This window comes from uncultured Parasphingorhabdus sp. (assembly GCF_963677535.2).
GTDB lineage: Bacteria > Pseudomonadota > Alphaproteobacteria > Sphingomonadales > Sphingomonadaceae > Parasphingorhabdus.
On record NZ_CAXXUT010000001.1, the window covers coordinates 1,027,036 to 1,257,721 of the forward strand.

Consider the following 230,686-nt stretch of genomic DNA (forward strand, 5'->3'; position numbering starts at 1 on the left):
ACATTCATGATCACCGGCGCGTTATAGACCGCGGCGAAGGTCATCGCTGCGTGAAAATCACCTTCCGCGGTCGATCCCTCACCGCACCAGGCCGCGGCGATACGGTTGTCGCCCTTGCTGGCACTGGCCATCGCCCAGCCCACGGCCTGCGGATATTGGGTGGTCAGATTGCCGGATACGGTAAAGAAATTGAGCTCGCTGGAACTATACATGATCGGCAGCTGGCGCCCTTTCAGCTTGTCTGCCTTGTTCGAGAAAATCTGGTTGACCATCTCGATCATCGGATAGCCGCGGACAAATAAAATGCCCTGCTGGCGGTAGCTCGGGAAGCACATGTCATCGCCATGCAAGGCCATGGCGGCGGCAACCGAGGTCGCCTCCTCGCCAGTGCATTTCATATAGAAGCTGGTCTTGCCCTGTCGCTGCTGGCGGTGCAGCCGGTCGTCAAAGGTCCGTACCTGCACCATCGTGCGCAGCATCTTGAGCAATATCTCGTCATCCAGCTTCGGATCCCACGGACCGACTGCCTTGTGATCATCGTCAAGGACGCGAACCATGTCATAAACGAGGTCCTGCATTTCCCTTGGCGTGCTATTGATGTCCGGCCTTGCCTGAGCGCCGGCTTCCGGAATCTGCAGATCGCTATAGTCGACCGTATCGCCCGGACGGAATTTCGGTTCGGGTATATGTAATGTCAGCGGCGGCAAATTGCTTTGTATATTGTCGTCAGCCATCGGGCCTCTCCAGCAAGAATCGCGCAATTGCTGCGCTGCAATATTCGTTCAACCGGCTGTTACAATATTACAAAACCCAAATTAGGTCAATCTCCCTGCCCTTTTCGCCGGTCAGACGGCTACCGGCGCGGAAATATGCGCCTGGGGACGATAATCCTGGACCTCGAAATCACCGATATCATAATCAAATATCGAATCGGGCCTGCGCAGGATTTTCAGTTTCGGGGCACCGGATGGCGTACGCGCAATCTGCTCTTCCACCAGATCGGCATGATTGAGATAGAGATGGACATCCCCGCCATTCCATACCAGTTCCCCCGGTTCCAGATCGCATTGCTGCGCGATCATGCGGATCAGCAGCGCGGCAGAAAAGACGTTGAAAGCAAAGCCAAGACCAAGGTCGCAGCTGCGCTGATAGAGCAGTCCCGACAATTTTCCGCCAGAGACATAAAACTGGTAGGTCTTGTGACAGGGTGGCAGAGCCATTTGGTCCAGCTCGGCAACATTCCAGCCGGTAAAGATGTGGCGCCGGGACCCCGGATTGTTTCTGATACCCTCGATCAGGGCTGCAATCTGGTTAAATCCTTTTTCCTGCCGGCGATATAGTCCCTCGCCCGCCGGTGTATAGCGCGGCCAGTCGACCCATTGCTTGCCATAGACCGGCCCCAGATCTCCCCATTTTGCAGCGAAACCATCATCCTCGATAATCCGCTGTTCAAATGTGTCGCGATCCAGCTGCTCGCCGGTTTCCTTGCGATATTTGTCCAGCGGCCAGTCGGTCCAGATATGGACCTTCTGCCTTACCAGCTCGCGGATATTGGTGTCTCCGGTCAGGAACCAGAGCATCTCCCGAGCCGCCGTCTTCCAGAACACACGCTTGGTAGTGAGCAAGGGAATTGCCTCATCGGCGAGGTCAAAACGCATCGTCACCCCGAAAATCGCGCGCGTGCCAACACCGGTGCGGTCAATCCGCTCGTCCCCCTGCGTCCAGATCTGCCGCATCAGATCGAGATATTGCTGCTCATAATGCTGTCCGGGAATCAAACCATCAATCTCCTACCAATGCCCGGCAAACGCTAGACCGCAATGCTGATATGCTCAACCCAATCCGGCGGGAGATATTATCGGTACTGTTTGTTCGAGACAGGCTGAGGATGGCTTGAACCGCAAATCATCCTGGCATATAGGCAATATATCGCATCCGCAGCAGCGGATTAATAAGCGGATCGGGAAGTAGCTCAGTCTGGTAGAGTACTGCGTTCGGGACGCAGGGGCCGGAGGTTCGAATCCTCTCTTCCCGACCAATTTAGGTTTATCCATATATTACAATGAGTTAGATAAATATAATAAATGCGCCTCGTAACAGTCCTGCGTAACAGTTGTGGGTAAACCCATGGCAACGCGACCTAATCAAAAAACCGGACACAGGCGGAGTCGCGGACGTGAAGCGAAGCGTCTTTTACGCGATCGCGAGATCGTTAGAAAACTGCGGCTCCTGGTTACTGAAGCAGAAAGGCGACACGCTCAGTTTGGAGAAGCAATTGAACCACTATCAGTATTCTATGGGAAGGAGGACAAACCAGCTTCATGGGATTTGACTCCATTTCCGTTGGGCAAACAGGGAAACGGTAAACCAATGCCACAATGGGAAGACTTGTCCCAATGGATGAAGGTGACCATGGCTACCATTGTGTGCAATGAATGGGATCTTCTTACGTTCAACATCAACCTTCATCCAGGTCTCGAGTTAGAACTTGTCGCCAAGGGAAAAGTCAGACCCCATTTGTCCGAACGTGTCCGCAAGCACCTCTCGCGGTCAATCGGCGTCGGCAGAGAGTATTTTTTTGTCATCGAAGGCCACAGCAAGAACTCAGGAACGCCCACCCACCTCCACATGCATGGGGCAATTGCCACCTACGATGCGGCAGAGCGAAGAAAAATCGAGAACGCACTAGCCAAATCGGCCGGCCACGATGTGCGTGGAAATAGCCGCATTCCTCGAGCCGTTCATCTCGATTGGTTCAAAGTTATGCAGATTGCTTATCCGAATTACTTATTCAAATTCACTCTTCGGGATGATCCAAGATTGGATTCGAGACGGCTGGTAATGTCGCGTTCTATGACGCAAGCAGCGAAGATGTTCTGGAACGACATAGCACGGCCCGACCTAAGTTGAGAGCATTAAGCTGCAATTTACCTTGCTCGTCCTCTTCTCCTTACCTTAAATTTAGGCAAGAAGATGTCCAGAAATCTAGGGGCCATTTAGTCGACCATCTAAGATTGAACGAACGCGACAAGAAAGTAGCTTACCGACTAGCGCTGACGACATACCAAGGCACTGGTCCGGCTATTGCCTGAACATATTCAATATGAACCTTATTTTCTTCAAATCCTGCATCAATCAGCATTTGCGGTATATCCGCATCAGAAAAATCCATCCAGAAAGGTTCGTTATTATAGTCTCTCTGCCATGCGGAAACAAACCGCATGAAATTGTCAAGACGGCCGGTCTGGATTGGTACGTCCTGATGGATGCACAGGCCACCAGAACGCAAAAGCCTGAAGGATTCCCGCGCAATCGCGCCCATGTGCTCCGCAGCGACTTCATGAAACATGTTATGGCTGATGATCAGATCGAACGAATCATCCTCGAACCCTGTGTTCCCTGCATCAGCCTGATGAAAATGCACATTACCACCGACCAGCGTCGTCCGGGCACGGGCATAATTCAGCATACCCGGAGACAGGTCGATTGCATGGATTTCTGCGTCGGGAAAAGCATCAGAATAATCTGCGGTCTGGCCACCGGCCGAGCACCCCATTTCCAATATCCGTAGCGGTTTCAAATCGGGAAAATTGTCACGGATATAGGCGATCAGCCGTTGGCCCTTGGAATCGGATTTACCGATCCCCTGCCCCAGCGCATAAATATTACCGCCGGCCTCGTATAATATACCGGCCGCAATATCGCCTTCCGCGCGCTCCAGCATATAGCCGCCGGGCTGGCCGTGAATATGGGTTTGAAACTGATATGCCGGGATTTCAGTACCAGAGCGTTCCACGGGCGGGCTTTCCACCGTCGCGCTGACCGAATGAATACGATCATAGTCACGATCGATTTGCTCCGCCAGAACCCGCCACATACGGCTTTGTGAGGCTGCGTTGAACCCGGACCAGAGCCTGAAAGCCGCTGTCTGTTCAATCTGCTCCGGCGCCTGCTCGCCCAAATCATCGAACGCGGATTTCAACTTTTGCTGCAAAATATTGTTCACGCCCTTTTTGGATGCCAGAACCGCGAGCCTTCTGCTCATGCCTTCGGCATCAGTTCTGGGTTGCAGGGAATGTATATCGTCGCGCGCCATCAGATTGCTCCGCTTGTTTTTAAGTCAGAACCGGTGGTCGGATTGTCGAAAGTAGCAAGTAGCTTTTCGTCCAACCGGTACCAGTAAAGGAAAGCAATACTGCCAATGAACAATATTGCCGGAATGAAACTCGCACTCAAGGCAATTGCAAATAATGCGCTTTCCGGTTGCGCCATAGTTGCAGCAGCGCCTGAAATATAGCCCATCATGCCCAGAAAAATTCCGGTAATTGCGGCACCAATGGCATATGCGATTTTCTCTGCAAAAGTATAAGCACCGGCGTATATCCCTTCGCGATTTTCCCCGGTTCGCGCGGCATCAAATGCGATTGTGTCCGGCAACAGCGATTGCAGCATCAGGGTCAAGCCGCTGGCGGATATGCCCATCAGCACGCCCCGGGCGTGCAGCATCCACTGCGGGTCACCGTTTTCGACGAAAAACCAGGAAGCAGTGATCACCGCATAGAAGAACAGGCTGAGCGCAGCAGTTTTTCGCTTGTCGATCCGGCGGGCAAGCTTTAACCAAATAGGCAGGGCCAACAGCCCGAAAATCGTCATGACTGTCACCAATTGTCCGAGCGCGGAATAGCCTAACCCGAGGTTGGTGGTCATATAGAATGCGATCGCCGACTGAAAAAAAGCAGTGCCGGTCAACACACAGAATTTCGCCCCAAGCACCAACAGAAAGGGCCGGTTCTGAGCAATTGCCCGAAACTGCTCCGACAGACTGTATCGCCGTTGTTCGCGCTTGGTAAACCGCGCCTTTGCCGTCGAAAAATAGCTTGTGAGACCAGCTGCGAGAACCAGCCCTGCCAAAACCCAAGCCAGGGCCGCATGGCCATTCAGTCCACCGCCGAACCAGCTTACCAGAACCGGTCCAAAGCCAATGGCTAATAGCTGGCCGACCGAAATGCCCGCAACACGGAAAGACATGAGAAAGGAGCGTTCGTGATATTCTTTCGTCATTTCCGCCGGCATCGCGAGATAGGGGACGTTGAACACCGTGTAAGCAGCCGAATACCATAGCAAGCCGAACAGCACATAAACGGGCGAACCGATGGCCCAAGCCGGCGGTGCAAACAGAAAAAGCATGGAAGCGGCGCACATGAGACTGCCGAGCAACAGATATGGCCTGCGCCGACCTATCCGAGAACGGGTGCGGTCGCTGATCATCCCCATCAGAGGGTCGGTCACAGCGTCAAAAAGTTTTGCAATCCCCAGCAAACTGCCAGCCAGAACAATCGCTATTCCCATATAGTCGGTCAGAAACTTGAGCAGCAGCACATTTTTCACATTGAACAAAATGGCGATGTTGATCGTGCCAATACCCCAGCCCAATCCCAGTGCAAAAGGTAATTTCGCGCTTCCGCTCGGCGTCTTTTCGGTCATGTCATTCCGCCTGATCGACGTTGATCGCCGCGCTCAGACGGTTGAAAATTTGTTCGTAAAAAGCGGTGTGCACAGCCAGCCGCTGATCCAGATCACTGTCTGTAAATACATATTCAGCCACGCTACGCCCGGTCACATTGGCTCCATTTTCCGCGAGCCTGATCGCCACATCAAACCGATCCCGCTCAACGCACAATTGCTCCGCCAAAAGCAGGACCTCCGTGGTCAGAGCGGGGATCAGCTCATCGGACTTTTCCGTACCCGCGTTGATTTCATCGATAATTTCAACAATTGTCTGCACAAATTTTCCTTTTGAGGCTTCTCATCAATCGCCATGTTGCCGAAAGTCCTTGAAAGTTAGAACCTACGACAAAACCCCAGCGGAACCACATAAAATCTGTCGGAACATGGGGGTGGTGTCCTGAGCATTGTCATCGGAAAGCTCTATGAACGAAGCCTGCACGTCCCTACGCCCAGCCCACCGGTAACAACGACCGGCAGGACGGATATTTATCCTCAGAAATCAAACACAGCTTTCAACCCAACTTGCCGCTTTTCCGGAGGAGTGACAATCAAACCAAAATTACTGGAAAAGCCGAATAGGGATGAAGTCGAGAAATCGCCGGTTCGTGCTGCCGATAACAGATCGTCATTGTCGAGCAAGTTCGTAACAAACAATTCTAACCGAACATCTTCCGACCGGATACCGGCCCGCAAATTCATTCTGGTGGTATTGCCTATATAGGATAAATTGGCTTCCTCATTATAGGACTTGCCAGAATAATTGCCGTCCCAGACGATAAAATAATCCCAATCGGCGTTCAACTGGTCATCCCAGTTTACAGAAAAAGCACCACTCCAACGTGGGAATTTGGGAGATGTTTTTCCGGCGCAATCTGCGCGTCCGGATACATTGCCGACAACCACATTGGCGAATGGACAGGTAAAATCGATATATTTGCTTCTTGCATAATTTGCGGACAGCGTAGCAGACAGTTGATTAGAAATTTGAAATGCCGTCTCGAATTCCACGCCCCACAGTTTCGAGTTCCCGGCGTTGGTTTGCAGTGTCAATACCCGGCTCGCTCCGGTGGTGTCATTGGTAACAAGCACACCCGATCGTGTCTTTTGATTGGTCCATTTCATATAATAGCCGACGAGCGAAAAATTGACGCTGCGATTGAACAGCGACTGACGCCATCCAATTTCGTAATTTTTCAGCCGCTCCTCATCGTTGAAAGTGCCGACATCTCCAAAGACAGCCTTCACATCCTCCAGTTCAGACGGTGACAAGCCGGGAATGGCGGCGTTGAAGAACCCCGGGAGGTTTCCTTCTGAATAAGTTGCCCAAATTTTACTGTCTGAAGACGGAGTATAAGACAGTGTGGCGCGCGGCAGGAAATTCTTGAACGTTGCTTCAAAGCCGTCGCCCTGGGCGATTTTGTCGCGCTGCCACCGCCATTCGAAGTCGAGTGTCAAGTCATCGGTAAAATCATAGCCCATATACCCGAAAATACCCAGCGTGCTTCCTGTTTCGCGCGTAGGATCTGCGCTATAAACGACGATCGGATTTTCGATCGTTGGCGTACCGAATGGCGTTGGCACCCCCTGTTGTGCGAGATAGTCATAGACTAGGACCCCGCCGCTGCCGCCCTCGACATGAAGAATGTCGAGAAAGCTTGCGCCTACCGAGAAGCGCAGCCGCCGGTCTTCATCGGTGGAAAACCGGATTTCCAATGTATAGTCTTCGTCGAAAGCCGGATCTTGTTCAAGCCAAGCCGCTGCAGGCGCGTGGTCAAAGTCATGAATATAATCCACCGCTACGCGGTTATATCCCGCCAAGAAACTGATATTACTGTTCTCCAACAATCCGCTCGCTCCGCTGAGATTATAATCGAGCGAGCCGGATAGACGAAGCTGATCGCGATTCAGCCCCATCGAAGTGCGGCGGGGCACATTGCTGACCTTGGGACGCCCATTGGCTGTATCTGCAGAAAAGATGTCAATCAGTGCAGGCGTGAGAACAGTGCTGCCACCCACCAGTTGGTCCCAACTGAATCCAGCAGCATCAACGATTTCGTTTACATTTCCGCAGAAATAATCCGGTACCACACCGACACGACTGGGAATCAATGTGTTACAATTTGCCAGCCCCGGACCGGCGCCGAAATTAGCCAAGGACGAGCCAAGAAAAATTCCGTCATTCTGACCATCTCTGTCTTCACCGTAAAAACCCCGCACCGTCATTCGCAAATCCGGTGTGGGTTCGGCATATAGCGTCAAGCTACCGGTAAGCGTCCGCTCCTGCCCGAGACGCCCGCCGTCAGCGATGGACCGATATTGACCATTGGTTCCAAATCCGCGAACATTCATACGATATGCAACCGTGTCGGAGAAGAGCGGCCCTTCGTGGGTAAGCGCGACATCATAGAGACCATCTTCCCCGAGCGTTGTACTAACGCGCCCCTTGGGCGTAAATCCCGGCGTTTTCATCACATAGTTGATTGCTCCCCCAAAGGTTGAGCGACCAAATGTGGCGGACTGAGGGCCCTTGATAATTTCGACGCGTTCCAGCGAGTCCAGATCGAGGCTTTGAACCCCGGTCGCGACATAGATGCCGTCAAGAAAGATCGTCCCCACCTGCTGCGACGGCACCGCCTGATTGGTATCCATACCCCGAAAGCGGATTGCAGTGCCTACGCGACCAGGAATGAGCGTTGCCTGCTCGGTAAATTGGACCCCCGGCGTTCGCACGGTGATATCTTCGAGCGTCGTCATACCAAGCCGGTCAATCGATTCCGATGTAAAAACCGAGAGCGCCGATGGCGTATCGCTCAGATTTTCTGCTCTTCGACGTGCGGTGACGACAATTTCCTGAGCGCGAACCGGCTCGGCGACCACATCGTCACCTGACTGTTCAACATCTTCAACATTATCTGAAACTGCGGCGCGGGCAATAGACGAGCCAGCGGTTAAAAGTATAGATGCCGCAACAAATGATGCAGTATGAAGAAAATAACGCTTATTCATGACACAAACTCCCCAATATTGAGTTACAAAACTCAAATAATTTCACCCATGTTTTCAGAAATTTAGCAGTTCGGAAAAATACCGCCTGACAAGATGCTTCTATGCAGCCTTTTCATAGCCGCGATAAATGTCGATGTGGAAATCCCGGTCCCGAGCAAAAACCTTCACGCTTTCGCGCTGCTGAACGGCAACCCACCAGTCCTTGAGTGCCGAAGCCTCCTCTGGCCAGCGCGCACCCCATAATTCCTGATAACAAACATAGCGTTCGATAAAGGGCGCAAATGTCGCATCGACCAGCGAGAATTGGTCACCCATCCAATACGGTCCGCCCGACTCCTCAATGTAATCACTTAGATGAATCAATTCAGCATCAAGTTGATCGAGATTGGAAAGCTGCTTTTCCGCATCACGGCGGTCACGGATCAGCGCATGGCAAGCTGGCATGAGACGGTTGTCACAAGTGTTTATCCAGAACCGCGCCTGCGCTCGCCGCGTGATATCAGAAGGCAGCAAGGAAACATTCTGGAAACAATCCTCCAAGAACTCATTGATGATCGTCGAACCGACTATTGTCGAACTTTTATAGTTCAGCGCCGGCACCTCCCCATATGGAGAAATTTTCTTAAACCAATCATCAGCAGGTCTCAGATTAACATTAGTTTTCAAATATTCTATATCTTTTTCAAATAATACTATTTGAACACGTTGAGAATATGGGCATGTATCAAAACTATACAACTCAATCTCATTCATAATATTTATACCCCCGATATTATTTTTATTAATGTACATTCCAGAACCTTAGCCATATCACTGACGCATCATAGAAAATAAAACAAATTGTATTTTCTTATCAATTTGATAAATTATTTTTAATGACATTGGATATCCTAGATTCTCGTAAACTGAAATATTTTGCCACGGTTGTGGAATGCGGAAGCTTTGCCAAGGCAGCCGCAGCCCTGCACATCACTCAACCAGCGCTGAGCATTGCGATAAAAAAACTTGAGGAAGAATTGAAAACTCCGCTGCTGGACCGCAGTATCAAGCCGATAGGACCAACTATATTCGGCGAAGCTGTTTTTCGGTCCGCAACAACAATCGGTATTGAAAGTGCCCGATTACATCGCGAATTGCACGATGTTGCCGATCTTAACAACGGATCGGTTTCGATCGTCATTGGAGCCACTTTCCCTTACCAGCTCGTACTCGAAACACACCGCCGGATACGCGAGACTTATCCCAATTTTGCGCTAGTCGTGGAAATGGGAGGGTATACCGTCAATCTGGATGCCATGCTCAATGGCGAACATGATCTCATCTTCAGTCAATTGCCACTTAACCGATCCGACTTGCGTGTTAACCACAAAGAAATCATGCGAGACCGATTCGAGGTTGTTTGCTCGAGCCAACATCCGCTTGCGAAACTCAAGGCGCCTGACGTTGCCGATCTCGTCAAATATCCATGGGTAAGCGGGGGACCGTTGGATGATTTTCTGCCCGGCTGGTCAGCTCTATTCCAGAAGCACGGTCTCACCGCGCCCCGTGCATCAGTCAACACTTTGACGCTGGCGATTACTCATTCATTACTCCAAAGTCATGATTGTCTGACGATGCTTCCAGTGAAAAGCATTCAAGCGGAAATAGACGCTGGGCTACTGACATCGCTAGACATTCCCGAATTGCACTGGGATCAGATCAAAGGCGTGTCGTGGGCCAAAAACCGCTCGATGCCTCCAAGCGTAGACTATTTTTTACGATGCTTTTTCCACGAACAAACTTTTCTGGATTCGCGAGATTGAGCGAACCGGGCAGCAAACTGCGCCTACTTCTATCTTTAATGTTGATGGAGAAAGTCGACGACACCGATACTGGCAATCTTGTAAAAATTATGTGATCAGATGGATTTTCAAGCTTGAATGGGCCTGACCGTCACCCCCGAAGTGACGCAGCTCTTTTCTTAGGGTAATGGTTACAGCCATGTCGGCAAATCAAGAAAGCGCCAGTCCTAACGATTACTCCTCAGTAATTGGTTCGAAACATTGTGCAGTGGTAGTGGTACATTCTTATCATTCGATGCCGATGTGTGCTTCAAAACCATAAGTTGACGAATGTTATACGGACATTGATCGATTTCGGCTCCTTTGTTCTGCCCTTCACCGGGGAAGCCAGATTTTACCAGAAAACCGCTATTTCTTGTCGACAAGCAAAATTGACCGCCGTTGACCGGTCAACCTGGCCGTCAGACCTGTCGAACCCATCACGAAGCCACCCGCTTCCACCGCGGGATGCACCTATGCTGTGCACATCTTAAACAGCAAAGGAGATGCAACAGCATGAGAATGAAGCTTTACCAACTGGAGATCAAACGCGTCAGCGGCGCGGTGAAGGGTTATATCCTCGCCCCCTCCGAAGCGCGCGCAGCGGAAGTGGTTTTCGAGCTTATCAGGCCGGATAATCCGGAAGGCAATGATTTCACGCTGGCAAGGGTTGATGAAACCATCGCCGATGAAATGCCCGACGGCCTCCATAACCTGCTCGAATACGCACCGGTGGGCATGGCCAGCTACAGTCATGTTATCGGATGGGTCAGTCATGTGGCGAAGCTTCCAGCGCTACAACTGTTCAGGATCGAGGAAGTGAAAGGGTCCGAGACCTTCATCATTGCACCCGATTCCGATATTGCCAATGCGATCTACATAAACAGCGTCACATTGGTCGAGGGCGAGCCCAAGCTGTTTCGAATATCGAACGGAGTTGCCGATCTGCCTGCCGAGCGTATCAGAAACCTGAACAGCATGCTGGAGTTCGGACCCGCCGGTGTCGTGACGTTTGACGACGAGCATGGCTGGTCACTGGAACAGTAAAACTTGTCTTGAAATAGCTTGCCCTGAACTGGTGTTCCGGTTCGGGGCAAGCCTGATGCGTTGTGCTGGGGTCATCTGATCTGTTCCTATCGTAAACGTCCGCGCCAGGGATTTCGTTCAAACATTCCCGAACGCGCATACCTTGAAGATAACAGAGCCTGCAGGTGAAAAGCCACGGCTGGTTTTGCATATAAGGAGATATATGGAAGTCCTAGGAGGATTTAGCCCGTAGTACCCGGATGGCGCCTATCAGGCGCTGCTTTTAAAGCTTGTGCCATCCAGTGGGGTGCCAATCGCTATAAAGGAAGCCCGATCAGAAAAATCATAGTGACAGACCAAATACTAAATTATCGCCGTCTGCACCTACGCAAATGATAGATATTTGGTGAAGTCGCCTCATGTCCGCATTGCGCCCTCATAGCGGCCATTCAAGTTGCTGCATTTACCACCCAAAAGCTACCGTCCGCTTAGGATCACTGGGATGGAGGCCACGTGACCTAGACGTCATCGCCCAATCCTTCATTGTAGAAACGAGACGCATCGACATGGTCGCAGAGATTGGAAGGACGATAGGGCCTCGTCCCGTCGGCATGTGGGACCGCTTCTGCTGAGAGACGATCAACGACGGTGGAATGCAGATCAGCCTCCTCGTATACGTAGCGGGGTTTCCTGCTCCACGTCAGACGTTCATAGGTGAACCTGCGCAGCCAACTAGGCTGTACGTCGAGGGCGCGTCGGCGTTCGTCGTGTTGGAGTCCCCGTGGATCGGGCCACGTCCGTAGCAGATCATCTCTCACCTGCACCCGGCCGGGTGACGCGACCTCCAGTTCTTCCAGCATCCACCGCAACGCGATGTCGGACAGTCGGGACTCACTCTCCGGATAGCTGCCGCCCACGTCGGAATGGTTTCCGGCGAACCAGACCTGCTTCAGCCAGTCCTTCCGCCCGCGGTCCTCATGCCACTTTAGGTCGACCGGCCTTCCCCAGCCGACGCGTGGGAATTTGCGCCTGTCCTCGTCGACCGAGAGCGCGTGCCGCAGGAACGGCACCTCCCGATCGATATATCGGTCGTAGTGCTTGCCGGACCACCATGCCATGTGCCCGACGCGGATCCCGGTGAGCCAGTCGACCGGATTCCACAAACGTAGCCTGCGATTTGGATCCTCGAGAAAATATTTGAACTGGCTGGCCCATGCTCGGGCGACCCAGAACAGGCCGACCGCCGGCAGCAATGCGAGAAGGGCGCCGACCAACCAAGACATCTTGAACCAGGTGAAAACGGCGACACCGAGGAGGGCGAGGAAGCCGATCATGGCCAGGATCGATGCGGTTCGGCTTCCGAGCGCAGCCACGGTGTCGAACACACCGACGAAGTAGGGCTGGACGTTGCCTTGTCCTTCACCATCCGCACCGGTGCCTTCCGAGCCGTAGCGGCGACGGAACCGTTCGGCCTTGCTCTCTCGCTGATGCTCGAAGCGCGACCTCTTCCGGCCGGCACCGTGATTATAGACGTAGCGCACCGCGTCGCCGGCGATCTTGCGCAGCGCGGGTCCGTGCCGAGGGACTGGGGTACCCCGACCGTCCGTCGTGGGCACACCGCACAGGTTAAGCACGTTGGCGAGGGAACGAACGGTGTAAGCTCCGCGGCTGAATCCGAACAGATAGATCCGGTCGCCAGGTTCATAGCGCGAAATAATGGCCTCGTAGCAGTCGATGACGTTCTCATCGATCCCAGTGCCGACCGCCGCCGCTAGGAAGTTGCGCGTCCTGCGGAAGGTCAGCCCGCCGGTCTCACCGGCTCCGAGGCCGGGGTCATAGAAGGCTGTCTGCCGCGACGGATCGATCGGAGAGTCGGGCCCCGACCTCATTGCGCGATACATCTTGTAGACGTTCGAGAGACGCTGGTCAGGTCGGAGACCGCCGATTTGGCCAGTGCCATCCGAGAATATCAGTATGTTCTTCGTCATATCGGTTCCATCCCGTTCTGTCCTGCCCCTACCGCCGTGCGAGAGCATTCCTTCTCCACCAGCCGCGTCATGCCGCCAGCGGGCATTCGCGCATCGTGCCGCAGCACTGCAGATTCTGCGTTCGGAGCTCTTCGACGAAGGCTCGTTCGTGCCGGCGTCGGACATGCTCCAGCCTGACGAGTTCCTCGACCGATGAGCGGTTCGGGCAGTCGATCCTGAGCATCGGGTAGTGTTCGTGACGACAATCGTCGCGACAGGCCCGACGTTCACAGGATCGGCGCGAGAAGGGTGCATGGAGCCGCTGGCATCCGCGCGGGCAGGCCGTGCGAGCGTTAGCCAGCCGCCTTCCCTTGTCGACGAGGCGGGGCAGCTCGCCCGTCAGCCAGCCGTCCTCTCGGAACATGGACGAGGCAATCTCGGTGCTCCAACCCAGCCGTGCAGCGATCTCGTCTATACGCAGCTGCGGTCCGGCCGCCTTCCCGTGCGACATCTGCGCCTCCAGTGGCCATCGCCCAAAACGATCAGCGAACTGCTGGTGCTGCAGAAAAGCCAGCAGACCCTCCCACCACATCATCGCCTCGTCCTCCGTCACCGGTGCACGATGCGAGCCTACGAACAGACAGAATGTCGCATCGGGGTTCACATGCCGCTCCGCGCAGAATGCGGGGATGTTACGACCGGGTTCGGCCTCCCGGACCTCGAGGTGTCGACCGCTGTGCTTGACGTGCAGCTGGTAGTCCAGTCGGCCCGGAGTGCCGTCACGCTCCGGTGGTGTGGCGCAGATCTCGCGTTCGGAAGCGAGTCCCTCGACAGTGGCCCATCTCGGTCGGGTGCCCTCTATGAGCGCGAACGTCGTCACGACGTCATGTGGGCCTTGGGCACCGCGGTCGAATTCACAACATGTGCCCTCGGTACCCGACCGGGGGTCGAGAGGTTTAGTGAGGTAGCCATCGCCGTGGCGACGTCTGCGTATGTCAATTGCCCCGCGCTGGCGTTTTCGTCGACAAGATCCTCGATCTGCCGCGGCAGGTGACTACGGGCCACCGGTCCGAGCAGGGTCTGATCCTCGTCGCAGCCACGCTGCATGCTCTCCGACATGGCAGTCGCCTTGCTCGAGGCTAGGCGGACAGACCTGACACCACGGATGCCGACACGAGTGATGGGAGTGGGGCCGTATTCGACACCGATGGACAGGCCCAGCGAGTCCAAACCCTCTAACTCCTGCCGGCAGATCTTGAAAGAGGAGCGGAGCGCTCCGGCGCAGGAAACCGCAGCGGTGACAGTCGCACGGGCATCCGTCTCATGGGTAGTGCCTTCAGCCCCCACTGCGTGGATACAGTCCCCGATGAAACGGACCTTGCGTCCTCCGAAGTCCTCCTCGACGACGTTCTGCAACTCCTGCCTGATGACGTAGAGCGCCCGCACCGCCGCGGGGATCTCGTCCTTCTCGATCGCGGCATCGATGTATGCGGTATATCCCGAAAGGTCCGCGAACATCGAAGCGAGGTCCATCCTGACCGAGTTCGAAGGCGAAAGATCGGCAAAGTCTATCTCGCTCAGTGGAGGGCAGCAGCGATGGAATTCGAAATTTGGTTGGGTCGGGTCCGGAACGCTCCTCGCCTCAATCTGCTCGCGCCACTCTTTGATCGTGCCGCGTCGCTCTGCGGCCTTCGCCACTTCGGTGACGAGGGGAAAGGAGCTTTCCAACATCCGATCAATGACTTCGACGTCGACACTTGACCAGTCGTCAAGCACGGACGCATTCGCCAATCCGATTGCGGCGCGAACCCTAGCCGACAGGAATATGCCGGGTTCGTCGCCGTAGGTCAGTTTCGCCGCGTGGTTGGCAGGACTGCCGAGGAACATCGGTTCCTGCTCGAGACCGGTGCCGTTGTTGATCGCCACACACGGTCCGACGTCGATACCAACACGGAAGCGGGCGTCAAAGGAGCTTCCGGCTAGTTCCCGGTTCGCCTCCTCGGCCACCCTCTCGAACTCGCGCACGAATCGCAGCGCCCTGCGCATCGCTGCCGGACGTCCCTCGACGCCGTCCTCGTTAAGAACGACGGCGTGCATCCTCGCGCCATGGAAGTCGACACGCTGCGCATCTGTGCGCTCGGTCACGCGATCGCACGTGCTGTAGTAGAAGTGGAGGAACCCTAGCGCCTTAGCATGCGAGGCTTCAGTCTCGCGACCCTCGTCCATCCTGTAGTCGTCGTAGTTCGTGATGGTGATGTAGATTTGGACCGTGTCGGCGAGGACGGCCTCGCCTTTGTCCAGATCGAACAAGGGCGGCGAGACCGCCCCGGAGCCGGCGAGCGTCTTCGCCATCCTCGCTTCGTAAAGAGGACGATATTCGTCGGAGAAGCGGCTGACCGATATCACGGGAGCCTCCTCGATGAGGTCACGCACGCGCCTCACCGCTATCGGGTATTTCCAGGCCATACGAATCTCCTTGTCCAAAGCGAATCATCAGTGCTGCTAAAAAATAGCACTACCACACTTTAAGGGAATATGCTATAAAGTATGAGAATGGGAGGAAGATGGGATGCTCGAAGGGCGGAAAAACGCGAGGAGACTGGAGTTCATAGAGTTCCAGCTAACGTGGCGTGGCCGTGTCGGACGTGCCGATCTGCAGGACCAGTTCTCGATCTCGCCGCAGCAGGCGACCAACGACCTTAGCGAGTATTCCGAACTCGCTCCGCGCAACCTTCGCTACGACCCCAGGCAGCGAACCTACGTACGTGACGAGCGCTTTAGACCGAGGCTCACGAGAGGATCACCGCTGGACTACCTCACCCAGCTCGAGCTCTGCGCGGCGGACTATCGCAACCGTAGCGAGATTTGGCCCGACCCCGTGCCGCAGTTCGAGACGATGACGACGACAACTCGGCCAGTCGCACGCGAGACTCTCCAGCTCATGTTGTCTGCGATCGAGACCGGTGGCATCCTTGAGATGCAGTACGTCTCGCTAAGTTCGGATGACGAGGAGGTACGTAGAATTGCGCCACATGCCTTGGCGAACGACGGGCATCGTTGGCACGCGAGAGCCTACGATCTAGACAAGGAGAGGCACTCCGACTTCGTGCTTTCGCGCTTGGACGCCGTGGCGGTGAGTGAAGGGGGCGGCGAGGCGGTTCCGGATGACAAGGCGTGGAATACACTGGTCACGGTAAAGCTACAACCCGAAGACGGGTTGGGCGACCGTCAGCGCGAGAGGCTCGAGATCGAATACGGCATGGATGACGGCCGCATGGACCTGACCGTCCGGAAGGCGATGCTCTACTATTATCTCAGGCACTACGGCTTCGACCCGCGACCAGTGCGCGGCAAAACCATGCGCAATGTCAGCAGTTTCCGCCTCGCGATCGCGAACATCCAAGAGGTCGAGAAGAACCTCGAGAGAAGATCGTGAAATTCCTCAGCAAAAAAGGCGGGCCGTTGATTGAGGCTTTCCAAGCCAATAACGGCCGCCGAGTCCGCGATACGCTCTTGCGCAACCCGTGCGTGGGCGGCGATCCTACTATAGCCGACCTGATTCTAGAGAACAGGCAGATAGTATCGTTATCCGAAGGCGAGAAGTTCATTGAAGTTGGCGACGACGCCGACGAGGTGTTCTTCATCCTCCATGGGGAAGCGGTCGTAGTGCTTCCCGGTGGGCAGCGCCGCGTCCGTAAGTCTCCCACCCAGGTCGGGGAGATGGCTGCGCTTGACAGAGGCTCGCCGAGGAGCGCGACTGTCAAGGCCGGCAAGGGAGGTCTCGTCGCCCTGAAGGTCGCCGCCAATCGACTCACCGACATCTTCGAAAAGCACCCCGAAGCGAAGGAACGAATGCGTTCGGAGATGGCAGAGAGGCAAAGGGAATTGATTGCGGAAAGTAAGGGAAGTTCGACAGTGGGTTGGGCTGGCTGGACTATCCTGTCGATCGCCGCCGGTCTGTTCGTGGCCGCTGCGGTTTGGCTTGCTGCGACTTGGACTGACACGGAGACGTTCTTGAAGCTGGGTCTGACGACCGGGGCTTTCCTGGTGACGTCCTACATGGTCTATACGCGCAATCCGGCATTCTTCTGGCGCCGGATGATCGGCTTCGTTATCCTCGCTGTGCTGGGAGTATTCAGTATCCAACGGTCGGTCTCGCTGGAAACCGGGCAGGAGGAGCGGACATTCAGTATCGGCATCAGTTCTGAGGGCGTAGTAATGAGCGACGGTGTCCAGATAGCCCTCATCGTAGCAAGCACACTGATCGTCACGCTCTTTGGCTATTTCGAGCACCGCAGGATGGAGAGGGCATGAGGTAGGCCTTGAGTTAAGATGTCCTCTAGGCCCGGAGTTGCTCCAATACCTGACGGTCCGCAACCGGCACAGTTGCAGCGGGTCTGAAATGCGCCCTCATGGCAGTCATTAGGTCTTCATTCTTATCTCCCAAAAACCGACCATTCATGGAGATTAGCGTCGAATGACCCATATCGGGTAGATTGCCATTCTCCTGCTTCCGATAAAAAAATCGAAGATGACGGCTAACCGTTAAACCATAGATCAGCTTATGGAATGCTAGGAGCCGACATTACGAGCTCGGCAAGGGGGTGCGTCTCATCCATGCTTATACAGTGCTGAACCCAACGATGAAAATGTTGCAGACCGCCTTCATTGCGTCCGAACTGAACGGATTTTTGCAGGCCGGACAACAGGATATGTTGCTGATCCTTGGACATCGGCAAATCCTCCTCTCTGACGACATGCGCGATAAATGCCGTCAGCTCGGCGCCCGCAGCGCGGTCCTCGTCATTTTGGCGGTGCTCATGGAGATAAGTCTGAATTGTAACCGACTCACCCACTGAATTTCCTGGCAACACCTGTGAAATAATCACACCCCGGCCACCCTGAAAAAAACTGTTAATCGAGACATTGGGGAAGAGTATCCATTCCCCCGAAAAGAGAGGTTCCGTGGACCATTCCTCCTGAGAGAGGCCCTCGAGAAAAGCGATGCTATCCGGAGCCGACGACTCACTCCGTTTGCCGACATGGCGTAAACGAAAATGGGGGCCATGATATTGATATTGGGCAGCATTTGCTATTTCTGTTCCGAACGTCTTCCGATGAAGAACCGGGAGATGGTAGAATTCCAGATGAGCATCGAATGCTAGTTTCCAGTTTGTACCCTCAAGGGTGGTGCGGTGACCAAAGTGCCAGTTTTCAAACCCGAAGCCACCAAGCATCTCTGTAAATTCACCCAAGAATGACGAAAAATCAGCGGGTGCGTCAGGGTCTAGGATGGCCCAGATCAAACCTGATTGTTCATGCACGGGAAAACTGAGCAGGCCATTGTCGTCCGGATCAATGTCTCCGAAACTTTCGCGAGCGGCAATGCCTATAAGATTGCCTTCCCGGCCGAAGGTCCAGCCATGATAAGGACAAGTGAAGCGTGCGGCCTTGCCGCAGCCCTTCGCGACCGGACTGGCACGATGCGGGCAACTATTGAGGAAGGCGCGCGCCAACCCGTCCTTTCCACGCACGAGCAGGACTGGGACACCTGCAATATCCATCGTCTTGTAGCTTCCGGGTTCAATCAACTCGCAGCTTGCCGCGAGCATCAGGGGCAGTCGCTTGAAAATCCGCTCCTGTTCGGCAGCGAACTGCACCTCGTCCGTATATTTACTGGCATCCAACGTTGCCACTTGGCGCGCACGTCGAACGGTACCCGCATTCCGGAGGTCCAGCATCTCCTGTGTATCGGCGTAGAGTTTTTGCTTCGCTGCGGCTTTCATCGGCGTTGATACTCCATTTTTGTCACCCTTAATAAAGAGCCATAAAACCGAGTCAATCTTAAATGTAACATTGATATAAATAAACGGATGTGGCATCCGGAGAGCCTAGTGCCGAACCTTTGGCGCGAATTATGAGCTATGATCTTGGAGGAGAGAATGATGGAAGATATCGCCAATTTGGTATGGAATCATGAAGTTGATCTCCTCGTGGTGGGAACCGGGGCGGCCGGCCTGACCACTGCGGTCGTCGGCGCGGTCGAAGGTCTGAAGGTCCTTGTGATCGAAAAGACCGAATTTTACGGTGGCACCACGGCTCTGTCTGGCGGGGTCGCCTGGATTCCCAACAACCCGTTGATGAAAGCAGCCGGCATCCCGGACACGCCAGATGATGCTCTTACATATTTGAAGCACAATGTCGGCAACCGTGTTGCGCCTGCCAAGCTCGAAGCGCTGGTCGAGCACGCACCGCAGATGGCCGAGTATATGCAGACGAACAGCGCAGTGCAATTCCAGATGATGGAAGACTTTCCCGATTATCGACCCGAAACGCCCGGTGGCAGCAATGGCGGCCGCTCCATCGATCCGAAGGTCTTTTCAGGCCGCAAGCTCGATGACTATGCGCACTTGCGTAAACAAAATACGGAAATCCCCGGCGGCATTGTCGGTTCGGTCAAGGAACTGCGGCGCTTGGCCTTTTTCCGGTCCAATCCGAAAGGGCTGCTGGCGGTCTGGAAGATGTTCCCGCGGAATCTGTGGAACAAGCTCGCGTCCCGTCAGCATATGTCGAGCGGAGGCGCTCTTGCTGCCCGGTTGCGCTATTCTTTGCAGGAAAGGGGCGTGCCCCTGTGGCTGAACACCGGCCTGGATGAATTGCTGGTCAAGGATGGCGCCGTGATCGGTGCACGTATCACACGGGAGGGTAAGATCCTCAATGTCCGTGCCCGCCGGGGCGTCATGATCGCCGCTGGTGGTTTCGAGCATAATGAAGCGATGCGCCAAGAATATTTCGGCGCTGAAGTAGTCGAACAATGGAGATCGGGTGCATTTACATCGGGCTCGCCCGGCAATGTCGGCGACGGTATCAAAGCGGGTCTGGCAGCAGGCGCAGCGATCGATCTGATGGATGACATGTGGTGGATGCCGTCATCGGTGGAACCGGGGGCCGAAACGCCGACCATCCATGTTTTCGAGCGCGGCCTACCGCACTTCCTGATCGTCAATACCAGAGGCAAGCGCTTCGCCAACGAAGCCCGGCCATATAATGAACTGGGCCGCGTCATCTATGAACAAACCAGTCCGCCCGCCTTCATGATATTCGATCAGCAATATCGGAACCGATACGCCATGGGCACGATGCTGCCGGGCATCACGCCGGAGCGCTTCATCGAAGCGGGCTATATCAAGCGCGCGGATACGCTTGAAGCGCTGGCTGCTCAGACCGGGATCGATCCGGCCGGGCTTAAGCAGACCGTCGAGCGATTTAACATCATGGCAGAAGCGGGGCGAGACGAAGATTTCCACAAGGGCGAAAGCGCGTTCGACCGCTATGCCGGCGATCCTGCAAATAAACCGAACCCGTGCCTTGGCCCTGTCACAAAGGCACCCTTCTACGCCATGGAAATCCAGGCAGGCGACTTAGGCACCAAAGGTGGTCTTTTGACCAACGAGCATGCGCAGGTGCTGCGTGACGACAGTTCGGTGATACCGAGACTATATGCCGCGGGGAACAGCTCGGCCTGTGTTGTCGGCAATTTCTACCCGGGTGCAGGCGGAACAATCGGCGCGGCGATGACTTATGGGTACATTGCTGCCAAGCATGCCGCGGGGGAGGAATCTCTTTAACGAGCGCCTGTGTCTGGATGGCTCCGGTTTCCGGACCCTGCCAGCTTCATCAACTCAAGCATTGCTGCGGACGGGCGACCATCAACGCGCCCGCCATCATCAGAAGTTCGAGATCTTAAATTATGCAGACGCCGCATTCTCTCCGGCAACTCGTCCGAAATATGAGGCCGGTCCCAGCATCAGTCCACTAGCATAGCCGCGACCATCCTGCGCGATGCTCGAAACGCAAGCACCTGCAGCAAATAACCCGGGGATCACATTGCCGCCGGTATCGAGCACCTCGGCATCGGAGGAGGTTTTCAAACCGCCTAAGGTGATGTAATAATAACAAGAATTACTATAGGAGACTTCAAAAGCAGCGTAGGGACCTTGGTCGAGCGGTTGCAGCCAATCCTTATCCTTGTGAAAAAGCACATCTTCTCCACGCGCTGCACCTTCGTTATATTCGGCCACGGTGCGCTGGAGCGAACCGTGGGGCATATCCAGCCCCGCTTCCATTTCTGCGACCGTTTCCCAACCGTCGACGAGACGGTGGTGAGCATGGTCAACCTCGGGATAGGCAAAGATCGCTGTATCCATCACCAGATAGGCTTTGGTTCCCCGCTGCTCCATAATCGCCTGGGCGGTGCGGCCGTGATAACTGTCCTCGGCGACGAATCGCTCGCCGTCGTTATTGACTAGAATGGCCTTGATTAGTTGCTCCGGCGGGTAAAAGCTGGCGGTTGCGATGATTCCATCCATCGAACGCAATTCCGCGCTCGCCGCCTGTCCAAGACGAATGGCGTCACCATCATTGTTCGGAATTCCCAATGGCTCACAATTATCCGGAAATTGAGGGGCATAGTGGCTGACCATCTCGCGGTTCATACCAAAGGCGCCTGCTGCCAGCACTACCCCACGTGCCGCGCGGAAGTATTTCTGCCCATCACTCTGCTTCGAACGGACCCCGACAATACGGCCCTCTTCATCGCGGAAGAGCGCATTGACACGACTGTCTGCCTCCACGCGCACGCCTTCGCGTTCACACGCGGCAATCAATGCGGACATCGCCAATGCCCCGCCTCCGTCGCCTTCTTTGGCAACCTTGTGTCCGCGTGGCACTGGCCTTGCTATCTTGTTAAAGGGCCATAATTTCTCGTTACCTGTGGATGCAAGGCAATCATCCGTGGGGGCGATTACTGACTTGCCTTTGTAATGGCCTCGATTGAAAGGCACGCCCTGAGCTTCAAGCCAGTCGAACTGTGCAACCGAATGATCGCAGAAGCGGCGCACCAGATGTGCATCCGGAGCCCCGGTACTGGCCATCAGGAAGTCAAACATATTGTCAGGCGTATCCTCGTATCCCGCCGCCATCTGAACGTCGGTCCCGCCGCCAAAATAAAAAATGCCTGCCGAGAGTGCGCTGGCCCCGCCGCCGCCCGATGCGCGCTCAATGACCAGTACATTGGCCCCCGCCCGGCGCGCTTCCAGCGCTGCGCATGCTCCCGCAATACCATAGCCTATGACGATAACGTCAGCGCTGTCGTCCCAATGGTCGATTGTCGAAGGGGAAAGAATTTCAGCGGATTCACGGGGGTCGGTCATGGGTATCACTCTCCTACAGCTTTTAAATCGCATGACGCAGGAGAGCTCAGCATTTTCCCTGCGTTCGAACATGGCAGCGCCATCGTCGGAGGCTGCAATTGCATTGCTGCTACTCTCCGTCTTGCCGCGTTCAATTTCGTATAGCTCTCAGCCGTCGAGTCAACATTAAATATAACAATGATACAAATAAAATGACGATACTGTCACTTTGCGAGTCGGTTCCTAAGAGGCGAAGCAAAGTCTCCAATGCCGCTGTTGGAAAGACACTCATTTGTAGGTTTCGAGTTCAATGTCGGAAGGCATAATACGGCGATTGCCCCCCCCCCCCCCAACGCAATACCGTAAAGAGTGGGTGGTCGACACGCAGGATATCATTTTAATCTGACACAAACTCCGGATTATCGTTGGAAGTATTCGAACATAGGCTTGCTCCTACCGCGAAAGAGAATTTTTCCGCCAAACAAGCTTCGGGACCCGCCCGATAATATCCAGCTATCAAATCGGATCGGTAGAACGGTTAAATTCACTTTCCAGCACACGGGTCTGCCGCGCAACAGACCAGTTTTCAGGATCATGGATTGCTTGGATTGCTATGCCGACAAGCACTGCGAATATCCTTCGCTCCTCAACATCTTTTTCTTCTTCATCGAGCGGCCGAGCGTGTGAATTGCGATCGAGCAAACCGCGTATCCTTTGGAGTGTGTTATCAGTTTTCGACACCTGTTGTTGTCGAAACTCCTTGTCGGTCAGCGTCATATTCCAGAACGCGATCCAGACTTTCCAATTGTTCCTACTTTCTTCATCTGTAGGCAGTAATGTCAGCAAGCAGGCTGTCGTTGACTGCCCGGACTCGACGGCCTGCGCGAACCTGAATTCCGCAATTTCCAGAGTATCAAGAAAAATGAATAGCATGAGTTGCCGTTTATCCTCGAAATAATGCGAGATCACAGCGGTGCTCAGTTTCGCGGATTCTGCAATTCGCCTTACCGTAAGTTTTTCGAGCCCGTATTCCAGCAATATTGCCCTGGCGATTCCGACTACCTGTCGGCGGCGCTCATCATGATCAACTATGCGTGGCAACAATCAATACCATCTATCGGTTTCGGACGAACCGATGTCTAATCGATCAATACAGCTGTGACAATCGCTGAAATTTGACCGAACGTTCACGTAAAACGGCAGCATGCTCGGATTTGCGACCTTGGCACGAAGCGGCCCACCAATGAGAATGGAGCTTTAATTATAACATTGTTACATTTAATATTGACATCAATTTTGTGCGTTCTATCCTGGTGAAGACAAAAAAATTGAACTTCAGGAGCAACCAAAATGGCCGTCGAAACAATGCTGAGCAAAGGACGGGGGCCATGGTAATGCAGACTGCCTACATCGACCAGATGAAAGCGCTGATGGAATGGGAGGCTTCCCGTACCGCACCGCCAGAGGGATTTCCACGCCTGCCTGACCTGCCCGCTGGCCGCTATACCAGCCAGGAATATTACGATCTCGAGCAGCAATATCTGTGGAAGAAAACCTGGCTGTTCGCGGCGCATATCGATGAAGTCCCCGAACCCGGCTGTTTCATGAAATGGGAACAGATTGGCGATCCGATCGTCGTCGTGCACGGCATGGATGGGGAAATCCGGGCCTTCTACAACACTTGCCGCCATCGCGGTGCGCCGGTGGTAACCGAAGAAAGGGGCCGGTCGCCGCGGCTGATGTGCGGTTATCACAACTGGACCTACAAGACCGATGGCAGCCTCGTCGGGGTGCCGGAGAAACAGGACTTCGGCCCTGATTTCGACATGTCCTGCCGCAGCCTGATCCCGGTCAGATGCGAGAGGCTCGGCAATCTGATCTTTGTCAATTTTGACGAAGAGGCGATGCCGCTCAAACAGTGGCTGGGGCCGGTCTGGGATGAGTGGAAAGAATTCCGCTTTGACAAGATCAGGCTTGCCGCGCGCCACAGTTTCGACCTGCAGTGCAACTGGAAGGTGGCGATGGAAGCCAATATGGAGGTCTATCACGTCCCCTTCATCCATCCCGACACGGTTGCGCCTCTGGTCGACAGCAAGCGCAATGTGAACACCCTGTATCCCAACGGCCATGCGCGGATGCTTGCGCCTGCGCCCGAGCAGACCGACCGCGAACATGTCCGCGCCATCGACAGTCCGCCCCACTGGCAGGAAATTGAAGGCGTCGGCGAATTTGGCCGCACCTGCACCCAAAGCTATACGATGTTCCCCAACTGGGTGTCACCGCTGAGCAATTATTTCGTTCCGCCACTGATCTTCTGGCCGACCTCCTTGAATACCACCCGGCTGGAACTGGTAACCATGGCCATGGACTGGGGTGATGGCCCGGCACCGGATCTGTGGACCGTGCCGGACGAAAGCAAAGCCAATGGCCGGGACATGTCGTCGATCATTCTCGAGGACACGCAGTTCGGCGAAATGATCCAGAAATCGATGGAAAGCGATGGTTTCAAAAGCGTGCCGCTAAGCTATCAGGAAGCGCGCATCTACAGCTTCCACCAGACTTGCGACAAGATGATCGGTCTCAACCGGGTGCCGGACCATCTCGCGGTGGAACAGGTGATCGGCGATGAATGGGTCTATCCCAATGATCCCCGCGTCGCGCAGATGGAACAGATGGAAGCGGCGGAATAGCCACTCATTTGCCCTTCGCTTAGACACAGGGCGAACGGCTTGCCTAGCCCAGACGGACGTTGGCTTACGGCAAAAATTGAGGCGGTAGCGGCCGTCGTGATGTGGAAAGGATCAATGTCCGCTTGCCCCTGATAAACTTCCGAGAGCGGACCGTCCGCAAACGGCCCATCTCCTGCCGTAGGCGATGAAGTAGTCTTGAGTCGGCTTTTAGGCTCCCACCATTGCCACGCAAATGTCTGAAAATGGGTGGGAAGCGGTCATTCAATAAATCATATCTGGACGACTGCTATTGGGCCGTTTGCGGACTGTCCGCTATTGGATGCTGGACGGTGGAAAGCGGACCTTCGGCATCCGCCCGAATTGTTCCCGTTCCCACAACCTAATCTCGATCCTGAAAGCAGACGTTCAATCAGTCAGGCTAGCATAAAGACTGATTATAATATTGGTCGTCGGACAGACTCCAAATGACAATCAAAATCAGATGTTTGTATATTAAACGCCTTCGGCTTGAGCGCCGCCTTGGTTTGTTGAAATGGAACATTTTGACCCACATGAGGCCGACAAAAGGCGCCTGCTGCAGGCTATATGTGATGTTTCTACATATGGAATTTCATATCCAAACTGTATGTCGCAAGATGAACATTGGGCATGTAACGGCTTGGTAAAAGGCGACTAATTTGGTCCAAGCTGCATCCCCCCCCCGACCACATTGTATAGACAAATGCCGGAATCGACTGACGTAAAATTTGTCTGGACAAATTTCATTTTTTGATTAGCTAAAGGGACAATTCAAAAAAAAGGGGGGACAATATGCATACTGTTAAAGCTGCCTTACTAGTAGGAACTGTATTTGCCGCTGGGCCTGTATGGGCCCAAGTCGCCGGAGATGAGCAAGCGGCTGGTGCCGCTTCGCAGCGCAATCCTCAGGTGGATTCGCAGCCCATTATTGTGACTGCGCGGAAGCGTGAAGAAAGGCTAGTCGATGTCCCCTTAACTATCACCGCGTTTAATGCGGATTACATCAAGGAGGCCGGTCTCGAGAACGTTTCAGATGTTGCACTCCAAACTCCCGGCTTCTCATTTAGACAGGGTTACGGCCGGACAGGCAGCGGTGATGGTGGGGCTGCATCGCGCCCAGCAATCCGGGGAATGTCGAATATACTTGGTGCGGCAAATGCTGGCTTTTTTGTTGACGGCGTCTTCGTATCTGGCAACATCACCAGCTACCAACTTGATAATCTGGAGCGGGTGGAAGTCATCCGCGGACCGCAGGCAGCACTTTTCGGCCGCCAGACCTTTTCTGGAGCAATCAATTTCGTCACCCGCAAGCCAAACGAAGAATTTCGCGGCCAGATTAGCCAGACGATTGCACAGTACGACCATTATGAAACCTCAGGTTTTGTGTCCGGCCCACTGACTGACAATGCCTTTTTCGAGGTATCTGGCCGGTACTATAGCTTTGGGGGCGACTATGTGAATGCGGACACCGGCAAGCGTGATATTAACGACCAGAAAAGCTGGAATGTGGGTGCTAAATTACGTCTTACCCCTAACCCCAATCTCGAAGTCATTCTGCAAGGGGCTTATGGTCAGGACCAAGACAAGGGATATGCGACATACAAGGTCGGGTCGAACAATTTGAATTGCTATTTGCCACAAGTGACTGGCACTGTTTTTGGAACAATTGCCCTCAATGCAAATCGATCACGCGGATATTTTTGCGGGGAGGTGGAGCAGCCCACGCAGTTAGCCTATAATAATGATGCAATTGAAGCTCTCGGATATGACGGTCTCAACCGCAGTTACTTTCGCTCCGACGCTACAATCGTCCAAACTTTCGACAATGATTGGTCGATCACTTCTGTCACGGCATATAATGGGAGTGTAAATCAAAATGGGTATGATAACGATCTGAGTCCGTCAGTTAATCCGAGTATTACAATCGAAGGGTCACAGACTCACGATTTCAGTCAGAACATTCGCATTCAAACACCCCAATCGAGTCGCTTGCGTGGTTTGGTCGGTGCCTATTACTACCGACAACGCGATGGCAAAGGATATAACGTAAATGTTACCCCTACAAGCCCGATTTTCGGTCAACGCGAACGATTTAACTCTGATGACGGAGTCAACAACTATGCCATTTATGGCCTCCTTGAACTAGATGCCACGGACAAACTCTCACTGACTGCAGAGGCGCGCTACCAAATTGACGAAATTTTGGGTTCAACCGAAAACGATCAAAATAATCTGGGGATATCTCCGGCCACCAACCAGCGCAAAGCAACATTCAAATCGTTTTTGCCGCGAGTAACGGCACGATATGAATTGGCGCCGCGCTGGAACCTATACGGTTCAATCGCAAAAGGTAACAAACCTGGCGGTTTTAACGATCTGCCCACCGATTCGCAGCAAACATTCATTGATGATTTCGAAACGAGGGGTTTTGACGTTTTCAAGGAAGAGGAGGTTTGGTCATACGAGCTTGGCACTAAAGGCGAACTACCAAATGGCATTTATTTCAACGTTGCTGCATTCTACCTTGATTGGAGACAGCAGCAACTTTCTCAGTCGCAGCCTTATGGTCGCCCGGATGGTACGTTCAATACCGTACCATTCGTTGTCAATGCTGGTGCGTCAGAAATTAAAGGTATCGAGGTTGAGCTGTCAGGCAACTTGACCGACTGGCTAAGCTTTCGAGCTGGCTATGCCTATAATGATGCAGTATTTACTGATTTTTATGATGAAAATACAGAAGAACTGTTGGATACCGATGGCAGGCCTAGCTTCCTCGATGCTGACTTTTCGATTACCAACCCGGCCGATGTCGATGGTCCCAACGGTCAAGTAGCAGGCAATCGGCTGCCACAAACGCCAGCGCACCAGCTAAATCTTTCGGGAATGGCGGAATTTCCTGTATCGACAAATGTTAAGTTGTTTTTGCGTGGCGACTTTGCTTATGAAACAAACCGATATGCGCAAGTTCACAACCTCGCCCGGACTGGTGACAGTTACAATCTAAACTTGCGTGCTGGCTTTGAAGTCAACAAGATAAATGTCACTTTCTTTGTCAACAACGTGCTTGAGGACAGAACTCCTTTGGTGGTTACGCGGCTGTTTGATTTCAGCCGTGGATTGCTGGTCCCTGATCCAGTACGCTCTTTCGCGTCGTTCGCTAATCGTAGGTTTACATTTTACCGGGACTTTACCGTAGCGGCGCCGCGTAAAAGACAGTTCGGCCTGACAGCTAGGTATGAATTCTAATGGCTGGCCAGATTTCACTTGTAAAATTGCGGACATGGCACCGGCGCATCGCTCTCATCGTCGGCCTGTTCCTTGTATTCCAAGGGCTGACCGGCGCAGTGTCGCAATACCGTTTCTGGCTGATGGGAGTGACCAATTCTGCCATGTTTGAGGTAAAGGCCGACGGAGAGATGGCAACCCCAGGAACGATCGTTGATACGATCAACCGCGACGCACCGGATTTTGAGGTTGCCCACGTCATGTATCCTGCGGCCAATGCACCTAAAACTGCGGTCATGGCGATGGGCCGATTGGCAGACGCGCGCCCTATGTCTACTATGGTGACAGTGGATCAATACGCAGACAGTATCGTATATCAAGGAGATCTTACCGGCGGGTGGATTGGTCTGGCAACTACACTGCACAAGTGGATTATTTTTGGAACCATCGGGCGCATTTTATTGACCCTGATCGGCTTGTCGGTCGCAGCACTCGCTGTGCTGGGCATCTGGCTGCATTTCCGTACGCGTAAAGCGGGTGGGCGTCAGCCGATGTTAAATAGAATTCACCGCTATGCGGGCCTCTTCACAGGCGCACTTCTTTTGATCGTTGCCTCTACAGGTACTGCGCTTAATATCGTCACATGGGTTGAAAAAAATACTGACAATTCTGTCACCGGCCTCAATATGCGCGCAGGGATGGAACATGCGAATAATACCGAAGTTCGCAGTGTGACGCTTGACCAAACATACGCACTCGCAAGGGAACAAATAGGTCGACAGCATCCAATCGCTTTCTCGCCCGCTGGTGCACACGCTGCTTATGACTGGTTCGCATTTGTCGATCGCCAGCTGAAGCGAACTGACGTATTGGTAAACCCGCGAAGTGGCAAAGTGGAAGGCATATATCCATCGGGCGTTCTACGCGGCGGAGACGGAGCGCGAGGCTGGCTGTTTCCGGTTCATAGCGGTTATATTATAGGGGCTGCTGGTGGTGTGATAATGACCATTATGGGGCTCAGCCTGACGTTTTGGTTTGTGAGCGGACTGATCATGTGGCGTCGTAATCGCCCGCGCAAGCGTCGTAAAGCAGCAACTTCATGAAGCTCGTGACAAAACCTTCGCCGCAAACCTACAAATTGTTGCGAAAGATTCACAAGATTTCCGGCCTTACGGCTGCGGCTTGGTTATTGATCGTCGCCACCACCGGTATATTGCTCGATCATCATGAATGGCGATGGCTGAGTCAAACGAGCGTCAGCAACGAGTTGATGTCGGATCAGATGCAGCGATTAACGCCAGCGACTGTCATGCGACATATTTCGTCCAATGGGCAAAACGTCATTGGTGGTTCCGAACGTGGCACCTGGTATTCGCGTGACAGCGGGAAAACTTGGGTCGCCATCAAATTTGAAGGCCTAACGGGCCAGCCTCAGCTTTTCGACATGGCACAAATAGACAGCGGAGGATCCGCCCAAACTTATCTAGCGACTGACGATGGTCTCTGGAAATTGGATCCCTCTGTCATGATGGCTTCAAGGCTGGCATGGAAGAATACTGCTATAACATCTCTTAGCGAGGGTAGCGTACCGGGTACCTTGCTAGCGGTGCGCGGCCATAGCGATATAATGGGTTATGATCTCGCCAGCACCGACGTCATACCTTATGATCTATCTACGCGGTATTCAGGGCAATTAGCGCCACTGGAAGTAGGACGGCTAGTCATGGACATTCATTTCGGCCGCGCCCTTCCTGGGTCTTGGGGGCCACTCGTGAATGACTTAGGCGGTGTAGCCATGGCCATTCTTTCGCTCACGGGGTTGGGTTATTGGTGGATTACACGACCCGGTAGGCGCAGGGGCATTACGATGAAAACGCAACGCGGCGCTATTCGCTGGTTATTCCGTTCGCATGCTCCAATAATAGGAATGATCGGAGCAATCCCGATCCTTTACCTCTCACTCACCGCAATTCCGTTGAATCATATCTACGGGTTTCTGAGCTGGGCAGACGGGAAAGTCGTGAGTGCCGAATTGACGCCACCGGTATACTCCAAACTTCATCTCGAAGGTGAAATACAGGATGCGGTGGCCTGGCCAGGAGATGCCGACCGGCTAATCATTGCCACACGATTAGGCGTTTTTGAAACTCGCGACCGCGGCGTCAACTGGTTTGAATCGTCGGTTCAGGCGCTTGCTACTGGTTTCAATGGTGCGTATCTTACGCGAAGAGGCGAATGGATATTCGCAGGCTATAGCAGGAATGAAAACTATGCATTAAATATGCAACAAGAAAACTGGGTTAAACTTACAAATATGCCCAGTGCATTGACTAGCGCCGCACAAACCCCCAGCGGATGGCTTTTCAAAACCAGCCGCGGGATATTTGCTTCAAACGCCGTTAACGGACGTCTAAATGATAGTGGCATCGCTTTTCGTCATGCTGCACCTGGCACGACAATATTTCTTCTTATCGCGGACATCCATACCGGCCTCACAATTCACAAAGAATTTAAATGGATGAGTGATTTGTTTGCCGTCCTTGCAATCCTCTTGGTAATCTCAGGCCCACTAATGTGGTTGCGCCGTAAATGGGTCTAACGCCAACTGGCTAAATAACTGTCCAACAAAGCCGAATATATTGCGAGGACGAAGGCTGCTGCTCACGGCACAGATGTAATGACGGTTATCCGAAAGATAGAAATGACTAAACTCAATCGAAGAAATTTTCTGACCGTAGGCGCTGGCGCAGCGGGCTTTGGCTACATGGCAGCCGCTATTCCTGCGTGGGCGCAAGGGCACAGCGTGCACGGCAGCGGTGACACTCTCATCCCGGCCGGTTTTGACGAGGTTAACGGCGAAATTATTGATCTTTCGATTGGGAGCGGTCACCGGATTGTCGAAGGGCGACGAGGCCCTGGAATTGCTGTCAATGGTAGTGTTCCCGGCCCGCTCATCCGGCTGACAGAGGGGCAGAATGTCCGCCTTAATGTGACAAATAATCTCGGTGTCGATAGCTCAATACACTGGCACGGCTTGTTGTTGCCGTTTCAGTTTGATGGCGTTCCCGGCATTAGCTTTCCCGGCATAAAGCCAAAAGAAACCTTCGTTTATGAATTTCCGATCCGGCAATCGGGCACTTACTGGTATCACAGCCATTCGGGACTGCAGGAACAGTCTGGCCACTACGGGCCGATGATCATTGAGCCGCGCGGCGGCGACCCGATTAAAGCCGACCGTGATTATATATTGCTACTGAGCGATTTTACGACGCTCGATCCTCATTTTGTTATGAACCGGCTTCGTACTGGCGAAGGCTATTTCAACCGCCAGCAAAATACGATGACCGATGATTACCCGATGACGGCAGAGGAGCGGCGCATGTGGGCGAAGATGCGGATGATGCCAACCGACATTGCCGATATTGGAGCGCCCACTTACACCTTCCTAGCCAATGGTCGCGGACCATCCGAAGGATTGGAATATCTATTCCGCGCGGGTGAACGGGTGCGACTACGCGTAATCAACGGTTCGGCTCAGTCTTTCTTCAATGTCCGCATTCCGGGTCTCTCCATGAGCGTTGTCGCCACTGATGGTCAGGCCGTGCGCCCGGTTGAGGTTGATGAGTTTCAGATCGGCACTGCCGAGACCTATGATGTGATTGTCGAACCAAGCGGCGCAGAAGCTTACAGCATCGTTGCTGAATCTATGGACCGCTCCGGAATGGCACTCGCCACTCTGGCAAGCCGCCCCGGCGCCCGCGTCACAGTTCCGGCATTGCGCGACCCACCTCTGCTGACGATGGCCGATATGGGCATGAATCATGGTGAAATGGATCATGGCAACGGCGATAAAATGGACGGCATGAATCATGAACCAAAGACCAAAGAAACCATGGATCATGGCAAGCAAAAACCCGCCGCGTCCGGCGAAAGCAGCGGTATGGCCGGTATGAGTATGGACGGCATGAATATGCGCGATACGTCGCTCCTGCCGCCTGATGTAGCAATTGGTCCGGGTATCGACATGGTATCAATGGCACCCGTAGACAAAATGGATGATCCGGGCCTTGGGCTGCGCGATAAAGACCTATTAGATCCGGGGCACCGCGTTCTGAATTACCGGATGCTGGTTGCCCGCGATGCTAACACGGACACCCGTGAGCCCTCACGCTTGCTTGAGTTGCATCTGACCGGAAACATGGAACGCTATATGTGGTCGTTCGACGGACGCATGTATAGCGCAGTCAGTGACGTGCCCATCGGCTTCGCTTGGAACGAGCGGGTCCGTGTCAAGCTTATCAACAACACGATGATGGCGCACCCGATCCATTTGCACGGAATGTTCTTTGAAATGGTGAACGGCCAGTCACCTGCATTGCAACCGCGCAAAAACACTATGATCGTGCAGCCTGGAGCCAGCGCGCAGTTTGATTTGACAGCAAACGAGCCGGGCGATTGGGCGTTCCACTGCCATCTCCTTTACCATATGCATGGCGGGATGATGCAGACGGTGACGGTCGCTGGACCTGGAGCGGGCTCATGAGCCGAACTTCAGTCATCATTTTGCCCGCTTTGGCAGCGGCGATGCTACCTGTATCGGCGCAAGCGCAGGATCATGATGCGCATCAGGGCCACGCTACCCCAGCGACTTCACCCGAGCCCGCCCCGTCATCTGCCCCGCAGGCAAAACCCATCGACCCGCACGCTGGCCACGTCATGCCAGCTCCGGCTGAACCAGACCAACCTTCCGGAATGGAAGATATGGATCATTCGGCCATGGATCATGACGCAATGGATCATGATCAGATGGAAGGTGCGGCTTCGCCCGGCCCTGAAATAGAAACGTCGCCACCAGCGGATGCGCCTACCAGCCCTCCGCGCGCTGCGGATGCTATCTGGGGCGCGGATGCCATGCGTGCATCGCGTGAGGATTTGCAGAAAACCCATGGCGATTATCCGCTTGTCTGGTTCCAAGCTGACCGCGCTGAAGTGCAGTTTCGGCAAGGTTCGGAAGGGTATCTATGGGATATTCAAGGTTATTATGGCGGAACCACTAGCAAGTTCTGGTTCAAGAGCGAAGGCGAAGGCAGCTTTGGCGAGCCGGTAGAGGATGCCGAAATTCAGGCCCTATACTCACGCGCGATTGCCCCCTTTTTCGATCTGCAAGCAGGCGTGCGCCAAGATATTGCCGGCCCCGATACAACCCATGCGGTAATCGGCATTCAGGGCGTTGCGCCCTATATTTTTGAGATTGATGGAGCGATATTTCTTTCGCATCGCGGCGACCTCACAGCCCGGTTCGAGGCTGAACTCGACCAAAAAATTACGCAGCGGCTAATCCTGCAACCACGCACAGAAATTAACCTGTCCGCTCAAGATATTCCCGAACTCGGGATCGGCGCAGGGATTGATAACGTCGAACTCGGGCTTCGACTGCGCTACGAAATAAAGCGTGAATTCGCGCCCTATATCGGCGTCGAGCAAAGCTGGCGAGTAGGCGGTAGTGCAGATTACGCTTCCGCGCGCGGCGAAGACAACAGCGTTACCAATTATGTCGTTGGCATCCGTTTCTGGTTTTGAGCGCGCTTAATTTTTAAAGGATAAATTTATGAACTTTCGTAATATTTTACAGATCGGAGCTTTTGCGATTGCGATATCGGCTGCGTCAATTCCGGTAGCTTCGCAGGCCCACACTCGGGTCACAGCCTCAACACCAGCAGAAGGCTCAGCAGTTGCTCGCCCTCGCAGCGTGACCATGACTTTCAGTGAAGCATTGTTGCCCCCGACAGTTGCAACCAGCATCGTTATGACCGCCATGCCTGGCATGAAAAATCACCAACCGATGGTGATCCGGAATTTTACCTCGGCTTGGTCAAATAACAACAAAACACTTACCTTATCGCTGCGCAAACCTCTGCAAACGGGTACTTACGAAGTGCGCTGGCAAGCCGCAGCTGCTGATGGTCACCGGATGAAAGGCACCGTGAACTTTACGGTACGCTAGTTCATCGAAATGGATGACTGGCCTCGAATTCTGTTTCGGATCTTGCACTATGCCACCATACTAGGATTGTTAGGGCTAGCAGCATATCAGCTCATCGGCCTGTGCAGGCTTTGCTTGACCGGTTTGAACCAGACCACCTTCCGGCGTGATTTTGCGGTATCAGCGCCCAGAAGACAGCAATTTGGTGTTGTTCTGGCCTACAAGTTCTAGGCGGGCAATATGGCGATGTTGGGAAATACGGAAACGCGATGGGGCGCCGTTTCGAAGGCGCTCCACTGGACGATAGCGTTGCTGATCATCGGGACATCGATTTTTGTCCTGCACGTCAATGGCAGTACCTATTGGTTCACATCCGGCCCGCTCATATTCATTGAATATATCCACTGGCACAAGGCTTTTGGATTAATGGCTCTGGCACTTATAATTTTTCGCTTCTACTGGCGCTGGAAACAGCCTCTGCCGGCGCCGGAGTCATTGACCGAATTCGAGCAGAAATGGAGCCACCGGACCCATATAGGCCTATATGTCCTGATGGCAGCGGTGCCGCTGAGTGGCTGGCTGTCCTCTTCCTTTTTCGGCAGCGGTGTGAACTTCTGGGGGCTTTTTACCATTCCTCCGATCACACCGAAGTTCCGGGCCGGGCTGGGCGTCGCATATTGGACCCATTTTGCCCTGTCATGGATGATGATTTGCCTGGTCACTTTCCACGCAGCGGCCGCATTCTACCATCATTTCATACGCAAAGATAAAGTGCTGAGTGCTATGCTTCCGGGAAAGCGCGAACAATAGGGAAAGTATGGCCCTGGATTTTTATTTCCACTTTTAAGCATCAACGCTATTGACTAAACGACCGCAACTGGGGCGCAAAGCGGACATCGGCTTCGACTGTTGCGAACGTCCGCAATTGGGGCGTTAGCCGACTGACAGCTTTTATTTCCATCTAATCAGGTCGAACGACCGAAAGTGGGTGGGAAGCGGTCATTGGGATTCGCTGTCAGGATTGACTGTAGATGGGAAAGCAGGAACCATTCGGTCCTACTGCCTCAGCTGACTTGTCGATTTTTAGATTAAACGTTCCCTACGTTTCATTCCACTATCGGTGGCGCTCGGTGGTTCACAATTGTATTGTGATAAGCAACTACAGACCACGTGCCGCCTGACTTTTCCAAGACTTGAAGTAATCGAGTTTCAAGCTGCCCTTGCGAGTCGAGTGGCCACATAGCGGGGGGATCAGTCAAATTACTCACGTGCACAGTCGTTTCGACGAACGCAGTTGTCTCCGTCAAATATTTGAGGGTGTCTATCGTCTGGGTCATCTTTGAACCTTTGAAAAAACCACCAAAGATGAATTCGTGTTGCCGGTCGAATACCGCCTTGCCGGACATCGATTGCCCTTGGACATTCGTTGCTAGGAAACCGTCTGCCATGTGTTTTGAAAAGCCAGTTGCGTCCCCGCGAGACCAAGCACTGTCTTGATCCAGAAGCATTGAACTAATGGCTAGATCATCTTTTTCGTTCATCGCTATTCTCCCCTTCGCCAACTAGATCAGAAAGTTTCTAGATGTGCAACGGACTCATGTTTTGGTCTGATGATATTTTATAGTGCATTGTCCGCCAGTTTTAGTGTCTGTAACTGGGGCGGAAGCCGAAGGTCCGCTTTCCACCGCCCAACATCCAATAGCGGATAGTCGGCAAACGGTCCAATTTCGGAACTCTGTTTCTAGCCTTTCCAATGGCTGCTCCCACCCGACTTCGGTCGTCCAAATGAGAAGTTACTGGATCCGAACACCTACTCCATCGCGTAGCCGATTATTCCCACATTGAAATGGTAGCGGAGGAGGGATGCGAACCCCGACACGTGGATTATGATCCCAACGGGAAAGCAGTGTAGACGCCTCTACGTAGACACGTTCACAACATTCTGAAAAATGACATTCACTGGCATTTTCGGGACGACAATACCGGGCAATTATGGTATGATGCGAACAAGTAAAGTTGATTGATCAGGGCAACGATCTGCAGCGCCTACGAAGACCTATTTAGCAATAGCGATTTGTCATATTTTGCAGGGTTGATAGCCGTGACCCGCGGCCGATACGGTAGCCGGGAAGAAGACCGGAGCCATGAGTGAGCAAACACGACTGGAAAATCGATCTGCTAACCACAGGTCGGTGAAAGCCAGCCTCGAAGGCAAAAGACCCACCAAAGATGAAAGCACTGCATGACTGCAACTTTCTGGTCTTTGATAATTGTAGGTAAGTTATCAAGGATTGAGTCCAGCATTGCTGGATGACCGAGCTGGCCAAAAGGCCGGGTTTCGGAACTGGATTGATCGGCAAGGAGCTCCGCCGGTCTGCGGAATAGCTCTCCGCCAGGTTCTTCACCACTTTCCCATGGGACAAAAAAACCTCAGCTGCAAGAGAACCAATACGGCCTACTTGTAGCTGGGGGGGGTTAAAGTCATTCCTTGGGATGACGATTAAAAAAAGCGGAGCAAGCGACGAAGTCGCGCAGCTGGTCATCCCCGCAGGGGATGACTGAAAAACATGAAAACATGGAAAGCATGAATTCATCTGGTTCGAAACGACCTCCGGAAGACGAATGAATTCAGGAAATCATACAGTATAATCATTGGACTACGCGACTACGTCGCGTGGCTCCACCACCGCCGAAAGGCGGTGGTTTGTCGCCTGAGATTTAAAAGGAAGATGAATGAAAATCACTTTCTTGAACCTATTTGAATATAAGAGATCTCGATCGATTCCATAAAATCTCGGTGTGTAAAAGAATCTGTAGCAACAGTGGAAGTCCTAGGAATCCAAAGGACTTCTCATCCCCCTACTCCCTATCAGCCGGGAATTTTCTGATACCACCCATCCACCGGCGTTTGGTCGCGATCCCATGTGGATTTGGGATTCCTGCTGGTGGCATGGGTTGCATAGACTGCGGTCTTTCTTGTTACCGGAAACCTTGTTGCTTTAACTCGCTCGGAGTGCCGATCTCTACCTGACGACGATTTTTGAATCGCAATCCATCCATCGGGGTTTAACAGGTGCCCATGGTCAAGCAGTTGCGCGGACATGAAATGCTATGTGAATAGCCCCTAGATTTCTGGACACCTTCTTACCTAAATTTGAGGTAAGGAGAAGAAGATGAGTTAGGTAAATTTCAGCGACGATTTCAAGCGTGATGCGGTGGCCCAGATCATTGAGCGGGGCTATCCTGTTGCGGAGGTTTCACAGCGCCTGGGGGTCAGCCAGCACTCGCTATATGCTTGGAAGAAGAAGTTCTCTCAGCCTGCTGGCGGCGATGTTAAAGATGCCGAGATCCGGCGATTGAAGCGCGAGCTGACACGGGTCACCGAGGAGCGTGACATATTAAAAAAAGCCACCGCGTATTTCGCCAGAGATGCAAAGTGAGATACGCGTTTGTTGCTGAGCATCGCCCTGTGTTTTAATGTGCCGCAGCTTACGCATCCATCCGAGCGGCTTCTATGCGTGGCTTAAGAACCCGCTGAGCAGGCGGGCGAAGGGATATACATAATTTTCCAAGTCGACCGTTATGGCTTCAGATGAATACATATGTCCCAACCGCTGCGGAATAAACTTCTGAATATTGAGACGGCGACAATGCGGCTAGCGCGAGTGCGGCCCTTGATAACTCACCAAGTCGATTAGCTTTTTTCTCTGAGATAAATTACCCTCGGTCGTCACGCCATAGTGAGAAGTCTGCGTACCTTTAGCGTGACCCAAGATTGAACCAAGAATTGCATCGGATCCTCCCTGCCTCCTGATCTCATCCGAAAATGTATGCCGGAAACTATGCAATGCCAACCCTTTTTCTTTGATCCCAAGGCGCTCTAAGTAGCGACGCCAAAATTTCGACACCTGGGTGCTCATCATACCTCGGCTACACGGAAGGATTTCCGGAAATAACCGAGTTAAACCCTCTTGGTGCTTTAGCTTAGCGTAGTCTAATAGTCCCAATTTGATCAATGTAGAGTGAATTGGAACAACTCGCCGCGAGGAGTCTGTCTTAAGTGATTTAGTTCCATCACCATCGTGATTGTCTTCCACCAGATCAAAGACCCAAATGTCGTCAATTTTTTTGATATCTTTGACGAAAAGCTGAGCAATCTCCCCAGCGCGTGCGCCGCTGTAAGCTGCACAGAGCGGTATCCAGTAGCGCCAATCTCGGATCCCCTCATTCCCTCCGATATGCTCCTTGCCATCCCCTGCACACTTTTCGAAAAGCGGGCTCGCGAAAACAACTTGAAGCTTTTCCTGTGAATACGTTGGGAATTTTCCAGCACGCTTATTGATCTTAGGAGCGAGACCTACGGTAAGGTTCTCATCGCAATAACCCTCTTTCACGAGCCAGGCATAATAGGCACTGAGGCCCGACCATTCTTTCGCAACCGTTTTAGGACTGCGACCTACTCCGCCAGATACTCGCCACTTCTTTGCCGCCTCCTTAAGCGAAAGTTCCTTAAACTCGCGGCGAAGCTTCCAATTTGCAGGCACCTGCTGAAGAGCATTCCGAAACTCCCGAAACTCAGTCTTTGTAATTGAAGATACATCTCGCGATGAACCGACAAACTCAGCAAAAAGCGAAACAACCTTTCGCTCGGTCATTAACGTATCGGCTTTTTTCTGAACTGACTCTGCATACCGTTCGAAAAGATCGGTTATCTTCGATCCAGCCGCCGCCGACGGGGGCGCACTGAAGCCCAGCTCTTCCATTATCTGATCGCGGCTGGCCTGGGGTGCGCGCCCTTCTAACATACCAATCAAGTCACGACGGCCCACCTTCACTGCAGCAGTGACTAAACGAACCAATTCTTCCTGCAGTTTCAGCCCCTCGGCTGTATCTCCTTGAAAATCCCAACCCTGTTTCTTCGCAATTGCAATAGCTAGATTTGGCATCGCCAATTTATCTTGCTCTGATGGAAGAAACTCACTTTGTACCAACACCTGCTTACGCTTCGCCAGAATGTCCGTAACATCCGCTTGCTGAGCAAGCTGCTCTGTCAGCTTCTCCTTATTCACTTTCACAAAGACAGCGTGCACCATTTCTATAGCTGCATTAGCCAAATCTAAACAAGTAGGAACTTTTCCCTGTCGTTCAGTTGCTGAAATACGCAATTCATTCCATTCTGCATGTTGCTTAGCCCTCACTTGAATGAGCTGAAGCTTCGCAGATTTTAGGTCCGGCGTTCCCAAGGAGATCCATATTTCGCTAGGACTTTTTCCATTTCGCGCCGTCATGATCGACCGCACATCAGATGGAACCGCTTCTCGATAATACCAGTTTGCCGACCCATTTCGGCGAGCGAGATTTTTCAAACTATACTCTCTTTATCGTAACAGTTAAACGTAACAGCTGCGTAACATAATACGTTATTAAATCAATATCTTAATGGAATCAAATAGATAGAATTCTTCTGCTCGAGTATCCTCTCTTCCCGACCAATTATTTCGCGAACATGCCTCCAATTCTTCCGATTTGACCGTTCATGGCAGCGGCTCAGTGAGGCACAAAACCGGAAAAATGATCTGATAAATCGACGTTAACCTTATCTTGATTATAGCCATGTAGTGCCTTCAATCATGAGCACACGTGTCTTGATAGTCGATGATCGGCCCACCAATCTGCGGATCTATGCCCAGTTCGTGACGCTGATGGGGGAAAAATATTCCGCCGTCACATTTGCCGACCCTGTGGAAGCGCTGGAATGGCTGCGTGACAACAAGGCGGACCTGATGGTGGTCGACTACCGGATGCCGCAGATGAACGGTGCGGAATTCATCCGCCAAGTCAGGCTGATGCCCGGAGCCAGCGAAGTTCCCGCCATTGTCATCACTGCGCATCAGGATCGCGAATGCCGGCTGGCGGCGCTCGATGCGGGGGCCACCGATTTCCTGCAGAGCCCGGTCTCCCACGTGGAATTCTGTAGCCGCGCCTTGTCCCTGCTGACCAAAAGCAAGAAAAGTGTGACGCTGCGCAAGCGCGCATCGGAAATCGGACGCAAGCACGCCGCCTTTGGCACAGCATCGTCGACCGAAGGTCCTTCGGGCAAAAGCATGCTTGAGCAAATCATCGACACGATCCCGATCATGATCAATGCCACCGATCGTTCCGGCAAATGCCTGTTCACCAACGCCTACCAATCTGCGCTGTTCGACAAGGATCCGGACGAGATGGTGGGCACAGACTTTGCCAATAATTATGAACCTGCATTGGCTGCGAACACGCGCCGACGCGATGCGATGGTGTTGAAATCGGGCCTGGCTATTCCGCATTTCGAGGAAAAGATCACCAGCGACGGCGTCGACCTGATTTTTCATTGCAACAAATCCCCGCTGCTCAATCACAAAGGTGAAACGATTGGTGTGCTGACGACGGCGGTCGACATCACCGCCCGGAAATTTGCCGAGGAACACAGAACCCACCTGGCTTTGCATGACATGCTGACGGGACTGCCCAACCGCGTTCTGCTTGCCGAAAATGTCAAATCGACCATTGCCAATTGCAAGACAACCGACAGCCAGGCCGCTCTTCTGTTGCTCGATCTGGATCGCTTCAAGATCATCAACGACACCCGCGGCCATCACAGCGGTGACGCTCTGTTGCGCGAGGTGGCACAGCGCATTTCGAAGGTCATCGCTCCCGAGGATTTTGCCGCGCGCATTGGCGGAGACGAATTTGCGGTCATCCTGAACCGGTTTGAGAATATCGATTCGATCAATTCCCGCTGTTCCAAAATATTGAAGGCAATCAGCGAGCCCTATGCGATCAGCGGCGTCGGCCAGGTCATCAGCGCATCCATCGGTGTCAGCCTGATCCCCGGTGACGGCGACGAATATGAGGAAGTGCTCCGCATGGCCGATCTTGCCATGTATGATGCCAAAGCCAATGGCCGCAATTGCTACCGTTTCTTCTCGGAAGACATGAACGAGATTGCCCAGGCCGATGCCGCGCTCGAGAACGAGTTGCGCGATGCGTTTAAAAAGAACCAGTTCGCGCTGGAATATCAACCGATTGTTGATGCCAAAACGCTTGAATATGTAGGCCTTGAAGCGCTTATCCGATGGGACCATCCGCGCCGCGGCCGCCTGCTTCCGATCCAGTTCATCCGGGTTGCCGACGAAAGCGGATTGATGGATATACTCGGCCGTTGGGTCATGGGCGAGGTCTGCCGCGAGATCAAAGCCTACGCAGACCGCGGCATTGATTTGCCACGGGTTGCCATCAACGTCTCTCCGCGACAGTTCCAGAACCAGAATCTTTGCCAGGAACTGTTGGAGAATATCGCAGCCAACGACATTGATCCGTCGAAAATCACGATCGAGATCACCGAAGAGCTGCTGATTGACAATAATGAGCAGGTCAGGGCCACGCTGCAGCAGATTCGCAACAGTGGCGTCGGGATATCCATTGATGATTTCGGCACCGGCTATTCCTCTCTTCAATATCTCAGGGACCTGCCGGCCAATTGCCTGAAAATCGATCGCGCTTTCATTTCCCGGATCGAGCATAGTCCGGCGGATCGCGCCATCATCGGGACCATCGCGCATTTGGCGCATGCTCTGGATATGCGCGTTGTAGCCGAGGGCGTCGAAAATGACGCGCAGCTTGATTTGCTGCGTGTTTCGGGCTGTGACGAAATCCAAGGTTTCAAGATCGCACGTCCGCAACGGGCCGAGGATCTCGGACGTTTGTTCGACGGGCGGAAGGATGATCCGGCCAGTCGTGCGGTTGAAGGTTAATCCACTTGCTTTTCGCCACCAAAAGGGCGCCGGCACGGTCGCATAGGCACCACAGGCATCCGAAGGGCGCTCTGGATGGTCAGGCGCGTGACCGCGAACATGAGATGATCAAAAACCGGATCATCCTGGTCATATTGGGGTGGTCCGTCAGCGTCTGGCTTGGTGCAACCTCCGGACTGATCGTTGGCTTCAGCATTTATTTCACCCTGAGCCTCGCTCTTGCCGTGGCCTATCGGCTCCGCCCCGCCACATCCAATTTGCGGCGATTTCTGGGACTTTGCACCGATTTTGGCGTCGGCGCCTTCCTGTTTCAGGTCGGTGGAGAAAGCGTGGCGGCCGGCTATCCGCTGTTCCTCTGGGTCATTCTCGGCAACGGTTTCCGCTTTGGCATTCTCTGGCTTTTCCTGGCATCCGCGATGGCCACGATGGCATTCGGCTGGGCCATCTATTCTGTAGACTTCTGGCGCCAGAATTCCTCACTTTCGATCGGCCTGCTGATCGGCTTGCTGGTGATACCGGCCTATTGCTCGACATTGATCACCAAAATTTCCCATGCGAAAGAAGAAGCCGAAGCAGCCAACAAGGCCAAAAGCCTGTTTCTGGCAAGCATCAGCCACGAACTGCGCACACCACTGAACGCAATCATTGGCTACGGCACCCATTTGCTCGATATGAAACTGCCGGAAAAACAGCACCAGATGATCGCGACCAGTGTATCGGCAGGCCGTCACTTGCTCCACCTGATCAACCAGTTGCTGAATTTCGCACAATCGGATTCGCGGGAAGAATTGCCCGATCCGAAACCGTTTAGTCTCGTGGACATTCTCACCGAAGTGCGCGACATCATGCAAATTGCCGCCGATGAAAAGGATCTGGAACTCATTCTGCAGGCAGAGCCGGGCAGCAACCAGATGATTTCAGGCCAGCTGGACTTTGTGCGCAACATCTTGATCAATCTCACCAGCAATGCGGTAAAATTCACCAAGACTGGATCGATTACGCTGCGATGTGGATTTTCATCGGAGACCGGCCTGGACGAAATGTGGGTTTCCGTCAGCGACACCGGGCCGGGCATCGCCAAAGAGGATCAGCAGAAAATATTCGACGTTTTCCAGCAGGCGAATGACAAGATAGCAAACGAATTCGGCGGAACCGGTCTGGGCCTGGCGATCTGTCAGAAGCTTGCCAACCAGATGGGCGGCGACGTTTCTCTCGATAGCGATATAGGTACCGGCAGTACGTTTACCTTGTCATGCCCAGTGGATGTGCTGGAAGCGGTCAAGGAGAGCGACGATGACAATATCGTCAGAATCCTGTCTCTCACGCAGGAAGACTATGCGCCAAATATCTGCAACGAGGAAAATCAGTCTGTCAGCATCGACCATATCCAGTGCAACGCTCCCGAGGATATCCAGGATGTTATCAGTCAACTCCATCTTGAGCATTATGACATCGCCCTGCTGGATGAGGCCCTTGCCAACGATCAGGACGACCAGTCCCCGCTGTGGTCCGCCTTTCAGAACGCTCAGTTGCCACCTGTGTTGTTGACGGAAGGCAAGGAGAAAACGCTCAGGGACATCCAGTTGCGTGCGGCCTTCGCAACTCTGCTGCCGTCCGGCTCGGATTTCAGCACGATCCGCAGCGCTGCCCAGATAGGCTGCTCCCTCGTCGGCGCGGGCCCGCGCCAGCAGAACGAAGCGATAGACAGCGAACCTGCATCCGAAGTCAAACCGGTTCGCGTGCTGGTTGCGGATGACAATCGTACCAACCAGATGGTGCTGGAGACGATCCTGTCCAATGTAGGCCACGAGGTGACCGTGGTAGACGACGGAGAAGAAGCACTCGAACAGCTCGAACACGGGGCCTTCCAGATTGTCTTCCTCGATGTGAATATGCCGGTCATGGGTGGCATTGAATGCTGCCGCCTATGGCGTCAGATCGAAGGTCCGCGCAATCATATCCCGATCATCGGCCTGACGGCGGATTCGACCGAGGAAACCGAAAAAAAATGTCTCGATGCCGGCATGGACCTGAGGATTACCAAGCCGATCGAAGCGACCGAGGTTCTCGAAGTGATCGCCACACAAACGGGGCATCAGGTCAGCGAACAGCCAGCCGAGACATTTTCCGACCCGCTGGGCGTGGTCAGCAATTTCGACAGCAAGTTGCGACGGCCGGAGCCGCCTGCTGTCGACCCGACCCAGCTGGATTATCTGCTATCGATTGGCGACGAGGCGTTTGTGAACTCGATCATCGAGGCCTATCTGGAAGATACGGGGGAGATACTGGCCGCCTTCCGGAAATCTGTCGAAGATGGGTCCGTTGAGGATTTCCGCTTTCACGCCCATGCATTCAAAAGCGGTGCTTCCAATGTCGGTGCAAGCTATCTGGTCGAAACATGTTCGAAGCTGGAGGTGATCGGCGAACCGGATTTCATAGAAAGACGCCAGGAATATCTGACGAAAATCGAACAGCAGGTTTCCGATATTCGCGCTTATCTTGATAGCAGGCTGGCAAGCAGCAACAGCCATGTGCCAACCGAACAGGCCGCGCACATCTAGAGAATCCTCAAACGGCCCGCAGCGACCGCATTATCCGTCGATCCTGCGCCGAGGCCAGCCGCTCCATCTTGCGAACATCGGCCTCTTCGAGATAGAGTGCGGTTTCGGCCCATGTGTCGGTGATTTCGAGCAACTCCTCGAGGCTTACCGGATTGGCGATTTTGCGGGCCCGATAGACGGCTCGCTCGGCATGGAAGCGTTTGCGGTTTTCCTTGGTATATTCGACAATGGCGGCCTCGCCCATTCCGTCGTCCGCCAGAATATCCACCACGCCCATGTCATATAGCTGGGCGCCGGTGTATAATTTGCCTTCGAGAATGAACCGTTCGGTTTCCTTGCGGCTAAGTCGCTGACGCAGAAAGCTGTAGGCACCCATTCCGGGGAAAAGGTTGAAGAGAATCTCCGGCAACCCCAGTCGCGCGCTTTTTTCGGCCACCAATATGTCGAACGCAAGCGCATGTTCGAAACCGCCGCCCAGAGCGTCGCCCTGCACCAGCGCCATCGTGATGATCGGTGCCCCGAATGCGGTGCTGTTCTCATATTGCATGTGAACACAGGTCCGGGCATATTTTTTCAACGCCCCGAGGTCGCGACGCCGGATACAATCGGCAAAATGCTTCAGATCTCCGCCAAGATTGTAAATCCCCGGCGTGTGGGACGCTGCAACAAAATAGCGCAACGGATCTGCGGCATTGGCGCTGTTGGTCGCATAATTGGAGTGGATCCAGTCCTGCACCTGCTGGATCTCTTCGCCAAGTTCATAGGTGTAGCTGGGACGGGATGTCTGGTTCATATAGCACCAGAAGATTTCGTCGGAACGGTCAAATCGCAAGTCGATTTCGCGAAACTGTTTCGAGAAGATATCCTGTTCCGCAATCGGGGGTGTCTGGACCAGCAAATCATTTGCCTCGATCGTCAAATTACGATCCAACTCGTTGGCAGCGCGACTGCGAAAGTCCATATCATACTCCATATCCGGCAAGATGTTCGACGATACTCAGCCTAACAAACCTCCTCACCTTATATGTAAAATTTTATGACATGCCCCATTTCAATGCAAGTTAAACCGAGAAGATTGGGTAACATGGTTAGCAAAATCAAAATTTTGCTTATCTTTGAGTCATTTGAGCCTGAATTTTTGCCACCCAATTCGTTAATATCCTGCGGAACGAGGCGGATATCCAGCCTCTCCCGCTGTGCCGTTGTCCATGTTTTCACCTCTTGTGGTTCGGCAGGAACCGCGAATCTTCAACCCGCGTCGGACTCTGCACCAGCCGATTGATTGACCAGTCCGCGAAATGCGCGAACGGCCGACCGCTTGCCTTTGGTGACTTCGAATACATCCTCGGCGATCGGCATTTCGACGCCATATTTTCTCGCCAGCGCGATCACCGTCGGCGCGCTTTTAACCCCCTCGGCAACCATGTGCATATCAGCGATGATTTCATCAATATGCCGCCCCTTACCCAGTTCGACTCCGACATGGCGATTCCGGCTCAGCGGACTGGTACAGGTCGCGATCATGTCGCCCATGCCGGTGAGGCCGGCGAATGTTTCGGGCTTTCCGCCCATGGCCACGCCGAGCCGGGTGATTTCGGCGAGCCCTCTGGTGATCAAGGCCGAGCGGGTATTGTCGCCGGCCCCCAGGCCATCGCCCATGCCCACCGCGATCGCGATGATATTCTTGAGCACGCCCCCCAGTTCGCACCCCAGCAGGTCGGTATTGGTGTAAACACGAAACAGACCGGAGTGGAAAAGCTGCTGCAATTGCTTGACGATAATCTCGTCTTCCATCGAGATCACGCTCGCCGCCGCCTGTCCCGCCATGATTTCCCGGGCCAGATTCGGACCAGTCAGAACGCCGACCGGATGCCCGGGAAGCACTTCCTCTATTACCTCCGTCATCCGCATGCCGGTGGCCAGTTCGAGTCCCTTGGTAAGGCTGATGACCGGAACCCAGGGTCTCAGATATTGTTTCGCTTCTTCAAGAACGGCGCGAAAATTGCTGGAAGGGATGCCCATCACCAGCACATCCGCGCCGGAGACGGCCTCCCCTATCTCCGACGTCGCGGTCAAGGCGGGCGGTAATTTTATATCGGGCAGATATTTGCTGTTGCGATGATCATTGTTGATATCGCTGACCGTCTCGGAATCCCGCGCCCAGATCTTTATCGGCGCATTGCGCGACACCAGAGAAGCAACTGTCGTGCCCCATGATCCACCGCCGAGCAATCCTACCTTCAATTCCATATCGACCCTCCATCGGCGACTCCTCTAGCGGAAGCCCAATCTGTCCAAACTGCAGGGAATTTCAGTATTTTGCAAGAAACTCGAGATGATGCTTGGCGGTGCCCTTCGGATTTTCGATCATCGGAATATGACCAACTTCTTCGAACACCACCGATTCCGCATTGGGGATGCCATCTTTCAATACATCAACACAGCTGACATCAATCAGCTGGTCATGACGGCCCCAGATTATGAGGGTCGGGGCCTTTACCTGTCCGAGCTGATCGTTCAGCGGCTTGACCGTTCCGTCTTCCACCAGTGTCCAGAATATCTTGTCGAGCAATTCACGATGGACGGCAAAATCCTCGTAGAAAATCTTCCGGAACTGGCCCGGAACCTTTACCGGCTTGTGCGCGACAAAAGCCATCATCCGCTTCACATCGTCAGGGCTATGGATCTCCAACGGGTTTTTGCCCGACTGAGCTTCCTTCTGAAGCTTGCTTTCATTGGCCCCGACGACACCGGCATTGTTGAACAGCGTCATCGACAGCAAACGTTCGGGATAATCCAGCGCAAAGCGCAGAGAGACAAAACCGCCCATGCTGTTGCCGCCAATATGGCATTTTTCGATGCCCATGGCGTCCAGAAAATCGCGTACCCGCGCTGCCTGCGTCGCCATGTCATAATCACGGGAAATATCGCGAATATTTTCGCCAAATCCGGGCAGGTCCGGTGCAATCAAACGATATTTGCCGACAATTTGCGGCGCATATATCGCCCAATTATCCTTGTCGCCGCCAAAACCGTGGAGCAGTACCAATGGCTCGCCATCCGCCGCCCCGCCTTCAAGATAGGGCCAGATCATATCTCCCACTTTGACCGACTTCGCCGTCAACTTGCCCTTGCGTCGCAAACTGTTGCGCAAGAAGCCGTACAGAGTGCGCGGAAACAACACGTAGAGCGCGATCAGCGACACCATCAGAATGCCAAGGATGGTCAGGAAAATTTCGACGGTTCCCACGTTACGCTCCTCTTGTCGCCAGCTGTTGGTCCAGCCAGTCGGTCATGTCGTTCAAGACCAGATCTTTTTCAGGTTCATTGAAAATCTCGTGAAACAGTTCAGGATAGATTTTCAGCTGTTTTTCGCTCGAGGAAATATGCTGATCCAGAAATTCAGAACCTTCGACACCGGCGAGGCTGTCCTTGCCGCCATGAAGCAGGAGCATCGGCAATGAAATCTGCCCGGCATTCTCCTGTACCGATGTCATATTGCCCAGCATTTCAGCAGCCAGCCTCGCCCCCATCTTGCCGTTATAGACCAGCGGGTCGGCAAGATAGTCAGCCACCACCTTCGGATCGCGACTGACCCCGTTTGAATCGAGAGCAAGCACGCCAAGCTTCGGGAAGAAGCGGGACAGAAAACCACTGATCGCCTTGAGGACCCCGGACGGCGCTTCGGCCGCCTTTATCGCCGGACCGGAAAGCACGCAGGCGGCAATTTTGTCCTGCCCGGCAAGCAAATAGGACGCGCTGATCAGTCCGCCCATACTATGCCCGACGAGCATGACGGGCAAATCGGGAAAATCCTGCTTCGCCTGCGCAATCAGTTGATCCACACCATCGCGGAATACCGAAAAGTCCGGAACGAAGCCGGGCGTACCGTCCGATTTCCCGTGCCCCCAGTGATCCAGTGCAAACACTGCATAGCCTCTGGCCACGCAATGCTTGGCAAAATATTGATAGCGTCCGCTATGTTCTGCGTAGCCGTGCACCAGCACAATGATTGCTTTGGGATCATCGTCCGGCGACCATTCCTGCCAGTAGAGACTGGCTCCGGCGGCCTTGGAACCCGGCGCAAGCGTCAGAGTGCCGTCGCGATGGTTCAAGCGATTTTCCTTTTTACAACCAGTTCGTGATCATGCGCCAGTTCATTTTCATATTCGAACAATATCCTGTCCAGCGTCTGGCTGATCTTGGTCTGGGTCCGGACCATTTCAATTTTCGGCCAAGCCGTGCGCTCACCGAGCTGGATCAGTTCGGCAATATCCTCGACCGGCAAGTTGCTCAGAAGCTTGGACGGGCTCCAGAACATGGTCGGCCGGATAATATTGATGTCACCGGTATAGTCCTGATTGATCACCGACAGCGCCATATTCGCCATGCTGTTCAGTCTTGGAAAATAGGACAAGGGTTTCTGCATGATCTCCACGTTGGCGTTGAGCCAGGCCTTCATCGTAGCGGTCGAGGCATTGCGGATAGAGGAAAGCGGATTGCGGGTTTGGCTGACATCCGTCGCAAACGGCGTGACCAGCGGATTGGCCTGGCTGACGATATGATGATTGACGCCGTAAAGCCGCGCCAGTCTTTTGACCGGCAGATCGTGTGTAACCGAACCATCAACCCATTTGCGGTTGGGCAGATAGGGGACCCGCTCGCCACGGTGATCTTTCGCCGCCAGAGTCACCGGCGGGTAAACGCCCGGAACCGCACAGGAGGCCAGGACCGCCTCGCGAATGTACACATTGGGTGATGCAATGGCATTGAGCAGGCGCGAAGTCTGGTGTTTTTCCGCCGGCGCAATCGATACGTTCAGATGCCGGCCGGTCAGCTCATAGGCTTCCTGAAATGTAAGATCGGGAAGCATGTCCGACAGTCGCTGGCGTATCTCGTCGGCCCGCATCCGGCTGGGACCGCCCAGAAAACCATCGCTTTCTTCATGCTCCGGTCCGATGATCAGATTTTCCGGTTTGAAGAATGGCGGAATCTCCTTGTCCGTGTGGGTGCTGATCAATGCACCAACAACCGATCCGCCGCTGGAGCCGGACATGATATCAGGCAGCAGCCCCTCTTCCCAAAGCGCCTTGGCCACCCCGACGTGAAAATAGAGATAGGCGCCGGAGCCGCTCATCAGAAAGGCGGACCGTCCGTAGCAATGCTGGGCCCGGCGAAAGAAATCGAGTTTTTCCTCGAACGGGATATCGGTGACCTTGTCGCTCGCCAGATATTCGAGCGAATTGGCAATCGCGTCGACATAATCCTGGATCAGCTGTTTGGTGCCAAATTTGGCTTTCTGATGGAGCCGGGCGTGCCCCATGCCATCCATATTGCCGTGAATGCCCTCGTTCAAAGCATATAGTAGCCCAGCATTGTCCTGCTCTTTCCAGAGCTTGGAAAGACGCTTCAGTCGACGGCGGATGGAGGCATGATCGAAATGCTTGCTTTCATCAGACGCCTTCCAAATATCGACTCCGGTGGATTTGTCGTGCGCTTTCGCCGCTTTCGACCATTCGGAATAGCTGTTGGCCTGGGCCATCGCTTTTTCCATCTTCAAAGTCGTGTTCAGGATCATATTCTATTCACTCTTTCACCAAGATTACGCATGGTATCGCGCGTCGCCCGTCCATCGTGCGACGCAAAAACAATCCGCTCCCTAACTTGCTTTCGATCTGGCTCCGCCGGGCTGTTTCGAAACAACCGCCCGCGGCTTTTTCGCAACCCGCCGGTACATCACCGAACCATCCGCAGAAACAGGCTGCTTTTTCGGAGCCTCGCTCGCCTTTCTGGGTTGCTGGACAACCTTCCCCGGCTTCGCATCGCGCAGTTCATCGAACGCCTTTTGCAGGCATTCCCTGAAAAACTCAATATCAGGCATTATCTTTCGGTCCGAGATGATGCTGAACGAGATCGTCCCGTTATAGCTAGGCGTGGCAATGAACAGGCCCATTCCGTGAGCCAGAGGGGCCAGACCATATTGATGGGTCAGCTTGGCACCGTTCATATAGAGCTGTATTTGCGGCCCCGGAACGTTGGAAACCATGAGGTTGCTCATCTTCGGAGCGAAACGCTCATCGGTCAATATCCGCGAAACACCGGCCATCGTCACGCCGGGAATATGTTTCGACAGATCGGTCATGATCCGCGCGCTGAGCCCGGACTTCGCCGCTTTGGTTTCGCGAGTCGTATCCCGGATCGCTTCGAGCCGTTCGAGCGGGTCCTCGATATTCGACCAGATCTTGATCGTCATTGCCGATATATTGGTACCCGGATTGGATTCTTCACCGGACCGGCTGCGAGCATTAACCGGAGCGACGGCAACCAGCGGCTCGTCCGGAAGTTCTTTGTGCTTGGTCAGATAATGGCGCAGCGCCCCGCTGCAGATTGCCAGCACTACATCATTGATTGTTGCCTCTTGCACCTTGCGGCGCATTTGCTTCAGTTCCTCTAGATCAAAAGTAATCGCATCAAACATTTTGTGCGGCGTAACCGCTGCATTGAATCGCGTTTGGGGAACGCCGGATTCGGTCTTGTCGGCACCGCCCGTGAGACTTTTCTGTGCCGAGGAAAGCAGAGCCGGCGTGAATTTCATCAAAGCCTGAGTCAGCTTTACCGGCGAGGTGACGGTGCTGTTGATCGCCCGATTCAGGATTTCGGCGGTGGTTGGCAGGGCATTGGCACTGGCCTTGGTCTTGGGCAATGGAATGGCCGGCGTGCCATGCGGATCCTTGTCGGAGATCGCGGCAAAGAAATGCGCCCCGGAAACACCGTCAATGGTGGAATGGTGAATCCGGGTCAAAATGGCATAGCTGCCCTTGGCATAGCCCGGGATATTATCAAGCCCTTCCACGACATACATGTCCCATAGCGGCCGGTTCATATCCAGTGGTTTGCTGTGATGACGTGCGACATGGATGCAGAATTGCCGCCAGTCGCCCGGTTCCGGCAAACGGCTGTGTGAAATATGCGCCTCGAGGTCGAAATGCTCGTCTTCGACCCAGTAAGGATGATCGATATCCAGCGGCAGGCGGTATAATTTCCGTTTGAACATCGGCGAGACATCCATCCGCTTGCGCATATGTTCGATGATGTCCTTGAATCGCACCTTCCCCCCGGGAGCGGTCGAGGGATCATAGATATAGACCGCCATCACGTGCGTGAGATTGGTGGCGGACTGGATATAGAGAAACTGGGCATCCTGGGCGCTCAGTTGGTTTATATTGCTCTGCTCAGTCATCGATCAGGTCCTTTCGACAGCACGATCATTCAAATATCTTGTCGGCGAGAACAAGCAGCTCGAGCCGGGACTTTTCCATGCGCCGCGACAGCGCTCTGAATTTTCGCAACAAAGCCTTGCGTTCGGCTATCGTCTCGGGAGTGGTCTCCCCGGTCAGCCCAAGTCCCGCCGCCATTCTGAAGCCGTTCTCAAACAGGATTTTTCCGATCGAAGATTCGCTGGTGATGCGGCGGAGAAGATAGGCCTGCCGACCTTCTTTCAACGCCGTTTCCACACAGCTTTTCTTGTCGATGGCATCGCCGGGCTCCAGCCGCGACAAAATATCCAGAACGATGGTATAGGCCTCTACAAATGGCAGAAATACGGCGTGACCGATCAGCGGCTGAAAACGGTTGGTAAGACTGGTCAGCTTGACGCCTCCTTCTTCCAGTTTCGCTTCCCAGTCCGGGTCGGCACGCTGCAGTTCGGCTTTCAAATTCTCGCGATATTGCTGCTTCTCGGGGTAAAAGAATTCAAACTTGAACAGATCGCGAAGTCTGTCAGTTTCTTCCCAGAACACCTCGGCAGCGTTGCGATCGCTGACCTCGCGCGCTTTCAGGACCGACAATTCAATGATCGCCTTGTCGAGAAAATGATGAATGATCGTATTTCGATAATAGCTGGCAATCGGATGCTGGGCCGGCTCGATCGCGTAAACCAGCGTCGAGCCCTTGTCGTAGCGCACAAGCAGACCGTTGTTGACCAGCGTCTCGATAACGCGTTGCACCCCTTCCAGATTTTCATCGGTCAGGTCTTCGCTCATGCGAATATTCCGTTCCCGGGCCCAGCCGACCAGAAAATTGATCACCGCGCGCAGTTCTTCTTCCGTCATCGCGCGCGGCGCAGTGCCCAGCAGGCACAGGCACATCAACGAAGTCAGGGTGAGCGGCGTGGCCCGGTTGGCCTGCACCGCGACCTCAAACGCCATTTTCGACAGAGCCAGCCGGTCGTTGGGATCCGGCGCCTTGCTGACCACGACGGGTTCGCCAAAATCGACATAGACCTTGCCCATCGGTTCGCGCAGGCTACGGAGATAGCCGATGAACCAGCTTAGTGATTCCGGCTTCTTGATCCGGCCGGTCTGCTCGCTGGCATATTCCTCGACATCGCGGATCAGGTCGAAACTGGTGACCACCGGGATGATATGGACGTTTTCGATGTCGTTACTATGTGCGCTGTCCATGACATATTTCAGGAGACCATAACGCGGCGGCATCAGCTTGCCGAGCCGCGAGCGCGTGCCCTCGAAAGCCCAGGTCATCGGGAAGCGTTTTTCCAGCAGGTAGCTGACATAATAGCGAAGAACGAGCTTGTAGACCGGATTATTCTCGAAACTGCGGCGGATGAAAATGGTGCCGGCACGGCGCAGCATGAAGCCCAGGCCGAAAAAGTCCAGATTGATGCCGCCGAACAGATGAATGAGCGGCAAGTCATTCTGGTAGGCCAGGTCGGTGGCGGTCACACCGTCGATATAGGTCTTGTGGGTAAACAGCAGCAAAGTCGGATGTTCCCGCATGGTCTGGCGCAAGCGGGTCAGTTCCTTGCGGTTAAAGACCACCTCGTCGTCATAGCCCTGCGACAGCATGAACCGGTCGAGCTTGGCCTTCATGTCGATAAAGAGCGGGCTGGGCCGTGCGATCAGCTCCTTCATATATTTGGCGGCTTGCTCATGCAGTACCGCTTCGCTCTCGCCGCGCTCTCTCGCCAGCTGTGTCATCGCGGCGCGGAAGCGCGCATCACTGCGCAGGCCGTCTGCGACATGCCGCGGCACCTTGTAACGCCGGCCGCGCAATCCGCGCTCGGCAATATCCAGAACCAGGCCGGCCTGACGCACGACAAAGGCAGCGAATTCCCTATTGTCGGTCTGGTCATAGTCCTTGCTGAGTTCGGCAAAATTCTGGTTCAGCTCGCCGATGGTTGCGGGTTGTCCGATCAGGCATTGGGCCCGGCGCTTGTTACGCAAAAGGATGGATCGGGCGCGAAAAGCGCCGGGATTGCGCGGGTCTCCGAAAATGACATGGCGCATCTTGACGGCACGACTTTTCTCGAAATCGGGAATCCGCCATGCGATACGGACGGGAACGACGAGCGTATCCGGACTTTCTCTGAGCTTTTCCTCGAGACGGCCGAGGCGCATTTTGGCCCGTTCGTCGGATATCGGCAAACTGACCCAGTTGAGCGCCTCGTCTGGTCCGATGCCGGGCATCGTGGTCTTTATCCAGTTGAGCAGATAGCGCCGCTCGACGCCATTGCGCGCGTCAATGACAAATAGCTTGGGCCCTTGCGCCAGCAGCGGACCGGAATTTGCTATTTGCGCTGCTTCGTCCATCCCCACTCCTCGAATTGAGCCTATTCAGCCGCTTCCATTTTTGACGACTTTCGGGCTGCAGGCTTGTCCGACGGGGTAGATCGATTGGCGGGCCGCATGGCAACAGGCTTTTTTGTTACCGTCTTTTTGGTCCCGGCCTTGCGGCTGGCGGGTTTCTTTCGCGCCACCGTCTTTTTTTGAGGCGCCCGCTCCTCATTCACCAGTGCCTCCAGCGCATCCTCTTCTTCCGTCTGCCCGAGAGCTTCAAGGAACATGCCCCGCACCTCCGCAACATGCTCGTTCAACGTCCGGCTCGTCCATTTGCTGGTATCGACGGCCGGCAACACGTCGACGCGAACCTTGGCGGGACGCATTAGAAATTCATTCTTGGGGGCAACATCTCCCGCATTGTGGATGACAATCGGCACCATCGGTACACCCGCCTGGATCGCCATATGAAAAGCGCCTTTCTTGAATGGCCCCAGCTTCGGCGAAAGCGTGCGCGTGCCTTCCGGCGCGATTACGATGGACTTGCCATCAATTTTCACCGCGTCGATCAATGGTGCCATCGCCTTGATCGCGCTACCGGCATTGGCCCGGTCAATGAAAACCGTACCCGCCAGTTCCATCAACTTGCCGATCACTGGTGTGTCACGCACCTCTTTCTTGGCCACGCCGCCCATGTCCCGGCGAATAAGCTTGGCGAGGATCATGACATCCGCCTTGCTCTGATGGTTGAAGACAAAGATGCAGGGTCGCGAGGTCCAGAGATTCTCCTCGCCGGTCACTTCCAGCTCGCAGCCGGTCAAAGCGGTGGCAATATCGCCAAAGAGACCGGTTGAAAAATTCATCGCTTCCCGCTTCGATCCGGTCAGCGCCCAGATGGGCAGCGAAGCCACGACTGAACCGACCAGCGAACCTGTCGCATAGACCGTGCGAAGATAATCCACCGGCTTGCCCTGCCCCCGGCTTTCATATTTTTCCAGCGGCCAGCCATGTTCCCTAGCCGCTTCGCGCAATTTCGTGTTGGGGTTTAGCGGTCGCGGCTTGCCGACCCGCTCGAGCAGTTCGATATCGTCATAGCTGTCGGAATAGAAATAGCTCTGATCCAGATCCAGACCATATTCGGCGGCAAGCCCTTCCGCTGCAAGGACCTTGCCTTCGCCAAAGCACAAGGGGCGGATAATATTGCCGGTAAATTCGCCATTCTCGACTTCATATTGTGAACAAAGCACATGTTCGATGTCGAGGTCTCGCGCGGTAGGTTCGATCTGGTAGATGGTGGCAGAGGACACAATCGCGATCGTATGCCCCTTGGCGCGATGGGCTTCGATCAGCGCCCGGGCTTCGGGATAGACCTTGCGCGCGATATGTTTTTCATAAAGCTCTTCGCCAAATTCGAAATAGCTGTCCTCGGTCACACCCTTCATGAATTTCGCCGCGCCTGACATCAGGCCGGAGAAACCCATGTTGCCGGTGCTATACTGCGCCATGACGTTGATCGTTTCGACGACTTCCTCGGCGGTCATTTCCCGCCGTCTGATTTTTTCCCACAGCATCGCGGTGGCTGAATAGCCAGCGATTATGGTGCCGTCGAAATCGAAAAGCGCAGCGATATGAGGACCTTCCGGAGCGTCCAGCACATCTTGTAAATGGGATTGATATTCAGCCGTTTTAGTCTTGGTCATGCAGATGTCCTTCGCCGAAAGTCTATCGTGCCAAAAAACAACAGCATTTCCCAGCTAATATTGGTGAAAAATCCGATTCACCATACAATCGGTGGTCGAAGTCCCTTTATGGTTCAACTATGACCGAAGGATGAAGATCATCTGAGCCTGTAGCAGAAGCCAACCGCCCCTCTTCAGACGCCCGCTGGCCGATCAGGGAAAGTCAATTTTCGCGGCAATCGTCCGCTGAACCACGGTGATCACGCACATAAACGAATAGACCGCTGCAATCGCGGCAAAATAGTGCGGTAGCAAACACATCAGCACGAAGGCTGCAATGGTTTCGGTCCCCTCTGCGAGGCCGCTATTGTAGAAGAAGCTCTTCTTGCCATGCGCCTCGGTTTCGCGACCCGCTTTCGCGGCCATTACTGCATAAGCAAGAAAACTGATCCCGGTGAGGGTGAAGCTTGCGATCAGGACCATCGCTAAGGGGAGATTTGTCGGGTCAGCAAAGCCGAAGCCGAGCGGGACCGCGACGTAAAAGGCAAAATCAGCGACGATATCAATATAGCCGCCAAAATCGGACTGGCTTGTGGCGCGCGCAACGGCGCCGTCGAGACCGTCAAGGATACGGCTCAAAAGCACCAGCGCGAGCGCCAAAAGATAGTGCTGATAACCGATCGCGATACCGGCGGTGACACCCAGCAGCGCGCCGGCAAGCGTAACCTGGTTGGCAGTAACGCCCCCTCGTGCCAGATTCTTGCCTATTGCATTGAGCGGTGGATCTATCAGCGGTCTTATCTTGGAATCCAGCATCTCCGTTCCTTAGGAAAAGGTAATCAGGCCAATCACGGCACCAGTCATTGCGGTGGCGCAATTGCCGGCGATCCAGCTTTTCATGCCCAGCCCCGCGACCTCAACCCGGCGTGATGGCGCGAGCGTTCCGATCGTCGAAACGAGCAGGCCGACGCTGGCGAGATTCGCGAATCCGCACAAGGCGTAGACGACGATCAACTGGCTGCGCGGATCGAAGGTTCCTTCCGGCAGCGCGGAGAGATCGAGATAGGCGACATATTCGTTGAGGATCGTCTTGGTGCCCATCAGGGCCCCGGCGGCCGGCGCCTGATCCCAAGGCACGCCCAATGTCCACATCAGCGGTGCGAACAGCCAGCCGAAAGCGCGTCTGATCGTCACCGCCTGACCGTCGACATAGGGCAATATCGTCAATATCTGGTCGACCAGCGCGACTAGCGCAAACACCACAAGGATGATGCCGATTACTGCCAGAAACACCTGCACACCTTCCATCGTGCCGCGCACGATGGCATCGATACTGCCGTCATATTTGAGTCCCGGCTGCTCGTTACCAGTCTCGGTCTTGCCATTGCCCGGTACCATCAGGCGAGCCAGTAATATCGCCGCCGGCAGCGAGATCAGCGATGCGGAGATCATATGGCCAACCGCATTGGGCACGGTGGCGGACAAGGTCGAAGCATAGAGAACCAATATTGCGCCAGAGATGGTCGACATGGCCAGCACCATGATCATGAACAATTCTGCCCGGCTCATCTTCTCGAAATAGGCGCGCAAAACCAGCGGCGATTCCACCACGCCGAGGAAGATATTGGCGCCGCCGCTGAGGCCAACCACGCCGCTGACACCCATCGTCTTGCGCAGCGCCCAGGACAGGCCGCGGACGATCCACGCCAGCACGCCCCAGTGCCACAGTAAGGCGGACAGCGCCGAGAAGACGATGACGAGGGGCAATATCTGGAATGCGATGATCAGCGGCGGCTGTGCGCCTTCCTTCAAGACAAAGGGCAGTTCCGCCCCGCCGGCATAGCCGAACATATAGGATGATCCGACCAGCGTCGCTTTTTCAATCGCCATCACGCCCTGATTGGCGAGGCCGATAATATCCCAGACAAAGGGCACCCGGACGATCACCAGCGCGATGGCAAATTGCAGTAACAAAGCCCCGCCGATCCATTTCCAGCTCGGCCGGGCCTGCCGGTTTTCCGACAGCAGCCAGACGAACAGGAGGATCAGCGATAGGCCGATCAGGCCCTGGCCTTGCTGCAAGATACCGATCATCCGCGCATCCAGTCGTGATAGCGTTCGACCCAGCGCAGCAGGCCTTGCGGCGCATGCGCCCGTTTCCATTCGCCGGCGGCATATTTATTCGCCTCGGCCATGGTCGGATAGGTATGGATCGTGCCCAAAATCTTGTTGAGGCCGAGCTTATATTTCATCGCCAGCACATATTCGGCGAGCAATTCCCCGGCATGATCGCCGACAATAGTGACGCCCAGGATCTTGTCCTTGCCCGGTGGGGTCAATACTTTGACAAATCCCGTGGTGGCGCTGTCCGCAATCGCGCGGTCCAGCTCGTGCATCTGGTAGGTCGTGACTTCATAGGCGATGTTCTGCGCCTTGGCGTCCTGTTCGTTCAAGCCCACCCTCGCAATTTCGGGATCGATGAAGGTGGTCCACGGGATCACCCGATAGTCGGCCTTGAACTTGCGGAACTGGCCGAACAGGGCGTTGACCGAAGCAAACCACGCCTGATGCGATGCAACATGGGTGAACTGATAGGGGCCTGCCACATCACCGGCGGCAAATATATTGGGATAGAGGGTGGCCAGATAGTCGTCAGTCATCACCGTTCGGTCGGTTTCAATGCCCAGCTCTTCCAGTCCGAAGCCGCTCAACCGGGCACTGCGTCCGACCGCAACCACCAGCGCGTCGAAGGCGATGCTCTTCTCTTCTCCATTTGCGTTGAGGATCAGACGCTTCTCGCCGTCAACGAGTTCGCAGCGGACAGCATCATGGCCAGTCAGGACTTCGACGCCGGAGCCTTGCTGCGCGCTCAGCGCCAGTTCCGCGACTTCATCATCTTCGCGCGCCAGCAGGCGGTCCGAACGCTCAACCTGCACCACCTCGGCACCGAGCCGGGCAAAGGCCTGGCTCAATTCGCAGCCAATCGGGCCGCCGCCGAGTATGATCATGCGCTTGGGAATATCGTCCATCTGCGCGAATTCTTCCCACAGCGTATCGCTGGTCACATAGCCGACCTCATCGAGCCCCGGCAGATCGGGCACAAACGGCCGGCCGCCGGTCGCGACAACGATGGAGCGCGTGGTGAGCCGCTGGATATCGCCATCCTCGCGCTTGATCTCGACCGTCCACGGATCGACAATCGTCGCATAGCCCTTCACCACATCGACACCGAGATCGGTATAGCGCTCGACGCTGTCATGCGGTTCGATATCCGCGATAATGCCGTGAATGCGCTGCATCACCGCCTTGAAACTATAGGTCGGTTCGACCTTGTCCAGACCATAAACATCGCCGTGGCGCATCTGCTCGGCAACCTTGGCGCTCTTGATCAGCGCCTTGCTGGGCACACAGCCGTAGTTGAGGCAGTCGCCACCCATTTTCGATGCTTCGACCAGCGTCACCTTGGCTTTGACCGTGGCCGCAATATAAGAGGAGACCAGACCGGCCGCACCGGCACCAATCACCACCATATTGCGATCATATTTTTTCGGTCGGGTCCAGCGCGCATAGACTTTCCGGCGCTTGATCAGTCCGACGATCCACTTGCCGATCCACGGCGTTATGCCGAGCGCGGCGAAGGACAATAGCAGTCCCGGCGAGCCGATATCGCTGACCTCGTCGATATTGGCGAGCTGCGTCCCCGCGTTCACATAGACCACTGTGCCGAGCAACATGCCGATCTGGCTGACGATATAGAAGGTGCGCGCCTTGATCGCGGTGAGCCCCATCAGCAGGTTGATCAGGAAGAAGGGGAAAATCGGGACCAGACGGAGCGTCAGCAAATAGAATGGCCCGTCTTTCTCGACGCCGTCGTCGATAGCCTTCAGCCGGTCACCGAAACGCGCCTTGATCGTGTCACGAAACAGATAACGCGACGACAGGAAGGCGACGGTCGCGCCGATTGTCGAGGCGAAGGATACGATAATCGTGCCGGCTAGAACGCCGAACAAGGCGCCCGCCGCGAGCGTCAGAACGAGCGCGCCCGGCAGCGATGCCGCGGTCGCCGCCACATAGATCAGGAAGAAGATGCCGATAACGAGCAAGGGCGCCGCCCGATATTGCGCGTCAAAGGCGGCTTGCTGTTCCTTCAGATTGGCGAGCGTCAGCTGCGAGCCCAGATCGAAATAGAAGAAGCTGGCGATGGCGATGCCGAACAGAACAAGGATCAGTATTTTTTTCATGGAAAACTTTCTGCCCGGCGGGGCCGTCGTTGCATTGACTGGCTTTGAATGTTCCTTGCTATATGAAGCTTCTGACCGCTTTGGAACCTAGCCTATTTTCCGGCTCAGGTAGAATTTCTTTTGTAACTTTTGACCTTGTTCGACCGATAGCCTTTCCGGAACGGAAGCGCCAAGCTCCACCATAGATCAGCCGGACTGTCAGTCTGATATTCTTCGAGACCGATGATCATATCATCATGTCCGGCTTCCGGCAGCGCGATATAGGTCCCGAATAGGCGGTCCCACAGGGCGATGCTGAAACCGTAATTGCTATCGGTTTCGCCGGGCACGGTCGAATGGTGAACCCGATGCATGTCCGGGGTGACGAGGAACAGGCGCAGCCGTCGGTCCAGCCAGCCGGGCAGCCGCAAATTGCTGTGGTTGAACATCGCGCAAAGGTTGAGGATGAGCGCGAAAACAAACACCGCCAGCAAGCTCGGCCCGATCAGCAATACCAACAGGCATTTGTACAGCATCGACAGGATGATCTCGACCGGATGAAAGCGTATTCCGGTCGTTACATCGATGTCGCGGTCGGCATGGTGAACTTGGTGAATGGCCCATAGCAACGGGATCTTGTGGGTCGCGATATGCTGCGCGTAGATCGCCAGATCGAGCAGGATCAAGGCGAATGCAATTTCCACCCATGCAGGCCAGTCTGTCCAGTTGAACAGCCCGATATGATTTTGCGCCGCATAGCCAGCCACGGCGAGCGCGGCGACCGGCCCCGTCAGCCGGAGCGCAACGCTGTCCAATAGGATGATCACTATATTGGTCCGCCAGCGTCTGGCCCGCGACAGCAAACGCTTGCGGCGCGGAAACAGCGCCTCGCTGACGGCGAGAATCACGAACAGCAGCACGGACAGGAGCAAGCCATATTGAGCGAAATTGTCTGTCATGGAAGAGGTCTGTGCTTTGCCATTCGGCTTCTCTGGCTCCGGAAAGTTGGTGTCACCGCCTATAGCAGAGATTGCAAGGACAACAGCCCTTTCCAGTTATCCGCAGTTTTGCAATAGTTTCAGCCGGCCCGCGAAATACCCCCCTGCCCGATTGTCCGGCGATTTTTCCCGACATCCCAATATGGGTTGCAGCGCTGCGCGATGATCGCTAGATGCTGCCCCGTCTATGAGGTGCGTTGGCTGAGTGGTCGAAAGCGCCGCACTCGAAATGCGGTATGCCAGCAATGGTATCTAGGGTTCGAATCCCTAACGCACCTCCACAGACACTGCGGCTTTCATCGTAAGTGCCACTGCCACCATCCAGACATCCAACCGCTCCATTTTCAGCACCCCGAAAGCTGCGCCCAGGCAGGGTCGCCTGGCTGGCATGTAGTCCGACCAGAAAACGGACATACGACAATTGGGTTAGCGGCCTGTTGCGGCCGCTGGCCGGCCTCACCAGCGTCTATAGTACTGGTGCAGAGAAGCCGCGGGAATTGCTATTGCCGGCGTTACAGACATGACGCATATTCAGCGAGGCCATATACAAGGGGCAGCGTCCGCAGCCTGTAATTCCGATCTTTTTCGCGGACGATGGATGAAAAACGGATTTTTCATCGTTCTCCTTGCGCAATCAATATGGAGATATGGAAATGAGAACCGCATTTTTGACAACCGGTTTCGCCGTCATCGCAATTGCCGGCAGCCCGCTGGCCGCCCATGTCGGCCAGGAAAGCCATGTGGAAATCCGCAAAGAGCCGATCGCCGGGCAATATGACAAGCATTGGTATAATTATCTGGCAGATGTGCTGGAAGCCGACAAGGAGCTAAAAAGCGATCTGCGCCGCGCGACCGATGCAGAAGACACGCGTGATGCGTGGGAAGAATATGAAAATGAACTTGTCGATGCCGACAAGGATTATGTCGAGGAAATGCGCGATCGCAATTTCCGGGCGGGGCGGGTCACGATCGGCAAGTAGAATGACACCATCGCCAGTAAAAGAGGCGGGGATCAGTCCCCGCCTCTTTTTTTTGTTTGTGGGCGGACAGGACCAGCACAGCAGAAGCTGACCGTATGGTACGGCATTCTTTGCCGGCGCTATTTCCAGCCATTTTCCATCAATTGGCGCTCACCTTCCGCATCGACTGGCGCATCGGCCATCATCGCCGCGGCGCGGGCATTGATTTCACTGCTCGAGGCCTGTCTGTAACCGCTGGTCGCTTTGCCGGGAATCATCTCCTCCAGTTGCCAGCGGCCGTCGGCCTTGCAGGCGATACCGGCAACCGCTTCGCCGTCAAAGCTGCGGCAAATCTGATCCGACCTTGAACGGAAGGTCAGACCGATGCGATAGCGGCTGTCTTCGCTCTGGACCGAGGCAAGCTGCTTTTCCAGAGCGGTTTCGAGTTGGCCACTGGCGATCAGCGCGCCCTCCTGCTGGGCAACCGGACCGGCATTCTGGCCGAGGCCGAACTGGCCGACCACGATGCCCAGAACGAGTGTTGCCGCCATCGCGCCCCATTGCGCGATGCCGAAACCCGCTCGGCCGGCGCGGTTCCGGTCTTCCCCGGCTTTTCGCTCGGCAAAGCTGTTATCGACATTATTTTCCATCGAAGCGGTCAGCAGCGCGGTCAGGCGATCCGGCACAGGCTCTTGCGCGACGGGATCATAATGGGCGGCGAGCCGGCTTTTAAGGGCCCGTTCTCTGGCGATGCGATCGGCCAGCAGATTGTCCGTCTCCATCGCCTTTTCGATCCGCTTGGCGGTCACCGCATCGCATTCGCCATCGACATAGGCGATGATCGTTTCGTCATCAAAGGTCATGCCGCTTCTCCCAGTCCGCGTTGCAGCGCTTCTCGTCCGCGAACCAGTCGCGAAGTCAGGGTGCCGATTGGTATGTCAAGCAACTCTGCCGCTTCCTTATAAGCAAAGCCTTCGACCAGGACGAGCACGATGGCTTCCCGCTGTTCGAGCGGCAACAGATCCATCGCCCGGTCAACATCGGAAAGTTCCATCCGCTCTTCCATGCGCTGGTGATCGTCACCCGCAACATTCTGCATCGCGTCATCATCATTGGCGACATGCTCCCGCCGCCCTGCCGCGCGGACCGTATCGATCCAGATATTCCTTGTAATCCTGTACATCCAGCTATCCAGTCTTGTTCCCGTTTGCCATTGGTCACGCTTGTTCAGCGCGCGTTCTAGGGCCATCTGACAAAGATCATCTGCATCATCGATATTGCGCGTAAGGCCGCGGGCGAAACGCCGCAATTGCGGGAGCAGTTCCAGCAAATCCTGTTCAAATGCCATTCAGCGCAGATATCCTTTATTGATGGTCTATGGATGAAACGATGGAGCCGGTTCGTTTAATCCATGAACGCAAAAAAAAGCAAACGGGCAATGGCCTGTCGCTACCGGAAGGATTGAAGGCATGAAAGCAGCGCGATACTTGTTGATGATCCTGATCGTCTTGGTTCCGGCCGCGGCATGGGCCCAGCTATCGCTGCCTGGCGTCGGGCCGGGCCTTCCCCTCCCCGACCGGACTGTCGGAGAGGCAACCAGCAAGACGATAGATCCGCTCACCGGTGCGCTCGAAGGAGATCTGCTCGACCGGCTGAGCAGGTCGGAGCTGACAGCATTGCTCGACCGCCTGCGCATGGATCGGACCAGCCGGTTCCTGCGAGACAATCGGACGCATGTGGAGCGAGACAAAAATGGCGATCCCGCGGTGCGCGGCATTTTGGTGGCAACCGACATCTCCGAAGCATCGGTCAGCAAAGCCGTGGCCAGTGGTTTCGTCGTGGTCGAGCGCGGCCGGATCGGCGGGCTGGACCTGAGCTTTGTGAAATTTTCGACGCGCCAAGGCAAGAGCCTCAAGTCGGAGCAGAAGAAGCTTCAGAAAATCGCGCGCGAGGCCGACATCAGCGGTGACAATATCTATTTCACCAGCGCCACACCGCTGCCCTGCGGCGGTTGCGATGCCCTGCCCGCCGCGTTGCTGGCCGGAGGTGCTGCCAAAGCCGCGACCATCGGTCTGATTGACGGAGGCGTCGCCAGACATGGTCTGATAAATATCCCTGTCGAACAGCGCGGCTTTGCCAAAGGAGCGCCGGTAGCGAGCGCGCACGGCACAGCCATCGCGTCGCTGATTTCCATGAGCGGAAAAAACAGTGGAACCGGACTAGTGGCGGCGGACATCTATGGCAGCGATCCAGCGGGCGGCAATGCAACCGCGATAGCACGTGCGCTCGGCTGGATGGCGACGCGGAACATTCCTGTCGTTACCATCAGCCTTGTCGGCCCGGACAATGGCTTGCTCCGCCGCGCGATCCGGTCCGCCCAGGGCAAGGGCATGCTGATAGTGGCTGCCGTGGGCAATGATGGGCCGGCAGCACCGTCGCGCTTTCCGGCTGCCTACAAGGGCGTCCTCGGCGTGACGGGCGTGGATCGCCGGAACAAGGCGCTACCCGAAGCCGGAATTGCCACGCCGGTCGATTTCGCTGCCCCCGGCGCAGATATCAGGGGCGCCTCTCCGGATGGCAATACCGTGCCGTTGCGCGGCACTTCCTATGCCGCTCCCTTGGTAGCAGCGCGTCTTGCCGCGCATTATCCTGCCCCCGATATAGCAGCGATCGAAAAGGCGGTGAGCGCGCTGATCGGCGAAGCCCGGGATCTCGGCAAAAAGGGCACGGACAAGGTCTACGGCCATGGCCTGGTCTGCGAAAACTGCGCCGCCCGATAAATATTCTGATTTTTTTTGCGCGGGACGGATTAATCCGGAACGCTTGCTCGTTCTCCTGACAGATGGCGAAAAATTGCATCGCCACAGAAGGAGAAACATCATGAAAAAGTCGATCACAAATATCTTCACCGCTACATTCACCATTGCGCTTTTGGCGACAGCGCCGGCATCGGCCCAGCTGTTCGGCGGCAGCGGCGGTCTCGGAGGCTCTCTGGGCGGTTCTCTGGGTGGCAATCTGGGCGGTAATATCGGTTCCGGAACAGACACGATCGGTCAGACGGGCGGAACCGTTACCGGACGCGGCGGGGTGACCAGCTCCACCCAGATTGACCGCACAGTCGACACCAAGACAGGCCGTGTGGCAACCGACGCCAGCAGCAGCTCGAGCGCGAATGGCTCGCTGCTTGGCGGCGTCACTAGCTCGAACGAGACAGTTAACGGAGCCGTTAACAGTGCCGCCAGTGGCTCTGCCTCCGGTTCCGCCAATGTCGGTACCGACACCACTTTGATCGGCACCGACGCCCTGCGCTCGACCACCCGACAAGCGGTCGGAACAGTCCGCGATAGCGTTGCGGGGGTAAAATCAACCACCAACGGCGCTGTTTCAACAGCAACCGGAACTGCCGGGAATACCGTCAACAGCGCTCAAAACACCATATCCCTCGGCGGCAGCATCGCTGCCAGCGGTAGCGCCTTGGCGATGGGCAATCTTGGCCAGCTCGCCGCTTCGGGCAGCACAGCGGCCAATGCCGATGGCATGTTTGCCGTTTCACCCGGAATGCCGATCGAAAACCCGAAAGGACGCGTGGTCGGCTATGTCCAGGATGTCCGCCAGACCGGTTCCGGTGTGGTCAGCGCGGTGGTTGTTGAAGCCGGAAACCGCACCGCCACCCTGCCCGCAGCTAATTTTGCCGGGTCGGGCGACGTGCTGGTCACCGGCATGAGCAAAGGTGAAATCAAGCAGGCTGCCAAGCAACAGGAACAGACGCCGCAAAGCGAAAGCAGCCAGTAAAATAATTGCTGGCGGGCTGTCCATGAGCGGAAGCCTCTACCCCCACAGACATCCGGCCGGCAAAGGGCGCGTCAGATCTTGATCTGGCGCTCCCTTTTCCATTCTGGACCGGTTTCAATCAGCCGCTTTGCGTTTTATGATTTCCGCGCAAGCAAATATCGCAATCATCAGCCCGATCCAGAAGACGATTGGAAAGGGAAAGGCATTGCCGAAAAGGAAACGCGCCATCAGCGTTAACGTCAAGGCGAGCGGCGTGCCGATGATGACGCCGTGCCAGGCACCCCGGAGGCGGGGCTCCTCAATGCCTCTGCGTCGGCGCTTGCCCAGCCAGATATAGGTGCCGGTGGCGCAGATTGCCGTCAGCGCCGCGCCGAACAAAAGATAGGCAAGCTTCACCGGCAGACCGCCAAAGGTTCCGAAATGGAGCTGATAGGTTGAGGCTGCGGCCTGCTGTCCCCAGTCCCCGTCCGCAAGACCGGCCGTATGTTCAAAAGTGCCATCGGCGCTGAACGCATAATATTCACCGAAGATCAGCCGCCGGTCATGCTCGCCGACAATCTGGATATGCTGGCCCTTGGTCATCGGGTCGTGGAGAATGGCATAGGTCAGGTTCAGTTCGGGATAGGCTTCGGCCATATGCTCGAGCGCAGCCGCTACATCGGGGACTGGCGCGGGCCGCAGATCGGCTTCGCCTTCCTCGCCAAAAATCGGTCCGTAAACCGCTTCGACATCTCCCTGATAATCGTCGGCGGCGACAGCATAAGCGGTAATGCTGGCCAGTCCGATGAGCGCGCCGGTCAGCGCGATCGCGACGGAGAAGGGCAAGGTCCAGACGCTCAGGCGATTGTGCCAGTCGGCCAGCCCCACACCGCTGTCGTTGCGGGCCCGCAGACGAAAGGCGTCGCGAAAGATACGCGGATGGGCAACAACGCCGCTGACCGCGAGCGCCAGCATCATTACGCCCAAGATTCCCACGATCGTGATCCCGACCAGCACTGGCAGGTTGAGCGTATAGTGGAGCTTCACGACAAAGTCCGACCAGGCGATCTCTTCGGGTCCGGAAATGCTGCCATCCTGCGCCAGATAGACCGCCTGCGTATCCGTGGTAACCGCCGTGCGCGGTAGTTCCTTGTCCGGGAGGTGCACGTAAAGATGGGTCGTGCTCGGCTGGCCTGCCTCACTGGCGAGAACAGCCTCGACGCCGCGCTGCACCGCTTCGGGCGTTATCGACGCCATTTCCGGTGCATTCGGTTGCTCGACCCGTTGCAGTTCCTGATAGAAAACCGCAACCGTGCCGGTCAGCGACACAATATAAAGCAGCGCACCGGCGATCAGACCAATGACTGCATGGGCGGAGAGAGACTTTTTAACCGTCCCCGGTTCGATGGTGAGGCTCATAGCGGGCTCCCTGTGACGAAAGCCGGAATGGCAGTGGCGATCGGAATGGAAAGAATGACCAGCTGGCGTCTGCGGCCGTTGGTCATCAGAATGAGAAAGGCCAATATCGTCCAGCCGAGCGGCGCCGCGAACAACGCAAGCACGTTGGCATTGCCTTCACTGGCACCCATCAGCAGCGCGAGCCATCTCGTGGTGATGGCCAGAGCGATGGATGAAATCATCGCGCCGAGCACGATCAGCAGAAAGGTAATCACCCGGCCCCCGAGCCGTAACGGCTCACCGGCCTCGGGCAGCATCCCTGCCCTGCGGCTGGACGCTTTGCGTCTGGCTGGTGGCGACTTCCAGGCAGCGACGGCGAGCAGGACAAACGCCGCTCCCATCGCCCAGAGCGCCATGACCGTTATGCCCCACGCTCCGGCCAAGGCCGATCCCGCGGCGAGGGAAATCGCGAGAAGCAACCAGCCGGCGGCGTTCAGAAGCCGCGAGCGGCCCGGTCTCGCCCAGGAAAAGCGCAAGACGAATATGGCGGCAACCGCGCTTGCCGATCCGGCGGCGAGGAGCATCTCATCCGCCATCAGAAACGGTAGCTTACCGTGCCCATGATATTGCGTTCGCTGCCCACGAAACAATCGCCGCGTGCCAGACAGGCCGAATAATGGCGTTTGTCGAACAGGTTGGTGGCGTTGAGCGCAAAGCTCCAGTTGGCGTAGGTCACTTCCGCCAGCATATCGACCAGCGTGTAGGAGGGTGTCAGAACGCCGTCGGGAAAGGCCGGTCCGAACGACCGCTGCTTGCCGACATGGCGCACACCGCCGCCGAGCAGCAGCCTGGTGTCATTGCCCAGGGCGAAGCCCTTGGTCGTCCAGAGCGAGGCGTTGAATTTCGGCACATTGTCAAGCTGGTGCCCCGTGCCGTCCACTTCCGCCTCGTTATAGCTGGCGTTGGCGATCACGGTGAATTCGCCGGGCAACGAGACATTGCCCTCGAACTCGACACCCTTTGAGGTCATTGACCCGATCTGGATCTGGTCAAACGGATCGGTCGTGCTGTCATCCGAGACCGGCCGATTGCTTTCCTTGATATGATAGCCGGTGACGGTCATCAGGATATTGTCGGCCGGGTGGAATTTGATCCCCGCCTCGAACTGGCGGCCCGCCTTGGGAATGAAGGCGCTGCCGTCGCTAGCGGTTCCGGCGATCGGTTCGAAACTCTCGGTGTAGCTGAAGAAGGGCGAGACGCCTTCGACAATCTCGGCAATGATCCCGGCGCGGAAAGTCGTGGCCGCATCTTCCCGGCTCGCACCGCCCATGCTCTGCGCGGTCGTCCAGTCACGCCGCGCACCGAGCACGATCGACACGCGGTCAAAGAAGCGCATCTGGTTCTGCACGTAGATGCCGAGCTGGTCCTGATCGACATCTTCCGAGACATAGGTCGGTGTCGGCAAGCCGCCACCATAATCGGAGAGCGCGTCATAATCGATATCGTAAATATCGATCGCCTCAAATCCGAAACCGCCCGTCTTGTGGACCGAATTAAAGCTGAAATCGACGCCGGCGAGCAGAGTATGCTCGATATTCGAACCGGTGTTGAAGTTGAACTGGACATTATTGTCGGTCGAAAAAACTTCCATCCGCGCGATACTGCCGTCGACATAGAGGCCGATTATTCGCTGGTCTGCGTCCAGATAGGGGTTGGTCGGGTTGGAATAATTGTTTGGATAATGGGTGAAATAGGTCAGATCGCTGTCGATATAGCGCGCCTTGAGGTTGAGCTTTGCGGTATCCCCGAAACGATGTTCGAACAGCGCGGTCCCCTGCAACAGGCGGCCGTCATAGCGATCCCAGCCAGGCTTGCCGACAAACAGGCTGTTCGAAAGCTGGCCATTGGGATTGGGCAGGATTGTCCCCACCAGCGGCAGGAATTGCGATGTCGAACCGCTGTCATCTTCCTGGTACAGGCCGATGAACGTTATATCGGTATCGGGGGACGGCTTGAAGGTGATCGAGGGCGAGACCATCACGCGGTCATCCGGCACATAATCGGTTTGGGTGTCAGCGTCGCGAACGCGCGCCACGATCCGGGCAGCAACCGTATCACCGAGCGGACCGGTAACGTCGATCAGCGCTTCCTTGCGATCGAACGAGCCGTAGCGCAGCGACACTTCCCCGCTCGCCTCGAATTCGGGCCGCTTCGAAACAAGATTGATTATACCGCCCAGTGCACCTTGGCCGAACAGAACCGAGGCCGGACCACGGACCAGTTCCACCTGATCGAAATTATAGGGATCAGCGCGGATGCTGGCATAAAAACTGTAAATATCGCGCATGCCGTCGCGGAACTGGAGCGCATTGATCCCACGGACAAAGGCCCCGTCAACCCGGCTGTCGGGTCCGTAGGGATTGGCCGTCACACCGGACACATAATTCAGCGTGTCTCCGATGCTGATCGCGCCCTGAGCGAGAAAAAGCTCGTCGTCGATCACCGTAATCGGTTGCGGCGTCTCGATTACCGGCGTGTCGGTCTTGGTCGCGCTAAAGCCCTCTTCCTGCGCTCCGGTAACGATGATTGTCCGTTGTTCGGCATCTGCGTCTTCACTGGCAGCCAGGGCTGGCAATGGAGAAAGCGCGCTCGCGCACAGGATGGCAGTCTTCAAAAGTCGCATTGGTATCCCTCACATTACAATGTTCGAGATACCTACTATTGAGAATCATTTGCATTTGCAATAACAATTGAATGGTCATTTCAACTTGTTGATATCTCGGTTCATTTCATGAGTTGTGAAGACATATTAGCAAATAGAAAATTGGACGACGAAGGACGATGGCCATCCCGCAACTGACGATTGCCCGAACCGATCTCTCCATGCAGCAGAAAGGCACGCGTCCGAACCGGAGCAGCCCTCCCCCGTCCGATCCCACCGAAGCAGTGCTTGCATATGATCGCAAAGCGCCTAAATTGTCAGCATGAACGCAGCAGACCCCTTCAAGTCCGGCAATCCCCTGCCGCCCAACACGCCCGATATTCTCGATGCGCGATTTGCCATTGGTGATGTTGTAAGACACCGGATTTTCGATTTTCGGGGCGTTATTTATGATATCGATCCGGTCTTCGCCAATAGCGAGGAATGGTATGAGGCGATTCCGAAGGATCTGCAGCCGCCGAGAGACCAGCCTTTCTATCACCTGTTCGCGGAAAACGCCGACAGCAGCTATGTTGCCTATGTCAGCCAGCAAAATCTATTGTCGGATGACAGCGGCGAGCCAGTTGGCCACCCCGATGTGGCGCGGCTTTTCCAGGCAACCGACAATGGCAAATACAAGCTGCATCAAATCCACCGGCACTAGACTTTCCGGCAACCGTCAGCCTCTGGTCAGGACTTGATCTTCCAGCCCGATTTCAGCAGAAAATAGCAGATCAATGTCAGACCGATGTTGATCGCCAGCAGAATCAGCGCGCCGAGAATGACCGGCGAATCGGCCTCGGCGAGAAAGCCGTAGCGGAAACCGGATATCGCGTAGAAGAACGGGTTCGCATGGCTGACAGCCTGAAACGCCGGCGACAGGCGCTCGATCGAATAGAATGTGCCGGAGAGCAGCGCCAGCGGCGCGACCACGAAATTGGTGACCGCGGCAGCATGGTCGAATTTTTCCGCCCAGATCGAGGTCAGCACGCCGAGCAGCGAAAGCATCGCAGCCCCCATCAGGCCGAACCAGATCACTGCCCACCAGTGGGACACACCGACATTGACGCCGGGCCAGAAGAACATTGCCAGCCAGACCGCAAAACCGACCAGTATCGCCCTCGTCATCGAGGCTGTGACCAGCGCCGCCAGCAATTCTCCGACCGACAATGGTGGCGTCAGATAATCGACGATCGTCCCCTGGATCTTGCCGACCAGCATCGAAAAGCTGCTGTTGGCAAAGGCATTTTGCAACATGCCCATGCAGATCAGGCCCGGCGCGATGAAATCGGCGAAGGGTACACCCAATACACTATGATCACCGCGCCCCATTGCGACGGTGAAGATGACCAGAAACAACAGGGTCGTGATCGACGGCGCCCACACGGTCTGCAACTGGACCTTGAAAAACCGCCGGACCTCTTTCCAGTAGAGCGCAAGAAAACCGGCCCAGTTGACACCACGGATGATGGGCGTGCCGGGTTCGGCAAATTGTACCGTGCGGACAGGGCCGCCGGTGGTCAGATCTTTTTCGGGTTGGTCGAGCATAGGCACATCGCCTATCGGCTCGCAGCGTCAATCACAACCCCATATCGTGCCAAAACCGTGCCGGCATCACGCCATTTTCATGCCAATATCATGGTTGTATAATCACCCTCTCGACCCTATATCGCCTGTAACTCAAGATAATTAGGACTTTGCATGGCTTGGACTGACGAGCGGATCGATTCGCTGAAGAAAATGTGGGAAAAAGGCCTGACTGCCAGCCAGATCGCGGAAGAACTGGGCGGCGTCAGCCGCAATGCCGTGATTGGCAAGGCGCACCGTCTTGGCCTGAAATCCCGACCGTCTCCGGTGAAAGCAAAGCCACAAGCCAAAAAAGCCGCCAAACCGGCACCCAAACCGAAAAAGCCGCCGACGAAAAGCCCGACCACGGCCAAGCCGAAGGAAGAACATGTGGCGCGTCGCGCCATGCCGCCACCAACGCCGGCAGCCCGGACCCATGCTGCACAACAGGCGCGGCAGCCCAAGCATGACGGACCGAAAATCGTTTCCGTCGGTCCTGGCGGCTTTCTGCGCCAGGGGCCCGGCGACCAGCAGGCGCCGATCCCGCCCGCACCGCCACGTCGGCTGGTTCCGGCCAAGCCGAGCGAGGAAATTGCCGACAAGACGAGCCTGCTCGACCTGAATGACAAAATCTGTCGCTGGCCGATCAACCATCCCGGCGAACCCGATTTCCATTTCTGCGGCGAGGAAGTGAATCCCGGCTTCCCCTATTGCGTCGAACATTGCGGACGGGCGTTCCAGGCACAATTGCCGCGTGGTGCTCGCCGTGCCCCCCCACCGCTGCCGTTCGGTGGCCCGCGGGTCCGCTGAACCGGCATCCAAATTACGAGAATTTTCAACGCACTGGCCAGAGACATCATAAGTCTCTTGCCAGTGCGAGTCCTGCGCTCTTATAGGATCGAACATGTCTGATGATCTGTTCGGTTCCAACCCGCCAAGCCAATCCAAATCCGGTGACTATGATGCCTCGGCCATCGAGGTTCTCGAGGGGCTGGAACCTGTCCGCAAACGCCCCGGCATGTATATTGGCGGCGTCGACGAACGGGCGCTTCACCATCTCGCGGCAGAAGTCATCGATAACAGCATGGACGAGGCCGTTGCCGGTCATGCCAGCCGGATAGAGATCACTCTGGACGCCGACAACCGCCTGACGGTCAGCGACAATGGGCGCGGCATTCCGGTCGATCCGCATCCGAAATTTCCCGGAAAATCGGCACTTGAGGTGATCATGACGACGCTCCACTCGGGCGGCAAATTTTCCGACAAGGCTTACGCGACATCGGGCGGCCTGCACGGCGTTGGCGTGTCCGTGGTCAACGCCCTGTCGTCCGAAACAATCGTTGAAGTGGCGCGCAACAAGACGCTGTATCGCCAGTCCTTTTCCAAGGGTATCGCCACATCCACACTGGACGAAGTCGGCACCACCCCGAACCGTCGCGGCACCAGCATAGCTTTCATTCCAGACACCGAGATTTTCGGCGAAGGAAACCGGTTCAAGCCCTCACGGCTATTCAAGCTGGCCCGTTCCAAGGCCTATCTCTACGCCGGCGTCGAGATCCGCTGGAAATGCGACGAGAGTCAAGTCAGCGATGATGTTCCCGCAGAAGCGGTGTTCCAGTTCCCCGGCGGTCTGTCCGATCATCTGCGTGAACAGCTTGCCGGACGCGAATGCGTCACCACCGACTTTTTTGCTGGCAATCAGGATTTTCCCGACAGCCAGGGCCGGGTCGAATGGGCGATCACCTGGCCGATCTGGACCGACGGCAGCTACAGCTGGTATTGCAACACCATTCCGACTCCCAATGGTGGCACCCACGAAACCGGCCTGCGCAACGCTCTCGTCAAGGGATTGCGCAATTTTGGCGAACTGGTGCAGATCAAGAAGGCGTCCCAGCTGACCGCCGACGACATTATCTCCGGTGGTGAAATGATGCTCTCCGTCTTCATCCGCGATCCGCAGTTCCAGAGCCAGACCAAAGATCGCCTGACCTCACCGGAAGCGTCAAAGCTCGTCGAGAATGCCGTCCGTGACCATTTCGACCATTTCCTCACCGACAATATGGACCGCGGCAAGGCCTTGCTTGGCTTTGTCATGGAGCGGATGGACGAGCGGCTGAAACGCAAAGCGGAGCGCGAAGTCAAACGCAAGACCGCAACCTCGGGCCGCAAGGTCCGTCTGCCCGGCAAGCTGACCGATTGTTCGATCGGCGACCCCGAAGGCACCGAATTGTTCATCGTCGAAGGCGACAGCGCCGGCGGCTCCGCCAAACAGGCGCGCGAACGCAAGACGCAGGCGATCCTGCCCATCCGCGGTAAAATCCTCAACGTTGCCTCCGCCAATAATGCCAAGATCATGGCCAACAGTGAAATTGCCGACCTGATCCTCGCGCTGGGCTGCGGCACGCGCAAGGATTGCCAACCCGACAATCTGCGCTACGAGCGGGTCATCATCATGACCGACGCCGATGTCGACGGCGCTCATATCGCCACCCTGCTGATGACCTTTTTCTTTCAGGAAATGCCGGAGTTGGTTCGCCGCGGCCATCTTTACCTGGCCCGGCCACCGCTTTATCGCATCAGCGCCGGCGGCAAGAGCCTCTATGCGCAGGATGATGCGGCGCGTGTGAAAATCGAGAGCGGACCGTTCAAGGGCAAGAAAGTCGACGTCAGCCGTTTCAAGGGTCTCGGCGAGATGAACCCTTCGCAGCTACGCGAAACCACCATGGACCCGGACACAAGGTCGCTGTTCAAGGTCACCTTACCGCCGGAATATGAACAACGCGCGGGGGTCAAGGATCTGGTCGACCGGCTGATGGGCAAGAATCCCGAACATAGGTTCAATTTCATCCAGCAGAACGCGGCCAGCCTTGATGAGGATGTGATCGACGCCTAGTGAACAAGGTCTGAGCCAGAACAGCAGCGGGAGATGATCGTGCGGTTCCTATATGTTTTCGCACTCTGCCTGCTTCCCGTTTCGCTTGCACAGCCGTTAGGCGCAGCAATAGCCCAAACAAAATCTTCGCTCTCTCCCCAGCTATCCATTCGGGCCAATGATGTGTTGCGCCTGTTGCGGAGCGAGCCCATCGAGACCGTGGTGTTCGACGAAAATTTCCGCAACGCCGTGCCCCCTGCTCGGTTTCGCGCGCTCGTGCAGCAGGTGACGGAGCAGCACGGGCAGCCGCTGGAGATATCGTCGATTGAGGTGCGCAACGCCAATTCCGCGATCCTCGAGGTCCGCTACGCACGGTCCTTCGGCACCGTGAATATGGATCTCGAAAACGATCCTCCGCATCGCATCTCGGGCCTGCAGCTGACCGGCTTTGAAGCCCTTGGCGATACGATCGAGGAAGTCATGGCGGCAATTGACGCTCTGCCCGGGCGAAAGGGCGTATTGGTTCAGCCGCTGGATGAACCCGCCCGCCCGCCAATCGCCGCGCTTGATCCCGGCGGCCGCTTTGCCATCGCTTCAGCCGTCAAACTCTATATATTGGCAGAACTCGACCGGTCGATACAGGCGGGCGAACGGCAATGGTCAGACGTCGTGGAGCTGGGGCCCAAATCCCATCCCTCGGGCATCAGCCAGAACTGGCCCGACCGGTCTCCTGTCACGCTGCGCACGCTGGCCACCCTGATGATCTCGATCAGCGACAATAGCGCCACCGACACTTTGATCCGTGTCATCGGACAGGACAATCTGGCCGCGATCGTACGCGCCGCCGGACACCACAACCCGGACGACCTGCGCCCGCTGCTGATGACACGCCAGGCGTCGGCCCTGAAAATGCCGGTCCATACACATAGGCGGGAACAATATCTGAACGCCAGCCCCGCCGAGCGCGAACGGCTGCTCGCAGAGTTCGACAGCGCCCTGACCCTGGACAGCCTCGATTCCCGCATATTGACCCACAAGCCCGCTTTCATCGATCAGCTGGAATGGTTTGCCAGCCCGGCGGATATCGTCCGACTACTCGACTATCTGCGCGTGAACGCGAGCGAGGAGAGCAAAACAATCTTGGCGATCAATCCCGGAATTGGTCCGGATGCAGCGGAAAAATGGGATTATTTCGGCTATAAAGGCGGATCGGAACCCGGCGTACTATCCTTCAATTTCCTTCTGCAGTCCAAGACGGGGGAAAATTACGCCCTTTCCGTTAACTGGAACAATGTGGAACTGTCGCTGCGGGAAAGCGACTTGCTCACCCTGACCACGCGTCTGGTCAATCTGCTCGCAGAACAATAGCCAAAAGGCCGGAAGGCTATGCGTTGGCCAGAGCCTCGACCAGCGCTTTCACCTTTTTCTGCCGCCATTGTGGAAGCGGCGCCATCAGCCAGTAACCGCGCGACGACACGCTGTCTTCGCCAATAATCTCGATCCGGCCCGCCGCCAGATCGCGCTGAACCAGCATTTTCGGCACCCAGGCATAGCCGAAACCATTGGCCGCCGCCTCGATCGCAAGACCGCCATCGGCGACCCGCATCAGGGTTTCCTCGCCTTCGGAAATCGGGCATCCCGGCCAGTCAATCTTGTTGCCGCCCTTGAGACCCGGCGCAGCGACCTTCACGAATATGGTATCGCCGAGCATCTTGCCCTCATGCTGTCCCGGCCCGTCGCCCAGCCAGATCGCCACGTCGAGATTGGCTTCGGTAAAATCGATTTCATTGTCCGCGGCGACCAGGGCGAAACTGGTATCCGGATTGTCGGCAGAAAAGGCGGATAACCGCTCGTTGAGCCATTTCTGGGTAAAGTCGCGCGGCGCCGCAATCGTCAGCTTGTGCGACGACTGGCCCGATTGCATGGCGCGGACGGCTTCCTCGAACTGCAGGAAACCGGAGCGCAAGGCATCCAGCCCTGCCGCCGCTTCGTCGGTCAGTTCGAGCCCCTTGGGCGTCCGGCGGAACATGACCACGCCGAGCATGTCCTCGAGCGCCCGGATCTGCTGTCCGACCGCCGCAGGCGTTACCGCCAGTTCGTCGGCCGCCTTGGTGAAGCTGAGGTGCCGCGCAGCCGCATCGAGCACGCGCAGCCCGTTTAATGGCAAATGGGTGCGCTTCATTGTTCGACCGTCGGTTCGGTTAGCGGGAATTGGGGAATGCGGACTTCAAAGGCCGGGGGCGTGCTGCCGACCATGACAAAATGTCCTTCCATCGAACCATTTGGCGTGTTGAGTGGGCATCCGGACACGTAGTCATGCGATTTCCCCGGCTGGATAACCGGCTGTTCACCGACCACACCATCCCCGTCGACCATCTGCATGCCACCCCGTGCGTCGCTGATCTGCCAGTGCCGCGTCAGCAGTTGGACCGCAGTGTCCCGATGGTTCTCGATCCGCACATGATAGGCCCAGAACCAGCGGCTGCCCTCGATATCCGACTGCTCGGGCAGATAGGTCACCGAGACGCGCACGGTAACCCCGTCGGTGGTTTCGGCAAAAGGGAAGAATGATTCCATGCGCATGATATAGAGTTAAAGCCCGACCGACGAAAGGGCCTGATCCAGGTCAGCGATCAGATCGATCGGATCTTCCAGTCCGACATTGATTCGCAACATGTCCTCTGTGATACCGATTTCCACTCTGGCCTCTTCACCCAGCCCGTGGTGGGTGGTCGAAGACGGGTGGCACATCAGCGACCGGCTGTCGCCGATATTGTTTGAAATATCGATCAGCTTCAATGCGTTGAGAAGAGCATGCGCCCGCGCTCGCCCACCGCCGACATAGAGCGAGAAGATCGGACCGGCGGCCTCCATCTGGCGCATCGCGAGATTATGCTGCGGGTGGCTGGGCAGACCGGGGTGGAGAATTTTCTCCACCCGCTGCTCCAGAAACCTGCCCACTTCCTCCGCATTGTTGCTCTGCCGCCGGATCCGGAGGTCTAGCGTTTCCAGACCTTTGAGCACAACCCACGCGTTGAACGCGCTCAGGGTCGGCCCGGTGTTGCGGGTAAAGGCGAGCAGCGGGCCTTCGATAAAGTCTTCGGTACCGCAGACCGCGCCAGCGAGAACACGGCCCTGCCCGTCCATCATCTTTGTGGCGCTATAGGCGACCACGTCGGCGCCATATTCCATCGGCCGCTGCAGCACATTGGTGGCGAATGCGTTGTCGACGACGCTGGTGATGCCCTTGGATCGTGCCAGATCGCAGACGCTGCGGATATCGATAACATCCATCGTCGGATTGGCCGGCGTCTCAAAGAAGAACACCTTGGTCTTCGGGGTGATCGCCTTTTCCCAATTTTTGATATCGCGGCCGTCAACCACGGTCGTGTCGATCCCGAATTTGGGCAACAGGCTGTCGGTCAGCCAGCGGCAGGAACCGAAAAGGGCGCGGCTGGCAACGACATGGTCTCCCGCTTCCAGCTGACAGAGCAAGGCGGCGGTCATCGCCGCCATGCCCGATGCGGTCGCGCGGCAGGCCTCGGCCCCTTCCATGATCGCAATCCGCTCTTCGAGCATCTGCACCGTCGGATTTTGCAGGCGGCTGTAGGTCATGCCCTCCTGCTCGCCGTTAAAGCGGGCGGCGGCATCCTCGGCGCAATCGTAGCTATAGCCCGATGTCAGGAACAGGGCTTCGGATGTCTCGCCAAATTCGCTGCGCATCGTGCCGCTGCGGATCGCTTGCGTCGCCGGACGCCAGTTCTTGGTGGTTTCGCGGTTGCGGCCGGTATTTCTTTTCATGACCCTGTCCTAGCCGCCCGTCAGTTGCGCGACAATAGCGTCGCCGATTTCGGCGGTGGACGCCGATCCGCCCAGATCGTGGCCCAGAACGCCCTGCGCGAGCACCGCGGCAACCGCTGCTTCGATCCGGCTGGCTTCCGTTTCCATTCCGAAACTGTGGCGCAGCATCATCGCAGCCGACAGGATCATGGCCGAGGGATTGGCGATCCCCTGCCCCGCGATATCCGGCGCGCTGCCGTGAATCGGTTCGTAGAGCCCCTGCGTGCCTTCGCCAAGCGAGGCGGATGCCAGCAGGCCGATAGACCCGACGCACATACTGGCTTGATCGGACAGAATGTCGCCGAAGAGATTACCGGTCACCACAACATCAAACTGGCCCGGGTTGCGCACCAGTTGCATCGCAGCATTGTCGACATACATATGGCTAAGTTCGACTTCCGGATAGTCCGCAGACAGCTCGATCATCACGTCGCGCCACAATTGCGACGTTTCCAGCACATTTGCCTTGTCGACCGAGCAGAGCCTTTTGCCGCGCCCCATGGCGGTCTTGAAGGCGACATGGCCGATCCGCCGGACTTCATTCTCGTCATATGACATGATGTCATAGCCTTCGCGCAGGCCCTCGGCGGTCTGGCGGATGCCTTTCTCGCCGAAATAAACGTCGCCATTCAGTTCCCTTACGATCACGACATCGATGGTCCGCGCGATCTCTGCTTTCAGACCGGAAGCATCTTCCATGCCGGGAAACATTTTTGCCGGACGCAGATTGGCAAAGGTCTGCATTTCCTTGCGCAGGCCGAGCACCGCCTGTTCGGGGCGCAAATGACGCTCCAGATTGTCACACGACGGGTCGCCAACCGCACCGAACAACACCGCGTCCGCGGACTTCACCAGCTCCAGCGTTTCCGGTGGCAGCGGGTGACCATACTTGTGATAGGCCATACCACCTACATCGGCGTGATCGAGACAGAGACCCGGGAGGTTCATAGCCCCCAGCACGCGTAGCGCCTCGACCATGATTTCCTGACCAATGCCGTCGCCGGCGAGCACTGCAATATGCATAAGAGTTCCTTCCTGTAAGCGCGCCGCTTCCTGCCGAGAATCGCGCGATTAGGCAACCACCCTTTTCAACCGATCGACCAGCACACTGCGCGCCGCCATCACATCCTTGCGCCGGTCTTCGAAAAAATGACGTTTCAGGAAAAATCCGGTGACCCGCAGACCATCAAAAATATCGTCCCATTCCGGCGCTGCGGGCTGTTTCAGAAAGGGGGGGAGCGGGAGCAGGCGCTGCTGATATTCCTGCCCTGCAAAGGCGCTGACCGCGGTCGCACTTTTCGGGCTGATATAGACCAGATCCTCCTCCGCCCCCGTCACCGCGCATTTGTCCAGCGTCAGACCGAAGCCCAGTTCCGAGAGCAGCAGCAGTTCGTAGCGCACCAGCGCCACCGCCCAGCCTTTCGCGGACGGAGCGCCGCAAATCGCATCAAGCAGGGCGGACAAGGCAGCATAAAGTTGGGGATAGCTATGCTCTTCCGGCAGGATCGCTGCCGTCAAAGCCGTCACCCAGTCCAGCGCGGCGCTCGCCAATGGCTCGCCCAGAAAGGGCCCGCGGCTCAGTTGCAATTCCGCTGTCATCGAGGCCAGCTGCTCCTCGGTACGGGACCGATAGTCAGCCTGCACAATATTGGAGGGGATCAGTACCGGCCGCATCGTCCGCGAATGCGCGCCGCGCACATAACCGGAGACCAAGCCATTTTCGGGTGTCAGCGAGCGCACGACTGCGCCATGCTCGCCATGGGAGCGCACCGAACAGATAATCGCGGATGTCCGGAGACTACCCATGAAAATAATCGTAAATCTTTTGCGCCACGGTCGCCGATACGCCCGGCGCGCCCTGGAGGTCGTCGAGCGATGCGTTTTTGACGGCCCGCGCGGTCCCGAAATGTAGCAGCAGCGCCTTTTTCCGGGCCGGACCGATGCCGGGTACATCGTCCAGCGAGCTATGGCCGACAGCTTTGGCACGCCGCGTCCTATGTGCGCCGATGGCGAAGCGATGGGCTTCGTCGCGAAGCCGCTGGAGATAGAAAAGCACCGGACTGTTCATCGGCAAGTTGATTTCGCGACCGTCGGGCAGATGAAAAGTCTCCCGCCCGGCGTTGCGGTCCGGCCCCTTGGAGACGCCGATCATCATCACATCCTCGACACCGATTTCGGCCAGAGCCCCGCGCGCGGCGCTCATCTGGCCCTTGCCGCCATCGATCAGCACCAGATCGGGCCACTCGCCTTTTTCCCGATCCGGATCTTCCTTCTGCGCGCGGGAGAAACGCCGCTCGAGCACTTCGCGCATCATCGCGAAATCGTCACCCGGCGCAATATCCGGATTTTTGATGTTGAATTTGCGATAGGCGTTTTTGCGAAAGCCCTCGGGCCCGGCGACAACCATCCCGCCGACCATATTCGTCCCCTGAATATGGCTGTTATCGTAGATTTCGATCCGGTCGGGCACCGCTTCCAGTTCCAGCAATTCGACCATCTCACGCATGATTTTCGCTTGCGTAGACGTTTCCGCCAGACGCCGGGATAGCGCTTCTTCGGCATTGCGGCTGGCCTGGGCCAGCAATTTCCGTCGATCCCCGCGCTGCGGTTTGGAAACGCTCACCTTATAGTCCGCCTTGGTGCTCAGCGCCTCGGCCAGCAATTCCGCATCAGGCAACTCGCGGTCGAGCAGCACCAGCTTGGGTGGCGGCATCTGTTCGTAAAATTGCATCAGGAAGCTGGAAAAGACCTCGTCTATCGCGACATTGCTGGTGTGGGCGGGAAAGAAGCTGCGATGCCCCCAGTTCTGGCCGCCGCGAATGAAAAAGGCCTGGATACAAACGCTGGATCCTTCCGATGCCAATGCGAAGATATCGGAATCCGGCAGCCCCTGCGCGTTGATCGCCTGACTGCCCTGAATGAAGGTCAACGCTTTCAGACGGTCCCGGTAGACCGCCGCCATTTCGAAATCGAGAGCATCGGAGGCTTTTTCCATAGCTTCGCCCAGCTTGTTCTGCACGGCTGTGGATTTGCCGGACAGGAAATCCCGGGCATCCTCGACCAGTTCGGCATAATCTTCCTTGCCAATCCGGTCGACACAGGGTGCCGAGCAACGCTTGATTTGATAGAGCAGGCAGGGCCGAGATCGGTTGTTGAAGAAACTGTCGGTGCAACTGCGGAGCAGGAACAGTTTCTGCAAGGCGTTGATCGTCCGGTTGACCGATCCCGCGCTGGCAAAGGGTCCGAAATATTGCCCCTTGGTCCGCTGCGCGCCGCGATGTTTGGTGATGCGCGGAAAATCATGATCTTCGCGCAGCAGGATGAATGGAAAGCTCTTATCATCGCGCAACAACACATTGTAAGCTGGCCGGAACTTCTTGATCAGCTGCGCTTCGAGCAACAAGGCCTCTGCCTCACTGCCGGTCGTGACGATAGTCATCGAACGGGTCTGCGCAACCATTCGCATCAGTCGCTGCGGCAGCCGGTTCAATTGCACATAGGCACCAACACGCGCCTTGAGCGAGCGCGCCTTGCCGACATAGAGGACGTCGCCACGCTTGTCCTGCATCCGGTAGACGCCTGGCCTTGTCGGCAGGGTGTTCAGAACCTCGCGGATTGCCGCCATGCCGGCTTCAAGATCGGGCGTATCCCCCTCGCCGCGCACGGCATAGGTCGCCTTGTCCTCGTTGAACCGGGACGCGGCATTGGGTTGGTCGGGACGGCCGGCTTTGGACATGAGGCATATCTAGGATGACCGGCAGGGCTTTGCCAGTCACAAGATATAATCCTTTCCCGCTCACGGGAAAGGAAAGGATTAGTTCAGGGTTTTGCCAATATCGCCGATGGCTTTGTCGATCAGGCCCTTGTCGGCTGCGGCATCGTGCCGCGCAGCGATCAGCGATTCCGCCGCCTGTGTCGCAGCGGTTGCCGCCTTGGCGCGGACGGCAGCGATTGCGGAGCGTTCGGCAGCACCGATCTTCTCTTCGGCCATTTTCTTGCGACGCGCCACCAGTGCCTTGGTTTCCGCTTCGGCTTCCTTGACCAGGATCGCGGCTTCTTTTTCAGCGCTGTCCATCAGCGCTTCGATTTCCGCCTGCGCACCGGCAGTCTTGGCTTCATATTCGGCTTTCAGCGCTTCCGCTTCCTTGCGCAGATCAGCGGCTTCGTCGAGCGTCTTCTTGATCTCGGCAATCTTGTTGTCGAGCATACCGCCGACAAGCTTTGGCACTTTCGTCCACAACATGATCGCAAAGACGACCAGAACACCGACCGCAACCCAGAAGGTTGGATCCTGAAGTGGACCGCCAGCGCCTGCGCCCTCTGCCAAAATCGTCAATAGCATATTCTATCTCCTTCAGCAGGCGCTCAGAAAGCCGCCTTGACCGCCTTCTTTGCGTCCGTTGCCGTGACCTTGGCACCGGATACCGTCTTGACGATAGCCTGGGCGGCTTCTGCCGCAACGGCTTCGATTTCTTTCATTGCTTCGCTTTGCGCCGCCTTCAGCGCAGCATCAGCCTCGTCCGCTTTCTTTGCAATCGCGGTGTCGGTCCGTTTGATGGCTGCCTCGTTTTTCTTGGCAACCTTGGCTTTGGCTTCGTTGACCTTGCTCACCGCATCGGCCCGCGCATCATTGATGCTCGTGCGATAATCGGCTTCGATCTGCTCGGCCTTGTCCTGCCCGGCCTGTGCCGCAGCAAGGTCGTCGGAAATCCGCTTTTGCCGGTCATCAACGGTTTTGCTGATCTTCGGCACCATATTCTTGGCGATGCCAAAATAAATGATACCGATGACGATCAGCAACCAGAAAAACTGGCTGCCGTAGACTTCCATAAGCTGACTAATTTGAGGCATTATTCACCCGATGTTTCGAGACGCAAATAGGCGATTTTGGGGCGGGCCGAACCTGTCGGCCCGCCGTCAAATCATTCAGCGAGTTCGGCTGCAGGAGCTTCTTCAGCTACTGGTGCTTCAACGGCAGCTGCTTCAACAACAACTGCTTCAGCTGGCGTAGCGGCTGGTGGAGCGTACAGAATCATCATTGCAACAGCGAAAGCGATCAGGCCGAGCAATTCAGCAGCAGCAAAGCCGATGAACAGACGTCCCTGCTGGCCGTCAGCCGCAGATGGGTTGCGCAGAGCGCCTTCGAGGAAGGATGCGAAAACATTACCAACACCGGATGCAGCAACACCGATACCGATTGCAGCGATACCAGCGCCGATTACTTGTGCAGAAGCGAGATCCATTTTTTAAACTCCGTATTGAAAAATTAGGATTGAAAGTGACTTAGTGAAGATTTTCCGCATCGCTGATGTACAGCGATGTCAGAAGAGCGAAAACATAGGCCTGGATAGCGCATACCAGAAGTTCCAGTGCGCTGACAAATGCGATGAAGAGAATGCTCAGCAACGCGATACCCCAGCTGGCACCGCCGGCGTCAATGGCCTGAACCACGAAGCTTGCGAACACCTTGATCAGAATGTGACCCGCAATCATCGCCACGAACAGCCGCAGCGCGAGACTGAACGGACGAACGAGGAACGACAGCAGTTCCACCGAGAAGATCAACGGCATCATCCACACCGGCGTACCGTGCGGGATGAACAGGCTGAAAAATTTGAAGCCGTGCTTCCAGAAACCGACAATCAACACGATCGAGAAGCTGATGGCAGCGAGCAGGCCGGTAACGGTAAACTGGCTGGTCACCGTGAACGGGTGGATGCCCGGAATAATCCCGAACGGCATCATGCCGAGAAGGTTGGAAAACAAGATGAACATGAACAGGGTGAACACCCAAGGCGTATATTTCTTGCCGTTGGGACCGATGCTGTTGGCGATGATATTGTCGATAAAGCCGACCACACCTTCAACCATGACCTGCCAGCGTCCGGGAACCAGTTCCCGCTTCATTCCGCCCATCATGAAAACATAGAGCAACACGAGGACGACAAACATCCACAGTGCGCTGTTCGTGAAATCAATCTGCTGACCGAACAGAGTGAAGCCATCAAAGATGGGCTGCACTTCAAATTGGTGCATTGGATCAATTTTGCCTTCGGTCGCCACTAATATAACCCCTGATCGTCAATCGTCATCATCTGGTAACGCCGTACCGATGTCATCCACCGGCTGGCTCGAAATCATATAAATCTTCCTGAATGCCACGCCCGCTCCAAGAAGGAAGAACAGCAACAGGAACAATGGCGTCGTTCCCAGCCAGGTGTCAAAAAGCCACCCGAGAAGAAAACCGGCGGCCACGCCCCCGATCAGATAGCTTAGCACCCTTGCGCCGAGCCGCTGACTTTCGTCTGGCCCTTTGTTCCGGTGCCCTGCTTTGATCCTCTCTCTATTCTGTGCCAATTCCAGTCGCTCTTCCAGCGACGAAACCCGCACATCCTCTTCGAGGGGATCCCGATCAGATTCGCTTGCTGCCATTACAACCCCCTTAAAGCCCCAAATAGCGCCGAAAAGAGCCTTGAACAACAGCAGGCCGACCCGCCAAGGCGCGGTCCGTTTAGGAAAGCAGCGTGCCCAAGTCAACAGCAATGCTGCGACGCAGAAACTTGGTTGTTTTGGCGGCCGGATATTCGGCTGGTCGACACTGAAATTCCATACCGCTCAACCGCTGCAGCCGGGCTTTTGAACAGCGTTTCGCCGCCTGCCGGAGCGCACCCTTCTCCCGCCAGTACCGTAGATCATTGGCGGAACAATGTCCCTTTTACGGCCTGCCCCTGTTTTCTCGCCCTTCCCGCAGCGCTATATGCTAGCGCGGGCACCATGCAAGCAGCCGGGGACGACATGTGACATTTGATCTGAAGAATCTCGACCTGTTCGTGCGTGTGGCAGCGCTCGGGGCGATTGGCAAAGCCGGTGCCGAGTTCAATCTTTCGCCGACCAACGCCACCCAGCGCATCCAGGCGCTCGAGTCCGATCTTGGCGTCAAGCTGCTGAACCGGACCACGCGCTCGATATCGCTGACCCCCGACGGCGAGGTGTTCGTCGATCATGCCAAACGCATTCTCGACGCCGCCGAAGAGGCTCGGCAGGTGCTCTCCCAATCGACCAATTCGGCATCCGGCCTGCTCCGGGTCACCGCATCGGCAACATTCGGGCACGCTCATATCGTGCCGTTTCTTTCGGATTTTCTCGAGCGGCACCCCGATGTTACGCTCGACCTCAATCTGACAGATGCGGTTATCGATATTGTCGAGCAAGGCTATGAACTGGCCTTCCGGATCGGCGAACTGGCGCCTTCCTCTCTGCTCGCGCAGAAAATTGATGCCAATCCCGAATGGCTGGTCGCCTCACCGGCCTATCTGGAGCGCGCGGGAAGACCTCAAAAACCGGCAGATCTTGACGATCATGCCTGCCTGCCGCTCGGCAATATGCGCCATTGGCAGCTGACCGGTCCGGATGGCAAGATTCACGACGTGACGGCGACAGGGCCGGTGACCGTGAACCATGGCGAAGCGATGAGCGTGCTCGTCCGCGCCGGCGTCGGCATCGGTCTGGCGGCACTTTGGCATGTCGGACCCGATATCAGGTCCGGCCGGCTCGTCCATGTGCTGCCAGACTATCGGGTTGCGCGGGAACCCAATATCTGGGCCGTGCGTCCACCGGGCCGGGTTATGCCTGCGCGGGTCAAAGCCTTCCTCGATTTCATGCAGCGGCGAATCATCGAGACCAACCGGCAGCGCTACGGCGGCCTGACCTGAACAATTATTTTGTATTACAAAATAATCAATTTCATATTTGGAAGATAGCACCAATAATCAAAACTGTTATGATCGTGCCCAACAACAAAGGAGCTATTATCATGACTTTGACATCCACACCCCCGGCATCCTCTTCCGATACGTTCGACAGCATATCGCAGGACGAGAATATCATCCCGGCCAATGGCGACCGCAACCCGGACGGACTGAATGGCGTTCACGACATCACCTTTTATGCCAAGCACCGGCACACCGTTAAGGCATTCGATCCGGACCGTAAAATCACCCCGGAGAATGTCGACAAAATTCGCGACCTCTTGCGTTTCAGCCCGTCGAGCACCAATGCCCAGCCGTGGAAGTTCATTCTTGCATCAACCGAGGAAGGCAAGAACCGGGTCGCCAAGGCGACTGACACACACTATCCGTTCAACAGCCCCTCCATCCGCAACGCATCGCACGTCGTGGTCTTCGCCAGCCGGCTGGCGATCGAGGAAGATTTTCTGCTGAAAGTCCTCGATCAGGAAGAGCAGGACGGCCGGTTTGACGGCGATCCTGAAACCTTTCGCGCCCAGATGCACGGTGGCCGCAGCATGTTCGTCAATCTTCACAAGCAGGATATGAAGGACGTCCAGCATTGGATGGATAAGCAGGTGTATCTCAACATCGGCCAGTTCCTGCTCGGTGTCGCAACGCTCGGCATTGACGCAACCCCGATGGAAGGCATCGAAACCAAGACCCTCGACGAGGAATTCGGACTGCGTGAGCAAGGCTATAACAGCCTCGTTGTGGTCGCCCTGGGCTATAGCGACGACGAAGCGGACTATAATGCCAAGCTGCCAAAATCGCGTCTGCCGCTTTCCGAAATTCTGACCGAAGTCTGATCCCGGCCGATCGAAAACCGAAAGTCAAAGGACACCCGCATAATGACGAAAAAGACTCTTGCTTCGATCGCCACCGCACTCTCCGCGACCCTGGTGGCCTGTCCACCGGCGGTCGCGCGAGATACGGCCCCCGCCGCAGATGCAGCACCGGCTGCCGATACCGTCCTGCCCGACGATGTCCGGTGGGGACCACTTAACGCCGCCCGTGGCGATGCCAGTCCACGAGCCGGCAACCTCTGGGGTGATCGCACCACTCCGGGCGCCTCCGGTTTTCTGGTAAAATTCGAAAAAGGCTTTGCCTCGCCGCCGCATATTCACAATGTGACCTATCGCGGTCTCGTCATCGAGGGCCTGATGCACAATGACGATCCGGACGCCGCCAATATGTGGCTGCCCCCCGGCTCCTTCTGGACCCAGCCGGCCGGTGAATACCATATTACAGCGGCAAAAGGCTCCGGCAATCTCGCCTATATCGAGATCCAGGACGGCCCCTATCTGGTCAAACCGACCGACGAAGCCTTTGACAATGGCGAACGGCCGATCAACGTCGACCCCTCCAACCTAGTCTGGCTTGATGCCTCTGATATTGCTTGGCTAGAGCTGCCGGAGAGCGCGAAAACCGGCAACCCTCCCCAAATGGCGTTTCTCTGGGGCAACCCGCAGCCGGGGGAATTAAGCGGGACCTTGCTGAAACTGCCCGCCGGTTTTTCCGGTGAAATCCGGGGCAACGGCTCGCCCTTGCGCGCTGTTGTCATCCAGGGGGCGGTCAGCCATAGCCTGAGCAACAGCGGCGTCGCCCAGACTCTGCCTCAGGGCAGCTATTTCGGGTCCGAAGGATCATCAAGCCATCAGATCACCTGCTCCCCGGACAGCGAATGCATCATCTATTTGCGCACCACCGGATCGATCGTGCTCCACTAAATGAAGCGGAAAATGATCAACCGGATCGGGAGAGGGAATATGACGTACGTCAATTTCGCCACCTTTGATGATGCCAACGAACAGGATATCCGCTGATGACCGCCCGCGCCATCGTGAACTATTATGTCGCGGGTCCGCAAGACCTGTCGGTCTATATTGACCCCGACGGTGCCGCCGGCCGGGTGGATAGCCCCGAGCTTCAACCGGTACAGGTTGAGGTCGAAGATGCGCGCTCCGGGATACGGCCGATATTTGCGCAGGACAGCCTGGCCTTCCGGCACAGCCCCTCTGCGGTTTCCGACTTCGGAGAAAATGCCGGTTGGCACGATGATTATGAACGGGAACTGGAGGCGCTGCTGGCGCGCGAGATCGGTGGAAAAGAGGTCGTCATTTTCGATCATACGGTGCGCATCGACGATCCGGATTCGACCCGCAGGCCGGCGCGCAACGTGCATAGCGATTATAGTGCGGCTGGTGCCCATCAGCGGCTCCGCGACATATTGGGCGATGCCAGAGCCGCAATATGGGAAGCCGGGCGTTTCGGCTTCGTCAATGTCTGGCGCCCGGTCGGCAAGCCGGTGGCTAACACACCGCTGGGCTTCGTCCGTCCGCGATCGGTCTCGTCCGGAGACTGGCTGCCGGTCCGGCTGGTCTATCCCGACCGCACCGGCGCAATACTGGGTTTGGCAGCCAACGATCAGCACGAATGGATCTATTTTTCCGCCATGGCCCCAAACGACGTCGCCATATTCAATATTTACGACAATAGCGGACTAGCACCAATCGCGCACAGCGCGCTGGATATCGTCGACGACAGGACTTCGAAATCAACCCGCACCAGCATCGAGAGCCGGACCCTGGTACGCTATTGAGAAAGGACCGCATATGCTCATGACAATATTGATAACCGGAGCAACCGACGGAATCGGGCTGGAAACCGCCAAGGCGCTGAGCGCAGCAGGGCACAATATCCTGCTGCACGGGCGTAGCGAAGAAAAGCTGGTCGCTACCAAAACCCTGCTCGACGCTGTGCCCGATCATGGTGTCACCGAGACCTATGTTGCCGACCTTTCCGATATGGCTGCAGTCGAAGCCCTGGCGGCAGCGTTGGCAACACGGCACAAGCGGGTTGATGTGCTGATCAACAATGCAGGGGTATTCGCGGTTCCCGATGGGCGCACGGCGGACGGCCTCGATATACGTTTCGTGGTCAACACCATCGCCCCCTATCTGCTGACGAGGCGGCTTCTGCCCCTGCTGGACAAGTCCTCCCGGGTGGTGAACCTGTCGTCGGCGGCGCAGTCACCGGTGGATCCGGATGCACTGTCCGGCAAAGCAAGCCTGTCCAACAGCGCCGCCTATAGCCAGAGCAAACTGGCGCTGACCATGTGGTCGCACAGCCTGGCCCAGGAACTGGCGCCAGACGGCCCGATGATCGTGGCGGTCAACCCCGGTTCGTTTCTCGGCACGAAAATGGTGCGAGATGCCTATGGGGCAAAGGGCAATGATATAGGGATCGGTGTCGATATTCTGGCGCGCGCGGCTTTATCCGAGGAATTTGCCGGCGCTTCCGGCCTCTATTTTGACAATGACAGCGGCCGGTTTGCCAGACCCCATCCGGACGCGCTGGACCCGAGCAAATGCGAGCAGTTGGTGAACAGCCTCGATACGATCCTGCAGAGACTTTTCTAGCGATAGAATTCGACGTTCATCAGGAGAAGCTGGCTGACTATCATCATTCACATCAGCATCCCCACAAAATGATAACGCGACGATCCACTCGCTGTCGCGAAATGCCGAAAGACCCGGGACCGGGCCAGTGTCTTCCCAGCACACGTCGCTACCGATGACGGCCAGCGCGTTGTTACTTGCTCCGGCTGATCGCAATCAACTGACAGGACTGTTGAGCTTTCAAGCAAAAATCTTCAGGAGGCGACTATGATTTTCGCAACCCTTGTTCTGCTGTCACTCGGTCTGGCGATGGATGCCTTTGCTGCAGCCGTCGCCCAGGGCGCAGCCAGTCGCCCCAGCAGATCCACCGCCTTGCGGATGAGCTTTGCTTTCGGTTCTGCCCAAGCGGTGATGCCCCTGTTGGGCTGGACGTTGGGAATGGCCTTTGCCGCTGTCATGCAATCAGTGGCTCACTGGATTGCGTTTGTCCTACTGGCGATATTGGGTTTGCGGATGATCCGGGAAGGATTTGATCGTGATCCGGAGGCCCCCAGCAAGGATCTGACGCTCTGGCCATTGCTCGTCATGGCGATTGCTACCAGTATCGACGCGGCCGTAGCCGGGATCACCCTGCCAGGCTTTGGCGCGCCTATCCTGCTGGCCTGCCTTCTAATCGGACTGACTACTTCGCTGCTCGTCTATCCCGGGGTCTTTCTCGGCGCACAGCTAGGTACAAAGGTCGGCCAATGGGCCGAGGTGCTGGGTGGATTGATACTGATCGGCCTGGGGGCAAAAATCTTTATTGCCCAACAGTATTTTCCAGTGTGAAGAAAAAAAGCGCACCAATCTGATCGGCACGCTTCTTATTTTCGTGTGGGTGCAAGGGCGCTCAGGGGCAGCGCGAATCCCGGACCGGGTCGCTCGCATCGCGTGTGTTCCAGGTTCCGGCCGGCGTCTGGTATTTCTCGCCCGGTGCCGTCCGCATGATCAGGTTACAGCCCGACGTAAAAGCAAATTGTTCAACCGTCGAATTGGTTTCCTGCGCCTTGCGGGTATAGGCCGCCTTGCGTTTGATATTGATGTCCTCGACCAACGCCTTGATCGCCGGAGACGGCGACGTCACATAGCCGAGATAACCGTCAGGCTTTTCGCCGATGGCACCCGATGCCCGTGCCGCGGCATAAGCGGGGTCGCGCTGGGCGATAGCCGGTACGGCCACTGCTGCGGTTAAAACCAGTCCGCCGACTACGGCCAAGGCCTTGTTTTTCTTCATATAGTCAAACATTAGAAAATATCCGCTTCCTCGTTGATTAGATCTTTCGCATCGCCGTCGAGACGATAGACCACTTCCTGTTTTATATTGATATTCAGATTGATCACGATCGGTTTGTCCGGCGCGGTCACCTGCACGCAGCCGGAAAGCCCGATCAATGCCCCGAAAATCAGGCCGGCAGTGGTTAAGCTCCTCATATTATGATGAATCGCACCATATGTGCGATCCGTCAATTGGCTTGTCTGATAAAGCATCTTCGCTTTCCCTCGGCTGAATGGACTATTCATCTTCTTCCAGAACTTTCACGGCCGCCTTTGCCCGTGCTTCTTGCGCGCGCAGCAAGGCAGGCAGGTTCTGGCCGACCAGTATCTCCGGCTCATAATAGGATTTTGCGCTGCTCATCAATTGCATGAACGGTGCCTGGATACGAACGTTGAACTCGAGCGGAATCCGCGCAAGCTGTTTGGTGATGAAATTGCGGCTGGCATCCTCGCCCTGCTGCAGTCCGGCAAATTTCACCTCGGTAATGATTTCCCCGGCAATATCACCGTCCATTCCGATGGTCAGGTTGCGATATCGGATCGACTTCAACGCGTTGAAGGCAAAATTGGCCATGGTGCCCATGTCTTCGTAGCTCAACTCTCCTACATAGGCGAGCGTACCGCCGCCTTCGCGCGCCACCAGATAGCCACCGACAACCCGGCCCCCATCCTGATCGAACACCATTGGCAGCTTGCCGTCAAAAACACCGGACGCGGTCATATTCTCAAAATCAAACTGGGTCAGGAATTGGGCGGCATCAACCCCCTCGACAGTGAATTGCAGCCGCCGCTCGGCCTCTTCGCTCAAATCCAGAATTGTCGGTTCGAGATAGAGCTTGCCGCCCGCGAACGGCCACTCGCCAGCTTCCACCTGCAATTTGAAATCGGGAAGCAACCGGTAGCGGATCTGTCCATTGAACACCGCTACGCCGGGGTTGACTTCGGACAGGGTCACAACCTGCCCCGGTCTGGTTTCCAGCCCCAGCAGATCGGAAAATTCTATCTCTCCGGCAAGGCCGGTCACCGGTCCGAAAGCGGCCGCCAGATTGAGGCCGTGCGAACGGAAGCTTCCCGTGCTCTTGATCCCGTTCTCAGAGGCATCCCAGTCAATCCGGCCAGTGCCCGATATTTCTCCCTGAACATTGGCGATAACGCCCAGAGTCAGCGGCGTAAGCTGTTCGGGCTGCAACCGGTCGTTGAAGATCAGCGACGGGACGTCGATCAGCGCCCTGCCCTCGCTGTCATCCAGACCATGGGCAATATCAATGGTCGCCACGGACGCCAGGCTTTCCGGTTCGCGGAGCAGACCGGTGGCGGTAAGATCATTGCCGTCAAAACCGAGTTTCACATCGTTGCTGATCAGGGGCCGGAAACGTTCCACCGGCTGCTCGTCACGGACGAGCAGGCTGGCATCGGCCAGAAATGCGCCATTCTCATAGCGCCAGTCGCCCTCTATTTTTTCCATCAGCAAGGGCACATTGGCGACCTTGCCAGAGGCCCCTTCTATCCGTCCGTTGATCGCACTGCCGAAGGCGGCGTTCAGCACTGCCATGTCGAGCCGGGTCATGCTTTCCGCCGTGCCCAGGCGGACGCCGACATTTCGCGCTGTCAGACCATTTGCAAGGGAAAAGCCGAGCGCACCGCTCTTGATGGCAAGCGGCGTGCTGCCGACCGCACCGTCCAGTTTGAGCGACGGGGCACTGGCCGCAATATTCACGCCCGTTCCGTTGCCGGTGACGATGGCGCTGCCCTGCGGACACAGGCGTGCGCTGGTTGGACCGGCGGTCAGCGCTGCCGTGCGCAAGCTGGCAAACTGCAAGTCGACGCAGCGACGGAACAGAGCGAAATCGCCGTTACGACCGATATTGCCACTGACCGGTATCTGTAGTCCGGTCAGCTGGCCATCGCCGAGCGGCCCGGTCAGGATGATCCGCCCGTCTATACTGGTCCCACCCTGACGCGTCGGTGAAAAGGTCATGACCGGGATTTTCAGCTGGGCCGAACCGACTTGATAATTGGCCATTGCCAGCGCTCCGGAAAAGCCCCGTGACAGGCTGCCGTCGTCAAGCTGCAGTCTGGTGCTGGGAAAGCCGCCACCGGCCAGCCGGACCGGGCCGTCGGCCAGCATCCGGATATTCTTGTCGGTAAAGACCAGTAGCAAGGGGTCGCTCACACTTATCGAAGCACCGGAGCGCGAGCGGGCTGCTGCGGCATCAAAAGATAAGGTTGTCCGCTCGGCGGTGCGGGAAAACTCTATATCACTCGACAGGTCAAAGCGGCTTCCGGCGCGCTGGACCGCATGCGATAACCGGCTGGCGATCGGACCGAGTGGCGTCCCGGCAAAAGAGGCGGAGAGGCTGGCGGTCTGGCGCAAATAGCGTTGTGATACTTGCACACCGCGGATCTCGGGCTGGCCGGAAAAACGCGCAGTCATCGGGGCGCTGCCATAGCCCAGAGTGAACGGCCCTTTGATCTGCGAAATATTGGCCTTGCCATAAGGGGATTGCAGTCCGCTTGCGGTCAGATCGACCGCGCCACTGCTCTGCTGCAAGTCGCCGGCCAGATCGAGAGTGGCTCTGATTTCCTGACTGCTGTAGCCGGCATAGCGAAGCGGCCCGCCGATCAGGCCTATATTACCCGTCCAGCTCGCCAGATCGGCGCCAAGATCGATCGCAATCCGTGCGGCAAAATCCTCGGCGCCCAGATCAAGACTGTCGCAGGTGAAGGCGGGCAGTCGCAGCGGCCCTTCCAGACGGGGTTTTTTATCCCGGATCGCGATTTCGCCAAAAAACGTCGGTTTCTGCAAGGCGCAACCGCCGGCATTCAGCTGGCTGGCAATGGCAGCAATTTCGCCGCTGAAGCCGTTGTGCAATTCGCCCTGCCCGTTAAGAGCCAGGCCGATCGCCCCATATTCGCTGTCGATCCGCAATTTTGCATCGTCCAGGCCCAGCCACATATCCGGCAGCGCCAGCGGACTGTCATCTTCCGGATCGGAGAATTTGTCGAGCTCGCCAAAGCTGAGCTTGCCTTCTTCCACGCGCCCGTAAAGCTTTACGCCGCTCGCACGGACCCAGTTGATCCCGACCCCGCCCAGCGATAGGCTGTTGCCTACCTCGACCAGCTCGGCCGTCAGATCCGGTCGTTCCGGATTCCCGATTACCAGATTGCGAATGACCTGCTTGCGGAGCCCTATGTCGTCAATCTCGTAGCTGGCCGCTACATCCATCTGGTCCAGCTGCGACTGGACGAAATTGTCGGCCAGCGTCGTACGGCTGATCCACAGGACAATCAGGCCGAGCAGAAGCAGAACAAGCAATATCCCGCCGAACAGTCGAAACCGGGACAGGCGACCGACGGGGTCATTGGCGATTTCTTCTTCCATCGCAGATGAAATGCAGAAGTCTGCCTTAAGTTGCAATGTACAAGTGTTGCCCAGCGCGGTTTTTCTGGCCCTGCAGAAAATTGGACATTTTCGGTCTTTTGTCCGCTTATCCGCGAAGTTCCCGATTTGTTCTGCTAACGAAGAACCCATGACTAGTGGACATCCATCGCCGTCAGACGCACCCGGGAAGAGCAGCGGACATCGCTCGCGGCTGCGCCACCGCATCCTGACCGGTCAGGGCAGCGGGCTGCACGATCATGAACTGGTCGAATATCTGCTCGCGCTGGCCATTCCGCGCCGGGACACGAAACCACTGGCGAAGCAGTTGATCGGCGAGTTCGGCGGCTTTTCCCGTTTGCTGGTCACCGACGCCGATGCGCTACAGAAGTTGCCCGGCATGGGTGAAACCAGCGTGGCCGCGCTGAAAATCGTGCAGGTGGCGGCTTTGCGCCTGCTTTCCGAGCCGGTGCGGACCCGGCCGATCCTGTCGAGTTGGCAGGCCTTGCTCGACTATCTGCGCGCCGATATGGCGCATCTTGCCCACGAGCGGGTGCGGGTCCTGCACCTCGATAGCAAGAACCGGCTGATCCGGGACGAACTGGTCAGCGAGGGATCGATTGATCAGGCGGCCATCTATACAAGAGAAGTCATCAAGCGCGCGCTGGATCTGGGATCAGCCGCGATCATATTGGTACATAACCATCCCAGCGGCGACAGTACCCCCAGCCGGCAGGATATTGCGATCACCCGCGACATTTGCGCCGCCGGGGCGACATTGGGCATTGCCGTTCATGACCATATCATCATCGGCCGGGACGGCCACACATCCTTCCGTTCGAAAGGACTGATTTGACGGCCGCTTAGATCACGCCCCCGTTGACGCGCACTATCTGGCCATTGATCCAGCCGCCGTCCGGCCCGACCAGCACGGAAACGGCGCGGGCAATGTCATCGACTTCACCCAGCCGACCAAGCGGAATCATCTGCTCGAGCCGCTCAATCATTGCCGGGGCCTTGCCTTCGAGAAACAGCTCGGTCGCGACTGGCCCCGGTGCCACGGAATTGACCGTAATCGACCGGGGTCCAAGCTCCTTCGCCAGAATATGTGTCAGAGCTTCCACTGCCGCCTTGGTCGCCGCATACACCCCATAAGCCGGCAGATATAATCCGACGACGCTGGTAGAAATATTTACAATACGACCACCATCACGCAGCCGCTTCGCAGCCTCCCGAAGCCCGTTGAACGTGCCCTTGAGATTGACCGCCATCATTTCGTCGAAATCTGTGTCATCGACTTGCGCGACCGGCGCGAGCTTCATGATGCCGGCGTTGTTCACCAGCACATCGACACCGCCAAATTCCGCCTCGGCGGTATCGAAAAGATTTCTGACAGCCCGCGGATCGGCGACATCCGCCTGCGCAGAGATCGCGCGTCCCCCTGCGTTTACGATTTCGTCGACCAGTTCGGCCGCGGCTTTTTCGCTGCCGGCATAGTTTACGACAACTGCCATACCATCGCTTGCCAAACGGCGGGCTATGGAAGCGCCAATGCCGCGGGACGCGCCCGTGATGATTGCGACGCGTTCGGATGAAATGCTCATCATGCTGATCCTGTTAAAGTTAAGTTGGTCCGGGCCAGACTATCGATGACAGCGGGTCGCCGGTATCAGCCCTTGGACCGACACCGTCGCCGATAGATAGCGGGCCCCCTCGTCTATATAGGAAGGCCTTCAATAAAGGAACATTGGCATGCCCTCGACCTGGATCAAATTGGGGCGATACAGATTTGCGTCATAGAGGCCCGACACATTGACGCCCTTGCTATCTTCCAGCAGCGTTCCGATCGGCACGACATTGTAATTGCCGTCGGTCAGGCAGACCATATTGGCCATCCGGTCCTGCTCGATCAGCTGAACCGCCAGCGCGCCAAAGGCAAAGCCGACCATCCGGTCCATCGCGTCCGGCTCCCCTGCCCGCATCAGATAGGCCAGTTCCTGCACGATCGTGCGCTCGTCGCTGCGCGCCTCGATTTCACGCGCCAGCTGGGTGCCGATATTGAGGCCGGTGCGACTGGTGTTCGACTTGTTGATCTCGTCGGCAAATTCCGTCGCGCCGGACAGCCTGGCTCCTTCGGATACCAGACAGATCGCATAGGATTCCGGATTGGCCTCCTTGTCACCGAGCAACAGCGGCAGCAGCACATCCATGTCCGCCGGCACCTCGGCAATCACGGTCCGGTCGGCCTGCGAGAGGAAGCCGGACAACAGCGCCGTCTCACCCGACCGGCGACCGAATAATTCTATGACCGCAATCCGCTCATGGCTCGCCGCCGTGGTGCGCAGCGAGTTGATTGCCTGCACCGAACGGGTGACAGCGGTCGAGAAACCGATGCAATAGTCGGTGCCATAGACATCATTGTCCATCGTCTTGGGCACCGAAATGACATTGCGACCGAGGCTCGACAGATAGGCCGAGAAACGCAGCGTCCCGTCGCCCCCCATGGTGATCAGGACATCGACCGCGAGAGCATCGAGAATATCGAGCACCTTTTGTGTCTGGTCGCCCTGGTCGGTCACCCGCGGATCACAGCGGGAACTGTGCAATATCGTGCCGCCCTGCCGGTCGATGCCGCGCACCCGCTCCTTGTCGAGCATCATCACGCTGTTTTCATTGGCCCAGGGATCGGCCGGGTCGATTTCCAGCACCCCTTCCCAGCCGCGCCGCAGACCGACCACGTCCCAGCCACGCTGCCAGGCCGATGTCGCAATCGACTGGATACAGGGATTGAGCCCCGGGACATCACCGCCGCCGGTGAGTATAGCCAGACGCATTTTATTCTCCCTGTTTCCGCGGCTGCATTGCCGACTCAATTCGTAGGTGCTAGCGGGGCCGCAAATCAAGGCAATTCATTGCCGCAATCATCCTCTTTGCCCAAGGACCAAAAATGATTCCACGCTATTCCCGCCCCGAAATGGTTGCCCTCTGGGAACCCGAATCGAAATTCCAGATCTGGTTCGAGATTGAAGCGCACGCAACCGACGCGCTCGCCGAACTGGGCGTGGTGCCCAAGGAAGCGGCCGAAGCGATCTGGGCCAAGGGGAAGTTCGACGTTGCGCGGATCGACGAAATCGAACGCGAAGTGAAGCATGATGTCATCGCCTTCCTGACCAATGTTGCGGAAAATGTTGGCGAAGAAGCGCGCTTCATGCATCAGGGCATGACTTCCAGCGATGTTCTCGACACCTGTCTCGCGGTGCAGCTGTCGCGCGCCTCGGATATACTGCTCGCCGATATCGACGCATTGCTCGCCGCGATCAAGAAGCGCGCCTACGAGCATAAGTTCACCCCGACCATCGGCCGTAGCCACGGTATTCACGGTGAGCCGGTGACCTTCGGTCTGAAACTGGCGCAGGCTTATGCCGAATTCGAGCGCAACCGCGAACGGCTGGTTGCTGCGCGCAAGGAAATCGCCACTTGCGCCATTTCCGGCGCGGTCGGCACCTTTGCCAATATCGACCCCAAGGTCGAAGAACATGTGGCGGAGAAGCTGGGCCTCGAAGTCGAGCCCGTTTCCACCCAGGTCATTCCACGCGACCGCCACGCCCAATATTTCGCGACACTGGGCGTGATCGCCTCTTCGGTTGAACGACTCGCTGTCGAAGTCCGCCATCTGCAGCGCACCGAAGTGCTCGAAGCCGAAGAATATTTCTCGCCGGGCCAGAAGGGTTCGAGCGCGATGCCGCACAAGCGCAACCCGATCCTGACCGAAAACCTGACCGGTCTTGCCCGTATGGTCCGCAGCTACGCCCTGCCAGCGATGGAAAATGTCGCGCTCTGGCACGAGCGCGATATTTCGCACAGCTCGGTCGAACGGATGATCGGCCCCGACGCGACGATCACGCTGGACTTTGCCCTCGGACGGCTGACCGGTGTTATTGAAAAGCTGCTGATCTATCCCGAGCGGATGCAGAAAAATCTCGATCGCATGGGCGGCCTGGTCCATTCGCAGCGCGTGTTGCTCGCCCTCACCCAGGCGGGCATCAGCCGCGAGGACAGCTATCGGATTGTCCAGCGCAACGCGATGAAAGTCTGGGAATCGGACGGCGAAATCGCGCTGCTCGATCTGCTCAAGGCCGATCCGGACGTTACCGCCAAACTGTCGGACGCTGAACTGGAGGAACGGTTCAACCTTGATTATCATTTCAAGCATGTTGATACGATTTTTGCCCGGGTTTTCGGAGAATAGGGTCTTTTCCGCGACGGTTGCATAGCATCTGGCCACTGGCCTTTTTTAGGACTAGGATAGGCTCGAACACGGCATAAAGGGTGCGGCATGCAATTCATCAAAATCCTCTTCTGGGTCCTCCTGCTGGTGGCGACGTTCATCTTCTGGTGGACCAACGAGGCGCGCGCTTCGCTGGATCTGGGTGCGGCGGTTGTCGAAGCCCGGGTTTCGACTTTTGTCGTCGGCGCTTTCCTGCTCGGTTTTCTGCCGACATGGCTGCTGCTGAGAGGTTCCAAATGGCGGCTCTCCCGCCGGATCAAGACGCTGGAAGAAGCCGCAAGACCCACCACCGCTCAGGCATCCGCTGTCAGCCGGACACCAGCCCCTGCTCCAACCCCAGTCCCCACCGCGGCCCCGACGCCAACACCCGCTGCCGAACCCGCTTCGGCAATCTCATCCATTGATAACAAGAAAGCGCCCGACGCATGAGCAACCCGGTTTTCGTCGCAATCGACACACCCGATCTGGATCGAGCCATTGCGATTGCACAGTCGGTCAAGGGCCACGTTGGAGGCCTGAAACTCGGCCTCGAATTTTTCTGCGCCCACGGCCACCATGGTGTGCACGAAATCCAGAAGCTCGACCTGCCGATCTTTCTCGATCTCAAGCTGCACGACATTCCCAATACCGTCGCCAAGGCGATGCAGGCAATCAATGTACTCGAACCGGCAATCGTGACCATTCACGCCTCCGGCGGACGCGCCATGATGGAGGACGCCAAGGCGGCGGCGAACGAGCATACCAAGGTGGTCGGCGTCACGTTGCTGACCTCCCTGGACGAGAATGATATGGCGCAGATCGGCTATACCGGCACCCCGCATGACCAGGTTGAGCGGCTGGCGGGACTGGCCCGCGAAGCGGGCCTCGATGGCATTGTCTGCTCCGGCAACGAAGTCGAGGCCGCACACAGGATCTGGAAAGACGGCTTTTTCGTCGTTCCCGGCCTGCGTCCCAAGGGCGGCGCGATGGGCGATCAGAAACGCGCGGTGACGCCGAGGCAGGCGCGCGACAATGGCGCGAGCGTGCTGGTCATTGGCCGGCCGATCACCGGAGCGGAAGACCCCAATGCGGCGGCGCGGGCGATCGAGGCGACGCTTTAATATTTCATCGTCATCAATATTCATCGTCATCCTGAACTGGTTTCAGGACCCCCACCGGCAATGCATAATCTCAAGAGATCCTGAAACAAGTTCAGGATGACGAACATATTTTTTTGCCTCGCTAATGACGAATATATTTTGCCTCGCTAATGACGTCTCCATGAAAATCCGAATAAAAATCTGCGGCCTCTCCACCGAAGCCGCCATTGACGCCGCCGTCGAAGCGGGTGCCGACTATATCGGCTTCGTCCATTTCGAGAAAAGCCCGCGCCATGTGTCGCTCGAACGGGCCGCCGCATTGCGCACCTATGCGGCACAGCGAGTCAGGACGGTGCTGCTGCTGGTCAACGCCGATCCCAAAGCCACCGGTATGGCAATCAGCGTGGTCAAACCGGATGTGATCCAGTTCCACGGCAGCGAAACGCCAGAATGGCTGAAGCTGGTGGCCGACAACAGCGGTCTCGAAATCTGGAAAGCGCTGGGCGTGAAGGACAAGCCGACGCTGGCGAAATCCAGCCGCTATGTGGGCGCTGCCGACCGGCTTTTGTTCGACGCACCGGCCAAGGCGCTGCCCGGCGGCACCGGCACCTCGTTCGACTGGTCCCTGCTCGCCGATCACAAGCACGAGATAGACTGGGGCCTCGCCGGCGGCCTTGATCCCCACAATGTGGCCGAGGCGCTGCAGGCCACCCGTGCCCCGCTGGTCGACGTATCCTCCGGCGTCGAATCCGTGCCCGGCGTCAAACAGGTGGACAGAATCGCCGCCTTTTGCCAAGCGGTGCGGGACTATGACGAAGCCGGATAGCATCCGTTCGTGTCGAGCGCAGTCGAGACACAGACCACCCGCAGATGCATCTCGACTTCGCTCGATGCGAACGGAAATATCGAACCCATGAACGACACACCCCCCAACAGCTTCCGCAACATGCCGGACGACCGCGGCCATTTCGGCGAATTTGGCGGACGCTATGTCGCCGAAACACTGATGCCGCTGATCCTCGATCTGGAAAAACAGTATCGCGCGGCGCAGGCGGATCCTGCGTTCGAGGAGCAGTTCAACGATCTGCTGCAAAATTATGTCGGCCGCCCGTCGCCGCTCTATTATGCCGAAAGCCTGACCGAGGAAGTCCGCAAGGATGCGCCCGAGGGCAAAGGCGCGCAAATCTGGTTCAAGCGCGACGAGCTCAACCATACCGGCGCGCACAAGATCAACAATTGCGTTGGGCAAATCCTGCTCGCCATGCGCATGGGCAAGACGCGGATCATCGCGGAAACCGGCGCCGGCCAGCATGGCGTCGCCACCGCAACCGTCTGCGCCCGCTTTGGCCTGCCCTGCACCATCTTCATGGGCGCGACCGATGTCGCGCGGCAGAAGCCCAATCTGTTCCGGATGAAATTGCTCGGCGCGGAAGTGGTCCCGGTGACCAGCGGCGCGGCGACGCTGAAAGACGCGATGAACGAGGCGCTGCGCGACTGGGTCGCCAATGTCCACGACACATTCTACATCATCGGCACCGCCGCCGGCCCCCATCCCTATCCCGAACTGGTCCGCGATTTCCAGAGCGTCATAGGCAAGGAAGCCCGCGCCCAGATGCTCGAACGCACCGGACGCCTGCCCGATATGCTGGTCGCGGCAATCGGCGGCGGCTCCAACGCCATCGGCCTGTTCCATCCGTTTCTCGATGATCCGGACGTCAAGATGCTCGGCATCGAAGCGGCGGGCCATGGTCTCGACAAAGAACATGCCGCAAGCCTTGCCGGCGGCGGCCCCGGCATCCTCCACGGCAACAAGACCTATCTGCTGCAGGACGAAGACGGCCAGATCACCGAAGCCCATTCGATCAGCGCCGGCCTCGACTATCCCGGCATCGGCCCCGAACATAGCTGGCTGAAGGAATCCGGCCGCGTCGACTATGACAGCGCCACCGACACCGAAGCGCTCGATGCCTTCCAATTGCTCTGCCGCACCGAAGGAATTATTCCGGCGCTCGAGCCAAGCCACGCGATTGCCGCGGTGGTCCGCGAAGCGGTGAAGATGGACCAGAACAAGATCATCCTCGCCAACCTGTGCGGGCGCGGCGACAAGGATATTTTCACCGTGGCTGAGGCGTTGGGGACCGAGATTTGATACTGAAATTTGCGTCTTTTCTATTTTTCATATTGTCTGGAATTGTGTTGGGCATCGGTTTAATCTTGGTTCTGAATCAAATCTCCTTTCTGTCTCAATCATCAGTTCTCGGCATCAATGCTTCAGCGTTCATTGCAATAGTTGTAGCGGTTCCCATCGCAGATTGGTGTCAGCGGAAGGTATTCGGTCACCATTCATTTGGAAAGCAATCATGACCCGTCTCTCCCAATCTTTCCCCGCCGACCGCGCAGCACTCGTCACCTTCGTCACCGCTGGCGATCCGACCCCGGCCGATACCGGTGCCATTCTCGATGCGCTGGTCGAAGGCGGTGCGGATATCATCGAACTCGGCATGCCGTTCACCGATCCGATGGCCGATGGTCCCTCGATCCAGGAAGCGGATATCCGCAGTCTGGCCGCCGGTACAAAGACCGCTGACATCTTCAACATGGCGAAGGAATTTCGTCAGCGTCACTCGGACACGCCGCTGGTGCTGATGGGCTACGCCAATCCGATGACGATCCGGGGCTCCGAATGGTTCGCCGATGCCTGCGTCGACGCCGGTGTCGATGCGGTGATCTGCGTCGATATCCCGGTCGAGGAGGACGAGAGCCTTGGCGACGCCCTGCGCGCGCGCGATGTTGCGGTCATCCGCTTGGCCACGCCCACCACCGATGCCGAGCGCCTGCCCACCATTTTGAACAACGCATCCGGCTTCCTCTATTATGTCAGCGTCGCCGGTATCACCGGCCAGCAACAGGCGGCCCAGGCAAGCATCGAGGAAGCGGTCGCCCGGCTGAAAGCGGGCACTGACCTACCCATCGCCGTCGGCTTTGGCGTGCGTACGCCCGAACAGGCTGCTGACATCGCGCGCGTCGCTGACGGGGTGGTAGTCGGCTCGGCGATTGTCGAGATTGTCGGCGAATATGGCAAGGATGCCGCGCCTCATGTCAGGGACTATGTAAAGTCGCTTTCCGATGCTATCAGAGTGGCTAGACACGGGTGAATTTGAAAAACCGTTCGCATCGAGCGAAGTCGAGATGCCTGCGTACAAAAAGTCTCTCGACTACGCTCGAGACGAACGGAACAGAAGATAAGGGTAAATCATGTCCTGGCTAAGCAATGTCCGCAAAAAGATCGCGTCGATCACCAAGAAGGAAACGCCCGACAATCTCTGGCACAAGTGCAAGAAATGCGAAGCGATGGTGTTCCTCAAGGAATATCAGGACAATATGTATATCTGCCCGAAATGCGACCATCACGGCCGTATCGGGCCGATGGTCCGCTTTGCCCAGATCATGGATGAGGATAGCTGGAAGCTGATTCCCTGGGCGAAGGTTCAGGAAGACCCGCTGAAATTCAAGGACCAGAAGAAATATACCGACCGGCTGAAAGAGGCCCGCGCCAAGACCGGCGAACAGGATGCACTGATCAATGTCAAGGGAACGATCGAGTCGATCCCCTGCGTCGTCGGTGTTCAGGATTTCTCCTTCATGGGCGGCTCGATGGGGCTGGCTGTGGGTCAGGCCTTTGTCGACGGCGCCAAGCGGGCGCTGAAGGACCAGTGCCCCTATATCATCTTCACCGCTGCTGGCGGCGCGCGGATGCAGGAAGGCATTTTGTCGCTGATGCAGATGCCCAAGACAACGGTGGCAATCTCGATGCTGCGCGAAGCGGGTATCCCGTTCATCGTCGTGCTGACCGATCCGACCACCGGCGGCGTCACCGCCAGCTATGCGATGCTCGGCGATGTGCATATTTCCGAACCGGGCGCGATGATCGGCTTTGCCGGCCAGCGGGTGATCGAGAATACGATCCGCGAGAAGCTGCCGGAAGGGTTCCAGACAGCGGAATATCTGCTCGAGCACGGCATGGTCGACATGGTGGTACACCGCAAGGAACTGCGCGAGAAGCTGGCCCATGTCATGGGCTATCTGATGGCATGGAAAGACGCGGCTTGAGAAAGCCCCTCCCCTTCAGGGGAGGGGTTGGGGTAGGGCCTGTCCTTACTCCCGATCTTGGCTTTACTCCAACATTCCCCACCCCCGGCCCCTCCCCTGAAGGGGAGGGGAGATAATGGCAGACGGCGCCCGTTCCGATTCCCCGGCGGTCCAGAAACAGCTCGACCGGCTGGAAATGCTCTCGCCCGGGCGCGATGTGCTGGGGCTGGAACGGATTCGCGAGATTCTGTCGCGGCTCGACAATCCGCAGGATAGATTACCCCCCGTTTTCCACGTCGCCGGCACCAATGGCAAAGGCTCGACCTGCGCCTTTCTGCGCGCGGCGATCGAGGCAGAAGGGCTCAAGGCCCATGTCTATACCAGCCCGCATCTGGTCCGCTTCAACGAGCGGATAAGGCTGGCGGGCAAGCTGATCGAGGATGACACCCTCGCCACCCTGCTCGCCCGGGTGCTCGACAGCAGCGAGGATATCAACCCGAGCTTCTTCGAGGCGACCACCGCCGCCGCCTTTCTCGCCTTTGCCGAGACACCCGCCGATGCCTGCATCCTGGAAGTCGGTCTCGGCGGCCGGCTCGACGCCACCAATGTCATCACCGACCCAGTTGCCACCGGCATAGCGGCGCTCGGCATCGATCATGAAAGTTTTCTGCTCAGTCCCGAAGAGGGCACGCCGGACGATCCGATGACCCGCATCGCATGGGAAAAGGCGGGCATTGCGAAGAAGAACGCACCCTTGCTGACGCAGAAATATGCTGCGGAAATGCTGCACGCCATCGCCGATCATGCTGCAGACATCGGAGCGCAGCGTTTTCCCCGCGGCGAGGAATGGGATGCGGCGATTTACGAAGGCCAGCTCCATTACAAAGACGCCGCCGGAAAACTCAACCTGCCCCTGCCCGCGCTGGTCGGCGCCCATCAGGCGGACAATGCCGCGCTCGCCATCGCGATGCTGCGCCATCAGGACAAGCTCTCCATTTCCGACGCCGCGCTCAAGGCGGCCATGGGCTGGGCGCAATGGCCGGGACGGATGCATTTCCTGATCGCCGGACCCATTACCCATTTGCTGCCAAGCGACGCCGAGGTCTGGGTCGACGGCGGCCATAATGTCAGCGCCGGCCTGGCCCTCGCCAAATATTTTGCCGATTATGAAGCGGGATCGATCGATCTGGTCATCGGCATGTTGTCGAACAAGGATCCGGCGGCGATCATCGCGCCGCTGCACGAAAAGCTGGCCAGCGTGACGGTGATCCCCGTCCCCGGCCATGAATCGCACGCGCTGGACGACTATCCTGACGCGGCTGCGCCCATGACCGAAGCAAGCGATGTCACAGCCGCGCTGCAGTCCCTGTCCCTTGGCGCCGGAAAGACGGTGCTGATCGCCGGCTCGCTCTATCTGGCGGGCGAAGTGTTAAGAGCGAACCAGCAGGTCCCGGATTAATCGCCACCGAGGTTGTCGGCAAACGTGCCCCCGGCGCAGGCCGGGGCCCAGAACGGTCACAATGCTGCTATCCCTGCAATATCCTGACTGATACAGACCCGCCTCCGGCCTAGACAGCAATGCCGCCCAATCAAGCTTGACGCTAAATCAGGACGGCGCGCCTGCTTCCGTATCCTCGGCATGTACCGATCCCGCCGTGCCCAGCGACCGGTCAACCAGACCATAGCGGATCATCAGCCAGAACATGATAACGCCGGGCAAGGCGGCCACGGTGGTCAGAAGATAGAAGTTCACATAGCCCATGCCCTCGATCAGCGAACCCGCCGTCGTTCCGGTCAGGAAGCGACCCAAGATACTGGCCGCTGCCGAAAGCAGCGCAAATTGCGTCCCGGTAAACTGCAGATTGCACAGCGCCGAGAGATAGGCGACCACCGCGACGCCGCCGACACCGCTGGCGAAATTCTCGAAACCGATCGCTCCGGCCATGCCCCAGTTGCTGTGACCGGCAGCGGCGAGCGCGGCAAAGGACAGATTGCTGATCGCCATCAGGATCAGGCTCAGCATCACCGCCTTTTTCATGCCCAGGCGCGAATAGACGATACCACCGATGAAAATACCGATCAGAAAGGCGAAAAAACCCAGGCTGACATCATAAAAAGCGATCTCGTCATTGGTGAAACCCAGATCTTCGAACAACAGCCGGAAGGTCAGATTGGCCAGAGTATCGCCGATCTTGTGAACCAGGACGAACAACAGGACGAGCAGCGCGCCGGACCGTTTGAAAAATTCCACCAGCGGACTGACATAGGCTTTTGCTGCTTCCAGCGGGCCTTTCAGCGCCATCGGTTCCTGCCGGCGGCTCGGTTCGCGCATGATCAGGCCGACGATGACGGCGAACAAGGCGAAGAGCGAACAGACATAATAAGCAATCGACCAGTTGGTCCGCGCCGCGACCACCAGCGCCACCGCGCCGGCCGTGGCCGCGCCGATGCGCCAGCCATATTGCGACATGCCGGAGCCGACACCCAGCTGTTCGGGCTCGAGCAATTCGATCCGATAGGCATCGATCACCACGTCAAATGTCGCGCCCGCTATGCCGACCATGATCGCGGCAACCGCGACAGCGGCGATGTCCCGAGACGGATCGAGCGATCCGAGATAGATGATCGACAGCATCGCCAAGACCGCAGTCACGATAAGCCAGGACAGTCTTTGTCCGACGCGACCGATAATCGGCAATTTGACGACATCGATGATCGGCGCCCACAGCCATTTGAAATTATAGGCGAGAAAGGTCAGCGCGAAGGCGGTGACGGTCGATTTCTCGATTCCCGCCTGGGCCAGACGCGTGGTCAAGGTCGCCGCGATCATGGTCAGCGGCAGGGCCGAGGACACTCCGAGGAACAAAGCCGCCAAAGGAGCCGCTTCACTATAGGGCCGGACTCCCGCCGGAAGATATCCGCGCCATCCCGATACTGCTGCCTGCTCACTCACGCCATAATCTCCCTCGAACTCGGGGAATCATTAGCGCCTATTCACCTGAATGCCAGCTTGATTTTGCTGCCGATCAGATATCGAGCAGCTTGGCCGCGACAATCGGCCCCGCCCCCGGGCGCTGTACAACAATCGCATATTTGTCGGCGCCGTTGACGGCCAGATCAGCGGGCGTCAGGGCAAAGCGCGCCGGCTTGCCGCGCCAGCTGCCCAGCTTTCGCTCCGCCTTCACCACATTGACATAATGCATCGTCCGGCCACCATTTTCTCCATTACCGATCCGCACCGTTTCCGAGGAACTGAGCGCGATCAGCGATACGCCGGCCATATAGGCTGACTTGCCGCTGATCGTAACCGTCATCCGGCCCTCGCTGTCGGTGGCAGCGCTGATCCGCGGGCCGCTGCGGTCGGCGCGCCGGACCAGCGAGCGGATGTCATTTTCCCGCGAACCGATTGCGCCACCGCCGCCGTTAACAATCATCTGCGGCGTGTAGACGCCCGATCCTTCCTTGCCCTTTGAAGCATAGGCCCGCTGCAAGCGCGTATTGTCCTCGCGCGCCAGCGTGTCTTTCCAGCCGAGCCGGTCCCAATAGGTGACCGGTCGCGTGATCACCAGCAGGGAGCCGTCTTTGGCCAGCCGTCTGGCCAGCAAATCTGCGGGGGGACAGGACGAGCATCCCTGGCTGGTGAACAGCTCGATGACCACCGGATTGGATCCTGCGCGATCATCCGTCACCCGAACCGCGCTGGCTGCAGAGACGGGCAGCGATTGTGTGGCGACCGCACCGGCGAAGGCCAGTGCCGCCAACAGCACAGCGATGACAATTTTCTGCATTTTTAGCTCCAGATGGGTGACAATAGCTGTTCGCGCCCGTGACACCAGAGGTTACAGATTGCAGCGAGCGCATTTTTCCGCCATGGAACCGGCCCATGACCGAAGAGAAACCAGCCAAGATCTATCGCGCAAAACCGACCCGTGGAGCAAAGGCTCCGGCGGCGGCCAAAGCGCCTGCGAGCGATGTGCGCGAAGGGCAGCGCATTGCCAAGCTGCTTGCCCGCGCCGGTGTGGCGTCACGGCGCGAAATCGAGCGGATGATCGATGCGGGACGGATCGAGCTGAACGGTGAACCGGTTGAACATCCCTCGCTATTGCTCAAGAATCTGACCGGCATCACCGTCGACGGCAAGCCGGTGGCGGAGCCTTCTCCGGCCAAGCTCTATCGCTTTCACAAGCCCAATGGCTATCTGACCGCGGAACGCGACTTTTCCGGCAAGAAGACGATTTATGACGTGCTTCCCGAAATGGAGCGGATCATGCCGATCGGCCGGCTCGACATGAACACCGAGGGCCTGTTGCTGATGACCACCGACGGCGAGTTCAAGCGGCAGATGGAATTGCCGAAAAACGGCATCGAACGGTCCTACCGCGCGCGGACCTTCGGCGACATTACCCAGAACCAGCTCGAAGAACTCTATCGCGGCATCACCATCGAGGGCATGCATTATGGCCCGATCACCGCCAATCTCGAACGGCGCACCGGCCGCAACCAGTGGATCGAAGTCACGCTGACCGAAGGCAAGAATCGCGAAGTCCGCCGGGTGCTGGAACATTTCGGTCTCGAGGTCTCCCGCCTGATCCGTACCCGCTATGGCCCCTTCGTCCTCGGCGATCTGCAAAAGGGCGAGATTGAAGCGGTGCGCCAGCACGACCTGGTCCAGTTCCGGAAGACGCTGAAATGATGGGGCGCCTTACCAGATCCGTTCGTGCCGGGTCGGCCAAAGCCCACGGTGCCAGCGCGCACGGTCCTTTGACAAGCTCAGGACGAACGGAATAAAATGCGCATAATTGCAGGAAACTGGCGCGGCAGAAAGATCATCGCGCCCAAAGGCGAAACCACCCGCCCAACCGCCGACCGCACGCGCGAGCGGTTGTTCTCGATGCTGACCAGCCGGCTGGGCGACTTCGAGGATTTGCAGATACTCGACCTGTTTTCCGGATCGGGCGCGCTGGGCCTGGAAGCGCTGTCACGCGGCGCGGCGCACTGCACCTTTGTCGAGCAGGATCCCGATGCGGTTCGGGCGCTGGAAAAGAATATCGAAACGCTCGGCGCCGAAGCCGATGTGCGGATCGGATCGGTCCTGCATCTCGGTGCCGCCCGCAAGCCCTATGACCTGATCCTGATGGACCCGCCTTATGAATCGGGAGCCGGCGCGGTGGCGCTGGACAAGCTGGGCCGGCATGGCTGGTTCGCGCCGTCGAGCTGGATCGCGATGGAAACATCACGGCATGAAAATGTCGAGGTCAAGGGCTTTGATCTGGATTGCGTCCGCGACAGCGGCAAGGCGCGAATTCATCTCCTGCGCCCCGCTCGAACGTCACAAGCGGAAAATTAGCCGCCCATCATCGTCAGGATCGATGCGGTTTCACCGCCGTTCTGGAAAAGGGTCGCATAGACGCTCGCCCCCGCCATCATCATGGTCGCGATTACCGCGCTGCCAAATAGTCTCTTGCTCATCTTCTGCTCCATCGGCGTATCGTTACCCGCCCTTGATCAGCAGATGGTGCGCCGCAGCATAAATTACAACCTGCCCTTTCGGTCATGTCAAAAATGATATTGGCCTTGCCGCCCGCACCGATGTTCCCTAACTGTTCACCCATGTCCGAACCTGTCAAACAACCGCAAGAGAATGATCCCCCCTATGTCCGGGGATTGAACGAACCACAGCGTCAGGCCGTCCTGACCAGCGAAGGGCCGGTGCTGGTGCTGGCCGGTGCAGGCACGGGCAAGACCGCGGCCCTCACCCGCCGGATCGCCCATATCGTCTATTCGCGCAAGGCCTGGCCGAGCGAGATTCTGGCGGTGACCTTTACCAACAAGGCGGCCCGCGAGATGAAGGAGCGGATCGCGACGATTGTCGGCGAGAGTTTCGAGGGCATGCCGTGGCTCGGCACCTTTCACAGCATCGGCGCGAAAATGCTGCGCCGCCATGCCGAGATGGCCGGCCTGCAGAATAATTTCACCATTCTCGACACCGATGACCAGATAAGGCTGCTCAAGCAGCTGATCCAGGCCGAAGAAGTCGATGACAAGCGTTGGCCCGCCCGGATGCTCGCCGGTCTGATCGACCAGTGGAAGAACCGCGGCCTCAATCCGCAGGACCTCGATGCCAACGAGGCGGAACGCTATGACAATGGCAAGGGCCAGCATTTTTACACGCTCTATCAGGCGCGGCTGAAAGCGCTCAACGCCTGCGATTTCGGCGACCTGCTGCTGCACTCGCTGAACCTGCTGAAGACCAATCGCGAGATTCTCGAGCTTTACCAGAGCCGCTTCAAATATATTCTCGTCGACGAATATCAGGACACCAACAGCTCGCAATATCTCTGGCTGCGGCTGCTCGCGCAGAGCCACAAGAATATCTGCTGCGTCGGCGATGATGACCAGTCGATCTACAGCTGGCGCGGCGCGGAAGTCGCCAATATCCTGAAATTCGAAAAGGATTTTCCCGAAGCCACGGTGGTCAAGCTGGAGCAGAATTACCGCTCGACGCCGCATATTCTCGCCGCCGCATCGGGGCTGATCAATCACAATAGCGGCCGCCTCGGCAAAACCCTGTGGACCGAAGAAACCGAAGGCGACAAGGTGCAGGTGATCGGCGTCTGGGATGGTCCGGAAGAAGCCCGGCGCACCGGCGACGAGATCGAGGCGCTGCAGCAGATCAAACAGGTTTCGCTCAACGATATCGCGATCCTCGTCCGCGCCCAGTTCCAGACCCGCGAGTTCGAAGACCGTTTCATCTCGATCGGCATGCCGTACAAGATCATCGGCGGTTTCCGCTTTTACGAGCGCGCCGAAATCCGCGATGCCTTGGCCTATCTGCGCGTCATCACGCAACCTGCGGATGATCTCGCCTTCGAGCGGATCGTCAACACACCCAAGCGCGGCCTTGGCGACAAAACGGTCGAAAAAGTCCACCGCCTTGCCCGCGCACAAGGCATTCCGCTGGCCGCAGCGGCGCTCAACATCTGTGATACCGACGAACTGCCACCACGCGCGCGCAACACTTTGCTCGAGTTGATGCGCAATTTCGGCCGCTGGCGCGAAATGGCGGCGGATACCGATCATGCCGAACTCACCCGGATCGTACTCGACGAATGCGGCTATACGACGATGCTGCAGGCCGACCGCTCTACCGAGGCCGCCGGCCGTCTGGAGAATCTGACCGAACTGGCCAGGGCGATGGAAGAATATGAAACGCTCGGCGATTTCCTTGAGCATGTCTCTCTGGTCATGGACAATGATGCCCGCGACGACGAGCCCAAGGTTACGATCATGACCATGCACGGTGCCAAGGGCCTGGAATATGACCATGTCTTCTGCGCCGGCTGGGAAGAAGGCGTATTCCCCTCGCAGCGCAGTCTCGACGAGGGCGGCAATGCCAGCCTCGAGGAGGAACGCCGCCTCGCCTATGTCGCGATCACTCGGGCGAAAAAGAAATGCACGATCTTCCACGCCGCCAACCGGCGGATCTACGGCCAGTGGACCAGCTCGATTCCCTCGCGCTTCATCGACGAAATGCCGGAGGACCATGTCGAGCATGAAAGCAGCATGAGCGGCGGCGAAAGCCTGTGGCGCGCCAACTGGAGCGAGACTAGCGATCCCTTCGCCCATCTCGCCGCGACCAACGCCACCCGAGCCGGCAAACGCGGCCCCGGCTGGCAACGCGCCGCCTCCTCAGGCTTCGACAAGAAACCCCGCGTCATCAAGGAAGCCCGCCGCAGCGCCGTCTCTCTCGGCAACAAGGGCCGCGACGATGTAAAGGTCGGCATGCGCGTCTTCCACACCAAATTCGGCTATGGCGAAGTCAAGGTGAAGGAAGGCAACAAGCTGGAAATCGCGTTCGAGAAGTCGGGCGACAAGCGGGTTCTGGACTCGTTTGTCGAGGTGGCTTGAACCGGACTCCAGTCCCTGACTAATAGCCGCCGCGCTTCGCCTTGCGTTTCTTGCGGACAATATAAACGCCCGCACTCAGCCCCGCGACCATCAACGCAATCAGTACATAAGCAATCACCAGTCGAATCTGCATATCAAGCCCCGTCCTGCGAGGCGTCGGCCTCTGTCTCTTCGGCGAATTCTCTTGTGATCTCTGCGTCAGTCCGGTCTTTCAGGTCGATATGGCCGGCCTCGCGTTTCTCGGCCTGGATCGCTTCCAGCCCCCAGGCCTTCGCAGCAGCGGCCGCGACCTTGCGGCGGCTTTCGAGCGGGTCATTGGCGGCCAGATCGAGCTGGCGCGCTTCCTGTTCCCGGCAGGTGGATGCTTTTACACGCATGAGGGGTGCCCTTCCGGTCCGGTCATTTCCCGCGGTTGCTCTTGATATTCTCAAGACCGGCGACGACACCCGCCTTGCCCGACGGGTTGGAAGCGTTGTTCTTGACCTTGGCGGCCTTGGGCTTGCGGATTTCCTTGTTTGATTTCTTCTGCGACTTGGCCATGATATTTCCTTCCAGAGGGTTTTGCGGACGGCAGCCGCCAGCTTCGCTCCAACAGAGGAATCGGCGGGTCGGCTGTCGGCGAACAACGTCAAACAAATGGGCTGCGAATAGGTCCTGCCTCAGGAAAGCCGCTCAGATGTATTTCTGATCGTGAAGAGGCAATGCCGGTGCGGATCGCGATAGCGTGGCCGCAGGGCCGTATATCCCATATAGGAAGGGATGAAGGCTATTGTAAGGCGCGATGACGGAAGCAGCCCGTCCGGGACCGAAAAACTGGTGGAGAGAGGCAGCTGCCAGCAATCTTACAAAATCGCGTCGCCCAGGTTCATCATCCTGCCATTGGTGACGATCACCCGGTCGCCGAGCTTGGCCTGTTCGAACAGGCGCCGGGCAAACTCCATCGGCACGCCGATGCAGCCGCGCGTGCCCCAGCCCCATTTGACATCGGAAGCGTGGATCGCCACGCCGTCATTGGTCAGTCGCAACATATAGGGCATGGGCGAGCCATAGATGTTGGAGACATGGTCCTTGCTCTTCTGGGTGATCGGGAAGACCCCGGTGGGGGTTGGCTTGCGGGAATCGCCAAAGGTGATCACCGCCGCGCCAATTTCATAGCCGGCGCGGAAAACGGAGATACTCTCGGCCTTGAGATCGACGGTCACGACCAGTTCGCCTTCCGGCACGCCTTCGTCATCCCATTTATAATAGCCGTGCACGAAAGGCTCGTCGATCTGGAGGATGCGTTTGACAACAAACTTGTCACTCAGCGGCAGTTTTTCGGCAATTTCAACCGTCTCTATGTTTTCGTTCGTGGGCAGGGAGGCATTATGGACCACCGGTTCGGATGGCGCGTTTTCGCCCAGTTCCGGCTGCGATTGGACCTGCGCGGTTTCGGTGCCGGCCCGGGTCAGGCCCATTAGCAGCATGGCGAGTATCGCAAATGCCGCCAGCAGCAAAACCGTCATACTCACCCGATAGGCTATTTTTTCAACCATCGCTCAGTCTCCTTGAATTAACAGATTGTTTACCATGGATCGGCTTCGAGAAACGGTCGATTTTTCCGCTGTCCCGCAGCGGAACGGTGGCTGTGCATCTGTTAAGGGGAAGCGTTAATGACCGGATTCGGCGCGACCAAAATTCCGCCGCCCGTGCACGAATTGATTGCAGCACCCTACGGCAATCGCTAGCAGCATGCGGTGAGCAGTTCCGCACCCCATCCCTTCACTATTGCCAATTATCGCTACCTCTGGTTTTCGCGACTGGCGTCGATGTTCGCGCTCTATGCAATGATGCTGATCCTCGGCTGGCAGGCCTATAATCTGGCACGCGAAAGCATGGGGGTCAGCGCTTCTGCCGGGATCCTGGGGCTGCTCGGGCTGCTGCAGTTCGTCCCGCTGTTCATTCTGACGCCGCTGGTTGGCTGGGTTGCCGACCATATGGACCGCCGCTGGATTGCGCGTATCGTGCTGGCGGCCCAGGCACTGATAGCGCTGGCGCTAGCCCTGCTGACCATCACCGGCAGCATTACGCTCTGGACCATCTATATCATCGCGGTGCTGCTCGGCATCTGCCGCGCCTTTCTCGGCCCGGCGATCAGCTCGCTCGCCCCCAACCTGGTCCCGAAAGCGTCGTTGCCGCGCGCCATCGCGCTTTCGACCATAGCCTGGCAGGTCGGCGTCATTGCCGGTCCGGGCATGGCGGGGCCGCTCTACAAGGTCGATGCTGCCCTGCCCTATTTCGTCTGCGCAGGCCTCTACAGCCTGGCAACGCTGGCGATGTGCATGATCGGCCCGGTGCCGCGGCCGGAAGCGGACAAGACCAGAGGCCCCTTGCAGCAGGTCAGCGACGGCATGGCCTATGTCTGGACCAACAAGCTGGTGCTCGGCGCAATCACGCTCGATCTGCTGGTCATGTTCCTCGCCGGCGCCACGGCGATGATCCCGGTCTTTGCCAAGGACATATTGAATGCCGGAGAAATCGGCCTGTCGCTGCTCGCCGCCTCGCCGGCGGTCGGCGCGGTCATAGTCGCGCTGATCTTCTCTTTTGCCCCGCTCAGCAAGAATGTCGGCAACAGCATGCTCGTGGCCATGGCGGTGTTCGGTCTCGGCACGATCGGCTTTGGCCTCAGCACCAATCTCTACCTGTCGATGGCCTGTCTCGGCCTCTGCGGCGCCGCCGACATGTTCGGCGTCTATGTCCGCGGCTCGCTGATCCAGCTGCACACGCCGGACGCCAAGCGCGGACGGGTCGGCGCGGTCAGCCAGATGACGATCAGCGCATCCAACGAACTGGGCGATGCCTTGTCCGGCGGACTGGCGGTACTGGTCGGTCCGATTGCCGCCATTGTAGCGGGCGGCGCCGGTGCTATAGTGGTCACCGGACTCTGGTCGCGCCTATTCCCGCAATTGGGCGCTGCCAAGACTTTTGATCCACCGGAAGACCTGCAAAGGGCATCGGAAAACAAATGAAAAGAGAAACAGGAGCGCAGGATAATGATTGCCAATAATATTCTCGAAACCATCGGAAACACACCGCATATCAAGATGCAGCGGCTGTTCGGCGACGCCAATGTCTGGATCAAGTCCGAACGTTCCAACCCTGGCGGATCGATCAAGGACCGGATCGGTCTGGCGATGATCGAGGCGGCGGAGAAATCCGGCGCGCTCAAGCCCGGCGGTACAATCATCGAACCGACATCGGGCAATACCGGCGTCGGCCTTGCGATGGTCGCAGCGGTCAAGGGCTATACGCTGGTGCTGGTGATGCCCGAGTCGATGTCGCTCGAACGCCGCCGGCTGATGCTGGCCTATGGCGCGACCTTCGATCTCAGCCCGAAGGAAAAGGGCATGAAAGGCGCGATCGAACGGGCCCAGGAGCTGGTCGACCAGACGCCGGGCGCATGGATGCCGCAGCAATTTGAAAATCCGGCCAATTTCGAGGTGCACAAACGCACGACAGCGATCGAAATTCTCAACGACTTCAAAGACAACCCGCTGGATGCGATCATCACCGGTGTGGGCACCGGCGGCCATATCACCGGCGTGGCGGAAGTGCTGAAAGAACATTGGAGCGGCCTGAAAGTCTATGCGGTCGAGCCGACCTCATCCCCGGTGATCAGCGGCGGCCAGCCCGGCCCGCACCCGATTCAGGGCATTGGCGCCGGCTTCATCCCCGGCAATCTGCACACGCAGAGCATTGACGGTGCGATCCAGGTCGAACCGGCCAAGGCCAAGGCCATGGCGCTGAGAGCGGCCAAGGAAGAAGGCATGTTGGTCGGCATTTCCTCCGGCGCAACGCTGGCGGCGATCGCGCAGAAGCTGCCGGAACTGGGCGATGGAGCGAAAGTCCTCGGTTTCAACTATGACACCGGCGAACGCTATCTGTCCGTGCCAGAGTTTTTGCCCGAAGAATGAGCTCGATCGAGGTCCAGCAATTCACCTACCGGCATGGTGATGTGGAATTGGCCGGCTATATGGCGCAACCCAGCCGCTATCCGCGCGCAGCCATATTGATCGTTCCGACCATTGCCGGACCGACCAAGCTGATGCATGATCGCGCCCGCTGGCTCGCCTCTCTGGGTTATAGCGCGATGGTCTGCGACCTCTATGGCGAGGGCCATGTCGAGGACATGCGCGAAGCCCGCAAACTGGCCGACGAACTGCGCGCCGACGCCGAATATTATCGCGACCGCTTCCGCTGCGCGCTGGCAGAATTGCGCACGCGGTCGAAGCTGGCGAACAACCGGATTGCCGCGATCGGCTATTGCATGGGCGGCGAAATCGTCCTCGAAATGGCACGCGGCGGCGAGGATATCGCGCTGGTGGTCAGTTTTCACGGACTGCTGGCAACGCCGCTGCCGGCCAAGCGCGGGACGATCAAGGCGCGCCTTCTGGTCTGCCATGGCCGGGCCGACCCGCTTGTTCCGCCAAAGCAGGTGCGGGAATTTCTGGAAGAAATGGACATAGCCGGAGCCGATTGCCACGTGCACATCTATTCCGGCGTGCTCCACGGCTTCACCGACATCAGCAGCAATAGCCGATCGATTGAAGCGGTCCGCTACAATCCTTCGGCCGACCGGCAAAGCAAGGCCGCCATGCTCAGCATGTTCGACGAACTGTTCGAGAATGGAAAAACACCGGACCATTAACAGGCCCGGTGTTTCACCGCGTTGCGGAATATTTGTCTAGTCCGGTTCGCCGTCGCCGTCATTGTCGAGCAGGTCGGGCTGGCCGTCACCATCGCTGTCCCAGGCATCGGGCTTCCGGTCGCCGTTGCGATCCCAGGCATCCATCGATCCATCACCATCGGTGTCAATCGTCGGTGCCGGAATTTCCGGCGGCGCTTCGTCCGTGGTTTCGGGTTCGGCCGCATGGGCTGCAACCGACAACCCCAATCCTGCGCCGATCAGAAACGGGGTCAACCGGCGTAGGCGCTTCTGGCTATTGTTGGAATGCATTGCATATTCTCCTTATGCATATCATTCCCCTGTCACGAAATGTGCTGACGGATTTCTGCCGATCGGTCCAGCAACCTTCGACCATATGAGCGAAATGGACGCTAAATAGCTGATTTCAGCCATCTATCTACAGAAAAACACGACTTGGCGCGGGGCAAATGCCGATCCGGACTTTGACAGAATTTTGGCAACAGTTTGTCGAATTGCCGTCACATTCTGCGTTATAATCCCCAAATATGGGTCCGGAATTTTTCAATTGAAAGATTGCTCGCCATGTCCAGTCAAGACCAGCGCCCTCCCTCGACCACCAGCAAAACGCAGTCCGATCGCCCGCTTGTCATTCGGGTTGGAAAACGGCTGCGCGGCACGATGAACCGGATATCGGCGGACCAGTCGAAAATCCCGACCGAGCCTGTCCTCCCGAACAGCGCCTTTCCGTGGACCGGCGGGTTGACCGACAAATGGCAGGCCATCGCGGATGAGGCCGCCGCAATCCTGCGTCACCGCGATGCCGTGCCACCGCTCAGGGAGATTTCACCCGACCATGCGCGCATCGCCGGCGACGGCAACTGGCGCTCCTTCTTTCTGATCGGCTATGGCTATGAAGTGGCGGAAAATTGTGCCCGCGCCCCGGTAACGGCGGAACTGGTGCGCCGGATCCCCGGTCTCAACTCGGCCTTTTTCTCGATTCTCGAGCCCGGCGCGAAAATCCCCCGGCACCGCGGCGTGACGCGCGGCCTGGTCACCTGCCATCTCGGACTGATCGTCCCCGACAGAGCAGAGCGATGCACGATGCAGCTGGAAGATATTGATCTGCACTGGCAGGCCGGAAAATGGCTGATCTTCGACGACAGCTATTTTCATCAGGTCCATAATGCCACCGATCAGCGCCGCGTGATCCTGCTGTTGCAGGTGAAGCGCCCGATGCGTCTGCTCGGGCGGCTGGCTAATGATCTGGCATTATGGGGCATTCGCCGGTCACCCTTCGTACAGGATGCCCGGCGAAACCTTGGTATGTGGGAAGAAGCCTATCGGCAGGCGGAGCAGAATGAAGCCGCCTGATCAGGGCGCTCAGGCAACCGCGAACATTTCCGGGTCGAGCGCCATGATCGAGTCGGCACCGCCTTCGATCTTGCGGCGCAGAGAGCCCGCATCCGGCAGGAATCGCTCGGCATAATATTGCGCCGTCACCAGCTTGGCCTCGTAATATTTCGGATTGTCGGTGCCCGCGTCGAGAGCCGCCTGCGCCGCCTTGCTCATCCGCAGCCACATCAACCCGAGCGACACAATGCCCATGATGTGCATATAGTGATAAGCACCGGCGCCGGCATTGTTCGGATTGGCCATGCCGTGCTGCATGAACCACATGGTGGCTTTCTGCAGTTCGCCATTGGCCTTTTCCAGCGCTTCGGCAAATCCCGACAGTTTCTCGTGTCCCTTGGCTTCGGCAATTTCTTCGGCAACCACCTTGAAAAAGGCCTGTACCGCACGGCCACCGTTCTGGCCGAGCTTGCGACCGACCAGATCCATCGCCTGGATACCGTTGGTGCCTTCATAGATCATGGCGATCCGCGCATCGCGCACGAACTGTTCCATGCCCCATTCCTGAATATAACCGTGACCGCCATAGACCTGCTGCGAATCGGTGGCGACCTGATAGCCCTTGTCGGTGCCATAGCCCTTGATGACCGGGGTCAGCAGGCTGACCAGATCATCGGCCATCTGCCGTTCTTCCTCGGTCTCCGCCTTGTCGGCCAGATCGACCTGCAACGCGCCCCAGAGAACCAGTGCCCGCATTGATTCGGTAAAGGCCTTGCCGTCCATCAGCATCCGGCGAACGTCCGGGTGGACGAACAGCGTGTCGGCTTTTTCTTCCGGATCCTGGGCACCGGTCAGCGCCCGGCCCTGCCGGCGGTCCCCGGCGTAGATGACAGCATTCTGATAGGCGATTTCGCCCTGCGCCAGACCCTGCAGACCAACGCCCAGCCGCGCCGCGTTCATCATGATGAACATCGCGCGCAGGCCCTTATTCTCTTCGCCGACCATATAGCCGGTCGCGCCGTCATAGTTCATCACACAAGTCGCATTGCCGTGGATACCCATTTTTTCCTCGATCGAGCCGCAGCTTACGCCGTTGCGTTCGCCCAGCGAGCCGTCTTCGTTCACGAGGAATTTCGGTACGATGAACAGCGAGATGCCTTTCGAGCTGTCGGGAGCGCCCGGGGTCTTCGCCAGCACGAGGTGGATGATATTTTCCGCCATGTCATGCTCGCCGGCAGAGATAAAAATCTTCTGGCCGGTGATCGCATAATGGCCGCCCGGCATGGGTTCGGCCTTGGTCCGGATCAGGCCCAGATCGGTGCCGCAATGCGCCTCGGTCAGGTTCATCGTTCCGGTCCATTTGCCGGAGATCATCTGGGTCGCATAGGTCTGCTTCTGCTCTTCGCTGCCCTCGGTGAGGATCGAGGCAATCGCGCCCTGCGTCAGGCCGCTGTACATTTCCAGCGCCTGGTTGGCCGAGACCATGAATTCCATGACCGCATTGCCGACCACACGGGGCAGGCCTTGGCCGCCGAATTCTTCCGGCGAAGACAAGGTCGTCCAGCCGCCATCGGTCAGTTGCTGATAAGCTTCCTTGAACCCTTTCGGCGTCGTGACCGATCCGTCTTCATGACGGGTGCAGCCTTCCTCGTCACCCGACTGGTTCAGCGGGTGCAGCACTTCGGTCGAGAATTTCCCGGCCTCGGTCAAGATAGCCTCGACCATTTCGGGGGTCGCATTTTCAAAGCCGGGAAGGTTCGCGTAATTTTCGAGGCCAAGCACCTCGTTCAGGATGAAGCGGACTTCGCCAACCGGCGCGGTATAACTGGGCATGATATTCTACTTTCTACTCAAATGGGACGGCCGGATATTGCCGGCATCTATTTTCTACTGATTCTGCGCTTCGGCATCCGCCATGACTTCCTTCACGGTCTTGATGAAACCGGTCAGTTCCTTTATCGAGCTGTCGATGTCGGCCCGCTGTTTCTTCAGCGAATCGACCTTTTCCTGACATTTCGCGACGGTGACCTGCATCTGTGTCTTCCGGCCGTCGCCGAGATCGTAAAGATCGATCATGTCGCGGATTTCGGTCAGGCTGAACCCGACATTCTTGGCCCGCATGATCCAGGCAAGGCGCGCGCGGTCGCGTTTGGTGTAGATGCGCGACAGACCCTTGCGGTGCGGGGCAATAAGTCCCTCATCCTCATAGAATCGCAAGGCACGGGCGGTTACACCAAATTCGTCCGACAGGTCGGATATCGTGTAAGTCTCCCGGTTTTGCAGGTCGGGCGTGTCAATTTCGGCATGGTTTGGTTGCTGCGACATGGACACCGTATAGCTTACGCTAACGTAAACGTCAATGTCAGCCGCCGGGGCAGAGATTCTCGAAGTCGCGCCCGCTTGTCGACCGCGCAACCGCATCGCCTTCGCCGATCATGTAAAAGCTGACGCCTTCAAAGCCGGCGCGGGGACTGCAATAGCTTGCACAGGCTTCCGGCAGACTGCCCGGCAATTCCAGCTCGACTCCGTCAAACCGCGCCGAAAAGCTGCAGTTTTCCTCGCTATTCAGGGTGATCCGGACCGTTTCCCCGTCCCGCTCGGCCTCGCCCAGCCCTTCGCATTTGGTCTCCGGCCCGAACACCGCGATCATGCCGATCTGATAGCCGTTTTCGTCATTGCCGACCGCGCAAAACCGGTCCGTCCCCAGATCGCTGCGCCGTTCAAAAGCGCCGGACAGCGTGACATTGCGGACATCGGGAATAACGCCGGCATCGATCGCGGCCTGCTCAAGCGGTGGCAGTTCCGCGACGTTTTTCTTTTCCTCCGGCTGCTGCTGCCCGCAACCCGCCAGCAAAAGAGAAACCAGCATGGCCGCGATGCGAATCAATCGACAAGCTCCAGCTTGCCATCGACAATCTTGCGGTAAAAACAGCTTCTCTGGCCTGTGTGACAGGCCGGACCTGCGGGCACAGCCTTGATCCAAAGCGCATCCTGATCGCAATCGATGCGCAGTTCTGTCACCGTCAATATATTGCCGGACGTCTCGCCCTTCTTCCAGAGGCTCTGGCGACTGCGGGAATAGAAATGCGCGATCCCGCTATCCCGGGTCAGCTGCAGGGCCTCGGCATTCATATGGGCGAGCATCAGCAGCTCGCCAGTCGAATCATCGGTGACAACCGCGGTGATCAGGCCTTTCGAATCATATTTCGGTTGCAGCAGACTTCCGGTTTCCGGATCATTTTCGATATTGCTCATAGAGGTGGATTAAGAGCCGATCCGGTCGCGCGCAACGGTAAAAGGCGCAATTGCCACGGCCTCCCCGCGCCCGATCGCGCAATATTATGATTTTATGACATTGGGGGCAGACAAAGCGACCTTTCAAACCTATATGGCAGGCATCGCGCGCCCGACCCATTACATGCCAGGTGAGATATGCTGACAACCCACCCGTTTGAAGATGACAAGCTGCGGGAAGAATGCGGCGTTTTTGGCGTCGCCGGTATTGACGACGCCGCCGCCATGGTCGCGCTCGGTCTGCACGCCCTGCAGCATCGCGGTCAGGAAGCCGCCGGCATCACCTGCCGCAATGGCAAGGAATTCTATAGCCACCGCGCACTAGGTCCGGTGGCCGGCAATTTCGACAGTGAAGAAGTGATCAACCGTCTGCAGGGCGATTCGGCCTGCGGCCATGTCCGCTATTCGACCACCGGTGCCGGCACTTTGCGCAACGTCCAGCCGCTCGAGGCCGACCTCGCGTCCGGCGGTTTTGCGATCGCCCACAATGGCAATATTTCCAACGCGCTCGCCTTGCGGGACGAGCTGGTCCGCCACGGTTCGATATTCCAGTCGACCAGCGATACCGAAGTAATCATCCATCTCGTCGCGACATCGAAATATCGCACCCTGCTCGACAAGTTCATCGACGCCCTGAAGCAGGTCGAGGGCGCCTATTCGCTGATCTGCATGACCGCAGAGGGCATGATTGCCTGCCGCGATCCGCTGGGCATCCGTCCGCTGGTGATGGGCCGGATTGGCGAGGCCTATGTCTTTGCTTCGGAAACCGTAGCGCTTGATCTGGTCGGTGCGGAATATGTCCGCAGTGTGGAACCTGGCGAGTTGATCGTCATCACCAACGGCGAATTGCGCTCCCATCGCCCGTTCAGCAATGTACCGGCCCGCCCCTGCATTTTTGAACATGTTTATTTTTCCCGTCCCGATTCGATCGTCGACGGCAGCTCGGTTTACAGCGTGCGCAAGGGTATCGGCGCACAGCTCGCCATCGAAAGCCCGGTCACCGCCGATTATGTCATCCCGGTGCCCGATAGCGGCACCCCGGCAGCGCTGGGCTTTTCCGAGGAATCGGGCATACCGTTCGAACTGGGGATCATCCGGTCGCACTATGTCGGTCGCACATTTATCCAGCCCGGCGACGGCGTCCGTCATCTCGGCGTCAAGCTCAAGCACAACGCCAATCGGCCGCTGGTCAACGGCAAGAGAATCGTGCTGGTCGATGACTCGATCGTGCGCGGAACCACCAGCCTGAAAATCGTGCAGATGATGCGCGAAGCCGGCGCTTCGGAAGTCCATATGCGGATCGCCAGTCCGCCGACCATGCACAGCTGCTTTTACGGCGTGAATACGCCCAAGCGGGAAAAACTGCTTGCGGCCCGCAAATCGATCGAGGAAATGCGCGAGTTCATCCAGGCCGACAGCCTGGCCTTCGTGTCCATTGACGGTCTTTACCGCGCTGCCGGCGAAGACACGCGCCACGATCTGCAGCCTCAATATTGCGATGCCTGTTTCACCGGTGCCTATCCGACTGTCCTCACCGACCGCGACGGAGAGGAAGAACCGGATCAGCTGACCATGCTCAACGAACGGTCCGACTCCACCGGCACGGCGCGCGACCATGAACCGTCCGGCGATCTGCCCCGCCTCAAGCAATCAGCGAACTGACCATGAAATTTGAAGGGCAACTGGCGCTCGTTACGGGTGCAAGCCGCGGTATCGGTGCGGCAACGGCGCTGGCACTGGCGCGCGAAGGCGCCCATGTCGTGATCACCGCGCGCAGCGCCGATGGACTGGAAAAGATCGAGGAGCAGATTCACAATGCCGGCGGCAGCGCCACCATCGCGCCGCTCGACCTGACCGATGGCGATAGTATCGGGCGTCTCGCAACCGCCATTGCCGGCCGCTGGGATGGGCTCGACATTCTCGTCCTCAACGCCGCCATTCTGGGAACGCTGACCCCGGTGCCGGCGATCGACGGCGAGGAATTCAACAAAGTCCTGACGCTCAACCTGATCGCGCAGCAGGCGCTGATCGCCGGATTCGATCCGATGTTGCGCAAGAGTAACGATGCCCGGGTTGTCGGCATGACCAGCAGCGTCGGCCGCAAGCCGCGGGCATTTTGGGGCGCTTATGGTGCATCAAAAGCCGCTTTCGAGACACTTTTGACCAGCTATGGCGAAGAAATGCGCAATTTGGGCAAGATTCGCACGGCGATTGTCGATCCCGGCCGGACCCGCACCGCAATGCGGGCCAGCGCCTATCCTGGCGAGGATCCGGCCAGTGTCAAACTCCCCTCGGTCGTCGCCGACCGGCTGGTGGAAATACTCGCCAGCGATTTCGAAACCGGCGAGCATTTTCAGGTCAGCTGACGGGTTCAGATCAGCTCTGCGGCGGCTCGGCCGCCACGTATTTTTTCACCGCTTCGAAAAAGGCGATCCGCTGGTTCTTCTGTTCTTCGGGTGACGCGCTCGGCCAGTTGCCGTTGGTCGCGATGACCAGCTTCTGCGCCGGATCGATGAAGATCCCCTGGCCAAAAATTCCCTGACCGGCAAAACTGCCGTCGTCAAACGTCCACCACTGATAGCCATAGCCGCGCCCCGGGACGCCGATGTCCGCCTGTTTCGTGCCGGCCTTTTCGAACCAGCCTTCGGGCACGACGGCGGTCTCGCCGATCTTTCCGCCTTCCATCGCAAACTGGCCGAACAGGGCATAATCCCGCACCGTCGCGGAGATGCAGCAGCCGCCGATTTCCTTGCCGCCCTCATTGAGCAGCCATTCGGCATCCTGCCCCATTCCATAAGGTTTCCAGACCTTTTCGGACAGATATTCAGACAAAGTCTTACCTGTTGCCTTGGCCACCAGCACGCCGATCAAATTGGTTTCACCGGTATTATATTGCCAGCGGGCGCCCGGCGTCGCTTCATTCTCCAGCGTCTTCATATAGACGATGATCGGATCCATCCCGTCGACCGGCTTGGTATTGTTGAACAGCGCCACATCGGATTTCGGGTCGGCATAATCCTCGTTCCACTTCACGCCCGATGTCATGGTCAGCAGCTGCAACACCGTTACCCCGTCATAGCCGCTGCCCTTCAGTTCCGGGATATAAGCGGTCAGCGGATCGTCGATCGACTTGATAAAACCGTCCTTGATCGCCGCACCGACCAGCGTCGAGACCAGCGATTTGGCCACAGAGAAAGAAGTCCAGCGTTCGTCCTGTTCAAAATCGCGGCGATATTCTTCTTTGCGGATCTTGCCATCCTGCAGGATCACCATGCCGGCGAGCCGCTGCTGCTTCATATAATCGTCGATCGTCAGCGGCGCTCCGGAGACCTCGAAACTGTCAGGTAACGCGGCGCCCTGCTCCAGCACCCTTGTGTCATCACCGGCGGCGATCGTGTTGGACGGCACCAGATTGTGCATCATCCGGAACGCCTTGTCCCGCTGCGCATCGGTCCAGAACAGAATATTCTTGTCCGTCGGCAGACCGGCGGCATCGGCTGCAACTTTCTGCACCTGCTCGCAGGCTGTCAGACTGATACAGGCGACGCCCAGCATCGCCAGCTTTCCGATGAATCGCATTATTCCGCTCTCCCATTTTCATTATTCTTTATCAGCGTGACCTGACCGACATCGATGCCGCCGCCGCGAAATCCGCCTTCGCAATAGGTCAGATAGAAACGCCACAGCCGGACGAATTTCTCGTCAAATCCGGCCGGCAGATCACCGCTCTCGACCGCGTCGTCAAACCGCTCGCGCCAGATTTTCAGCGTGCGCGCATAGTCGAGACCGAAATTCTTCTGGTCGGCCCATTGCAGGCCGCGTTCCACGGCCAGCGCCCGGAACCGGCTCTCCGACAACAGCATGCCGCCGGGGAAAATATAGGTCTGGATGAAGTCTGCGCTGCTCGCATATTGTTCGAAAATATCGTCGGCGATCGCGATATATTGCAGCGCCGCTCGCCCGCCGGGTTTCAGGTTGCGGGCGATGCAGTCGAGAAAATCAGGCCAATATTGCTGGCCGACCGCTTCCACCATCTCGACGCTGGCAATGGCATCATATTGGCCGTCGACGTCGCGATAATCCTGTATCAGATAGCCCGCCTCGGGATGATGCTCCCGCGCCCAGGCGGTCTGTTCGTCGGATAGCGAAATGCCGGTCACGTCCAGCCCGTGATCGCGCGCCAGACTGCCCGATAGCGCGCCCCAGCCGCAACCGATTTCGAGAACGCTGTCACCGGCCCTGGTCGACAGTCTTTCGGCAATCGCGGCGATCTTGTTGCGCTGCGCCTGCTCCAGAGACTCCTTCTCGTTGCGAAAAATCGCGCTGGAATAGATCATGTTCTCATCGAGCCAGAGCCGGTAGAAATCATTGCCCAGATCATAATGATATTGGATATTCTGCCGCGCCCGGCGTTTGTCATTGCCCCGTTTTGAGTGTCGCCGCCGGACCACCCAGTTGAACAGGCCGGAGGCCCGCCCGGTGCTCTTCAGCCCGTCGCGGTTGCGGGTGAACAGGTCAAAGACCGGCACCAGATCGGGACTGTCCCACTCGCCCAGTTCCCACGCCCGGTACCAGCCGACCGAGCCGCTGTTGATCAGCCGCAGCAGCGCGTTCCAGCTGCGCAGCTCGACCTCCGCCATCGGTCCTTCGCCGCGCCCGCCCAATATCCGCGTCGTCCCGTCGGGCAGCTTGCCCTCGAACGTGCCATGATCCAGCCCGGCATCGATGCGGTCGAGAATATGGTGAAAGCCGGGCGCGAACAGGCGCGCGAAAAAGCCCCCGCCAGTGGCAAATCTTTTACGCCTATCCAGCAGATGCTGGCCGCGTTTGGGGGTTTCGACGTTCATGCGCGCAAATATGGACCAGCGCTAAGCGCTTGGCAACGTAGAACTAGTCCCCATTGCCCGCGATCAATCAGCTTCCCGGCGCGGCAGCCGAACCCGCCAATATGCCGCCATCAATATTCAGTTCCGATCCGGTGATATAGGTCGCTTCGTCCGATGCCAGCAGCACCGCTATCGCGGCCACTTCGCTGTCCTTGCCGAACCGCTGCAGCGGCGTATCGCGGACCAGCGCCTTTTCGGACTGCTCCCGCGCCTCGCCCTCGCCCAGCATCGGCTCCCACATCGGTGTCATGATCGCTGCGGGGTGGATCGAGTTGCAGCGGATCTGCCAGCCCTGCTGCGCGCAGTAAAGCGCGACCGATTTGCTGTGGTTGCGGATCGCGGCTTTGGACGAAGCATAAGCGGCTGCCCCCGGAATCCCGACCAGCCCGGAGCGCGACGAGATATTGATGATCGATCCCGCGCCCTTGCCTTTCATCGCCCGGATCGCGTAGCGGCAACCGAGGAAGGTTCCGTCGAGATTGACCCGGTGCACCGCGCGCCAGTCCTCGAGCGAGGCATTTTCCGGATCATGCGGCCCGATGCCCTTTTCGAAGCCGGTGATCCCGGCGTTGTTGACGACGACATCGGCGGCAGGATGCAAGCTGGCGAGCCGGTCCCAGTCCGCTTCCTGCTCCACGTCCAGCAAAAATGTGTCGCAGCCCAGTTCCTCGCCGGTCGCCTGCAAGGGCCCGGCATCGCAGTCGGTGAGCAGAACCGCCGCTCCCTCTTCAACGAAAGCCTTGGCAATAGCCTTGCCGATGCCGCGGGCGGCACCGGTAATGATACAAAATTTTCCTGATAGTCTGTGCATAAGAGGTCCTGAATATAGGTGTCAAAATGACCAGCCCGGCGGACTGGAGAGCTTGTATTTTGATAATGCCTGACGGCGACCTACTTGTTCATCGACCTGATATCCTTTGATTTGCGCGCCAATGATATCGGCTTGCCGCGCGCATTTCAATCCCCGGGATTATTTCACCTTGGCATAAGCCTCCAGCGCCCGTTCGCGCGCTTCCTTGTGCCCGATGATCTTGGCCGGATAATCTTTCGGCTTGCAGCCATGATCCTCCGGATCGTGAATATAGGGATCGTCAGTATCCGCCAGTTCCGGGACCCATTGGCGGATATAGCCGCCGGCATCGAATTTTTCCGATTGGGTCAGCGGCGCCATGATCCGGACGAACATATTGCTGTCGACGCCGGTGCCCGACACCCATTGCCAGTTGACGCTGTTGGACGCGTAATCGGCGTCGACCAAAGTGTCCCAGAACCATTGCTCGCCCTCGCGCCAGTCGATCAGCAGATGCTTGATCAGAAAGCTCGCGGCGATCATCCGGACCCTATTGTGCATCCAGCCGGTGGCCCAGAGTTCGCGCATCCCGGCATCGACAATAGGATAGCCGGTTCTGCCCTCGCACCAGGCCCTGAAGTCGGCTTTCACCTTATCGTCACTCATGTCCCGCCACGGCAAGGCGCGCATTTTCTCGCGATAGCTTTCGCCACCATATTGCGGGAACTGGTCGATGACATTTTGCGCATAGTCGCGCCAGACCAGCTCCTTGAGATAGGTCTCGACCTTGCTCCCCTGCCCCGCCAGCCGGTTCCAGACGGTCGCCGGGCTGATCTCGCCAAAATGCAGATGCGGCGACAGGCGGGAGACCAGTTCTTCCGAAGGCAGATTGCGACCCTCGTCATATTCTGCTGCCTTGTCGGCAAACTCCTCGAGATTGTCCTCCGCGCCAGCGCTCCCCGGCTGCCAGTGGTTACCAAAAGCTGCCGCCCAGTCCGGCTTGGTCGGTAGCAGGTCCCAGTCATCCAGCGCATCGCTATCCGGCCAACTGTCCGGGGTAACGAGACTATCCGGCGCTGCAGCCGGCTCTCCCGGCGGCATATGCTGGCGCAGCGCCTTCCAGAACGGCGTATAGATTTTATAGGGCGTGCCCGATCCGGTCGTCACCGTCCCCGGCGGTAGCAGATAGTTGCCGTCATGCAGGATCAACCGCGCCTGATCGCCGAGTGACTTTTCCAACATTCGCTCGGCATTGCGCCACCAAGGTTCGTAATGATGCAGCGCATGCACTTCATCCGCTCCGGTCGATTTGACAATTTCGGCCAAATGCTCCGAAGCCGGCCCTTTCCGGAGGATCAGCCGCGACCCCCTATCTCGCAAACATGCTTCCAACTCTTCCAGTGACCGGTGCAGCCACCAGCGCGAAGCTCCGCCCATGATACGGTGTTTCGGCGTTTCGTCGTCGAGAATATAGACCGGAATGATGGGGCCGTTTGATGCAGCTACAGCGGCCACGGCGGCCTGATCGGAAAGGCGAAGGTCCCGGCGGAACCAGATGATTTTGGGTTTTGTCATGCCCCACCCATCGCTCAGGGAGTCGGTTGCTCCAACCTGTCTTTTCGGGCATTCACACGAACAGAAAACCGGTCTCCCACCAGCGGATCCATGAAGCGCTGGTCTCTGATAATTAGCTCGGCCTGATCCCGCTCAACCACCGGCATCCGCGACCAGAACAGAAAAGCCGCAGCGTCATCGCTGGCCGTTGCGAGACCAGGAAGCGGCGTTCGGCCGGGTTGGGCCATAACCTGCTTTTCATTGAGAACCAATCCGTCAAACAGATCATAAGCACCTGACCCGTAGGCGGTTTCGTTCCGCCACAACATCTCCCGTTTCCAGAACTGGAGCGGCACCGGGTTGGCCACGACCATATTGTCTTCGACCTTCGCTTCGACCTGATGAGCGTTGCGCGCGAGCAGCGACTTGGTCTCCGCTTCCGCCTTGCCGGTGATCATGCCATTGGCGAAAATATAGGCGCCGACGGCAGCAAAGCTGATCCACGCCGGTCGCTGCCAATTGCCTGCCCCCTTCTTCTCCCGCCGCCGCGAAACCCACAAGCCAGCGATCAGCGCCGCCCAGATCCAGATGTCGATGATGAAGATGCTGTCGCCATAAAACCATTGCGACGAGAACGGCTCGAGCAGGCGGATACCATAGCTGTTGAGCCAGTCCAGCGCTGGATGGCTCACACAGCCGATATAGGCCAAAGCCAGCAGCCAGCCCTTGTGGATCGGCAAGCGATCCGCGGGCCGTTTGCCGCGCTTCGTCTGCCAGCGGTCAAAGCCGATCATGATCCCGGTCAGCAACAGTGGCAGCACCAGCATCGCGATCGGCCCATGGGTGATACCCCGCCGGAGCGCCAGATGCTGCACCCCGTCGAGCAAGGTCGCCACCGCGTCGATATCGGGAATATTGGCGGCAATGATCAGTGTTGCCATGCCGAGACCGGTTTTCTTTTTCAGGCCCATCTGGCCGAGAACGGCACCGGCCAGGCTGTGGGTCAGGTTATCCAAATTTTATCTCGCACGAAGCCACGAAGGCACAAAGAATTTGCATTGCCTAGCCTCGGAAATAGTTATTTGCCAGACGTTTGACGCCTTCTTTGAAAGTGGCTGCGCCAAAATTCATCAGGAAACCCAATGGCAAATCCATCAATCGCAAATAGGTTAACAGTTGCTTTGCATGAACAGGCGAGTGACGTTCGGTAGACTTCAATTCTATCAGCAGTCGCTTTTCGACGATGAGGTCTGCGCGAAATGCCTCATCCAAAACCCGACCCTTGAACGTAATAGGAATGATCTTCTGTCTTTCGACAGAAAGCCCCTTGTCCTTCAGACTTTCGAAAAGCAAAACTTCATAGACGGACTCAAGCAGCCCCGGCCCAATATCCCTGTGCAGGTGAAACCCGCAATCAATAGAGATTCTGGCGATAGCTTCGAGATCTTGCACGATCCCATCTTAGTGCCTTCGTGGCTTCGTGCGAGTCCAGAATCTTTACAGTTCCGGCCCGCCCTCAGCCACCGTCCAGGTCTGCCCCTTGCTCAGCAAGGCCTGCAAATCCGGCTTTTTACCAGCCGACGCCGCCTCATTTTGCGCGACAACAGCCGCTTCGAACGTCGGACGCGGATCGTCATAGAGCACGCCCAGAGCCATCGGGAATTCGCCAAACTGCATTTCGATCAGCATATGCGCGACCGAGCGGTTGGTGACATCATGAACAATCACATCGGCCGCTTCCCAGTCACCATCGACGACGTCGACCACTTCCAGCTGCAGGGTCTTGCGGTTGAGCGTGATACCCTTGGTGCCTTTGCCAAACAGCATGGGCTCCCCGTCGACCAGATGCAGCTGCGTGTCGGCCGCGGTCTTCTTGGCCGCAAATTCCTCGAACACATCCTTGTTATAGACGATGCAATTCTGGAAAATCTCAATGAACGACGTGCCCTTGTGGGCATGGGCTGCCTTGAGAACATCGGGCAATCCCTTGTGCACATCAATGCCGCGGGCAACGAAGCGCGCACCGGCACCCAAGGCAAAAGCACAGGGCGAAGCGGGCCGGTCGACCGAACCATATGGCGTTGACGGGCTTTGCGTGCCCTGTCGGCTCGTCGGCGAATATTGGCCCTTGGTCAGGCCGTAAATCTCGTTGTTGAACAGCATCACCTGGCAATCGAGATTGCGGCGCAGCAGATGCATCGTATGGTTGCCGCCAATCGACAGCGCATCGCCGTCGCCGGTGATGATCCACACGTCGAGCTCCGGATTGGCGAGCTTGACGCCCGTAGCCACTGCTGGCGCACGCCCGTGGATCGTATGGAAGCCATAAGTCTCCATATAATAAGGAAAGCGCGAGGAGCAGCCGATACCGCTGACAAAGACCGTCTTGGACGGGTCAGCCCCCAGATCGGGCATGGTGCGCTGTACGGCCTTTAAAATGGCGTAATCGCCGCACCCGGGGCACCAGCGGACTTCCTGATCGGTTTCCCAGTCTTTCAGCGTGGTCGTGATTTTTGTCATCTCGTTCATGACAGATTCTCCTCAATCGCCGCTTCAATTTCGGCAATGGTAAAGGGCTGGCCGGAAACCTTGTTCACCGGCTTGGCATCGACCAGATATTGGTCGCGCAACACGGTTTTCAGCTGTCCGGTGTTCATTTCGGGTACGATCAAGCGGTCATAGCCTTTCAGCAAGTCGCCGAGATTTTTCGGCATCGGCCAGATATTCCGAATATGGATATGGGCAACATCCTTGCCCGCTTCGACAGCCCGGCGCACCGCCTGATGGATCGGACCGAAAGTCGAGCCCCAGCCAACCACCGCCAGCTTGCCGCTCGTATTGCCGAGCGCGACATCCTGGTCGGGAATGCTGTCGGCAACGCCGAGCACCTTGTCGCGACGGATTTCGGTCATCTTCTGGTGATTGGCCGCGCCATAATCGATATGGCCGGTATCGACGCCCTTCTCGATGCCGCCAATCCGGTGCATCAGTTCGGGCGTGCCCGGCTTGATCCAGGGCCGTGCGAGTTTCCCGTCGCGCGCATAAGGCTTCAATCCGTCGGCCGGCATGGTTTCGAGGAAGGTCGTCGGGAACGGCTCCAGACCGGACACATCGGGAATCTTCCAAGGCTCAGCCGCATTGGCAATATAGCCGTCGGTCAGCAGCATGACCGGCGTCATATATTGCACTGCAATCCGCACTGCCTCGATTGCGCATTCAAACGCATCGCTTGGCGAACGGGCGGCAATGACCGGCATTGGCGCATCGCCGTTGCGGCCATAGACAGCCTGATAGAGGTCCGATTGCTCGGTCTTGGTCGGCAAGCCGGTCGAAGGGCCGCCGCGCTGCGAATTGACAATCACCAACGGCAATTCGGTCATGATCGCCAGACCGATTGCCTCGCCCTTCAGCGCAATGCCGGGACCTGAAGATGACGTAATGCCAAGCTTACCGGCATAGCTGGCGCCAATGGCCGCCGCGATCGCGGCAATTTCGTCTTCTGCCTGGAATGTGGTGACGCCAAATTCTTTCAAGCGTGACAAATGGTGCAGAATTGCAGAAGCCGGGGTGATCGGATAGCCGCCAAAGAACATCGGCAAGTCCGCCAGCTGCGCACCGGCGACCAGTCCCAGCGAGAGCGATTCCGCGCCCGTCACCGTGCGATATTTACCCGGCGCAGACGGCGCCGCACCCACTTTGCGCGTGGTCAGATGGCCGCTGCCAAGACCTTCACCGGATAGTTCGGCAGTTTCGCCATAAGCATGGCCGGCGTTGAGCGCCGCGATATTGGCTTCTGCAACATCCGGCAATTTGGCAAATTTACCCTTCAGCCAGTCGATGATTGGCTCCCGGTCGCGTTCGAACATCCACAATGCCAGCCCCAGCGTCCACATATTCTTGCAGCGCAGCGCTTCTTTATTGCCAAGACCGAACGGTTTCACCGCTTCGAGCGTCAGCGCGGAAATATCCAGCTTGAGCAATTGCCATTTGGCGAGAGACCCGTCTTCCAGCGGATTATTCTCATATTTCGCCTTGTCGAGATTCCGTTTTCCGAACTCGCCGGAGTCGGCGATGATCAGACCGCCGGGCCGCAAGGCCTCGACATTGGTTTTCAGCGCGGCAGGGTTCATCGCGATCAGCACATCCGGCTGGTCGCCGGCGGTTTCGATCGCGCGGCTGCCGAAATTGATCTGGAAAGCGGACACGCCGAACAGGGTCCCCTGCGGCGCCCGGATTTCAGCCGGAAAATCGGGGAAGGTCGCAAGATCGCTGCCCGCCAGCGCGGTCGACAGCGTGAACTGTCCTCCGGTCAACTGCATCCCGTCGCCGCTGTCTCCGGCAAAACGGACGACGACATTTTCTGCGCCATCACTATTGGGACTATTCGGTTCTTCCTGCTTCAATGCGGTGGCCATAATGGATTTTCCGTGCCTTAATTATTATTACGCATCCCGCCCTAGAGCAGCAATGTGCCCCGCTTCAAACCACAAAAACTAATAGGGATAAAGCATTTGTTTGGGACGACCTTCCCGATTAGCGCTTGCCTAGTGCGCGCGGCCTGATCTAATCGGTTAGTTAAACGCTAGGAGAAGAGAGATGACTGACGCTTATGTGCGCCCCGATGTGCAGATGATTCTGACGATGATGGCTCAATCCGACCAGCCGCTGATGTCGGAAGTCGAACCCGCAGCGGCCCGCGAAATGTACAATGTAATGGCGGCGATGCTCGAAGCGGACGCGGTTGAAATCCCGCGTATCGAAGACTTGTCCTGCCCCGGCCCCGCCGGCGATATCGCGCTGCGGCTCTACGACAGCCAAGCCGAACGCAACGCGGAAACACCCGTCATCATCTTCTATCACGGTGGCGGGTTTGTGATCGGCGATCTCGATTCCCACCATAGTTTCTGCACCTATATAGCACGCGAAATGGATATGCCGATCATCGCCGTGGATTATCGGCTGGCCCCGGAAGCGCCCTTCCCGGCTGCTCCCGAGGACAGCCTTGCCGCGACGCGCTGGGTCGCCGATAATCAGGAACAGCTCAACTTGCAGATCAGCGGCATGATCCCGTGCGGCGACAGCGCCGGCGGCAATCTCACGCTGGTTGTCGGACAGGTGCTGGCCAGCGAACCGGCGTCCGTCCCCGTGGTCGCGCAATTCCCCATCTATCCCGCCAGCCGGATGGATGCGAAGGGCGGATCGATGGACGAATTTGCCGAAGGGTTTCTGCTGACCAGGGACAGTATGGACTATTTCAACAGCCATTATGCGGCAAAGGATGACGACATTCGGGTGTCGCCCTATCTTGGTGATCTGGCAAAATCACCGCCGACGGTGCTGGTCACCGCCGGCCTCGATCCGCTGCGGGATCAGGGGCGTGATTATGCCGCCGACCTGATCCGCCACGGCGTGAACACGACTTTCATGGAAATGGCGGGCAATGTCCACGGCTTCATCAATATTCGCAAAGCCGTGCCCACCGCCCAGCAAGATGTCGACAAGATGATCACCGCCTGGAAAACAACGCTGGCTTCGCTGCAGTCCTAGGCCGGACCGGCTGCTGACGGAACACTTCGGTCTGCGGCCCTTCCCGCTATTGCCGTCCGCCCAGCGGATAATTAGTTTCGCTGGCAAGACTCGCTAGCTGGCCCTGCGTTTATGCGCTAGAGGCGCGGCGGAACATCACGACTGCCAGACAGGACCGTGCAGCACATGATTTTGGAAAGGTAAACATCATCGACTTCTCCCATCTCCCCTACCGCCCCTGCGCCGGGATCATGCTCGCGAACCGGTCGGGCCAGGTATTTGTCGGCCAGCGTCTGGATGCGGCGGACAGCAACTATCCCGACGCCTGGCAGATGCCGCAAGGCGGGATCGACAAGGGCGAAGAGCCGGAAACGGCAGCCTTGCGCGAGCTGCGCGAGGAAACCGGCGTGGTCGAAGATTTCGTCCAGATCATCGGTCGCAGCACCGAGGAATATCTCTATGACCTGCCCGACGAGCTGCTCGGCAAGATATGGAAGGGCAAATATCGCGGCCAGCGGCAGAGCTGGTTCCTGATGCGCTTCACCGGCGAGGATGATCATATCGATATCCGGACCGAACATCCCGAGTTCAAGAACTGGAAATGGACCGATCCGCAGGGCTTGCCAGATCTGATCGTACCCTTCAAAAGGGACCTGTATCGGGCGGTTTTGAAAGAGTTTCTGCCGCTGATCTAGTAACAGTAAGCAGGAATTCTCTATGACCAGACCAGCAGTAGCGGCAGCAATTCTCGTTGCGGCAAGCGCCTCCACGCCAGCCGCCGCCGCGCTGCCCGACCCGGTCAGAGAAATGATCGACGCCGCCATAGCATCGGACGACAAGCAGGACGTCGCCGCCATTGTGAAAATCGCCAAGGCAACAAACCCCGATGATCATGCCGAGATCGATGCTTTGATGGCCGACTTCAATGCCCGGCAGGCGAAAGCGGCGGCCGTGGCTCTGCGCGAAAAACAGCAAGCCGGCTTTTTCGAAAACTGGAAGGGACAAGGCGAAATCGGCGGTTTCCGTTCGACCGGGAACACCAGAAATCTCGGGATTTCAGGCGGTCTGAAACTGGTCAAGGACGCGGTCAAGTGGCGGTTGAACATCAAGGCGCGCGCCGATTATGAACGCAGCTCTGGAAGCACAACCCGCGACCAGTTGAGTGCGACCATCGAACCCAATTACAAGTTTGACGAAAGCCTCTACGCTTATGGTCTGGCCCAGTTTGAACGGGACCGGTTCCAGGGATTTTCCGCCCGCTACACCCTTTCCGGCGGGCTGGGCTATGAACTGGTCAAGACCAAAGACATTCGGCTCGCCATAAAGGCTGGGCCCGCATTTCGTACCACGAATTTTACAGGCGGTGGATCGAAAAGCAGTCTGGCCGCGCTGGCCGGTCTCGATTTTGACTGGAAGATTTCCGATCATCTGAAATTTTCACAGGATGCTGGTGGCACCTATGCGAGCGATGCGCAGGGATTCAGTTCGGCTGTGGTCGTCATCGACAGCGACAATACCAGCCTGACCGCGACATCAGCGCTCGACGCAAAACTGCTCGGATCGCTGTCTGCTCGCCTGTCCTATACGATTGAACATGAAACCAATCCGCCGACCGGCCGGATCAAGACCGATACGCTCAGCCGCGCGACCTTGGTCTATGATTTCTAGATTTTAGCGGAAGCTCGCTTCACGGTGTTTCGGTGGCCGGTTCTTCGTCCCCGATTTGCGGCTTGGGCGTAACCGCTTCGGCCGACAATACCGGTTTCTTTTCCGCTATCTTGATCGCCGAAGCCAGCTGGTCGTTTTGCGCGCAGCGCGAACGGCACAGGGTTTCGATCCGCGACAGATTCACCCGCGCCTTTTCCAGTGCGCCGCGCTGGATCAGGGCCTCGCCCTGACCGGCCAGGGCATCCAGATTGTTCGGATCCAGTATCAGCGCCTCGCGATAGAGACGGATAGCCTTGCCGGGCAATTCCTGCACCCGGGCAATTTGCGCCAGCGCGATGAAGGCTGAGCCGTTGCGCGGATCGACGACCAGCGATGTTTCGTAAAGATCGGCGGCCAGATCGAGTTCGCCGCGCTTCTGCGCCGCCTCGCCCATTTGCATATATTCGATCGAGCGGGGCTTGATCTCGACATCGGCGGACTGGCCGAAACTGGCGCTGGAAACAGTAGCAAAGACGAGAGACAAGGCCACGACAGCCGGTGAAAAACGCATAATCAGCTCCAATAAAGTCTCTCGACCATAGCCAGACTCATCTGCATGCTGGCTTAACATGCTTTGCTATCACAATTTTTCGAGACAGGTAAAATAAAAGCCATCCGTTCCGTCATGATGCGGTGAAAGAAGAGTGCCTTTACGATATGGGCGGCCAATCGGCAAATCAATCGATATTTCCCGCCACCCCGGATGGCTTTCGAGAAAGCGATCGGTCTGGTCGCCACCCTCTGCATCAAGCAGCGAGCACACGGCGTAAATCAGGCGGCCGCCCGGTTTTACCAGCGCGCTGCCGAGCGCGAACAGCCTTTGCTGCAGTTCTGTCGTATGTTCCAGTCGCTTCGGCGTCATCCGCCAGCGCAGTTCGGGATTGCGCCTCCAGGTTCCTGTCCCGCTGCAGGGGGCATCGACCAGAACCAGATCACAGAGGCCTTTCAGATGTTCCAGCGATTCCATTTCCTTGCCCGGACCGAGCAAAATCGTCTCGATATTGCGAGCGCTGGCCCGCCGCTTGCGGGGTTCGATCCGGCTAAGCCGATTGCGATCCGTATCCGCCGCGATCAGCTTGCTTTCCGTAGGCAGCAGCGCCGCAAGAGCAAGCGTTTTGCCGCCTGCGCCCGCGCATAGGTCAAGAACCAGTTCCGGCTTGGAAGCAGCGGCGGCCATTGCGATGGCCTGACTGCCGAGGTCCTGAATTTCGATTGCGCCTTCGCGAAACAGCGCCTTGTCCTCCAACTGGCTGCCGGCCGGCAGTTCATAGCCGTTCGGTAAGGCGAGAGAGACGGCTTCCGGCCAGGCCGAACTGACTTCCATATCGGTAGAACGCTGGCCATTGACCCGGATATGAAGCGGTGCGCGATCAAACAGCGCCTTGCGCTCATCCTCGTCGATCAGGCTGGCAAAGCGGTCGGTCAGCCAGTCCGGAATTTGCGCGCCGCTGGCGACCGGTTCGCCCTCTTCGATTGCGGCCGGTCCATAGTTGGAACCGCTGAAAAGCTCCCGCAATTCGGGCTGTTCGTCGACCAGTCCCAACATCGCCTGCCTGCCGCTTTCCGGCCGGTCGCCCCAGCGCCGGATGGCGGAATAGACCAGCTCGCGAATGGCCCGGCGGTCACCCGATCCGGCATAGCGCCGTTCCTTGAAGAATTTCTTGGCGATATTGTCCGCCGACGCTCCATTGTCCCGCGCGGCGGCGATGATCCAGTCCAGCATCTCTATCGCTGCCTGCAGTCTCGCTGCCGGGGTCATGCGTCCACCCGATCGTCCAGATGCATGCAATGATGCTCCATCCGGGTGGCCGGTCCGTATTTCGCGGCAATTCTGGTCTTCAGCACCACAGCATCCTCTTCGCAGCTTGCAACGGTCAGATAGGCGTCGCTTGTCCAACGCGGCGTATCGGGCCCCGGCCCCGCAGGCCAGATGAATATCATCAGGATTATCTTGGCCCCGATCATGAGAGACCGCCCGAGGCGCTATCGGGTGGGATAATTGGGCGCTTCCCGGGTGATCGCAACATCATGGACATGGCTTTCCTGCAGACCGGCATTGGTGATCCGGACGAATTCGGCCCGTTCGCGCAAATCCTCGAGCGTGGCCGAGCCGGTATAACCCATCGCCGCTTTCACGCCGCCAACCAGCTGGTGAATGACATCGCGTGCCGGCCCCTTGAACGGCACCTGCCCCTCGATCCCTTCCGGCACCAGCTTCATCTGGTCCTTGATATCCTGCTGGAAATAGCGGTCCGCCGAGCCGCGCGCCATCGCGCCGACCGATCCCATGCCGCGATAGCTTTTATAGGCGCGGCCCTGATAGAGGAAGGTCTCGCCCGGGGCTTCTTCGGTTCCTGCCAGCAAGGACCCGATCATTACCGCCGACGCGCCGGCCGCCAGCGCCTTGGCGACGTCGCCCGATGTCCGCAGGCCACCATCGGCGATCACCGGGATGCCGGATTTCTCTGCTTCTTCCGCACAATCCATGATCGCGGTCAGCTGCGGGACCCCCACACCGGCGACCACCCGCGTGGTGCAGATCGAACCCGGCCCAATGCCGACCTTGATACCGTCTGCGCCCGCATCAATCAGCGCGCGCGTGGCCGCGGCTGTCGCCACATTACCGGCAATGATCTGCGCGCTGTTCGAGCGTTTTTTCACTTCTTCGACGGCCCGCGCAACCATCGCGCTGTGGCCGTGAGCGGTGTCGATGACGATCAGATCGCATTCCGCATCGATCAACGCCTGCGTCCGCTCCAGTCCGCTGTCGCCGACGGTCGAAGCCGCGGCGACCCGCAGCCGGCCGGATTCATCCTTGGTCGCGTTCGGATAGGTCACGGCTTTCTCGATATCCTTGACCGTGATCAGCCCGACGCAGCGATAATCATTATCAACGACGAGAAGTTTCTCGATCCGCCGCTGGTGCAGCGTCCGCCGCGCCTCTTCCTGGCTGACGCCCGCCGGGACCGTCGCCAGATTGTCCTTCGTCATCAATTCCGAAACCGGCTGCTGCGGATTTTCGGCAAAGCGGACATCGCGGTTGGTCAATATGCCGACCAGCTTGCCCGACTTCTCGACCACCGGAATGCCCGATATCCGGTTCTGTTCCATTGTCGCCTGTGCTTCGGCCAGCGTCGCATCGGGAGCGATGGTGATCGGATTGACCACCATGCCGGATTCAAAACGCTTCACCTGTCGAACCGCGGCAATTTGCTGTTCAACGGTAAGATTCCGGTGCAAGACGCCGATCCCGCCCATTTGCGCCATGACAATGGCCATGTCGGACTCCGTCACCGTATCCATGGCAGAGGACAGGATCGGGATATTCAGGCCGATAAGCTTCGACAGGCTGGTCTTGGTATTGGCCTGGCTGGGCACGATTTCGGACGCCGCAGGCTGCAGCAGGACATCGTCAAAGGTCAGTCCCAACCGAATTTCTTTATGCTTGCCTGACCTGCTCATGATCGCCACTTTCCGATGTCGTGAATTTGATTCTGTGGCGGCCCATGTAATCAGTTATCCGGCTCGCCGCTAGAGGCTTTTCCCGGATATGTCGCCGTCGAGGCAAAATAACGCCCCAGCGCCACGTGGAAATTGGCGTCTGCCGCCGCCCCCGCGAGCAAAAGACTGTCGTTCACTTCGTCGCTAACGTCATGATAAGGCCCGTTGATGAAGGCTGTGACCCGCTCGTCATCGGCGAAGGCACTGGTGATCATGTAGGCGGGAATGCCTCGCTCCCGAAAAACATAGCCGTCCTGCCGCTTGAGATAGACATCCGCCTTGCCGCTGCGGTCGATTTCGCGTCCCTCTTGCGCGGCGACGATCTCGATATCCCGGTCCAGCTCGTTTTCGCCCAGCCCGATCACCGCAATTCGCTTGCGATTATCGGAAAGGGCGACGCTATCCGCATTGAAGGCAGCGACAAATTTATCGAGCGCAACCGGCGGGTCCTGGACAAAGGCCCGCGCGCCCAGAAGTCCCTTTTCCTCTGCGGTTGTGGCGAGAAAATAGATGTCGCGATCCGGGCGCTGAGCCGACAGGCGCGCGGCGGTTTCAATAAGCAGCGATATGCCGCTCGCATTGTCGACGGCGCCATTGCAGATCCGGTCCCGCTCCAATTCCTTCGGGTCTTCGGTCCGGCAGATGCCGAAATGATCCCAGTGCCCGAGATACAATATGGCTCCGCGCGCCGGATTGCTGCCGGCAATCTTTCCGATGACATTGTGCGATAGATAGCTGCGGAGAGCGGTATCAACCGCGGCATTTGCCTGCAGGTCGAGATCAATAAGGTCGATGTCACCGCTCGTTAACAGCAGCTTTTCGGCATCCCGGCCAGAGCGCAGGAGCAGTTTCCGGAACTGGTCGTATCGAATCAACCCCTCGACCGCCGCGTGTTGCTCAGGGCCGGCCAGCATCGTCGTGCCGCGCTCGAAGGACCGTCGATATCTCGGCCATAGCCACTCATCCGCAACGATGCCGATCACCCCGATTGCACCCTCGCGAATCAGTTGCAGCTTGCGGTCGCGATAATCCGGCAGTTCCTCAGCGGACTCCGGCGGATTACGCGGCAGGAACACCAGTTTACCGGCAATCGAAACGCTACCCTGACCGGAATCCGGACCGGCATAGCCGGCGAAGACCATCGGCATATCCAGCTTGCGGAACGACGCATCGCGGCTGCGCAAGATGATCTCATCCTGCGCCACGCGCACGAACTGTCGGGAACGGCTATCAGCGACCTGAAGGCGATAGATTTCCGGCGTGCGCTCGACCAGAGACACCGGCGCGTACCACGAGCCCTCGTCGCCTGCGGGCTCCAGCCCGGCCGCTGACCATTGGCTGGCGATATAGTTGACGGTCTTGTTTTCGCCGGTCGTCCCCGGTTCTCGTCCCTCGAACCTATCGCTGGCCAATATCTCGATATGCCGGAGCAGATCAGCCTCGCCGATCGGCTGCGCGCCGGCACTACCTGCGGAAAAAATAGCCGACAAAAGCAGAACTGCAACAAAACGCATCGCAACCACAATCCCTATATTAACCCGAACAATTCGCTTTTTCCTTGGCAATATACCGCAATTAATCAATGATAATGCGACGGTTTGCGGAGGAGAATGGAAATGGACGTTTCACTACTGTTATTGGTGCTGCTGGTCACCATCATCTATCTGTTTGCAAGCATCAAGATCGTCCGGCAGGGCTATCATTATACAATCGAATATTTTGGTCGCTTCACGACGATCGCCCAGCCGGGGTTCAACTTCTATCCGGCTTTTCTTTACCGCGTCGGCCGCAAGGTCAACATGATGGAGCAGGTGCTGGACATTCCGGGCCAGGAAATCATCACCAAGGACAATGCGATGATTTCCACCGACGGCGTGGTATTCTTTCAGGTCCTTGAAGCGGCCAAGGCGGCCTATGAAGTCAATGACCTGTATAATGCGATTCTCAATCTCGTCACCACCAACCTGCGCACGGTCATGGGCTCGATGGATCTCGACGAGACCCTGTCGAAACGCGACGAGATCAATGCACGGCTGCTGACCGTGATCGACGATGCGACCACGCCCTGGGGGATCAAGATCACCCGCGTCGAGATCAAGGACATCCGTCCGCCGCAGGATATCGTCAATGCGATGGCGCGGCAAATGAAGGCCGAGCGCGAGAAACGCGCCAATATCCTCGATGCAGAAGGCGCCCGCGCCTCAGAAATCCTCCGCTCGGAAGGCGAGAAACAGGGTCAGATCCTGCAGGCCGAAGGTCGCAAGGAATCAGCCTTCCTCGATGCCGAAGCCCGCGAACGGGAAGCCCAGGCCGAAGCCAAGGCGACCCAGATGGTGTCCGAAGCCATTGCCGGGGGCAACGCACAGGCGATCAACTATTTCATCGCCCAGGACTATGTGAAAGCGGTTGAAAAATTCGCCACCTCGCCCAATGCAAAAACCATATTATTCCCGGTAGAGGCAACCCAGCTGATCGGATCACTCGGAGGCATCGGCGCGCTCGCCAAGGAAGCGTTGGGCGAAGATGGCCACGCCATCACGCCACCTCCCCGGCGCAAGGGACCGTTCGACAATCAGGATCAGTGAGACCGGCAACCGGCGGAGCAAGAGCCATGGATGATATCGCACTGAACAACCCGGAATATCTCTGGCTCGGACTGGCCGCCTTGCTGGCGCTGGCGGAATTGTTCGTGCCGGGCGTTTTCCTGATCTGGGTGGCCGCTGCGGCCGCGTTGACCGGCGTCCTGTCGCTCTTTATCGATATGACTGTCGCCGGTCAGCTTACCGTATTCGGACTTGCCACCATTGCCGCTGTGCTCGGCGGGCGGCGCTGGTATCTGACGCACAAGGTCGAAAGCGAAAATCCGCTGCTCAACAATCGCGCGGCGCAGCTGGTCGGCAGAACCGTAACCGTTGTGGAAGCGGTTTCAGCGACCAGCGGACGCGCAAAAGTCGCCGATGGCGTATGGCCGGCACGAGGCCCGGATATGGAAGAAGGCACGGTCGCCAAAGTCATATCCGTAGAAGGCGGGGTTCTGGTGCTGGAAGCGCGGGAGAGCCCCGTTCAACTGGAAAACAAAACTATTTCCTGAAGAAGCCCTTCGCCATATCGGTGAGGTCATTGATCGGATTGCCATCACCGTCGCGATCCAGAAAGCCGGAAACCTTGCCGAGCAGCCCGTCGTCACCGCTCAACTTGTCCATCAGACCACCCTCGCCATCCAGGCCTGCTTTTTCGGCCATGGCGGGCAACAGCCCCTTCAGCTTTTCGGGATCGACACCGGCTTCGGCAGCGGCTTCCTTGATCGCGGTCATATTGTCGGTGCTGCCGTCGCGCAATTTTGCGAACAGCGCTTCCCCGCCTTTTTTCGCTTCGTCCGCCGACATTCCGGCCTTTTCGGCGATTTCCTCAATGCTGAAATTCTCGGGCAGCATCGCCATCACTTTATCAAGCATGCTCATAATCCTTTTCCTTCCAATCAGATAGATTCTAGCGGACCAGTTTGCCGGCCATGCCGATGATATCGTCCAGCGGGTTGCCGTCACCGTTCAGGTCGAGCAGCGAACCGATGCCGCCCATCCCACCGGAAGAGGCATTGTTGCCGCCGCCAAGCAGACCGCCGATCAGTCCACCAAGTCCGCCTCCATTGCTGGCACCGCCTGTGCTGTCCCCGCTTTGCTTGGCCATATATCCGGCCACCATCATTGCCACGACCGGCAGCATCTTCTTCAGCAGGTCGCTGCTGATCCCGGTCTGTTGTTCCGCGCCTGCGGCAACCGTCCGGCTGACTTCCTTGGAACCGAATATCTGGCCGAGCACTTCATTGCCCTTGCTAACAGGGGTCGGCTGGGTGCCAAGCACGCTGTCGAGCAGTCCGCCCCCGCCGAGCTGACCGAGCAATCCGCCCAACCCGTCCAGACCGGCTGGCTGGGCCTGGGTTGTTTTCTTGAACCCGCCCAAAATGGCGGGCAGCAATGCTGCGGCTCCGGCTTCGGCGACATTTTCGTTGATGCCCAGTTCCTTGGCCATAGTTCCGATGCCGCCCGACTGTTGCAACGCATCCATGATATTCATCGTCGATCTCCTTGTTCGCCACATTGGCACGTTCTGATTCTTCGCTTGCGAAGTCCCTAGCATATTTTCCGGCCAGAAACCGACTAAACGGAGGCGTTACCAGTGTTTACAAGGAATTGGCGGCTTATAAGCGTGCCAACAGAAGAAGGACAATTGACTCGCAGAACACTTGCTCCGAAACGATTAGCAAGGGTGTGGCTGGACATAGCCAAATTTAAAGTCCCCGCAAAAGTATAGAGGAGCATAATATGAGTATTTTCGGAAAGATTAAGAACGCGATTTTCGGTGGCGAAGCCAAGGCCGCAGAACCGGAAGTCAAGCCGGCGGCTGAACCCGTTGCGGCCGCACCGGCCAAACGCGCCGCAATCAGCGAAGTAGACGTGGCATCCCGGCTCGACAGCATCCCGGGCTCCGACAAGCTCAACTGGCGCACGTCGATTGTCGACCTGATGAAGCTGGTCCAGATCGATGCCAGCTATGGCAATCGCAAGGAACTGGCGCAGGAACTCGGCAACAGCGATTACAGCGGTTCTGCCGAAGACAATATCCTGCTGCACAAGCAGGTCATGAACAAGATCGCCGCCGCTGGCGGGATCGTTCCGGCTGATCTGAAAGACTAAGCCGCTGGACGATATGTCCGTTTGAATTTAGGCGGGGGCTGTGAGCGATCATCGCCCCCTTCTTTTTGCCCCGCTTCCCGCTGCGGAAGCCCCGAAAGGCTGCCGGCGCTGTCCGCGACTGGTCGGCCTGCGCAAATCCTTGCGCAAGGACCATCCGGACTGGTGGAACGCCCCGGTTCCGGCCTTTGGCGACCCGGAAGCATGGCTGGCCATCGTCGGCCTCGCGCCGGGCACGGAGGGCGCCAACCGGACCGGCAGGCCGTTTACCGGCGACGCATCGGGCGAAACGCTGTTTGCCACTCTCACCAAATATGGCTTTGTCGACGGTGTGTTCGCCAATGACCCCGCCGACGGGATCACATTGAACGGCGCGATAATCCTTAACGCGGTCAAATGCCTGCCCCCGGAAAACAAGCCGACCGGGGCAGAGATCAACAATTGCCGCGATTATCTCAAGAAATCCATCCGCGCCCTGCCCAAACTACGCACGATATTGGCTCTGGGAAAAATCGCTCATGACAGCATCATCCGGATGGAGGGGCTCAGACTGGCGGATCACAGGTTCGCGCATGGCGCGGAGCATAAGCTTTCTGGTAGCCGTGTGCTGATCGACAGCTATCATTGCAGCCGCTATAATCTGAATACGCGGCGCCTTACCGTGGCGATGTTTGAAGAAATATTCGACATGGCCATCGATATACCGCCTGATCAATAAACCTCCGGCCGCCAGTTTCGCGTCACCAAAACCTTGTCGCCCTTCCGCACATTGGCAAACAGCTTGCGCGCAAAGTCCAGTGGTACACCGATGCAACCGTGGGTCGCCGAGACGCTGTCCACCTCTGCGCCATGGATCGCGACACCCTTCCAGGTGAGCCGCAGATTATAAGGCATCGGAGCATTGTCATACGTGCTGCTATAATGGTCCGCGTCTTTTTCGAGGATCGGAAAAATGCCGGTAGGCGTGTCATATTCTTCCCATCCGCGAGTAATTCTCGTGCGGGCAATCTCGATGCCCTCGCGATAGACATAGAGCTGCTCCGCCTCCAGATCGACGACGATCTGTGCAAAACCGCGTGCGTTGTTCGCCTGTGCAAAACTTTCGTCCCAGAAATGTTCACCAAAATCGAGCGGCCGGTCGAGTTCGATATAATGCTTCACAGCAAACAGCGAGCGCGGTTCTTCCGGAGCAGCAGCGCGGGGCGTCGTTACCGAGCTCCCGGACTCATATTCAATGATAAATTCAGTCTGCGCGAAGGACGGCGCAGAAAGGGTGATCATGGCAAGAATGAGGGCTGCGACCAGACCATGAAGCCGTATCCGGGCGCGCATGCCTATATATCCTCTGCCAGCCGCCCATAGAGCTCCGGCCGCCGGTCCCGGAAAAACCCCATGCCGGCGCGATGCTTGCGCGCCTGTTCCAGATCGAGTGATGCCGTCAGAACGCCCGTATCCTGCGAGCCATATTCGGTTACCAGATCGCCCCATTCATTGGTGATGAAACTGTGGCCGTAGAAAGCCTGCCCCGCTTCGACGCCGATGCGGTTGCTGGCGACCACCGGCATGCAGTTGCTCACCGCGTGGCCCTGCATCGCCCGGCGCCACATGCGGCTGGTGTCGAGATCGGCGTCATAGGGTTCGGATCCGATTGCGGTGGGATAGAAGAGCACTTCCGCGCCCATCAGCGCCATTGCCCGCGCGGTTTCCGGATACCATTGGTCCCAGCAGATGCCGACGCCGATCCGCGTGCCGCACACATCCCAGACCTTGAAGCCGGTATTGCCGGGGCGGAAATAATATTTCTCCTCATAGCCGGGTCCGTCGGGAATATGGCTTTTGCGATAGACGCCCATGATCTCGCCCTCGGGATTGATCATTGCGAGACTATTGTAATAATGCTGGCCGTCGCGCTCGAAAAAGCTGGCCGGGATCGCCACTCCATATTGCTTGGCGAGCTTCTGCATCGCCTGCACCGGCGCGCTCTCGCCAACCGGCTGCGCCAGCGCGAACAGCGCTTCTTCCTCGGTCTTGCAGAAATAGGGACCGGCAAACAGTTCCGGCGGCAGGATGATCTGCGCGCCCTGTTCCGCTGCCTCGGCAACGAGGCCGCTGACGGCAAAAATATTCGTCTGTTCATCGCCGCCCAGAGGCAGCTGCAGGGCCGCTACGCTTAAATCGGTCATAGCGGCCCTGATAGCGGTTTAAGGAAGCTTCTTAAACAATAATGTCATCCGGTCGGATTCGCCGATCGCTTCATATTTCGCTTTGTCGGCATCACCCTCGGCAAAGCGCGGCGGCAGGGTCCAGACGCCTTTGGGGTAATCCGCGCTATCCTCGGGATTAGCGTTCACCTCGGACTGTTTGACCAGTTCGAAGCCATGCGCTTCCATGAAATTCACCACCGTATCGGTCCGGAGATAGCCGCGACTGCCATTGGCATAGCTGAATGGTGCATCATCCTTGGCCCGGTGCTGGACAATGCCGATCGTGCCATTCTCTTTCAGCAATCGGCGCAGCGCCTTGATCTCGCTGTCGGCGACATTCCAGCGCATCAAATTATGCATCATCCGCGGGATGAAGACAAAATCGACACTGCCCGCCAGTTCGTCGCTAATCTCGCCCGTGGTCAGGCCCTTGAATTTGTCTGCCGGGATCCCGGTCATTTCGGCAACCTTGACCGGGAATTCCGCTCCCCATTTGGCCATCTCCGCCTTGCGGTCTTCCGGAAAGGGAAGCGGAGCCGGATCATAGTTGATGCCGATATATTGTCCTTTGTCGGCCAGATAAGGCGCGAGAATTTTCGTATACCAGCCGCCGCCCGGAGCATATTCCGCGACCGTCTGATCCGCTGTGACACCAAAGAAAGCGAGCGTCTCGGCCGGGTGACGATAGATATCACGGGCCTTGTCGTCCGCGCGCCGTTCATGATCGAGAACTGCCTGCAGGCTGGCGTCGGTCATTGCAGCGCTGTCTTTTCCATGATCATTGGCGACAGCCGGAGCAGCGGCGCCCAGCATCGCCAGTGCTGCGCTTGCCATCAGTAAGTTCTTCATCTTGTCATTCCTCTCTGATTTCCGATACATTTCCCAGCCTTCAATCCTAAGCGAGGCCGATCAGGACACAATATATATTAACCGGTATTTTCCATAGACCGCCTGTATTGCGGCAAGATGTCGGGTCGCGGATAGAGCTCGTCATAGGGCACCGACCTGCCGGTATCCTGGACGATCCGGACATGCTTCCGGCCCAGCTTCCGCGGCTCGTCGACACCGCAGCTATGGGCAATCACTTCGACTTCGTGAACAATATTTCTGCAGTAATTGGCCACCTTGACTTTCTTGTCCTGCGGATCGAGCCCGCGCTGCAGCCGGGGATTGTGCGTGGTCACACCGGTCGGACAGGTGTTCATATTGCATTTCAGCGACTGGATACAGCCGAGCGAGAACATGAAACCCCGGGCGGTGTTGACGAAATCGGCGCCCGCACAAATCGCCCATGCCACACTGGACGGAGTGATCCGCTTGCCCGAAGCGATAATCTTTATCCGGTCGCGCAGTCCATAGCGGTGGAAAATATCGGAAAGCATCGGCAGGCTTTCCTTTAACTGCAAGCCGACATTGTCCATCAGCGGCATCGGGGCAGCGCCGGTTCCGCCATCCCCGCCGTCCAGCGTGAAGAAATCCGGCGCGCTCTCGATTCCGCGCCCGTGGATCGCCGCGCACAAGTCTTCCAACCAGCCATAGGCGCCAACCACCGCCTTGATCCCGGTCGGCTTTCCGGTCACCTCGCGAACATGATGGATGAAGTCGAGGAGATCATCGACATTCTTCACTTCGGGATGGCGATTGGGCGAGATGCTCGGCTGCCCTTCAGTGATCCCACGGATTTCCGCGATCATCCGGTTTACTTTCTCACCGGGCAGTATCCCGCCCTTGCCCGGCTTGGCCCCTTGTGACAATTTTATCTCGAACATCCTGACCTGCTCGTGCGCCGCCACGGCGCGCAGCTTCTCGTCGCTCAGACTGCCGTCGGTATCGCGCACGCCATATTTCGCGGTGCCGATCTGGAAGACGATATCGCAGCCTCCCTCGAGGTGGAAAGGCGAAAGGCCACCTTCCCCGGTGTTCAGCCAGCATCCGGTCAGTTTGGCTCCGTGCGACAGGGCCCGGACCGCGGGTACCGACAAGGCGCCGAAACTCATCGCGGAAATATTGAAAAAGGAGCGTGCCTCGTAGGGGTTGCGCGAGTGAGGCCCGATCGTGGATGTTGTGGTGGCAGCAGCATCGCTGTCCAGTTTCGGGAACGGGGCATTGACAAAAATCGCCGTGCCCGGAGGGTCGAGATTCTTGGTTGAACCAAAGGCAATCGTATTGTCGATGCCCTTGCCGGCGCGCTCGACCCACTCCCGCTCGGCCCGGTTGAAGGGCATTTCCTCGCGATCCATGGCAAAGAAATACTGCCGGAAAAACTCGCCCAGTTCGGAGAATATATGCCGGAAACGTCCGATTACCGGATAATTGCGGCGCACCGCGTCCTGCTTCTGGTTGATGTCGATGATGAACATGATGACCACAGCGGCCAGCCCCAGCCCGAGCAGCAGGATGAAAATATAGGTCAGTGCGCTCAATACGCCCAAAATTCCGTCGGTCATCAAACATCCCTTCGCTAGGCGTCCGAGACTAGCATCTTGCACCGCCCCGACAAGGGTTCGTACAAATTGGAGCTCGGGTTACGCGGACAGCGGAATCTGTTGCGAGATGCAGTGAAAACTGCCTCCTCCGCGCAGCAACGCCTGACTGGACAGGCCAGCAACCTTGCGGTCGGGAAATAGCGCCTCAATATGTTCGACCGCCCTGGCGTCATTTTCGGCCCCATATTGCGGCACCGCCACTATTTTGTTGCCGATATAGAAGTTCATATAGCTGGCAGGCGCAATATCGCCATCCACCTCATATCTGCCGGCCGAGGGCAAGCGGATCACCTCGAGACCGGATGAGCGGGCGCGCCGCGCCGCATCTTCGAATATCACCCTGTTCGGATCGTCGGCGCTATCGGCCTCGGGAATGACCACCGTGCCAGGGGCAACAAAACGGGCGAGATTATCGACATGGCCATCGGTGTGATCGGCGACCAGCCCGTCTCCCAGCCAGCAGATATCCGCCGCCGCCAGGGCTTTGCGCAACCGCTCGGCGACCTGCTCCCTGATCAGATTGGCATTGCGATTGGGATTGAGCACGCATTGTTCGGTGGTTATCAGACGCCCCGCACCGTCGCCATCGATCGCGCCACCTTCCAATATCCAGTCCTCGTCACTGATCGGCAGATTGAAGCGCTGCGCCAGCCGCTCCGCGATATCCTGGTCGCCCGCCATGTCGAATTTTCCGCCCCAGCCATTGAAACCGAAATTGCGGCCCTCAGGACCGTCCGGACCCATGACAAAAATCGCTGCCGTATCGCGCAGCCAGACATCGCCGAAAGGCTCGACCACGACCTCCACACAGGATGGCACCAGATCGCGCGCGATCTCCGCGTCGGCAGCGTCCCGGCACACCAGAACCACTTGCTCTCCAGCGCCCTTGGCAGCGACGGCATCGGCAAAGGCAGCCACTTCCTGCTGCGCTGCAGCCCTGCCCACCGGCCATTCCGCCGGATCACCGGGAAAGCCGATCCAGACCGCCTGATGCGGTTCCCACTCTGCGGGCCATCTTGTCATGCGTGGCGTCCGGAATCAGTTGCCAGCGCGGCTTTCGTCCCGCGCTGCGCGGAATTCGTCGCCTTCATTCCAGTTCGGCCAGTCTTCGGTCATCGCCAGCATCCGCGCGACCGTATAATAGATTTTCAGATCGCTCATCACGCCGTCCCAGTTCCAGTTCGGATCATATTCGTCCTTCGGACCGTGATAACGGTTCTCGCCATAATCTTTCGAAATGGCTTCCCCGGCTTCCCGGCCACCATCGACCAGATCCTCGCCGCCTTCGAAATAGATCATTGGCACGCCCAGTTTGGCGAAGCTGAAGTGATCCGAGCGGTAATAGAATCCCTTTTCAGGTGTCGGCTCGGCTTCGGCCACCCGGCCATCACCGGTCAGCGCCGCTTCGAGATAACGGTCCAGTTCCGATTTGCCTTTTCCGACTACGATCACATTCTTGGCGGGGCCTGCCATGCCGAACGCGTCCATGTTCACACCGCCAACGGTCTGGCTGAGCGGATAAATCGGATTTTCCGCATAATATTTGGAACCCAACAGGCCCGATTCCTCGGCCGTCACGGCGAGGAAGATGAGACTGCGGTCCGGTGCGCCGGCTTTCACATGGGCTTCGGCCAGGGCGACCAGAGCAGCCGTGCCGGTAGCATTATCGACAGCCCCGTTGCAGATATCATCCCCGTCGGGTGCCGGCTTGCAGCGGCCGAGATGGTCCCAGTGCGCGGTGTAAAGCACATATTCGTCGGGACGGGTCTTGCCCTTCAAGATGCCGACGACATTCTTGCTGTCCATCTTGCTGATCGTATTTTCAAGCGACGTCGAGGCTTTCAGACCGAGGTCGATCGCCTTGAATCCCTTTTTCTTGGCCGCTTTCATCTGTGCTTCGAGATCCTTGCCGGCAGCGGCAAAAATCTTAGCCGCGACATCCTTCTGGATCCAGCCGTTGATTTTCGTCTGGTCGGCTCCGCCATTGGCCGACTGCGCGTAAAATTGCGGCCCGCTCCAGCTCGATTCGACCACGTTCCAGCCATAGGCTGCGGGCTCGGTATCATGAATGATCAGGGCCGCCGCGGCACCCTGGCGCGCCGCTTCTTCATATTTATAGGTCCAGCGTCCATAATAGGTCATCGCCCGGCCACCGAATTCGCCTTCGAGACTTTCGGTACCGAAATCGGGGTCATTGACGAGAATGACGACGGTCTTGCCCTTGACATCGACGCCCTCATAATCGTTCCAGCCGCGCTCCGGCGCGTTCACGCCATAGCCGACAAAGACCATATCGCTGTTGGCAATGTCTATTTTCGGTTGCTCCTGATAGCTGGTGACCACCATCTCGGAGCCGTAGGCAAAACTGAGATCCTCGGTTCCGCCGGTCACCGTCAAAGGAGAAACATTCTTGGCTTCAATTGATACAAGCGGCACATCCTGAAACCAGCTCTCGCCATTGCCCGGCGACAATCCGGCCTCTTCGAACTTGCTGGTCAGCAGCGCCAGCGTCTTTTCCTCACCCGGCGTACCGGGTGCACGGCCTTCAAAGGCATCGGAAGAAAGCTCTTCGGTGATAGATTTCATCGTCTCGACCGACAATTCCGGCGCTGCGATTTCGGGGATTGCTACCCCGCTATTGCCCTCTTCAATCTTCGTGCAACCGGACAGTACCAGCGACGGTACCAGCAGCATCCAAAGAGACCGTTTCAACATCATGCTTTTCCTTCTGAAATCTTCAGTTCCGAAAATCCTTCTGTACTCAATGGCAGACGATATTCGGCAAGGCAAGGAGCGTTAGGATGCGCGCTCTTGGGCTGGCACTAGAACCGACATGTCACCGAAACGCCGGGCAAAAAAAAGGCGGCTGTTAAAAGCCGCCTTTTTTGAAACTGGTTTGAAACCAATCAGCGCGAATAGAATTCGACGACCAGATTGGGCTCCATGGTCACCGGATAAGGCACTTCGTCCAGGGTCGGAACACGGACATAAGATACTTTGTCGGTACCTTCAGGGTTCACATATTCCGGAATTTCACGCTCTGGCAGGCTCTGTGCCTCGATGACCAGCAGCATTTCTTTGGCCTTGTCGCTGAGCGAAATCTCGTCGCCCGGAACAACTTTGCGCGATGCGACATTACATTTGACACCGTTCACGCGAATATGGCCGTGGCTGACAATCTGACGGGCAGCAAAAATGGTCGGCGCAAATTTTGCGCGATAGACTACCATATCGAGACGCTGCTCGAGCAGGCCGATCAGATTCTGGCTGGTATCGCCTTTCATCGCAGCGGCTTCTTTATAAGCGCGACGGAACTGTTTTTCCGTCACGTCGCCATAGTAGCCTTTCAGCTTCTGCTTGGCGCGCAGCTGGATACCGAAGTCGGACAATTTGCCCTTGCGGCGCTGACCGTGCTGGCCCGGACCATAGTCGCGGCGATTGACGGGAGATTTGGGACGACCCCAGATATTCTCGCCCATACGGCGATCAAGCTTATATTTGGAACTGGTACGTTTGGTCATATCAATGACTCCTAAATTTGCTGTTTCTAAGTCTTCCCGGAGCGCACCATCAAAACCTCTTGTCGTCCGGAGGTATGATGCGGCCGCCGCTTCACCGGGATGCGGGGCCAATTGCTGACGCGCCTTGATCAGATTTTTTCAAATCTGTCAAGGCGCGTGAATCTATATAGTCTGGAAAAGCCGATGCTGACCAGATAACCTGTCAGGGGTCGTTGCGGTTCTGCGTGCCACGGCTGTAGCTTGAACGGTTCTCCAGCTGACGGGCACTTTCCTCTTCATACTGCTTCCATTCCCGCGTCGTACGACAAATACGCTCGGGAATCTTTGAACCGAGAACCGCCTCAGAACGGCAAACAACTTTATCTTCTTTTGCAGACCGCTCATCGCTCGCCGCTGCCGACGCATCGCCAGCCAAGGCCAGTGATAAAAATAGTGTAAGCATGATTACTCCAAAAATATGAATGTTGGCCAGAATATAGCCAGGGGCGCTCTGAAAAGCTACTTGAAACAGCCTTCCTGCTCGACATTTTGATCATAGTAAATTATCGGCCCTGCCATGACCATAAGCAGTGAATCCATCAGGACAATCGACGATATGACGCAATTGCGGGAGTCTGTCGACCGACTCGACGCCGAGTTGATTGATCTTTTCCGGCTCCGCTTTGCCTGCATGGATGCAGCTGCGCGAATCAAGCAAGACCGCGGGGCAGTCAGGGACGAAAAACGCAAGGCTGAGGTTCTGGCGAATGTGAAACGCCTGTCAGAAAAGGCGTCGATCCCGGCACCAACCATGGCGGCGATCTGGGAATTGCTGGTGGAAACGTCGATCAGCTATGAACTGCAGAAATGGGACCAGCTGCGCAAATAGCATATTTGTGGAAATAGCAGTTTTATCGGCTATTTTTCCGCCTTGTCTTTACGCGGCGGACGTTCGAGCGACGAGACAATCCCGCGCCATGTCTTCACCTCTTCATTGGTCCATGCCGGCTTCGTCAACATGTTGCGCAGAGTGACCTTCGTCGCTGCGGCGCGCTCTGGCGGATAGAAATAGCCGTTCTTGTCCAGCGCCCGCTCGAGATGTTCGTAGAACATATCCAGCTCTTTCTGCGGTGCCGGTTCGGCCTTTTTCTTTTCCAGTGTCGGCTGGACATTGGCGGCGCTGTCCATTTTCGATATTTCATAGGCCACCAGAATGACCGCCTGCGCCAGATTCAGCGACCCGAACTCGGGGTTGATCGGCACCGTGATGATCTTGCGCGCCAACTCGACATCGGAAACTTCGAGACCGGACCGCTCCGGGCCGAACAATATCGCGCATTTGCCGCTGGCCTGCGCCATATCTTCCGCCGCTTCCCACGGTGCCAGCACCGGTTTGGTCATGCCGCGTTTGCGCACGGTGGTGGCGTAGACATGGGCACAATCCGCAACCGCTTCGGCTGTGGTCTCGAACACCTGCGCCTCTTCCAAAATCTGATCCGCACCGGATGCCGCCGGTCCGGCATCGGGATTGGGCCAGCCATCGCGCGGCTTGACGAGACGCATTTCCGTTAGCCCGAAATTCAGCATCGCGCGCGCCGCCTTGCCGATATTCTGACCGAGCTGCGGGTTTACCAATATGATGGCGGGCTGGTTGCTCACGCGCCGCCGACGTCTTTGACGCTGCCGGCAAATTCCTTGAAATCCTTGGCTTCGGTGAAATCTTTATAGACTGACGCAAAGCGGATATAGGCGACGCTATCGAGCGTCTTCAGGCCTTCCATCACCATCTCGCCAATTTTCTGCGAGGGAATCTCGCTCTCGCCGCTGGTTTCCAGCTGACGCTGGATTCCGGACACGAGCTGATCCATCTGCTCCTGCGCCAGACCGCGCTTGCGACAGGCGAGCGCCACCGACAGATCAATTTTCGACCGGTCGAACGGTTCCTTGCGATCCTCGCTCTTGACCACCGTGATCTCGCGCAGCTGCACCCGTTCAAAGGTCGTGAAGCGCGCGCCGCAGCTTTCGCACTGCCGCCGGCGCCGGATCGTCGTATTGTCCTCGGTCGGACGGCTGTCCTTCACCTGGCTGTCGTCATGGGCACAAAAGGGGCAACGCATGGCCTGGCTTTCCGATCAATCCTGATAAATCGGGAAACGGTCGCAAAGCTCCTGCACCCGTTCACGAACATCGGCTTCCACAGCCGGGTCGCCGGCCTCGCCTTTTTCGCGCAGTCCGTCGAGCACATCCGCGACCATGTCACCGATCAGCCGGAATTCCGCCGGGCCGAAGCCGCGGGTGGTGCCGGCAGGGGACCCAACGCGTATGCCGCTGGTCTTCATCGGCGGCTGCGGATCATTGGGGATGCTGTTCTTGTTGCAAGTGATGCCGGCCCGCTCCAGCGCTTCATCTGCATCACGGCCGGTGATACCCAGCGGCGACAGATCGATCAGCGCCAGATGAGTGTCGGTGCCGCCGGCGACCACATCGGCGCCGCGTTCCTTGAGCGTCGCCGCCAGTACTTTCGCATTTTCAATGACCGCCGCACAATAGCTCTTGAACTCTGGGCGCAACGCTTCGCCAAAGGCAACCGCCTTGGCCGCGATCACGTGCATCAGCGGACCGCCTTGCAGTCCGGGGAAAACCGCGGAATTGATCTTCTTGGCAATGGCTTCGTCATTGGTTAAAATCATGCCGCCACGTGGCCCGCGCAATGTTTTGTGCGTGGTGGTGGTAACAACATGGGCGTGATCCAGCGGGCTGGGGTGCAGGCCAGCAGCGACCAGACCGGCGAAATGCGCCATGTCGACCATGAAGATCGCACCGACAGCGTCGGCAATCGCGCGGAACTTGGCGAAGTCAATCTCGCGCGGATAGGCAGAGCCACCGGCGATGATCAGTTTCGGCTGATGTTCCTTGGCCAGCGCTTCGACTTCCTCATAATTGATCAGATGATCATCATCATTGACGCCATATTGGATAGCGTTGAACCATTTGCCCGATTGCGCCGGTTTTGCGCCATGGGTCAGGTGACCGCCCGCATCCAGCGACATGCCGAGGATCGTGTCGCCCGGCTTGACCAGCGCCAGCATCACCGCGCCATTGGCCTGCGCGCCCGAATGCGGCTGGACATTGGCGAAGCCGCAATCGAACAATTGCTTGGCGCGTTCGATCGCCAGCGTCTCGACATCGTCGGATGGCGCACAGCCCTGATAATAGCGGCGGCCGGGATAGCCTTCGGCATATTTGTTGGTGAAGACCGACCCCTGCGCCTGCAGCACCGCCCGGGAGACGATATTTTCAGAAGCAATCAGCTCGATCTGGTTCTGCTGCCGGGCCAGTTCGGCGTTGATTGCTCCGGCAACCGCAGGATCGCTCTCGTCCACCGAAAAGTCGAAGAAACCGGTCTGGCGGATATCCTGAATATCGGCGACGTTGCTCATGCGCTTGCTCCTTGGGCTTGGGGGGCGGACAATTTATCGACCCGGCGCTGATGCCGGTCGCCGCCAAATGTGGTATTCAGAAAGATGTCGAGACAGTCTTTCGCGATTTCGATGCCGACGAGCCGCGCGCCCATGGCGATGACATTGGCATCATTATGTTCCCGAGCCAGCTTAGCCGACAGGCCTTCGGAGACCAGTGCACAGCGGCAAGCCGGATTGCGGTTGACCGCCATCGAGATGCCGATGCCCGAACCGCACAGCGCGACGCCGCGCTCGACCCGGCCGGAAGCCACTTCATCAGCCAGCTTATAGCCAAAATCGGGATAGTCCACGCTGTCGGCGGTCATCGGTCCGAGATCGCTGACTTCGTGCCCTGCTTCCTGCAACCAATTCACCAGCGTGGCCTTCATATCGAGGGCGGCGTGATCGGAGGCAATGGCAACGCGCATGGGCTGTTCCTGTCGTTAGAATCGAATGGCCGCTATTTAGTAGAGACTTCCCGGATAGGCCACCAAATATTTGACACGCCGCGTCTTGCGCAGCGTGACGAAGCGTCAACCCCGGCGAAGGCCGGGGTCCCTTTCCGGCAGAAAAATATATGCGACCATAATCACGTCCAGTAACGTCCTGAAATAGCATCAGGATACCGGTCTATCCACCGGTCAGATTTCCATCTGGCTGCCAAGTTCCACCACGCGGTTGCTGGGCAGTTTGAAAAATTCCATCGCAGTCGCGGCGTTGCGCAGCAGCCATGCGAAGAGTTTTTCTCGCCAGATCATCATCTCCGGTTTCTTTGACGGCAACAAGGTCTGCCGCGACAGGAAGAAGCTGGTGGTCATCATGTCAAATTCCATGCCACACTCCTTGACCTGTTTCAGCGCCTCGGGAACGTCGGTTTCCTGCATGAATCCGAAATGGAGGATGAGGCGATAGAAGCCATGACCCAGATCCTTCACCTCGCAGCGCTTGTGAGCCGCGACGGTCGGCACATCCTTGATGTTGACGGTCAGGATCACGACCCGCTCGTGGATGACTTTGTTATGCTTGATATTGTGGAGCAGCGCCGAGGGCACGCCTGCGGAAGAGGAGGCCATGAAAATGGCTGTGCCCGGCACGCGCGTCGCGCTATTTGCGGCTGATTTTGTAAAGATTTCGATCGGCATCGCCGCTTCCGCCATATTCTTCCGCATGATCTGGCGCCCCTTGGCCCAGGTCGTCAGGATGATGAAGGCAACGCCACCAACTGCCAGCGGGAACCAGCCGCCATCGGGAACCTTGGTCAGATTGGCGGCAAAATAGGCGCCATCGACAATGAAGAAAACGGCCAGCAGCGGAATGGTGAACCATAATTTCCATTTCCACAGCACGATCATCACGATGGCCAGCAGGCAGGTGTCGATGAACATCGCGCCGGTGACCGCAATGCCATAAGCCGAAGCCAGATTGCTCGAGCTCTGGAAGGTCAATACCAGCAGGATCACCGCAATCATGATCGCCCAGTTGACGAACGGAATGTAAATCTGCCCGGCTTCCGACGCGCTGGTATGCTTGATCGTCAGACGGGGAATGAAACCGAGCTGGATGGCCTGATGGGTGACGGAAAAGGATCCGGATATGACCGCCTGGCTGGCGATGAATGTCGCCATGGTCGCAAGGATGACAAGCGGCAGGCGAAGCACTTCGGGCGCCATGATGAAGAATGGACTTTGAATAGCGGCGGCCGCTCCGGCGGGATCGAGCGAAAGGATCATCGCGCCCTGCCCGAAATAATTGCACAGCAAAGCCGGCATGACGAAGCCATACCATGCAACGCGCATCGGCTTTTTGCCGAAATGGCCCATATCAGCAAACAGCGCTTCCGAACCGGTAACAGCCAGCACCACTGAACCGAGCGCCAGAAAGGCCTTGATACCGTCGGTGATGAAAAACTGCACCGCGTACCAGGGGTTAAACGCCATCAGGATCGAGGGGTGGCCGATAATCTGGATGACCCCCAATGTGCCGATCACGGTGAAATAGACGAACATCACCGGCGCGAACAAAGCTCCTATTTTGGCGGTTCCCCGCGACTGCAGCAGGAACAGGAAGATCAGCAAAGCAAGCGCGATCGGAATGACCAGATGGCCAAGACCCGGCTGCACTACCGTTAGCCCCTCGACCGCCGAAAGCACCGAAATGGCCGGGGTAATCATGCTGTCGCCGTAGAACAAGGCGGTTGCGAAAACGCCGAGCAGAATCGCCAGCCAGCCGAATTTCGATCGTCGCATGGCGCCGGAAATCAGCGCCACCAGTGCCAGACTGCCGCCCTGCCCCTTGTTGTCCGCGCGCATCGTGATGCTGACATATTGGATCGTCACCACGAGGGTCATCGACCAGAATATCAGGCTGACGACGCCCAGTACATGGATACGGTCCAGCTCGAGCGGATGGGCGCCGACAAAGGTTTCCCGGAAAGCATAAAGCGGACTTGTGCCGATATCGCCGAACACAATGCCGATTGCACCGGCCGCAAGCTTGGCAATCGCCGTGTTGCGCTGGGGTGAGCCATGGGTCTGCACCGTGTTCGGGGCATCTGGATTTTCGGTTGCTTCTGCGGACATTGGTGGGCCGGTCAGGCTTCCCCGTTCATAATGGACACAATAGTCTGTTTACTGACATTGCTTTCAGCAAGCGCGAGCGCTTAGCACCAGCATTTAGCAGGTGCAACAAAGCGACAAGTCGGGAATATCAACCCATTCATATTGCAAGACTTTTACTCAGCTTCCGGCTGATCTGGCACCATCGGCAGCGATGGTTGAGCCCGTTCCATGGCCGCCAGCCGCGACTCGAGATCGGCACGCCATGGAGCGTCCTCGCTGCTTCTTTCCAGCAATTCTTTCCAGATCGCCCGGGCCTGATCGATCTTGCCCGACTGTGCATAGGCCAGGCCGAGAAAAAACGGCGGACCGGGATGCTCGGGCGACAGGTCAGCTGCTTTCTGGAAGGCGAACTGAGCGGCGGGCGTGATCACGCCATCGGCGTGGACGACCAACGCGTTGCCCAGCCCGACCCACAAATCGGGATCTTCGGGATGTTCTTTCACCCCGTTGCGCAGATAATTGGCGGCCGCACCGTGCTTCCCGGCGCGATTAAGAGAATCGGAAAAGACCAGCCAGTCGCGTGCGGTGCCGAAACGCTCGCCCATCTCGTTGCGCGCCTCGATGCTGTCCCCATCAAAACTATTGGGTTTTTCCGTCGGCTCGACCGACACGCCCGCCATGCCGGGATGGCCCTGCCAGGCATAGCCGGCGACGCCAAGCAACAGCGCGGCAGCGGTAATTTCAAAGGTTTGCCGGGACAATTTGCCCAAAATGATCAACGCACCAGCGCAAAGCAGCACCAGCAAAAGAAGGATGATCCAGCCCATTATTGCTCACCCCGATATTTGCGAAAACGCCCGCGCGCCAGCCACAGGGCCGCCAGCAACAAAATAATGGGAGCAATCCACAGCGGCCAAGTAACCGCAGAGGATATCGGCGGGTCATAGGATACCCAGTTGCCATAACGCTCGATCAGCCAGCTTCTAACCTCTTCCGGCGTTTCGCCGGCGGCGATGCGTTCCCGCACCTGGCTGCGCATGTCACCGGCCATCGGCGCATTGCTGTCGGCAATCGACTGGCTCTGGCATTTCAGGCAACGCAATTCTTCCATCAGGTCGCGGGCGGCCGCTTCCTGCTGCGGATCGTCCAGTTGCCGGTCGGCATAAGGAGCAGGCGGCAGGCCGGTTTGCGCCGCGGCAGGAGCAGCAAGACATACAAGCAGAAAGACCAGAACTCTCGTCATTCCGCATCCTCCAGCAGTTTCAGCAGCATGTCGACATCTTCCTGCCGGATATCGCCAATATGTTGATGTACGATAATGCCATTGCCATCGATGACGAAGGTCTCCGGCACCCCGGAAGATCCCAGTTCGAGTTGCACCTTGCTGGTCGTGTCGGTGCCGATCCGTGCATAGGGGTTGCCCCAGCGGTTCAGGAAGTTGGCGATATCTTCCGGTGTGTCGCGGCTGGCAATCGCGTTGATTTCGACACCGGCCTGCTGCAGCGCCAGCAATTGCGGCGCCTCAGCGATACAGGGCAGGCACCAGCTGGCGAAAATGTTGAGCAAGGTCGGCTTGCCCTTCGCCAGATCGGCGCTACTCAAGCCGGGTCGTTGTTCGATGGCCGCTGGCAGGGCAAAATCCGGCATCGGCTTGCCGACCATCTTGCTCTCGATAATATTGTCTTTCGGCAGGATCAGGCCAGTCGCGAAGGTGGCGAAAAGCAGGCCGAACAGCGCAAGCGGCAACCAGAGCAACCAGCGGTTCATAGCATCATCTCGGCATATTCGCGTTGTTTGCGCTGCTTGTAGCCACGCTGCAACCGGCCGATCATCGCCAGAAAGCCACCCAACGCAACCAATATGCCACCAAACCAGATCAGGGTAACGAACGGCTTCCACCAGACGCGTATCTGCCAGCGTCCTTCGCTGTCGCCTTCACCGAGTACGACATAGAGTTGCCCGTTCCAGCGGGTCAGCAGCGCGGCTTCGCTGGTCTGCGTCTGGGCCGCGGCAAACATCCTGTTCTGCGGGGTGATTTCGTGAATCACACCATCGCCATATTGCGCGGTCATCCGGCTTTCAAGCGCGGTCCAGTTGGGTCCTGCCATCGGTTCGATCGCCTCGAACTGCAATCGCCAGTTGTTGACGACAATCTCGTCACCCGGCTTTGCTGCCACAAGCTTCTCCTCGGTAAAGCTGCTTTCGCACGCCATGCCGACAAGCGCGACGGCAATGCCGAAATGGGCAAAGACCATGCCATAGATATGCAACGGCGTCCGGCGCAGATTGCGCTTCCACAGCGGCGCGAAACTGGCGATGGCGACACCGACCGCCAGCGCCAGGCCGAGCAGGGCCAGAATCGACATGCCGGTTGTGAACAACACCAGTACGAAAAGCGTTGCGGCCGTGAGGAGGATCGGGATCGATATGCGGTTCAGCAGCGCCTTCGCATTATCGCGCCGCCAGCGCAGCAGGGGCCCGGCCGCCATGACCGCGACCAGCAGCAGCGCCAAGGGTCCGGTTGCCAGATTGAAATAGGGCGGCCCGACCGACAGCTTGTCCCCGGTTACCGCTTCGACCAGCAACGGATAAAGCGTGCCGATAAAGACCAAAGCGAGGATCACGGACAGCAGCAGATTATTGGCCACCAGCGCGCCTTCGCGGCTGACCAGTTCGAACCTCTTGCCTTCTTTAACCGTGCCAACCCGCAGCGCGAACAAGGCCATCGCACCGCCGATATAGAGGGCGAGCAGGGCCAGAATGAAGCTGCCGCGTTCGGGATCTACAGCGAAAGCATGAACGCTTGTCAAAATGCCGGAGCGGACCAGAAAGGTACCGATCATTGACATGGAGAAAGCGACCACCGCCAGCATCAATGTCCAGGCGCGCAGGCTGTCGCGCGTCGCCAGGACAGTTACAGAGTGCAGCAATGCCGTCGCCGCCAGCCAGGGCATTAGCGAGGCATTTTCAACCGGATCCCAGAACCACCAGCCGCCCCAGCCAAGCTCGTAATAGGCCCAGTAGCTGCCCGCCGTGATACCCAGTGTCAGGAATATCCACGCGCCCAGCACCCATGGCCGCATTGCTTTTGCAAAAGCTGCGCCGACATCGCGGGTGATCATCGCGCCGACCGCGAAGGAGAAAGCCACGGACAGTCCGACATAGCCGAAATAGAGCGTCGGCGGATGAAAGGCGAGACCGGGATCCTGCAACAGCGGATTGAGACCCTGCCCGTCTGCCGGCACCGGGAACATGCGCTCGAACGGATTGGACGAGACCAGCAGAAAAGCATAGAATCCCAAGCTGATAAAGGCCTGTGCCGCCAATGTTGCCACCAGAGTGCTGGTGCGCAACGACCGCTCGAACAGCGCGATAAAGGCACCGGCCAGACCCATGACCGTAACCCAGAGCAGCATCGATCCTTCATGATTGCCCCAGGTTCCGGCAAATTTATAGAGCAGAGGCTTCACCGACGCGCTGTTCATTACCACCAGCTTGACCGACATGTCGGAGCGCAAGAACAGCCATATCAACAGCAGGAAGGACAGGCTGACAAACAGGCCCTGTGCTACCGCGACCGGCCGGATTGCGGCGTAATAATCGTCCCGCCCCATCCGCAGGCCAATCGCGCCCAGCGCAAATTGCAGCAGCGCCAGCGCAGCGGCCAGCCAGAGCGCGATCAGACCGGTTTCGGCGATCATTGGACCAGCGTCTCGGTTTTATGCTTGCCCGATGTCATATCAATGCCTTCCAGCTCGCGCGGGATGTAATTTTCGTCATGTTTTGCCAGCAAGGTCTCGGCACCGAATATACCATTGGCATCCAGCCGGCCATCGGCCACCACGCCCGATCCCTCGGCGAACAGGTCCGGTGTAATGCCGGTATAGGTGACCTTTTGCCGGGCTCCTGCATCCATGACCACAAATTTTACCGTGACCCCGTCGGCCGATCGCTGGATCGAACCTTCCTCGACCATGCCACCGAGACGGATGGCTGTACCCGCCGCAGGCTTCTGTTCGACAATATCCGACGGCGTATAGAAATAGCTCGCCTGATCCTGCAACGCATAGGCTGCCAGCAGGCCAGCGCCAACCAGCGCAACCACCGCCAGCAGCGCCAGCGTCAGCCTTTGATGTTTTGCCTTCATTTCCGTTTGCTCAACTGTTCTGCCTTCGCTTCCGCCTTGCGCATCGCCAGATAGCTATGCGTCACGACCAGAGCTGTGCCCAACAGCACAAACGCGTAGGAAGCAATGATAAAGGACCAATGGTTCATTCTGCTGCCATCCTTTTCAGCCGGGCATCGACCTTGGTTTGCGCGAGGCTTGCCCGCATCCGCATAAGCACAATTGCGCCAAAAAGCAGCGAGAAACCGACCGCCGAAATCAATAGAGGCCATAAATAGAGCGGATCGATCGTCGACTTGCCCAGAATATTGATGCTGGTGCCCTGATGCTGGGTCTCCCACCATTCGACCGAAAAGCGGATGATCGGCAGATTAACGATGCCGACAACTCCGAAAATGGCGGCAATACGGCTCTGCCCCCTGCCCTTGCCGGTTTCGTTGGCCAGCACGATATAGGCGAGATAGAGAAAGAACAGCACCAGCATCGAGGTCAGACGGCCATCCCATACCCACCAGGTCCCCCAAGCCGGTCGTCCCCAGATCGATCCTGTCACCAGACACAGAAGCGAAAACAACGCTCCCGGGACCGCAATCGCGCGCGCTGCGTGTGAGGCGAGCGGATGCCGCCAGATCAGTTCGGAAATGCTGGCGATCGCGATGCCGGACCATCCTGCCATGCCGAGCCATGCCATCGGCACATGGACGAAGATGATCTTCACCGTATCGCCCTGCAAGCGCTCGGCCGGCGTCGCCAAAAGTCCCCAGATGCAGGCAATCGCTACCATGGCGATACCGCCGAACAGCAGAAACGGCGTCAGCGGCCTGGCGAGCGACAGGAAGCGGGTGGGGTTGGCATAGGCGTGCATGGGTAAAGCGATATTGCCTCGGTTGCGGATGTTCAACATCAATCGCGGCTTTCGATGGCAGAAGCGCGGCAAGGCGACAAGCATTTTTCCGAATTGCAACCCGTCGCGCGGCCGCAGGTCCGTCTTAGGGCCGTTGCCCACAGGCCATCCGCCGCGGCTGTTCCCAAGCGCCTAGTGAATGGTGACCAGTGTCAATTTTTCGGCGAGTTCAAGCGATGCCTTGTAATCGGCTTCAAAATAGATGCCCGCGACATCATTCTCGACCAGACCGATCCGCCCGAGCATTTCGCGCGGCTGTGGCTGCACGCCCGACAGGATGATCTTGGCGCCGGACACGCGGGCCTGCTCGATAAATTCCTCGATCATCGTCACCCCGCTGGCGTCGAGCATCGGCACCAGTCGCATGCGCAATATGATCACTTTCGGCGTCCTTCCGATCTTGCGCATCGCATCGAGCAATTCACCGGCGACGCCAAAAAACACCGGACCATTGATCCGGAACACTTCCACCCCGTGGGGAAGATCGTCCCGCTGGCTCGGATCATCGCCGGCAATTTCCGCATCGGGATCGGGTGCATTGCCGTTTTCCAGCTGTACCGTCTCGCTCATCCGCGCCATGAACAGCAGCGACGCCAGCGTCACCCCGACACCGATGGCCACGGTCAGATCGACCAATATCGTCAGCCCGAACGTGAGCAGCAGAACCGCGCGGTCGCTGTTTGGCATGCGCAGCAGCGCGATGAACCGGTCGATCTCGCCCATGCCCCAGGCAACCACGAACAGGATCGCGGCCAGTGCCGCCATCGGCACATAGGCCATCAGGCTGCTGCCAAACAGGATGAACAGAAGAATGAACAGCGCGTGCATCATGCCGGCTACCGGAGTTTTTGCCCCCGCCTTGATATTCGTCGCGGTCCGCGCGATCGCCCCCGTCGCGGGCAGGCCGCCAAAGGCAACCGAACCGAGATTGGCAATCCCCTGTCCGATCAGTTCCTGGTTGGAGCGGTGGCGGGTACCGGTCATTCCGTCGGCGACTACCGCCGAAAGCAACGCCTCGATGCCGGCGAGAAACGCGATAGTAAAGGCCGATGGCAACAGTTCGACCATATGGGCCCAGCTCAGGATCGGCAGCGATGGCGCCGGCATCGTCACGGGCATATCGGGGAAGCGGGTGCCGATCGTGTCGACAGGAAGCTTGAGCAGCGCGACCACGATCGACGCCAGCACTAGCGCAATCAGGAAGCCCGGCAGTTTCGGCGCGTATCGTTTCAGCGCGATGATCACGAAAAAGGCGCCGACACCGACCAGCAGGGTCGCCAGCTGCACCGTCGATATGGCTCCGAAATAGGCCTGCCATTTCGGCAGGAACTCGGAAGGAACCTCATCGAGCGACAGGCCGAGAAAATCCTTCACCTGGCTCGAGGCAATGATCACCGCGATGCCGGCGGTAAAACCGGTGACGACCGGATGCGGGATGAACTTGATCAGCCGGCCGATCCGGAATGCGCCGGCGGCGATCAGAATCAGCCCCGCCATCATTGTCGCGATCAGCAGGCCGTCATAGCCATGCTGGGCAATGACATTGAACACGACCACGACAAAGGCGCCCGTCGGCCCGCCGACCTGCACCCGGGATCCGCCGAGAAAGGATATCAGGAAACCGGCGATGACCGCGGTGATCAGCCCCTTGTCGGGAGAAGCCCCGCTGGCGATTGCCAGCGCCATGGAAAGCGGCAGGGCAACTATCGCTACGGTCAGTCCTGCGACGGCATCGGCCTTGAACAGGGCGAGGTCATAGCCTTCGCGCATGGTGGTGATGATCTTGGGCGTAAAACTGTTCATGGCAGGCAGCCTATTGCCTTTCCGGATCCGAGCCTGCCTGGTCGAACAGGATCGATCCCACACCCGTTGCCGCCTTACCTTCTATGGTCTCCCGCATCCGGACGCCGCGCCCAATGCCGGTACTGGTAGCATTTTCTCCAATCAGTTCGATCCCCGCGCGTTCAAGCGCGCCGATAACCTTGACCAGAGTGTCGACCACGCCGCGCACCTGTCCGTCCGACGCTTCCATACGCTGAATCGTCGGCAATGACAGGCCAGCCAGTTCGGCCAGCTGCCGTTGGTCAATCCCGAGCAGGGCCCGCGACGCCCGCATCTGTTGTGACGTGATCATCTATCAATCTCTCATGATATATTAAACATCAAATATCAGTATTAACAATTTACCTTGATGGTGTATAGAGAATATTCAATGACGATGGCTTATTCGGCCCCGCGATTCTGATCGACCAGCGGACAGAATATATATCACCACCGAGACAGCGCCTGCCCGAAACCGGCGCGCTCACTTTCCCGGGGCCTGCTGACGGAATTTTCCGAGCGGCTGCAATCGAGAGGCGGCCGTGTTGGCGGCCTGGATATCCAGAGATGATTGGACAGGACAAGACAGATGGCCGGATTTGAAACCTTGCTCGACAGGATCGTCGACGACATGGGCACCAGCAAAGGTGCAAAGGAACAGCGGATGGACAAATATAGTGCTCCCAGTCTGCCGAAATCGGCGTTCGAAGCCTTCATTCGCGGCCTGTTGGGCCGCTGCCCCAGCTGCGGTAAAGGCAAGATGTTTCCCCGGCTGCTCAAGCCGGTCGACCGTTGCCCGCTATGCGGTCAGGACTGGACCGCGCAACAGGCGGACGATTTCCCAGCCTATGTGGCGATCATTGTCACCGGTCATATACTCGCGCCGATCATAATCTTCATGATCAACGAACTCGGCCTGTCAATGTGGACCAATCTGGCGATCATAATCATCATGGCGCTGATCCTGATTGCCGCCCTGCTGCAGCCTGCCAAGGGCGCGATCATCGCCATGCAATGGTGGATGGGCCTGAACGGATTTGAAAAGCCGGCAAGGCCGGCCGCGCCCGCATTGCCCGAAAATCGCCAGGATCACTGAAAGCGGGATTGCTCGCCCGGCAAAACAAACATCTGCGCAATGATAGCGGCGCCCCGCCCCTGTCATGAAACCGTCAATAAAGATTCACCCCGGAGTCTTCAAAACCGGCAATTCCCTTCACAATTCAGGCCTAGAGGCCCGGTACATCAGATTTACCGGAGGGCATCATGGCCAGAATATCTAAGTTTCGCAAAGAGTTACTAATCGGATCGGCGGCAATTCTACTTGCTCTTCCGGGCGCTGCATGGGCCGGTACGGTCAGCGGCGTGGTCAGTGACCCCAGCGACACCAGAGGATTGCAATCCGCTCAGGTCCGCATCGTAGAACTGGACCGCGTGGTTACCACCGGTCGCGACGGCAGCTATCGTTTTCCCAATGTTCCCGCCGGCACCTATACGCTGGAAACGCGCTATGTTGGCGCAGACACCAGCCAGACCAGCATCTCGGTTAGCGAGACCGCCCCGACTGTTACCAATATCGTGCTGAAAAGCGGCGGGGGTTCGGAAATTCTGGTGATCGGCCAAAGCGCCAACCAGGCGAGTTCCCTGTCCCGCAAGCGTGAAGCGGATGGCGTTTCGTCGGTCCTGACCCGCGACTCAATCGGCCAGTTTCCCGACCAAAATGTCGCCGAATCGCTCCGCCGCGTCCCGGGCGTCAATATTCTCAATGACCAGGGCGAAGGCCGCTTTGTATCCGTCCGCGGGCTGGACCCCAATCTGAATGCCTCTTCGCTCAACGGCGTGCGCATCCCCTCCCCCGAAAGCGATGTTCGTTCTGTCGCTCTCGACGTTATTTCCAGCGACCTCATCGAATCGATTGAAATCAAGAAATCGCTGACTCCCGACATGGACGCCGACACCATTGGCGCATCCATCGAAATCAAAACCGTAAGCGCTTTTGACCGCAAGAAAGACCTGCTGACCGGCAAGCTCGAAGGCAGCTATAATGACTATGCCGACCATATCTCGCCAAAGGGCAGCATCGATTTCTCCACCCGTCTGACCGACAATATTGGCGTTGCCGGCGGCCTGTCTTATTACAAACGCAAGTTTGAAACGGATAATATCGAAGCCGACGGCTGGGACATCAATGACGATGGTGTCGTCTATGCCGAAGAGCTCCAGTATCGCGACTATGATGTCGAACGGGAACGGATCAGCGCTTCGCTCTCTTTCGACTTCCGCGCCAGCGACAGCACCGAACTCTATGTGCGCGGCATCTACAGCCAGTTTGATGATCAGGAATTTCGCGGACGCACGACCTTCAAGCTCGACGAGGAAGCGAGCAGCGGTGATGCCAACAGCGCCCTGTTTGACGACGCCGATGGCGAAATCGAGATCGAACGGGACATCAAGGATCGCATGGAAAGCCAGAAGATCCGCTCTGTTGTGCTCGGCGGCAAGACCGAAACCGGCCCCTGGAAAATCGAATATTCGGGCAGTTGGTCGAAATCGAGCGAATATGAGAATGGCTCTCTCGATCCCAGCACCTTTTCCAACAAGTTCGAAGATGACGGCGTCAGCGTCCTGTTTGACTATAGCAACCCCCGGGTCCCGCTTTACAGCTTCGCCTCAGGTGGCGCGATGGCCAATGATGCCAGCGTCTACGAACTGGACGATGTCGAGCTGACCAGCTTGTCGGATGCCCAGGACGAAGAATATTCGGCCCGTCTCGACGTATCCCGTATTTTTGCCATGGATGGCGGCGATTTCACCGTACAAGGCGGCTTCAAGGGGCGCTGGCGCGAAAAGAGCCACGACAATAATGTCGAATTTTATGAAGACAGCACCGGCAATTACACGCTGGCCGATGTGCTAGGCACCCAGACCTATCGCATCACCAATCTCGGTCCGGTTGCCAGCCATACCGGTCCGACCGAATATTTCCGCTCCAATTTCGGCGATTTCGAATTGCAGGAAATTGACAGCCAGTTTGATTCCGCTGTTTCCGACTATGTGAACCAGGAAGATATTTACGCCGGCTATCTGCTCGGCCGCTGGGACAGCGACAAACTTCGCGTGATCGGCGGTTTGCGCTTCGAACGCACCGAAAATGTCATCTCGGCCAATACGGTGACCCTGGTCGAGGAGGATGCCACGTTCGGCGGCGTGCTGTTTACCGAAGACACGGTGGTCGTTGCGCCCAACAGCTTCTCACGCAGTTATGACCACTGGCTGCCGAGCCTCAACATCCGCTTCGAACCACAGCGGAACCTGGTCCTGCGCGCCGCCGGCTATCGCAGTGTCGTGCGCCCCAACCTGTCCGATCTGGCCCCCCGCTTTGCGGTCGAGCAGAATGATGACGATGAGCGCGAAGGCGAATTCGGCAATCCGGACCTGCTGCCTTACGAGGCTTGGAACTTCGACGCTTCCGCCGAATTCTACTTCAGCTCGAACGGTGCGCTGACAGCGAATATCTTCTACAAGGACATCAAGAATTTCATTGTAGATTCGCTGGAAGAAAACGGCACCCGCTTCGGCATCGATTTTGACGAGGCGACCATACCGATAAACGGCAGCAGCGCCGAAGCGTTCGGTATCGAACTGGGCTTCGCGCAAGCACTCAACTTCCTGCCTGATCCGCTCGACGGCTTCCTGGTCAATTTCAACTATACCTATACCGATGCCACCGGCACGGTTCCCACCGACGGCGACATCACGGACCTGCGCAGCATCTCGCTGCCAAGCAGTTCCAAGCATACGTTCAACGCGGTGCTGGGGTACGAGAAGGGCCCGTTTGATTTCCGTCTGGCAGGCACCTATCGGGATCGCTATCTGGATGAACTCGGCGCGGAAGCCAGCGAGGACCGCTATGTCGACAATCATTTCCAACTCGACGCCAGCATCAAGTTCAAGCTGAACAAGAATGTGCGGCTGTTTGCGGAATGGATCAACATCAACAATGCCAAATATTTTGCCTATCAGAATTTTGAATCGACCCAGCGGCTGCTGCAATATGAAGAATATGGCTCGACTTTCAAATTTGGCGCAAAGATAACGATGTGATGAAACATATAGTCTCTCCTCTCCTGCTCGGCAGCCTGGCACTGTCCGGTTGCATGACCACCACCGCGACGGTCTCATCGGCACCGACCCTGGAACTGACCGCTGATGCGGAAACGGTTCCGGTCGGTACGGTCAACCGCGACGCTGCGGATGATCCGGCAATCTGGCGAAATGCTGCAGATCCCGCGAAAAGCCTGATCATCGGCACCGACAAGCGTGCGGGCCTCTATGTCTACGGGCTGGACGGATCGAAAAAATCCTTCCTTCCCGAAGGCGAGCTCAACAATGTCGATCTTCGTGAAGTCGTGATCGGCGGCGAAAAGACCGTTCTGGTAGGGGCAAGCATCCGCAACGATCGCGCCAATGCCCATGTCGGCCTCTACAAGCTCGACACGGAAACCGCGGAACTGTCGCTGCTGGGCAAATATCCGGCGGGGCCCGGCGAAGCCTACGGCTTCTGCTTCGGACAGGACAGCGGCGGAGAGACATTTGCCTATATGATCGAAAAAAGCGGTTTTGTCCGCGAAATCACCCTGTCCTTTGACGGCGGCACGCCAGCCGCAACCATCGGCCGGGAACACAAGCTGGCGACCCAGCCGGAAGGCTGCGTCGTCGATGACCGGACCGGGCGGCTCTATGTCGGTGAGGAGAATAGCGGCATCTGGCTGTTCGATCTGAACACCGACAATTTCGTCCCGCAACGCTTCGCCCATATCAATGGCCGCGAGCTGGTCGCCGATGTTGAGGGTCTGGCCCTCGCGCCCGAAGGCGTCAATGGCGGCTATCTGGTTGCCTCCAGCCAGGGCGATAATGCCTATGTGCTCTACGATCTGACCACAGGCGCCTATGTGAACCGCTTCCGGCTGGTCGACGGCGCCATAGACGGCACGTCGGAAACGGACGGCATCGAAGTCATATTGGGTGACTTTGGCTCGGCCTATCCCGAAGGGCTGATGGTGATGCAGGATGGCGCAAACGAAGGCGGCACGCAGAATTTCAAGCTGGTCAGCTGGTCGAAGATCAAGGCTGCCGTCGCGCCATAATATTGACCAATGAAACGGAAGGGAGCGCATCTGCGGCCTCTCTTCCGTCTCGCGTCAAAACCACTTTCCTACAGCCGACCCGATCCTCTATCGTCCGGCCTGTCCTTCGCTATGCGCGGGACAGGTTGTTTGATATTTGAACGGAAGGAGGATGCTCATACGAGCTTTGAAATCCCGCGCACCGGGGCGGAAAATCCAAAGGTTACACTAGGCGCCGGCATGGCGGCCCAAAAATGGCAGAAACCTGAGCCTTTCAGGCAAAGGTCACAAAAAATAAAACCATTCAACTGTGTAAAGTTCGGTCTGGGCCTAGCCCCGGCCGATCAACGCCATGGCCATATTGTCGGCGACATCTGAATCCGGCAGTTTCTGTGCCGCGCTCTGTTCCCAGATCTCGGTCAGCCGCTGTGGAATCATCGCGACCCGGCGATTGACTTCCTGGACATCGCCTTCGCCGAGATATTCCAGCCCAACGCTGATGATGCCGCCCGAGTTGATGACATAGTCCGGTGCAAACAGGATGTTGCGATCAAAAATCCGCTGTCCGTCTTCGGGAGTGGCCAGCTGGTTGTTGGCGCCACCGGCAACGATCGGAACATTGAGATGGGCGATAGAGACTTTGTCCAGTATAGCGCCCAGGGCATTGGGACTGAACACATCCGCCTCGATCCGCATGACCTCGTCGAGGCCGACGACCGTCGCGCCGATTTCCTTGGCCAGCGCAGCTGCATGCTCCTTGTTGATATCGGCGATGCTCAGCTTCGCCCCATCCTTGGCCAGCAGGCGGGCGAGGCCGCCGCCGACGCTGCCGACACCCTGGATCGCGACATGGACGCCTTCCATAGTGTCGCGGCCCAGCTTGTGCGCTACCGCGGCTTTCACGCCGAGATAGACGCCCATCGCGGTAAAAGGACCGGGATCGCCACCGGCTTCGCCGCTATTGCTGACCGGCAGCCCGGAGACATATTTGGTTTCCTTGGTCAAAGCGACCATGTCTGCTGCGGTGATTCCGACATCTTCCGCGGTCACATATTGGCCGCCGAGTGATTCGATCATCCGGCCGAAAGCGGCGAGCATTTCCGGTGTCTTGGTACGGTTGCGGTCGGCCAGAATCACCGCTTTGCCGCCGCCCAGCGGCAGACCGGCCATGGCGTTCTTGAAGCTCATGCCGCGGGAAAGGCGCAGCGCGTCGGTTACCGCGGTTTCGCGATTTTCATAGTGCCAGAAACGTGTTCCGCCGGCACCGGGACCAAGATGGGTGCTGTGCAGCGCGATAATCGCACTGAGGCCACTGTCGGCATCATGGAAAAAATGGACCGCTTCATGGTCATCAAAATCCGGCAAATCCCACATCACGCTCATAGCGGTTATCCCTGACAATTGGAGTAATTAAATATCCCATAGCTGTAATTTAATTACAAATAAAGAAAGACTTTGCAGCCCGGCCATGTGGTGATGGCCTGGTAACGCATCGTCGTCTTCAGGGAAAAATGGGGCGATCGAGGGGTCTCGAACCCCCGACCTCCGGTACCACAAACCGGCGCTCTAACCAACTGAGCTACGATCGCCACAAGCCGCGCACTATATAGCCGCATTGCGATGGGGTCCATAGGGATAGGCGGTAGCAATCGTCAAGCATTTAGCGGACCGTTCGCCAATTAAAACGCATCACCGCGCTGGCGATGGACAAGACGGGCCGGTCGCAGCGCAGCATCGATCAGCGCGCGCTCCTCGACCAGTGCACTTTGCATCTCGACGGCCAGATCGACACGGAACCAGCGGGTGGTCAGCTTGACCTGGCTCTGGACTTCGGAATTGGCGGCCAGACTCGCCGGATAGGACTGCGCCCAGAAATCATTGAGACTGGCATAGCCCAGTTCCGGCCGGCGGCCGAGAAACTGGCGGGCGGGCGTCAGGTCGGACGGCATCTCGCCGAGCATCGCCAGCAATATTGCCTGCTCCGGCCGCAGCGTGTTGATATTGATCGGCGACAGATCTGTGGTTGGCAGAGCGCAAAGCCACGGCGCGATCCGGACATAGACATCATCGGTCACGCCCTTGATGGTGCGCAATTCGCTGATATCGACGATCAGCGCATTGGCCGTGCGGTAGGGAGCCTCCTGCTGCATATAATATTGATCCTCCGCGCCACGGGGCGCGGCCACCAGATCGCTGTCAATCCAGTCCGCAACCGACTCCGCAATATCGGCCGCATCGCCGTCCAATAGGCCCAGCATGACCATCAACCGCGAGAATTGCGCCAGCCCTTCCGGGCGTGCCGTCAGGACCTCCTGCTGCTGCGTGACCAGACTGTTGATATTGAAGCAATTGCCTCCGTCGGACAGCGATGCCGTAATGATTCCGCCCGGTACGGGAAAACTTTGCTCTTTGCCGTTCCAGCCGTCCAGGTTGATGGTCCGGCCCGGTGACAGAGACACGATACCTTCGGCCGACCGCATGCCGATGGATTCGGCCACGATCAGATAGGCCTTCGCCTGTGACAGTTCGCGCGCGTTGGAGGCCAGCTTGGTCGCGCCAGCCAGCCGGTCGATCCCGTGCGCCGCCAGTATCGCGATGACCGCAACCAGCAGCAGGACCGTCAGCAGCGCGGCCCCCCGTTCCCTGCCGGCTCCTATTTTCCGGATCTCGCTCACAAGTAACCCGCACCGACCAGAAACAGATGGCGGTAGCGACGCCCTTGCTGCGCGAATCGGATCTCGATCGCCCGGGGCAGGTCCGCCAGTCGCTCCGTTGCCCAGCGATCCGACCACAGGCCCCGCTTGTCGCGGATGCGAACCGACAGCGTTTCGACATTCGAAACCAGAACTGCCGGCTGGTCGATCGAACCGCCATCGGTCATCCGGTATCGCCAGCGTTCGAGACTGCCATTCGACAGCCGATATTCGACCCGTTCCAGATTTGATCGGGCCTGCCCGTTGATATTGCTCTGGCCACCGCGCGTGAACTTCAGAAATGCCGCCTTCGCTCCGCTGGTCTCGCTCGCAAAGGCCGGCATCCGGTCACCGCGATCATCACGATAGGTCCGTGGCAAGGCCTGACTCAGATCGGCCTCCATCAGCGAAACAAAACGCTGCATCTCTGCCATCTGCCCCAGATTTTCTGCCGTTATCTCATCGCTGTTGACCGCAGAGCGGAGCATGATCACACCGGCCACCGACAATATCGCAAAGATGAAAAGCGCCACCATCATCTCGACCAGAGTGAAGCCGTTGCGATCGCGGGAATTGGCGGCAATTCTGTCCATCGTCCTCGCTTATATTGCAATTGGCAGAACCCGCAAACAGCGGTTGCGATCAACGCGGATTCATTTATCGTGACTCAGGTCGGTTAGGTACAATTTTGGACGGTGTTATGACAGAGGCCAATAATACTTCGGCTGACTATCTTGTCGCATTGGGAAAGGTGCAGCGCTTTCCGCGCAAGGAAATCGAATTGTGCATTGTCAGGAATTTCCTGCACCCTGACGAATGTCGCAGACTGATTGCATTGATCGACGATCAGCGGCGCCCGTCGACCATCGCAGACCCCAATGGGGATGACTATTTCCGGACCAGCGAAACCTGCGACCTTGATCATCAGGACGATTTTGTTGCCGAGATTGATGCAAAAATCTGCGGGTTTGCCGATATCGACAAAAAATTTGGCGAACCGCTGCAGGGGCAGCGCTATGCGGTCGGACAGGAATTCAAGGCCCATACGGATTTTTTCGAGCCTCAGGGTCAGGATTTTGAAAAATATTGCGCAACCTCCGGCCAGCGCAGCTGGACGTTCATGATATATCTGAACGAGCCCGACGCTGGTGGAGCGACACGCTTCACGCAGTTCAAGAAAAGCTTCACACCGGAAACCGGAACGATGCTGTGCTGGAATAACCGCAACCCCGACGGTTCGGTCAATAATGCAACTTTGCATCACGGCATGAAGGTCCGCAAAGGGACCAAATATGTGATCACCAAATGGTTTCGCGAGAAACCCTGGCCATGGAGTGGGTGAAGCCATTGCCTCGAAGACGATGAAGCTCGCGCGCTATCGCCCCGGTCCCGGCATGATGGTTTCCGCCGCCTTCATCGGTCCGGGCACTGTAACCGCCTGCACTCTGGCCGGTGCAAATTTCGGATTCGCCCTGCTCTGGGCGCTCGTTTTCGCTACCATCACGACGATTGTCCTCCAGTCCTTCGCAATCCGCATCGCGCTGGTCACTCGGCTGGGTCTGGCCGAAGCCATGCTCAAATCTGTCGATTCGCCAGTCATCCGCGCGCTTGCTGCCCTGCTGCTGATTTCCGCGCTGGTCCTTGGCAATGCCGCCTATGAAGCTGGCAATATGTCGGGTGCAGCGCTCGGTCTGGAAGCTGTATATGGCGGTTTTCTGCCCTTCGGCTCGCCCCCCGTGATCATCGCCATCGCGCTGTTCGCATCAACCATGCTGATATTCTCGAAACCGAGGTGGGTGGAAAATGTCCTGATCGCACTGGTGCTGCTGATGAGCGCGGCCTTCATTCTGACCTTTCTGCTCATCAGACCTGATTTCGGGGACTTGCTGGCGGGGTTTGTGCCTTCCATTCCCGACGGCGGCCTGATGACTGCGATCGCGCTTATCGGCACCACCATCGTACCCTATAACCTGTTCCTGCACGCCGGTAGTGTGCGCAACCGCTGGGACAAGGCACATTTGCCGGAAGCGCAACTGGACAACACCGTGTCGATCGGAATTGGCGGTCTGGTGTCGATGACGATTCTGGCAACCGCAGCAGCGAGCCTGTTTGGCAGCGGCAAGACGATAGAAAATGCAGTCGACATGGCGCAGCAGCTCACCCCCCTGTTCGGAAATATGGCAACCGCGACTCTCGGTGCCGGCCTGTTTGCAGCGGGTCTGACCTCGGCGCTCACCGCGCCTCTGGCCACAGGCTATATCGTGCAGGAAATTTTCAACGCCCCCGCATCGCGCTGGCCCTTCCGGATTGGTGCCCTGATCGTGATCCTGTCTGGAACATTCGCAGCCCTGCTCGGCTATCGCCCAGTTGAGCTGATTTTTGTTGCCCAGATTGCCAACGGATTGCTGCTCCCGATCATCGCGATTTTCCTCCTCAGACTAGCGAATAGCAGCAAGTTGCTCGGAACATATGCCAATGGCCTCAAAGCCAATATCCTCGGGGTGGTAATTTTATTGATCACAACCACTTTGGGTTTTCGGTTGATTGCCCGCGCGCTAGGATTTTGGCCATGACGCAGAAGATCGATTTGAATGCCGACCTGGGCGAGGACGAGAGTCCCACAGGTATCGCGCGCGATATCGCGATCATGGATATCGTCTCCAGCTGCAATATCGCCACCGGCGGCCACGCCGGCTCATCGGAAAGCATGCGGACGATGCTTATGGCTGCGCAGACCAATGCCATCGCACCCGGTGCCCATCCCTCGTACCCCGACAGGGCCGGTTTCGGCCGGCAATCTCTCGATATCGCACTGGCGGATCTGGCAACCAGTCTGACGGAGCAGTTGCACGCCATTTCAGCAATAGCGGCAGAGGCCGGCGTTTCGCTCACCCATATCAAGCCGCACGGCGCATTGTATAATGATGCCCAGGAGGATCCGGAGCTTGCCGGCCTGCTGGTCGAGATCGCGGCACGATATAGACTTCCGCTGGTCGGCATGGATGGTTCGATTGTCCAGCAGAAGGCCTACGCAAGAAAAATCGGCTTTATCGCAGAAGCTTTCATTGACCGACGGTATACCGATACGGGCAGACTGGTTCCTCGCAGCGACGAAGGGGCGGTAATCGCGGAAGAAGAGCAGCGGATCCGGCAGGGCCTCGATCTGGCAAGCGGAAAGGCATTGACCACGCAGGAAGGATCATCACTGACGGTCCATGCGCAAAGCCTCTGCCTCCATTCGGATAGCGACGGTGCCCTCGAAACCGCAAAAAGGATGCGCATCGCGCTGGAACAGGCCGGTATCGTGATCGGACCAGTCCGGTCGTGACAGGCGAACTACCATCCCTTCATATCTGTGATGACTGGATCAGTATACCATTGTCCGACTGGGAAATGGTTCTGGCCGCGCAGACAGTCTTTGGCGCCAGCAATGACTGGACGGAAATCGTCCCGGGTCGCGATAGTATAGCGCTACAATTCGACCCTGCCGCTGTGACACCGGACCAGGCCGGGAAAATTGCCCTCCAACATCTGGCTAATCTGGAGCGCGCGAGTGGCACCTCATCCGCAACGGTGGTGATACCCGTCTGTTACGACACGGTCTTTGCTCCGGATGGCGAGCATGTCGCCCGGAAACTCGGGATCGCCGTCGAAACATTGCCGGCCTGGCATGCATCCCAGGTTCAGCGGGTTGCTATGCTCGGTTTCATGCCCGGCTTTGCCTATCTCGAAAGCGAGGCAGAATGTAACGAAATCGGGCGACTGGCCAATCCGCGGCAGTCGGTCGGAGCGGGGTCGATCGGTATCATCGGCCGGCAAAGCTGTATCTATTCCTTCGACAGTCCGGGCGGTTGGCCAATTATCGGCCGCACACCGCTACGCCTTTTTGACCCGGCCAGAGATCAGCCGGCGCTACTGTCCGCCGGAGATATCGTCCGTTTCGAAGCCATTGCGAAAGATACGTTCGACCATTGGCTGCAGGACGCGACCAAATGAGTATCACGATATTGAAAGCCGGGCTGCAAACGACTTTGCAGGGCGCCCCCTTCTCCGCTCATCGCCATCTGGGCATGCCCGCTGCTGGCGCTGCTGATTGTCTTTCGCTGGCCTTGGCCAATTTCCTCGTTGGCAGACCATCGGGTGCCATCGCATTCGAAATCACTCTTTCAGGCGCTCTTTTCCGGTTCAAGGGACCATGTTCCATCGCGCTTGTCGGTGCAGCTGAATATCTCCGGATCAATGATCAGCAACAGCCCCGGCATCAGACCCTCACAGTGAAGGCGGGTGACATGGTCGATATCGGCCCGAATCGCCTGGGATGCCGGACCTATCTGGCAATATCGGCTGCTTTGCAGGCCGATAGCTTGCTAGACGGCCAGTCTACCTATCTTCCGGCAGGGCTCGGAGGCTTTCATGGTCGGGCTCTGAGAGATGGTGACAGCGTGCCCTTCGTGCCTGATTCGCCGGTCACGGCATTGCAGCGTACCACGCCGGAGAGCCTCCGACCGCATTTCAGCAATGACTATATGTTGCGGATCACGCCGGGTCCGGAAGCGGCCGAAAGAAACGAATGCGCCCTCGATGCTCTGTGTCTCGCACCCTACGCTGTAGGCGTGCGGGCCAACCGCATGGGACTGGCACTTGAAGGAGAGCCACTGAGCGCATCTGATTCGTCAAATATGCCGAGCGCGCCGGTTTTTCCCGGCACAATCCAGCTGCCACCCAGCGGTAACCCTTACCTGCTCGGACCGGATGCGCAGACGACCGGCGGCTATCCCCGGATTGCACAAGTCATCAGGGCCGACCGGCACCTGATCGGACAACTGCGTGCGGGTTCCCGCATTCAGTTCGTGCAGATCACAACCGACCGGGCCACAGAAATCTACCGGGAAAAGCTATCCCTGCTAACGTCCTGGCTGGGCCAGATTACAATGTGGTGAGGTATCGGAACTATCTGATAGCCCCGACAGCCATCAGCTCTTTTTGAGCGACAGACCACCAAAACGCTTGTTGAAGCGCGCCACCTGGCCGCCCTGATCGAGCAGACGCTGATTGCCGCCGGTCCATGCAGGATGCGAGGTAGGATCGATATCCAGTTGCAGCGTGTCGCCTTCCTTGCCCCATGTCGAACGGGTCTCAAAGGTCGTGCCATCGGTCATCTGAACGGTGATCATGTGATAGTCTGGATGCGTATCGGATTTCATTTTCGGCTCCTAAACAGGCTGGTTACCGACCAGACCCAAAGCGAATAAATTTAACGGAAGCGGCCCATTAACCGCCGAAGGACAAAAGGGCAAGATTCTTTTGCAAAAGCCTATGCTGCGGGAGGATCGGCTATCATTGCAGTAAAGCTTGCTTCGGCCGCCAGCTTGTCACCAATCATCGCCTGTCCTGAAAATTTGCAGACACGCGCGCGTTTCTGCTCGAATTTCACGTTCAGCGAAAGAAGACAGCCCGGTTCCACCGGTTGCCGGAATTTCGCTCCGTCAATCGCCATGAAATAAACCAGCTTGCCTGACCCCACCATGTCGAAGCTTTCCATGGCGAGAACGCCGGCGGCTTGCGCCAGCGCCTCGACAATCATCACCCCGGGCATGATTGGCCGCCCCGGGAAATGACCTTGGAAGAAGCCTTCGTTGATCGTGACAGCCTTGACCGCACGAATGGACTCGTCCTTTACGAGCTCTTCCACTCGGTCAACCAGAAGCATGGGATAGCGGTGCGGAAGCACCGCCATCACCTTGGTTACATCATAATCGAGAAGCTCGGTCATCAGCGGTCAACTAGCGGCTGGCTGGCTGGGCTGCCGGAGGCTGTTGCTGCTGCTGGGCTGCCTGATTACGGGCACTGGCAACCAGCAGTTGCTGTAGTTGCTGGTGAAGCGCCACGGTGTTGCGCTGCGGTTGCCAGTCGGCGCCAGGGGTCGTGCTGACCGACGGAAGTCTCGCATCCAGCGCTGCGGTGATGTCATTGGTAACGTCAGCCTGGGCCGGAGCATAAAGAAAGGCTTCCGGGTCGAGAATCACACTGATCTTTTTGTCCGAAACCACTTTCTGCTGGGCATTGCCATATTCGGCAAAAATGGCTTCCACTGCAAACATCTGCGCTTTTACAGCCGGCGTCTGCAGTCTCTGGATCTCCGTTTCCTCAGTCTGGATGCTCTGCAAAACGGGGTTTTTCGCTTTTACCGCAGCATCAAGCTCTTCCTGCGTCAGTTGCTTGTCATTGTTGGTGTCCAGCTGCGCGCGCAATCCGTTCAAGGTTTTGTTGCGGGCATCAATCTGGTCAAAATAGGATTTGAACTGCGTGCCGATCTGCGAATAGGCAGTCGAGAAAGCCTTGGATTTCGCAATGGCCAGAGTCGGGTTTGCGGTTGCAATGCCGGAAACCTGAGCCTGCGCAACAGATCCAGAAGCCAATGGCGCAGCGGTAACGGCGAGAACAGCGAGTGCGGTTTTGAAATAACGTTTCATCAGAATTGTGTTCCTACGTTGAAAGTGAATAATTTGGTGTCGTCGCCCGGCTCTTTCAACAGAGCCTTGGCGATATCGATCCGGAAGGGACCGAATGGTGAGTTCCAGTTCACACCGAAGCCCACGGACAGCCGCGGACTCATTGTATCACCAAAGAAGCGTTCGGTGAAGCTGGTAGCAATCGGATTGGCAATCCCGTTGGTTGACGCATCGAATGTAGTTGCCGCGGCACCGGTACTATCGGTGGTGAGGTAAAGCGGTGCAGAAGCCCCGGTCGGTGATGCGTTGCCCTGACTGTCAACGGTGCTGAATGCCTGAGTCTGGGCATCGGTCAGCAGCAATGGCTGGGTTACATTGAAGACCGCACCGACATCAACGAAGATCGAAGGCCGCAAGCCAAGTTCGCTGGCACCGGAACCGAGCGGAATCTCCAGTTCTGCGCGGCCCAGATAATAGGCACGGCCACCGATTGCATCGTCCGTCTGGGTGCCGTTGGTCAACTCAACAATCTCGTTGATCGGATTGCCGTTGGTATCCAGCCCCGGAATGGTGGTTGAACGCACGACGCGCGGCCCGACACCGCGGATGTCGAAGCCGCGGATCTGCGGTTCTCCAAGGAAGAAGCGATCGGTCAGCCGCACATCGTCAATGCCGTCCGCTGCGCTGCCGCGATTTTCCAGCGGGTAGATATATCCGCCTTCTGCCTTGGCCGTGAAGATGAAGTCACCCAGCACGCGCCAATGTTTGGAAGCATTCAAACGGCCGCGAAGATATTTCACGCTACCGCCCAGACCAGCAAAATCGACGCTGCCAACGATAGTCTGGCCCCGGGTCGGTCGGATACGATTGTCGCGATCATCATAGATCAGCGACGCCCCCAGCGAAGATGTCGTGCGGGTACCGAGCGCGTCACACAGGTAGCGCCCTGCCAGCAACGGATCGCAATCATCCGCTTCGCTGTTGCCACGGATGCCGTCCGAATTGCTGTCGGTGAAAAACAGGCTTGGCTCCAGCGTCACGTCATCCTGGCTGAGGCCATAGCGGAGCGATGCAGACAGGTATTCGGTAATCGGCACACCGGCACGGATCTGGAAACCCGTGGTGAGCTGCTCGAAGGTGGTTTGCCGGTCGCTGTTGACATAGTTGAAGCTGTTCAGATCGCGCCGGAAGATGTCCGCACCAACGGCTATATTCCGGTCAAAAAGATAGGGTTCGGTAAAACCAAGCTCGATCGACTGGGAATAGCTCGAATAGCTGACGCTGGCGCGCAGTTCCTGCCCCTTCCCGCGGAAGTTTCGTTGCCGCACGGATGCTTGGAGAATGAAATTCTCGACACTGGAGAAACCCGCCGAAAGCTGCAGTTCGCCGGTTGCCTTTTCCTCGACATTGGCTTCCAGGATGATGCGGTCCGGCGCGCTTCCCTGCTTCTGCTCGATTTCGAGATCTTCCTGGAAGAACCCGAGCGACTTGATCCGGTTGGCGGAACGCTTGACCTGGAAGCTATTGAACGCATCGCCTTCGTTCAGACGAAATTCCCGGCGCACGACCTTGTCCTGGGTCAGGGTATTGCCGTTGATATCAATCCGCTCGACATAGACCCGGTCACTCTCCGCGACCTGGAACAGAATGTCCATGGTTAGCGTTTCTTTGTTCCGCGTGAATTGCGGGCGGACATCGGCAAAGGCATAGCCGAACAGGCCGGCGGTTTCCGACAAGCGTTCGACCGTGTCTTCGACCTGCTTGGCGTCGTAAAAGTCTCCGGTTTTCATCGGCAGCTGTGGAGTCAGGAACTCGGGGGTGAAATCACGGATATCGCTTTCAACCGACACGTCGCCGAACTGGTAGCGTTCGCCTTCTTCAAGCACATAGGTGATGATGAAGTCGCGCTTGTCGGGTGTGAGCTCGGCCACTGCCGAGATCACGCGGAAATCCGCATAGCCTTCGGTCAGATAGAATTGACGCAGCTTTTGCTGGTCGAAGGCCAGGCGATCCGGGTCATAAGTGTCGCTGGAGCTGAAGAAACGATAGAAGCGCGACTGCTTGGTGACCATTTCTCCGCGCAGCTTGCCGTCGGAAAATTCTTCATTGCCGATGATGTTGATCTGCTGAACCTTGGACTTGGGTCCTTCATTGATCTCGAAAACGATATCGACGCGATTCTGGTCCAGTTGCACCATTTTCGGCTCGACATTCGCCGCAAAACGGCCCTTGCGCTTGTACAGCTCGACAATCCGGGCCACATCGGCGCGGACTTTCGAACGGGTGAATATCTGTCGTGGAGCCAGCCGGATTTCAGGATAGATCTTGTCTTCCTTGATCCGCTTGTTGCCTTCCAGCAAGATCCGGTTGATCACCGGATTCTCGACAACTTCGATCACCACAGCACCCTGGTTGTTCCGGATGCTGACATCCTTGAACAATTCGGTCTCGAACAAGTCCTTCAAAGCCTGATCGGCAGATTCCTGCGTATAGGGCTGGCCGGTCCGCAATTTCATGTAGGACAGGACCGTGGTCGGCTCCAGTCTCTGGGCGCCGGTAACCGCAATCGAGCGGATAATATTATCGGCCGGGGCCGCCGGAACGGCTTGCGCCGCTTCCTGCGCAAGCGCTTGCGAAGAAACCGCTGCGCCACTCAAAATCGTGCCGCACATTAACAAGGGCAAAAGCCGCTTTTTATGATTCACAGACAAACTCGCTTTCACACCATAAACCGAAATAAAAATGAAACTGACACCAAGGCATCAACTTCGCCAACCCCCTGCCCCAATGCGGCCTGTCAATCAATGGCCAATCAGCCAGAGATAGCCCGGAACAGGCCAAATGACGTTAAATCGTTGAATGTCACCACCAGCATGAACACCATGACCAAGGCAAAGCCGGAACGGAATGCCCATTCCTGTACTTTCGGGCTGGCAGGCTTCCTCCGAACCGCTTCCAATGCATAGAACATCAAATGCCCTCCATCGAGCATCGGAATTGGCAGGAGGTTGATGAACCCCAAGTTAATTGAGATCAGCGCAACAAAAAGAATGAAACTTTCCAGACCCAGTTTGAACTGTTCGCCGGAAGCCTGCGCAATCTTCAGCGGACCGCCGAGTTCCTTGATCGAACGCTTGCCGGTAATCACCTGCCCGAGCGTGGTAATGATCTGGTCGACGATGCCGATTGTTTTTTCGACAGCTATGCCAGGTGCTTCGAGCGGCGTGACTTCGCGCCACTCTACCTTGCTCGATGACATGCCCAGCATACCGAGCCGATATTCATTGCCGAACCGGTCTTTCATCATATGGACACCGATTGTGGCCTGCTTGGCGATTTGCCGGCCATCCCGTTCATAGACAATTTCGACAGTCTCTTCCGGGATCATGATCATCTTCTGCCGCAGATCCTCGAACAGGTCGATCTTGTCCCCGTCGACCGAGATGATCCGGTCACCCGGCTCCATACCGATCGCAGCGGCAGTCGAGTCAGGCGCGATGGCACTGGCAACCGGGAGGGTTGCGCTGGTACCATAAGCGATAACGAAACCCATGATGATCAATATTGCAAAGATGAAATTGATCGCCGGCCCGGCAAACACGATTGCGGCGCGCTTCCAGAGGGGTTTGGACTGGAAGGTCTGATTGCGCTCCGCCGCCGGCAGGCTGAGCCATTCCTTGCTCTTCGTCCCGGCCGGATCCATGTCTCCGGCGAACTGGACATAGCCACCGAGCGGTAACATGCCGATTTTCCAGCGGGTCCCGCGCTTGTCGGTCCATCCCGCGATTTCCTTGCCAAAACCGATGGAAAAAGTCTCCGCCTTGACGCCACACCAGCGCCCGACCAGATAATGTCCCATTTCGTGCACGAATACGAGCACGCCGATGACAATCAGAAAGGAGAATAAATAAATCAAAAAACCGGGATTGTCCGTCAAACCTTCAATTCCTCAACCAGCTGTTCGGTGCGAATGCGGGCTTCCTTGTCTATCGCAAAAATATCCGCCAATTCGCTCGGATCTGGCGGGCTATAACTGTCTAGCAGACGCGATACAATCTCTGTGATGTCCAGAAACTGAACCGTTCGGTTAAGAAATGCCGCGACGGCCACTTCGTTGGCCGCATTGAGCATCGCCGGCTTGGCACCACCCGCCACGATAGCAGCCCGCGCAATCCGGGTGGCCGGGAAGCGGGTTTCATCGGGTTGCTGGAAATCCAGCCGGCCGATTTCTGCCAGATTGAGCGGTTCGCAGTTGCTGTGCATCCGGTCAGGCCAGGCCAGCGCGCTGGCGATCGGTATCCGCATATCCGGAGACCCAAGTTGCGCCAGTGTTGAGCGGTCGTGATATTCGACCATCGAATGAATGACCGACTGCGGATGTACCAATATCTCGATCTTGTCGAGACCGACCGGGAACAGATGATGGGCTTCGATCAGCTCCAGCCCCTTGTTCATCATCGTCGCGCTATCGACGGAAATTTTGGCACCCATGTCCCAGTTGGGATGGGCAACCGCCTGTTCGGGTGTGACACCGGCCATTTGTTCGTGCGTCCATGTACGGAACGGGCCGCCGCTGGCAGTCAGGGTAATCTTGCTGACCTGATCGATCCGTCCGCCCTGCAGGGCCTGAAATATCGCATTATGTTCGGAATCGACCGGCAACAGGGTTGCACCGGCTATGCGGGCCTCCGCAATCATCAGGGCACCGGCAGAAACCAGCGCCTCCTTGTTGGCAAGCGCGACCGTCTTGCCACAGCGCAGAGCCTCAAGGGTTGGCGGTAATCCTGCACAACCGACAATCGCTGCCATTGTCCAATCGGCGCCCAGCGCCGCCGCCGCAATCAGCGCATCGGGACCGCTAGCCGCCTCGATTGACGTCCCCGCCAGTTGCTGCTTGAGTGCGGGATAGGCGGCATCATCTGCCACTACAGCGATCCGGGCAGAGAATTCCTTGGCCAGAGCGGCAAGCTCCGCTGCGTTTCCGTTGGCAGTCAGAGCGAAGACCTCATATTGGTCACGATGCTGACGAACGAGATCCAGAGTCGACAGGCCAACCGATCCTGTCGCACCGAATATGGAGATGGATCTGGTCATGACAGAGTGGGCCAGCTATCGACCAGCATGATCAGCGCAACGACCGGTGCGACCGGAATCAAGCCGTCGAGCCGGTCCATTACACCGCCATGTCCCGGAAATATCGTTCCGCTATCCTTGGTACCGGCTTTTCGCTTGAGCCAGCTTTCGAACAGGTCGCCCATTTGTGCCAGCACCGCCAGGGGGATGCTGAGCAGCACCATATAGAAAGACAGTCCCCAATGGACATGCAGTGCGAAACTGAGCGCCGCTGTCAGGATAACGCCGCCAACCAAGCCAGCCCAGGTCTTGTTCGGACTATATTGTGGTGCCAATTTGGGTCCGCCGATCGCGCGGCCGGAGAAATAGGCACCTATGTCCGTGGCCCAGACCAGCGCCAGCGTCCACAGCATGACAAGAATACCCTTGTCAATCTCGCGTAAATAGAGAACCGCAAGAGCTGGAAGGCCAGCGTAAATTACCCCTGCAGCAAGCTTGATCGACCGATCGAATACAGCGACGAACATCGCCGCGCCCAAGATCAGGCCGAGCGCCAGAAACGATGGCCCCGCTGCCCAGGGAGACATGATCGCTAGTGGAACCGACAGCGCATACATGGCCATCAACCGTTTGTCGCGACGACCGGTCAGCCCTGCCCATTCGCTCATGATCCCCAGCGACATAAGCACCGCCAGCAACCACAGAAGCATGCCGCCGAAATAGCCCGCCAGCAAAGCAACTCCGATCAGGAGGATGCCCACGATAATGCGGGTTTGCAACTCGTTGGCCTTTCCGGGCACCGGTGCAGCGGGATCATTCATGTTCAGCGCCCACCAAAGCGGCGTTCGCGTTCACCGAAGGACTGCAGCGCTTTCTCAAGCTCGGCCTTGTCGAAATCGGGCCAGAGCGTATCGGTAAAATATAATTCCGAATAAGCCGCCTGCCACAGCAGAAAGTTCGACAGACGCAATTCGCCGGAGGTTCTGATCAGCAGATCGAGTGGCGGCAGATCGACAGTGTCCAAGGCCCCCGCGATATGCTCGAGACCGATCGCCTCCGGCTCCAGTTCGCCCTGCTTTACCCGGCTCGCGACATGCTGAACCGCACGGCGCATTTCATCCTGCGCGCCATAGTTGAGCGCAACGGCCAGCGTCATCTTGTCATTTCCGGCCGTTTTCCGGATCGCATTATCGATCATCGTGACAATATCGGAATCGAGCGCCCGGTAATTGCCGATGACCTTCAAACGCACGCCGTTTTTGACAAATTCGTCAATGTCCGACTGGATATATTGCCGCAGCAATCCCATCAGGTCGCTGATTTCTTCTTCCGGACGGCTCCAGTTTTCGGATGAAAAAGCATAGAGCGTCATCGCTTCCATTCCCATTTCACCGGCCACACGGACGATATTGCGAACCGCTTCGACGCCCTTCTTGTGGCCCAGAGCACGGGGAAGATGCTTGCGCTTGGCCCAACGGCCGTTGCCATCCATGATGATGGCAATATGACGCGCCCCATAGGTCGGGCCTGATTTACCGGCGGCACCTTGCACTGCCGCTCCGGAACCGATTTTGGAACGCGAGAGCTTCACTGGGTCAGGATTTCCCGCTCTTTGGCCTCGGACAATTTGTCGGCCTCGGCAATCATATCATCGGTCAGCTTCTGGACTTCAGTCTCGAGCCGCTTTTTCTCGTCCTCGCTGATTTCCTTCTTATTCTCATCGGCCTTCAGATCATCCATGCCGTCGCGCCGGACATTGCGAATGGCTATACGGGCTTTCTCGGCAAACTGACCGGTTAGTTTCGCGAGATCCTTACGACGCTCTTCCGTCAGATCTGGTATTGGAAGCCGGATATTGGTGCCATCGACCATCGGGTTCAATCCGAGATTGGCCGACCGGATCGCTTTCTCTACGGGCTGGATATTGCTTTTGTCCCACACCTGTACGGACAGCATGCGCGGTTCCGGCACCGAGACCGTAGCGACCTGGTTCAGCGGCATATTGGATCCATATACTTCCACGGTAATCGTATCCAGCAGGGCAATATTGGCCCGGCCCGTCCGAAGTCCGCTCAAATCATGTTTGAGCGCCTCGAGGGTGCTATTCATTCTCTTTTCCAGATCGGCTTTGTCATATTTTGCCATTGCTGTTTCCTCTAGATTTTATTTGGTTGTCCCAACCATGGTCGCGGTTCCGCCGCCCCCCAATACGGTTGCGAGATTGCCCTGCTCGCGGATCGAGAAGACCACAATCGGTATCTTGTTTTCCCGGCACAGCGCCACTGCACTGGCGTCCATGACCTGCAGATTATCGCTCAAGACCTGGTCGAAGCTCAGTTCATCATAGCGCGTCGCATCGGGATCAAGCTTCGGATCGGCATTATAAACACCGTCGACACTGGTGCCCTTGAAAAGGGCTTCACACCCCATCTCGGCGGCCCGCAGCGCAGCGGCGGTATCGGTGGTAAAATAGGGGTTTCCGGTGCCCGCAGCGAAAATGACGATCCGGCCTTTTTCGAGATGGCGCACCGCCTTCCGGCGGATATAGGGCTCGCACACACTCGCCATCGGGATCGCCGAAAGAACCCGCGTATCGCAACCCATCTGTTCGAGCGCATTCTGTACGGCCAGCGCATTCATCACCGTGGCCAGCATGCCCATATAATCGGCACTGGTCCGCTCGAAGCCTTTGGCCGCCGCCGCGAGCCCGCGGAAAATATTGCCGCCGCCAACGACCAGACAAAGCTCGAATCCCGCCTCCTTGGCAGATTTTACTTCGGTGGCGATGCGATTGACCGTCTCCGGGTCGATCCCAAACTCGCTGGAGCCCATCAGGACTTCACCGGAAAGTTTCAGCAAAATACGCTTGAAGGCGGGTCGTTTCATGCAAATCCTATCCCGCCGGAATCAATGCCCGGCCCCAAAAACAACAATGGCGCAGACCATAGATAGTCCGCGCCATGCTGCCAAGCGTTACCGCCTGAATTATTCAATCGACCGCTCGATTAGCCGGCAACTGCGGCGGCTACCTCTGCGGCGAAATCATCTTCTTTCTTCTCGATGCCTTCGCCAAGCTGGAAACGGACATATTCCGTAAGCTTGATTTCCGCACCGGCATCTTTGCCGGCCTGCTCGACAACCTGAGCAACAGGTGTCTTGTTGTCCATCACGAAAATCTGGCTGAGCAGCGCATTTTCCTTTGCAAATTTTGCCATCGCGCCATCGACCATTTTCTCGACGATATTTTCCGGCTTGCCCGATTCAGCGGCCTTTTCCGCAGCGATAGCGCGTTCACGCTCAAGCATCTCCTGATCCAGACCGTCGGCGTTCAGCGCCAGCGGGAATGCTGCAGCGATGTGCATTGCGATCTGCTTGCCGAGGGGCTCCAGAACATCCGCGCCTGCGGTGCTTTCCAAGGCAACCAGAACACCGATCTTGCCCATCGAAGGGGTGACGGCGTTGTGGATATAGGGAACGACAAGACCGCTGGAGACCGCAACGGTCTTCATCCGGCGAATGGCCTGGTTTTCGCCAATGGTAGCGATATTGTTGGTCAGAACTTCCTGAACGGTGCCGCCGGCAGGGTAAGCCGAAGCCGACAGCGCGTCCACGTCGTCGCTGTCCATGCCAAGAGCGACCTGCGTCACATTGGCGACAAAATCCTGAAACTGATCGTTTTTCGCAACGAAGTCGGTTTCGCTGTTCACTTCGACGGCAACGCCGCGAGTGCCTTCGACGGCGACGCCGACAAGACCTTCGGCAGCCGTGCGGCTCGATTTTTTCTGCGCCGCGGCAAGGCCCTTGGTCCGCAACAGGTCAACCGCTGCTTCCACGTCGCCATTGGTTTCGTTCAGTGCTTTTTTGCAATCCATCATGCCCGCACCGGTGCGTTCGCGCAGTTCTTTCACTGCTGCTGCTGTAATAGCCATTGTTCGTTCCTCAATTTCTTGATCGGGAAATTTGAAATCGGGGCGACAAAAAATGCCGCCCCTTATTATTCTATTACGGTCAATATATGACCGCAGAAAGAAGCTTCAAGCTCAGGCTTTTTCGTCAGCCTTCGGTTCTTCTGCCGCGATTTCCGCGATATCCGCAACCGCCGCTTCTTCACCGGAAGTCATTGCGCTTGCATTGGCTTCGCTCGAAACAATCTGTTCGACCGGAGGAGCAACTGCTGCGCCGAGATCTTCGCCGGCTGCTACCGAAGCGTCCTGGCCGCCCTTGGTTGCTGCCGCAGCAACGGATTCACAATAGAGACGAATGGCCCGTGCGGCATCGTCATTGCCCGGAACCGGGAAAGCGATGTTGCTGGGATCGACGTTCGAATCGAGAATCGCGACAACCGGAATACCCAGAACATTGGCTTCCTTGATCGCGAGTTCTTCCTTGTTCGCATCGATCACGAACATGACATCTGGAATGCCGCCCATGTCGCGAATACCGCCAAGCGATAGTTCGAGCTTGGCATGTTCGCGGGTCATCTGCAGGACTTCTTTCTTGGTAAAACCAGCGGTGTCGCCACCAAGCTGCTCTTCCAGGGTCTTCATCCGGCGGATCGAGTTGGAAATCGTTTTCCAGTTGGTCAGCATGCCGCCGAGCCAGCGATGGTTTACGAAATGCTGGCCGCTGGCGCGCGCTGCTTCAGCGATAGGCTCCTGCGCCTGACGCTTGGTTCCGACAAACAGGACCTTGCCGCCGGCCGAAGTGGCATTGGCGATAAAATCGAGCGCCCGTGCGAACAAAGGCACGGTCTGCGAGAGGTCAAGAATATGGACGCTGTTGCGGGCGCCAAAGATATATGGTTTCATCTTCGGGTTCCAGCGGTGGGTCTGGTGGCCGAAATGCGCTCCGGCTTCAATCAATTGCTGTAGGGTGACGACAGGGGCCGCCATAATATTTCTCCTTATCCGGTTATGCCTCTGGAAAGCTGAGAACCTCGAACGACCTGAAAGACCGCTGTCAGCACCGGTATGGGCGCTTTCCATGTGGAATATCGGGCGCGTTAGAGATGTCGCTCCGGAAATGCAATGAAAAAATCATGGCAGAGGGCAGTCTGCCCGAACGATCTGCCATTATTTGTGCCGCAGGCAAAGATTGCTGTTGACAACGAGAACATATATGGAACATTAAGGGTTCATCAAAAGAACAAACGGGATCGTCACATGCTTGCTATCGCCATCTCAACCTTTTTTGCCCTCGCCTTTCTGGGCGCCGTCGCCGTCATTGCAATGATGTTTTCCCAATATCGCGGCAGGATTTCGCGGGTCATCCAAAGCGGGTTTCGTGGCAAGCGCCCCGCCACCGTTATCCGGACGACTATCTGTCACCAGCGTTCGGCCAAGGCGCCGCAGCCTACGCTCCGGCACTGCCCGATTCGGCCCGTTCCGCTGCGCGCTGCCGCTTGACTTTGGCATAGCTTCTGATGCTGAACGGAATGAGCATCAGATAGCCAATGCTTATGGCCGAAAGCATGATCCAGGGTGAATTGATCAAGGCAACACCGACCAGCGCCACCACGGCAATCCCTTCCAGCCTGATATTCTTCCGCAAACGCAGCGATGACCAGCTGAAAGTCGCCGTATTCGATATCATCAGAAACGCGATCAACACAATCCACGGTGCCACAAGCGCATAGTGACGGAAAATTTCCTCTCCCGTAATCATCCACAGATACAGCGGCAACATCGCCAGCCCTGCACCCACCGGCGCCGGAATGCCCGTAAGGAAGCCAGCCGACTTGTGCGGCTGGTCCTGGTCATCGATCAACGCATTGAAGCGCGCCAGCCTGAGCGCGCAACCGACCACCATCGTAAGCGCCAGCACCCAGCCAAATTGTGGCATATATTGGGTCGACCATAGAAACATGACAAGCGCAGGCGATACGCCAAAGGCGATTACATCGGATAGAGAATCCAGCTCCGCGCCAAACCGGCTCTGCGCGTTCAGCAAACGAGCGATCCGGCCATCCAGACCATCCAATATTCCTGCCAGAACAATCGCCGCTGCTGCCAGCACCCAATTATCCAGATAGGCGAAGCGAACGCTGCTCAGGCCAACGCACAATGCTAGCGCGGTTACCGCGTTCGGAACAAAAGCGCGCAGCGGAATACCGCGTTCGGGACGCTTCATCGAACCTTTTCCGGCCATCAGCGTTGCTCCATCCGGCAAGGTGGCAGTGCGGAGATCATTGCCCTACACCCTCAATTTCCTTCGTCTGGCCAATCACGGCAAGAATTGTTTCGCCGGCAATGGCCCGCTGGCCCAGCACGACATTCGGCTCCGTTCCCTTTGGCAGGTAGACATCAACCCGGCTACCGAAGCGGATCAGTCCGATTCGCTGTCCGGCGGCGACAAAATCGCCTTCCTTGACGAAGGCCATGATCCGTCGGGCGATCAGCCCTGCTATCTGGGTGAAGCCAACCTTCAGTCCGTCATTGCGCTCAACCATGAAATGCTGCCGTTCATTTTCTTCACTCGCCTTGTCGAGGTCGGCGTTGAGAAATTTTCCGGAAATATAGGCCTGACGCCGAACCGTTCCCTCGATCGGTGTGCGGTTGATATGGACATCGAAAACGCTCATGAAGATCGAGACACGGATCAGCTCTTCGCTACCGAGGCCCCCCTCGCCCTGCAACTCTACCGGCGGCGTGACCGGCATGATCAGATTCACCAGCCCGTCTGCGGGCGAAACGATATAATTTTCACCCAGCGGTGTAACCCTTTTCGGATCGCGGAAAAATGCCAATACCCAAAGGGTGATACCAGCCATTGGCCAGGCCAGCGTCTCCCATGCCATGACCGCAAAAAGCGCGGTGATCGCTCCGGCGATGACAGCAAATTTGCGCCCCTCGGGATGGATCGGTGGGAAAGACCATTTGGCTTCACCCAGCCCCTTGTTGGAATATTTTTCGATTGCCATGACCGCTACTTAGTGGCGGGCCGTTGGTCTGACAACTCTCCCGTTGATATATCGGAAATTCTATATCGCGATTAGCCAAGCCACATCAAATCATCCCCCGCAACTCTGGGTTGAACAAATGGCAATCTTTGCTAAGAGGCTCGCAACATCATTCCTCCCTATTGTTCCCGTTTCAGGAAAGAAATATACGATATGTCGAAAATTAAGGTCAAAAACCCGGTCGTCGAAATTGATGGCGACGAAATGACGCGCATCATCTGGCAGTGGATTCGCGAACGGCTGATTGAACCTTATCTCGACATCGATCTGCATTATTATGACCTCTCGATCGAGGTCCGCGACGACACTAACGATAAAATCACCGTCGATGCAGCCAATGCAATCAAGAAACACGGCGTTGGCGTCAAATGCGCCACTATCACGCCGGACGAGGACCGGGTCGAAGAATTCGGTCTGAAGCGGATGTGGAAATCGCCGAACGGCACGATTCGTAACATTCTGGGCGGCGTCGTATTCCGTGAACCGATTGTCATCGACAATGTTCCCCGCCTCGTTCCGGGCTGGACCGACCCCATTGTCGTTGGCCGTCATGCCTTTGGCGACCAGTATCGTTCAACCGATTTCAAGGTTCCCGGCCCCGGCAAGCTCCGTCTCGTCTGGGAAGGCGACAATGGCGATTCGATTGACGAGGAAGTGTTCCAGTTCCCGTCCCCCGGCATTGCCATGGCCATGTATAATCTGGACGATTCGATCCGCGATTTTGCCCGTGCGTCGATGAACTACGGACTGAACCGCGAATGGCCGGTGTACCTGTCGACCAAGAACACGATCATGAAAGCCTATGATGGCCGCTTCAAGGATCTGTTCGAAGAAGTCTTCCAGGACGAATTCAAGGCCAAGTTTGACAAGGCCGGCATCACTTATGAACATCGTCTGATTGATGACATGGTCGCCTCTGCGCTGAAGTGGAGCGGCAAATTCGTCTGGGCCTGTAAGAATTATGACGGTGATGTTCAGTCGGACACGGTTGCACAAGGCTTTGGTTCGCTTGGTCTGATGACCTCGGTGCTGATGACCCCGACCGGCGATTGCGTCGAAGCCGAAGCCGCGCACGGCACGGTTACCCGTCACTATCGCCAGCATCAGCAGGGCAAGGCGACATCGACCAATCCTATCGCATCAATCTTTGCCTGGACCCGCGGCCTTATCTATCGCGGGAAATTCGACGATACGCCGGACGTCACGCGCTTTGCCGAGACACTGGAGCGCGTCTGCATCCAGACGGTTGAAAGCGGCAGCATGACCAAGGATCTCGCAATCCTTATCGGACCGGACCAGTCATGGATGACCACCGAGCAGTTTTTCGAAGCGGTTCGCTCCAATCTGGAAGCGGAAATGGAAAACTGGCAGAAGTCATAACGGTTTAGATGGCATTTCGGGCGATTGGATATCCTCTCGCCCGAAACCCATGCCGATGATTCGTCCGGGAATGCGGCGCAACAGCGGCGCCCGGTCCAGCAACTTCAGCGGAAAAAACGGCCTTGCAATCGGTTTGCTGCGACGCAGCAACGGTTCAATCACACGGTCCTGTGCCAGTTTCTGAAAAGCCTGCATGCGCCTTACCGGCTTTATTCTGCGCGCCTGGACCTGGCTCAGCCGCGAATCGGGATTATCCCCTTTCAGCATGGCAGCAGCCAGAACATTGGCCGCTGTCACTGCGTCCTGCACCGCGATATTAATCCCAACTCCTCCAATTGGTGACATGGCATGAGCCGCATCGCCAATGGCCAGCAGCCCCGGTCGATGCCAGCGATCCAGCCGGTCAAGCGCCACTTCCAGTGTTTTCACCTGGTCCCAGCTGCTTATCTGATTGAACGCCTCGCTCAGATCGGGGACCAGCGATCGCAAACCGGCGCGAAAGGCCTCCAGACCGGCGGCTTTCACTTCATCAGCCTGCCCCTTGGTAAATATATAGGCGCATTGATAATAGTCCCGACGATCGATCATTACCATGAACCGGCCTGCTTGCACTGTCCCAAAGACGTCACCGCCGGCATTTTTTGGCTTGGTGACGCGGAACCAGAATACATCCATGGGTGCGCCGATATCCTGCAGCGGGAGCTCCGCCTTGCCCCGCAACACCGATCGCCGTCCGTCGGCGGCAACGACCAGACGGGCGTTCAATATGTTGCCCTGCCGGGTATGAACTCCGCACACGCGTTCATCTGCGTCATAGACAAGATCGACCGCCTCGGTCTGCATCAACAGCTCGAACCCGGGATATTGCCCAGCCCTGGTCGCGATAAAATTCAGCAAATCCCATTGCGGCATCATCGCAATATAGGGTGCCACCAGAGGCAGATGGCTGAAATCCAGGATTTTCATCTGCTGTCCGGCAATATGGATCGAGGCCTGATCGATCCTGCTATGCGGCAGCTTCAACAGATCGGCGAGCATGCCAAGTTGATGGAACAGTTCCAGCGTTGAAGGATGAACCGTGTCGCCCCGAAAATCGCGGAGAAAGTCCGCATGCTTCTCCAGTACGGCCACTTTCAGTCCGGCCCGGGCAAACAGCAGTCCGGCCATCATCCCGGCAGGACCGCCACCCACAATCACGATGTCGCGCTGATTTTCCGACATTCTTCTTCTCCGTCATGTAAGCTGCTGACAAATAGCATTGTTCGCGTATAGAGTCGCCCCATGCACAGTCCGCTTGAGAATCCAGCCTTCATCGATGCCATCGTAATCCTCGGCGCCGCCGGGATCGTTATTCCGGCCTTCGCCCGATTTCGCATCACCCCGATCATCGGCTTCATTCTGGTCGGCGTTCTGCTCGGTCCGTCCGGGCTCGGGTCACTTGGAGATCAATATAGTTGGCTGCAATATGTCACGATCAACGATCGCGAGACCATCGAACCATTTGCTGAAATGGGGATCATATTATTGCTTTTCTCCATCGGGCTTGAACTCTCGTTCAAGCGTCTATGGTCCTTGCGCCGTCTTGTTTTTGGCGTAGGCGCGGCGGAATTGCTGGCTTCCGGTCTGATCATCGGCTCCGTTCTATATCTTCTCGGCCAAAATTCTGCGGGCGCACTGGGCCTCGGGCTGGCCCTTGCCCTGTCCTCGACCGCATTGGTCCTGCCGATGTCGGGCACCAAAAGTCCGGTCGGACGGGCCGCTCTGGCCATGCTCCTGTTCGAGGACGTCGCCATTGTTCCGATCATCTTCCTGCTCGGCGCCATTTCCCCGGCGATCACCGCCGATGGTGGGTGGGACGATCTGGGTCGCACGCTGCTGATGGGCGGTGCCGTGATCATCGGCATGCTGGTGCTCGGCCGGCTGCTGCTGCCGCGCATATTCGCGCAGGCCGCCCGAACCAAGAGCCCGGAACTGTTTCTTGCGGTGAGCCTGCTGGTGATCATTCTCGCCAGTCTTGCCACCGGTGCAACCGGATTGTCGCCGATCGTGGGTGCCCTGCTCGCCGGCCTGCTGATTGCGGAAACCGAATATCACGGTGAAGTGGAAGTCATTACCCAGCCCTTCAAGGGCCTGGCATTGGGCGTCTTCCTGATCACGGTGGGCATGCAGATCGATATAAGGGTGATCATGGCCAACTGGTCGGATCTGCTGATCGCGGTTGTCGGCGTCGTGTTGATCAAGGCCATCGTCACCAGCAGCCTGTTGCGTTTTGCCGGCGCGCGACCGGGCACTGCAACCGAAGCCGGCGTCCTGATGTCCAGCCCGTCCGAAACGACCCTGATCGTTCTCGCCGCAGCAACACAGGCGCAACTGATCCAGCCACAGACCGCCGCCTTCTGGCAGATCGTGACCGCCATCGGACTGACCATCACCCCGCTGCTCGCCCGCTTTGGCCACGACATCGCTCGGCGGATGGAAATGCGCAGCGACGGCGGTGCAGCGGCCGATGAAAAACCGGTTGAAGCGCAGCAGACCATCATCATCGGCTTTGGCCGGGTCGGCAAGCTGATCGCCGATCTTCTGACCACCCATGACCAGAAATATCTCGCCGTTGAAACCAATATCGATACGGTCGCGAAAGCACGGCGCGAGGGCTATCCGATCATGTTCGGCAATGTGGCGCGCAACGAAATGCTCGACCGGTTGCGGCTGGGCCACGCCAAGGCGCTGGTTCTGACCATGGATGAACCGGTACTGTCGGTGCAGATCGTCAAGAAGGTGCGCGCCTGGGTGCCAGACCTGCCAATCATCGCAAGAGCGCGGGACATTGAACATGCCGCTGAACTTTATCAGGCCGGCGCAACCAATGCCGTGCCCGAAGCGCTTGAGGGTTCGTTGCAACTGTCGGAGGCGGTTCTGGTTGAAAATGGCGTGGCCATGGGCCCCGTTATCGCCTCGATCCATGAAGTCCGGGACATTTACCGGAAAAGAATTCAGGAAGAAGGTGACCTGGAATATGAACCCAAGCTAAAATCTATGTCGACATCAACCGGCCAGGCAACCGCCGACGATCTGGTGCCCGACGGCCTTAGCCCGCAAGAACAGACCTGATAGCAGCAATCGCGTCATCGGCCTTGGCACCATCGGGACCGCCGCCCTGCGCCATGTCCGGACGGCCACCACCGCCCTTGCCACCAACCGCAACCACGCCAGCCTGAACCAGATCCACCGCGCTGAAACGGTCGGTCAGATCTGCAGTTACGCCGACCGCGACCGTCGCCCGGCCATCGTTCACCGCCACCAGCGCGCTCACGCCGCTCGACAGTTTCTGCTTCGCCTGATCGACAAGACCGCGCAATTCCTTGGGATTCAGACCTTGAATGACCTGTCCGGCAAACGCGATATCACCAATGGTTTCCGTTTCCGCTGCCTTCGCGCCGCCGCCATCACCGGCCAGCGCCAGCGCTTTCTTTGCTTCGGTCAGCTCCCGTTCCAGCTTCTTGCGTTCGTCGACCAGAGCCGCAACACGCTCGACCGCCTCGTCGGGCGAAGCTTTCAATGTGCCGGCAATCGACTTCAGCTTGGCATCGCGATCCAGCAGCCACAGCCGTGCGGCCTCGCCGGTCAGCGCTTCGATTCTGCGCACACCGCTAGCGACCGCGGATTCGGAAATGATGGTCATCAGGCCGATATCGCCCAGTGCCTGGACATGGGTGCCGCCGCAAAGTTCGACCGAATAATCGCGATCGACATCCCGCCCCATCGACAGCACGCGAACCTCGTCGCCATATTTTTCCCCGAACAGAGCCAGTGCGCCCGCCGCCACCGCATCATCCGGACTCATCAGTCTTGTGGTCACCGCACTGTTGCCCCGAATCTGCGCGTTCACATCCGCTTCCACGGCCTGTATCTCGGCCTCGGTCAGTGCCGAGACATGAGAAAAATCGAAGCGCAGACGATCGGGCGCAACCAGACTACCCTTTTGCGTCACATGATCCCCCAGATGATGGCGCAGGGCCTTGTGCAGCAAATGGGTGGCGCTGTGATTGGCGCGCAGCGCGCTACGCCGTTCTTTATCAACAACCAGATGGACGCTGTCACCGACCGACACCGAGCCCGAACGGATTTCAATCTGGTGGGCGTGCAGCCGTCCCAGCGGTTTTCTCGTATCGGTCACGTTCGCTGCGAATCCGTCTTCACCGGATATTTCGCCAGCATCGCCCATCTGGCCGCCGCTTTCGCCGTAAAATGGCGTCTGGTTGGTCAGCAGGGTGACTGTGTCACCGCTCTGCGCGCTTTCGATTTCGGCACCATCCCTGACCAGAGCGACAACAACGCCCTCGCCTTCCTCGGCTGTATAGCCGGTAAATTCAGTGCTGCCCTCGCGCTCGGCAATGTCGAACCAGACGGTGTCGGACGCCTGGTCACCGGAACCTTTCCACGCGGCACGGGCCGCGGCCTTCTGCTCCGCCATCGCCTTGTCGAAACCTTCACGGTCGACGCCCAGCGATTTGGCGCGCAGCGCATCTTCGGTCAGATCATAGGGGAATCCATAAGTGTCATAGAGCTTGAACGCCGTTGCGCCGGGCAGGACATCGCCCTCGCCCATCTCGACGATTTCCGCGTCGAGGAGCTTCAGGCCATTGGCCAGTGTCTGTCGAAAATTGGTTTCCTCGCGCAGCAACGTCTCCTCGATAAGCGGTTGCGCGCGGATCAGTTCAGGGAAGGCATTGCCCATTTCGCCGGTCAGCGACCCGACCATCCGGTGCATCAACGGATCCTGCGCGCCGAGCAAATGGGCATGGCGCATCGCTCGCCGCATGATCCGGCGCAGCACATAACCGCGGCCCTCGTTGGATGGCAGTACGCCATCAGCGACCAGAAAGGACGAGGCGCGCAGATGATCGGCGATCACCCGGTGGCTGGCCTGGTTTTCTCCGGTCGTGGCGGTGCCGGTGAGCGCGCCGGATTCGGCGATAAGCGCCTTGAACAGGTCGATGTCATAATTATCGTGCACGCCCTGCATGACCGCGGCCACACGTTCCAGCCCCATGCCGGTATCGATCGACGGTTTGGGCAGATCGACGCGGTCACCCTCGCCGCGCTGGTCATATTGCATGAACACGAGATTCCATATCTCGACAAAGCGATCACCATCCTCGTCGGGACTGCCCGGAGGACCACCGAATATATGCTCGCCATGGTCGTAGAAGATTTCGCTGCACGGACCGCACGGGCCGGTATCGCCCATCGACCAGAAATTGTCATTGGTCGCAATCCGGATGATCCGCTCATCCGGCAGGCCGGCAATTTTCTTCCACAGATCGAAGGCTTCGTCGTCGGTGTGATAGACGGTCACGGTTAACCGGTCGGGCGATATACCCCAGATCTTGGTGACCAGCGTCCAGGCATGGACGATCGCCTGTTCCTTGAAATAATCGCCGAAGGAAAAATTCCCGAGCATTTCGAAAAACGTGTGATGCCGCGCGGTATAGCCGACATTGTCGAGATCGTTATGCTTGCCGCCAGCACGCACGCATTTCTGGCTGGACGTAGCCGTCGCATAAGGACTCTTCTCTGCGCCGGTGAAGATATTCTTGAACGGGACCATCCCGGCATTGATGAACATCAGCGTCGGATCATTATAGGGAATGAGCGGCGACGACGGCACAATCTCGTGACCTGCGGCCGCGAAATAGTCGAGAAAAGACCGTCTTATATCATTGGTTGTTTGCATGAAATCGACTTAGGCGACCGATGTGCCGTTGACAATCCCGAGAATGGATCAAAAGCTAATCGCGCCAGCAGGTAACCCGCGTGGTCTCTCCGTCCGCCGGCGATGGACTGATACCGATCGAGGCATATCCTTCGAGACCCTCGATATCCCTCGCCTCGCCGATCGGAGGCAAATTCCACCCCCGCTGGTTCCAGACCGCTCGCACCTCTTCCGGACTATCCTGAAAAACAAGAGAAAAATTATACGGTCCCCGCTCTATCCCGAAATAGAGATGAAAGCCCGAGAGCTTCAACCCGTGCCAGTTGGCCGGTACATCGAGTTCCAGATGATGTTCGATATTCCCCGAAACCGTTTGCAGGATGGACAGATCCAGATTCTGGCCCGCCATCATCTCGACGATCTTCTGAAACCCGTTGTTCGGCGCGCAATCGGGAGAAAAGCCTATCTGCTCTGCCCGGAACATATTTCCGCTGTCCGGCACTGGCTCAACGCCGGTCCCGGCGAGCGACGTGAGACCCAGAAGCAGTAATCCGTCAAGCATAAGCATAAGGCCCGCCCTTCTCGAGTGCCGCCTGATATTGTGGACGGGAATGTATGCGCTCGAGATAGGCCATCAGATTGGGATAGCGCCGATCCAGCCCGGCCCGCGATTGACACGCTTCGAGCGGGAAGCTCATCATAATATCCGCTGCGGTCAACTGATCACCTGCGAAATAGTCTCGGTTCGCCAGTTCGCTTTCCAGCCAGACGAGAATGTCGGTGACCATCTTTCCTACGGGCTTGCGCGCCGGCAAGCCCAGCAGGCCAAGACGTCCGACGACCAGCAAGCCGTAGAGCGGCGGCATCATCGATCCTTCAGCAAAGTGGAGATACTGGTTATATAACCGTGCCCCCTTTTTATCAGCAGGAGCGCCTAGTTTTCCGCCAGCCTTCTCTACCAGATATTCGGCGATAACCGCAGTCTCGATAATGACCTCGGCGTCATCCTCGATCATCGGGGATTTGCCGAGTGGATGAATGGCTTTCAGACTATCCGGTGCTTTTTGGGTTTTGGGATCGCGCTCATAGCGCTTGATTTCATAAGGCAGGCCGAGTTCTTCGAGCAGCCAGAGAATTCGCTGTGACCGGCTATTTTCGAGATGGTGAACGATGATGGTCATTGGCAATGGCCTTCCGATAGGTTTGGCATCTGTTTAGGCTAATGCGATGAAGCGTCTTTATCGACGAGATGTCAACCGTTTCGCCGTGAGGCGCCCGTAGATGTATCGGCCATTCCAAATATAAAAACGGGCCGTCCTAGCAGTCGGGGGACAGAAGGACGGCCCTATGCCAGAGATCGCCTCGGGGGAGAGTGATCCGGCAAAACCTGTGATAAATTTAATTCTTCGTGCCGGCATCAACCGGAGACGGCACGACAAGAGGCAGGTCCGTCAAACCGGCGGCCACAGACCCCGGTCTGACGGCATAATCACCTATTTTCCATCATCGCCGTCATCGGCCTTGCCAATCGGACCGGTCATCATTTCTTCCGCCACTTCTTCCTGTTTGCCGCGAATCTGGTTTTCCAGCTTCGCCATCATTTCCGGATTCTCCAGAAGGAAGCGCTTTGAATTCTCGCGTCCCTGCCCGATGCGGACCGAGTCATAGGAGAACCATGCACCGGATTTTTCAACCACACCGGCTTTCACGCCAAGATCGATAATCTCGCCAACCTTGGAAATGCCCTGACCGTACATGATGTCAAATTCGACCTGTTTGAACGGCGGCGCAACCTTGTTCTTGACGATTTTGACGCGGGTCGAGTTGCCGACAATGTCGTCGCGTTCCTTGATCTGGCCGGTGCGCCGGATGTCCAGCCGGACCGATGCATAGAATTTCAGCGCGTTGCCGCCCGAGGTGGTTTCCGGATTGCCGTACATCACGCCGATTTTCATACGGATCTGGTTGATGAAGATTACCATGCATTTGGAACGGCTGATCGAGCCGGTCAGCTTGCGCAGCGCCTGACTCATCAGGCGCGCCTGCAGACCGACATGGGTGTCACCCATTTCACCTTCGATTTCCGCGCGCGGTACCAGCGCGGCAACCGAGTCGACCACCAAAATGTCAATCGCATTGGACCGGACCAGCGTATCGGTGATTTCCAGCGCCTGCTCCCCGGTATCTGGCTGGGAGATGATCAGTTCGTCGGTATTGACGCCGAGCGCCTTGGCATAAACGGGATCGAGCGCATGTTCCGCGTCCACAAAAGCGGCGGTGCCGCCGTTCTTCTGTGCTTCGGCGATGACGTGCAAAGCCAGCGTTGTCTTGCCCGAGCTTTCCGGCCCGTAAACCTCAATCACGCGTCCTTTAGGCAATCCCCCGATGCCCAGCGCGATATCCAGTCCCAGACTGCCCGTGGAAATGGCTTCCACTTCCAATGCCTTGCGCTGGCCCAGCTTCATTGCCGAGCCCTTTCCGAAAGCGCGGTCGATCTGCGCCAATGCTGCGTCTAGCGCCTTTTGTCTGTCTGATGAGTTCAACTGATTTTCCGATTCTACGACTTTTAAATTGCCGGCCATTTGCCTGTCCCCTTCGCTAAATGCTTAACCATCATCAATCAATGATTGAGATTATGTACCGCATTTGTTCTTAAAGAACAAGAAGAGAACATATATTTTTAACGCCAACTATAATATACTGAAAAGGTTAGAAAATATTCCGGATCTCTAGTCCTGTTTGGCATGTTCGGCCAATGTTTGTCCGACCGCTTCGGCAATTTGTGCCACCGAAAATGGCTTGGGCAGAAAATTCACCTTGTCGAGATCGATCGATTTGCGCAATTGCTCCTCCGCATAGCCCGACATGAACAGGATCGGCAACGCCGGAAAATTTTTGCGGACATGCTTTGCCATCGTCGGGCCGTCCATATTCGGCATAACCACATCGGAAACGATCAGGTCGAACTGCTCGTCCTCGTCAACCTGCGCCGCGAGCAGGCCGAGGGCTTCTTCACCCTCGCTGGCGGTTACAACCGTATAGCCTTGACGCGTCAGGGCCCGCTCGGCGACAGCGCGCACCATATCCTCGTCCTCGACCAGCAATATATGCGCGCTGCCCCACAATTCCTTTTTCGCCGTTGCCTTCACCGGCTGCGAATCGAGCGTTGCCCGGTCCAGGTCTTCCTTCGTCGGTTTGTGAACCGGGAAATAGATCGAGAAGGTAGTGCCCTCGCCCGGCTTCGAGTCAGCGAATATATAGCCGCCTGACTGCTTGATGATTCCATACACGGTCGACAGGCCGAGACCGGTCCCCTTCCCGACCGCCTTGGTGGTGAAAAACGGTTCGAAAATCTTGCCGATCACATGCGGCGGGATACCGTTGCCGGAATCGGAGAAGATCAAAGCCGTGTAGTCGCCCACCGGCAGGATATCGCTTTTCAGCTCCTGGACATCGGTGGCCATCACTGCCTGGGTCGAGATCGAGATCTTGCCGCCATTGGGCATCGCGTCGCGGGCATTGACGCCAAGATTGATGATCACCTGCTCGAGCTGTCCCGGATCGGCGCGCACCAGTCCGAGATTGCGGCCGTGCCGCACCTCCAGCTCGATCGTCTCGTCGAGCAGCCGCTTGAGCAGGTTGGAGACATCGGCAACCACGTCGGGCAGTTGCAGCACCTGCGGCCGCAGCGTCTGCTGGCGCGAAAAAGCGAGCAATTGCCGGGTCAGACCGGCCGCTCGGTTGCTGTTATTCTTGACCTGCTGGATATCGTCATAGTCGCTGTCCCCCGGCGCGTGGCGCAGCAGCATCAGGTCGCAATGGCCGATGATGGCGGTCAGGATATTATTGAAATCATGAGCGACGCCACCGGCAAGCTGGCCAACTGCCTGCATCTTGGTTGCCTGCGCCACCTGGCTCTTCAGCTTCGATTCCTCGCTATTGTCGCGGATCGAGAGCAGCACCGCCGCTTCGCCAAGCCCCCGCACACCGGCAATACCCAGCGCCACGGGTTCCTCGCCGCCGTTGCGCAGCCGTACCGCCAGATCGCCGGCCAGCGGCGGGCCGCTAGCATAGCGCCGCACCGCATCGGAAACCGCCGACTTGTCATCGCGGATCATCAGGTCGCCGGGATAAAGCGGCTGCTCCTTCTCGCCAATACCGGCGGTCTTGGCAAATGCCTCGTTGAGAAACAGGAAACGCCCGTCGCGATCGGTCAGGGCCAGACCCAACGGCAGCAGCGACAGCATCGATTCCACCTGTTCGAGCGCCTTCCCGCGTTCGACCATGCCGCCGTCGTCGTCGATCAGCAGGATCAGCGCCGGTCCCTTTTCCTTTTCCCGGTCCAGTGGAACGTGGAAAAGGCGCACCGGCGTACCATGCCGTCCCTCGCGCTCGAAAAAGATCGTGCCCTTGTCATCGGAACGCAGGAAATTGATAAAATTGCGGCCGGTTATATTGGCATCCACCCGGCCGGTTGCGCGCAACGCAAAAGCCTGGTTGGAGGCCCTGATCCGTCCTTCGCCACCGATCACGCTGGCCAATATGCCGACTTCCGAAAAGGCCCGGCCGCCGCCACCACTGACGAGACTGATCATCTCGTCGAGCAAATCCGCCCGGATTTGCGGTATCATCTGCCAGAGCAGATATTCCTCGCCCTGCCCCGCGCGGACAACTTTCGCGTTATATTCCGCCACGCCGCGCTTCAGTCCCTCGGCATAGCCGCGGCCATCGCGCCAGGCCGTCCGCCCGGCCGCCGCGAGCAGTTCGTTGCCCCCCGCCTGCAACGGCAGTTCGGGTGGAACCGCCGCGCCATTGAACCATTTGGTAAAAAGCTCGTTGGCACAGACCAGCCGGCCGGCCCGGTCGGTAATCGCCAGGCCAATAGCCGACTGATCGGCGACCATTCGGGTAACCGCCCAGTCGTCGGGATCCGCCTGATCCTGATCGGTGGCGACATGTTCCGGGCGCAGGACATAGGCCACGCCGGCCAGACTGAGCACCAGCGCCAGAAACGCGATCAGCAGCGTGATATTCTGTACCTGCCAGTAAAGCAGTCCCGCGGACGCCAATATTGCAATCACCAGAACGAGGGCCCGCGTCCGCACGTCATTCTGCATCTTGCGCGTGCTGGGGTTCAGCAATCCCGACTTGTGCTGCGCCTTACTCGCCATCATCTGTCCCGTCGGCGATGATCTTGCTCAACCGCCCTTTCCGTTTCCGGCCGATCCACCAGCGCCAGCCAAAGGAACTCACGAGATAGCCGACAGCAGCAAAAAATATCGCAAACAACAGAAACCCGAACGCGGTAACCCCCGCTTCGCGGCCCAGCCAGCTCAGCCATTGGCCGAACTCGCTCTGGATATGGGTGTTGATCGGCTGGCTTGACGTGAGGGCATCTATCTGCAGGGCAAATTTGCCGGTCTGGTTGGCCGCAGCGATCCAGAACGGATAGGTCAGTGGATTGGTGATGAATGTCGTTATCGCCGCAATCGGGACATTGGCGCGCACGGGCAACGCCAGAAAGACCGCCGCAAATATCTGCCCCACCGGGACCAGAAAGGCTGCCAGCATTCCGAGGGCAACCCCGCGCGGTACCGAGCGACGGGTGAAGCGCCACAATTCCGAACGCAAAAAGCGGTGGGCAATCGGCTTGAGATATTTGTTCCGCTCCATCGCCGCGCGGGTCGGCATCTTGCGCTGGAACCAATGGACCACATACATGATCAAACGCGCCGCAAAATCCTTGTCTCGGATATTGGGCCTGGGATCAGCCATGATCGCGCATCAGCCGGCCCTGCTGCCTTTTCCAGTCGCGATCCTTTTCGGTCTGCCGCTTGTCCGGCGCTTTCTTGCCCTTGGCCAGAGCCAGTTCCAGCTTCGCCCGTCCCTTGCTGTTGAAATAGATGGACAGTGGCACAATCGTCATGCCCTTGCGCATGACCGCGCCGTGCAGCTTGTTTATTTCGCGTCGGCTGAGCAGCAACTTGCGCGGCCGCGTCGGTGTGTGATTGTGCCGGTTGCCATGGCTCCATTCCGGAATATTGGCGTTGACCAGCCAGACTTCTTCGTCCTTCACCTCAGCATAGCTTTCGGCAATCGACCCCGACCCGAAGCGCAGCGATTTTACTTCCGTACCGGTCAGCATGATCCCGGCCTCGAACTTGTCTTCCAGAAAATAGTCATAACGCGCACGCCGGTTTTCGGCGACGACCTTCTGCCTGTCAAATTCTACCGGCCGCGGTTTTGCCATCAGACCAGCCCAGCCCCTTCCAGAGCAGCGTCGACAGCGTTGCGGCTGGCTTCGGACGGCGGCGTCATCGGCAAACGCAGATCGGTCGAGAAATCCTCGAGCACCCGCGACATGGCATATTTGATCGGACCAGGCGAAGCATCGGAGAACAGCGCCTTGTGCAGGGGATAGAGTACATCATTCAGCTCGCGCGCCTTGGCATAATCGCCAGCGGCACAGGCAGCCTGGAACTCGGCGCATAATTTCGGCGCGACATTGGCGGTCACCGATATGCATCCGATACCGCCGGCGGCGTTAAACGCCAGCGACAGCTCGTCGACACCGGACAGCATGACAAAATCATCGGCACAGCTTAGCCGGTGCGCGGTAACCCGGTCCAGATCGCCGCTGGCATCCTTGATCGCCACCACACCGGGCAGTTTCGACAAGGCCGCGACCGTGTCGGGCATGATATCCGTCACGGTGCGCGCCGGAACATTGTAGAGCACCAGAGGCAGATCGGTCTTTTGCGTCAGCGTGGTAAAATGCGCGGTAATGCCCTCCTGATTGGGCCGGTTATAATAAGGCGCAACCACCAGACCCGCTGTTGCGCCGCATTTCTCCGAAAAATTCAGGTGGAGCAGTGCGTTGGTCGTATCATTGGAACCGCAGCCGGCGATAACCGGCACCCGGCCGGCTGCCTGTTCAATACATATTTCGATCACCCGGTGATGCTCCGCATTGGACAATGTAGAAGCCTCTCCGGTGGTCCCGCAGGGCACCAGGGCACTGCTGCCCTGATCGATTTGCCAGTCCACCAGAGCGCGAAACTGATCTTCGGCAAACGATCCGTCGCGAAAGGGAGTCGCCAGAGCCGGTATTGAACCCGAGAACATCTATTAATCCTTTATATTTGCCTTGGAAATGGGCAAAGCTGCCACCAAGTCATTTTCATTATTAACGGTGATATAGTTCGCCGTTCAGCGCCTGATAAGGAGCCTAGCCGTAAAATGTCCAGCATGGTATCAAGATTTGTTATAGCGGCACTGCTTTTCAGCCCCGCCACCTGCATGGCCGCCGACAATATCGGCGAACAGATGGGCTGGCAAAACGAAAGTGCGGGCCTGTCCGATCCGACTGGCGGCAATGCGGTTCTGGGGCTGCAGCGTTGGCGTGTGCTGACGCAGTCCGACAATTATTCCTTCGAGGATTATGCCGGCTTTCTGGTAACTTTCCCGGGCTGGCCCGAAGACACGAGAATGCAGCGTAACGCCGAACAGGCAATCAATATCAACAGCTTTTCCCCTGCCCGCGTGCTCGCTTTCTTCAGTCGATTCGAACCGATAACCAATGCCGGCGCGGCCAAATTTGCGGTTGCCCTGCAGGCGACCGGTCAGCGGGAGCTTGCCGAAAAATGGGCCAGAACGGCCTGGCGTGGCGGCACTCTGACTGACGAGGACGAGGCAGCACTGCTCTCGCGTTTCAGTTCGGCGTTCAGCATCGAGGATCATGACGCGCGCATGGACGCGCTATTATGGGCCAGGGCAACACGCGATGCGGCGCGACAACTTGGATTTACCTCGCCCGCACGCCGCCCGGTGTTTCAGGCGAGACTGGCCCAGCTCACCGAATCCTACGATGCCAATGACCAGGCCAGCGCGGTTGGCGGCATCGCTCGCGACGACGCCGGCTATCTGGCCGATCGCGCCCGCTATTTGCGCAATCAGGGACAAAGCGCGGCGGCGCGTCAATTGCTTGCCACCCGTCCGCCACTGCGCGTCAAACCCGCCTCGCCGGAAACCTGGTTCGAGGCAATGCTGATCAATGCCAAAGCCGCTGCCAATGACCGGCAATGGTCGACGGCCTATAATATCGCCTCGAAGATCGAGGATGCCTATGCCGTGCCGACACGGATCGCTGACGAGAATTCGCGTGTGCGGGACAAATATTCCGATCTCGCCTGGATTGCCGGCACAGCGGCGCTGAACGGTCTGCGCCAGCCCGCCATGGCGGTACGGATGTTTGATCTGTACGCGCAATCCTATGACTCGCCGAATATAACCTCCAAGGGCTATTACTGGGCGGGCCGCGCCGCTGCCGAAGCGGGCCAGACCGAACAGGCAAATGCCTATTTCGAGAAAGCCGCAGCTTTTCCGGACTATTTCTACGGCCAATTGTCGCTGGAACGGCTCGGACGTCCGCTGCCGGAATTCAACCGCAAGCCGGCGATCGAAATAACCGAAGAAGACCGCAAGGCCTATGACAGCGAGCCACTTGTAATCGCGGCCAAGGCTTCGATCCGCACCGGTCCGTGGAAAGAGCAGATCCGGTTTCACCGGGCACTCGCCTATAATGCCAAGACAGCCAAGGACTATCTGCTGCTCAGCGATCTCTCAACCCGTATCGGGGCCCGAGATCTCGGTGTGATCAAGGGCATCAGCGCGCTGAGCGCCGGTGTCGGAGCGATCGACGAGACATCCTTCCCGACCATGCCGGTGCCGTTTGGCCATGAAAGCACCTGGACGCTGATTCACGCGATTACCCGGCAGGAAAGCCAGTTTGCCGAAGGCGCGATCAGCCATGCCGGCGCGCGCGGCCTGATGCAGCTGATGCCCGGTACCGCCCGCGAACAATCCGGCAAGGCGAACCTGTCCTATAATCTCTCGTCGCTGACCGATGATCCGCAATATAATATCCAGCTGGGAAGCGGCTATATCCAGCGGATGATGGACTATTACGGCGGCAGCTATCCGCTCGCGATTGCTGCCTATAACGCCGGCCCCGGCAATGTGAACAAATGGCTCCGCGCCAACGGCGACCCGCGTATGGGCGGCATCGACTGGATCGAGTGGATCGAGGACATTCCGATTTCCGAGACCCGCAACTATGTCAAACGCGTGCTGGAAAATGCAGTCGTTTACGACACGAAAAACCCTCGAGGCCCGACGATCCGCAGCGACACACCACTGACACGCTATATAGGCAAGAATTACAAGGGTTGAGCGATCGGGCACGCTCGCAAGCTTCTATGGCCGATTCGGCCCGTAAACCAGCATCGGATCATGCAGCAGGCGGCACCGGCATGACATTCGGAATATCGCGCGAATGCAGGACCCGCGAATTTCGGAATCACCTGTAACCTGCCCGCCTGTCTTCGCGAATAGAGTGCAGGTTCAGATATTTTGGAGAATTCATGCCCCAGACGTCCCGCGGAATAGCGATATCGCTATCCATCATGCTGCTGCTCAGCGTAGCAACGCAATTGCTCTATATCGTAACCCTGAAGGGCGTCGGGATTGTCGAAGGCTGGCCGCTGCGATCAACCATCTGGACCACGGAAATCCTCCTGTTTACCGGTATTACGATCGCTTCGCTTGCCGCTCTGGTGCGATCGCTATCCATGCAATGGGGCTGGGCCGCTCTTGCCGTGGCCGGGATGATAAATATCGTCCAGTCCGGTATCGGCCTGTCGATGTTTCTGCCAGCCGCCAAAGCCGGTCCCGAGTTCGCACCGCTGATGGGCACGCTGCTCGCCGGGTCTTTCCTGTTCTACAATCTCGCCAAGGCGATAATCGGACTGACGGCGTTTCTTTTCGGACTGACGCTGTTCGGCAGCGACAAGACGAAAGTTCGGCTGGTCGGCCTGATCGCAATGGCAGCCGGAGCTATCGCAACCATCCTGAACATAGCCGCGGTCTATCTGGGGCTAGGCGCAGTGCCTTTGGCCGGAGCCAGCGGCGCTATTGCGACATTTTTGGCGGCTGGAACAATCTGGCTGTCGGCGCCCGCGGCGGAATGAAACCGGTCGCGAGATAGTCCAAGGAAAATTGGCGCGACAATCGTTATTCTTCCACCGCGTAGCCGAAGGCCTTATGCGCCAGTTCGACCAGCTCCGGATCAGCCTCCGGCAAATGATCCGGCAGCGCCGCTTCCAATGCATCTGCGACATGGGTCATGGCTGCAATGCGGGCGGACTTCTTGTCGTTTCCGGCAATCACCTTCCATGGCGCCCAGCGGGTGTCGGTATATTGGAACATGTCGTCCATCGCCTCGAGATAATCGTCGCGCCTTTCCCGGTTGCGAAAATCCTCGGCGGTAATCTTCCAGCGCTTGTGCGGTGTGTCGAGCCTTTTGGCCAGACGCTTGTCCTGCTCTTCCTGCGTGGTGTGGAAGAACAGCTTCACCAGATTGGTGCCGCCATCGATCTGCTGCGCTTCAAATTCGTTGATCTCGTCATAGGCGCGTTTCCAGTCGGCCGGATCACAAAAGCCCTCGACACGCTCGACCAGCACCCGGCCGTACCAGCTGCGATCAAACACGCCGATTTCGCGGCTGCCCGGCAATTTCTGCCAGAAACGCCAGAGAAAATGACGGTCTTTTTCTTCCTTGCTCGGTGCGCCGATCGGCCAGACATCATAATAGCGCGGATCCCATTCGCCGGTCATCCGGCGGATCGTACCGCCCTTGCCCGCCGCGTCCCATCCCTCAAAGACGAGGATCGAGCGGCTGCCGTGAATGATATGCTTGAAATGGACATGCGCCAGCCGATCCTGCAGCGCTTTCAGCGCCTCGCTATAATCGCCGTCAAACTTCTCGTCGGATTCATAGTCGGACAGATCTATGGTCATTCTCACTCCGTTCGCCATATATGTACCAGAGCCGGGAAGGCGAGGCACGATCGGTGGTATCTTTCGCATTTGAAGAGCCTTTGACAAGCTCGGTCCAGGCAGGTCAATCTATATCAGACGCGCCCACAGGGCCATTCGCTTAACCACAACCATCGGTGCTGATGTCACAAATCTCCGGTCTGACGCAATTCCCAATCGCCCAAGGCTTGCCGATGATCGTTAACGCGCCGCAAGGCTTCCGTCACTTCCGACTTTCCGGGCGAGATCCGGCCCGCCTCATTATAGAGGTCCAGTGCGGCCTCAAGATCGCCGCGCTGTTCCGCGCAAAGACCGCGGTTGAAGCCGAGCGAGATATGCACCTGTCCGTTTGCCGCTGCCTCGTCCCACATCCGGCAGGCTTCGGCCGGATTGCTCTTGGTCATCCTGATCGCAGCCTTGAAGAAATTGCTTTCGGTTTTGGTCATGCCTTTGCGACTCTCCAATATACGAATGTCCCGCCGATATTGTTTGGGCGCCAGATCAGCGCGAACCGCATTGGCCGTCGCCGAGACCATGTTTCGGATTACCGACTCGCTGCTTGCAAAATCCTCGTCATCGCCGAAACATATCGTCTGTTCATCCGTTTCCGGAAAGCGTTCCGTATAGATTCTCCGGCCATCATCATATCGTGTCACACGCACCTGCGCCCGATAGTCAATGGTCCGGGTCAGGCAGTCCGTCTTGATATTCTTGTGAGTGACGCATCTTCCCTTGTCGTTCCGCTCGACACAACGCCGCCGTTTCGCGGTCGTTTCATATTGCTCGACGCCGGCGGTTACATTGCCGGTAAGCAAGGCATCCGATCGCACCGCCGATCGTCCGTCAAGGATATCGAAATAGGCCTGTCCGAACAGCGTGACCGCCGAAAGACGATCCTCCAATTCAAAGGCCAGAGCCCGGCCGTCACCGCCACCAAAGCGTTCGATGGCGATCGACTGTATTTGCACAAAATCGGGCGAATTGGCTGGTGTCAGGCCCTCGATGGTGAGCACCTCTGCCTGTGCTGCACCTGACAGACCCGATAGCGCCACCAAAGCGGCCATTGTGGTGCTCAATAATCTGATCATGTCCATCCCCGCGCTGCATCTGTTCACAAATATCGGTGTTATTATGAACAGGTCATTAGCCGTTGATGATCAGCTCCGCAATCCGTTTCGGTTCCTGCATCGGCATGAAATGGGTCAGATCGGGCAGATAGACATCGCGGCCTTTGGCAAAAGCGTCGGCCAGCCCGGGAGGTGTTGGTGAACTGGCAAAATCAAACGCGCCATCGCGAGCGAGCTGCGGCGCCCGCAGAACAGTGACCGGCTGCGTGATTCCGTCGATCAGGGGCCACGGATCCACCGTGCCGCTGGTTGCATAGACCGATGCTTCGGTCTGCGGCGGACAGGCTAGGCGATAGCCACCCTGCCCGTCCGGCAGCAAGCCATGCGCGCAATAGTCGCGCAGCACCGCCGGGTCCCACAATTTATAGGGGTGCCGGTCCTTGAACCGCTCGAACATTTCCTCCGGTCCGGTCCAGCTGTTGCGGCGTCTGGCGACCATTTCGTTGGTCGCGCTGTAATCGGGCGGATTCTGATAGACCGCCCGGTCCATGATGACCGGATCGATCAGGACCAGCCGTTCCAGCAGATCGGGATGGCTGGCCGCAACCTGGACCAGACAATGACCGCCCATACTGTGTCCCGCGCCGACCGCGAAGCGAATGCCGAGCGATTGCACCAGTTCGGCTGTCGCACCCGCGACATCGTTCCAGTCGGTGATGATCGGCGCGGCGCTGCGTCCGTGACCCAGCTGGTCGACCGCGATGACATGGGTGCCATCGGGGAAGGACTCGATCACCTGATCCCAGCAGCGTGCATGAAAGCCGGTCGCATGAAGCAGCAGCACCGAGGCCCCCTCACCCCGCTGGCCCCATTCAAAATAGCAGATATCGCCATGGGAAGACGCGAAAAGATGTTGTTCGGGGATGATACTGGTCAATTCCTAACTCCGTTCGTCTCCGGCATAGCCGGAAGACATGGCCTGCTTCCCAGCGTGTCTCGACTAGGCTTAACACGAACGGAACTGGCTATAATGTTGAGGCTAGCCTTCCTTTGGCGGCTCGACCACCCGGATATGCAGTTCGCGCAACTGTTTCTGCGACACGCCGCTTGGTGCGCTCATCATCAGATCTTCGGCCTTCTGGTTCATCGGGAAGAGGACGACCTCGCGGATATTCGGCTCGTTCGCCAGCATCATCACGATCCGGTCCACACCCGGCGCGGAGCCACCATGCGGCGGCGCGCCATATTTCAGCGCGTTGATCATGCCGGAAAATTCGGTGTCGACCTGCTCCTTGGTGTAGCCGGCAATCTCGAACGCCTTGTACATGATATCGGGCCGGTGGTTCCGGATCGCGCCGGAGGACAGCTCGATGCCGTTGCAGACAATATCATATTGCCAGGCAAGAATATCGAGCGGGTCCTGATTTTCCAGCGCTTCCAGCTCGCCCTGCGGCATCGAGAACGGGTTGTGCGAGAAGTCCAGTTTCTTCAGCTCTTCGTCATATTCGAACATAGGATAGTCGACGATCCAGCAGAATTTAAACGCATTTTCATCGATCAGGCCCAGCTGTTCGGCAGCCCGCGTGCGCGCCAGACCGGCCAGCCTTGCCGCTTCCGCTTCCTTGCCAGCCGCAAAGAACACGCCGTCATCCGGACCACAGCCGAGATCGGCGAGCAGCTTGGCCGTGCCTTCCTCGCCATGATTCTTGGCAATCGGCCCGCCGGCCGCGCCTTCCTTCATGTTGATATAACCGAGGCCCGCGAACCCTTCGCTGCGCGCCCAGTCATTCATCGCGTCAAAGAATTTGCGGCTGTTCTTGCCCGCTTCCGGCGCGACAAAGGCGCGGACGGTGCCGCCCGTAGAGGTAATCTTGTCGAACAGACCGAAGCCGGAGCCCTTGAAATGCTCGCTGACGTCCTGGATGATGATCGGGTTGCGAAGATCCGGCTTGTCATTGCCATATTTCAGCATCGATTCCTTGTAGGGAATGCGCGGAAATTCACCGGCCGGGGTGACCGAGCGGCCATTGGCAAATTCCTCGAACACGCCGGCCAGAACCGGTTCCAGCGTCTGGAATACGTCTTCCTGGGTGACAAAGCTCATTTCAAAGTCGAGCTGGTAAAATTCCCCCGGCGAGCGGTCGGCGCGGGCGTCTTCGTCGCGGAAGCAGGGCGCGATCTGGAAATAGCGGTCGAAACCGGCGACCATCAGCATCTGCTTAAACATTTGCGGTGCCTGCGGCAGCGCGTAGAATTTGCCGGGATGGACGCGGCTCGGCACGAGATAATCGCGCGCGCCTTCCGGGGAGGACGCGGTCAGGATCGGCGTCTGGAATTCGGTAAAGCCCTGCTCGGTCATCCGGTTGCGCAGGCTGGCGATCACCTTGGAACGCAGCATCATATTGGCGTGAACGCTTTCACGGCGCAGGTCGAGGAAGCGATAACGCAGACGGATATCCTCGGGATATTCCTGTTCGCCAAACACCGGCATCGGCAGTTCTTCGGCCGGGCCTTGCATGGACACCGTATCAGCGACCAGCTCGACATCACCGGTCGGCAGATTCTTGTTCACGGTTTCCTCATCGCGGGCGACAACCTTGCCGGTGACCGTCACAACCGATTCAACCCGCGCGCTGTCAAGCAGCTTGAAAGCTTCGCTGCCGGTCTCGCTGACGATCTGGGTCAGACCGAAATGATCGCGCAGATCGACGAACAGCAGATTGCCATGATCGCGCTTGCGATGGATCCAGCCGGACAAACGGACTTCCTCGCCGACGTGCGAAGAGCGGAGCGCGGAACAATTATGGGTGCGATATGCGTGCATGATGGGCCTTTGGAATTGGGTGCTTTCCCAGATGGAAAGATTGCTGGCGTAACACAGGTCTGCGCGCCATTTGTCAAGGCTTGAGATTGTCCGAACGGACCGCAGGCCGCAGGGCATATGGCCTATCGGCCGGGAAGAGACCCAAGTCACCCAAAACCCAGGTTCGCCGGTAAGGCGTCACCAGCGCGGCCAGGGATCCCGACAGGCTCAGGCCTGGCTGTCTTTCCGATCCCTCAGCGGGTAGTCTTCGGGCCGCACCGTCGAGACATTGGGCCGGTCGCCCACTTCTTCCGGAGATTGCCCTCCGGGCGTGCCGTCACTTTCTTCATCCTCTGGAAAACTGTCGGCCTCACCATAAGTCCCGCCCGCTTTCCCGGTATTCATGCCGTAAGACGTCTCCGGCCGGTGCGGCGTCCCGGGCGCTGCGCCGGGGTTCTGCCGTTCATATTCGTGGGAATGTGCGGTTTTTCTCTTGTCACTCGTGGTCATGGCGGATTCTCCATTGTCTGAGGTCATAAGGGCATTACGCTGTTGTTGGCGGATGGTTCCCGGACGACGGAAACCGCCGCTCGACTTGGCAGGAAGGTCGGCGACGCGATCACGGAATATGACCCGCAGAACCCCGGATCTTTGGTCGCCACCATCGGAGAAAAATATTGATTAGTGCTGCTCGTCGGCCACAAAACACTGTTCCCGACCTGGTTGTTTGCTTCGGCGAGTAGTCTCAACCTGGACTGACCGACCAAGATCACGGGACAGTTTAGCGTATCGATAAGCACAGAATCGATAGAGCAATGATACGGTGTGACCAAAACCGGCGAGCGGTCAAAGGCTGGCTCGACTGTCCGCGCTGATCGGAATTGACACCGAGACATCACTGCGGCCGCTTAGACCGATCTTCCACCGCTCAGCGCTGCCTCGCACCAAGCAATTCCGCGATATGGCATTCACCGATCCGTCCGCTATCGCACGCGTCAAGACGGTTTGACTAATCTACGCGCAGCCATGTCAGGTCAGCAATTTTGCGGTTCGCATAGATCATATGGTCGGGGACCAGTGCATCGACACCTCCGCATGGCTGGTCATCATCGCCCGCCAAATCCAGTTACGAGCTCCCCCTGAGCCATGCCGGACCCGAGATCGAATAAACGCCGGACAAGGATCCGCTTCGTCAGATGTGCGAATGGAATAATCACGCTAGTTCGTATCGGTCCGCTCAACTGCGGACAATATGCTTTCGCGTTCGTAATTGCAGATGGTTTCGACCTTGATTTTCGTCGCCTTCGGCAATTCACCGATAAGCAGATATTAACCCTGTAGTAGCTACAGGGTGCATAGGGTTTTGCGACTCGAAACTACAGGAGACGCATCTCATGGCAAAGTCGTGCTGCGACGTTCCCGCCGATTCGGGAAATAGCCACAACGACCCGCTGTGGCGCCGGATATTGTGGTTCGCACTATTCGCGAATGCCACGATGTTCGGGGTGGAAATAGCCGCAGGCGTGGCAGCGGATTCGCGCGCATTGCAAGCTGATGCGCTCGATTTTTTTGGCGATGCTGCCAATTACGCGATCAGCCTGTTTGTCGCCGGTATGGCGCTGAGCTGGCGAGCCCGCGCGGCGCTGGTTAAAGGTGCGACGATGCTTGCCTTTGGCCTGTGGGTGATCGGTTACGCAATTTACGGTTTTTTCGCCGGGTCCGAGCCTGAACCGCATATGATGGGAATAATCGGTGCAGCAGCGCTGGTTGTTAATATCATTGTGGCGCTGATGTTACTTCGGTTTCGCAATGGCGATGCCAATATGCGCTCCGCCTGGATTTGCTCCCGCAATGACGCGCTCGGAAATATCGCAGTCCTCGCTGCGGCGCTGGGCGTATTTGGCACAGGCAATGCGTGGCCCGATTTGCTGGTCGCATCTATCATGGCCTGGCTGGCGATATGGGGAAGCATTGACGTGTTCTCCCAAGCCCGGAAAGAACTTGCTCAGGCATGAAATACGCGCCGAAATTTTTCTCCACAATCAAGAAAGAATTCTAATGACCCGCTCCCTACTGCATTGGCGGCTTATCGCCACTGCCGTCCCTGTCGTCCTTGCTGCTCCGGCATTCGCTCAGGATTCTCCCGCCGCTGACCACCCGGAGGCGAACCACGCGGACGATCATCACAACGGGGAAGCTGAACAGGTAATCATCGTTCAGGGAACCCGCAACCGTCGCCGGGTGCAGGATGAACCGATCCGCGTCGAAGTGATTGTGGGGGAAGAGATCGAAGAGAAGGCGATCATGCGCCCCGGCAATATTGCCATGCTGGTTGCGGAAACCGGCGGTGTTCGGGTGCAAGTCACCTCGCCTGCGCTGGGTGCTGCAAATATCCGGATTCAGGGTCTGGAAGGGCGATACACCCAGCTGCTGGCTGACGGCCTGCCGCTTTACGGCGGCCAGGCCGCATCGCTCGGCTTGCTGCAGATTCCTCCAACTGATCTCGGGCAAGTCGAAATCATCAAGGGTGCGGCTTCCGCATTATATGGTCCGTCCGCGCTCGGGGGCGTCATCAACCTTATCTCCAAAAACCCCGGTGATGCGTTTGAAGCCGAGATACTGGCGAACGCAACTACGCGCGACGGGCAGGACCTGACCGGATATATATCTGCCCCGTTAAGCGACAGCCTCGGTGTGTCGCTAACCGCTGGCGCGCATCGCCAAACCGGGCAGGATATCGATGGCGACGGTTGGTATGATATAGCCTCATATGATCGTTTCACCGCGCGCCCTCGCTTTCAATGGGACGATGGCAGCGGCAGTTCCCTATACCTGACGATCGGCGCGATGACGGAAGAACGGGTTGGCGGCACGCTGACCGGCCAAACCGTGCCCGATGGCACATTCTTTCCACAAACGCAGGATACGGAGCGTTTCGATGCCGGCCTCGTCGGCGAAACACCGATAGACGATAGCATGATCTTGCATCTTCGCGCTTCCGCCATGCAGCAAGACCATCTGCACCGTTTCGGCACCACATTAGAGGATGACCGGCACCAAAGCGTGTTCGCTGAAGCATCCGTCTCGGGCGGGAGCGGGGCCACCACTTGGGTTGGCGGGATCGCCTTCCAGTCTGACGCCTTCCGTTCGGAAAGCTTCCCGGCGTTTAATTACAGCTACGACGTGCCGGGCATATTTGCGCAAGTGGAACATGAGATAAGTGCTGAACTCACTCTGGCGGGGAGCGGACGTGCGGATTTTCACGATGAGTTCGGAACCCAGTTTAGCCCGCGCCTGTCGGCGCTTTACCGTCCGGGCAACTGGACCATCCGGGGATCGCTCGGAGGCGGCTTTTTTGCGCCCAATCCCTTTGTCGACGAAATTGAGGCAGCCGGGCTTTCTCAGCTCGAACCCCTCGGGGATCTCGAAGCCGAAACCGCCGCGACAGCATCACTCGATGTCGGCTATGCCAGCGGACCATTTGAAGCCAGCGTGACATTGTTCGGTGCCGATATAGACAACGCAACGCGACTGCAGGAAATTGCGCCGGACCGGGTACGCCTTGTCAATGTCGACGGAACCACCAAAGTGCGTGGATCGGAACTGCTTGTCCGCTATAAGCAAAACGGTTTTACTGTGACGGGCAGCTACGTCTATGTCGACGCCACTGAACCCGATGCTTCCGGTCTAGTACGGCGCGAAGTTCCGCTGACACCGCGGCATACCGCAGGGCTGGTCGGCATGTGGGAAGAACATGGCAAGGGACGCGTCGGGGTTGAAGCCTATTACACCGGCGCGCAGTCGCTTGAAGACAATCCCTTTCGCACGCGCAGCCGCCCCTATGTGCATTTGGGTATATTGGGCGAAATCGTCTTGGGCCGGATCAGTCTGTTCGCCAATGCGGAAAATCTGCTCAATGTGCGGCAGACTCGCTATGATCCGCTATTACGGCCGCAGCGCGATGCAAGTGGACAATGGACGGTGGATGCATGGGCGCCGCTCGACGGATTTACCCTGAATGGGGGAATCAGGCTTCGGTTCGGTGGAGAATGATGAATGTCGTTGCGATGGCAATGGGCAAGTGGTGACTGATTGACTCTGGCCCTGGTGCTGCATGCCTCCGCTCAAGCAAGTCGGGATATTATTGGAATGACGGAGATCGGGTGCTAAGCTGATATAGAACCTGGCTAAGCTGCGAGACCGCAAATAGGGCGGTCAACGGATGACAGCCAGGACCATTTCAACGCCTTCACATATTTTCTATCGGAATCTGTGATCATTCAAGCCGTCGATACCCCGCCTTGTCCGACACCTCACTCCAACCCTCACAATCTCAACGCTGATCCCGCAAACCGCCTATATCAAACCCAGCTTGCGAAGTTCCTCATTGGCAAAAACCTGTCGGTCCGCCGGGTCCGGCATGACCTGTGCCTGGGCCCATTTCCAGTCGGCGAAATTCTGGCCATAGTCGCGCTTCACCCGCTGCTCGTCGAGATTGTTGGTCTTGCCCCAGTGGCGGGTGAAGGGAATCCCGGCCTCGTCGAGCGCCTCGATCACCTTCTTGTAGCCCTTGTGGCTGGATTCGACATTGGGGCCGTCAAAGTCGATCACGACATTGTCGGGCCAGTGCGCGGGGGCGAGCAGACCGGCGGCCTGCCGGACGAACCGCAGGGTGACGACCGTGCCACCACCGCCTCGTTTGAAATTATCTATAACCAGATCAAAGACCTCGCCCAGCCTGTTACGATCAAGTGTAACCGATCCGTTGAACAGACTGGCGATCGGAGCATGCTCTTCGGTGGTATGCCCCCAGGTGGCGATGGCCGGCGGATCATCAACATCGCGGTTGTCGGGATAGCCCTGCTCCATCGCAAATTGCATGATCGCGCCCTTGAACAGGTCGCTGTGCGCCATCGCCTTGCCGAGCAGGGTCAGCGCGTCATAGCCGGCTCCCATGTCGCGCGGGGGCGGCGGCGGGATATTGGGGTCAAAGGGGCGCTTGTAGAGGAAGCGGAGCAGGCATTTCTTGTCGAAAGGATCAAAAGGATTGATAATAAGCTGCTGAAAATAGGGATTTTCATTCAGTCCGAATTCGCATGAAAATTTCCGGAACTCGCCGCGGGACAGCCAGTCGATATGCTCGCGCCTTATCTTCGTCGCTTTCTGGATATTCTGCACCATATAGATCGGATCCGTCTCGATAAGCATCGCGGTGACAAAGCCCATCGCGCCGATGTGCAACTGGGCCGCGGCAAATACCCGGTCGTCGCGAATGATTTCGGAGCCGGTCTGGGCGATGAACGCGTCCGACAGCACCGGCTTTTCAGGCGAAATCCACAATATCCGCTCGGGTGTCACCATTTGCACCGCCCGGACATGGTCCTGGATACCGCCCGCCTGCCAAACGCTGCCATGGGTTCCGGTGGCGCAGGCGCCGGCAAAGCTCTGTCCGTTGCTCGCCCCGCCGGTTCGCAGCGACCGGCCGATTTCTTCGGCACTTTCGTAAACTTCGTCGACGGTCGCGCCGGCCTGCACCAGCAACAGCGCTTCCGCGGCAACTTCGCAATCTTCATGCAAATCTTTCGCCGCCACTGTATAGGTCCGGTTCAGCCGCAAGGTCTCGACCAGCCAGCCGTCTTCCACCACGTTGATCGGCGACGGTGACCAACCCGCCCCGATCGGTCGCACCGGGATCTGATACTGCCTCGCCTCCCCGAGCAAGTCCCGGACAGTTTCGGCCACGCCTTTCAGATGCGCCCGGCCGTTTTTCTCGTCGCTATTGACCAGCTCGATCCGGCTCTTGAGGTTGCATTCTGCGGTCTGGTGATAGTTGGTCCAGACCTGTTGTCCGAGATTCACGATCCGCGCCATCAGGCTTCTCCGACGCCATGATCGCCAGCATAACAGCGATAGGCGATGCTGACCTTTCGGACAAACCCGAAGGTAAACAGGCAGACCAGAACCGCTTTGCCAGTCATGAAGAAACGCATGTCGTTGATACCGAGCTGATAGCAGTCATCCACCTGCAGAGACCGCCCTCGCCGCGCAGCAAGGCCCCAGGCCAAGATCGTAATCTCGATTGTCTTGCCGCCAATCGGCCGGGGATCGGCTACCGCCAGACAGGCGTCACCCCACTGTGCCATAATCTGCCCCAGCAACAGCAATACCAATAAGCTGATCAAAGCCAGTGACCAAAATGTCATGATTTCCCCCAAATTTTAATCCTGCGCCCACGAATTGTTTGCGGGACGAGCCACCCGCTGTATAGCATAAAAATGCACATCCATAATTTGCTGACGACCAATCAGGACATCGCCGATATTTGCGCCCGCTTTGCTACTGCCGACTTTGTGGCAGTCGATACAGAGTTCATGCGGGAGAACACCTATTGGCCTATCCTCTGTCTCATCCAGATTTCCGATGGTAAGGAAGCCGCCGCAATTGATCCATTGGCCAAAGGTATTGATCTCGGACCGCTGATGGAATTGCTGGTTGAGAATGAGAATGTACTCAAGATTTTCCATGCCGGCGGGCAGGATGTCGAGATCATCCACAATATGACGGGCAAGACCCCGCACCCGATTTTTGATACCCAGATTGCAGCCATGGCAATCGGACAGAGCGAGCAGATCGGCTATGCCAATCTCGTGGATAGCTGGCTGGGCATCACCCTGGACAAGGGCGCCCGCTTTACCGACTGGTCACGCCGTCCGCTCAACGCGCGCCAACTGGAATATGCGGTGGCCGATGTCACCCATCTCGCCAAGATCTTCCCGATGATGCTGGACAAATTGCGCGAAACCGGCCGGGGCATGTGGATCAATGCCGAGATGGAAAAGCTCGCTGATCCCGACAATTATGTCAATGATCCGGAAAGGTCCTGGCTGCGGGTCAAATCGCAGGGCCGTAATCTGGAGATGCTCGGCAGACTGAAGGCGCTGGCCGCATGGCGGGAGCGCGAAGCCCAATCCAAGGATTTACCACGCGGCCGGATCATGCGCGACGAAACGCTGGCAGATATCGCAGCGCATCCTCCCAAGGATCAGTCCAAGCTGGGACAGGTCCGCGGACTGTCGGCAGGCTGGAAGAATAATGATATCGGCGCACGATTGATGGAAGTAATCGAACAGGCGGAACCGCTGTCACGCGATGATCTCCCACTGAAGGTTGGCCGGCGTCCCAAAAACGGGAAATCCAACGCACTGGTTACGGATTTGCTCAAATTATTGCTAAAAATCCGGTCGGCAGAGATGAATGTTGCATCGCGACTGCTGGCACGGGCCGATGATCTGGAACGGATCGTGGCCGGAGAACGCGAAAATGTGCCGCTGCTCGAGGGGTGGCGCTATGAGGAATTCGGCCGTGACGCACTGGATTTAATCGAAGGCCGCGTCAGCTTCACGGTGAAGGACGGAAAATTGAAGATGACGCACCAGCAGGAAGGCGATGCGGAATAGCTAAACCGCAGTCATCACCGGCTCAAGCCCCAGCATATTTGCCAGATGCCCGTGCCGCTTGGCAACCACATCGCCATAGAGATGAACCAGATCACCCGCGATCGTGAGTTCAAGCTTCTTTCCGGACTTGCGGATTTGCGTCTGCTCCAGCGGGGTTCGGGTACCGCCACTAAGCCGTTGCCCCAGCCGCATCGCAAGACCCCAGGCGATGGCCCGCCGTGTCGCCGCAGCGCTAGCCAGTTTACCGCCGCCAGGAAAGACGTCGTTGCCGCCTCCGAAACTGGTAAACAGCGCTTGTCCCAGCATCTCCCTTTCCGGCCCGGTAATGCCGACCCAATTGCCATGCAATCCGACTTCCAGTCCTCGCTCCGCGCGAAAATTGGGATTGGCGCGCCAGGCGACATCACCGAGATTACAGGCAGCCTGACGGATGCGGTGCCATTCAACCGGATCATCCGAGAAAATATCGGCAATCCATTTACCCAGCAACTTGCTATTTGCCGGGAACCGAGCCTGAGCCGCACCGGTATCTTCGGTTGCCAGTAAAAGCGGATCGCGCGCGGCTTCCTGCTTGCTGACAGTGTGGAACAGCATGCCTTCCCGCACGCCATAAGCGGACACCACCATTTTGCTGCTATTCAGATAGCGGACCAGCAGCGACAACAGCCATGCGGCGTCCTTAAGCGTTGGTATCCGAGAGGTTGATAATCCAGGGACATTTTTCAACTTGTCCCTGTTCAGTTGGGCTAGGCGACTGACGAGCCGGCGCGCGCGTCTGGGTTCCATCTCGTAATTGTGGATGACCGGCAGCGGATACTGACTGTCAAACATGTCCAGGCGGGCCAGCGAACGCCACGAACCGCCGACGAGATAGAAAGGGAGGTCTTGCCCCTGCTTATCCCATCCGGTTTTCTTTAGCATCTTGCGCACTTTGCTTTTTAGCGCATCCTGCCCCTTGGCGCGCAGGTCAGCCACCCTCAGTACGCCTAGAGGAAAGGAAAACCGCTCCAGCACCCTGCCCTGATCGACCATGGCCAGCTCCAGACTGCCTCCGCCAAGATCGCCGACTATTCCACTAGCGTCGGGAATTCCGGAGATCACTCCGAGCGCTGCCAGCTCCGCTTCTTCTTCGCCTTGAAGCACCGCAACATCATAGCCGATCTCGCTGGCAATATTCAGCAAATCCTTGCCGTTGCTGGCGTCCCGGACCGCTGCGGTGGCAAAACTCTGTACATTGTCGACGTCCATTTCGATGCAAAGTCGGTAAAATCGCTTCATTCCACGCGTAGCAAGCGCAATTGAATCCTTGCCGATTGCGCCGGTCGTCGACAATTCTTTACCGAGTCCGGCCATGACCTTTTCATTGAACAGAATTGCGGGAACTCTCGCAGGCCCCTGATAGACAACCAGCCGGATGGAATTGGAGCCGATATCAACAATTGCCGTACGCCGACCGGATCCCCGCTTTTTCTTCTGCGCCAGTCCGGACGCGCTATTTTTGTCTCCCGGCAACCCGCTCACACCCTTTTCTTCCGACGTCGCAAGCTGAGCCGCGGCACCGCGTTGCTCTTCTTCAGCGCCTTGCCGCGTCCGGAGAGTGAGGGATTCGTCATGAAATAGCGGTGCAGATTGAACGGTTTGCTGGATGGCTTTACCCGGGTGTAACTGCCATCGGCGTTGAGTTCCCAGCTTTGCTCGTCATCGATCAGATTGGCCACCATAACCTGATCCAATATCTGGTCATGAACGGTGGGATTTGTAATCGGCATCATATATTCCACCCGCCGGTCCAGGTTGCGCGGCATCCAGTCCGCCGATGAAATATAGAGTTTCGCACCGTCGTTCGGTAATTCCCTGCCGTTGCCGAAAGCCCAGATACGGCTATGTTCAAGAAACCGGCCCACCACCGATTTCACGCGAATATGATCGGACATGCCCGGTACATCAGGCCGGAGACAGCAGATTCCGCGGACCACCAGATCTATTTCCACACCGGCATTGCTCGCCTGATACAGTTTCTCGATCAATGCCGGATCCACCAGTGAATTCATCTTGGCCCAAATCATTCCCGGATTGCCGGCGCGGACATTTGCAATTTCCTGATCTATCAGTCCCATCAGGTCGTTACGCATATCGCGCGGTGACATGGAAATAAGTTCCAGCGCCTTGGGTTCGACATAGCCGGTGATATAGTTGAACAATTGCGCCGCATCGCGTGCGGCCCTCGGATCAGCAGTGAAGAAACTGAGATCAGTGTAGATTTTGGCGGTTATCGGATGATAATTACCGGTTCCGAAATGGCAATATGTGCGATAGCCTTCCTGTTCCTTGCGCACGACCATCGATATTTTTGCATGGGTTTTCCATTCGATAAACCCGTAGACGACCTGCACACCGGCGCGTTCGAGCGCACTCGCCCAGAGCAGATTCTGCTCCTCGTCAAAACGCGCCTTGAGTTCGACGATTGCGGTGACCGATTTGCCCGCTTCAGCAGCATCAATCAGCGCCCGGATAACAGCGGACTGCTTGCCGGCGCGATATAAAGTCTGCTTGATCGCCACCACATCGGGATCGGCAGCCGCCTGACGCAGGAATTCAATAACCACCTCGAAAGACTCATAGGGGTGATGAACCAGAATGTCCTTATCGCGGATCGCCGCGAAACAGTCACCGCCATGATCGCGAATACGCTCTGGAAAACGCGGACTATAGGGCGTGAACTTAAGATCTGGACGATCTTCATCGACCAGAATATCGAGATCACCGACGCCGACCAAGCCGTTGATCCGGCTTTCCGTAGCACCGTCATCAAGCAGATTTTCGCGCAGCATTGCAATCACGGGTTCGGCAAGATTCGGCCCCATTTCCAGCCGGATCACGTCTCCGCGACGGCGCCGTTTGATGGCGCTGCGGAAATAGCGCACCAGATCTTCCGCTTCTTCTTCCACCTCGATATCGCTATCGCGGATGATCCGGAACAGTCCGCTATTTTTCACCGCATAACCGGGGAACAGAATATCGGAAAACTCCTGAATGACCGTCTCGACCGAAACATAGATCGCCGACTCACCGGGCAAGCGGATAAATCGGGGCAAGCCAGACGGGATCATTACCAGTTCCCTGATGCCCTGATTGTCCGATTCCCGGACCAGATCAAACACGAGACTCAATCCCTTGTTGGGAATGAACGGGAAGGGATGCGCCGGATCAAGCGCCTGCGGAGTCAGCACCGGGAATATCTGGTCAATGAAATGCTGTCTCAACCAGGCTTTCGACGGCTCGGTGAGATCATTCACAGCCGACACAATAATGTCTTCGTCGGCGAGCGTCCGGGATAGAGCTGCCCAGACCCGTTGCTGATGTTCAATAAGCGAATCCGTGCGAGCTGCTATGGCTTCCAGTTGCTGTGTCGCGGTCAGGCCATCGGCCGATCGTTCCTCGATATTCTGACGATATTGCCCGACCAGTCCGGCGAAACGAACCATGAAAAATTCGTCAAGGTTGCTGCCGGATATCGACAGAAAGCGCAGCCGCTCGAGCAATGGATGCGCGCTGTTCTCGGCCTCCTCGATCACCCGTTCGTTAAAGCCCAGCCAACTGATTTCTCGATTGAAATATCGTTTGCCGTTATCCTCAGGCAATGCGCCGGTGACAGTATCTACGGCCGAGATATCCCCTTCCCGCGATTCTACAGCAGAGTTTTCCATGGGCTAGGTATCCATTTTTTCATCACCGGCATCGAACAAACCAAGCGCCGATTTCGCTATAGCCAGATTTATCGGCTTTCTGGTTTCAATCGCTAGCGAGTCCATTTTCTGTGCCAGTTGACGTACCATAGCATAGGTGCGGACCATCCTTTTTTCCAGATAGCGCAAGGCATCTTCGGAAATTGTCAGGCCGCGTATCGCGAAATATTTCTGGAACAGGCCGTCGATCATCGCCTGATCGGGCGTTCCAATTTCCAGATGCAGCGACGCGGCAAGGCGGGATTTCAGATCTGGAAGCAAAATTCCCCAATCCGCAACCGGTTTCGCGGCTAACAGCAGAAGCGGTTTTTGCTCTTCATTGGCGCGATTCCATAAATGGAATATTTCGGTATCTTCATGGTTTGCAGCATCATCCACGCAGAACCCGCCGCTTTCCGCTTCAAACGCTGCAGCCATCGTGGTTTTACCGGAGGCTTCGGGGCCGGTTAGAATTAAGGTGTGATGCGCCCAGTCCTGCCAGTTTTGCAGATGTCGATGCACCTCGGCATTGGCACCAGTCACCAGATACCCTCCCTGTTCTGACGACGGCTTCTGTTCAAGAGGAAGGGCTATCTGACTCACGGTCTCGCTTCGTTACTGTCCGGAGCGACTGATACGCAAGGCGCCCGCTCCTTGCTGCACTTGCCAGCCTTGCGCCCGAAGGGCTTGGGCCAGTGTGGAAATATCGCCTTTGTAAGTCACGCTCATGACAGACACACCACCCAGCGCGAGGCTGGACGTGGAAGCGGATGTGACGCCCGGTATCGCACGTACCGATGCTTCGCCGCGGCCGACAGCGCCAACATCCGGCGTGTCGAATTGCAGCGAGATACTGGTAGCTGCCACCGGTGCGGCTACCTGCGCTTCTGCGGCCGACTCTGATGATTCGGTATTTGCCGGGGCTGAACTATTATCGCCCGTATCCGTCTCGTCTGCCAGTTCGACATCTAGATCGAAATCATCAAGATCAAGATCATCGAGATTGAAGGGATCTTCAATGATAAGCGACTTGTCGGTTTTCAATATGCCGCGCGACAAAGCACTCGAATAAATATTGTCCAGGCGAACGATACCTTGGTCCATCATTTTGGGGATATCTTCGCTGCGGTCCACTTTCAGGGTAAAGCTGTCGATATAGCGATTATCCGGACCATAGCGCGCGGTAAACCGGGCGGTGACAGGACCGCCGGGATATTTATAGGTGAGCCTGACGATCGGAACAATAACATCCGCTGCGCCAAACTGGTCAAGAATATTGCGCCACCAGCGCCGACTCGGACGATTGGCCTGCCCTGCTGTCAGCACCAGTGATTCGCTGTCCGACCCATAAGGCCGCACATAGTCGATGGCGCTGTCACCGGACCGGAATCGCGCCCAGGCTTTTTGCCATTCGGTCCGATTCTCGAATACCTGGGGAGATCCTCCGCTCCACATAATCGGCAGCACCAGCAAGGGCGGAGATCGCAATCGCCGACCACCTACACCGAGAATCGAGCCTGTTCTTGCACGATCGAACATAACGCCGAGCGTGGCAATATAGCGTTTGGGGCCGATCTGCTCTTGCTCGACAATGATAGCCGAGACGATCGTGTTGAGCGTACCGTCAGGCAGGCCGGAGGTCTCGCCCCCCTGCGTCCGCTTGTACAGCATCTTCCATGCCTTGCGCTGGGCTTCTTCCCAGCCTTTTTTCCGCGCATCGAAAGCATTGTCGCCATGGACGTCGACTTCCACCCCCATCACTTCGAAATCACCGGTGCTGGCGAGCGGTGCCACACCGCGCTGGGTACCTTCAAGCTGGGCATAGACGACCGTTCCCGCGAGCACAGTCACGAGGGCAATGGCGGCGGCTATCTTGGTCCGGAAGTCACTCAAAAAACTCATTTGCGCCCTTTTGACGATTATGGCGTGGAAATCCAGCCGCGACTTGTCTAATCGCTCAATCTATGAGTGAAAAGCAAAATGAGCCGGATTCTTACACCTATGCGAAAGCCGGTGTGTCCATCGAAGCGGGCAATGCCCTGATCAAAGCAATCGCACCGCTGGCAAAAGCCACTGCACGTGCGGGTGCAAACGCCGAACTAGGCGGGTTCGGCGGATTTTTTGATCTGAAAGCGGCAGGCTATCAGGATCCATTGCTGGTCGCGGCCAATGACGGCGTCGGCACGAAACTCAAACTCGCGATCGATTATAGCCGTCATGACACGGTCGGCATTGATCTTGTTGCCATGTGCGTCAATGATCTGATCGTGCAGGGAGCAGAGCCCCTGTTTTTCCTCGACTATTTTGCTACCGGCAAGCTCGAGAACGGCATTGCCGAACGGGTTGTGGCGGGCATCGCCGAGGGCTGCAAAATGTCCGGCTGCGCCTTGATCGGCGGAGAGACCGCGGAAATGCCGGGCATGTATGCTGACGGTGACTATGATCTTGCTGGCTTCTGCGTCGGCGCGGTGGAACGCGAAAAGGCCGTGACCGGAATGACGATCGCGCCGGGTGATGTGCTTCTCGGTCTCGAATCCTCGGGCGTGCATTCCAACGGATTTTCTCTGGTCCGGCGTCTGGCTACCGACAAAGGCTGGAAAATGGACCGCCCCGCCCTATTCAATCCCGACATATTGCTGATTGAGGCTTTGATTGCGCCCACCCGAATCTATGTGAAGTCGCTGCTGCCACTGATGCAGTCCGGCCGGATCAAGGCGCTTGCCCATATCACCGGCGGCGGATTGCTGGAAAATATTCCTCGCGTATTGCCCGATGGCACGCACGCCCACGTCAATGCTTCGAACTGGGATCAGCCCCGCTTGATGGCGTTTCTGCAGGCACAAGGCAATATCGAACCGGAAGAAATGGCGCGGACATTCAATTGCGGAATCGGAATGGTGCTGGCGGTTTCCCCCGAAGAAGTTCCTTCCATTACATCTGACCTGGAAGCCGCGGGCGAGACAGTCCACAAAATTGGCGACGTTCGCACCGGCACCAGAGGCTGTACGGTAAGCGCTGCGCGCGGCATATGGTCGGCTACGGATGACTGGACCGCCACGCACAATGGCTGACAAAGCCAAAATCGCTATACTGCTTTCCGGGCGCGGGTCGAATATGGCGGCGATGGTTTATGCCGCAAAATTACCTGACTGTCCCTTTGAGATCGTTCTGGTAGCGTCTAATGATCTGAAGGCGCCGGGCCTGAAACTGGCAGAAGCAGAAAGCATCGCAACCTTCGCCCATTCGCACAAGGGACTGACGCGCGAGGCCCATGATATAATCATGCACGATGCCATCGTCCGATCCGGCGCCGAATATGTGGTACTAGCCGGCTATATGCGCATTCTGAGCGACGGTTTTGTCAGGAAATGGGCAGATCATATGCTCAACATTCATCCTAGCCTGCTGCCCAAGTACAAGGGTCTCGACACTTATCAGCGCGCGATTGATGCGGGCGACGATGTCGCTGGATGCAGCGTCCATCTGGTCACTCCCGAACTGGATGATGGTCCCATTCTGGCGCAAACGGAAGTTGCCATTTTGCCCGATGATGATGCCGACAGTCTGGCCAGCCGGATACTGATCGCGGAACATCAGCTCTACCCCTCCACCCTGGCCAAATATGTCACTCGCGAAGCGGATCCTGACTGGATTCTTGGACAGGTACGTCAACGGGCACTGGCACTTGCAGAAACCCACGAACGCCCCAGCTTCGGCGCCCCGGGCTGGCGCGTGGGCAGCAAAACGACTGGGAAATATTTCGCCTATCTTGCGCAGAGCCATCATGGAGAAGCCAGTATTGCTCTGCTCGTCAAGACCACCGGGCTGGACGAACAGGCCGCGCTGATCGACGCCGACCCCGACCTGTATTATATACCCAAATTCTACGGAAAATCCGGCTGGATCGCCATTCGGCTGGATACGGGCCGCACCGACTGGGACCATATTTCCGATCGGCTGTACGCTAGCTGGCGCCAGGTCGCGCCAAAGCGGCTCACCAAGATGATTGCAATCGCCGACCAATTTTAAACCAGTCTGCATCGCGGGCTGAATATCTTCGGATAACTAGGAGGAGGGAGAACTGTTATCCAAAAATGATTTGCGACCCGAAGGGAAATAAAGATTTCAGCCCGCGATGCATCGTTAGGAATAGATTGTGCCAGCTTTGAAATCGATACGGCCCTTGGACCGTATCTCCATCCACCTACATTCCCGCTTCTACAGCCAGCCGGACCATGTCCGCCGCACTCGGTACATCGAGCCGTTTCATCAGGATCGACCGATGCATTTTCACAGTCCGCTCGCTCAGGTTCAGCTCGTGGGCGATCTGCTTGTTGAGCAGGCCCTTGGCAATGAACTGGAGCACTTCCCGCTGCCGCTTTGACAGGCCTTTGACAATCTCGACCGCTCGCATCCGGCGTGCTTTTGCCAAGGTAGGGACATCGGCATCGATTTCCACCTGCGACCCCAGAAAATATTCCAGTTCGCCTTCTTCATCAAACAGCGGCGCGACCAGCACCGCATTCTGGAACGGCGTACCGTCTTTCTTGTAATTGAGTATTTCAACCAGCACGGACTTTTGCTGCCGCACACCACGCCGGATCTCCTCGGTCAGCCATGGTTTCGTTTCTTCCCCCGACAGAAAACGGCAGTTTCGACCGATAATGAAATCCCGGTCATAGCCGGTCAGTTCCACGAACGCATCGTTGACCGCCACAAGCGGGTTGTCTGGCAAACGCGGATTGCTGACCACCGAGGCAATCGGACTTTTTTCGATCAGCCCCATGACCGAGGCCGTTGGCAGATCGGATCGGGAAATCTCGATCTGCTTTTTCATGCTGGAATTCTCTTGGCGCTCCATCGCTTCAGGCTACTCTACATATATGGTCCAAGGCAAGCGCAGAGCGCAGCTCTCGCTTATACCGCAGGACGCGACCAATTCCGCCCTGCCCGATATTCCATCCGACAGCTCTAACGTGCTGCTAGCGGTTTGCACCCATATCCAGACCGTCCGACTTAATCAGGTTAGCAGCGAGACATTGCCTCCCGCAGCGGTTGTATCGATACACACATGCCGTTCGACCAGACACTGCTGGCCGAAATTCTCTTCCGTAATGATCGGGATCAACCGCCCGTCGCGTTTCGCAAGAGCCTTGCGAATGGCGCGGATGTCCTCGCCTTCACTCCAACAAACAACGGCATCGAACCCGGTCAGCCGAGCCAGTGCTTCGCGCGGGACAAATCCGTCAATCGCCTGTTCTCCGGCCGCGCCCGGGACACAGATCAAGGCCACACAGCCCTGCTGACGCGCCGTCTCGGCCTGCCTGCCAGCGTCTTCCGGTGTTGGGCCGAGGCATAATATCGGTCCCCGCGCATAGGTGAACAGCTCGTTTGATTCCCCGGTGGGTCCGGGCATGACCTCGGAACCGCGCGGTCGCATATCGCCTTCCGGCAGATTATCTAGTGCCGCCTGGACCTTTTCGATGGTCACGTCATTGCCGCTCTCCAATGGAGAGACCGGCCTAGAACCGGCGTGAAAGCGCGGCAGATAATGCGGACCACCGGCCTTGGGGCCGGTGCCGGAAAGGCCTTCTCCACCGAAGGGTTGCGAACCGACTACCGCACCGACCTGGTTACGGTTTACATAGATATTCCCGACTTTCAACGCGCTGGTCAGCTTGTCGATGCGGCGCTCGATCCTGGTCTGCAGGCCGAACGTCAACCCGTATCCGCGATTGTTGATATCCCCGATGATATCGTCGAGTTCGTTATTTTTGAATGTCGCTACATGCAGAACCGGACCGAAGATTTCCTCTTCTAGGTCGTTAATTCCATCGACCCTGATGACCGCCGGTCCGACAAAATAGCCGTCATCCGGGCAATCCAGCTGCTTCAGCAACCGGCCCTCCATCCTGGCGGTCGCGATATGGTTGCTGATCTTGTCATGGGCCGCCTGATCAATGACCGGCCCGATGTCGGTGGACAGCCACCAGGGATTACCCATTTCGGTCGCGTCCATGGCACCGTAGAGCATGTTCAGAAACGGCTCGGCGACATCTTCATGCAGATAGAGCACACGCAAGGCCGAACAACGCTGGCCGGCAGACTGGAATGCCGATGTTATGATATCGCGAACCGATTGTTCCGGCAAAGCGGTCGAATCCACGATCATGCAATTCAGGCCGCCCGTCTCGGCGATCAGCAGTGAGTCCGCCTGCCCGTTGTCGGCGATATTCCGGTTTATCGTCTGCGCCGTTGCGGTCGAACCGGTAAAACAGACACCCTGGATCCGGGCATCCCCGCTTATTGTTGATCCCACGGTCGCACCGGCGCCTGGCAGCAACTGGAGCGACTCCATGGGAACGCCGGCTTCGTGCAACAAGTTGGTGGCCAGCGCCGCAATCAGGGGTGTCTGGTCGGCCGGCTTAGCCAACACAGCATTGCCGGCAGCGAGGGCCGCCGCCACCTGGCCGGTAAAGATCGCCAGCGGGAAATTCCAGGGCGAGATGCAGCTTATTATGCCACGGGGCTTGCCGTCAGGATATTTTTCCGCCTCCTTGGCATAATAGCGCAGGAAATCGACCGCCTCGCGCAGCTCCGCGATCGTATCGAACTGGGTCTTGCCCGCCTCCCGCGCCAGCAACGCGAAAATTTCGCCATGATGGTGCTCATAGAGATCGGCGGCCCGGCGCAGGATCGCGGCCCGCTCGGA

Annotated in this window: 209 protein-coding genes, 3 tRNA genes and 3 pseudogenes (2 of these 215 running past the window's edge); 77 read left to right on the forward strand and 138 right to left on the reverse strand. The window is 57.4% G+C overall.

The window, feature by feature from the left end:
* A protein-coding gene (locus ACHZCJ_RS04910) for a 3-methyl-2-oxobutanoate dehydrogenase (2-methylpropanoyl-transferring) subunit alpha (RefSeq protein ID WP_321324382.1) crosses the window boundary here: on the reverse strand, nt 1–734 show its 5' portion. The gene continues 541 nt to the left of window position 1, outside the view; only the first 734 of its 1,275 coding nucleotides appear in the window; it begins with the start codon at nt 732–734; its stop codon lies off the left edge, out of view.
* Between the two features lie 111 nt (nt 735–845).
* Entirely contained in the window at nt 846–1,778 is a 933-nt protein-coding gene (gene thyA / locus ACHZCJ_RS04915) for a thymidylate synthase (RefSeq protein WP_394700042.1), read from the reverse strand.
* A 183-nt stretch (nt 1,779–1,961) separates the two neighbouring features.
* Between thyA and ACHZCJ_RS04920 the strand changes: the two genes are divergently transcribed.
* Both ACHZCJ_RS04920 and ACHZCJ_RS04925 read left to right on the forward strand, forming a co-directional pair.
* Nucleotides 1,962–2,038, forward strand: a tRNA-Pro gene (locus ACHZCJ_RS04920).
* An 89-nt stretch (nt 2,039–2,127) separates the two neighbouring features.
* Nucleotides 2,128–2,910 (forward strand): hypothetical protein, encoded by a 783-nt coding sequence (locus ACHZCJ_RS04925; RefSeq protein WP_394700043.1) that lies wholly within the window; start codon nt 2,128–2,130, stop codon nt 2,908–2,910.
* Nucleotides 2,911–3,040: 130 nt separating this feature from the next.
* Here ACHZCJ_RS04925 and ACHZCJ_RS04930 read toward each other — a convergent pair whose 3' ends face one another.
* From ACHZCJ_RS04930 to ACHZCJ_RS04950, 5 genes are all read right to left on the reverse strand, one after another.
* Nucleotides 3,041–4,045, reverse strand: a complete 1,005-nt coding sequence (locus ACHZCJ_RS04930) for a methyltransferase domain-containing protein (protein ID WP_394700044.1) — start codon at nt 4,043–4,045, stop codon at nt 3,041–3,043.
* A gap of 50 nt (nt 4,046–4,095) precedes the next feature.
* A complete protein-coding gene (locus ACHZCJ_RS04935; RefSeq protein WP_321324388.1) occupies nt 4,096–5,484 on the reverse strand; it encodes an MFS transporter in 1,389 nt (462 codons plus the stop codon).
* A 1-nt stretch (nt 5,485) separates the two neighbouring features.
* Nucleotides 5,486–5,785: a hypothetical protein gene (locus ACHZCJ_RS04940; RefSeq protein ID WP_321324390.1), complete on the reverse strand. Its 300-nt coding sequence runs from the start codon at nt 5,783–5,785 to the stop codon at nt 5,486–5,488.
* A gap of 215 nt (nt 5,786–6,000) precedes the next feature.
* Nucleotides 6,001–8,514, reverse strand: coding sequence for a TonB-dependent receptor plug domain-containing protein (locus tag ACHZCJ_RS04945; protein ID WP_321324392.1), 2,514 nt, complete (start codon nt 8,512–8,514; stop codon nt 6,001–6,003).
* Between the two features lie 99 nt (nt 8,515–8,613).
* Nucleotides 8,614–9,267: a glutathione S-transferase family protein gene (locus tag ACHZCJ_RS04950; protein ID WP_321324394.1), complete on the reverse strand. Its 654-nt coding sequence runs from the start codon at nt 9,265–9,267 to the stop codon at nt 8,614–8,616.
* A 122-nt stretch (nt 9,268–9,389) separates the two neighbouring features.
* On the opposite strand from ACHZCJ_RS04950, the gene ACHZCJ_RS04955 reads away from it, so the two are divergent.
* Both ACHZCJ_RS04955 and ACHZCJ_RS04960 read left to right on the forward strand, forming a co-directional pair.
* Nucleotides 9,390–10,316, forward strand: coding sequence for a LysR family transcriptional regulator (locus tag ACHZCJ_RS04955; protein WP_321324396.1), 927 nt, complete (start codon nt 9,390–9,392; stop codon nt 10,314–10,316).
* Nucleotides 10,317–10,850: 534 nt separating this feature from the next.
* Nucleotides 10,851–11,381: a hypothetical protein gene (locus ACHZCJ_RS04960; RefSeq protein ID WP_321324398.1), complete on the forward strand. Its 531-nt coding sequence runs from the start codon at nt 10,851–10,853 to the stop codon at nt 11,379–11,381.
* Between the two features lie 497 nt (nt 11,382–11,878).
* Here ACHZCJ_RS04960 and ACHZCJ_RS04965 read toward each other — a convergent pair whose 3' ends face one another.
* The 3 genes from ACHZCJ_RS04965 to ACHZCJ_RS04975 form a co-directional block, all read right to left on the reverse strand.
* A complete protein-coding gene (locus ACHZCJ_RS04965; protein ID WP_321324400.1) occupies nt 11,879–13,348 on the reverse strand; it encodes a DUF2235 domain-containing protein in 1,470 nt (489 codons plus the stop codon).
* Between the two features lie 67 nt (nt 13,349–13,415).
* Nucleotides 13,416–14,207 (reverse strand): E2 domain-containing protein, encoded by a 792-nt coding sequence (locus ACHZCJ_RS04970; RefSeq protein ID WP_321324402.1) that lies wholly within the window; start codon nt 14,205–14,207, stop codon nt 13,416–13,418.
* Nucleotides 14,204–15,793 carry a hypothetical protein gene (locus ACHZCJ_RS04975; protein ID WP_321324404.1) on the reverse strand — a complete coding sequence of 530 codons (1,590 nt, stop codon included), beginning with the start codon at nt 15,791–15,793 and terminating at the stop codon, nt 14,204–14,206. The genes ACHZCJ_RS04970 and ACHZCJ_RS04975 overlap by 4 nt, the downstream gene beginning before the upstream one ends.
* Nucleotides 15,794–15,896: 103 nt before the next feature.
* Between ACHZCJ_RS04975 and ACHZCJ_RS04980 the strand changes: the two genes are divergently transcribed.
* A complete protein-coding gene (locus ACHZCJ_RS04980; RefSeq protein ID WP_321324406.1) occupies nt 15,897–16,763 on the forward strand; it encodes a WYL domain-containing protein in 867 nt (288 codons plus the stop codon).
* Nucleotides 16,760–17,641 (forward strand): cyclic nucleotide-binding domain-containing protein, encoded by an 882-nt coding sequence (locus tag ACHZCJ_RS04985; protein ID WP_321324408.1) that lies wholly within the window; start codon nt 16,760–16,762, stop codon nt 17,639–17,641. The genes ACHZCJ_RS04980 and ACHZCJ_RS04985 overlap by 4 nt, the downstream gene beginning before the upstream one ends.
* A 248-nt stretch (nt 17,642–17,889) precedes the next feature.
* Here the strand turns inward: ACHZCJ_RS04985 and ACHZCJ_RS04990 are convergent, their stop codons facing one another.
* Nucleotides 17,890–19,209 (reverse strand): aromatic ring-hydroxylating dioxygenase subunit alpha, encoded by a 1,320-nt coding sequence (locus ACHZCJ_RS04990; protein WP_321324410.1) that lies wholly within the window; start codon nt 19,207–19,209, stop codon nt 17,890–17,892.
* Between the two features lie 60 nt (nt 19,210–19,269).
* Here ACHZCJ_RS04990 and ACHZCJ_RS04995 point away from each other — a divergent pair, with 60 nt between their 5' ends.
* A complete protein-coding gene (locus ACHZCJ_RS04995) occupies nt 19,270–20,955 on the forward strand; it encodes an FAD-binding protein (RefSeq protein ID WP_321324412.1) in 1,686 nt (561 codons plus the stop codon).
* A gap of 120 nt (nt 20,956–21,075) precedes the next feature.
* Here the strand turns inward: ACHZCJ_RS04995 and ACHZCJ_RS05000 are convergent, their stop codons facing one another.
* Nucleotides 21,076–22,539 (reverse strand): FAD-dependent oxidoreductase, encoded by a 1,464-nt coding sequence (locus ACHZCJ_RS05000; RefSeq protein WP_321324415.1) that lies wholly within the window; start codon nt 22,537–22,539, stop codon nt 21,076–21,078.
* A 495-nt stretch (nt 22,540–23,034) separates the two neighbouring features.
* Nucleotides 23,035–23,622 (reverse strand): TetR/AcrR family transcriptional regulator, encoded by a 588-nt coding sequence (locus tag ACHZCJ_RS05005; RefSeq protein WP_321324417.1) that lies wholly within the window; start codon nt 23,620–23,622, stop codon nt 23,035–23,037.
* A 284-nt stretch (nt 23,623–23,906) separates the two neighbouring features.
* Between ACHZCJ_RS05005 and ACHZCJ_RS05010 the strand changes: the two genes are divergently transcribed.
* The 8 genes from ACHZCJ_RS05010 (at nt 23,907) to ACHZCJ_RS05045 (ending at nt 35,244) form a co-directional block, all read left to right on the forward strand.
* Nucleotides 23,907–25,208: an SRPBCC family protein gene (locus tag ACHZCJ_RS05010; RefSeq protein WP_321324419.1), complete on the forward strand. Its 1,302-nt coding sequence runs from the start codon at nt 23,907–23,909 to the stop codon at nt 25,206–25,208.
* 810 nt (nt 25,209–26,018) lie between these two features.
* Nucleotides 26,019–28,472, forward strand: coding sequence for a TonB-dependent receptor (locus ACHZCJ_RS05015; protein ID WP_321324421.1), 2,454 nt, complete (start codon nt 26,019–26,021; stop codon nt 28,470–28,472).
* Complete coding sequence (locus tag ACHZCJ_RS05020; RefSeq protein WP_321324423.1) at nt 28,472–29,554, forward strand: PepSY-associated TM helix domain-containing protein; 1,083 nt, start codon at nt 28,472–28,474, stop codon at nt 29,552–29,554. Before ACHZCJ_RS05015 ends, ACHZCJ_RS05020 begins: the two co-directional genes overlap by 1 nt.
* Nucleotides 29,551–31,050, forward strand: a complete 1,500-nt coding sequence (locus tag ACHZCJ_RS05025; protein ID WP_321324425.1) for a PepSY domain-containing protein — start codon at nt 29,551–29,553, stop codon at nt 31,048–31,050. The genes ACHZCJ_RS05020 and ACHZCJ_RS05025 overlap by 4 nt, the downstream gene beginning before the upstream one ends.
* A 102-nt stretch (nt 31,051–31,152) precedes the next feature.
* On the forward strand, nt 31,153–32,994 hold the full coding sequence (locus ACHZCJ_RS05030) for a copper resistance system multicopper oxidase (RefSeq protein ID WP_321324428.1): 1,842 nt from the start codon (nt 31,153–31,155) through the stop codon (nt 32,992–32,994).
* A gap of 263 nt (nt 32,995–33,257) precedes the next feature.
* Nucleotides 33,258–34,031: a copper resistance protein B gene (locus ACHZCJ_RS05035; protein ID WP_394700045.1), complete on the forward strand. Its 774-nt coding sequence runs from the start codon at nt 33,258–33,260 to the stop codon at nt 34,029–34,031.
* A 28-nt stretch (nt 34,032–34,059) separates the two neighbouring features.
* Nucleotides 34,060–34,455 carry a copper resistance protein CopC gene (locus tag ACHZCJ_RS05040; protein ID WP_321324432.1) on the forward strand — a complete coding sequence of 132 codons (396 nt, stop codon included), beginning with the start codon at nt 34,060–34,062 and terminating at the stop codon, nt 34,453–34,455.
* A gap of 219 nt (nt 34,456–34,674) precedes the next feature.
* Entirely contained in the window at nt 34,675–35,244 is a 570-nt protein-coding gene (locus ACHZCJ_RS05045) for a cytochrome b (RefSeq protein ID WP_321324433.1), read from the forward strand.
* 296 nt (nt 35,245–35,540) lie between these two features.
* Here ACHZCJ_RS05045 and ACHZCJ_RS05050 read toward each other — a convergent pair whose 3' ends face one another.
* Entirely contained in the window at nt 35,541–35,975 is a 435-nt protein-coding gene (locus ACHZCJ_RS05050; RefSeq protein ID WP_321324435.1) for an SgcJ/EcaC family oxidoreductase, read from the reverse strand.
* A 1,674-nt stretch (nt 35,976–37,649) separates the two neighbouring features.
* Here ACHZCJ_RS05050 and ACHZCJ_RS05055 point away from each other — a divergent pair.
* Nucleotides 37,650–37,986 (forward strand): annotated as a pseudogene (locus ACHZCJ_RS05055) (transposase); the annotation flags it as partial.
* A gap of 104 nt (nt 37,987–38,090) precedes the next feature.
* On the opposite strand, the gene ACHZCJ_RS05060 reads toward ACHZCJ_RS05055, so the two are convergent.
* Nucleotides 38,091–39,800: a site-specific integrase gene (locus ACHZCJ_RS05060; protein ID WP_321324437.1), complete on the reverse strand. Its 1,710-nt coding sequence runs from the start codon at nt 39,798–39,800 to the stop codon at nt 38,091–38,093.
* A gap of 264 nt (nt 39,801–40,064) precedes the next feature.
* Here ACHZCJ_RS05060 and ACHZCJ_RS05065 point away from each other — a divergent pair, with 264 nt between their 5' ends.
* A complete protein-coding gene (locus tag ACHZCJ_RS05065; RefSeq protein WP_321324439.1) occupies nt 40,065–42,224 on the forward strand; it encodes an EAL domain-containing protein in 2,160 nt (719 codons plus the stop codon).
* A 104-nt stretch (nt 42,225–42,328) separates the two neighbouring features.
* The gene (locus tag ACHZCJ_RS05070) at nt 42,329–44,785 is read left to right on the forward strand and encodes an ATP-binding protein (protein WP_321324441.1); all 2,457 of its coding nucleotides are present in this window, start codon (nt 42,329–42,331) and stop codon (nt 44,783–44,785) included.
* A 7-nt stretch (nt 44,786–44,792) separates the two neighbouring features.
* On the opposite strand, the gene ACHZCJ_RS05075 is transcribed toward ACHZCJ_RS05070, so the two are convergent.
* The 12 genes from ACHZCJ_RS05075 to ACHZCJ_RS05130 all read right to left on the reverse strand — a co-directional run bounded on the left by ACHZCJ_RS05075 (nt 44,793) and on the right by ACHZCJ_RS05130 (nt 61,218).
* Nucleotides 44,793–45,746, reverse strand: coding sequence for a crotonase/enoyl-CoA hydratase family protein (locus ACHZCJ_RS05075; protein ID WP_321324444.1), 954 nt, complete (start codon nt 45,744–45,746; stop codon nt 44,793–44,795).
* A 287-nt stretch (nt 45,747–46,033) separates the two neighbouring features.
* Complete coding sequence (locus ACHZCJ_RS05080) at nt 46,034–47,035, reverse strand: NAD(P)H-dependent glycerol-3-phosphate dehydrogenase (RefSeq protein ID WP_159641300.1); 1,002 nt, start codon at nt 47,033–47,035, stop codon at nt 46,034–46,036.
* Between the two features lie 61 nt (nt 47,036–47,096).
* Entirely contained in the window at nt 47,097–48,035 is a 939-nt protein-coding gene (locus ACHZCJ_RS05085) for an alpha/beta fold hydrolase (protein WP_321324447.1), read from the reverse strand.
* A gap of 1 nt (nt 48,036) precedes the next feature.
* Nucleotides 48,037–48,900, reverse strand: coding sequence for an alpha/beta hydrolase (locus ACHZCJ_RS05090; protein ID WP_321324449.1), 864 nt, complete (start codon nt 48,898–48,900; stop codon nt 48,037–48,039).
* Nucleotides 48,897–50,363: a DUF3336 domain-containing protein gene (locus tag ACHZCJ_RS05095; protein ID WP_321324450.1), complete on the reverse strand. Its 1,467-nt coding sequence runs from the start codon at nt 50,361–50,363 to the stop codon at nt 48,897–48,899. Before ACHZCJ_RS05095 ends, ACHZCJ_RS05090 begins: the two co-directional genes overlap by 4 nt.
* 81 nt (nt 50,364–50,444) lie before the next feature.
* Entirely contained in the window at nt 50,445–52,025 is a 1,581-nt protein-coding gene (locus tag ACHZCJ_RS05100; RefSeq protein WP_321324452.1) for a wax ester/triacylglycerol synthase family O-acyltransferase, read from the reverse strand.
* Between the two features lie 25 nt (nt 52,026–52,050).
* The gene (locus tag ACHZCJ_RS05105) at nt 52,051–54,393 is read right to left on the reverse strand and encodes a glycerol-3-phosphate 1-O-acyltransferase (protein WP_321324454.1); all 2,343 of its coding nucleotides are present in this window, start codon (nt 54,391–54,393) and stop codon (nt 52,051–52,053) included.
* A 20-nt stretch (nt 54,394–54,413) separates the two neighbouring features.
* Complete coding sequence (locus ACHZCJ_RS05110) at nt 54,414–56,060, reverse strand: HAD-IB family hydrolase (protein WP_321324456.1); 1,647 nt, start codon at nt 56,058–56,060, stop codon at nt 54,414–54,416.
* Nucleotides 56,061–56,252: 192 nt separating this feature from the next.
* The gene (locus ACHZCJ_RS05115) at nt 56,253–56,855 is read right to left on the reverse strand and encodes a CDP-alcohol phosphatidyltransferase family protein (RefSeq protein WP_321324458.1); all 603 of its coding nucleotides are present in this window, start codon (nt 56,853–56,855) and stop codon (nt 56,253–56,255) included.
* A gap of 9 nt (nt 56,856–56,864) precedes the next feature.
* Nucleotides 56,865–58,133, reverse strand: a complete 1,269-nt coding sequence (locus ACHZCJ_RS05120) for a nucleoside transporter C-terminal domain-containing protein (RefSeq protein WP_321324460.1) — start codon at nt 58,131–58,133, stop codon at nt 56,865–56,867.
* The gene (locus ACHZCJ_RS05125) at nt 58,130–60,280 is read right to left on the reverse strand and encodes an FAD-dependent oxidoreductase (protein ID WP_321324461.1); all 2,151 of its coding nucleotides are present in this window, start codon (nt 60,278–60,280) and stop codon (nt 58,130–58,132) included. The genes ACHZCJ_RS05120 and ACHZCJ_RS05125 overlap by 4 nt, the downstream gene beginning before the upstream one ends.
* Before the next feature lie 104 nt (nt 60,281–60,384).
* Nucleotides 60,385–61,218, reverse strand: coding sequence for a sterol desaturase family protein (locus ACHZCJ_RS05130; protein WP_321324463.1), 834 nt, complete (start codon nt 61,216–61,218; stop codon nt 60,385–60,387).
* A 230-nt stretch (nt 61,219–61,448) separates the two neighbouring features.
* Between ACHZCJ_RS05130 and ACHZCJ_RS05135 the strand changes: the two genes are divergently transcribed.
* Together ACHZCJ_RS05135 and ACHZCJ_RS05140 are read left to right on the forward strand one after the other, a co-directional pair.
* Nucleotides 61,449–61,538: transfer RNA gene (locus tag ACHZCJ_RS05135), tRNA-Ser, on the forward strand.
* A 372-nt stretch (nt 61,539–61,910) separates the two neighbouring features.
* Nucleotides 61,911–62,237 carry a hypothetical protein gene (locus ACHZCJ_RS05140; RefSeq protein WP_159641273.1) on the forward strand — a complete coding sequence of 109 codons (327 nt, stop codon included), beginning with the start codon at nt 61,911–61,913 and terminating at the stop codon, nt 62,235–62,237.
* 119 nt (nt 62,238–62,356) lie between these two features.
* On the opposite strand, the gene ACHZCJ_RS05145 is transcribed toward ACHZCJ_RS05140, so the two are convergent.
* Nucleotides 62,357–63,079 carry an anti-sigma factor gene (locus ACHZCJ_RS05145; RefSeq protein ID WP_321324466.1) on the reverse strand — a complete coding sequence of 241 codons (723 nt, stop codon included), beginning with the start codon at nt 63,077–63,079 and terminating at the stop codon, nt 62,357–62,359.
* Nucleotides 63,076–63,564: an RNA polymerase sigma factor gene (locus tag ACHZCJ_RS05150; RefSeq protein WP_159641267.1), complete on the reverse strand. Its 489-nt coding sequence runs from the start codon at nt 63,562–63,564 to the stop codon at nt 63,076–63,078. Before ACHZCJ_RS05150 ends, ACHZCJ_RS05145 begins: the two co-directional genes overlap by 4 nt.
* Before the next feature lie 121 nt (nt 63,565–63,685).
* On the opposite strand from ACHZCJ_RS05150, the gene ACHZCJ_RS05155 reads away from it, so the two are divergent.
* Both ACHZCJ_RS05155 and ACHZCJ_RS05160 read left to right on the forward strand, forming a co-directional pair.
* Nucleotides 63,686–64,996 (forward strand): S8 family serine peptidase, encoded by a 1,311-nt coding sequence (locus ACHZCJ_RS05155; RefSeq protein ID WP_321324470.1) that lies wholly within the window; start codon nt 63,686–63,688, stop codon nt 64,994–64,996.
* A gap of 100 nt (nt 64,997–65,096) precedes the next feature.
* A complete protein-coding gene (locus tag ACHZCJ_RS05160) occupies nt 65,097–66,008 on the forward strand; it encodes a hypothetical protein (RefSeq protein WP_321324472.1) in 912 nt (303 codons plus the stop codon).
* A gap of 114 nt (nt 66,009–66,122) precedes the next feature.
* On the opposite strand, the gene ACHZCJ_RS05165 is transcribed toward ACHZCJ_RS05160, so the two are convergent.
* The 3 genes from ACHZCJ_RS05165 to ACHZCJ_RS05175 are packed head-to-tail and all read right to left on the reverse strand — an operon-like array spanning nt 66,123 to nt 70,068.
* Nucleotides 66,123–67,406: a PepSY-associated TM helix domain-containing protein gene (locus tag ACHZCJ_RS05165; RefSeq protein WP_321324474.1), complete on the reverse strand. Its 1,284-nt coding sequence runs from the start codon at nt 67,404–67,406 to the stop codon at nt 66,123–66,125.
* Nucleotides 67,403–67,969 (reverse strand): hypothetical protein, encoded by a 567-nt coding sequence (locus ACHZCJ_RS05170; protein WP_394700046.1) that lies wholly within the window; start codon nt 67,967–67,969, stop codon nt 67,403–67,405. The genes ACHZCJ_RS05165 and ACHZCJ_RS05170 overlap by 4 nt, the downstream gene beginning before the upstream one ends.
* A gap of 11 nt (nt 67,970–67,980) precedes the next feature.
* Complete coding sequence (locus ACHZCJ_RS05175) at nt 67,981–70,068, reverse strand: TonB-dependent siderophore receptor (RefSeq protein ID WP_321324478.1); 2,088 nt, start codon at nt 70,066–70,068, stop codon at nt 67,981–67,983.
* Between the two features lie 301 nt (nt 70,069–70,369).
* On the opposite strand from ACHZCJ_RS05175, the gene hspQ reads away from it, so the two are divergent.
* A complete protein-coding gene (gene hspQ / locus ACHZCJ_RS05180) occupies nt 70,370–70,750 on the forward strand; it encodes a heat shock protein HspQ (protein ID WP_321324480.1) in 381 nt (126 codons plus the stop codon).
* A gap of 26 nt (nt 70,751–70,776) precedes the next feature.
* On the opposite strand, the gene ACHZCJ_RS05185 is transcribed toward hspQ, so the two are convergent.
* Entirely contained in the window at nt 70,777–71,634 is an 858-nt protein-coding gene (locus ACHZCJ_RS05185) for an ABC transporter permease (RefSeq protein WP_159641246.1), read from the reverse strand.
* Nucleotides 71,635–71,787: 153 nt separating this feature from the next.
* On the opposite strand from ACHZCJ_RS05185, the gene ACHZCJ_RS05190 reads away from it, so the two are divergent.
* The 3 genes from ACHZCJ_RS05190 to ACHZCJ_RS05200 all read left to right on the forward strand — a co-directional run bounded on the left by ACHZCJ_RS05190 (nt 71,788) and on the right by ACHZCJ_RS05200 (nt 75,892).
* Nucleotides 71,788–72,462, forward strand: a complete 675-nt coding sequence (locus ACHZCJ_RS05190; RefSeq protein ID WP_159641243.1) for a GcrA family cell cycle regulator — start codon at nt 71,788–71,790, stop codon at nt 72,460–72,462.
* Between the two features lie 94 nt (nt 72,463–72,556).
* On the forward strand, nt 72,557–74,545 hold the full coding sequence (parE, locus tag ACHZCJ_RS05195; protein WP_159641240.1) for a DNA topoisomerase IV subunit B: 1,989 nt from the start codon (nt 72,557–72,559) through the stop codon (nt 74,543–74,545).
* Nucleotides 74,546–74,707: 162 nt separating this feature from the next.
* Nucleotides 74,708–75,892: a serine hydrolase gene (locus tag ACHZCJ_RS05200; RefSeq protein WP_321324484.1), complete on the forward strand. Its 1,185-nt coding sequence runs from the start codon at nt 74,708–74,710 to the stop codon at nt 75,890–75,892.
* A gap of 16 nt (nt 75,893–75,908) precedes the next feature.
* Here ACHZCJ_RS05200 and ACHZCJ_RS05205 read toward each other — a convergent pair whose 3' ends face one another.
* From ACHZCJ_RS05205 to ACHZCJ_RS05255, 11 genes and pseudogenes are all read right to left on the reverse strand, one after another.
* Entirely contained in the window at nt 75,909–76,706 is a 798-nt protein-coding gene (locus tag ACHZCJ_RS05205) for a LysR family transcriptional regulator (protein WP_159641234.1), read from the reverse strand.
* Nucleotides 76,703–77,101 (reverse strand): Co2+/Mg2+ efflux protein ApaG, encoded by a 399-nt coding sequence (apaG, locus tag ACHZCJ_RS05210; protein ID WP_159647858.1) that lies wholly within the window; start codon nt 77,099–77,101, stop codon nt 76,703–76,705. Before apaG ends, ACHZCJ_RS05205 begins: the two co-directional genes overlap by 4 nt.
* Before the next feature lie 15 nt (nt 77,102–77,116).
* Nucleotides 77,117–78,325 (reverse strand): aminotransferase class I/II-fold pyridoxal phosphate-dependent enzyme, encoded by a 1,209-nt coding sequence (locus ACHZCJ_RS05215; RefSeq protein ID WP_321324489.1) that lies wholly within the window; start codon nt 78,323–78,325, stop codon nt 77,117–77,119.
* Between the two features lie 9 nt (nt 78,326–78,334).
* Nucleotides 78,335–79,387 carry a 3-isopropylmalate dehydrogenase gene (gene leuB / locus ACHZCJ_RS05220; RefSeq protein WP_321324491.1) on the reverse strand — a complete coding sequence of 351 codons (1,053 nt, stop codon included), beginning with the start codon at nt 79,385–79,387 and terminating at the stop codon, nt 78,335–78,337.
* A 48-nt stretch (nt 79,388–79,435) separates the two neighbouring features.
* Nucleotides 79,436–80,170 carry a DNA repair protein RecO gene (gene recO / locus ACHZCJ_RS05225; RefSeq protein ID WP_321324493.1) on the reverse strand — a complete coding sequence of 245 codons (735 nt, stop codon included), beginning with the start codon at nt 80,168–80,170 and terminating at the stop codon, nt 79,436–79,438.
* Nucleotides 80,163–82,100, reverse strand: coding sequence for an excinuclease ABC subunit UvrC (gene uvrC, locus ACHZCJ_RS05230; protein WP_321324495.1), 1,938 nt, complete (start codon nt 82,098–82,100; stop codon nt 80,163–80,165). Before uvrC ends, recO begins: the two co-directional genes overlap by 8 nt.
* A gap of 78 nt (nt 82,101–82,178) precedes the next feature.
* Nucleotides 82,179–82,706, reverse strand: a complete 528-nt coding sequence (locus ACHZCJ_RS05235; RefSeq protein ID WP_321324497.1) for a hypothetical protein — start codon at nt 82,704–82,706, stop codon at nt 82,179–82,181.
* Nucleotides 82,707–82,729: 23 nt separating this feature from the next.
* Nucleotides 82,730–83,215, reverse strand: a complete 486-nt coding sequence (locus ACHZCJ_RS05240) for an ATPase (RefSeq protein WP_321324499.1) — start codon at nt 83,213–83,215, stop codon at nt 82,730–82,732.
* Between the two features lie 173 nt (nt 83,216–83,388).
* Nucleotides 83,389–83,607, reverse strand: a pseudogene (locus ACHZCJ_RS05245) (F0F1 ATP synthase subunit C); the annotation flags it as partial.
* Nucleotides 83,608–83,647: 40 nt separating this feature from the next.
* Nucleotides 83,648–84,400 carry a F0F1 ATP synthase subunit A gene (locus ACHZCJ_RS05250; protein ID WP_159641213.1) on the reverse strand — a complete coding sequence of 251 codons (753 nt, stop codon included), beginning with the start codon at nt 84,398–84,400 and terminating at the stop codon, nt 83,648–83,650.
* Nucleotides 84,401–84,445: 45 nt separating this feature from the next.
* Nucleotides 84,446–84,796: an AtpZ/AtpI family protein gene (locus ACHZCJ_RS05255; RefSeq protein WP_159641210.1), complete on the reverse strand. Its 351-nt coding sequence runs from the start codon at nt 84,794–84,796 to the stop codon at nt 84,446–84,448.
* 365 nt (nt 84,797–85,161) lie between these two features.
* Here ACHZCJ_RS05255 and ACHZCJ_RS05260 point away from each other — a divergent pair, with 365 nt between their 5' ends.
* The 6 genes from ACHZCJ_RS05260 to ACHZCJ_RS05285 all read left to right on the forward strand — a co-directional run bounded on the left by ACHZCJ_RS05260 (nt 85,162) and on the right by ACHZCJ_RS05285 (nt 90,377).
* On the forward strand, nt 85,162–86,076 hold the full coding sequence (locus ACHZCJ_RS05260) for a LysR substrate-binding domain-containing protein (protein WP_321324502.1): 915 nt from the start codon (nt 85,162–85,164) through the stop codon (nt 86,074–86,076).
* Between the two features lie 101 nt (nt 86,077–86,177).
* The gene (nfsB, locus tag ACHZCJ_RS05265) at nt 86,178–86,957 is read left to right on the forward strand and encodes an oxygen-insensitive NAD(P)H nitroreductase (RefSeq protein ID WP_321324504.1); all 780 of its coding nucleotides are present in this window, start codon (nt 86,178–86,180) and stop codon (nt 86,955–86,957) included.
* Nucleotides 86,958–86,999: 42 nt separating this feature from the next.
* A complete protein-coding gene (locus ACHZCJ_RS05270; protein ID WP_321324506.1) occupies nt 87,000–87,878 on the forward strand; it encodes a DUF4437 domain-containing protein in 879 nt (292 codons plus the stop codon).
* A 95-nt stretch (nt 87,879–87,973) separates the two neighbouring features.
* Nucleotides 87,974–88,750, forward strand: coding sequence for a CmcJ/NvfI family oxidoreductase (locus ACHZCJ_RS05275; protein WP_321324507.1), 777 nt, complete (start codon nt 87,974–87,976; stop codon nt 88,748–88,750).
* A 19-nt stretch (nt 88,751–88,769) separates the two neighbouring features.
* The gene (locus ACHZCJ_RS05280; RefSeq protein WP_321324509.1) at nt 88,770–89,570 is read left to right on the forward strand and encodes an SDR family NAD(P)-dependent oxidoreductase; all 801 of its coding nucleotides are present in this window, start codon (nt 88,770–88,772) and stop codon (nt 89,568–89,570) included.
* A gap of 246 nt (nt 89,571–89,816) precedes the next feature.
* Nucleotides 89,817–90,377, forward strand: coding sequence for a manganese efflux pump MntP family protein (locus ACHZCJ_RS05285; RefSeq protein ID WP_321324511.1), 561 nt, complete (start codon nt 89,817–89,819; stop codon nt 90,375–90,377).
* Nucleotides 90,378–90,438: 61 nt separating this feature from the next.
* On the opposite strand, the gene ACHZCJ_RS05290 is transcribed toward ACHZCJ_RS05285, so the two are convergent.
* The 3 genes from ACHZCJ_RS05290 to ACHZCJ_RS05300 all read right to left on the reverse strand — a co-directional run bounded on the left by ACHZCJ_RS05290 (nt 90,439) and on the right by ACHZCJ_RS05300 (nt 94,245).
* Nucleotides 90,439–90,834 (reverse strand): YdbL family protein, encoded by a 396-nt coding sequence (locus tag ACHZCJ_RS05290; protein WP_321324513.1) that lies wholly within the window; start codon nt 90,832–90,834, stop codon nt 90,439–90,441.
* The gene (locus ACHZCJ_RS05295; RefSeq protein ID WP_321324515.1) at nt 90,834–91,019 is read right to left on the reverse strand and encodes a YnbE family lipoprotein; all 186 of its coding nucleotides are present in this window, start codon (nt 91,017–91,019) and stop codon (nt 90,834–90,836) included. Before ACHZCJ_RS05295 ends, ACHZCJ_RS05290 begins: the two co-directional genes overlap by 1 nt.
* Nucleotides 91,020–91,101: 82 nt before the next feature.
* Entirely contained in the window at nt 91,102–94,245 is a 3,144-nt protein-coding gene (locus ACHZCJ_RS05300; protein ID WP_321324517.1) for a YdbH domain-containing protein, read from the reverse strand.
* A 148-nt stretch (nt 94,246–94,393) separates the two neighbouring features.
* On the opposite strand from ACHZCJ_RS05300, the gene radC reads away from it, so the two are divergent.
* The gene (gene radC / locus ACHZCJ_RS05305; protein ID WP_321324519.1) at nt 94,394–95,098 is read left to right on the forward strand and encodes a DNA repair protein RadC; all 705 of its coding nucleotides are present in this window, start codon (nt 94,394–94,396) and stop codon (nt 95,096–95,098) included.
* A 7-nt stretch (nt 95,099–95,105) separates the two neighbouring features.
* On the opposite strand, the gene ACHZCJ_RS05310 is transcribed toward radC, so the two are convergent.
* Both ACHZCJ_RS05310 and ACHZCJ_RS05315 read right to left on the reverse strand, forming a co-directional pair.
* Nucleotides 95,106–95,846, reverse strand: coding sequence for an SDR family oxidoreductase (locus ACHZCJ_RS05310; RefSeq protein ID WP_321324521.1), 741 nt, complete (start codon nt 95,844–95,846; stop codon nt 95,106–95,108).
* 129 nt (nt 95,847–95,975) lie between these two features.
* A complete protein-coding gene (locus ACHZCJ_RS05315; protein ID WP_321324523.1) occupies nt 95,976–97,076 on the reverse strand; it encodes an ATP-dependent 6-phosphofructokinase in 1,101 nt (366 codons plus the stop codon).
* Nucleotides 97,077–97,189: 113 nt separating this feature from the next.
* On the opposite strand from ACHZCJ_RS05315, the gene purB reads away from it, so the two are divergent.
* The 8 genes from purB (at nt 97,190) to ACHZCJ_RS05355 (ending at nt 105,157) form a co-directional block, all read left to right on the forward strand.
* Nucleotides 97,190–98,491 carry an adenylosuccinate lyase gene (purB, locus tag ACHZCJ_RS05320; RefSeq protein WP_321324525.1) on the forward strand — a complete coding sequence of 434 codons (1,302 nt, stop codon included), beginning with the start codon at nt 97,190–97,192 and terminating at the stop codon, nt 98,489–98,491.
* Between the two features lie 87 nt (nt 98,492–98,578).
* A complete protein-coding gene (locus tag ACHZCJ_RS05325; protein WP_321324527.1) occupies nt 98,579–98,959 on the forward strand; it encodes a LapA family protein in 381 nt (126 codons plus the stop codon).
* Nucleotides 98,956–99,630 carry an orotidine-5'-phosphate decarboxylase gene (gene pyrF, locus ACHZCJ_RS05330; protein WP_321324529.1) on the forward strand — a complete coding sequence of 225 codons (675 nt, stop codon included), beginning with the start codon at nt 98,956–98,958 and terminating at the stop codon, nt 99,628–99,630. The genes ACHZCJ_RS05325 and pyrF overlap by 4 nt, the downstream gene beginning before the upstream one ends.
* 160 nt (nt 99,631–99,790) lie before the next feature.
* A complete protein-coding gene (locus ACHZCJ_RS05335) occupies nt 99,791–100,435 on the forward strand; it encodes a phosphoribosylanthranilate isomerase (RefSeq protein WP_321324531.1) in 645 nt (214 codons plus the stop codon).
* Between the two features lie 87 nt (nt 100,436–100,522).
* Nucleotides 100,523–101,758: a tryptophan synthase subunit beta gene (gene trpB, locus ACHZCJ_RS05340; RefSeq protein ID WP_321324532.1), complete on the forward strand. Its 1,236-nt coding sequence runs from the start codon at nt 100,523–100,525 to the stop codon at nt 101,756–101,758.
* A 211-nt stretch (nt 101,759–101,969) separates the two neighbouring features.
* Nucleotides 101,970–102,764, forward strand: a complete 795-nt coding sequence (gene trpA / locus ACHZCJ_RS05345) for a tryptophan synthase subunit alpha (RefSeq protein ID WP_321324534.1) — start codon at nt 101,970–101,972, stop codon at nt 102,762–102,764.
* Between the two features lie 100 nt (nt 102,765–102,864).
* A complete protein-coding gene (gene accD / locus ACHZCJ_RS05350) occupies nt 102,865–103,719 on the forward strand; it encodes an acetyl-CoA carboxylase, carboxyltransferase subunit beta (protein WP_159641161.1) in 855 nt (284 codons plus the stop codon).
* Between the two features lie 115 nt (nt 103,720–103,834).
* Nucleotides 103,835–105,157, forward strand: coding sequence for a bifunctional folylpolyglutamate synthase/dihydrofolate synthase (locus tag ACHZCJ_RS05355; protein WP_321324537.1), 1,323 nt, complete (start codon nt 103,835–103,837; stop codon nt 105,155–105,157).
* Nucleotides 105,158–105,304: 147 nt separating this feature from the next.
* On the opposite strand, the gene ACHZCJ_RS05360 is transcribed toward ACHZCJ_RS05355, so the two are convergent.
* Nucleotides 105,305–106,651, reverse strand: a complete 1,347-nt coding sequence (locus ACHZCJ_RS05360) for an AmpG family muropeptide MFS transporter (protein ID WP_321324539.1) — start codon at nt 106,649–106,651, stop codon at nt 105,305–105,307.
* A 73-nt stretch (nt 106,652–106,724) separates the two neighbouring features.
* Nucleotides 106,725–107,486, reverse strand: a complete 762-nt coding sequence (locus ACHZCJ_RS05365; RefSeq protein WP_321324541.1) for a DUF1223 domain-containing protein — start codon at nt 107,484–107,486, stop codon at nt 106,725–106,727.
* Between the two features lie 95 nt (nt 107,487–107,581).
* On the opposite strand from ACHZCJ_RS05365, the gene ACHZCJ_RS05370 reads away from it, so the two are divergent.
* Nucleotides 107,582–108,391, forward strand: a complete 810-nt coding sequence (locus ACHZCJ_RS05370) for a pseudouridine synthase (RefSeq protein ID WP_159641149.1) — start codon at nt 107,582–107,584, stop codon at nt 108,389–108,391.
* A 96-nt stretch (nt 108,392–108,487) separates the two neighbouring features.
* Complete coding sequence (gene rsmD, locus ACHZCJ_RS05375; protein ID WP_321324544.1) at nt 108,488–109,045, forward strand: 16S rRNA (guanine(966)-N(2))-methyltransferase RsmD; 558 nt, start codon at nt 108,488–108,490, stop codon at nt 109,043–109,045.
* Here rsmD and ACHZCJ_RS05380 read toward each other — a convergent pair.
* Nucleotides 109,042–109,167, reverse strand: coding sequence for a hypothetical protein (locus ACHZCJ_RS05380; protein WP_321324546.1), 126 nt, complete (start codon nt 109,165–109,167; stop codon nt 109,042–109,044). The two genes, rsmD and ACHZCJ_RS05380, sit on opposite strands and share 4 nt — an antisense overlap.
* Before the next feature lie 141 nt (nt 109,168–109,308).
* Between ACHZCJ_RS05380 and ACHZCJ_RS05385 the strand changes: the two genes are divergently transcribed.
* Entirely contained in the window at nt 109,309–111,606 is a 2,298-nt protein-coding gene (locus ACHZCJ_RS05385; RefSeq protein ID WP_321324548.1) for a UvrD-helicase domain-containing protein, read from the forward strand.
* A gap of 19 nt (nt 111,607–111,625) precedes the next feature.
* Here the strand turns inward: ACHZCJ_RS05385 and ACHZCJ_RS05390 are convergent, their stop codons facing one another.
* Nucleotides 111,626–111,739 (reverse strand): LPXTG cell wall anchor domain-containing protein, encoded by a 114-nt coding sequence (locus tag ACHZCJ_RS05390; protein ID WP_159641140.1) that lies wholly within the window; start codon nt 111,737–111,739, stop codon nt 111,626–111,628.
* 1 nt (nt 111,740) lies between these two features.
* Nucleotides 111,741–111,932, reverse strand: a complete 192-nt coding sequence (locus ACHZCJ_RS05395) for a hypothetical protein (RefSeq protein WP_394700060.1) — start codon at nt 111,930–111,932, stop codon at nt 111,741–111,743.
* 5 nt (nt 111,933–111,937) lie between these two features.
* Between ACHZCJ_RS05395 and ACHZCJ_RS05400 the strand changes: the two are divergent.
* Nucleotides 111,938–111,985 (forward strand): annotated as a pseudogene (locus ACHZCJ_RS05400) (hypothetical protein); the annotation flags it as partial.
* A 20-nt stretch (nt 111,986–112,005) separates the two neighbouring features.
* On the opposite strand, the gene ACHZCJ_RS05405 reads toward ACHZCJ_RS05400, so the two are convergent.
* The gene (locus ACHZCJ_RS05405; protein WP_164089269.1) at nt 112,006–112,146 is read right to left on the reverse strand and encodes a hypothetical protein; all 141 of its coding nucleotides are present in this window, start codon (nt 112,144–112,146) and stop codon (nt 112,006–112,008) included.
* A 302-nt stretch (nt 112,147–112,448) separates the two neighbouring features.
* On the reverse strand, nt 112,449–113,141 hold the full coding sequence (locus ACHZCJ_RS05410; protein ID WP_236553786.1) for a L,D-transpeptidase family protein: 693 nt from the start codon (nt 113,139–113,141) through the stop codon (nt 112,449–112,451).
* 201 nt (nt 113,142–113,342) lie between these two features.
* Here ACHZCJ_RS05410 and ACHZCJ_RS05415 point away from each other — a divergent pair, with 201 nt between their 5' ends.
* Genes ACHZCJ_RS05415 through ACHZCJ_RS05425 form a run of 3 tightly spaced genes read left to right on the forward strand, consistent with a single transcriptional unit; the run spans nt 113,343 to nt 116,293 of the window.
* Entirely contained in the window at nt 113,343–114,614 is a 1,272-nt protein-coding gene (locus ACHZCJ_RS05415) for an MFS transporter (RefSeq protein WP_159641137.1), read from the forward strand.
* A gap of 24 nt (nt 114,615–114,638) precedes the next feature.
* Nucleotides 114,639–115,559 carry a cysteine synthase A gene (gene cysK, locus ACHZCJ_RS05420; RefSeq protein ID WP_321324557.1) on the forward strand — a complete coding sequence of 307 codons (921 nt, stop codon included), beginning with the start codon at nt 114,639–114,641 and terminating at the stop codon, nt 115,557–115,559.
* On the forward strand, nt 115,556–116,293 hold the full coding sequence (locus ACHZCJ_RS05425) for a dienelactone hydrolase family protein (RefSeq protein WP_321324559.1): 738 nt from the start codon (nt 115,556–115,558) through the stop codon (nt 116,291–116,293). The genes cysK and ACHZCJ_RS05425 overlap by 4 nt, the downstream gene beginning before the upstream one ends.
* A gap of 36 nt (nt 116,294–116,329) precedes the next feature.
* On the opposite strand, the gene ACHZCJ_RS05430 is transcribed toward ACHZCJ_RS05425, so the two are convergent.
* Nucleotides 116,330–116,602, reverse strand: a complete 273-nt coding sequence (locus tag ACHZCJ_RS05430) for a hypothetical protein (protein WP_159641128.1) — start codon at nt 116,600–116,602, stop codon at nt 116,330–116,332.
* A gap of 273 nt (nt 116,603–116,875) precedes the next feature.
* Between ACHZCJ_RS05430 and ACHZCJ_RS05435 the strand changes: the two genes are divergently transcribed.
* On the forward strand, nt 116,876–117,664 hold the full coding sequence (locus ACHZCJ_RS05435; RefSeq protein ID WP_321324562.1) for an aspartyl/asparaginyl beta-hydroxylase domain-containing protein: 789 nt from the start codon (nt 116,876–116,878) through the stop codon (nt 117,662–117,664).
* A 9-nt stretch (nt 117,665–117,673) separates the two neighbouring features.
* Here the strand turns inward: ACHZCJ_RS05435 and ACHZCJ_RS05440 are convergent, their stop codons facing one another.
* Genes ACHZCJ_RS05440 through hisI form a run of 4 tightly spaced genes read right to left on the reverse strand, consistent with a single transcriptional unit; the run spans nt 117,674 to nt 120,889 of the window.
* Nucleotides 117,674–119,476 carry an acyl-CoA dehydrogenase C-terminal domain-containing protein gene (locus ACHZCJ_RS05440; protein WP_321324564.1) on the reverse strand — a complete coding sequence of 601 codons (1,803 nt, stop codon included), beginning with the start codon at nt 119,474–119,476 and terminating at the stop codon, nt 117,674–117,676.
* A 54-nt stretch (nt 119,477–119,530) separates the two neighbouring features.
* Complete coding sequence (locus tag ACHZCJ_RS05445) at nt 119,531–119,968, reverse strand: MerR family DNA-binding transcriptional regulator (RefSeq protein ID WP_159641119.1); 438 nt, start codon at nt 119,966–119,968, stop codon at nt 119,531–119,533.
* A 37-nt stretch (nt 119,969–120,005) separates the two neighbouring features.
* The gene (locus ACHZCJ_RS05450) at nt 120,006–120,530 is read right to left on the reverse strand and encodes a hypothetical protein (protein WP_321324566.1); all 525 of its coding nucleotides are present in this window, start codon (nt 120,528–120,530) and stop codon (nt 120,006–120,008) included.
* Complete coding sequence (gene hisI / locus ACHZCJ_RS05455) at nt 120,527–120,889, reverse strand: phosphoribosyl-AMP cyclohydrolase (protein WP_394700061.1); 363 nt, start codon at nt 120,887–120,889, stop codon at nt 120,527–120,529. The genes ACHZCJ_RS05450 and hisI overlap by 4 nt, the downstream gene beginning before the upstream one ends.
* A 186-nt stretch (nt 120,890–121,075) precedes the next feature.
* Here hisI and purF point away from each other — a divergent pair, with 186 nt between their 5' ends.
* Both purF and ACHZCJ_RS05465 read left to right on the forward strand, forming a co-directional pair.
* Nucleotides 121,076–122,599 carry an amidophosphoribosyltransferase gene (gene purF / locus ACHZCJ_RS05460; RefSeq protein ID WP_159641110.1) on the forward strand — a complete coding sequence of 508 codons (1,524 nt, stop codon included), beginning with the start codon at nt 121,076–121,078 and terminating at the stop codon, nt 122,597–122,599.
* A 2-nt stretch (nt 122,600–122,601) separates the two neighbouring features.
* The gene (locus ACHZCJ_RS05465; protein WP_321324571.1) at nt 122,602–123,303 is read left to right on the forward strand and encodes an SDR family NAD(P)-dependent oxidoreductase; all 702 of its coding nucleotides are present in this window, start codon (nt 122,602–122,604) and stop codon (nt 123,301–123,303) included.
* A 10-nt stretch (nt 123,304–123,313) separates the two neighbouring features.
* Here the strand turns inward: ACHZCJ_RS05465 and ACHZCJ_RS05470 are convergent, their stop codons facing one another.
* The 8 genes from ACHZCJ_RS05470 to ACHZCJ_RS05505 all read right to left on the reverse strand — a co-directional run bounded on the left by ACHZCJ_RS05470 (nt 123,314) and on the right by ACHZCJ_RS05505 (nt 132,582).
* A complete protein-coding gene (locus ACHZCJ_RS05470; RefSeq protein ID WP_321324572.1) occupies nt 123,314–124,516 on the reverse strand; it encodes a serine hydrolase domain-containing protein in 1,203 nt (400 codons plus the stop codon).
* The gene (locus tag ACHZCJ_RS05475) at nt 124,516–125,784 is read right to left on the reverse strand and encodes a cyclopropane-fatty-acyl-phospholipid synthase family protein (protein WP_321324574.1); all 1,269 of its coding nucleotides are present in this window, start codon (nt 125,782–125,784) and stop codon (nt 124,516–124,518) included. The genes ACHZCJ_RS05470 and ACHZCJ_RS05475 overlap by 1 nt, the downstream gene beginning before the upstream one ends.
* A gap of 67 nt (nt 125,785–125,851) precedes the next feature.
* Nucleotides 125,852–126,634: an SDR family oxidoreductase gene (locus tag ACHZCJ_RS05480; protein WP_321324576.1), complete on the reverse strand. Its 783-nt coding sequence runs from the start codon at nt 126,632–126,634 to the stop codon at nt 125,852–125,854.
* A gap of 159 nt (nt 126,635–126,793) precedes the next feature.
* Nucleotides 126,794–128,188, reverse strand: coding sequence for a deoxyribodipyrimidine photo-lyase (locus tag ACHZCJ_RS05485; protein ID WP_321324578.1), 1,395 nt, complete (start codon nt 128,186–128,188; stop codon nt 126,794–126,796).
* Nucleotides 128,189–128,202: 14 nt separating this feature from the next.
* Nucleotides 128,203–129,183: a metal-dependent hydrolase gene (locus ACHZCJ_RS05490; RefSeq protein ID WP_321324580.1), complete on the reverse strand. Its 981-nt coding sequence runs from the start codon at nt 129,181–129,183 to the stop codon at nt 128,203–128,205.
* A gap of 46 nt (nt 129,184–129,229) precedes the next feature.
* Nucleotides 129,230–129,619 (reverse strand): GxxExxY protein, encoded by a 390-nt coding sequence (locus ACHZCJ_RS05495; protein ID WP_321324582.1) that lies wholly within the window; start codon nt 129,617–129,619, stop codon nt 129,230–129,232.
* Nucleotides 129,620–129,664: 45 nt separating this feature from the next.
* Nucleotides 129,665–130,696: a 2-oxoacid:ferredoxin oxidoreductase subunit beta gene (locus ACHZCJ_RS05500; protein WP_159641089.1), complete on the reverse strand. Its 1,032-nt coding sequence runs from the start codon at nt 130,694–130,696 to the stop codon at nt 129,665–129,667.
* Complete coding sequence (locus ACHZCJ_RS05505; RefSeq protein ID WP_321324585.1) at nt 130,693–132,582, reverse strand: 2-oxoacid:acceptor oxidoreductase subunit alpha; 1,890 nt, start codon at nt 132,580–132,582, stop codon at nt 130,693–130,695. Before ACHZCJ_RS05505 ends, ACHZCJ_RS05500 begins: the two co-directional genes overlap by 4 nt.
* A 181-nt stretch (nt 132,583–132,763) precedes the next feature.
* Between ACHZCJ_RS05505 and ACHZCJ_RS05510 the strand changes: the two genes are divergently transcribed.
* From ACHZCJ_RS05510 to ACHZCJ_RS05520, 3 genes are all read left to right on the forward strand, one after another.
* Nucleotides 132,764–133,714: an alpha/beta hydrolase gene (locus tag ACHZCJ_RS05510; protein ID WP_321324587.1), complete on the forward strand. Its 951-nt coding sequence runs from the start codon at nt 132,764–132,766 to the stop codon at nt 133,712–133,714.
* Between the two features lie 185 nt (nt 133,715–133,899).
* The gene (locus tag ACHZCJ_RS05515) at nt 133,900–134,388 is read left to right on the forward strand and encodes an RNA pyrophosphohydrolase (RefSeq protein ID WP_321325001.1); all 489 of its coding nucleotides are present in this window, start codon (nt 133,900–133,902) and stop codon (nt 134,386–134,388) included.
* Nucleotides 134,389–134,410: 22 nt separating this feature from the next.
* A complete protein-coding gene (locus ACHZCJ_RS05520) occupies nt 134,411–135,361 on the forward strand; it encodes a DUF481 domain-containing protein (RefSeq protein ID WP_321324589.1) in 951 nt (316 codons plus the stop codon).
* 19 nt (nt 135,362–135,380) lie between these two features.
* On the opposite strand, the gene ACHZCJ_RS05525 is transcribed toward ACHZCJ_RS05520, so the two are convergent.
* From ACHZCJ_RS05525 to ACHZCJ_RS05545, 5 genes are all read right to left on the reverse strand, one after another.
* The gene (locus ACHZCJ_RS05525) at nt 135,381–135,911 is read right to left on the reverse strand and encodes a tetratricopeptide repeat protein (protein ID WP_236553779.1); all 531 of its coding nucleotides are present in this window, start codon (nt 135,909–135,911) and stop codon (nt 135,381–135,383) included.
* Between the two features lie 69 nt (nt 135,912–135,980).
* Nucleotides 135,981–137,159, reverse strand: coding sequence for an RsmB/NOP family class I SAM-dependent RNA methyltransferase (locus tag ACHZCJ_RS05530; protein ID WP_321324592.1), 1,179 nt, complete (start codon nt 137,157–137,159; stop codon nt 135,981–135,983).
* Nucleotides 137,156–137,365, reverse strand: coding sequence for a hypothetical protein (locus tag ACHZCJ_RS05535; RefSeq protein ID WP_321324594.1), 210 nt, complete (start codon nt 137,363–137,365; stop codon nt 137,156–137,158). The genes ACHZCJ_RS05530 and ACHZCJ_RS05535 overlap by 4 nt, the downstream gene beginning before the upstream one ends.
* Nucleotides 137,366–137,383: 18 nt before the next feature.
* Nucleotides 137,384–138,862: an IMP dehydrogenase gene (guaB, locus tag ACHZCJ_RS05540; protein WP_159641071.1), complete on the reverse strand. Its 1,479-nt coding sequence runs from the start codon at nt 138,860–138,862 to the stop codon at nt 137,384–137,386.
* A 50-nt stretch (nt 138,863–138,912) separates the two neighbouring features.
* The gene (locus ACHZCJ_RS05545; protein ID WP_321324597.1) at nt 138,913–140,415 is read right to left on the reverse strand and encodes a M28 family peptidase; all 1,503 of its coding nucleotides are present in this window, start codon (nt 140,413–140,415) and stop codon (nt 138,913–138,915) included.
* Between the two features lie 102 nt (nt 140,416–140,517).
* Between ACHZCJ_RS05545 and ACHZCJ_RS05550 the strand changes: the two genes are divergently transcribed.
* Both ACHZCJ_RS05550 and ACHZCJ_RS05555 read left to right on the forward strand, forming a co-directional pair.
* Complete coding sequence (locus ACHZCJ_RS05550; RefSeq protein WP_089134718.1) at nt 140,518–141,486, forward strand: SPFH domain-containing protein; 969 nt, start codon at nt 140,518–140,520, stop codon at nt 141,484–141,486.
* Between the two features lie 26 nt (nt 141,487–141,512).
* Nucleotides 141,513–141,992 (forward strand): NfeD family protein, encoded by a 480-nt coding sequence (locus ACHZCJ_RS05555; RefSeq protein WP_321324600.1) that lies wholly within the window; start codon nt 141,513–141,515, stop codon nt 141,990–141,992.
* Here the strand turns inward: ACHZCJ_RS05555 and ACHZCJ_RS05560 are convergent.
* Both ACHZCJ_RS05560 and ACHZCJ_RS05565 read right to left on the reverse strand, forming a co-directional pair.
* On the reverse strand, nt 141,982–142,362 hold the full coding sequence (locus tag ACHZCJ_RS05560; RefSeq protein WP_321324602.1) for a hypothetical protein: 381 nt from the start codon (nt 142,360–142,362) through the stop codon (nt 141,982–141,984). The two genes, ACHZCJ_RS05555 and ACHZCJ_RS05560, sit on opposite strands and share 11 nt — an antisense overlap.
* A gap of 28 nt (nt 142,363–142,390) precedes the next feature.
* Nucleotides 142,391–142,975, reverse strand: coding sequence for a DUF937 domain-containing protein (locus ACHZCJ_RS05565; protein ID WP_159641059.1), 585 nt, complete (start codon nt 142,973–142,975; stop codon nt 142,391–142,393).
* Between the two features lie 248 nt (nt 142,976–143,223).
* On the opposite strand from ACHZCJ_RS05565, the gene ACHZCJ_RS05570 reads away from it, so the two are divergent.
* Together ACHZCJ_RS05570 and ACHZCJ_RS05575 are read left to right on the forward strand one after the other, a co-directional pair.
* Complete coding sequence (locus ACHZCJ_RS05570; RefSeq protein WP_159641056.1) at nt 143,224–143,595, forward strand: DUF3597 domain-containing protein; 372 nt, start codon at nt 143,224–143,226, stop codon at nt 143,593–143,595.
* Between the two features lie 40 nt (nt 143,596–143,635).
* Nucleotides 143,636–144,310 (forward strand): uracil-DNA glycosylase, encoded by a 675-nt coding sequence (locus ACHZCJ_RS05575; RefSeq protein WP_321324606.1) that lies wholly within the window; start codon nt 143,636–143,638, stop codon nt 144,308–144,310.
* On the opposite strand, the gene ACHZCJ_RS05580 is transcribed toward ACHZCJ_RS05575, so the two are convergent.
* The 8 genes from ACHZCJ_RS05580 to ACHZCJ_RS05615 all read right to left on the reverse strand — a co-directional run bounded on the left by ACHZCJ_RS05580 (nt 144,304) and on the right by ACHZCJ_RS05615 (nt 152,245).
* A complete protein-coding gene (locus ACHZCJ_RS05580; protein ID WP_321324609.1) occupies nt 144,304–144,924 on the reverse strand; it encodes a L,D-transpeptidase family protein in 621 nt (206 codons plus the stop codon). The genes ACHZCJ_RS05575 and ACHZCJ_RS05580 overlap by 7 nt on opposite strands.
* Nucleotides 144,925–144,926: 2 nt before the next feature.
* Complete coding sequence (aguB, locus tag ACHZCJ_RS05585) at nt 144,927–145,775, reverse strand: N-carbamoylputrescine amidase (protein ID WP_321324612.1); 849 nt, start codon at nt 145,773–145,775, stop codon at nt 144,927–144,929.
* An 18-nt stretch (nt 145,776–145,793) separates the two neighbouring features.
* Nucleotides 145,794–146,645: a methyltransferase gene (locus tag ACHZCJ_RS05590; RefSeq protein ID WP_321324614.1), complete on the reverse strand. Its 852-nt coding sequence runs from the start codon at nt 146,643–146,645 to the stop codon at nt 145,794–145,796.
* Nucleotides 146,646–146,722: 77 nt separating this feature from the next.
* On the reverse strand, nt 146,723–148,243 hold the full coding sequence (locus tag ACHZCJ_RS05595; RefSeq protein ID WP_321324616.1) for an FMN-binding glutamate synthase family protein: 1,521 nt from the start codon (nt 148,241–148,243) through the stop codon (nt 146,723–146,725).
* A gap of 78 nt (nt 148,244–148,321) precedes the next feature.
* Nucleotides 148,322–149,305, reverse strand: coding sequence for an agmatine deiminase family protein (locus tag ACHZCJ_RS05600; RefSeq protein ID WP_321324617.1), 984 nt, complete (start codon nt 149,303–149,305; stop codon nt 148,322–148,324).
* Between the two features lie 15 nt (nt 149,306–149,320).
* Nucleotides 149,321–151,000 carry a M28 family metallopeptidase gene (locus ACHZCJ_RS05605; RefSeq protein ID WP_394700047.1) on the reverse strand — a complete coding sequence of 560 codons (1,680 nt, stop codon included), beginning with the start codon at nt 150,998–151,000 and terminating at the stop codon, nt 149,321–149,323.
* A gap of 188 nt (nt 151,001–151,188) precedes the next feature.
* Nucleotides 151,189–151,803 carry a 30S ribosomal protein S4 gene (rpsD, locus tag ACHZCJ_RS05610; protein ID WP_321324621.1) on the reverse strand — a complete coding sequence of 205 codons (615 nt, stop codon included), beginning with the start codon at nt 151,801–151,803 and terminating at the stop codon, nt 151,189–151,191.
* A gap of 202 nt (nt 151,804–152,005) precedes the next feature.
* Nucleotides 152,006–152,245 carry a hypothetical protein gene (locus ACHZCJ_RS05615; RefSeq protein WP_159641032.1) on the reverse strand — a complete coding sequence of 80 codons (240 nt, stop codon included), beginning with the start codon at nt 152,243–152,245 and terminating at the stop codon, nt 152,006–152,008.
* A 114-nt stretch (nt 152,246–152,359) separates the two neighbouring features.
* Here ACHZCJ_RS05615 and ACHZCJ_RS05620 point away from each other — a divergent pair, with 114 nt between their 5' ends.
* Complete coding sequence (locus ACHZCJ_RS05620) at nt 152,360–152,671, forward strand: chorismate mutase (protein ID WP_159641029.1); 312 nt, start codon at nt 152,360–152,362, stop codon at nt 152,669–152,671.
* 29 nt (nt 152,672–152,700) lie between these two features.
* On the opposite strand, the gene ACHZCJ_RS05625 is transcribed toward ACHZCJ_RS05620, so the two are convergent.
* The 14 genes from ACHZCJ_RS05625 to ACHZCJ_RS05690 all read right to left on the reverse strand — a co-directional run bounded on the left by ACHZCJ_RS05625 (nt 152,701) and on the right by ACHZCJ_RS05690 (nt 164,965).
* On the reverse strand, nt 152,701–153,441 hold the full coding sequence (locus tag ACHZCJ_RS05625; protein ID WP_321324623.1) for an RNA methyltransferase: 741 nt from the start codon (nt 153,439–153,441) through the stop codon (nt 152,701–152,703).
* Nucleotides 153,438–153,899 (reverse strand): transcriptional regulator NrdR, encoded by a 462-nt coding sequence (gene nrdR / locus ACHZCJ_RS05630; protein ID WP_321324625.1) that lies wholly within the window; start codon nt 153,897–153,899, stop codon nt 153,438–153,440. The genes ACHZCJ_RS05625 and nrdR overlap by 4 nt, the downstream gene beginning before the upstream one ends.
* Before the next feature lie 15 nt (nt 153,900–153,914).
* Entirely contained in the window at nt 153,915–155,222 is a 1,308-nt protein-coding gene (gene glyA, locus ACHZCJ_RS05635; protein ID WP_159641023.1) for a serine hydroxymethyltransferase, read from the reverse strand.
* A complete protein-coding gene (gene rpiB / locus ACHZCJ_RS05640) occupies nt 155,219–155,671 on the reverse strand; it encodes a ribose 5-phosphate isomerase B (RefSeq protein WP_321324628.1) in 453 nt (150 codons plus the stop codon). Before rpiB ends, glyA begins: the two co-directional genes overlap by 4 nt.
* A 213-nt stretch (nt 155,672–155,884) precedes the next feature.
* Nucleotides 155,885–157,822: a potassium transporter Kup gene (locus tag ACHZCJ_RS05645; protein ID WP_159641018.1), complete on the reverse strand. Its 1,938-nt coding sequence runs from the start codon at nt 157,820–157,822 to the stop codon at nt 155,885–155,887.
* Nucleotides 157,823–157,974: 152 nt separating this feature from the next.
* Nucleotides 157,975–158,628, reverse strand: a complete 654-nt coding sequence (locus ACHZCJ_RS05650; protein ID WP_321324630.1) for a cytochrome C biosynthesis protein — start codon at nt 158,626–158,628, stop codon at nt 157,975–157,977.
* A complete protein-coding gene (locus tag ACHZCJ_RS05655) occupies nt 158,628–159,044 on the reverse strand; it encodes a cytochrome c-type biogenesis protein (RefSeq protein WP_321324632.1) in 417 nt (138 codons plus the stop codon). Before ACHZCJ_RS05655 ends, ACHZCJ_RS05650 begins: the two co-directional genes overlap by 1 nt.
* Nucleotides 159,041–159,568: a DsbE family thiol:disulfide interchange protein gene (locus ACHZCJ_RS05660; RefSeq protein WP_159641009.1), complete on the reverse strand. Its 528-nt coding sequence runs from the start codon at nt 159,566–159,568 to the stop codon at nt 159,041–159,043. The genes ACHZCJ_RS05655 and ACHZCJ_RS05660 overlap by 4 nt, the downstream gene beginning before the upstream one ends.
* Entirely contained in the window at nt 159,565–161,502 is a 1,938-nt protein-coding gene (locus tag ACHZCJ_RS05665; protein ID WP_159641006.1) for a heme lyase CcmF/NrfE family subunit, read from the reverse strand. The genes ACHZCJ_RS05660 and ACHZCJ_RS05665 overlap by 4 nt, the downstream gene beginning before the upstream one ends.
* Complete coding sequence (gene ccmE / locus ACHZCJ_RS05670; protein ID WP_321324635.1) at nt 161,499–161,948, reverse strand: cytochrome c maturation protein CcmE; 450 nt, start codon at nt 161,946–161,948, stop codon at nt 161,499–161,501. The genes ACHZCJ_RS05665 and ccmE overlap by 4 nt, the downstream gene beginning before the upstream one ends.
* Nucleotides 161,945–162,076, reverse strand: coding sequence for a hypothetical protein (locus ACHZCJ_RS05675; protein WP_321324637.1), 132 nt, complete (start codon nt 162,074–162,076; stop codon nt 161,945–161,947). Before ACHZCJ_RS05675 ends, ccmE begins: the two co-directional genes overlap by 4 nt.
* Complete coding sequence (ccmC, locus tag ACHZCJ_RS05680; protein ID WP_159647849.1) at nt 162,073–162,792, reverse strand: heme ABC transporter permease CcmC; 720 nt, start codon at nt 162,790–162,792, stop codon at nt 162,073–162,075. Before ccmC ends, ACHZCJ_RS05675 begins: the two co-directional genes overlap by 4 nt.
* Nucleotides 162,793–162,963: 171 nt before the next feature.
* Nucleotides 162,964–164,634 (reverse strand): SulP family inorganic anion transporter, encoded by a 1,671-nt coding sequence (locus ACHZCJ_RS05685; protein WP_321324639.1) that lies wholly within the window; start codon nt 164,632–164,634, stop codon nt 162,964–162,966.
* Between the two features lie 10 nt (nt 164,635–164,644).
* On the reverse strand, nt 164,645–164,965 hold the full coding sequence (locus ACHZCJ_RS05690) for a helix-turn-helix domain-containing protein (RefSeq protein WP_321324641.1): 321 nt from the start codon (nt 164,963–164,965) through the stop codon (nt 164,645–164,647).
* A 276-nt stretch (nt 164,966–165,241) separates the two neighbouring features.
* Here ACHZCJ_RS05690 and ACHZCJ_RS05695 point away from each other — a divergent pair, with 276 nt between their 5' ends.
* The 3 genes from ACHZCJ_RS05695 to ACHZCJ_RS05705 all read left to right on the forward strand — a co-directional run bounded on the left by ACHZCJ_RS05695 (nt 165,242) and on the right by ACHZCJ_RS05705 (nt 169,796).
* Nucleotides 165,242–165,748: a DUF983 domain-containing protein gene (locus ACHZCJ_RS05695; protein WP_321324643.1), complete on the forward strand. Its 507-nt coding sequence runs from the start codon at nt 165,242–165,244 to the stop codon at nt 165,746–165,748.
* 167 nt (nt 165,749–165,915) lie between these two features.
* Entirely contained in the window at nt 165,916–168,753 is a 2,838-nt protein-coding gene (locus ACHZCJ_RS05700; protein ID WP_321324645.1) for a TonB-dependent receptor, read from the forward strand.
* Nucleotides 168,753–169,796: a phytase gene (locus tag ACHZCJ_RS05705; protein WP_321325005.1), complete on the forward strand. Its 1,044-nt coding sequence runs from the start codon at nt 168,753–168,755 to the stop codon at nt 169,794–169,796. The genes ACHZCJ_RS05700 and ACHZCJ_RS05705 overlap by 1 nt, the downstream gene beginning before the upstream one ends.
* Nucleotides 169,797–170,105: 309 nt before the next feature.
* On the opposite strand, the gene ACHZCJ_RS05710 is transcribed toward ACHZCJ_RS05705, so the two are convergent.
* The 4 genes from ACHZCJ_RS05710 to gspJ all read right to left on the reverse strand — a co-directional run bounded on the left by ACHZCJ_RS05710 (nt 170,106) and on the right by gspJ (nt 173,061).
* Nucleotides 170,106–171,158, reverse strand: a complete 1,053-nt coding sequence (locus ACHZCJ_RS05710; protein ID WP_321324646.1) for a Glu/Leu/Phe/Val dehydrogenase dimerization domain-containing protein — start codon at nt 171,156–171,158, stop codon at nt 170,106–170,108.
* A gap of 129 nt (nt 171,159–171,287) precedes the next feature.
* Nucleotides 171,288–171,364, reverse strand: a tRNA-His gene (locus ACHZCJ_RS05715).
* A 90-nt stretch (nt 171,365–171,454) separates the two neighbouring features.
* A complete protein-coding gene (gspK, locus tag ACHZCJ_RS05720) occupies nt 171,455–172,450 on the reverse strand; it encodes a type II secretion system minor pseudopilin GspK (RefSeq protein WP_321324648.1) in 996 nt (331 codons plus the stop codon).
* On the reverse strand, nt 172,447–173,061 hold the full coding sequence (gene gspJ, locus ACHZCJ_RS05725; protein ID WP_321324651.1) for a type II secretion system minor pseudopilin GspJ: 615 nt from the start codon (nt 173,059–173,061) through the stop codon (nt 172,447–172,449). Before gspJ ends, gspK begins: the two co-directional genes overlap by 4 nt.
* A 107-nt stretch (nt 173,062–173,168) precedes the next feature.
* Between gspJ and ACHZCJ_RS05730 the strand changes: the two genes are divergently transcribed.
* The 5 genes from ACHZCJ_RS05730 to ACHZCJ_RS05750 are packed head-to-tail and all read left to right on the forward strand — an operon-like array spanning nt 173,169 to nt 177,408.
* Nucleotides 173,169–173,810: a 2OG-Fe(II) oxygenase gene (locus ACHZCJ_RS05730; RefSeq protein ID WP_159640985.1), complete on the forward strand. Its 642-nt coding sequence runs from the start codon at nt 173,169–173,171 to the stop codon at nt 173,808–173,810.
* Complete coding sequence (locus ACHZCJ_RS05735; protein WP_321324654.1) at nt 173,803–175,041, forward strand: Nramp family divalent metal transporter; 1,239 nt, start codon at nt 173,803–173,805, stop codon at nt 175,039–175,041. Before ACHZCJ_RS05730 ends, ACHZCJ_RS05735 begins: the two co-directional genes overlap by 8 nt.
* Nucleotides 175,038–175,796, forward strand: a complete 759-nt coding sequence (gene pxpA / locus ACHZCJ_RS05740; protein ID WP_321324657.1) for a 5-oxoprolinase subunit PxpA — start codon at nt 175,038–175,040, stop codon at nt 175,794–175,796. Before ACHZCJ_RS05735 ends, pxpA begins: the two co-directional genes overlap by 4 nt.
* A complete protein-coding gene (locus ACHZCJ_RS05745; RefSeq protein WP_321324659.1) occupies nt 175,793–176,464 on the forward strand; it encodes a carboxyltransferase domain-containing protein in 672 nt (223 codons plus the stop codon). Before pxpA ends, ACHZCJ_RS05745 begins: the two co-directional genes overlap by 4 nt.
* On the forward strand, nt 176,461–177,408 hold the full coding sequence (locus ACHZCJ_RS05750) for a biotin-dependent carboxyltransferase family protein (protein WP_321324661.1): 948 nt from the start codon (nt 176,461–176,463) through the stop codon (nt 177,406–177,408). The genes ACHZCJ_RS05745 and ACHZCJ_RS05750 overlap by 4 nt, the downstream gene beginning before the upstream one ends.
* Nucleotides 177,409–177,441: 33 nt before the next feature.
* Here the strand turns inward: ACHZCJ_RS05750 and rpmE are convergent, their stop codons facing one another.
* From rpmE to rpsB, 12 genes are all read right to left on the reverse strand, one after another.
* A complete protein-coding gene (gene rpmE / locus ACHZCJ_RS05755; protein WP_089132806.1) occupies nt 177,442–177,672 on the reverse strand; it encodes a 50S ribosomal protein L31 in 231 nt (76 codons plus the stop codon).
* Between the two features lie 110 nt (nt 177,673–177,782).
* Nucleotides 177,783–178,241, reverse strand: coding sequence for a 3-hydroxyacyl-ACP dehydratase FabZ (gene fabZ, locus ACHZCJ_RS05760; protein WP_100095224.1), 459 nt, complete (start codon nt 178,239–178,241; stop codon nt 177,783–177,785).
* Nucleotides 178,242–178,251: 10 nt separating this feature from the next.
* The gene (locus ACHZCJ_RS05765; protein WP_159640973.1) at nt 178,252–178,941 is read right to left on the reverse strand and encodes an OmpH family outer membrane protein; all 690 of its coding nucleotides are present in this window, start codon (nt 178,939–178,941) and stop codon (nt 178,252–178,254) included.
* Nucleotides 178,941–181,592, reverse strand: a complete 2,652-nt coding sequence (gene bamA, locus ACHZCJ_RS05770; protein WP_321325007.1) for an outer membrane protein assembly factor BamA — start codon at nt 181,590–181,592, stop codon at nt 178,941–178,943. The genes ACHZCJ_RS05765 and bamA overlap by 1 nt, the downstream gene beginning before the upstream one ends.
* 140 nt (nt 181,593–181,732) lie before the next feature.
* Complete coding sequence (gene rseP, locus ACHZCJ_RS05775) at nt 181,733–182,857, reverse strand: RIP metalloprotease RseP (protein WP_321324668.1); 1,125 nt, start codon at nt 182,855–182,857, stop codon at nt 181,733–181,735.
* Nucleotides 182,854–184,014, reverse strand: coding sequence for a 1-deoxy-D-xylulose-5-phosphate reductoisomerase (locus ACHZCJ_RS05780; RefSeq protein ID WP_159640967.1), 1,161 nt, complete (start codon nt 184,012–184,014; stop codon nt 182,854–182,856). The genes rseP and ACHZCJ_RS05780 overlap by 4 nt, the downstream gene beginning before the upstream one ends.
* Nucleotides 184,011–184,814 (reverse strand): phosphatidate cytidylyltransferase, encoded by an 804-nt coding sequence (locus ACHZCJ_RS05785; protein ID WP_321324672.1) that lies wholly within the window; start codon nt 184,812–184,814, stop codon nt 184,011–184,013. Before ACHZCJ_RS05785 ends, ACHZCJ_RS05780 begins: the two co-directional genes overlap by 4 nt.
* A 2-nt stretch (nt 184,815–184,816) precedes the next feature.
* Nucleotides 184,817–185,545, reverse strand: a complete 729-nt coding sequence (locus ACHZCJ_RS05790; protein ID WP_321325009.1) for an isoprenyl transferase — start codon at nt 185,543–185,545, stop codon at nt 184,817–184,819.
* A 35-nt stretch (nt 185,546–185,580) separates the two neighbouring features.
* Nucleotides 185,581–186,138: a ribosome recycling factor gene (gene frr, locus ACHZCJ_RS05795; RefSeq protein WP_159640961.1), complete on the reverse strand. Its 558-nt coding sequence runs from the start codon at nt 186,136–186,138 to the stop codon at nt 185,581–185,583.
* 18 nt (nt 186,139–186,156) lie between these two features.
* Entirely contained in the window at nt 186,157–186,879 is a 723-nt protein-coding gene (gene pyrH, locus ACHZCJ_RS05800) for a UMP kinase (RefSeq protein WP_159640958.1), read from the reverse strand.
* A gap of 119 nt (nt 186,880–186,998) precedes the next feature.
* The gene (gene tsf / locus ACHZCJ_RS05805; RefSeq protein WP_321324675.1) at nt 186,999–187,922 is read right to left on the reverse strand and encodes a translation elongation factor Ts; all 924 of its coding nucleotides are present in this window, start codon (nt 187,920–187,922) and stop codon (nt 186,999–187,001) included.
* Between the two features lie 111 nt (nt 187,923–188,033).
* Nucleotides 188,034–188,885, reverse strand: coding sequence for a 30S ribosomal protein S2 (gene rpsB, locus ACHZCJ_RS05810; RefSeq protein WP_159640952.1), 852 nt, complete (start codon nt 188,883–188,885; stop codon nt 188,034–188,036).
* 135 nt (nt 188,886–189,020) lie between these two features.
* Between rpsB and ACHZCJ_RS05815 the strand changes: the two genes are divergently transcribed.
* Nucleotides 189,021–189,398: a hypothetical protein gene (locus ACHZCJ_RS05815; protein ID WP_321324677.1), complete on the forward strand. Its 378-nt coding sequence runs from the start codon at nt 189,021–189,023 to the stop codon at nt 189,396–189,398.
* Here ACHZCJ_RS05815 and ACHZCJ_RS05820 read toward each other — a convergent pair.
* Together ACHZCJ_RS05820 and ACHZCJ_RS05825 are read right to left on the reverse strand one after the other, a co-directional pair.
* A complete protein-coding gene (locus tag ACHZCJ_RS05820; RefSeq protein WP_321324678.1) occupies nt 189,346–190,140 on the reverse strand; it encodes a phosphatidylcholine/phosphatidylserine synthase in 795 nt (264 codons plus the stop codon). The two genes, ACHZCJ_RS05815 and ACHZCJ_RS05820, sit on opposite strands and share 53 nt — an antisense overlap.
* A gap of 37 nt (nt 190,141–190,177) precedes the next feature.
* Nucleotides 190,178–190,912, reverse strand: a complete 735-nt coding sequence (locus ACHZCJ_RS05825; RefSeq protein ID WP_321324680.1) for a phosphatidylserine decarboxylase — start codon at nt 190,910–190,912, stop codon at nt 190,178–190,180.
* Nucleotides 190,913–191,104: 192 nt separating this feature from the next.
* Between ACHZCJ_RS05825 and ACHZCJ_RS05830 the strand changes: the two genes are divergently transcribed.
* Complete coding sequence (locus ACHZCJ_RS05830) at nt 191,105–192,331, forward strand: NADP-dependent isocitrate dehydrogenase (RefSeq protein WP_159640941.1); 1,227 nt, start codon at nt 191,105–191,107, stop codon at nt 192,329–192,331.
* Here the strand turns inward: ACHZCJ_RS05830 and ACHZCJ_RS05835 are convergent.
* Nucleotides 192,326–193,552 carry an FAD-dependent oxidoreductase gene (locus tag ACHZCJ_RS05835; protein ID WP_321324683.1) on the reverse strand — a complete coding sequence of 409 codons (1,227 nt, stop codon included), beginning with the start codon at nt 193,550–193,552 and terminating at the stop codon, nt 192,326–192,328. The genes ACHZCJ_RS05830 and ACHZCJ_RS05835 overlap by 6 nt on opposite strands.
* 60 nt (nt 193,553–193,612) lie before the next feature.
* Between ACHZCJ_RS05835 and ACHZCJ_RS05840 the strand changes: the two genes are divergently transcribed.
* On the forward strand, nt 193,613–195,442 hold the full coding sequence (locus ACHZCJ_RS05840; protein WP_321324685.1) for a cation:proton antiporter: 1,830 nt from the start codon (nt 193,613–193,615) through the stop codon (nt 195,440–195,442).
* Here ACHZCJ_RS05840 and alaS read toward each other — a convergent pair.
* The 8 genes from alaS to dapA all read right to left on the reverse strand — a co-directional run bounded on the left by alaS (nt 195,420) and on the right by dapA (nt 205,172).
* Nucleotides 195,420–198,068 (reverse strand): alanine--tRNA ligase, encoded by a 2,649-nt coding sequence (alaS, locus tag ACHZCJ_RS05845; protein ID WP_321324687.1) that lies wholly within the window; start codon nt 198,066–198,068, stop codon nt 195,420–195,422. The two genes, ACHZCJ_RS05840 and alaS, sit on opposite strands and share 23 nt — an antisense overlap.
* A 55-nt stretch (nt 198,069–198,123) precedes the next feature.
* Nucleotides 198,124–198,609 (reverse strand): hypothetical protein, encoded by a 486-nt coding sequence (locus tag ACHZCJ_RS05850; RefSeq protein ID WP_321324689.1) that lies wholly within the window; start codon nt 198,607–198,609, stop codon nt 198,124–198,126.
* Complete coding sequence (locus ACHZCJ_RS05855; RefSeq protein WP_321324691.1) at nt 198,602–199,228, reverse strand: glutathione S-transferase; 627 nt, start codon at nt 199,226–199,228, stop codon at nt 198,602–198,604. Before ACHZCJ_RS05855 ends, ACHZCJ_RS05850 begins: the two co-directional genes overlap by 8 nt.
* 312 nt (nt 199,229–199,540) lie before the next feature.
* A complete protein-coding gene (recA, locus tag ACHZCJ_RS05860) occupies nt 199,541–200,629 on the reverse strand; it encodes a recombinase RecA (protein WP_159640923.1) in 1,089 nt (362 codons plus the stop codon).
* Nucleotides 200,630–200,776: 147 nt separating this feature from the next.
* The gene (locus ACHZCJ_RS05865; protein ID WP_321325011.1) at nt 200,777–203,164 is read right to left on the reverse strand and encodes a response regulator; all 2,388 of its coding nucleotides are present in this window, start codon (nt 203,162–203,164) and stop codon (nt 200,777–200,779) included.
* A 43-nt stretch (nt 203,165–203,207) separates the two neighbouring features.
* A complete protein-coding gene (locus tag ACHZCJ_RS05870; protein ID WP_236553772.1) occupies nt 203,208–203,822 on the reverse strand; it encodes a DUF2062 domain-containing protein in 615 nt (204 codons plus the stop codon).
* Nucleotides 203,815–204,297, reverse strand: a complete 483-nt coding sequence (gene smpB, locus ACHZCJ_RS05875; protein ID WP_321324694.1) for an SsrA-binding protein SmpB — start codon at nt 204,295–204,297, stop codon at nt 203,815–203,817. Before smpB ends, ACHZCJ_RS05870 begins: the two co-directional genes overlap by 8 nt.
* On the reverse strand, nt 204,297–205,172 hold the full coding sequence (dapA, locus tag ACHZCJ_RS05880) for a 4-hydroxy-tetrahydrodipicolinate synthase (RefSeq protein WP_159640917.1): 876 nt from the start codon (nt 205,170–205,172) through the stop codon (nt 204,297–204,299). Before dapA ends, smpB begins: the two co-directional genes overlap by 1 nt.
* Before the next feature lie 114 nt (nt 205,173–205,286).
* On the opposite strand from dapA, the gene ACHZCJ_RS05885 reads away from it, so the two are divergent.
* Together ACHZCJ_RS05885 and ACHZCJ_RS05890 are read left to right on the forward strand one after the other, a co-directional pair.
* Complete coding sequence (locus ACHZCJ_RS05885) at nt 205,287–207,278, forward strand: lytic transglycosylase domain-containing protein (protein WP_321324696.1); 1,992 nt, start codon at nt 205,287–205,289, stop codon at nt 207,276–207,278.
* Between the two features lie 191 nt (nt 207,279–207,469).
* On the forward strand, nt 207,470–208,075 hold the full coding sequence (locus ACHZCJ_RS05890; protein WP_321324698.1) for a hypothetical protein: 606 nt from the start codon (nt 207,470–207,472) through the stop codon (nt 208,073–208,075).
* A 43-nt stretch (nt 208,076–208,118) separates the two neighbouring features.
* On the opposite strand, the gene ACHZCJ_RS05895 is transcribed toward ACHZCJ_RS05890, so the two are convergent.
* The 5 genes from ACHZCJ_RS05895 to ACHZCJ_RS05915 form a co-directional block, all read right to left on the reverse strand.
* A complete protein-coding gene (locus ACHZCJ_RS05895) occupies nt 208,119–208,904 on the reverse strand; it encodes a polyphosphate kinase 2 family protein (protein WP_159640908.1) in 786 nt (261 codons plus the stop codon).
* A gap of 164 nt (nt 208,905–209,068) precedes the next feature.
* Nucleotides 209,069–210,010 (reverse strand): hypothetical protein, encoded by a 942-nt coding sequence (locus ACHZCJ_RS05900; RefSeq protein WP_321324700.1) that lies wholly within the window; start codon nt 210,008–210,010, stop codon nt 209,069–209,071.
* A 55-nt stretch (nt 210,011–210,065) separates the two neighbouring features.
* Nucleotides 210,066–210,926: an alpha/beta hydrolase gene (locus ACHZCJ_RS05905; protein WP_321324702.1), complete on the reverse strand. Its 861-nt coding sequence runs from the start codon at nt 210,924–210,926 to the stop codon at nt 210,066–210,068.
* A 102-nt stretch (nt 210,927–211,028) separates the two neighbouring features.
* Nucleotides 211,029–212,813: an aspartate--tRNA ligase gene (aspS, locus tag ACHZCJ_RS05910; RefSeq protein ID WP_159640902.1), complete on the reverse strand. Its 1,785-nt coding sequence runs from the start codon at nt 212,811–212,813 to the stop codon at nt 211,029–211,031.
* Nucleotides 212,814–213,020: 207 nt separating this feature from the next.
* A complete protein-coding gene (locus ACHZCJ_RS05915; protein WP_159640899.1) occupies nt 213,021–213,302 on the reverse strand; it encodes a hypothetical protein in 282 nt (93 codons plus the stop codon).
* An 884-nt stretch (nt 213,303–214,186) separates the two neighbouring features.
* On the opposite strand from ACHZCJ_RS05915, the gene ACHZCJ_RS05920 reads away from it, so the two are divergent.
* Nucleotides 214,187–214,807, forward strand: coding sequence for a cation transporter (locus ACHZCJ_RS05920; RefSeq protein ID WP_321324704.1), 621 nt, complete (start codon nt 214,187–214,189; stop codon nt 214,805–214,807).
* 43 nt (nt 214,808–214,850) lie between these two features.
* Nucleotides 214,851–216,845 (forward strand): TonB-dependent receptor domain-containing protein, encoded by a 1,995-nt coding sequence (locus ACHZCJ_RS05925; RefSeq protein WP_321324706.1) that lies wholly within the window; start codon nt 214,851–214,853, stop codon nt 216,843–216,845.
* Between the two features lie 303 nt (nt 216,846–217,148).
* Here ACHZCJ_RS05925 and ACHZCJ_RS05930 read toward each other — a convergent pair whose 3' ends face one another.
* Nucleotides 217,149–218,663 (reverse strand): FAD-binding protein, encoded by a 1,515-nt coding sequence (locus tag ACHZCJ_RS05930; RefSeq protein ID WP_321324708.1) that lies wholly within the window; start codon nt 218,661–218,663, stop codon nt 217,149–217,151.
* Complete coding sequence (locus ACHZCJ_RS05935) at nt 218,663–218,995, reverse strand: hypothetical protein (RefSeq protein WP_159640887.1); 333 nt, start codon at nt 218,993–218,995, stop codon at nt 218,663–218,665. Before ACHZCJ_RS05935 ends, ACHZCJ_RS05930 begins: the two co-directional genes overlap by 1 nt.
* A gap of 72 nt (nt 218,996–219,067) precedes the next feature.
* On the opposite strand from ACHZCJ_RS05935, the gene rnd reads away from it, so the two are divergent.
* Nucleotides 219,068–220,249 carry a ribonuclease D gene (rnd, locus tag ACHZCJ_RS05940; protein WP_321324711.1) on the forward strand — a complete coding sequence of 394 codons (1,182 nt, stop codon included), beginning with the start codon at nt 219,068–219,070 and terminating at the stop codon, nt 220,247–220,249.
* Here rnd and ACHZCJ_RS05945 read toward each other — a convergent pair whose 3' ends face one another.
* From ACHZCJ_RS05945 to ACHZCJ_RS05960, 4 genes are read right to left on the reverse strand one after another with little or no spacing between them, the layout of a single operon-like run.
* A complete protein-coding gene (locus tag ACHZCJ_RS05945; RefSeq protein ID WP_236553768.1) occupies nt 220,250–221,770 on the reverse strand; it encodes a Ppx/GppA family phosphatase in 1,521 nt (506 codons plus the stop codon). It lies immediately after the preceding gene.
* Nucleotides 221,767–223,956 (reverse strand): RNA degradosome polyphosphate kinase, encoded by a 2,190-nt coding sequence (locus tag ACHZCJ_RS05950; RefSeq protein ID WP_321324715.1) that lies wholly within the window; start codon nt 223,954–223,956, stop codon nt 221,767–221,769. Before ACHZCJ_RS05950 ends, ACHZCJ_RS05945 begins: the two co-directional genes overlap by 4 nt.
* A gap of 3 nt (nt 223,957–223,959) precedes the next feature.
* Complete coding sequence (locus ACHZCJ_RS05955) at nt 223,960–224,577, reverse strand: DnaA ATPase domain-containing protein (protein ID WP_321324716.1); 618 nt, start codon at nt 224,575–224,577, stop codon at nt 223,960–223,962.
* A gap of 12 nt (nt 224,578–224,589) precedes the next feature.
* Complete coding sequence (locus tag ACHZCJ_RS05960) at nt 224,590–225,876, reverse strand: heavy-metal-associated domain-containing protein (RefSeq protein ID WP_321324718.1); 1,287 nt, start codon at nt 225,874–225,876, stop codon at nt 224,590–224,592.
* A 62-nt stretch (nt 225,877–225,938) separates the two neighbouring features.
* Here ACHZCJ_RS05960 and purM point away from each other — a divergent pair, with 62 nt between their 5' ends.
* Both purM and purN read left to right on the forward strand, forming a co-directional pair.
* Complete coding sequence (purM, locus tag ACHZCJ_RS05965) at nt 225,939–227,045, forward strand: phosphoribosylformylglycinamidine cyclo-ligase (RefSeq protein WP_321324720.1); 1,107 nt, start codon at nt 225,939–225,941, stop codon at nt 227,043–227,045.
* The gene (purN, locus tag ACHZCJ_RS05970) at nt 227,038–228,003 is read left to right on the forward strand and encodes a phosphoribosylglycinamide formyltransferase (protein WP_321324722.1); all 966 of its coding nucleotides are present in this window, start codon (nt 227,038–227,040) and stop codon (nt 228,001–228,003) included. The genes purM and purN overlap by 8 nt, the downstream gene beginning before the upstream one ends.
* 175 nt (nt 228,004–228,178) lie before the next feature.
* Here purN and ACHZCJ_RS05975 read toward each other — a convergent pair whose 3' ends face one another.
* Together ACHZCJ_RS05975 and putA are read right to left on the reverse strand one after the other, a co-directional pair.
* On the reverse strand, nt 228,179–228,811 hold the full coding sequence (locus ACHZCJ_RS05975) for a LuxR C-terminal-related transcriptional regulator (protein WP_201295628.1): 633 nt from the start codon (nt 228,809–228,811) through the stop codon (nt 228,179–228,181).
* A gap of 183 nt (nt 228,812–228,994) precedes the next feature.
* Nucleotides 228,995–230,686, reverse strand: partial view of a bifunctional proline dehydrogenase/L-glutamate gamma-semialdehyde dehydrogenase PutA gene (gene putA / locus ACHZCJ_RS05980; protein WP_321324727.1) — the end only. The gene runs 1,788 nt beyond the window's last position; 1,692 of the gene's 3,480 nt are visible here — the last part of the coding sequence; its start codon lies off the right edge, out of view; the stop codon is at nt 228,995–228,997.

Coding starts and splice junctions, on each gene's coding strand:
- ACHZCJ_RS04925 (WP_394700043.1), top strand. CDS start 2,128: ATGGCAACGCGACCTAATCAAAAAACCGGACACAGGCGGAGTCGCGGA.
- ACHZCJ_RS04930 (WP_394700044.1), bottom strand. CDS start 4,045: ATGAGCAGAAGGCTCGCGGTTCTGGCATCCAAAAAGGGCGTGAACAAT.
- ACHZCJ_RS04935 (WP_321324388.1), bottom strand. CDS start 5,484: ATGACCGAAAAGACGCCGAGCGGAAGCGCGAAATTACCTTTTGCACTG.
- ACHZCJ_RS04945 (WP_321324392.1), bottom strand. CDS start 8,514: ATGAATAAGCGTTATTTTCTTCATACTGCATCATTTGTTGCGGCATCT.
- ACHZCJ_RS04950 (WP_321324394.1), bottom strand. CDS start 9,267: ATGAATGAGATTGAGTTGTATAGTTTTGATACATGCCCATATTCTCAA.
- ACHZCJ_RS04955 (WP_321324396.1), top strand. CDS start 9,390: ATGACATTGGATATCCTAGATTCTCGTAAACTGAAATATTTTGCCACG.
- ACHZCJ_RS04960 (WP_321324398.1), top strand. CDS start 10,851: ATGAGAATGAAGCTTTACCAACTGGAGATCAAACGCGTCAGCGGCGCG.
- ACHZCJ_RS04965 (WP_321324400.1), bottom strand. CDS start 13,348: ATGACGAAGAACATACTGATATTCTCGGATGGCACTGGCCAAATCGGC.
- ACHZCJ_RS04975 (WP_321324404.1), bottom strand. CDS start 15,793: ATGGCCTGGAAATACCCGATAGCGGTGAGGCGCGTGCGTGACCTCATC.
- ACHZCJ_RS04980 (WP_321324406.1), top strand. CDS start 15,897: ATGCTCGAAGGGCGGAAAAACGCGAGGAGACTGGAGTTCATAGAGTTC.
- ACHZCJ_RS04990 (WP_321324410.1), bottom strand. CDS start 19,209: ATGCCACATCCGTTTATTTATATCAATGTTACATTTAAGATTGACTCG.
- ACHZCJ_RS04995 (WP_321324412.1), top strand. CDS start 19,270: ATGATGGAAGATATCGCCAATTTGGTATGGAATCATGAAGTTGATCTC.
- ACHZCJ_RS05000 (WP_321324415.1), bottom strand. CDS start 22,539: ATGACCGACCCCCGTGAATCCGCTGAAATTCTTTCCCCTTCGACAATC.
- ACHZCJ_RS05010 (WP_321324419.1), top strand. CDS start 23,907: ATGGTAATGCAGACTGCCTACATCGACCAGATGAAAGCGCTGATGGAA.
- ACHZCJ_RS05015 (WP_321324421.1), top strand. CDS start 26,019: ATGCATACTGTTAAAGCTGCCTTACTAGTAGGAACTGTATTTGCCGCT.
- ACHZCJ_RS05020 (WP_321324423.1), top strand. CDS start 28,472: ATGGCTGGCCAGATTTCACTTGTAAAATTGCGGACATGGCACCGGCGC.
- ACHZCJ_RS05025 (WP_321324425.1), top strand. CDS start 29,551: ATGAAGCTCGTGACAAAACCTTCGCCGCAAACCTACAAATTGTTGCGA.
- ACHZCJ_RS05030 (WP_321324428.1), top strand. CDS start 31,153: ATGACTAAACTCAATCGAAGAAATTTTCTGACCGTAGGCGCTGGCGCA.
- ACHZCJ_RS05035 (WP_394700045.1), top strand. CDS start 33,258: ATGGAAGGTGCGGCTTCGCCCGGCCCTGAAATAGAAACGTCGCCACCA.
- ACHZCJ_RS05040 (WP_321324432.1), top strand. CDS start 34,060: ATGAACTTTCGTAATATTTTACAGATCGGAGCTTTTGCGATTGCGATA.
- ACHZCJ_RS05045 (WP_321324433.1), top strand. CDS start 34,675: ATGGCGATGTTGGGAAATACGGAAACGCGATGGGGCGCCGTTTCGAAG.
- ACHZCJ_RS05050 (WP_321324435.1), bottom strand. CDS start 35,975: ATGAACGAAAAAGATGATCTAGCCATTAGTTCAATGCTTCTGGATCAA.
- ACHZCJ_RS05065 (WP_321324439.1), top strand. CDS start 40,065: ATGAGCACACGTGTCTTGATAGTCGATGATCGGCCCACCAATCTGCGG.
- ACHZCJ_RS05070 (WP_321324441.1), top strand. CDS start 42,329: ATGATCAAAAACCGGATCATCCTGGTCATATTGGGGTGGTCCGTCAGC.
- ACHZCJ_RS05075 (WP_321324444.1), bottom strand. CDS start 45,746: ATGGACTTTCGCAGTCGCGCTGCCAACGAGTTGGATCGTAATTTGACG.
- ACHZCJ_RS05080 (WP_159641300.1), bottom strand. CDS start 47,035: ATGGAATTGAAGGTAGGATTGCTCGGCGGTGGATCATGGGGCACGACA.
- ACHZCJ_RS05095 (WP_321324450.1), bottom strand. CDS start 50,363: ATGATCCTGAACACGACTTTGAAGATGGAAAAAGCGATGGCCCAGGCC.
- ACHZCJ_RS05100 (WP_321324452.1), bottom strand. CDS start 52,025: ATGACTGAGCAGAGCAATATAAACCAACTGAGCGCCCAGGATGCCCAG.
- ACHZCJ_RS05105 (WP_321324454.1), bottom strand. CDS start 54,393: ATGGACGAAGCAGCGCAAATAGCAAATTCCGGTCCGCTGCTGGCGCAA.
- ACHZCJ_RS05110 (WP_321324456.1), bottom strand. CDS start 56,060: ATGACCAAGACTAAAACGGCTGAATATCAATCCCATTTACAAGATGTG.
- ACHZCJ_RS05115 (WP_321324458.1), bottom strand. CDS start 56,855: ATGCTGGATTCCAAGATAAGACCGCTGATAGATCCACCGCTCAATGCA.
- ACHZCJ_RS05120 (WP_321324460.1), bottom strand. CDS start 58,133: ATGATCGGTATCTTGCAGCAAGGCCAGGGCCTGATCGGCCTATCGCTG.
- ACHZCJ_RS05125 (WP_321324461.1), bottom strand. CDS start 60,280: ATGAAAAAAATACTGATCCTTGTTCTGTTCGGCATCGCCATCGCCAGC.
- ACHZCJ_RS05130 (WP_321324463.1), bottom strand. CDS start 61,218: ATGACAGACAATTTCGCTCAATATGGCTTGCTCCTGTCCGTGCTGCTG.
- ACHZCJ_RS05140 (WP_159641273.1), top strand. CDS start 61,911: ATGAGAACCGCATTTTTGACAACCGGTTTCGCCGTCATCGCAATTGCC.
- ACHZCJ_RS05145 (WP_321324466.1), bottom strand. CDS start 63,079: ATGACCTTTGATGACGAAACGATCATCGCCTATGTCGATGGCGAATGC.
- ACHZCJ_RS05150 (WP_159641267.1), bottom strand. CDS start 63,564: ATGGCATTTGAACAGGATTTGCTGGAACTGCTCCCGCAATTGCGGCGT.
- ACHZCJ_RS05155 (WP_321324470.1), top strand. CDS start 63,686: ATGAAAGCAGCGCGATACTTGTTGATGATCCTGATCGTCTTGGTTCCG.
- ACHZCJ_RS05160 (WP_321324472.1), top strand. CDS start 65,097: ATGAAAAAGTCGATCACAAATATCTTCACCGCTACATTCACCATTGCG.
- ACHZCJ_RS05165 (WP_321324474.1), bottom strand. CDS start 67,406: ATGAGCCTCACCATCGAACCGGGGACGGTTAAAAAGTCTCTCTCCGCC.
- ACHZCJ_RS05170 (WP_394700046.1), bottom strand. CDS start 67,969: ATGCTCCTCGCCGCCGGATCGGCAAGCGCGGTTGCCGCCATATTCGTC.
- ACHZCJ_RS05175 (WP_321324478.1), bottom strand. CDS start 70,068: ATGCGACTTTTGAAGACTGCCATCCTGTGCGCGAGCGCGCTTTCTCCA.
- hspQ (WP_321324480.1), top strand. CDS start 70,370: ATGAACGCAGCAGACCCCTTCAAGTCCGGCAATCCCCTGCCGCCCAAC.
- ACHZCJ_RS05185 (WP_159641246.1), bottom strand. CDS start 71,634: ATGCTCGACCAACCCGAAAAAGATCTGACCACCGGCGGCCCTGTCCGC.
- ACHZCJ_RS05190 (WP_159641243.1), top strand. CDS start 71,788: ATGGCTTGGACTGACGAGCGGATCGATTCGCTGAAGAAAATGTGGGAA.
- parE (WP_159641240.1), top strand. CDS start 72,557: ATGTCTGATGATCTGTTCGGTTCCAACCCGCCAAGCCAATCCAAATCC.
- ACHZCJ_RS05205 (WP_159641234.1), bottom strand. CDS start 76,706: ATGAAGCGCACCCATTTGCCATTAAACGGGCTGCGCGTGCTCGATGCG.
- apaG (WP_159647858.1), bottom strand. CDS start 77,101: ATGGAATCATTCTTCCCTTTTGCCGAAACCACCGACGGGGTTACCGTG.
- ACHZCJ_RS05215 (WP_321324489.1), bottom strand. CDS start 78,325: ATGAAAAGAAATACCGGCCGCAACCGCGAAACCACCAAGAACTGGCGT.
- leuB (WP_321324491.1), bottom strand. CDS start 79,387: ATGCATATTGCAGTGCTCGCCGGCGACGGCATTGGTCAGGAAATCATG.
- recO (WP_321324493.1), bottom strand. CDS start 80,170: ATGGGTAGTCTCCGGACATCCGCGATTATCTGTTCGGTGCGCTCCCAT.
- uvrC (WP_321324495.1), bottom strand. CDS start 82,100: ATGTCCAAAGCCGGCCGTCCCGACCAACCCAATGCCGCGTCCCGGTTC.
- ACHZCJ_RS05235 (WP_321324497.1), bottom strand. CDS start 82,706: ATGCTATTGACGATTTTGGCAGAGGGCGCAGGCGCTGGCGGTCCACTT.
- ACHZCJ_RS05240 (WP_321324499.1), bottom strand. CDS start 83,215: ATGCCTCAAATTAGTCAGCTTATGGAAGTCTACGGCAGCCAGTTTTTC.
- ACHZCJ_RS05250 (WP_159641213.1), bottom strand. CDS start 84,400: ATGCACCAATTTGAAGTGCAGCCCATCTTTGATGGCTTCACTCTGTTC.
- ACHZCJ_RS05255 (WP_159641210.1), bottom strand. CDS start 84,796: ATGGCAGCAAGCGAATCTGATCGGGATCCCCTCGAAGAGGATGTGCGG.
- nfsB (WP_321324504.1), top strand. CDS start 86,178: ATGACTTTGACATCCACACCCCCGGCATCCTCTTCCGATACGTTCGAC.
- ACHZCJ_RS05270 (WP_321324506.1), top strand. CDS start 87,000: ATGACGAAAAAGACTCTTGCTTCGATCGCCACCGCACTCTCCGCGACC.
- ACHZCJ_RS05275 (WP_321324507.1), top strand. CDS start 87,974: ATGACCGCCCGCGCCATCGTGAACTATTATGTCGCGGGTCCGCAAGAC.
- ACHZCJ_RS05280 (WP_321324509.1), top strand. CDS start 88,770: ATGACAATATTGATAACCGGAGCAACCGACGGAATCGGGCTGGAAACC.
- ACHZCJ_RS05285 (WP_321324511.1), top strand. CDS start 89,817: ATGATTTTCGCAACCCTTGTTCTGCTGTCACTCGGTCTGGCGATGGAT.
- ACHZCJ_RS05290 (WP_321324513.1), bottom strand. CDS start 90,834: ATGTTTGACTATATGAAGAAAAACAAGGCCTTGGCCGTAGTCGGCGGA.
- ACHZCJ_RS05295 (WP_321324515.1), bottom strand. CDS start 91,019: ATGAGGAGCTTAACCACTGCCGGCCTGATTTTCGGGGCATTGATCGGG.
- ACHZCJ_RS05300 (WP_321324517.1), bottom strand. CDS start 94,245: ATGGAAGAAGAAATCGCCAATGACCCCGTCGGTCGCCTGTCCCGGTTT.
- radC (WP_321324519.1), top strand. CDS start 94,394: ATGACTAGTGGACATCCATCGCCGTCAGACGCACCCGGGAAGAGCAGC.
- ACHZCJ_RS05310 (WP_321324521.1), bottom strand. CDS start 95,846: ATGAGCATTTCATCCGAACGCGTCGCAATCATCACGGGCGCGTCCCGC.
- ACHZCJ_RS05315 (WP_321324523.1), bottom strand. CDS start 97,076: ATGCGTCTGGCTATACTCACCGGCGGCGGTGATGTCCCGGGGCTCAAT.
- purB (WP_321324525.1), top strand. CDS start 97,190: ATGATTCCACGCTATTCCCGCCCCGAAATGGTTGCCCTCTGGGAACCC.
- ACHZCJ_RS05325 (WP_321324527.1), top strand. CDS start 98,579: ATGCAATTCATCAAAATCCTCTTCTGGGTCCTCCTGCTGGTGGCGACG.
- pyrF (WP_321324529.1), top strand. CDS start 98,956: ATGAGCAACCCGGTTTTCGTCGCAATCGACACACCCGATCTGGATCGA.
- ACHZCJ_RS05335 (WP_321324531.1), top strand. CDS start 99,791: ATGAAAATCCGAATAAAAATCTGCGGCCTCTCCACCGAAGCCGCCATT.
- trpB (WP_321324532.1), top strand. CDS start 100,523: ATGAACGACACACCCCCCAACAGCTTCCGCAACATGCCGGACGACCGC.
- trpA (WP_321324534.1), top strand. CDS start 101,970: ATGACCCGTCTCTCCCAATCTTTCCCCGCCGACCGCGCAGCACTCGTC.
- accD (WP_159641161.1), top strand. CDS start 102,865: ATGTCCTGGCTAAGCAATGTCCGCAAAAAGATCGCGTCGATCACCAAG.
- ACHZCJ_RS05355 (WP_321324537.1), top strand. CDS start 103,835: ATGGCAGACGGCGCCCGTTCCGATTCCCCGGCGGTCCAGAAACAGCTC.
- ACHZCJ_RS05365 (WP_321324541.1), bottom strand. CDS start 107,486: ATGCAGAAAATTGTCATCGCTGTGCTGTTGGCGGCACTGGCCTTCGCC.
- ACHZCJ_RS05370 (WP_159641149.1), top strand. CDS start 107,582: ATGACCGAAGAGAAACCAGCCAAGATCTATCGCGCAAAACCGACCCGT.
- rsmD (WP_321324544.1), top strand. CDS start 108,488: ATGCGCATAATTGCAGGAAACTGGCGCGGCAGAAAGATCATCGCGCCC.
- ACHZCJ_RS05380 (WP_321324546.1), bottom strand. CDS start 109,167: ATGAGCAAGAGACTATTTGGCAGCGCGGTAATCGCGACCATGATGATG.
- ACHZCJ_RS05385 (WP_321324548.1), top strand. CDS start 109,309: ATGTCCGAACCTGTCAAACAACCGCAAGAGAATGATCCCCCCTATGTC.
- ACHZCJ_RS05390 (WP_159641140.1), bottom strand. CDS start 111,739: ATGCAGATTCGACTGGTGATTGCTTATGTACTGATTGCGTTGATGGTC.
- ACHZCJ_RS05405 (WP_164089269.1), bottom strand. CDS start 112,146: ATGGCCAAGTCGCAGAAGAAATCAAACAAGGAAATCCGCAAGCCCAAG.
- ACHZCJ_RS05410 (WP_236553786.1), bottom strand. CDS start 113,141: ATGGTTGAAAAAATAGCCTATCGGGTGAGTATGACGGTTTTGCTGCTG.
- cysK (WP_321324557.1), top strand. CDS start 114,639: ATGATTGCCAATAATATTCTCGAAACCATCGGAAACACACCGCATATC.
- ACHZCJ_RS05425 (WP_321324559.1), top strand. CDS start 115,556: ATGAGCTCGATCGAGGTCCAGCAATTCACCTACCGGCATGGTGATGTG.
- ACHZCJ_RS05430 (WP_159641128.1), bottom strand. CDS start 116,602: ATGCATTCCAACAATAGCCAGAAGCGCCTACGCCGGTTGACCCCGTTT.
- ACHZCJ_RS05435 (WP_321324562.1), top strand. CDS start 116,876: ATGTCCAGTCAAGACCAGCGCCCTCCCTCGACCACCAGCAAAACGCAG.
- ACHZCJ_RS05440 (WP_321324564.1), bottom strand. CDS start 119,476: ATGCCCAGTTATACCGCGCCGGTTGGCGAAGTCCGCTTCATCCTGAAC.
- ACHZCJ_RS05445 (WP_159641119.1), bottom strand. CDS start 119,968: ATGTCGCAGCAACCAAACCATGCCGAAATTGACACGCCCGACCTGCAA.
- purF (WP_159641110.1), top strand. CDS start 121,076: ATGCTGACAACCCACCCGTTTGAAGATGACAAGCTGCGGGAAGAATGC.
- ACHZCJ_RS05465 (WP_321324571.1), top strand. CDS start 122,602: ATGAAATTTGAAGGGCAACTGGCGCTCGTTACGGGTGCAAGCCGCGGT.
- ACHZCJ_RS05470 (WP_321324572.1), bottom strand. CDS start 124,516: ATGCGATTCATCGGAAAGCTGGCGATGCTGGGCGTCGCCTGTATCAGT.
- ACHZCJ_RS05475 (WP_321324574.1), bottom strand. CDS start 125,784: ATGAACGTCGAAACCCCCAAACGCGGCCAGCATCTGCTGGATAGGCGT.
- ACHZCJ_RS05480 (WP_321324576.1), bottom strand. CDS start 126,634: ATGCACAGACTATCAGGAAAATTTTGTATCATTACCGGTGCCGCCCGC.
- ACHZCJ_RS05485 (WP_321324578.1), bottom strand. CDS start 128,188: ATGACAAAACCCAAAATCATCTGGTTCCGCCGGGACCTTCGCCTTTCC.
- ACHZCJ_RS05500 (WP_159641089.1), bottom strand. CDS start 130,696: ATGAACGAGATGACAAAAATCACGACCACGCTGAAAGACTGGGAAACC.
- ACHZCJ_RS05505 (WP_321324585.1), bottom strand. CDS start 132,582: ATGGCCACCGCATTGAAGCAGGAAGAACCGAATAGTCCCAATAGTGAT.
- ACHZCJ_RS05510 (WP_321324587.1), top strand. CDS start 132,764: ATGACTGACGCTTATGTGCGCCCCGATGTGCAGATGATTCTGACGATG.
- ACHZCJ_RS05520 (WP_321324589.1), top strand. CDS start 134,411: ATGACCAGACCAGCAGTAGCGGCAGCAATTCTCGTTGCGGCAAGCGCC.
- ACHZCJ_RS05525 (WP_236553779.1), bottom strand. CDS start 135,911: ATGCGTTTTTCACCGGCTGTCGTGGCCTTGTCTCTCGTCTTTGCTACT.
- ACHZCJ_RS05530 (WP_321324592.1), bottom strand. CDS start 137,159: ATGACCCCGGCAGCGAGACTGCAGGCAGCGATAGAGATGCTGGACTGG.
- ACHZCJ_RS05535 (WP_321324594.1), bottom strand. CDS start 137,365: ATGATCGGGGCCAAGATAATCCTGATGATATTCATCTGGCCTGCGGGG.
- guaB (WP_159641071.1), bottom strand. CDS start 138,862: ATGAGCAGGTCAGGCAAGCATAAAGAAATTCGGTTGGGACTGACCTTT.
- ACHZCJ_RS05545 (WP_321324597.1), bottom strand. CDS start 140,415: ATGCGTTTTGTTGCAGTTCTGCTTTTGTCGGCTATTTTTTCCGCAGGT.
- ACHZCJ_RS05550 (WP_089134718.1), top strand. CDS start 140,518: ATGGACGTTTCACTACTGTTATTGGTGCTGCTGGTCACCATCATCTAT.
- ACHZCJ_RS05555 (WP_321324600.1), top strand. CDS start 141,513: ATGGATGATATCGCACTGAACAACCCGGAATATCTCTGGCTCGGACTG.
- ACHZCJ_RS05560 (WP_321324602.1), bottom strand. CDS start 142,362: ATGAGCATGCTTGATAAAGTGATGGCGATGCTGCCCGAGAATTTCAGC.
- ACHZCJ_RS05565 (WP_159641059.1), bottom strand. CDS start 142,975: ATGAATATCATGGATGCGTTGCAACAGTCGGGCGGCATCGGAACTATG.
- ACHZCJ_RS05570 (WP_159641056.1), top strand. CDS start 143,224: ATGAGTATTTTCGGAAAGATTAAGAACGCGATTTTCGGTGGCGAAGCC.
- ACHZCJ_RS05580 (WP_321324609.1), bottom strand. CDS start 144,924: ATGCGCGCCCGGATACGGCTTCATGGTCTGGTCGCAGCCCTCATTCTT.
- aguB (WP_321324612.1), bottom strand. CDS start 145,775: ATGACCGATTTAAGCGTAGCGGCCCTGCAGCTGCCTCTGGGCGGCGAT.
- ACHZCJ_RS05590 (WP_321324614.1), bottom strand. CDS start 146,645: ATGAAGAACTTACTGATGGCAAGCGCAGCACTGGCGATGCTGGGCGCC.
- ACHZCJ_RS05595 (WP_321324616.1), bottom strand. CDS start 148,243: ATGACCGACGGAATTTTGGGCGTATTGAGCGCACTGACCTATATTTTC.
- ACHZCJ_RS05600 (WP_321324617.1), bottom strand. CDS start 149,305: ATGACAAGATGGCCCGCAGAGTGGGAACCGCATCAGGCGGTCTGGATC.
- ACHZCJ_RS05605 (WP_394700047.1), bottom strand. CDS start 151,000: ATGATGTTGAAACGGTCTCTTTGGATGCTGCTGGTACCGTCGCTGGTA.
- rpsD (WP_321324621.1), bottom strand. CDS start 151,803: ATGACCAAACGTACCAGTTCCAAATATAAGCTTGATCGCCGTATGGGC.
- ACHZCJ_RS05615 (WP_159641032.1), bottom strand. CDS start 152,245: ATGCTTACACTATTTTTATCACTGGCCTTGGCTGGCGATGCGTCGGCA.
- ACHZCJ_RS05620 (WP_159641029.1), top strand. CDS start 152,360: ATGACCATAAGCAGTGAATCCATCAGGACAATCGACGATATGACGCAA.
- nrdR (WP_321324625.1), bottom strand. CDS start 153,899: ATGCGTTGCCCCTTTTGTGCCCATGACGACAGCCAGGTGAAGGACAGC.
- glyA (WP_159641023.1), bottom strand. CDS start 155,222: ATGAGCAACGTCGCCGATATTCAGGATATCCGCCAGACCGGTTTCTTC.
- rpiB (WP_321324628.1), bottom strand. CDS start 155,671: ATGCGCGTTGCCATTGCCTCCGATCACGCCGCCCTCGATATGAAGGCC.
- ACHZCJ_RS05645 (WP_159641018.1), bottom strand. CDS start 157,822: ATGTCCGCAGAAGCAACCGAAAATCCAGATGCCCCGAACACGGTGCAG.
- ACHZCJ_RS05650 (WP_321324630.1), bottom strand. CDS start 158,628: ATGGGCTGGATCATCCTTCTTTTGCTGGTGCTGCTTTGCGCTGGTGCG.
- ACHZCJ_RS05655 (WP_321324632.1), bottom strand. CDS start 159,044: ATGACGAGAGTTCTGGTCTTTCTGCTTGTATGTCTTGCTGCTCCTGCC.
- ACHZCJ_RS05660 (WP_159641009.1), bottom strand. CDS start 159,568: ATGAACCGCTGGTTGCTCTGGTTGCCGCTTGCGCTGTTCGGCCTGCTT.
- ACHZCJ_RS05665 (WP_159641006.1), bottom strand. CDS start 161,502: ATGATCGCCGAAACCGGTCTGATCGCGCTCTGGCTGGCCGCTGCGCTG.
- ccmE (WP_321324635.1), bottom strand. CDS start 161,948: ATGAAGGCAAAACATCAAAGGCTGACGCTGGCGCTGCTGGCGGTGGTT.
- ACHZCJ_RS05675 (WP_321324637.1), bottom strand. CDS start 162,076: ATGAACCATTGGTCCTTTATCATTGCTTCCTACGCGTTTGTGCTGTTG.
- ccmC (WP_159647849.1), bottom strand. CDS start 162,792: ATGCACGCCTATGCCAACCCCACCCGCTTCCTGTCGCTCGCCAGGCCG.
- ACHZCJ_RS05685 (WP_321324639.1), bottom strand. CDS start 164,634: ATGAACAGTTTTACGCCCAAGATCATCACCACCATGCGCGAAGGCTAT.
- ACHZCJ_RS05690 (WP_321324641.1), bottom strand. CDS start 164,965: ATGATCACGTCACAACAGATGCGGGCGTCGCGGGCCCTGCTCGGGATT.
- ACHZCJ_RS05695 (WP_321324643.1), top strand. CDS start 165,242: ATGGCCGGATTTGAAACCTTGCTCGACAGGATCGTCGACGACATGGGC.
- ACHZCJ_RS05700 (WP_321324645.1), top strand. CDS start 165,916: ATGGCCAGAATATCTAAGTTTCGCAAAGAGTTACTAATCGGATCGGCG.
- ACHZCJ_RS05705 (WP_321325005.1), top strand. CDS start 168,753: ATGAAACATATAGTCTCTCCTCTCCTGCTCGGCAGCCTGGCACTGTCC.
- ACHZCJ_RS05710 (WP_321324646.1), bottom strand. CDS start 171,158: ATGAGCGTGATGTGGGATTTGCCGGATTTTGATGACCATGAAGCGGTC.
- gspJ (WP_321324651.1), bottom strand. CDS start 173,061: ATGGACAGAATTGCCGCCAATTCCCGCGATCGCAACGGCTTCACTCTG.
- ACHZCJ_RS05730 (WP_159640985.1), top strand. CDS start 173,169: ATGACAGAGGCCAATAATACTTCGGCTGACTATCTTGTCGCATTGGGA.
- pxpA (WP_321324657.1), top strand. CDS start 175,038: ATGACGCAGAAGATCGATTTGAATGCCGACCTGGGCGAGGACGAGAGT.
- ACHZCJ_RS05750 (WP_321324661.1), top strand. CDS start 176,461: ATGAGTATCACGATATTGAAAGCCGGGCTGCAAACGACTTTGCAGGGC.
- rpmE (WP_089132806.1), bottom strand. CDS start 177,672: ATGAAATCCGATACGCATCCAGACTATCACATGATCACCGTTCAGATG.
- fabZ (WP_100095224.1), bottom strand. CDS start 178,241: ATGACCGAGCTTCTCGATTATGATGTAACCAAGGTGATGGCGGTGCTT.
- ACHZCJ_RS05765 (WP_159640973.1), bottom strand. CDS start 178,941: ATGAAACGTTATTTCAAAACCGCACTCGCTGTTCTCGCCGTTACCGCT.
- bamA (WP_321325007.1), bottom strand. CDS start 181,592: ATGTGCGGCACGATTTTGAGTGGCGCAGCGGTTTCTTCGCAAGCGCTT.
- ACHZCJ_RS05780 (WP_159640967.1), bottom strand. CDS start 184,014: ATGACCAGATCCATCTCCATATTCGGTGCGACAGGATCGGTTGGCCTG.
- ACHZCJ_RS05785 (WP_321324672.1), bottom strand. CDS start 184,814: ATGAATGATCCCGCTGCACCGGTGCCCGGAAAGGCCAACGAGTTGCAA.
- frr (WP_159640961.1), bottom strand. CDS start 186,138: ATGGCAAAATATGACAAAGCCGATCTGGAAAAGAGAATGAATAGCACC.
- pyrH (WP_159640958.1), bottom strand. CDS start 186,879: ATGAAACGACCCGCCTTCAAGCGTATTTTGCTGAAACTTTCCGGTGAA.
- tsf (WP_321324675.1), bottom strand. CDS start 187,922: ATGGCTATTACAGCAGCAGCAGTGAAAGAACTGCGCGAACGCACCGGT.
- rpsB (WP_159640952.1), bottom strand. CDS start 188,885: ATGGCGGCCCCTGTCGTCACCCTACAGCAATTGATTGAAGCCGGAGCG.
- ACHZCJ_RS05815 (WP_321324677.1), top strand. CDS start 189,021: ATGAAAAAATCATGGCAGAGGGCAGTCTGCCCGAACGATCTGCCATTA.
- ACHZCJ_RS05820 (WP_321324678.1), bottom strand. CDS start 190,140: ATGGCCGGAAAAGGTTCGATGAAGCGTCCCGAACGCGGTATTCCGCTG.
- ACHZCJ_RS05825 (WP_321324680.1), bottom strand. CDS start 190,912: ATGGCAATCGAAAAATATTCCAACAAGGGGCTGGGTGAAGCCAAATGG.
- ACHZCJ_RS05830 (WP_159640941.1), top strand. CDS start 191,105: ATGTCGAAAATTAAGGTCAAAAACCCGGTCGTCGAAATTGATGGCGAC.
- ACHZCJ_RS05835 (WP_321324683.1), bottom strand. CDS start 193,552: ATGTCGGAAAATCAGCGCGACATCGTGATTGTGGGTGGCGGTCCTGCC.
- ACHZCJ_RS05840 (WP_321324685.1), top strand. CDS start 193,613: ATGCACAGTCCGCTTGAGAATCCAGCCTTCATCGATGCCATCGTAATC.
- alaS (WP_321324687.1), bottom strand. CDS start 198,068: ATGCAAACAACCAATGATATAAGACGGTCTTTTCTCGACTATTTCGCG.
- ACHZCJ_RS05850 (WP_321324689.1), bottom strand. CDS start 198,609: ATGCTTGACGGATTACTGCTTCTGGGTCTCACGTCGCTCGCCGGGACC.
- ACHZCJ_RS05855 (WP_321324691.1), bottom strand. CDS start 199,228: ATGACCATCATCGTTCACCATCTCGAAAATAGCCGGTCACAGCGAATT.
- recA (WP_159640923.1), bottom strand. CDS start 200,629: ATGGCCGGCAATTTAAAAGTCGTAGAATCGGAAAATCAGTTGAACTCA.
- ACHZCJ_RS05865 (WP_321325011.1), bottom strand. CDS start 203,164: ATGCAGAATGACGTGCGGACGCGGGCCCTCGTTCTGGTGATTGCAATA.
- ACHZCJ_RS05870 (WP_236553772.1), bottom strand. CDS start 203,822: ATGGCTGATCCCAGGCCCAATATCCGAGACAAGGATTTTGCGGCGCGT.
- smpB (WP_321324694.1), bottom strand. CDS start 204,297: ATGGCAAAACCGCGGCCGGTAGAATTTGACAGGCAGAAGGTCGTCGCC.
- dapA (WP_159640917.1), bottom strand. CDS start 205,172: ATGTTCTCGGGTTCAATACCGGCTCTGGCGACTCCCTTTCGCGACGGA.
- ACHZCJ_RS05885 (WP_321324696.1), top strand. CDS start 205,287: ATGTCCAGCATGGTATCAAGATTTGTTATAGCGGCACTGCTTTTCAGC.
- ACHZCJ_RS05890 (WP_321324698.1), top strand. CDS start 207,470: ATGCCCCAGACGTCCCGCGGAATAGCGATATCGCTATCCATCATGCTG.
- ACHZCJ_RS05895 (WP_159640908.1), bottom strand. CDS start 208,904: ATGACCATAGATCTGTCCGACTATGAATCCGACGAGAAGTTTGACGGC.
- ACHZCJ_RS05900 (WP_321324700.1), bottom strand. CDS start 210,010: ATGATCAGATTATTGAGCACCACAATGGCCGCTTTGGTGGCGCTATCG.
- aspS (WP_159640902.1), bottom strand. CDS start 212,813: ATGCACGCATATCGCACCCATAATTGTTCCGCGCTCCGCTCTTCGCAC.
- ACHZCJ_RS05915 (WP_159640899.1), bottom strand. CDS start 213,302: ATGACCACGAGTGACAAGAGAAAAACCGCACATTCCCACGAATATGAA.
- ACHZCJ_RS05920 (WP_321324704.1), top strand. CDS start 214,187: ATGGCAAAGTCGTGCTGCGACGTTCCCGCCGATTCGGGAAATAGCCAC.
- ACHZCJ_RS05925 (WP_321324706.1), top strand. CDS start 214,851: ATGACCCGCTCCCTACTGCATTGGCGGCTTATCGCCACTGCCGTCCCT.
- ACHZCJ_RS05930 (WP_321324708.1), bottom strand. CDS start 218,663: ATGGCGCGGATCGTGAATCTCGGACAACAGGTCTGGACCAACTATCAC.
- ACHZCJ_RS05935 (WP_159640887.1), bottom strand. CDS start 218,995: ATGACATTTTGGTCACTGGCTTTGATCAGCTTATTGGTATTGCTGTTG.
- rnd (WP_321324711.1), top strand. CDS start 219,068: ATGCACATCCATAATTTGCTGACGACCAATCAGGACATCGCCGATATT.
- ACHZCJ_RS05950 (WP_321324715.1), bottom strand. CDS start 223,956: ATGGAAAACTCTGCTGTAGAATCGCGGGAAGGGGATATCTCGGCCGTA.
- ACHZCJ_RS05960 (WP_321324718.1), bottom strand. CDS start 225,876: ATGAGTTTTTTGAGTGACTTCCGGACCAAGATAGCCGCCGCCATTGCC.
- purM (WP_321324720.1), top strand. CDS start 225,939: ATGAGTGAAAAGCAAAATGAGCCGGATTCTTACACCTATGCGAAAGCC.
- purN (WP_321324722.1), top strand. CDS start 227,038: ATGGCTGACAAAGCCAAAATCGCTATACTGCTTTCCGGGCGCGGGTCG.
- ACHZCJ_RS05975 (WP_201295628.1), bottom strand. CDS start 228,811: ATGAAAAAGCAGATCGAGATTTCCCGATCCGATCTGCCAACGGCCTCG.